Below are 230,686 nucleotides of genomic sequence, written 5' to 3' on the forward strand. Positions count from 1 at the left end.
GGAGGTGGCCGGGCAGCCGCAGTGGGCGGATGATCCGCGTTTTGCGACCAATAAGTTAAGGGTGGCAAATCGGGCGGTGCTGATCCCGCTGATCCGCCAGGCGACCGTGTTCAAGACCACTGCTGAATGGGTGACGCAGTTGGAGCAGGCAGGCGTGCCGTGTGGGCCGATCAATGATTTGGCCCAGGTGTTTGCGGACCCTCAGGTTCAGGCTCGAGGGTTGGCTATTGAGCTGCCTCATGCTTTGGCCGGGATCGTACCTCAAGTTGCGAGCCCGATACGCCTGTCCGAGACGCCAGTGGAGTACCGTAGCGCACCTCCTTTATTGGGTGAGCACACACTGGAGGTTTTGCAGCGGGTATTGGGTCTGGATGCCGGTGCAGTCGCTGCTTTCAAAGAGGCGGGGGTGCTCTGAAGTCCTCTTCTATATAGAGGGAGTGGTTTTGCTCTCCTCTATAGAAGGAAAACGGGCGGTTTTCCGGCTTTCTGCAAGCTATTGATAGAAAAGCCAAATTAGAGGTTGACGGCAGATTCTGGACGTCTATAATTCGCCCCACTTCCGGCGCAGTCGAAACGGAAAACTCCTTGGTAAACAACGAGTTACGCAGTTTTCGACAGCGGTTGCGCTTCAGTTCATCGAAGCCAGAAGGAGTTGGTAAGGCAGGGTATTGTCGCCTTATTGACGGTTCGATCTTCTCGGTCGAAAGCGGAGAAAAAGAGGTGTTGACAGCAGCGACTAACGCTGTAGAATTCGCCTCCCGCTAACGAGAGATCGGAAGCGCAAGTGGTTGAAGTTGCAAAGGAAACTTTGAAAACTTCTGAAAATAACCGCTTGACAGCAACAGAGGCTGCTGTAGAATGCGCGCCTCGGTTGAGACGAAAGCTCTTAACCAACCGCTCTTTAACAACTGAATCAAGCAATTCGTGTGGGTGCTTGTGGAGTCAGACTGATAGTCAACAAGATTATCAGCATCACAAGTTACTCCGCGAGAAATCAAAGATGTAACCAACGATTGCTGAGCCAAGTTTAGGGTTTCTTAAAAACCCAAAGATGTTTGAACTGAAGAGTTTGATCATGGCTCAGATTGAACGCTGGCGGCAGGCCTAACACATGCAAGTCGAGCGGCAGCACGGGTACTTGTACCTGGTGGCGAGCGGCGGACGGGTGAGTAATGCCTAGGAATCTGCCTGGTAGTGGGGGATAACGTTCGGAAACGAACGCTAATACCGCATACGTCCTACGGGAGAAAGCAGGGGACCTTCGGGCCTTGCGCTATCAGATGAGCCTAGGTCGGATTAGCTAGTTGGTGAGGTAATGGCTCACCAAGGCGACGATCCGTAACTGGTCTGAGAGGATGATCAGTCACACTGGAACTGAGACACGGTCCAGACTCCTACGGGAGGCAGCAGTGGGGAATATTGGACAATGGGCGAAAGCCTGATCCAGCCATGCCGCGTGTGTGAAGAAGGTCTTCGGATTGTAAAGCACTTTAAGTTGGGAGGAAGGGCAGTTACCTAATACGTAATTGTTTTGACGTTACCGACAGAATAAGCACCGGCTAACTCTGTGCCAGCAGCCGCGGTAATACAGAGGGTGCAAGCGTTAATCGGAATTACTGGGCGTAAAGCGCGCGTAGGTGGTTCGTTAAGTTGGATGTGAAATCCCCGGGCTCAACCTGGGAACTGCATTCAAAACTGTCGAGCTAGAGTATGGTAGAGGGTGGTGGAATTTCCTGTGTAGCGGTGAAATGCGTAGATATAGGAAGGAACACCAGTGGCGAAGGCGACCACCTGGACTGATACTGACACTGAGGTGCGAAAGCGTGGGGAGCAAACAGGATTAGATACCCTGGTAGTCCACGCCGTAAACGATGTCAACTAGCCGTTGGGAGCCTTGAGCTCTTAGTGGCGCAGCTAACGCATTAAGTTGACCGCCTGGGGAGTACGGCCGCAAGGTTAAAACTCAAATGAATTGACGGGGGCCCGCACAAGCGGTGGAGCATGTGGTTTAATTCGAAGCAACGCGAAGAACCTTACCAGGCCTTGACATCCAATGAACTTTCCAGAGATGGATTGGTGCCTTCGGGAACATTGAGACAGGTGCTGCATGGCTGTCGTCAGCTCGTGTCGTGAGATGTTGGGTTAAGTCCCGTAACGAGCGCAACCCTTGTCCTTAGTTACCAGCACGTAATGGTGGGCACTCTAAGGAGACTGCCGGTGACAAACCGGAGGAAGGTGGGGATGACGTCAAGTCATCATGGCCCTTACGGCCTGGGCTACACACGTGCTACAATGGTCGGTACAGAGGGTTGCCAAGCCGCGAGGTGGAGCTAATCCCATAAAACCGATCGTAGTCCGGATCGCAGTCTGCAACTCGACTGCGTGAAGTCGGAATCGCTAGTAATCGCGAATCAGAATGTCGCGGTGAATACGTTCCCGGGCCTTGTACACACCGCCCGTCACACCATGGGAGTGGGTTGCACCAGAAGTAGCTAGTCTAACCTTCGGGGGGACGGTTACCACGGTGTGATTCATGACTGGGGTGAAGTCGTAACAAGGTAGCCGTAGGGGAACCTGCGGCTGGATCACCTCCTTAATCGACGACATCAGCTGCTCCATAAGTTCCCACACGAATTGCTTGATTCATTGAAGAAGACGATAGGCTGACCATGTGAGGTGGCCTTGAATCGTTAAAGCTTAGAAATGAATATTCCGCTGTGAATATTGATTTCTAGTCTTTTGATTAGATCGTTCTTTAAAAATTTGGGTATGTGATAGAAAGATAGACTGAACGTTACTTTCACTGGTAACGGATCAGGCTAAGGTAAAATTTGTGAGTTGCTCTTAATTGAGCATGCGAATTTTCGGCGAATGTCGTCTTCACAGTATAACCAGATTGCTTGGGGTTATATGGTCAAGTGAAGAAGCGCATACGGTGGATGCCTTGGCAGTCAGAGGCGATGAAAGACGTGGTAGCCTGCGAAAAGCTTCGGGGAGTCGGCAAACAGACTTTGATCCGGAGATGTCTGAATGGGGGAACCCAGCCATCATAAGATGGTTATCTTGTACTGAATACATAGGTGCAAGAGGCGAACCAGGGGAACTGAAACATCTAAGTACCCTGAGGAAAAGAAATCAACCGAGATTCCCTTAGTAGTGGCGAGCGAACGGGGACTAGCCCTTAAGTTGATTTGAGATTAGCGGAACGCTCTGGAAAGTGCGGCCATAGTGGGTGATAGCCCTGTACGCGAAAATCTCTTGTCAATGAAATCGAGTAGGACGGAGCACGAGAAACTTTGTCTGAATATGGGGGGACCATCCTCCAAGGCTAAATACTACTGACTGACCGATAGTGAACTAGTACCGTGAGGGAAAGGCGAAAAGAACCCCGGAGAGGGGAGTGAAATAGATCCTGAAACCGTATGCGTACAAGCAGTGGGAGCCCACTTTGTTGGGTGACTGCGTACCTTTTGTATAATGGGTCAGCGACTTATTTTCAGTGGCGAGCTTAACCGAATAGGGGAGGCGTAGCGAAAGCGAGTCTTAATAGGGCGTCTAGTCGCTGGGAATAGACCCGAAACCGGGCGATCTATCCATGGGCAGGTTGAAGGTTAGGTAACACTGACTGGAGGACCGAACCGACTACCGTTGAAAAGTTAGCGGATGACCTGTGGATCGGAGTGAAAGGCTAATCAAGCTCGGAGATAGCTGGTTCTCCTCGAAAGCTATTTAGGTAGCGCCTCATGTATCACTGTAGGGGGTAGAGCACTGTTTCGGCTAGGGGGTCATCCCGACTTACCAAACCGATGCAAACTCCGAATACCTACAAGTGCCGAGCATGGGAGACACACGGCGGGTGCTAACGTCCGTCGTGAAAAGGGAAACAACCCAGACCGTCAGCTAAGGTCCCAAAGTTATGGTTAAGTGGGAAACGATGTGGGAAGGCTTAGACAGCTAGGAGGTTGGCTTAGAAGCAGCCACCCTTTAAAGAAAGCGTAATAGCTCACTAGTCGAGTCGGCCTGCGCGGAAGATGTAACGGGGCTCAAACCATACACCGAAGCTACGGGTATCACTTAGGTGATGCGGTAGAGGAGCGTTCTGTAAGCCTGTGAAGGTGAGTTGAGAAGCTTGCTGGAGGTATCAGAAGTGCGAATGCTGACATGAGTAACGACAATGGGTGTGAAAAACACCCACGCCGAAAGACCAAGGTTTCCTGCGCAACGTTAATCGACGCAGGGTTAGTCGGTCCCTAAGGCGAGGCTGAAAAGCGTAGTCGATGGAAAACAGGTTAATATTCCTGTACTTCTGGTTATTGCGATGGAGGGACGGAGAAGGCTAGGCCAGCTTGGCGTTGGTTGTCCAAGTTTAAGGTGGTAGGCTGGAATCTTAGGTAAATCCGGGATTCTAAGGCCGAGAGCTGATGACGAGTGTTCTTTTAGAACACGAAGTGGTTGATGCCATGCTTCCAAGAAAAGCTTCTAAGCTTCAGGTAACCAGGAACCGTACCCCAAACCGACACAGGTGGTTGGGTAGAGAATACCAAGGCGCTTGAGAGAACTCGGGTGAAGGAACTAGGCAAAATGGCACCGTAACTTCGGGAGAAGGTGCGCCGGTGAGGGTGAAGCACTTGCTGCGTAAGCCCACGCCGGTCGAAGATACCAGGCCGCTGCGACTGTTTATTAAAAACACAGCACTCTGCAAACACGAAAGTGGACGTATAGGGTGTGACGCCTGCCCGGTGCCGGAAGGTTAATTGATGGGGTTAGCTAACGCGAAGCTCTTGATCGAAGCCCCGGTAAACGGCGGCCGTAACTATAACGGTCCTAAGGTAGCGAAATTCCTTGTCGGGTAAGTTCCGACCTGCACGAATGGCGTAACGATGGCGGCGCTGTCTCCACCCGAGACTCAGTGAAATTGAAATCGCTGTGAAGATGCAGTGTATCCGCGGCTAGACGGAAAGACCCCGTGAACCTTTACTATAGCTTTGCACTGGACTTTGAATTTGCTTGTGTAGGATAGGTGGGAGGCTTTGAAGCGTGGACGCCAGTTCGCGTGGAGCCATCCTTGAAATACCACCCTGGCAACTTTGAGGTTCTAACTCAGGTCCGTTATCCGGATCGAGGACAGTGTATGGTGGGTAGTTTGACTGGGGCGGTCTCCTCCTAAAGAGTAACGGAGGAGTACGAAGGTGCGCTCAGACCGGTCGGAAATCGGTCGTAGAGTATAAAGGCAAAAGCGCGCTTGACTGCGAGACAGACACGTCGAGCAGGTACGAAAGTAGGTCTTAGTGATCCGGTGGTTCTGTATGGAAGGGCCATCGCTCAACGGATAAAAGGTACTCCGGGGATAACAGGCTGATACCGCCCAAGAGTTCATATCGACGGCGGTGTTTGGCACCTCGATGTCGGCTCATCACATCCTGGGGCTGAAGCCGGTCCCAAGGGTATGGCTGTTCGCCATTTAAAGTGGTACGCGAGCTGGGTTTAGAACGTCGTGAGACAGTTCGGTCCCTATCTGCCGTGGACGTTTGAGATTTGAGAGGGGCTGCTCCTAGTACGAGAGGACCGGAGTGGACGAACCTCTGGTGTTCCGGTTGTCACGCCAGTGGCATTGCCGGGTAGCTATGTTCGGAATAGATAACCGCTGAAAGCATCTAAGCGGGAAACTAGCCTCAAGATGAGATCTCACTGGGACCTTGAGTCCCCTGAAGGGCCGTCGAAGACTACGACGTTGATAGGTTGGGTGTGTAAGCGCTGTGAGGCGTTGAGCTAACCAATACTAATTGCCCGTGAGGCTTGACCATATAACACCCAAGCAATTTGCTGATCCGAAAGGACACCAGATTGCGGTGTGTGAAGACGCAATGAACCGAAAGTTCGCAAGCATTCACAAAAACCGCACAAACTATCGCATACCCAATTTGCTGAAGCGTCGAAAGACGGTTCGGTACCCGAATTTCTTGACGACCATAGAGCATTGGAACCACCTGATCCCATCCCGAACTCAGAAGTGAAACGATGCATCGCCGATGGTAGTGTGGGGTTTCCCCATGTGAGAGTAGGTCATCGTCAAGATTAAATTCCGAAACCCCTATCTGCGTATGCAGGTAGGGGTTTTGTTTTAGTAGAAGTCACCAATTTTGCTGGCACGTTACCGCTGTAACGGGCTGGTCACAGAATTTCTTGACGACCATAGAGCATTGGAACCACCTGATCCCATCCCGAACTCAGAAGTGAAACGATGCATCGCCGATGGTAGTGTGGGGTTTCCCCATGTGAGAGTAGGTCATCGTCAAGATTAAATTCCGAAACCCCTGTCTGCTTATGCAGACAGGGGTTTTGTCTTTCTGGGCTTATAGAAGTCTAAGTCTGAAGCGGGTCAAATCCAGGTCTGCGTGTCTCGCTACTCCTTCGAGCCAGTAGCATCAGATATAGACCCCCCCTCATCGTTACACCACAGCCAAAACACCCAACACCGCGATCATGACGTGCGGTAAGCCCAATAATCCGTCCCTTCTAGCACGCCGTTCGGCGGTTATCTGACGAGTTTTGTACAAATCCTTAAGTTTTCTCCCGCTCGTGCCGAAAGACTGGTGAGACATGCGTGCACCAAAGTAGAGCGGCTTCAGAATGCCGTCTGCGCTGTTACATGGAATGTTGCAACCCGGAACGCATCCCCACTTTTGGCATAAGAAGTCCCATGAAATGAATCTCAAGTTCAGCCATAAAATCCTGCTGGCCGCTTCAGGCGTCGTGGTGCTGGCGTTTGCGTTGTTCACTTTGTACAACGACTATCTGCAACGAAACACCATTCGGCAAAACATCGAGTCCTCCGTTGAGCAAGCAGGCGACCTGACTGCCAGCAGCGTGCAGAACTGGATGAGCGGCCGCGTGCTGGTCCTGGAAAACCTCGCGCAGAACGTCGCCCATCAGGGTGCCAATGCTGACTTGCCAGGGCTGGTCGATCAACCGGCCCTCACCTCGAACTTCCAGTTCACCTACGTCGGGCAGGCCAATGGTCTGTTCACCCAGCGCCCTGACGCGAAGATGCCGGACGGCTACGACCCGCGTCAGCGCCCCTGGTACAAACAAGCCGTGGTCGCCGACAAGACCATGCTGACCCCGCCTTATATGGCGGCGGTCGGCGGGCTGGTGGTGACCGTTGCCATACCGGTGAAAAAGAACAGCGAACTGCTGGGCGTGGTCGGCGGTGACCTGAGCCTGGAAACCCTGGTGAAAATCATCAACTCGGTGGACTTCGGTGGTATCGGTCACGCATTCCTGGTCAGTGCCGACGGTCAGGTGATCGTCAGTCCGGACAAAGACCAGGTGATGAAGAACCTGAAAGACATCTATCCGGGTTCCAGTGTTCGCATCGAGAAAGGCATCCAGGAAGTCGTACTGAACAAGCAGGACCGCATCCTCTCGTTCACACCGGTGAGCGGTTTGCCGAATGCCGAGTGGTACGTTGGTCTATCGATCGACAAGGCCAAGGCCTATGCACCACTGAGCCAGTTCCGCACCTCGGCGCTGATCGCGATGTTCATCGCTGTGACGGCCATTGCCGTGCTGCTGAGCTTGCTGATCAACGTGCTGATGCGTCCGCTGACCACGATGGGCCGTGCGATGCAGGACATCGCTCAGGGCGAGGGCGACCTGACCCGTCGTCTGGTCGTAGAAAGCAAAGACGAGTTCGGCGAGTTGGGTGGTTCCTTCAACCAGTTCGTGGAGCGGATTCACGCATCGATTTGCGAAGTGTCCTCGGCGACCCGCCAGGTTCATGATCTGTCGCAACGGGTGATGGCATCGTCCAACGCTTCTATCATCGGCTCCGACGAACAAAGCGCCCGCACCAACAGCGTGGCCGCGGCGATCAACCAATTGGGCGCCGCCACCCAGGAAATCGCCCGCAATGCCGCCGATGCTTCGCAACACGCCAGCGGCGCGAGCGAGCAGGCCGATGACGGCCGTCAGGTGGTGGAACAAACCATCCAGGCCATGACCGAGCTGTCGCAGAAAATCAGCCTGTCCTGCACGCAGATCGAAACCCTGAACGCGAGCACCGACAACATCGGCCACATTCTGGATGTGATCAAAGGCATCTCCCAGCAGACCAATTTGTTGGCGCTCAACGCGGCCATCGAAGCGGCCCGTGCCGGTGAGGCCGGTCGTGGTTTTGCGGTAGTGGCGGATGAGGTGCGCAACCTGGCTCATCGCACCCAGGAGTCGGCGGAAGAGATCCACAAGATGATCAGCTCGCTGCAGATCGGTTCTCGCGAGGCGGTGACTACGATGAACGCCAGTCAGGTGTCCAGCGAGCAGAGCGTCGAAGTAGCGAACCAGGCCGGCCTGCGACTGGTCAGCGTGACCCAACGCATCGGCGAAATCGACGGCATGAACCAATCGGTGGCCGCGGCGACCGAAGAGCAGACGGCCGTGGTCGAAACCCTCAACGTCGACGTCAACCAGATCAACCTGCTGAACCAGCAGAGCGTGGCCAACCTCAATGAAACATTGAAGGATTGTGATGCGCTGTCCCAGCAGGCCAATCGTTTGAAGCAACTGGTTGATAGCTTCAAGATCTGATTGAGGTCAGTAGGATCGCGTTATCGTTCTTCGCGTGAAAGCCTCGCTCCTACAAGAGCTAACCTGTAGAAGCGAGGCTTGCCTGCGATAGCGGTAGATCAGTCACCGCTGAACCGAAGTGCTACACAAACAGCTTCACCACATTCCCCATCGCATCATCGGCAAACCCCTGAACGAACTGCTTGAACCCTGGCAGGGCCTCGGCGCCGCCCTGGGCCGGCTCGGCAATGATCGTCCAGGTCGCCCGCGACTTGTCTGTACCCAGGGATTCCACACTCATCGCTGCCCACAAATTGGCCACGCCCAAGGTGTTGTAGATCGTGGTCCAGGTCATGTTCAGCGCCTGGTCGTTGCGGGAGTTGAGCTGCTCGACCACCAGGTTGCCGTCCTTAAAGAACTTCTTGCGCAGCGACGACACACCTTCGCCGGTCATCTCGATGTGCGACAGCGCCGGAATGAATCGGTCGAAGCCGGCAAAATTGCCGACCACTGCCCAGACTTGCGCCGCGTCGGCCGGTACTTCCACCGAAGACACAACGTGGCAGCCTTGAGGGTTTTTGATCAGGGTATCGGGTTGCAGAGTATTCATGGTTTTTGCTCCGTGCGGGGTTAGGGTGAATCAGATGAAGTTGATTTCTTTGAGGTAGTCGCAGCCGCGTCGCAGCAGCGCCGGGGATTTTTCCGGGTAGTGCGCGCCCATCTGCCGTACACCGGCCTGGGCGTTGTCGTGGCCAATCATCGAGATGTCGCCGATGTCTTCCTCGAAGCCGTTGAGGTAGAAACCCAGCACGCCAAACAGCGCGTTATCACTGTCGACCCGGCCCAATTGCTGCTGCCAGTCGGCGACGCTGACCATCGAGAACTCCCGACCGGCTTCGCGAAAGGAAGCCACGTAGGTGTCCCAGCTCAGGGGTTCGGGGTTGTGCAGGTTGAACACCGCTTTTTCGGCCTGGTAACGGCTGGCATGGAAGGCGATGAAACGGGCGAGAAAATCCACCGGCATCAAGTCGAAATTCAGTGCGAACTCCGGTACCTGACCGAGCTGGATCGAGCCCTTGAGCATCAGCATCAGGCGATTCTTGTGGGGCTGGCAGACGCCGGTGAGGCTGTTGAAACTGATGTTGCCGGGGCGATAAAGATTGACCTTAACCCCACGTTCCCGCGCCCTTTCGAGGATCCGCTCGCCGACCCATTTGGACAGGTTGTAGCCGTTCTTGATGTAGATCGGCGGTGTCTGCGCGGCGGGCAACTCCAGCACCCGGCCATCGTCGGAAATCGTGCTGGACGCCGAGAGCGTCGAGACGAAGTTGAAGATCTTCTTGCTGCGTCCTTCACACAGGCGCAGACACTCGAAAATCGGTTCGACGTTATCCCGCGCCAACGACTCGTAATCGAGGACGTGATTGACGTTGGCGGCGTTGTGCACCAGTGCGCCGAACTCTCGATCCAGCCGTTCGTAAACCGCTTCGCTGAGCCCCAGTTGCGGGCGAGTGATGTCTGCCGCGTAAACCTGCACCCGGCTCAGGTCCAGATGCTCCAGGCGGTTTTCCCGCAACGCATCCGCAAAGCGTTGCGCCGCCGATTGCCCACCGCCATCGCGCACCAGGCACGCCACTTCGCTGGCGCCCCAGGCCAGCAGCGCTTCGACGATATGCACACCGACAAAGCTGTTGGCCCCGGTGACGATCACCTTGTGCACATCGCCCATTCGGCTGATCGGCAGCGGCTCGATGTCCAGTTCACGGAAGGCATCGGCCAGGGCTTTTTCACTCAACACTTCCTCGGTCCCGGAGCCGCGCACCAACGTCGCCAGCTTCGCAATCGTCGGTAGTTCGATGAAGCGGTTGATCGAGATACTGCGGCCGAACTCCTCACGCAAACGCAGGAGCATGCGCGACAGCAGGATCGAGTGCCCACCGAGGTTGAAGAAGCTTTCGTCGGTGGAAATGTCGCTGGCGGGTAGCTCCAGCAGCTCAGCCCAGATTTCCAACAACAGCGCTTCATCGGCGCTGGCGGGCAAACACCGTGGGCTGTTTTCGGTCACGTTGACGGGCAATTCCAGCAGCGCTTTGCGGTCGACCTTGCCGTTGCTGGCGAACGGCATGCTCGCCAGTTCAGTCCAGGCGATCGGCTGCATGTAGTCCGGCAGAAACTGCATCGCATGGGCTTTCAAGGCTTCGCGAGCGGCACCGGGTTGCGCTTCCTGGGGTTGCGCGAGAAAGGCCAGAATCCGTCGATGACAATCGATGACCACTGCCACCTGACGGTATAGCTGGCTGTCGCGCAGGCAGCGTTCGATCTCTTCCGGCTCGACCCGAAAGCCGCGAATCTTCACCTGATTGTCTCGCCGTCCGCACAGCTCGATACCGTCGGCGGTCCACTTGGCCATGTCGCCGGAGCGGTAGGCGCGCAGGCTCTGGCCGTTCGGCAGGTGCAGGTTCAGATAGCGTTCGGCAGTCTGCTGCGGATTGTTCAGGTAACCCAGGCACACCCCCGGGCCGACGATGTACAACTCACCGACGGTTTGCTCGGTCACCGGTTGCAAATCCTCATCAAGGATCAGCACCTGACTGTTGGCAATCGGTGCACCGAGGGTCCGGTTGCTGTCGCCGGTACGCAGTTGCCGCGCGGTGATCAGCACCGTGGCTTCGGTCGGGCCATAGAGGTTGTAGAGATTGCCTTGGCGGGTCAGTTGCTGGACTACGTAGGGTTCGCAGACATCGCCGCCGGTCATCACATGATCGAGGACCTGCAACTGATCCAGCGGCAGGATGCTCAGCAAGGCTGGCGGCAAAAAGGCATGGCTGAGTTGTTGGTGGCGGATCAGCTCGACCAGTTGCAGCGGGTCGCGACGTTGGTCCTCGTTGGGCACGATCAGCTCTGCACCCTGCAGCAGGGTCGGGAAGATATCGATCAATGACGAGTCGAAACTCAACGATGAAAACTGCAACGCCCGGCTCTGTTCGGTCAGCTGCACGTAGTCGGCGTACCACGCGGTGAAGTGCGCGAGGTTGGCCTGGCTGAGCAGCACGCCTTTGGGGTGACCTGTGGTGCCCGAGGTGTAGAGCGCCATGCATGGCGCGTCGAGATCGGGGCGTTGGCGCATCAAGGGTTGATCGAGGTTCACATCGCCGCTGTCGATACGGCTGATGTCCAGCCCCGGCATCGTCTCGCTGAGTGGATGCTCTCCGTCATGCAGCAACAACACCGCTCCAGCGTTTTCCAGAATGTACTGCTGACGTTGCAGCGGGTGGCTCGGCTCCAGCGGCAGGTACACCGCACCGCTGCCGAGGATCGCCAGAATCCCCGCATACAACGCACTGCATTTTGGCAGGCAAACTCCGACCACCAGAGGCCCTTGATGCTGATCGAGCAACGGTTGCAATCGCTGTTGGATGGCGCGGCTGTGGGCGTGCAGTTCTCGATAGGTCAGCGACGTGCCGGCGATGTTCAGCGCCGCACGCTCGGCAGACTGAATAAAGCGCTGTTCAAGCCGCTCGATCATCGGGATCTGCCCAAGTTGCAGAAGTCGTGGTTCTGCCGTGTTGTTGAGACGGTGGACGAAGGCCAGGTGCTCTAAAAACAGCAGGTTTTCCACCTGTTCGAAGTGCGCGGAAATCGTCGGCTCGGCCTGCAGGAAATAGTCGGCATCCCGGGAGAAGCGGCTGACCAGCAGCGCCACATGATCGACCAGCTCGGCCACCGCTCGCAGGCGCAATGCCTGGCCGTTGCCGGACAACTCTTCGGCGACCGGCACGCGACTCAACGGCGTCGAGTTGTACGTGCACAGCAGGTCCAGCGGTGGCAGCCCGCTAGTTCCCGACACCCCGACACCCACTTGCAGCATCAGGTGCGGCGCATTGCCGAAGTCCCGAAATGGCAGGCTCGCATCGTCGATCAGCAAATCAAATAGGCCTGGCGGTGGTTCTTCCACATTCGCAAGTCGCGCCAGTGAATGACCGTGTTGTTCGAGCTCCAGCGCCAGTTCGGTCAGGGCCTGGCTTTGCCCGATGAGCAAAATATCGAGACGTCTCATGATGTTCTCCTCGTTAAACCAGGTAGTCGCTCAGGGCGCTTTGCACGCACGGTGAATCGAGCAGCGAACTGCTGCGGAAAAACCGCACGATGTTGGCGACCAGCGGGTGATGGCGATTGATCGGGAAGGCCAGCCCCGACATTTCGCTCTTGAGGGCCTGACGTGCTGCGTCGCTGATCTGCAAGGCGTCGATCAGGCGGAAGTCGAAGGACTTCTGGATGTCGTTGGTCAGGTAATGGCCGATGAACACCGGCAGGATGTGCGCGATGCACTGGCGATCGTCTTCGCTTGCGGTGTGCCAGTAGATGCGCACCAACCGCGACCAGAACCCGGAATGACGGCCCTCGTCCAGCAAGTGGTCGGCCATCAGGCCTTTGATCGATTGCTTGACCGTGTCGTCCTTGGCGAACGCCGCCACATCGCCGGTCACGGTGTTCTCGGCGATGGCCACGCAGATCAGTTCCACGGCACTGCGCAGGTGCTCCGGTGCGAGGGCCACGGCCGCCGGGATGGCACGGCTCAGTTCGATTTCATCCGGCAGTTCGATGGGGGTGATGCCGGTCATGGCGACGGTCTGCTGCATGAAGTCCATGGCCACCAGGGCGTGGTAATCCTCGTCCACCACCACGGTCATGGCGTCGTAGCGACAGGCGAACGGGAACGCCACGCTGAAGCGGTTTTTAGCGATGCTGCGGGCGGTCTTGTCGACGATCTCGGTTTCGAAAATCACCACGTCATTGATGAACTTGTAGAGCGTCTGTACCAGGGTGAAATCCCGTTGTTCCGGGCATTCGCGCAGGAAGGTTTCGCTCAGCACCAGCGGCTGGCGGCTCAGCGGATAGATCAGCTTGTCGTCGTTCTCCAGCACACGCCGGGGGCGGGTGCGAATGGTTGCGCGGCTTTCCCAGGCGTCGGCGAAGGATTGGTAGTCGGCGGCGTTCATGCGTTCACCTCGGCAACCGGTTCGCTCATGCTCAGGCGCAAGCCGTCCCACAGCGCGATGCGACTTTCCACGGCGGCGATGGCGCTGGCGTATACGTCTTCTTCGCGCTGCGGATCGCCATTGACCAGGCGTGCGAGGAGTTTTTCCGCCGCCGGGCCGTGGTCTTCGGAGTCGACTTCGATGTGCCGTTCCAGGTAGTAACGGAAGGTCGGCGCTTGTTCGATGCCAATGCCCCAGTCGTCGAGAATCCGCTGGAACATCTGCGGGATGACACTCTCGCGGCCGTGCAGAAACGCCGCCGCCACACTATGCCCCGGCGCATGCAACGCGGTGTGCAAGGTGTGGCGTACGAACTGTGCGGCCGCCGGGTCGACGTCCACGCTTTGCAAGGCCACGTCGTAGCTCACGCCTTCTTTTTGCAACGCCACGAAGCGTTCGACGGCGACCGTGCTTGCACCGACTTCGCGCATCGCATCCAGGTACAACTCGAAATGGCTGTAGTGACCTTGGGCGGGACGATCATCGGACTCTTCACCGAGCACGATCTCGTTGATCAGACGCGCGGCCTGCGGATCTCGTGGCGGTAGCCAGGGCAGCTGAACGCAGGTCAGTTCCTGTTGCAGGCGTTTGGTCAGCGACATGAAATCCCACACTGCGAACACATGGGTTTCCATGAAGCGTTGAAGCACCGATAACGAATGTATTTCAGAAAAGATCGGGTGCGCACTAAGTTCTGCTTTCTTCTGATTAAGACGATCTTTAGTCGGTTTCATGAGCGAGCCTATAAGTGATCTGGAATACCGTTGAGGGGGTGTTGATCAATAAGTAACGGTTGCTTGAAGTTTTCTATTGGCGAGCGGGTGCCTCAATTGAATTGATGCTTATTAGGGTTATGCAATCGCTGAGTAGTGCTTGGCCCCGGTGTTTGTGGGCGGCGGAGAAAAACTAATGCATGAATAAAGTGTCGGGCAAGTGTTTTTTTAATTAATTGAAAGTTTAACTTTTTCGAGTGCGACAAGTTCCAATAAGACTTTTATATAAAGTTTTATTTGGGCGTAGTTGCTCCTTTCGGCGTATATAAGCCAAAATTCAAATAAAGAGTGAATGCCTCACTCGAAGCAACTTTCTACTTGGGTCATTGATGTGATCTGAGGGGGTGGAAGTTGGCTGGGAGCGACGCCGGTTCTTCCTTTCCCGTGACAAGACTCCTTCCGTTGGTTCTTGTGGTGCGGGTGACTGCTCCGGGGTGCGGTGCGTCGCCCGTCATTATTCGTTGGCAGCTCAAGAGTGAGCGTAATTCACGGCGCTCGCTATCACCCCTGCATGATCTGATAGGTGCAATTATCGGGCTCGTGGGTGACAGGGCTTTGGGAGTGGGCATGAAGTCGCTGCACACCGGCGCGGTGTGGGCGAAAGGGGGATTTGTAAGCAGATTTGTTCGTCGAGCAGTCCAGGGGCGGATCAACCAGAAATCGCGGCGAGCCGTTCAATGGCTCGCTCGGGGTTGTCACTGCGGTTTACTTCGAGGTTTTCCTGCGCTGCGCCTCAGGGCTTGCGAGGTAGTGCGTAATGACTTCGACACCCCGGTTGAGGTGGTTTTCGAGCAACATCACCGAGTGCTCGATATCCCGGTCCTCGGCGGCCCGCAACAGCGCTCGGTGATCCTCCTGGGACAGTTTGCCCAGGCCCATGGCTTCCAGGTTGAATCGCAGGAAGCGTTCCTCTTCGTTCAACCCGTCTTCGACCAGCTTCAGCAGCCGCTGGTTGGGGGCTTTGTTGTAAAGCGCCATGTGGAACAGGCGATTGAGCCGGCCGATCTCGGTGTAGTCGTGTTCCGTTTCCAACTCGTCGATGTAGTGTGCAGCCTGTTTGAAATCGGCGTCTTCAAGCAGGGGGATCGACCGACGCAAGGCTTCGGACTCCAGCAGGATCCGCAACTCATACGTCTCTGCCGCATCGCCCTGAACCAACGGTGCGACCACCGCGCCTTTATGGGCGATCACGTTGAGCAGCGCTTGCGCTTCAAGCTGGCGCAAGGCTTCGCGCACCGGCATGCGGCTAACGCCGAACAGGTCGGCGAGGTCTTGCTGACGCAGGGCGGTGCCGCAAGGAATGCGACCGTCGAGAATGGCCGCGCGCAGGGTTTCTTCGATCACCGAGCGTGCCAGATGAGCGGGAATCGGCCCGTTGACCTTGATGCTGCTGAGAGGGTTGGGCTTCTGTGTCACGACAAACGCACCCTGATTGGCTGAAGTATTTGGATCCAAATGGACACTAGTGACTGCCTGACGGGTTGTCAAACGGTCAAAAGGCGCAGTCTTCGGCAGCTCCTGCAGACTTCGCCACAGGAGTTGCCGAAGGCTGCGATCTTTTTATTGCACCCGTAATGCAAAGTTTAGCGTGTTGGCGGTGATCTCACCGTGCCATTGTCTTTTAGCAGACTAACCTTCACCATCAAGCCAGATTTCCATCTGCCTGATCTGGATGCCTCGCATTGGCGGTACGTTTCGCGATCCCTCGGACTTTGCGCTGGCTAGGCTGCGCACTGCTGCTGGCCGGCGTCATGCTGGGCGGGCTGCATGCCGACTGGGATTTTTCGCTGATCAGCCGTCGTGCGCAGGCATTGTACGGGCCTTTGGGTGAAGGGCGGCAGCGCATTGATGCCTGGCAGCAGTTGCTGGCCACGCAAAAACAAGTCGGCGAGCTGGAGCAGCTCAACGTGGTCAACCAGTTCTTCAACAGGCAGATGCGCTACGAAGAAGACATCGACCTGTGGCACGAGGTCGATTATTGGGAAACTCCCATCGAAGCCTTGTGGAAGGGCGCCGGCGATTGCGAAGACTACGCTATCGCCAAGTATTTCAGTCTGCGTCATCTTGGTGTCTCCAGTGACAAGCTGCGCATTACCTACGTCAAGGCTTTGCGCCTGAACCGCGCGCACATGGTGCTGACCTACTACGCGAGCCCCGAGGCCATGCCTTTGGTGCTCGACAGCCTGATCGATGCAATCAAGCCCGCCAACCAGCGAACCGATTTGCTGCCGGTCTACTCTTTCAATGCCGAAGGGTTGTGGCTGCCGGGTGCCAAGGGCAACAAGAAGGTCGGAGACACCAAACGCCTGTCTCGCTGGCAGGACGTGTTGAAGAAAATGCAGGCCGAAGGTTTCCCGGTCGAGACGATTAACTAGGAGCACGCGCTCAGATGTCTTTGTTCAAACAGCTGTTGATCGCTATTTGTCTGTTCCTGGTGGTCGCCTTCACCGGCAGCTTCATGGTCAGTCTGGAAAGCTCTCGCACCCAGTACGTCAACCAGTTGCGTTCTCACGCCCAGGACGCCGCGACGGCATTGGCGCTGTCCCTGACGCCGAACATCGACGACCCGGCGATGGTCGAGTTGCTGGTCAGCTCGATCTTCGACAGCGGTTACTACGCGAGCATCCGCGTGGTCGATCTGGCCAATGACAAGACGATTGTCGAGCGCAGCGGCATCCCCGCGGTCACCAACGTGCCCGACTGGTTCGTCAAACTGATCGGCCTGGAACCGGCCGGTGGCGATGCGATTGTCAGCCGTGGCTGGGAGCAGGCCGCGCGGGTCGAGGTGGTCAGCCATCCGATGTTCGCGTTGGCCAAGCTGTGGCAGAGCGCGTTGGGCAGCCTCGGCTGGTTGCTGCTCTGCGGCGCGGTGAGTGCGGTGCTGGGCGCGTTGTTGCTGCGTCGGCAACTGAAGCCGCTGGACTACATGGTCAAGCAATCCCATGCCATTGCTCGCCGGGAATTCTTAAGCCTGCCAGAACTGCCGCGCACCCCGGAACTGCGCCGGGTGGTGCAGGCCATGAACCAGATGGTCGAGAAGCTCAAGGCGCTGTTCCAGGAGCAGGCCGAACGCAGTGAAAAGCTGCGGGCCGAGTCCTATCAGGACAACCTGACCGGCCTGGCCAACCGGCGCTATTTCGAAATGCAATTGAACGCGCGTTTGAACAACTCGGAGCAGGCCAGCTCCGGTTATTTGCTGCTGTTGCGGGTGAAGGATCTGGCCGGTTTGAACCAGCGGCTGGGCGGTCAGCGTACCGATGAATTGTTGAAAGCGGTCGGCGAGCAGTTGTCCCGCGAGTGTGCCAAGTACCCGGAAACCCAGAACCTCGTGACGCGTATTCGTGGCGGGGAATTCGCCGTGCTGGCACCGGGGCTGGTGCGTGAAGAAGCGCTGCAACTGGCGAGTAATCTCGAAAGTGCCTTGGGGAGCCTGCATGCGACGGGCGCCACGGACGTGGCTTCGGTGGCTTCAATCGGGTTGGCGCCGTTTGCCCATGGCGACTCGCCGCAAGCGGTGATCGGGTTGGCGGATCAGGCACTGGCCCAGGCAGAAAGCCAGGGTGAACCGAGCTGGGCATGCCTCGATCAGGGCGCGCCGGCGCGGGTTGGCGACGATCACCACGCCTGGCACACCCTGCTGGATCAGGCGTTGGACCAGCAGCGTTTCGAGCTGTATTTCCAGCCGGTGGTGGCCAGCCACGACACAGAGTTGGTGCTGCATTACAAAGTGCTGTCGCGCCTGCTCGACGAGCAGGACCAGACCATTCCCGCCGGGCGTTTCTTGCCATGGCTTGAGCGTTTCGGCTGGACCGCGCGACTGGACCGTTTGATGCTGGAGTTGGTGCTCGAGCAGATGGTCGACCATGAGGAGTCGCTGGCGCTGAACCTGTCTTCGGCGACACTGGCGGACCCGCAGGCGCTGAACGCAGTGTTCGATATCCTGCGTCAGCATTCGAATCTTGGCGAACGACTGACCCTGGAAATCGGCGAAGAGCAACTGCCCGAGCAGGCGGTACTGGAGCAGCTGACGCGGCGTTTGCGTGAGCTTGGGTTCTCGCTGAGTCTGCAGCGTTTTGGTGGGCGCTTCAGCATGATCGGCAACCTGGCGCGGCTGGGGCTGGCGTATCTGAAGATCGACGGCAGTTACATCCGCGCGATTGATCAGGAGAGCGACAAGCGTCTGTTCATCGAGGCGATTCAGCGAGCGGCGCACAGCATCGATTTGCCGTTGATTGCCGAGCGGGTCGAGACCGAAGGGGAGTTGTCGGTGATTCGCGAGATGGGGTTGTACGGGGTTCAGGGGCAGTTGTTTGGTGAGCCGAAGCCTTGGCAGTAGCCCGCTCATCATTCCCACGCAGAGCGTGGGAATGATCGGCGTCAGGGCTTAAATCAACCCCGTCTCATCATCATCGATCAACTGGCTCAACCCGCCCAACGCCTCACGTGCCTGGGTCCGGTCCATCAGCTTGGCTTGCGCAGCCGGCGGCAGGTCGGTGACGCGGATCACGCCTTTTTGGGTCAGCACCTGAATCAAGTCGTCGAGTACCCGAATCATCTCCAGGTCGCTCTGCTTGAGCTGCTTGAGGCTGGTCTCCACCACTTCGTGGGCAAACCAGGCCTGGATTTCATGGTGGTCGGCCGGCAGCGTTTCCGTGGCCTCGGCGTAGGCCGTGGCTTCCACGCGCACTAACTGACCTTGCGCATCGCGTTGCACGTAAAACATTAAGCATCCCTCGGAAATGGACCAGCGTCGTGCTGTCAGCAGCATAGGCCAACGCAGGCGAGTATGCGGTGCGACGACGAAATCGTCACCCGTGAGGTGTGGGCATACATGACGGCCGCCCGGTTGGGGCGGCCGTCAGCCTGCGTATCAGCTGTTGTTGTGATCGATCTTGATGGTCGGGTCACTACCGGCAATCAGCGAGTTGATGCTGGCGCTGGACCAATTGTTACCTTCCAGTTTGATCGTCACGTCCGGGGTGGTCGCTGCGGCATCGGCGCCGTTGAACTTGCCGGCGGAGCTGACTTGCAGGGACGACACGCCGTCCACGGTGGTGATCTTCAGGAAGTGGTCAATCGTGCTGCCGCTTTCACCCTGCAACAAATCACGCAGGTCGATGCGGTCGCCTTCGCTGGCCTTGAAGTCCTTGATCACGTCGCTGCCGGTGTCGCCAGCCTTCCAGATGAAGGTGTCGGCACCTGAGCCGCCAATCAGGATGTCGTTACCTTGGCCGCCGATCAGCGAGTCATTGCCGGTGCCGCCGAGCAGGATGTCATTGCCCTTGCCGCCGTCGAGGAGGTCGTTGCCGCCCTGGCCGAAGAGAATGTCGTTGCCCGCGCCACCCAGTAGCGTGTCGTTACCATCGTGAGCGCCAGACACGTCGAACGCGGTGTAGTGCTCGGTGATGTACTGGTGCACGTTGCTGGTGGTGACTTTGCTGACGTCGACGCCGGTTTGCTGGGCGACGAACGCCTGCATCGCCTGATAACCCTCGCCGGCAATGCCATTGAAGCTCACCAGATCGCCGAACAGGAGGTCGTTGCCGTCACCGCCGCTGACCGTGTCGGCACCCGGCATTGTCGCTTCGGTATGGCCGATGATCGAGTTGGCCAGGTCCTTGGGGTCGATGTTGGTTTGTGGCGTTTGATCCGAATCGTACGGCTTGAGGTCGGTGAGGGTGACGTCCTTGTTCAGGCCGATGGCCTCCACCGTCGACACGTTGCTCAGCAACGTGAAGCTGCTGCCGGAGTTGTCGATGGTAGTGGAATCGGTGCTGCTGCCGGTGCCATCGCGATAGGACAATTCGTACGTACCGTTACCCTCGGCATGCAGGGTGCCCAGTTCGGAACTGCTCCAGCGGCCAGAGTTTTTCAGAGTCTGCAGCGTGACGTTGCCGGCGCTGTCGATGCTCAGGTAGTGAGTGCTGTCCAGATAGTTGGAATAGGTCTGCCCCAACTTGTAGTTGGTGGTGGTGATGACATCATCGAGCTTCACGTTGCCGTACAAGGTCGGGTTGGTCTGCTCGCCGCTCTGGTAGTAGGTCGGCTTGCCATCGGTGATGAAGTACGTGAGGTTCTTCGCACCGGTGTTGGCAATGGCGTCAGCACTCTGGAACCAATTGGCCGTGGTTTTGAACACGTCCTCGTAGTTGGTGCCGCCGCCCGACGACATCGAATCCAGAACGGATTTGAGCAAGGTCAGCGCGTTCGGGTCGTTCAGGTTCACCGACACTGATTTGTTGACCTGGGTGTCGAAGTCCACCAGGAAGATATTCACGGTCCCGGAGTTGCCGCCCAGGCTTTGCTTGAGGGTGTTGAACACCGCCGTCAGCGAATCCTTGGCGGCATTGATCGACGTGCTGCTCATGCTGCCCGAGCTGTCGACCATGAACGCGATGTTGTAATTGGTGCCTGGCACCACGGTCAGCCCGCCGATGTCGGCGATCATGATGTCGTTGCCGTCGGTGCCGGTGATCGTGTCGTCGGCCGCCGTGGCGGTCACGGCGTTGTAGACCGCCGGGTATACCGTGACCGGAATCTGCGCGGTGCTCAGTGCCGAACCGCCGAGTGCTTCGGTGGATGTCGAGGTCACGGTCAGGGTGAACTGGCCGTTGTAGTACGGCGGCGGGGTGACGGTCAGGCTGCCGAGATTCCAGCCGGTAACGTTGGCTTCGCCGTTGGTGGTGGTGAAGGTGTGGCCCGCGCCATCGCTGAGCACGGAGCCCGCCGGCATGCCGCTGATCTTCACGCTCAGGCTTTCAGAGCCGTCGGTGTCGGTCAGTGCGGTCTTGATCGCGGACAGATGAACGCTGGTGCCTTCGGCGCCTTCGTTGAGTTTGTAGCCGTTGTAGTAGCCTTCGCCATTGGTGCCGTGCAGGTCGGAAACCGTCACGCCAGAGGCGGCCAGATCCGCCACGCCGGTGTACAGCGGCACGCCGGCGCTGCTCAGGTCGACCGCTGTACCGCCGTTGACCGACAGGTTGACGTCATAGCTGCCGGGGCCACTCTGGTTGTGGTGGTAGATGTCCAGGGTGTAGTAACCGCTGGTGGTCGGGGTGAACGAACCATTCAGCTTGCCGCCTGCACCCCAAGTCGTCGCGGCCACGTTCTGGCCACCGATGGTCACCAACAGGCTGTCATCGCCGGTACCGCTGAAGGTGTACGTCTTGCCGGCTTCCAGGTAGATCAGGCCGGAGGTTTTCGAGGCCGTGCCGGCGGTGACGCCGCCGTCGGACTGAACGTTGGTCACGGTGCCGGTGGAGTTCGGCGTGCCTGCGGCGTCGATGACCGATTTCAGCGTGCCGGACGGCGCGCCACTACCATCGGTGCCCAGGCCCGACAGGCCGGTCCAGACTTCCTTGATCAGTCCGGTGGACTTGACGCTGTTGTCCGCGACGCTCAGGGATGGCGCGTCAGCAACCGGTGTGATGTCGATTTTCACCGTGCCGGTGTTGCCCAACAGTTGACCGTCGGTGGGCTGGAACTTGATCTGCGCGTAGTCCGCCTGGTTATTGCCCACGCCGCTGCCGTTGTAGCCATCAACACCCGATTCGTTGGCATCCGGAGTGAAGCGCAACTTGCCGGCGTCGATGTCGGCCTTGCTGATGGTCTGGTTGGTCGTTACGTCTTTCCAGGTCGTACCGTCCAGGTACTGCAATTTGCCGTCGCCCGGCAGCTGAGTGATTTTCACCCCCAGGTTGGCGGTCGGGCTGTCGACATCGCTGACGCCGAAGGTCGACCAGCCGAGGATCAACGGTGTGTCTTCGGTGCCGGTGACGTTAACTGGCGCGGCGGTCGGTGCGTCATTCACGGCCACCACGTTGACCGTGGCGGTTGCGGTGTTGGAGTAATTGCTGCCATCGGTCACCGTCACGGTGATGATCCGCGGCACGGTGCTTGGATCCTCACTGCTGTTGGTGAAGCTGATGTTTTTGATCTGCTGCATGTAGTCGGCCAGCGTCGCGTTGCCCGACAGGGTCAGGGTGACCGTACCGTCCTGGCTGTTGGCGTTGATGCTGATGCCATTGACACTGTTGCCGAGGTTCAGCGCATCGCCCGGCTGACGGTTGGTCAGCACGATGGTGGCGCCGGTCAGCATCGTGCTGTCCGGGTCGGTGATGCTCAGGTCGGTGTCGCCGATCGAGACGCCCTGGCCGGTGGTGCCTTCGGTGAAGGTCACGTTGTAGTTGGCCCCGGTGGCGCCGCTGGAGTTGTTGGCGTCCAGGTCGAGAACCGGCGCGGCATCGTTGTCGATGATCGAGGTGCTGACGCTGCCGTTGGTGCTGCTGACCGCGAGGTTTTCGAAGTTGCCGCCGGTGGCCGAGTCGATCTTGACCACGAAGTTCTCGGTACCCTCGGTGAGCTTGTCGTCCAGCGTCGCGACGTTGAAGCTCGCGCTGCTGGCACCGGCCGGGATCTTCACGGTGTACACGCCGGTGAAGTCCGAACCGTCGGCGGCGGTACCGCTGTAGACGATTTTCAGGGTCACTTCGGTCTGCGCCGGGTGGGTCAGGCTGACGGTGTAACTGGCGGTCTGGCCTTCGGTCACCGAGGTACTGCCGCTGATGCTGACTTCGGTTTTGTCGATGGTATCGGTGACGGTGGTGACCGCCGGGGCAGTGCTCGGCACCAGGTTTTCGAAATTGCCACCGGTGGCGGTGGAGATGGTCGCCTGGACCGTGCCCGCATCTTTGTAAACGTCATCGGACGGAGCCGGGACGGTGACGGTGCCGGTGGTTTTACCCGCTTCGATGGTGATCACGGCGCCGTTCGACAAGGTCACGGTGACCGGTGTGCCGGCGGCGTTGGTCAGGGTCGCGGTGTAAGTGATCTGGCCACCTTCGGCTACCGAGTTGGATGCGCTCAGGCTGAGGTTGGTGGTGTCGACGGTGTCGGTCACGGTGGTGCTGACCGGCGTTTTGTCCGCCACCAGGTTCTCGTAGTTACCGCCGCTGACGTTGGTGATCGAGTTGGTTAGCGGAGCATGGCCGGTCAATGCGTCGTTCGGCGCGGCGGTGGTCACGGTACCGGTGGTTTTGCCGACATCGATGGTAATCGTCTGGCCGTTGGCCAGGGACACGGTGACCGGGCTACCGGTCACTGGCGCACCGACGGTTGCGGTGTAAGTGACGGTGCCGCCTTCGGCTGCCGAAGCGGTGGCATTCAGGGTCACGGTCGTGGTGTCGATCGTGTCAGTAACGGTGGTCACTGCCGGGGCAGTGCTCGGCACCAGGTTTTCGAAATTGCCACCGGTAGCAGTGGAGATGGTGGCCTGGACGGTGCCCGCATCTTTGTAAACGTCATCGGACGGAGCCGGGACGGTCACGGTGCCGGTGGTTTTACCGGCATCGATGGTGATCACGGCGCCGTTCGACAAGGTCACGGTGACCGGTGTGCCGGCGGCGTTGGTCAGGGTTGCGGTGTAAGTGATCTGACCGCCTTCGGCGACCGAGTTGGATGCGCTCAGGCTGAGATTGGTGGTGTCCGGGGTGTCGGTCACGGTGGTGCTGACCGGCGTTTTGTCCGCCACCAGGTTCTCGTAGTTGCCACCGCTGACGTTGGTGATCGAGTTGGTCAGCGGAGCGTGGCCGGTCAATGCGTCGTTCGGCGCGGCGGTGGTCACGGTACCGGTGGTTTTGCCGACATCGATGGTAATCGTCTGGCCGTTGGCCAGGGACACGGTGACCGGGCTACCGGTCACTGGCGCACCGACGGTTGCGGTGTAAGTGACGGTGCCGCCTTCGGCGACGTTCGCGGTCGCAGTCAGCGAAACGGTACTGGTGTCGATCGTGTCGGTGACGGTGGTGACCGCCGGGGCAGTGCTCGGCACCAGGTTCTCGAAATTGCCACCGGTGGCGGTGGAGATGGTCGCCTGGACCGTGCCCGCATCCTTGTAAACGTCATCGGATGGAGCCGGGACGGTCACGGTGCCGGTGGTTTTACCGGCGTCGATGGTGATCACGGCGCCGTTGCTCAGGGTCACGGTGACCGGTGTGCCGGCGGCGTTGGTCAGGGTCGCGGTGTAAGTGATCTGGCCACCTTCGGCTACCGAGTTGGATGCGCTCAGGCTGAGGTTGGTGGTGTCGACGGTGTCGGTCACGGTGGTGCTGACCGGCGTTTTGTCCGCCACCAGGTTCTCGTAGTTGCCACCGCTGACGTTGGTGATCGAGTTGGTCAGCGGAGCGTGGCCAGTCAATGCGTCGTTCGGCGCGGCGGTGGTCACGGTACCGGTGGTTTTGCCGACATCGATGGTGATCGTCTGGCCGTTGGCCAGGGACACGGTGACCGGGCTGCCGGTCACTGGCGCACCGACGGTCGCGGTGTAAGTGACGGTGCCGCCTTCGGCTGCCGAAGCGGTGGCATTCAGGGTCACGGTCGTGGTGTCGATGGTGTCGTTGACGGTGGTGACTGCCGGTGCAGTGCTCGGAACCAGGTTTTCAAAGTTGCCGCCGGTTGCGTCCTTGATGGTTGCTTCAACGGTGCCGGCGTCTTTATAGACGTCGTCCTTCGGCGCATCGACGGTTACGGAACCGGTGGTTTTGCCTGCTTCGATGGTGATGACGGCGCCGTTGCTCAGGGTCACGGTGACCGGAGTGCCGGCGGCATTGGTCAGGGTCGCCGTATAGGTGATCTGACCGCCTTCATCTACAGCGCCGGTCGCAGTGAGCGACAGGTTGGTGGTGTCCGGTGTGTCGGTCACCGAGGTGTCCGCCGACTTGCCGTCGACTTCCAGTTTCTCGTAGTTGCCGCCCTTGGCGTCGTCGATTTTCACGCTCAAAGAACCGCCGCCAGCGAGGGCATCGTTTGGCGCAACGAAGTTGACAGAACCGCTGCTGGCACCGACCGGAATGGTGATGGTCTGGCCGTTGGACAGGGTCACAACCACTGGCGAACCAGTCACTGGAGCAGTGACGGACGCGGTGTACACCACGGTGCCACCCTCGGCGACGTTCGCGGTCGCACTCAGCGAAACGGTGCTGGTGTCGATCGTGTCGGTGACGGTGGTCACTGCCGGGGCAGTGCTCGGCACCAGGTTTTCGAAACTGCCACCGGTGGCGGTGGAAATGGTGGCCTGGACCGTACCGGCATCTTTGTAAACGTCATCGGATGGAGCCGGGACGGTGACGGTGCCGGTGGTTTTACCGGCATCGATGGTGATCACGGCGCCGTTGCTCAGGGTCACGGTGACCGGAGTGCCGGCGGCATTGGTCAGGGTCGCGGTGTAGACGATGGAGCCGCCTTCGGCGACCGAGTCGGTTGCCGACAGGCTGAGGGTAGTGGTGTCCGGGGTATCAGTCACTGAGGTGTCGGCCGACTTGCCGTCGACTTCCAGTTTCTCGTAGTTACCGCCCTTGGCATCGTCGATCTTCACGCTCAGGGAGTTGCCGCCGGCCAGAGCATCGTTCGGCGCGGTGAAGTTGACGCTGGCGCTGCTCGAGCCTACCGGGATGGTAATGGTCTGCCCGTTGGACAGGGTCACAACCACTGGCGAACCAGTCACCGGGGCGGAGACGGACGCGGTGTACACCACGGTGCCGCCTTCGGCGACGTTCGCGGTCGCAGTCAGCGAAACGGTGCTGGTGTCGATGGTGTCGGTGACGGTGGTGACCGCCGGGGTGGTGCTTGGCACCAGGTTCTCGAAGTTGCCACCGGTGGCGTCTTTGATGGTCGTTTCAATGGTTCCGGCGTCTTTATAGACGTCATCCTTCGGCGCATCGACGGTTACGGAACCGGTGGTTTTGCCTGCTTCGATGGTGATGACGGCGCCATTGCTCAGCGTCACGGTCACGGGTGTGCCGGCGGCGTTGGTCAAGGTTGCGGTATAAACGATGGAACCACCTTCAGCCACCGAGTCGGTCGCGCTCAGGCTGAGGTTGGTGGTGTCCGGTGTGTCGGTCACCGAGGTGTCCGCCGACTTGCCGTCGACTTCCAGTTTCTCGTAGTTGCCGCCCTTGGCGTCGTCGATTTTCACGCTCAAAGAACCGCCGCCAGCGAGGGCATCGTTTGGCGCAACGAAGTTGACAGAACCACTGCTGGCACCGACCGGAATGGTGATGGTCTGGCCATTGGACAGGGTCACAACCACTGGCGAGCCGGTGACTGGCGCTGACACGGACGCGGTGTACACCACGGTGCCGCCTTCGGCGACGTTCGCGGTCGCAGTCAGCGAAACAGTGCTGGTGTCGATGGTATCGGTGACGGTGGTGAGCGCAGGCGTATTGCTGGTTACCAGGTTCTCGAAGTTGCCACCGGTGGCGTCCTTGATGGTTGCTTCAACGGTGCCGGCGTCTTTGTAGACGTCGTCCTTCGGCGCATCGACGGTCACGGAGCCGGTGGTTTTACCCGCTTCGATGGTGATGACGGCGCCGTTGCTCAGGGTCACGGTGACCGGAGTGCCGGCGGCATTGGTCAGGGTCGCGGTGTAAACGATGGAACCGCCTTCAGCCACCGAGTCGGTCGCGCTCAGGCTGAGGGTCGTGGTGTCGACGGTGTCGGTCACGGTGGTGCTGACCGGCGTTTTGTCCGCCACCAGGTTCTCGTAGTTGCCGCCGCTGACGTTGGTGATCGAGTTGGTCAGCGGAGCGTGGCCGGTCAACGCGTCGTTCGGCGCGGCGGTGGTCACGGTACCGGTGGTTTTGCCGACGTCGATGGTGATCGTCTGGCCGTTGGCCAGGGACACGGTGACCGGGCTACCAGTCACTGGCGCACCGACGGTCGCGGTGTAAGTGACGGTGCCGCCTTCGGCCACGTTCGCGGTCGCACTCAGCGAAACAGTGCTGGTGTCGATGGTGTCGTTGACGGTAGTGACTGCCGGGGCAGTGCTCGGCACCAGGTTCTCGAAGTTGCCACCAGTGGCGGTAGAGATGGTGGCCTGGACCGTACCGGCATCTTTGTAAACGTCATCGGATGGAGCCGGGACGGTTACGGAGCCGGTGGTTTTACCCGCTTCGATGGTGATCACGGCGCCATTGCTCAGGGTCACGGTCACTGGCGTGCCGGCGGCGTTGGTCAAGGTTGCGGTATAAACAATGGAACCACCTTCGGCCACCGAGTCGGTCGCGCTCAGGCTGAGAGTCGTGGTGTCCGGCGTGTCGGTCACCGAGGTATCCGCCGACTTGCCGTCGACTTCCAGCTTCTCGTAGTTGCCGCCCTTGGCATCGTCGATCTTCACGCTCAGGGAGTTGCCGCCGGCCAGCGCATCGTTCGGCGCGGTGAAGTTGACGCTGGCGCTGCTCGAGCCAACCGGGATGGTAATGGTCTGCCCGTTGGACAGGGTCACAACCACTGGCGAACCAGTCACCGGGGCGGAGACGGACGCGGTGTACACCACGGTGCCGCCTTCGGCGACGTTCGCGGTCGCAGTCAGCGAAACGGTGCTGGTGTCGATGGTGTCGGTGACGGTGGTGACTGCCGGGGCAGTGCTCGGAACCAGGTTTTCAAAGTTGCCGCCGGTTGCGTCCTTGATGGTTGCTTCAACGGTGCCGGCGTCTTTATAGACGTCGTCCTTTGGTGCATCGACGGTCACGCTGCCGCTAGTGGCACCGGCGGCGATGGTGATCACTGCGCCGTTCGACAGGGTCACGGTGACCGGCGTGCCGGCGGCATTGGTCAGGGTCGCGGTATAAACGATGGAACCGCCTTCGGCGACCGAGTCGGTTGCCGACAGGCTGAGGGTGGTGGTGTCCGGTGTGTCGGTCACCGAGGTATCCGCCGACTTGCCGTCGACTTCCAGCTTCTCGTAGTTGCCGCCCTTGGCGTCGTCTATCTTGACGCTCAAAGAACCGCCGCCAGCGAGGGCATCGTTGGGCGCAACGAAGTTGACAGAACCGCTGCTGGCACCGACCGGAATGGTGATGGTCTGGCCATTGGACAGGGTCACAACGACTGGCGAACCAGTCACCGGAGCAGTGACGGACGCGGTGTACACCACGGTGCCGCCTTCGGCGACGTTCGCCGTCGCACTCAGCGAAACGGTGCTGGTGTCGATGGTATCGGTGACGGTGGTGACTGCCGGGGTGGTGCTTGGCACCAGGTTCTCGAAGTTGCCACCGGTTGCGTCCTTGATGGTTGCTTCAACGGTGCCGGCGTCTTTATAGACGTCGTCCTTCGGCGCATCGACGGTCACGGAGCCGGTGGTTTTACCCGCTTCGATGGTGATCACGGCGCCGTTGCTCAGGGTCACGGTCACTGGCGTGCCGGCGGCGTTGGTCAAGGTTGCGGTGTAAACAATGGAACCACCTTCGGCCACCGAGTCGGTCGCGCTCAGGCTGAGAGTCGTGGTGTCCGGCGTGTCGGTCACCGAGGTATCCGCCGACTTGCCGTCGACTTCCAGCTTCTCGTAGTTGCCGCCCTTGGCGTCGTCGATCTTCACGCTCAAGGAGCCGCCACCCGCCAACGCATCGTTGGGTGCAACAAAATTGACAGAGCCGCTGCTGGCGCCGACCGGAATGGTAATGGTCTGGCCGTTGGACAGGGTCACAACGACTGGCGAGCCGGTGACTGGCGCTGACACGGACGCGGTGTACACCACGGTCCCACCTTCGGCGACGTTCGCGGTCGCAGTCAGCGAAACGGTGCTGGTGTCGATGGTATCGGTGACGGTGGTGGCTGCCGGGGCAGTGCTCGGCACCAGGTTTTCGAAATTGCCACCGGTGGCGGTGGAGATGGTGGCCTGGACCGTGCCGGTGTCTTTGTAAACGTCATCGGCAGGGGCGGCGACGCTCACGCTGCCAGTGGTCGCGCCTGCAGCGATGGTGATCACGGCCCCGTTGCTCAAGGTCACGGTGACTGGCGTGCCCGCCGGATTGGTCAGGGTCGCGGTGTACAGAATCTGACCACCTTCGGCCACTTCGGTGGACGCCGACAGGCTCAGGCCGGTGTCGTCTTTCGAATCGGTGATGGTGGTGAGTGCCGGCTCGGTGCTCGGGGTCAGTTGTTCGAAATTACCGCCGGTGGTGCCGGTGATCGTAGTGCTGACGGTGCTGCCGTTGTTGTAGACGTCATTGGCCGGGGTATCGACGGTCACGCTGCCGGTGGTCTTGCCCGCTTCGATGGTAATGACCGAGCCATTGCTCAAGGTCACGGTCATCGGCGTGCCAGCAGGGTTGGTCAGGGTGGCGGTGTAAGTGATCTGGCCGCCTTCGACAACGGTGCCGGTGGCGCTGAGGGTCAGGCCGGTACTGTCGATCGAGTCGGTAATGGTGGTGACGGCCGGCGTGGTGCTCGGTACGAGGTTCTCGAAGTTGCCACCGGTGGCACCGGTGATCGTGGTGCTGATGGTGCTGCCGTTGTTGTAGACGTCGTTGGCCGGGGTTTCGACGTTCACGCTGCCGGTGGTCTTGCCCGCTTCGATGGTAATGACCGAGCCATTGCTCAAGGTCACGGTCATCGGCGTGCCAGCCGGGTTGGTCAGGGTGGCGGTGTAGGTGATCTGGCCACCTTCCGTGACGCTGCCGGTGGCAGTCAGGGTCAGGCCGGTACTGTCGATCGAGTCGGTAATGGTGGTGACGGCCGGCGTGGTGCTCGGTACGAGGTTCTCGAAGTTGCCACCGGTAGCGCCGGTGATCGTGGTGCTGACGGTGCTGCCGTTGTTGTAGACGTCGTTGGCCGGGGTTTCGACGTTCACGGAGCCGGTGGTTTTTCCGGCTTCGATGGTGATGGTCGAGCCGTTGGACAGGGTCACGGTGACCGGTGTTTGCGCCGGGTTAGTCAGGGTGGCGGTGTAGGTGATCTGGCCACCTTCAGTGACGCTGCCGGTGGCAGTCAGGGTCAGGCCGGTACTGTCGATCGAGTCGGTAATGGTGGTGACGGCCGGCGTGGTGCTCGGTACGAGGTTCTCGAAATTGCCACCGGTCGCACCGGTGATTGTGGTGCTGACGGTGCTGCCGTTGTTGTAGACGTCGTTGGCCGGGGTTTCGACGTTCACGGAACCGGTGGTTTTTCCGGCTTCGATGGTGATGGTCGAACCGTTGGACAGGGTCACGGTGACCGGCGTCTGCGCTGGGTTGGTCAGGGTGGCGGTGTAGGTGATCTGACCGCCTTCGGTGACGCTTGAACCCGCTGTCAGCGTAACGGTAGTGGTGTCGACGGTGTCGGTGACCTGGGTCACGGCCGGAGCAGTCGGCGGGGTGACCACGATACCGCTGCCACCCGTGGTGCCAGTGACGGTCACGTCGATTTGGGTCGGATCGTTATAAACAGTGTCGTTCGGCGCCAGAGGAACGTTGACGGTACCGGTAGTCTGGCCGGCTGTGATCACGATCACCGCGCCGTTGGACAGGGTGATGGTCAGGTCGGTCAGCGGTGCCTGGGTCAGGGTCGCGGTGTAAACCAGTACACCACCGGCCTCGGTGATGGTCGGCGTGGCGCTCAGGCTCAGGGTCGATTCGCGCAGAGCATTGGAGCTGGTATTGGCGGTCTGGCCGCCAGTGGTGTTTTGTGTTGCCAAAGCCGCAGTGGCGAGGCCTGCGGTAGGGAAGCCAATGGTCGGGTCGACCCGGGCAGCGGTTGCCTCCAGAGCCACGAAGCTGTGGCCGCCACCGGCAGAGCCGCCCGCGCTCGCGGCGGTCGGGCCGGCAGCAGTGGCTTCAAGAGCGGTGGTCGGGTCGACACCGGCAGCGATGGCTTGCTGCAATTCGTCAACCGATGGCGCGGCTTGTGCAGTGGCTTGTGCAAGGTCGGTGCTGGAGTCCGGATTGCTGCCACTCCACTGAGTGTCGCGGCCCAGGTCCAGGGTCCGCCCGTCAGCCAGTTCAAGGGTAATGGCGCCGGCGGCACCGGTGTCCACTTGGTCGCCCACAAACAACCGGTCGCCTTCAACGAGTACGCGGCGGATGCCCTCTGGGGACACCGCGAAAACCTGACCAACAATGCTTTTGACGATGGCAACAACACTGCTCATTGAAGACTCTCCGGGTGTCACGTTCAGTTGACTTCCATGAACCGCTCGGGCGCGTTCGCCGATCGGGGCTGGACGTTCTTACAAAATTCGATACATAACTTTGACGCTCGAATCGTCAATAATTTGGCTATATTCTTTCGAAATTAACTTTATGCCAAACTATTGACCTTATGGGAGTCATCCTAAACAATCGTCCAAGTAATGTCACATTGATATTTAAGCGGCGACCTGTCCTACAGCGTGTGATCCAGTTCCGATTTTGAACTTTCCGACATACGGTCATTCCGGTTGCCATCATGCGATGCAGCGCCATGTTCTGCAGTGATTCAAGACAAGAAGTCCCGGGAATTCCATCTATGCGTTTGCACCTGTTCAAGGTTCTACCCTTCGCCTTTGCCGCCAGCGTTGTTCAGGCGCAAACCCTTCCGCAGGCCATGCAACAGGCACTGGATGTCCATCCGGAAATCCAGGCAGGGGTCAATAGTCGGCTGGCCGCGGATTATCAATTAAAGGCTGCAAAAGGTGGATACCTGCCACGGGTCGATCTGCTGGGCGGTTATGGTCGCGAAGGCACCGACAGTGTCTCCACCCGTGCCGCTGGCGGCAGCAACCACTGGGAAACGCTGAACCGGAGCGAGTCAAGTTTACGTCTGTCACAGATGGTTTTTGACGGTTTTGCGACGTCCAGCGAAGTGGGGCGTCAACAAGCCACCGTTAATTCCCGTGCTTATTCCTTGATGGGCACCTCGGAACGCACCGCGTTGACCGTCGCTCAGGTTTATCTCGATGTGCTGACCCGCCGCGAATTCGTGCGCCTGGCCGAAGACAACCTGAAAAACCACGAACGGATTTTTGACCAGATCAAATTGCGCACCCAGCGCGGCGTGGGCAGCGGCGCCGATCTCGATCAGGCCGAAGCACGCATGGCCCAGGCCCGCAACAACCTGATCACCGAGCAGACCAACCTGGCAGACGCCCAGACCAACTTCCTCAGTGCCGTCGGCCAAATGCCCGATCAACTGGAGCGGCCTGCCGATTTTATGGCGCTGTTGCCAGCCAACCTGAATGAAGCCCGGGCGCAGATGCTGGAAAACAGCCCGATCCTGCGTTCCGCCGAATCGGATATCGCTGCTGCCGAGAAACAGTACGAAGCCGCCAAGTCGAGCTTCTACCCGCGCTTCGATGCCGAACTGGGTCGCACCGCCGACAACGACCTCGATGGTCAGAACGGTCACAACAACGAATGGCAGGCCATGCTGCGCATGCGCTTCAATTTGTTTGCCGGTGGCAGCAACAAGGCCGATCTGGAATCCAAGTCCTACCTGTCGAACCAGGCGCTGGATATTCGCAACAACGCCCTGCGCGTGTTGAATGAAGAACTGGGCCTGGCCTGGAATGCCCTGAACAACGCCAACGCCCAGGTGCCGATCGCCCAGCAATATGTCGATCGCAGCGCCAGCGTGCGCGGCGCGTATCAGAAGCAATTCAGCCTCGGCGAACGGACGCTGCTTGACTTGCTCGACAGTGAAAACGAGCTGTTCACCGCTTCCCGTCGGCTGGTCGAGATCAAAAACATTCAGTTATTTACTCAGTACCGAATCAAGGCGACCATGGGCGAATTGCTCAAAAGTCAGGGCGTGGTCGCACCGTTGGCATCCGTTGTGCAGAATGACGTGAAGCCCAAGGTCCAGCTGCCTGGGATGAATTGAGTCCTGCCCCATTTCAACCGTTAGCCAAGAGTGTCGAGCGTGGAATCAGAAGTCAGTCGAGTTCAACTCATTCATGATCCACGCGCGCTGCATGACGATCCGTTATTGGACGGCCTGCTAGCCCTCTGCACTTTGCACCAGAAGCCGGCCAGCGCGGCGATGCTGACCACCGGCTTACCGTTGCCCAAACAGCGCCTGAGCGTCGAACTGCTGCCTCGTGCGGCCGCTCGCGCCGGGCTGCAAGGGCGGGTGCTGCAACGCAAGCTGGAGCAGATTCCGGCGATCGCCATGCCGGCGCTGTTGCTGCTCAAGGACGGACGCAGTGCGGTGCTGCTCGGCTGGCACGGTGAAGACCAGGCCCGCTTGCTGCTCAGTGAAAGCGATGGTGGCGAAGTCTGCGTCAGTCGTGAACTGCTCGCCGACGACTACAGCGGCAAAGTGTTCTTCGCCCAACCCCAGCACAAATTCGACGTTAACCACGGCACGCTGATCCCGCGCGCGCGTTCGTGGTTTCGCGACACCCTCAAGCGTTCGCGCTGGCTGTACGTCGACGCCATCGCTGCTAGTCTGCTGATCAATATCATCGCCATGGCCGCGCCGCTGTTCGTGATGAATGTCTACGACCGCGTGGTGCCGAACCAGGCCGAATCGACCCTTTGGGTGCTGGCCATCGGCATCACCGGCGCTTATGTGTTCGACCTGATTCTCAAGAGCCTGCGCAGTCTGTGCCTGGACCTGGCCGGCAAGAAAACCGACCTGATCATTTCAGCGACGCTGTTTGAGCGCATCGTCGGCATGGCCATGAAGTACCGCCCGGCGCGGGTCGGCAGCTTCGCCCAGAACATCCATGAATTTCAGAGCTTGCGCGACTTCCTTGCGTCGCTGACCCTCACCAGCCTGATCGACCTGCCGTTTACGCTGTTGATCTTCCTGGTCATCGCGATCCTCGGCGGGCATCTGGTGTGGATTCCGGTGCTGGCGTTCCCGATTGCGCTGCTGATCGGTTATGCCTTGCAGAAGCCGCTGGTGGCGACCATGGAGCGAACCATGGCCCTGGGCGCCGAGCGCCAGTCGAGCCTGATCGAAACCCTCGCCGGTCTTGATGCGGTCAAGGTCAACAACGCTGAAAGCGAACGCCAGTATCAGTGGGAGCAGACCATCGGCACCCTCAGCCGCCTTGAGCTGCGGGTGAAAATGCTGTCCGGTCTGGCGATGAACATCACCTTGCTGATTCAGCAATTGGCCGGGGTGATCATGATCGTCTTCGGCGTGTACCAGATCATTGCCGGCAACCTGAGCATGGGCGGTTTGATCGCCTGTTACATGCTCAGCGGTCGCGCCCTCAGCCCGCTGGCCTCGCTGTCCGGTCTGCTGACCCGCTACCAGCAAGCCCGCGTGACCATGACCTCGGTCGATCAGATGATGGAGTTGCCTCAGGAGCGCAATTTCGACGAGCGCCCGCTGAGCCGCAAGGTCCTGCAAGGCGCCATTGAATGCCGTCAGCTGACCTTCACCTATCCGAATCAACAGAACCCCGCGCTGAAGGGCATCAACCTGATCATCAAGCCGGGCGAGAAGATCGGCATCATCGGTCGCAGCGGCTCGGGCAAAAGCTCCCTGGCCAAACTGCTGGTGGGCCTCTATCAGCCGGACGACGGCGCGTTGCTGGTGGATGGTGTGGATATCCGCCAGATCGACGTTAGCGAACTGCGCCACAATATTGGCTACGTGCCCCAGGACATCCAATTGCTCGCCGGTACGTTGCGCGACAACCTGGTGTCGGGCGCGCGCTATGTCGAAGACGAATTGGTGCTGCAAGCCGCGGAACTGGCTGGTGTCCACGAGTTCGCCCGCCTGCACCCGCAAGGTTATGAGCTGCAAGTCGGTGAGCGTGGGCAGAACCTGTCCGGCGGTCAGCGCCAGAACGTGGCCCTGGCCCGAGCGTTGCTGCTCAACCCGCCGATCCTGTTGCTGGACGAACCCACCAGCGCCATGGACAACACTGGCGAAGAGCGCCTGAAACAACGCCTCGCTGCCGTGGTGGAAAACAAGACCGTGGTGCTGGTGACGCACCGGGCCTCGCTGTTGTCGCTGGTGGATCGCCTGCTGGTGATCGACCGCGGGCAGATTCTCGCCGATGGCCCGAAAGCCGCCGTGATGGAAGCGTTGAAAAAGGGGCAGATCAGTGTTGCTTAAGTCCGGGGTCAAAGAATCCATCCGCCGCTACTTCAAAGGCTCCGCGTCGCTGCAAGGCCAGCCCCTTCCCGAGGTCAACAAAGCGCTGATCGAGGACGCCCCGCGCGTGGTGCGGTTGACGATCTGGGCGATCATCGGCTTCTTCGTGTTCCTGATGCTGTGGGCCAATTTTGCGGTGATCGATGAAGTCACCAAGGGCGACGGCAAGGCGATTCCGTCGTCGAAGATCCAGAAAATCCAGAACCTTGAGGGTGGCATCGTTTCCGAGCTGTTCGTCAAGGAAGGGCAAATCGTCGAGGCTGGCGCGCCGCTGATACGTCTGGACGACACACGGTTTGCCTCCAATGTTGGCGAAACCGAGGCCGATCGGCTGTCGATGCTGTTGCGCGTGGAGCGCTTGAGCGCCGAGGTCGATGACCGTCCGTTGAATTTCCCCGCCGATGTGCTCAAAGCCGTGCCCGGCCAAGCTGCCAGCGAAGAATCGTTGTACGTCAGCCGTCGTCAGCAACTGCACGATGAGATCGGTGGCTTGCAGGAGCAGTTGATCCAGAAGCAACAGGAGCTGCGCGAGTTCACCTCCAAACAGGCCCAGTACCGCAGCGGTCTGGCCTTGCAGCGTCAGGAAATCGCCATGTCCGAGCCGTTGGTGGCTCAGGGCGCGGTATCCCCGGTTGAGGTATTGCGACTCAAGCGTGCCGAGGTCGAAACCCGCGGCCAATTGGACGCCACCACCCTGGCGATCCCTCGCGCCGAATCGGCGATAAAGGAAGTTCAGCGCAAGATCGACGAGACTCGCGGCAAATTCCGCAGTGAAGCCTTGACTCAACTCAACGAAGCGCGCACCGATCTGAACAAGGCCCAGGCTACCGGCAAAGCGCTGGAAGACCGGGTCAGCCGAACGCTGGTGACATCGCCGGTACGGGGCATCGTCAACAAGTTGCTGGTGAACACCATCGGTGGCGTGATCCAGCCGGGCAGCGACCTGGTGGAAATCGTGCCGCTGGACGACACCTTGCTGGTGGAAGCCAAGATTCGCCCGCAAGACATCGCCTTCCTGCATCCGGGGCAAGACGCCACGGTGAAGTTCACGGCTTACGACTACACCATTTATGGCGGGCTGAAAGCCAAGCTGGAGCAGATCGGTGCCGACACCATCACCGACGAAGACAAGAAGACCACGTACTACATCATCAAACTGCGCACCGAGCGCAGCCACCTCGGGACGGATGAAAAGCCGTTGCTGATCATTCCTGGAATGGTGGCGTCGGTGGATATCATTACTGGCAAGAAGACCATACTGAGTTATTTGCTCAAGCCGATTATCCGGGCTCGCGCCGAGGCGTTGCACGAGCGGTAGTTTTCGGGTGAGGCTGATGGCCTCTTCGCGGGCAAGCCTCGCTCCTACAGGACGCGGGGCTTCTGTAGGAGCGAGGCTTGCCCGCGAAAGCGCCCTCAAAGACACCACACTTCAAAAGCCATATCGTTATTCGCTAACGGTATTTAAATTTAAATTCTTATACCTATAAAGTCACTTCCCTGCGTACCTGCCGACCAATCGGCGCGCCGCACGACACGAACCAACACGGGACCTCCGTGAGTTTCTGATCGACGCGCGCCCTTGAGCGCGCCGTGCGTGGGAGTGATTTTTATGCCAGCTGTCTCTTTTTCCCCAAAGCCTGAGCCAACAAGCGCCGCCACCCTCGCGTCGCAAGCCTTCGAAATCCGCCCGTTCAGCGGTGCCGTCGGTGCCGAAATCATCGGCCTGGATTTGTCCCGCCCAATCAATGACCAGGACTTCTCCCGAATCCACCGTGCGCACCTGGATCATCATGTGGTGGTGTTCCGCGACCAGCGCATAACCCCCGAACAGCAGATCGCCTTCAGCCGCCGTTTCGGCGTGTTGCAGATCCACGTGCTCAAGCAATTCCTGCTGGCCGGGCATCCGGAAATCCTCATCGTTTCCAACATCATCGAAAACGGCCAATCCATCGGCCTCGGTGATGCCGGCAAGTTCTGGCACTCCGATCTCTCTTATAAAGAACTGCCGAGCCTGGGCTCGATGCTGCATGCCCAGGAGCTGCCCTCCGAAGGCGGCGACACGCTGTTCGCCGACATGCACAAAGCCTGGGACAGCTTGCCCGAGGCGCTGCGTAAAGCCGTCGAAGGTCGTTCGGCCGCGCATTCCTACACGGCGCGCTACAGCGAGAGCAAATTCGAGGGCAACTGGCGTCCGACCCTGACGCCGGAGCAACTGGCTCAGGTCGCTGAAGTTGTTCATCCGATCGTCCGCACCCACCCGGAAAACGGTCGCAAGGCGTTGTTCGTCAGCGAGGGCTTCACCACCCGCATCGTCGGTTTGCCGGAAGACGAGAGCAAACAATTGCTCGACGAGCTCTACGCCCACAGCGTGTTGCCGCAAAACATTTACCGCCATCAATGGCAGGCCCACGACCTGGTGTTCTGGGACAACCGCTCGCTGATTCACCTCGCCGCCGGATGCCCCAGCCATCTGCGCCGCAAGTTGTATCGCACCACCATCCAGGGCGACGCGCCTTTCTGATTTCGGAGAACCCTCATGTCCAAACGTCTTCCATTTGCACCGTTGGCCGCCGCTATCGGCCTGGGTTTCAGCCTGCTCGCCGGCAGCCTGTTGGCGCCGACCGTGGCCCACGCCGAGGGTGAAATTCGTATCGCCGAACAATTCGGCATCGTTTATCTGCTGCTCAACGTGGTGCGCGATCAGAACCTGATCGAGAAATACGGCAAGCAGGAAGGCATCGACATCAAGGTCGACTGGACCCAGCTCTCCGGCGGCTCGGCGGTCAACGATGCGTTGCTCTCCGGCTCCATCGACATTGCCGGCGCTGGCGTCGGGCCGCTGCTGACCATCTGGGACCGCACTCACGGCAAACAGAACGTCAAGGCCGTGGCTTCCCTGGGCAACTTCCCTTACTACCTGGTGAGTAATAATCCGAAGGTCAAAACCATCGCTGACTTCACCGAAAAGGACCGCATTGCGGTGCCGGCGGTCGGGGTGTCGGTGCAGTCGCGCTTCCTGCAATACGCAGCGGCCAAGCAATGGGGCGACAAAGAGTTCAATCGCCTCGACAAGTACACCATCGCCGTTCCGCACCCGGATGCCACTGCGGCACTGATCGCTGGCGGCACCGAGTTGACCGGGCACTTCTCCAACCCGCCCTTCCAGGATCAGGCGCTGGAAAACCCCAGCGTGCACGTGGTGCTGAACACCTATGACCTGCTCGGCCCGAACTCGCCGACCGTGTTGTTCGCCACCGAGAAATTCCGCAACGAGAACCCGAAAACCTATAAAGCCTTCATCGCGGCGCTGACCGAAGCGGCCGAGTTTGCGCAGAACGATAAAGGCGCGGCGGCCGACACATACATCCGTGTCACCAAGGCAAAAATCGACCGTGCGGCATTGCTGAAAATCATCGACAACCCGCAGTTCGAATTTACCGTCACGCCGAAAAACACTTACCCACTGGCCGAGTTCCTCTACCGCGTCGGCGCGATCAAAAACAAACCGGATTCGTGGAAGGATTACTTCTTCCAGGATGCCAAACCGCTGCAAGGGAGCTGATCGACATGAACGCCCCCTTGCAAGGCCACACGGCCAGCAATCCGATCGCGGCCGCGCAAGCGCTGCTGTCGGTCGACCAGGTCAGCCTGGAATACCGCACGCCTGCGCGTGTGGTTCGAGCGACCCATCAGGTCAGTTTCGAGATCGATCCGGCGGACCGCTTTGTGTTGCTCGGTCCGTCCGGCTGCGGAAAATCGACGTTGCTCAAGGCGGTCGCCGGGTTCATCCCGCCCTGTGAGGGCGAGATTCGCCTGCAAGGCCAGCGGGTCGATGCGCCGGGGCCGGACCGGATCGTGGTGTTCCAGGAGTTCGATCAGCTGCCGCCGTGGAAAACCGTCAAACAGAACGTGATGTTTCCGCTGCTCGCGTCCAAAACCCTCAAGCGTAAAGAGGCTGAAGAGCGGGCGCTGCACTATCTGGACAAGGTTGGTTTGGCGGCGTTTGCCGATGCCTATCCGCATACCCTGTCTGGCGGCATGAAAGCTCGGGTGGCGATTGCCCGGGCGTTGGCGATGCAACCAAAAATCCTGTTGATGGACGAACCCTTCGCCGCCCTCGACGCGCTGACCCGGCGCAAGATGCAGGAAGAGTTGCTGCTGCTCTGGGAAGAGGTGCGTTTCACGCTGCTGTTCGTCACTCACTCCATCGAAGAGGCGTTGGTGGTGGGTAATCGGATTCTGCTGCTGTCGCCTCATCCGGGGCGGGTACGAGCCGAAGTCCACAGCCATCAATACGATTTGCACAGCCTCGGCGGCGTGGCGTTCCAGGAATCGGCACGGCGGATTCATCGGCTGTTGTTCGATGAAGGCCAGTCACCGGAAACCGCGCGTGAGCTGGATTTCGCCGATATTCGCATCGCTTATTGAGCCATTGAGAGGAGTGCCCGATGAGCCCGCTATCATCCGCGCGTAAAGAGTACGAAACCATTTTGCAGCCGCTGACGAGCGTCCCGCTGGAGCGTGAGTTAGCCCTCGGTCAGCGTCTCTGGCAACAGGGCTGGTTGCGTAAAAGCCTGATCCTGATTGTGCTCGCGCTGCTCTGGGAAGCCGTTGCCCGTTACCAGAATAACGACCTGCTGCTGCCAGGTTTTCTGCAAACTGCCAGCGCGCTGTACGACGGCCTGCTCAGCGGTGAACTGTTGGGCAAGGTGTGGATTTCGCTGGTGGTGTTGTTGAAGGGCTACCTGATCGGGATTGTGCTGGCGTTTGCCCTGACCACATTGGCGGTGTCGACACAATTGGGTCGCGATCTGCTGAGCACGCTGACCTCGATGTTCAACCCGTTGCCGGCCATCGCCCTGTTACCGCTGGCGCTGCTGTGGTTCGGGCTGGGGCAGAACAGCCTGATTTTTGTACTGGTGCATTCGGTGCTCTGGGCGTTGGCGTTGAACACCTACGCCGGGTTTCTTGGCGTTTCGGAAACCCTGCGCATGGCCGGGCGCAATTACGGCCTCAAGGGCATGCGTTTCGTATTGTTCATCCTGATCCCGGCCGCGTTGCCGTCGATCCTCGCCGGGTTGAAAATCGGCTGGGCTTTCGCCTGGCGCACATTGATCGCCGCCGAATTGGTATTCGGCGCTACCAGCGGCAAGGGTGGGTTGGGGTGGTACATCTTCCAGAACCGTAATGAGCTGTACACCGACAAGGTGTTTGCCGGGTTGGCGGTGGTAATCCTGATCGGTTTGCTGGTGGAGAATCTGGTGTTTGATACGTTGGAGCGGGTGACGGTGAAGCGTTGGGGGATGCAGCGGTGATCCTTTGATCTGCTAGCATTGCGTCTGAATCAATCCAGATTAGCCATGAGTGCTCAGCATGCAACTCCCGGACATGAACCTGTTGGTCGCCCTCGACGCCTTGCTCGACGAGGGCAGTGTGGTGGGCGCTGCGCGACGGATGAACCTCAGCCCGGCGGCGATGAGCCGGACGCTGACGCGGATTCGCGAGGCCATCGGCGATCCGATTCTGGTACGCGCCGGCCGTGGCCTGGTGCCGACGCCCAAGGCGCTGGAGCTGCGCGAGCAAGTGCGGGACCTGGTGGAACAGGCCGCTTTGCTGTTCCGTTCTGCCGATGACGTGGACCTGGGCAGCTTGCGCCGGCGGTTCAGCATTCGCGCCAATGATTTCTTTGTGGGCGTCTATGGCGGCAAGCTGTTCGACACGATGGAACGCCAGGCTCCGCATTGCGAACTGCGCTTTGTCCCCGAGGGCGACGGGGACGATGAAGCCTTGCGCGAAGGACGCATCGATCTGAGCGTCAGCAACAATCGACCGCTGATGCCGGAAGTGAAGGTGCAAAACCTGTTCTCCACCCACTTTGTCGGGTTGGTGCGCGAAGATCATCCGCTGTTCGACGACGAGATCACCGCCGAGCGTTACGCCGGCTTTTCCCATATCAGCATGTCCCGTCGCGGGATCGCCCGTGGGCCGATCGACACGGCGCTCAACGCCTTGGGGCTGGAGCGGCGGGTGGCGGTGATTGCGCCGAGTTTTCATGCGGCGATGTTCGCCTTGCCGGATTCCGACCTGATTCTGCCGGTGCCCAAAGAAGCATTGCTGAGTGTGCGGCGCCTGGGCTTGAAGCTGCGCTCGTTTACCCTGCCGATTCCGCTACCTACCCTCATGCTGACCCAAGCCTGGCACCCGCGCTTCGACAAAGACCCGGCGCACCGCTGGATGCGCGAGACACTCAAGGCTTGTTGCGACGAGACCTGGCTGGCGGCACAGCCGGTTTGAAGATCAAGGGATCGCAGCTTTTAACCATTGCGTGTGGTGCACTTATAAGCTGCCAATAAGTCAATTTTCGTAAGCCCCCGCGCTTCCTAAAATGCTTCGGTATCCCCCTTCCGGAGCGTGCAGTACATGACTTCCCTCACGGTCACGGCGTCTCTCGCTGCGACTACTCCAGCGACCGCCGTCGCACCACCGGTCTTCGGCCCGCGAATCATCATCGGCCTGGTGGGCGTGTTGCTGGCGGTGCTGGTGTCGGGCTTGAACGAGATGGTGACCAAGGTCGCCCTCGCCGACATTCGCGGTGCGTTGGCCATCGGTTACGACGAAGGCACCTGGCTGGTCGCCAGTTACACCGCGACCTCGGTGGCCGCCATGGCGTTTGCTCCTTGGTGTTCGGTGACATTCTCGTTGCGGCGCTTCACCTTGTGCGCCATCAGCGTTTTCACCCTGTTGGGCGTGCTGTGCCCGTTTGCCCCGAATTATGAAAGCTTGCTGGTCATGCGCACCCTGCAAGGCCTGGCCGGTGGTGCGTTGCCGCCGATGCTGATGACCGTTGCGCTGCGGTTCCTGCCGGCCAATGTGAAGCTCTATGGTTTGGCCGGTTATGCCCTGACGGCAACCTTCGGCCCTGGTCTCGGCACGCCGCTGGCCGGGTTGTGGACCGAGTACGTCGGCTGGCAATGGACCTTCTGGCAAATCGTCGTGCCGTGCCTGATTGCCATGGCGGCGGTGGCTTACGGTCTACCCCAGGATCCGCTGCGCCTGGAACGCTGCAAGTCATTCAACTGGCGTGGCTTGCTACTGGGGTTTCCGGCGATTTGCATGTTGGTGATCGGCATCCTGCAAGGCAATCGGCTGGACTGGTTCGAGTCGAGCCTGATCTGCGCACTGCTCGGCGGCGGGCTGCTACTGCTGGTGCTGTTCCTGATTAACGAGTGGTCGCAACCGATTCCGTTCTTCAAGTTGCAGATGCTCGGCATCCGCAACCTGTCGTTCGCGTTGTTGACTCTGGCCGGCGTGCTGGTGGTGTTGCTCGCGGTGGTGATCATTCCCTCCAGTTACCTGGCTCAGGTCCAGGGCTATCGCCCGCTGCAGACGGCGCCAATCATGCTGTTGGCGGCGTTGCCACAGTTGATCGCGCTGCCGTTGGTGGCGGCGCTGTGCAACCTGCGTTGGGTCGATTGCCGCTGGGTGCTGGGGATCGGCCTGAGCATGCTGGCGCTGTCTTGCATCGGCGGCTCGCAGCTGACGTCGGCGTGGATTCGTGACGATTTCTACGTCCTGCAATGGCTGCAGATTTTCGGTCAACCCATGGCCGTGCTGCCGCTATTGATGCTCTCCACCGGCAGCATCACCCCGATGGAAGGACCGTTCGCCTCGGCCTGGTTCAACACGGTCAAAGGCCTGGCGGCAGTGATCGCCACCGGTGTGATCGATGCGCTGACCACCGCAAGGCTGCATTTCCACTCGAGCATGCTGGTGGACAACCTCGGTAACTCGCCTCTGGTTGATAGCGCCAGCGCGAACCTCGCTCACCGCCTGCATCAGCAGGCTGTGGTGCTGACTTCTTCCGATCTTTATCTGTGCATGGCCGGCGTCGCGGTGGCGCTGATCCTGCTGATTTTCTGGCTGCCGACGCGGATCTATCCACCGCGCGCGCCAACTTGAACGCTTCACTGAAACAGAAGGTTTTTATGACGATTCAATCCAGGCAAAAAATGGCTGTTGGCATTGCCGCGGCGATGGCGGTCGGCGTGTTGATTTACCTGCTGGCGCCGGGCGTGTTCGGCAAACGCACGCAGCAGAACACCAACGATGCCTTCGTCTCGGCGGACTTCACCCTGGTGGCACCGCGCGTGGCGGGATTCATCAAGGAAGTGCTGGTGGAGGACAACCAACAGGTCAAGGCCGGGCAACTGCTGGCGTTGATCGACGACCGCGACCTGCGCGCTGCCGCTGAGGCTGCCGACGCGCAAACTCTGGTGGCCAGGGCACAGCTGCAGAACGCCCGGGCGACCCTGGAGCGCCAGGCGTCGGTGATCGCGCAGGCCCAGGCTACGGTAGTCTCGGAGAAGGCGGAAATGGCTTTCGCCGAGCATGAACTGAACCGCTACAACCACCTCGCCGGGGTGGGCGCCGGCACGGTGCAGAATGCCCAGCAGGCGCGCACGCGCATCGATCAGGCCACCGCTCGGTTGGCCAATGCCACAGCGGTGCTGGCGGCGGAACGCAAACAAGTGGAGATCCTGACCGCCCAGCGCGATGCGGCAGAAGGTGGGCTGAAACGCGCACAAGCGGCGCTGGAAATGGCCAGTTATGAACTGTCCTATACGCGCATCGTTGCCCCCCAGGACGGCATGGTCGGCGAGCGCGCGGTGCGGGTCGGCGCCTATGTCACGCCGGGCAGCAAGATTCTGGCCGTGGTGCCGTTGGAGCGGGCGTATGTGGTTGCCAATTTTCAGGAAACCCAACTGATCGACGTACAGCCGGGGCAGAACGTGCAGGTGCATGTCGACAGCCTTGGTGGCGAAGCCCTGCAGGGACGCGTCGAGAGCATCGCACCGGCCACCGGCGTGACCTTCGCGTCAGTCAAACCGGACAACGCCACCGGCAACTTCACCAAGGTTGTGCAACGGATTCCGGTGAAAATCATCCTCGATCCAGGCCAGCCATTGGCTGAGCGATTGCGGGTGGGGATGTCGGTGGAGGCGAGTATTGATACTGCCAGCGCTACGGCCGATGAGCATGAGGTCGCACAACGATGAACTTCGCTAATCGCACATCCCTGTGGCGAGGGAGCTTGCTCCCGCTGGGCCGCGAAGCGGACCCAAAATTTGCGAGTGCTGCGCACTCGAACGGGAGCAAGCTCCCTCGCCACAAGGTCAGCATTCATTCAGTAGTTTTTGTGTTGAGTCTGTTTTCATTGAACGCCTGCACCGTCGGCCCGGACTTCCAGCGCCCTCAGGCACAGCAAGTCGCCCAATGGTCGAAACCGGCCAAAGCCGCCGCCAGTCAGGCCGTTCCCAACGAGATGGACGAACGCTGGTGGGAAGTGTTCCACGATCCGAAACTCTCGGCCCTGAACCAACGCGCCCTGACCGACAACCTCGACCTGAAACTCGCCAGCAGCCGTTTGCAACAAAGCCGCGCCGCGCGCCAGGTAATCACCGCCGAGCGCTATCCCAACACTGCCGCCACTAGTAGCTACGGGCGCAAACGCAACAGTGGTGAAGGCCTGAACGATCCGTCGGGCAATAACGGCGACTCGGCGTACAACCTGTGGGATGCTGGCTTTTCCGCCTCCTGGGAACTGGATTTCTGGGGGCGTGTGCGCCGCGAAACCGAAGCCGCCGATGCCACCCTGGAGGTGGCGGAAAACGATCGCCGTGGGGTGCTGCTGTCGGTGCTCGCCGAAACGGCTCAGGACTACATTCAACTGCGCGGTGTGCAAAGCACCCGGACCGTCACCGAGCAGAATCTCGACGTCGCCCGGCATAGTTTGAAACTCTCGCAACTGCGCCTGGCCGACGGTGTGGCGACGGATCTGGACGTCGCCGAAGCCGCCGCGCAAGTCGCGGCCATCGAATCACGTTTACCGGCGCTGGAGCAGCGTCAGTCGCAACTGATCAACGCGCTGAGCCTGTTGATGGGCGAACCGCCGCAAGCGTTGTCCGCCGAGTTATCCACAGACGCCCCGGTGCCGCAAACCCCGCGACAGGTCGCCATCGGCTTGCCGTCGCAATTGGCCGAGCGCCGCCCGGATATCCGCCAGGCTGAAGCCCGACTGCATGCCGCGACCGCCAGCATCGGCGTGGCCAAGGGTGACTTCTATCCGCGAATCACCCTGTCGGGCAACATCGGTTCGCAAGCCCTGCAACTGAGCGATTTCGGTTCCTGGGGCTCGCGCTCGTTCAGCATCGGTCCGCAATTGAGCTTGCCGCTGTTCGACGGCGGTCGGCTGCGGGGCGTGTTGCATCTGCGCGAAGCCCAACAACAGGAAGCCGCGCTGGCCTACCAGCAAACCGTGCTGCGGGCCTGGCATGAAATCGACAATCAACTCACCGCCTACAACGCCAGCCAATTGCGCCGTGACAGCCTCGCCGAAGCCGTGCGCCAGAACCAGATCGCCCTGCGCACCGCACAACAGCAGTACGTCGAAGGGGTGGTGGATTTCGTCAACGTCCTGACCGTGCAAGGCGAATTACTGGCGACCCAGCAGCAGTGGGTCGAAAGCTCGACCGGGGTGTCGTTGGCGATGGTGGGGTTGTACAAGGCGTTGGGTGGGGGATGGGAGTCGGTGTATCCGGTGGCGGAGATGGCGCAGCGTTGATAGGGAGGATTTGTATGGAAATTAATACCTATCCGCCAACGCGCGCTCCAACCAATGATGGCCATCCGCTTGACGAGCCTCCCCGCTGTCGTAGACTCCGCTCATCCGTCAGGGAGTTACGGTTATGCGGCGTTTTCGTGTTTGGGTTGCGGGATTGACCTTTGTAACGTGCGTAGTACAGGCGCAAGCGCCTGCGCCAGACGATCCGTTGCTGGAAAGCAACGCGGTCGGCGGTAACGCGTCAGCCAGCAGTGAGGCGCGCGGTGTGTTGCGAGCCCGGGATCAGGCGGTGCTCGCCAGTGAGTTGTCGGGGCGGATTGTCGAGTTGCCGTTCAGTGAGGGCGAGTCGTTCAAAAAGGGCGACACCCTGGCGCGGTTTGACTGTTCGGCTTATCAGGCTCAGCTCAACGCGGCACAGGCCGCCAATCGTGGCGCCGGTGAGGAGCTGGCCCATAATCGGCAACTGGCGGCGTTGAATTCGGTCGGGCGCTTTGAAGTGGCGCGGGCCGAGGCCAAGGTCAGCGAAACCCAGGCGCAATCTCAGGTTTATCAGGTTCAGGTCAAACGCTGCAGCGTGGTCGCGCCGTTCGATGGCCAGGTCGTCGAGCGCAAGGTCAAGCGCTACGAAAGCGTTGCCGCCGGTGCGCCGTTGCTGGATGTGGTCGATAACCGCACCCTGGAAATTCACCTGTTGGTGCCTTCACGCTGGATGGGCAAGCTCAAGCCCGGCCAGACGTTCAGTTTTGTCCCCGATGAAACCGGTCAGCCGCTGGATGCCACGGTCAAGCGCCTCGGCGCGCGGATCGACGAAGGCAGCCAGACCTTGCTGCTGGTGGCGACACTGCCCAACGCCAGCGGCCTGTTGGCCGGCATGAGCGGAACGGCGCGTTTCGCGGAGCTCAAGTGAACGCCCCGGTAACGGGCGGCGCCGAGCAGGTGTTCGCCAGGTTTCTCGACCTCGAACGCCAGACCCGCGCGGCTCGTAATTCTTCGCAACTGGCCTACAGCCTGGTCAATGACGGTCAGTCGCTGTTCAGTTTCCGCCATGCCGCATTGTTGATCGCCGGCAAGGTGCAGGCGGTGACCGGTGTCAGTGCGGTGGAGCCGAATGCGCCGTTCGTGGCGTTTGTCGAGCAAGCGGTCGCGCAGTTGTTCAAGCTCGAGGTGCTGAAACAGGCACGGGTGATCGCGCCCGATCTGCTCAGTGAATCGATTCAGGCCGATTGGCAAAGTCTGTCGGCCGCTCAGGTGTTCTGGTTGCCACTGATTGATCATCAGGGCGAGATCTTCGGCGGGCTGTGGCTGGCGCGGGATGTGCCGTGGAACCCTGCCGAGCAGGTGCTGTTGTCGCAACTGGGCGACACCTACAGCCATGCCTGGCTGGCGCTGCAACCGCGCAAACCCTGGCGACTGCGCTGGACGCGCAAGCGTCAGGTGGCACTGGTCGCCGTGTTGTTGCTCGGGTTACTGATTCCGGTGCGCCAATCGGTGTTGGCGCCGGCTGAGGTCGTCCCGTTGGGCGGTCGGGTGGTCGCGGCGCCGCTGGACGGGGTGATCGCCGAGTTCCTGGTCAAACCCAACCAGACGGTGAAGACCGGCGACCTGCTGCTGCGCTTCGAAAGCACCACGCTCAAGGCTCAGGCTGATGTGGCCGAGCGCGCTCTGGGCGTTGCCGAAGCGGAACTCAAGGCCAATTCCCAACGTTCCTTCGCCGATGCCGAATCCAGTTCGAAAATCGATCTGCTGGCCGCACGTGTCGAGCAGAAACGCGCCGAACGGGATTACGCCCGTGAACTGCTCAAACGCAGCGAAGTGCGTGCCGAGCGGGATGGCATCGCGGTGTTCGCCGATGCCGAACGCTGGACCGGCAAACCGGTACAGACCGGCGAGCGCTTGATGGAACTCGCCGACCCGAATCAGGCCGAGTTGCGCATCGAATTGGCCGTGGGCGATGCGATCGCCCTGGAGCCTGGGGCGCAGGTCGCACTGTTTCTCGACAGCGATCCACTGCAGCGGCACCAGGCCAGGCTCGAACGTTCGGCCTATGAAGCGCAGCCAACAGCTGGCGGGCAACTGGCTTATCGACTGGATGCGACATTCGACGGCGCACCGCCGCGCATTGGCTTGCGTGGCACGGCGAAAGTCTTCGGTGACCGTGCGCCGCTGGCGCTGTACCTGTTGCGTCGACCGCTGGCCGGGTTGCGTCAGAGCGTAGGCCTTTAGATGAGCCTGCCGAGCCTGCGGGCAGACCTGCAATTGTCGACGGCGGCGCCGGCCCTCGACGGGTCACCATGCTGGACCCTGGCCGACCCGGTGCGTGGACGTTATTTCAAACTCGGCGCGGCGGCGATGCGCTTGCTGCGTCATTGGTCCCTGGGTGATCCCGAGCAGGTGCTGCGTGCCGCCAACCGCGAGCCAGGGCTGCCGCTGGACGGCGCGGCGCTTGAGCAATTGCTGGAATTTTTGCGCGGCCACGACCTGATCAGCGCCCTCGACCCATCGCAGCGCGCCAGTTACAGCCTGAAGGCCGCGGCTCAGCGCCAGAGCCTGTGGAAAATCCTGCTGCATCAATACCTGTTTTTCCGGATTCCGCTGTGGCGTCCGGACGCCTTTCTCAATCGCGTCTGGCCGTGGCTGGAGCGTTTCGGCCCGCGCGCATTGCGCTACGGATTGCCCGCGACGCTGGGGCTCGGGGTGTTTCTGGTGTCGCGGGACTGGCAGCGATTCATCGCCACCTTTCCGCACCTGTTCAGCCTCGGTGGCGCGCTGGCGTTCGCGGTGGCGTTGTTTTTCGCCAAGCTGTGCCACGAATTCGGCCACGCCTTCATGGCCAAGCGCGCCGGTTGTCGGGTGCAGAGCATGGGCGTGGCGTTCATGGTGCTGCTGCCGATGTTCTACACGGACGTCAGCGACGCCTGGCGGGTCAACGATAGACGTGCGCGTTTGCTGATCGGCGCCGGCGGGGTGCTGGCGGAACTGGTGCTGGCCTGTATCGCGCTGCTCGCCTGGTCACTGCTGCCCGATGGCCCCGGGCGCACGGCGGCGTTCATGCTCGCCAGTGCGACCTGGATTACTACGCTGGTGATCAACCTCAACCCGTTCATGCGTTTCGACGGCTACTTCTTGCTCAGCGACTTCTGGGAAGTGGACAACCTTCAGGGACGTGCCTTTGCCTTGTGTCGCTGGCGATTGCGCGAGTTCCTGTTCGGCTACGCTGCCCCGGCGCCGGAGCCGTGGGCGCCGAGGATGCAGCGGCGGTTGTTGATCTGGGGATACGGCTCGTGGCTATGGCGCGCGGCGTTGTTTTTCGGGATTGCGCTGGCGGTTTATCACCTGTTCTTCAAGGTATTGGGGATCTTCCTGATGCTGGTGGAGCTGGTGTGGTTCATCTTCCTGCCGATCCTGAGCGAGTGGCGGCAATGGTGGAGTCGTCGCGAACAGGCGCATACACCTCGGGTACTGCTCAGCAGCCTGACATTGTTCGGGCTGTTGTTGCTGCTGGCGCTGCCGTGGCGCAGCGCGGTGGAGCTGCCGACGATGCTGGAGGCGGGACACACCAGCGCCTTGCACGCGCCGGTGGCAGCGCGGGTAAAAACGGTGAATGTGCATGACGGCCAGGTTGTCGCCCAGGGCGAGGTGCTGATCGAGCTGGAATCACCGGACCTGGACTCACGCCAGGCCATCGTCCGCCGTGAGATCCAGATTCAGCAGTTGCAGATGCGTCGTCAGGCCAGCCGCAGCGAAACCGCGGCCGACGCCGGAATCGTCGAGCAGCGCCTGGCGGAAGCGGTGGCTGAATACCGCGGCCTGGTCGCCCAGCGTGAGCGACTGCTATTGCGTGCGCCCCACGCCGGCAAGGTGCGCGACCTGTTGCCGCAGTTAACGGTCGGTCGCTGGCTTTCGACTAAAGATCCTTTGGTGCGGGTGGTCGAAGACGGCGCGCGGTTGCGCGGTTATCTGGCTGAAGCCGAGCTCTGGCGTGTTGCTTCGGGTGCTCGCGGGCGGTTCATCGCCGATGACCCGATGCACCCGGCGATTGCCGTGCAATTAAGCGAAATCGATACCAACGGCGCGGCCTATGTCGATCAAGAGGCGCTGACTTCCGATCATCACGGGCCGATTGCCGTACGCCGGGATGAGCATCAGCGCGCCGAACCGGTGCAGGCGCAGTATGGCGCGCGGTTGAGCGTCCTCGAAGAGACGCCGACGCCGGTGCAACCTTTGCGCGGCATTGTGGTGTTGCAGGGCAGCGGCGAATCGTTGTTGGGCGTTGCCTGGCGGCGCATGGCAGCCCTGGGGGTCAGGGAAAGCGGTTTCTAGGGAGAACAGCGATGGCGAACAGCGATTCAGTGGCAGCGGACGGCCTGGTGGTCAGGCCTTCGCGCGCCAGCGATGGACCTTTTCTGCACAGCCTTTACCAGGCGGCGCGGCCGGATCTGCAATGGATCGACGGCGAGCAGGAAGTGGTCCAACAGGTGGTTGCCCAGCAATTCACCGTGCAGGAACAAGGACTGGGGGAAAACTTTCCCGACGCCATGCATTACGTGATCGAGAAACTCGACACAGCCATCGGCGCGTTGACCACCGACTTCGGTCCCAATGAAATTCGCGTGCTGTACCTGGCGTTCATCCCCCAGGCCCGAGGCCGGGGTTACGGGCGGACGGTGCTGCAAGGCGTGCAGAAAGCCGCGCAACAAATCCGCTGCCCGGTGGCGACGGTGGTCTGGGCCAACAATCCCCATGCGCGCCAGCATTACCTGGCGCTGGGGTTTCAGGTTGAAGAGCGCAACCCGGCGGCGGAGCGGTTGGTGTGGTACCCGCAGGGTTAAGAGCAATACAAAAAACTGTGGTGAGGGGCTCACCACATAAGCCCGCTCCCACAAAGTCTCAGTTGAAGGCGATGTAGAAATAACCCACGTCGGGATCCCGCCCCATGGTCGGTACTCGCGAGACGAAAATATTTTCCACCTGGCCCAGTTCCGGCAACTCCAGCGCACACAAGCCATCGACAAAGTCGGTGGGTTGCAGGCTGTTGAGCTCGACGCTGAACGGCATGCGCTCGCTTTTGGGCATCTGTGAATGGGGCGTTTCTTTAAGGGTGTCGATATGGATCGGCAATTCACTGCCATCGGGCAGCCGCAGCGTCCCGGTCTTGCCCAGCAGTGCCTGAAAGTGTTGGCTTTGAACCTGTTGCAGCATGGCATCCCTCCATCAAGCAAAAGTGGCCGGGGGATGTGCATCCCCCGGTCAGACCCTCAGTTACGCGAAGGGAATAATCCGTTCAGGGCGATGCTGAAGTTGAGCACCAGGAACGGGTTCATCACCGTCATGGGCAAACCATTGCCGGCGGACGAGATTTCCCCCGTCACGGTGCTGGTGACACCCTTGAGCGGTACCGCCGCAGCACCTTGCTGATCGGAGTAGATGCTCGCCGAGCCTGGCCCGCCGCCCGAGGCACCGATGTAGGAGTTGGTTGCGGTCGGGTTGGTGACCGGGTTGCTCGCCGGGCTGGCCAGTTGCAGGGTGGTGGTGGCCGTGAGCCCGGACAGGGCGTGGGTGTGGTTGGGCAGGTTATTGATGGTTGCGGTGACGTTTTCGGTCCCGGAGACCTCACCGATGACACGCGGGGTCAGGCCCAGGCCGTTGCCTTGGGCAATCGGCATGCGGCCTTGCAGGTTGGGCAGCATGAAATTGGTGGTGCCATTGCCTCCATAGTAGGTTCCCAGCAGTGAGAACAGCGCCTGGTATTGCGAGATCCCCAGCGTCTGGCCATAGCACAGGGCCCAGCCGTTGGGGGCGAAGTTAAAGGCGAAAGGTTGGATAGTGCCCATGAATACTTCCATAGTTCCTCATCCCTCAGGTTAGTGTCTGATATGTCACATCGCAGGCCCGGTTATCCGGGCGGATCGCAGTGATCAGCCGACTCCGTTCATCTCCGTGGCTGGGTCACGCCACGCCAAAGCGTAGACGCTGATCGGAATGATTGCCGGACGTCGTCCGTCGTAAAGCCAGCATCGACGACGGGCTTGAGCCTGTCCTACAGTGCTTGAGAAAATTGCGTATTCACTGGTCGAAGTTCATTAGGTCGAGGCACATCAGGTTGAAACAAGGGGAGGCAATGGAGGCGCGCAGAGAAACACCGCTGGGTGACACTCAGGATCCGCACGCGACACCGGGCTCATGGGCGGCTGCCCGTCGCTTATTGCGGTGGGCGCGGGAGCACTGGCTGCTGCCGATCCTGGCATTGGCTGCGCTGGTGCGTTTTTACGACCTGACGGCGGCGGCGATCTGGGGGGACGAAGGGTCCAGCCTGTTGTTGAGCCAGTACTCTCTGGCCGGGATCTGGGAACATGCAGCCCATGATGTGCATCCGCCGCTGTATTTCATGCTGCTGCACGGCTGGATCGGGCTGTTCGGCGACGGCATTCTTTCGATTCGTTGCCTGAGCGCGCTGCCGGGGATTGCCACGGTCGGGCTCGGTGTCTGGCTGGTGGACCTGCTCGCGACCCGCCGCGCCGCGTTGCTGGCCGGGGTTCTGCTGGCGCTGTTGCCCACGGCGGTGCGGTATAGCCAGGAGGTGCGGATGTATTCGCTGTTGGGGATGTGGCTGATCGGCGCCACGATCGCCCTGGTGTACTGGATAAAACGGCCACAACGCACGCGCTATCTGGTGATCTACACCCTGCTGATGACAGCGGCGTTCTACACCCATTACTTCACCGCGCTGTGCGTGCTGTGTCACTGGTTGTATCTGGGCATGATACGTGTACAGCCAGGGTATCGACTGCGACACATTCAGCGCTCGGGCTGGTGGCTGGCCAATGTGGCCATCGTGCTGTTGTACTTGCCGTGGGTGCCCAGCCTGATCGATCTGATCCAGCACTTGGATCTGCTCAAGGCCAATGGTGATGTGGGGTGGGAGCCCCCCGTCATGCTCGACTCATTGCCGTCGATGATCTGGTCGCTCCTGATCCAGGACGATGGCGAGAACCTGCCCACGCTGATTTTTATCGCGCTGCCACTGGCATTGGTGGCCCTGGCGGGCGTGGCGCTGGCCCGCGACCGCAGTGTGTTCCGTGGCAGTGTGCTGGCGGTGATCTACACCGCGGTCCCGTTATTGCTGGTGTTTGCGGTGTCGTTCATCTCGCCGGTGTTCATCGAGCGTTACCTGACCGCTTACGCCTTGGGTCTGCCGATGGTTGTCGCACTGGCCGTCGATCGCTTGTACGCAGACTTCAAGGTCTTGGCACTGGCCGTGCTGCTGCTGTTTGTCGGTGTCGAGCTGGTGGGGGTGAAGAACAATGCCACGGTGGATACTGAGGATCAGATCAGCGTCATGGCCAAACACGTGAACCAGCACTTCATGCCCGGCGACCGAATCGTCACCAGTGACATGCTCTGGTACCTGAGTTACGTCTATTACAACCAGACCAACGCCAAACCGATGCTGTACACGCCACCATTGGCCGATGGCCGGTCGAGCCGGCCGAACGCCTACGGTTTCGGTACGCTGGTGACCAATGACATCTACCTGGATAGCCTCGATGCCTTGCCCAAAGGCACTGGTCGGGTATGGCTGGTCGGTACCCTCGAGGGGGCGGACGAGTTCGCTCCATTGCCCGCGGGCTGGCAACGCGTCGACGAAGCCCGGGGGGGAGGCGCCGTGGCACGCTTGTATGTGCTGAAGTAATTCGTGGTTTCAGGGCTTAAACGATTCAACTTTTAAACAGTTATATAAATTGCGTTTTCCAGTCGATTTAGCTCCAATTTGATATCAAAACACCACTAGCTGTAAGGCCATTCATGGTCTACGCTCCGTCGTACAAAGGACTGAATGACGGGTGAATGGATTGCAACAATTCCACTTTATCTCCGGCTTGCCGCGCTCGGGCTCGACCCTGCTTTCTGCCATTCTTTTGCAGAATCCGCGTTTCCATGCCGGCATGACCAGCCCCGTGGGCGCACTCTTTTCCGGCGTTCTGGAGCAATGCAGCGCCGGCAGCGAATTCGGCGCGGTGATCGACACCGACCTGCGTCGCCGCCTGTTGCGTGGCCTGTTCGATTCTTACTACGCCGACAAGGCCGACAAACCGGTGGTGTTCGACACCAACCGCTTGTGGAGTTCGCGCCTGCCGGCGATCAGCGATCTGTTCCCTCAAGCCAAGATCATTGCCTGTGTGCGCAATGTCGCCTGGGTCATGGACAGCATCGAGCGCCTGTACCGCGCCAATCCCTTCGAAAACACCAAGCTGTTCGGCGATGCGGTTGAGCGCAACACGGTCTACAGCCGCTGCGAAACCCTGGCCCAACGCAATCGGTTGGTGGGGTTTTCCTGGGCCGCCCTCAAGGAAGCCTATTACGGCGAACACGCCGACTCACTGCTGATCATCGATTACGACCTGCTGAGCCAGGCGCCAGAGCGGGTGATGCGGCTGGTTTACGACTTCATCGGTGAACCCTGGTTCGAACATGATTTCGATCATTTGGCCTACGACGCGCCGGAATTCGACCAGGCCCTTGGCCTCTCGGGACTGCACAAGGTGAAGGCCAAGGTTCAATTGCAGTCCAGGCGCACGATCCTGCCGCCGGATTTGTTCAAGCAATACGCCGAGTTGTCCTTTTGGCTCGATGGCTCAGCCAGCGCCGCCAATGTCATTCGTATGAAAGCCGACGCCGCGATCAGTTGATCGCGGCGTTTTCATTGGTCTGTCAAAAAGTTCGAGTCCGGGTGAGCAGCATGTGGTGGAGCAAAGGCAAGTCGCGGGTTACTCAAGGCGCACGAGCGCTGGCCACGCCAATGATCATGTCCCTGGAGCCGCGCATGCTGTTCGACGGCGCGGTGGCCGCCACAGTGGCCGATACTGCCCAGGCTGACACCCATACCACGGCCGACGCGGTCAAGGCACCGACTGCCGACAAGTCGGTCGCCAGCAAGGACACCCACGGCCAGGCCGATGCCACGCCAACCCCGACACCTGTCGCGGTGCCAGGGCAAAGCGTGGTGTTCGTCGATTCGCGGGTCAAGGACGCCAACAGCCTGCTTAAAGGCGTCGCGCCGGGCACTCAGGTGGTCCAGCTGGACGCGGGCAAGGACGGCTTGCAGCAGATTGCCGACTACCTCGACACCCATCAGGGCATCAGTTCGGTGCAGATCATTGCCCACGGCAACGCAGGCGATCTGTGGCTGGGTAATAGTTATCTGTCGGCCGATAACGTCGCGGCCCGCAGCGCCGTGCTGGCGGAAATCGGCAAGGACATGAACGTCGGCGGCGACATCATGATCTACGGCTGCTACACCGCCGAAGGCGAGCGCGGCTTGAGTTTCGTCGACTCGCTGGCGCAACTGACCGGCCGTGATATCGCCGCTTCCAGCAACCGCACCGGGGTCGGTGGCGACTGGAATCTGGAAATTGCCACCGGCAACATCGAAAGCGCCAACGTACTCTCGACCAAGGCCATGAGCGAGTATCAGTGGGGCCTGGCCACCTGGACCGCCACCAACAACGCCAACACGGGCGTCGGCTCGCTGCGTGCCGCCCTCGCCTCGGCGCAGAACGGCGATATCGTCACATTCAGCACCGGCATGACGGTGCAATTGACCTCCGAATTGCTGATCAACAAGAACGTCTACGTTGATGGCGACTTGAACAACGACGGTGTGGCAGATGTGACTCTTGATGGTCAGTACAAGACCCGAGTGGTTGAAGTGGCGTCTGGCAGTACCGTGACGCTCGATGGCCTGGTGATCACCCGTGGCCTGGTGGCGGGCAACGGTGGCAACGGTGGCTACGGCGCCACGGGCGCAATGGCAGGGGGGATTTTCAACGCCGGGAATCTGACCCTGAAAAACGTTACCGTGACCTCCAACGCCGCTTCCGGTGGTGGTGGCGGCGGCGGTGTCACGGGCGCTTTTTACGGCGGTGGCGGCGGCGGTGGTGGCGGATTGGGCGGCCAGGGCGGCGGGCACGGCGGTTCGGCAGGGCCGGGCACCGGCACATTGGGCGGCCAGGCGGGCAGCGGCGGTGTCGGTGGTTATGGCGGCGGTTATGACGCCACCCACATGGGCGGTCGCGGTGGTTCCACCACTGGCGGTGCTGGCGGGGTGGGCGTTTCCTATTACAGCAACGGCGGTAACGGTGCGACGGCCACCAATGGCACGATTTCCATTGGCGGTGGCGGCGGCGGGGCCGGTTGGGACAAGGTAGGTGGTGCTGGCGGCAACGCGGTAGGCGGGATCTACAACGCCAGCAGCGGCACCATAACCGTCATCGGCACGTCGACCATCAGCAACAACATCGGCGCCGGTGGCGGCGGTGGCGGTGGTGGTGGCCAAGGCAGCAATGCCAGTAATGGCGGCATTGGCGGCCGGGGCGTCGGTGCGATCTGGAACAAAGGCACGCTACTGATCACGGCTGCCAACTTCGCGGCCCTGGCCGGTAATGCCGCAGCCAGTGGTGCAGGCGGTACCGCGCAGGGCGGAGGTTCAACCGGCACCTCGCCGACCTCTTTCTCGACTATCTACAACGACGGTGGCGTACTCAACACCGCGTATTCGCCACCGCCGACCGCGACCATTGTGGTCGCCGACACCACACTGAGCATCGGCGAAACGTCCTTGGTGACGATCACCTTTTCCGAGGCCGTGACCGGTTTCACCAACGCGGACCTGACTATCCCCAACGGCACCCTGAGCGCCGTCAGCAGCAGCGATGGCGGCATCACCTGGACGGCAACGTTCACCCCGTCCGCCAGTATTTCCGATACGACCAACGTCATCACCCTGGACAACACCGGCGTGATAAACGGCCTGGGCACCGCCGGCGTCGGCACCACCAACTCCAATAACTACACGGTCGACACCGTACGCCCGACCGCGACCATCGTGGTGGCGGACAATGCGCTGAAAGTCGGCGAAACCTCGCTGGTGACCATCACCTTCAATGAAGCGGTCACCGGTCTCACCAACGCGGACCTGACGATTGCCAACGGTACGCTCACGGCGGTGAGCAGCAGCGATGGCGGCATCACCTGGACGGGAACCTTCACCCCAACCGCCAGCATCACCGATACGACCAACCTGATCACTCTGGACAACACCGGAGTCAGCGACCTGGCGGGCAATGCCGGGAGCGGCACCACCGACTCCAACAACTACGCCATCGATACGGTACGCCCGACCGCCACGATTGTGGTGGCCGATACAACGCTGACCGCGAGTGAAACCTCGCTGGTGACCATTACGTTCAGCGAAGCGGTGAGTGGTTTCACCAACGCCGACCTGACCATCGCCAACGGCACGCTGAGCGCGGTGAGCAGCAGCGATGGCGGCATCACCTGGACCGCGACCTTCACGCCGTCGGCCAGCGTCAATGACACCACCAACCTGATCACCCTGAACAATACCGGGGTCAGTGATCTGGCGGGCAACACCGGCAGCGGCACCACCAATTCGAACAACTACATGATCGACACCGTCCCGCCGACCGCGACCATCGTGGTCGCCGACAACGCACTGAAAATCGGCGAAACCTCACTGGTGACCATCACCTTCGATCAGGCGGTGAGCGGTTTCACCAACGCCGACCTGACCATCGCCAACGGTACACTCACGGCGGTGAGCAGCAGCGACGGCGGCATTACCTGGACGGCGACCTTCACCCCGACCGCCAGCATCACCGACGCGACCAACCTGATCACCCTGGACAACTCTGGCGTGCAGGCGGCCGCCAGCGGTAACGTGGGCATTGGCACGACCGACTCCAACAACTATGCCATCGACACCGTGCGCCCGACGGCCACTATCGTGGTCGCGGACACGGCACTGAAAATCGGCGAAACCTCGCTGGTGACCATTACCTTCAGCGAAGCGGTGAGCGGTTTCACCAATGCGGACCTGACCATCGCCAACGGTACGCTCACTGCGGTGAGCAGCAGCGACGGCGGCATCACCTGGACCGCGACCTTCACCCCGAGCGCCAGCATCAACGACACCACCAACCTGATCACCCTGGACAACACCGGGATCAGCGACCTGGCGGGCAACGCCGGCAGCGGCACCACCGATTCCAATAACTACGCCATCGACACCGTGCGCCCGACCGCCACGATTGTGCTGGCCGATACGACGCTGACCGCGGGCGAAACCTCGCTGGTGACCATTACCTTCAGCGAAGCGGTGAGCGGTTTCACCAACGCCGACCTGACCATCGCCAATGGCACGCTGAGCGCGGTGAGCAGCAGCGATGGCGGCATCACCTGGACTGCGACCTTCACGCCTTCGGCGGGCATCAACGACACCACCAACCTGATCACCCTGAACAACACCGGGGTCAGTGATCTGGCGGGCAACACCGGCAGCGGCACCACCAACTCCGGCAACTACACCATCGATACGGTGCTGCCGACGGCGACCATCGTGGTGGCCGACAACGCGCTGAAAATCGGTGAAACCTCACTGGTGACGATCACCTTCAGCGAAGCGGTGAGCGGTTTCACCAACGCTGATCTGACCATCGCCAACGGTACGCTCACGGCGGTGAGCAGCAGCGACGGCGGCATCACCTGGACGGCCACGTTCACACCGACCAGCGCCATCACCGACGCGACCAACCTGATCACCCTGGACAACACCGGCGTGCAGGCGGCCGCCTCCGGTAACGTGGGCAGCGGCACCACCGATTCCAACAACTATGCGATCGACACCGTGCGCCCGACGGCCACTATCGTGGTCGCGGACTCGGCACTGAAAATCGGCGAAACCTCGCTGGTGACCATCACCTTCAGCGAAGCGGTGAGCGGTTTCACCAACGCTGACCTGACCATCGCCAACGGCACACTCACTGCGGTGAGCAGCAGCGACGGCGGCATCACTTGGACCGCGACCTTCACCCCGAGCGCCAGCATCAACGACACCACCAACCTGATCACCCTGGACAACACCGGGATCAGCGATTTGGCGGGCAACGCCGGCAGCGGCACCACCGATTCCAATAACTACGCCATCGACACGGTACGCCCGACCGCCACGATTGTGCTGGCCGATACAACGCTGACCGCGGGCGAAACCTCGCTGGTGACCATTACCTTCAGCGAAGCGGTGAGCGGTTTCACCAACGCCGACCTGACCATCGCCAACGGTACGCTCACGGCGGTGAGCAGCAGTGACGGCGGCATCACCTGGACCGCAACCTTCACCCCGACCGTCGGTGTGAATGACTCGAGCAACGTCATCACCCTGAACAACACCGGGGTCAGTGATCTGGCGGGCAACACCGGCAGCGGCACCACCAACTCCGGCAACTACACCATCGATACGGTGCTGCCGACGGCGACCATCGTGGTGGCCGACAACGCACTGAAAATCGGTGAAACCTCACTGGTGACGATCACCTTCAGCGAAGCGGTGAGCGGTTTCACCAACGCCGACCTGACCATCGCCAACGGTACGCTCACCGCGGTGAGCAGCAGCGACGGCGGCATCACCTGGACGGCCACGTTCACACCGACCAGCGCCATCACCGACGCGACCAACCTGATCACCCTGGACAACACCGGCGTGCAGGCGGCCGCTTCCGGTAACGTGGGCAGCGGCACCACCGATTCGAACAACTACGCCATCGATACCGTGCGCCCGACGGCCACCATCGTGGTCGCGGACTCGGCGCTGGCGGTGGGTCAGACATCAGTGGTGACCATCACCTTCTCCGAGGCGGTGACCGGCTTCAGCCTCGCCGACCTGACGGTGAGCAACGGTACCCTGAGCAGTCTGAGCACCAGCGATAACATCACCTACACCGCCACCCTCACACCGGCAGCGAGCATCACCGATGCGACCAACCTGATTACCCTGGACAACACCGGGGTGACCGATGGGGCCGGCAATACTGGAAGCGGCACTACCGACTCCAACAATTACGCCGTCGACAGCCAACGCCCGACGGCCACCATCGTCCTGGCGGACGCCGCCCTGAGTGCCGGAGAAACATCGTTGGTGACGATCACCTTCTCCGAGGCGGTGACCGGTTTCACCAATGCCGACCTGACCATCGCCAACGGTACGCTCACGGCAGTGAGCAGCAGCGATGGCGGCATCACCTGGACCGCGACCTTCACCCCAACCGCCGGCGTGAATGACACGAGCAACGTCATCACCCTGAACAATACCGGTGTGACCGATGTGGCGGGCAACACCGGCAGTGGCACCACCAACTCAGGCAACTACACCATCGATACGGTGCTGCCAACGGCCACCATCGTGGTGGCCGACAACGCGCTGAAAATCGGTGAAACGTCGCTGGTGACCATTACCTTCAGTGAAGCGGTGACCGGTTTCACCAATGCCGACCTGACCATCGCCAACGGTACGCTCACGGCAGTGAGCAGCAGCGATGGCGGCATCACCTGGACGGCCACGTTCACCCCGACCGCCAGCATCACCGACGCGACCAACCTGATCACCCTGGACAACACCGGCGTGCAGGCGGCCGCCTCCGGTAACGTGGGCAGCGGCACCACCGATTCCAACAACTACGCGATCGACACCGTGCGCCCGACGGCTACCATCGTGGTCGCGGACACGGCGCTGCAAATCGGCGAAACCTCGCTCGTGACCATCACCTTCAGCGAAGCGGTGAGCGGTTTCACCAACGCCGACCTGACCATCGCCAACGGTACGCTGAGTGCGGTGAGCAGCAGCGATGGCGGCATCACCTGGACGGCGACCTTCACGCCTTCGGCGGGCATCAACGACACCACTAACCTGATCACCCTGGACAACACCGGGATCAGCGACCTGGCGGGCAACGCCGGCAGCGGCACCACTGATTCCAACAACTACGCCATCGACAGCCAGCGTCCGACGGCCACCATCGTGTTGAGTGATTCGACCTTGAAACCGGGGGAAACGGCCCTGGTGACCATCACCTTCAGCGAAGCGGTGACGGGTTTCGACAACAGTGACTTGAGCGTCGCCAACGGGACCTTGAGCGCGGTGAGCAGCAGCGACGGCGGCATCACCTGGACCGCGACCTTCACCCCGACTGCCGGGGTTACCGACGCCAGCAACATCATTACCCTGAACAACAGCGGCGTGTCGGACGTGGCCGGCAACACTGGAGCGGGCACCACCAACTCGGCCAACTATGTGGTGGAAACCCAGGTGCCGACCGCCACCATCGTCGTTGCCGACAGTGCCCTCAAGGCCGGTGAAACCTCGCTGGTGACCATTACCTTCAGCGAAGCGGTGAGCGGTTTCACCAATGCTGACCTGACGGTCGCCAACGGCACCCTCAGCAGTGTTTCTTCCAGCGATGGCGGCGTGACCTGGACGGCGACTTTCACGCCTGCCGCCAGCGTCACGGACACCACTAACCTGATCCGCCTGGACAACAGCGGTGTGACCAACGTGTCGGGCAACAGCGGCGTCGGTGTGACCGACTCCAACAACTACGCCATCGACACCGTGCGTCCAACCGCGACCATTGTGGTCGCGGACAATAAACTGGGTATCGGCGAGACCACCACGGTGACCTTTACCTTCAGCGAAGCGGTGTCCGGTTTCGACCTGTCCGACCTCAGCGTGGCCAATGGCGTGTTGTCCAACCTGGCCAGCAGCGACGGCGGAGTGACCTGGACCGCCACACTCACGCCGACCGCGAGCGTCAACGATGCGACCAACCTGATCCTGCTCGACACCGGCAATGTGCTCGACGCCGCGGGCAATGCCGGCGCCAGCATCGCCATCTCCAACAACTACGCACTTGATGCGACCCGTCCGACCGTCAGCATCGTGGTTGCCAATCCGGTGTTGGGAATTGGCCAGACGACACTGGTGACCTTCACATTCAGCGAAGCGGTCAGCAACTTCGACTTGTCGGACTTGAGCGTGACCAATGGTGAACTGACCAATCTGGCCAGCAGCGATGGCGGCAAGACCTGGACCGGGACCTTCACGCCCACCGCGAACATTACCGACCCGAGCAACTTCATTGCGCTGGACACCAGCAATGTGACGGACCTGGCGGGCAACCTGGGCGCCAGCGTCGCGGTATCCAATAACTACACAATCAACACCGTACCGACGCCACCCCCCTTGGTGTTGACACCGGTGGTCGTGGCCGATCCACCGAACGTGCCATTGCAACCGATCATCTTCACCCCACCCACTGGCGATCTCGGCTCGCCACTGACCTTTGCCCCGTTGTTTGAACAACGGGTGATGGGCAATGGCATTCGGCCTCTGGGCGACATTTTCATAAACCACGGGGCGCTGACGCCGAGTTTCATTGCCCAGGTATTCACCAGCAGCGACAACGGTGGCGATGGCTCAGGCCACGGCTTCCTCGGCTTTGGCGGGGGCGATGGCGGGGTCTTCGGCAGCAGCACGCTGTCGAGCCTGTTCAATCAGGCCACCAGTAGCGAGGGGGATTCGCTGAACACCTTTGGTAATCAGTCAATCAGGGCGGGGGATGTTTCCCAAGGGCTGCGCGGCGTGTTTGGCGCACCGAGTCTTGGCCAGCAATTACAACAGCTCAAAGACACCGAGCAACGGCAGGTCGACAGCCTGGCCGCGGCTTTGCAACAGGTCGGCATCAGTGAAATGCAGGCCTGAAAAATCATTAAAGCAGTGCGGCACCGGGGGCAATACAAGGATGAAAAGAAGTCATAAGTTGTTCGGCGCCAGCCTGCTGGCGCTGGCGATCAGCGGATGTGCAGTCACCAGTCAACCGATCGAACGCAGCGTCAGCCAACAGCGCGCCAAAAGCGATCTGCAAAACATGTACAAGGGTCAGGAGCCCCTCAGCGGCCCGCTGACCCTGCACCAGGCCATGGCCCGCGCGGTGAAATACAACCTCGAAGGCCGGCTCAAGATCATGGAAGAAGCCCTGGCCAAGCGCCAACTTGACCTCGCCAGTTTCGACATGCTGCCGCGCATGGCGCTGGATGCCGGTTACGTGGGGCGCAACAACGTCAACGCCTCCAGCAGCCAGAGCGTGCGCACCGGCACCCAGTCTCTGGAACCGTCGACCTCCCAGGACCGCGACCGTGACGTGGCGGACCTGACCATGGTCTGGAACGTGCTCGACTTCGGCGTCAGCTACATCAGCGCCAAGCAGCAGGGCGATCAGCGGCTGATCGTGCAGGAACGTCGGCGCAAGGTGATCAACACCATCGTCCAGGACGTGCGCTCGGCCTATTGGCGAGCCGTGGCCGCCGAACGTTTGCTCAAGCAAATCGACAGCCTGATGGCCCGGGTCGATACCGCCCGTGAGAATAGCCAGAGCATGAGCCAACAGCGTATCGGCGATCCGATCCAGTCGTTGGCTTATCAGCGCTCGCTGATCGAAGCCACCCGGCAACTGGAAGAGCAACGCCGCGCGCTGTCGCTGGCAAAAACCGAGTTGGCGACCCTGATCAACCTGCCACTGAATACCGAGCTGACGCTGGCGACCCAGGACGATTACGACATTCCGGAACTCAAGGTCGACCTCGCCAGCCTGGAGCAGGAAGCCCTGACCAGTCGGCCGGAGTTGCGCGAGCAGGATTACCAGACCCGCATCAGCGCGGCCGAAACCCGCAAAGCCATGCTGCGCCTGTTACCAGGGCTGGAGTTCTCCGCTGGCGGGCATTACGACAGCAACTCGTTTTTGGTGGAACAGAGCTGGGCGGATTACGGGGTGAAAGTCACCTGGAACCTGTTCAATGTGATTTCCGCACCCGCCGCGATCGATGTCGCCAAGGCCGGCGAAGAAGTCGCCGCGGCACGTCGTCAGGCGATGTCCATCGCAGTGTTGGCCCAGCTCTACGTGGCCAACGCCAACTACCGCGAAGCACTGCGGCAGTTCCAGACCAATCAGCAGTTGTCGAACATCGACGGGCAAATCATCGGCCAGCTGCGCAACCGCTATCAGGCGGCCGGGCTGGGCGAACTGGATCTGATCCAGGGCGAACTGAACACGTTGCAGGCCGATCTGCGTCGCGACCTGTCCTACGCTGACCTGCGCAACGCTTACGGGCAAATCTTCGCCAGCGCCGGTCTCGATCCGCTGCCGGACGAAGTGCAATCTACCGAAGTCCAGTCCATCGCCACCGCACTGGCCAATCGCGAAGCGGCGTGGGCGGCGGGCGATATCTCAGTACCGCCGGTGGCCCATGCCCCGGTCCGCTAACCTGTTGGCGCCGACGGCGAGCATCAGCCGCGCCCAACGGGAGGCCCGCAACGGCCATCGCGGCACGGCGATTCTGCTGACCGGTTTACCGGCGGCGGGCAAGTCGACATTGGCCCAGGCACTGCACGCCGAGCTGTTCGAACATGGCGTGCAGAGTGTGGTGCTCGATGGCGATGGACTGCGGGTCGGGCTCAATCGCGATCTGGGGTTCACCGACAGTGATCGCCTGGAAAACATCCGCCGCGCCAGCGAAGTGGCGGCGCTGTTGGTCGAGAATGGGCAGATTGTCATCCTCGCGATGATTGCGCCCTTGGTGGAGTTGCGCGAACTGTTTGCCCGACGGCTGGGCGAGGATTACCGCGAAGTCTGGTGCAGCGCCTCTTTGACGGTGTGTGAACAGCGTGATCCCAAAGGTCATTACGCCCGGGCTCGACGGGGTGAGTTGGCGGGCTTCACCGGTGTTTCCGCGCCTTACGAACCACCGCCGTGTGCGTCGCTGGTGCTCGATACGGGCGCGCAATCGGTCGAGGCCTGTCTTGACCGTTTGCTGACCTGGCTCGGCGAATGCGCGGTGCTGCCAAAACGATGAGCCGGCCGGCATTCTCCCGATTGCCGGTGACGGTGGATTTGCCGTTGCTGTTGCAGGCGCTGGCGGCGATCGGTGAGGACGACTGGCACGGTCATTTCAACAGCGCTTACTACACAGGTGACTGGAGCGGCGTGGCGCTGATTTCCGCGGCCGATGCCTTGACCGAGCTGGCGCCCGGAAGCGGTGAGCCTCGAGTGCGCGAACCCTGGCGACGGGATGGTCGATGGCAGCAAGGGCTGCGGGATCTGCCGCTGGAGATCGTCTGCGCGCGCCTGTTGCGACTTGGCCCGGGCGGGCGCATCCATGAGCATCGTGACTATGACCTGGGCGAGCCGGATGCGGACTTGCGTCTGCACATCCCGCTGCTCAGCCCCCCTCAAGTGGACTTCATGCTGGACGGCCAGCGCATGCCGATGACCGCTGGTGAATGCTGGTATCTCGACCTGGCGCGACCTCATCGCGTGGACAATCGCGATACCCGGGCACGGATTCATCTGGTGCTCGATTGCCGGCCCGGCGCCTGGCTGGAGCAGGCGATTATCGACGGGCTGGCAACCACGCCGTCGCCGCAAATCGGTGATCAAGCTTTAGAGCAATTCAAGGCACTGTTGGCCAGCGATCCGCAGCTGTGCAAGACCTTGCAAGGTTTGCCGGACAACGAAGCCTTTATCGACCGCACCCTGGCGTTGGCCGCCGAGCGTGGCCTCGTGTTCACCCGCGAAGAATTGCGCGCGGCGATGCGCGACGGTCGCCGCCAGTGGACTGAACAATGGAGCGCCTGAACTTCGAGGGCTGGTTGCCGATTCGCGTGTGGCAAGAGGCTGGGCAATGGCAAGTCGATTGGTGCTGGTTCGGTGACACGCGGCTGCATCAGCCGTTTTTTCGTGACGCCGTGGAGGATGCGCTGCGACTGCCGTTCAATCAGGCATTCCGCCGAAAAACGGCATTGTCGACCCTTGCGGACTGGCAGGCTTGCAGCCCCGGCCTGACGCCGAGCGCCTTTATTTTTCACGCCTCCCGCTGTGGCTCGACCCTGGTCAGCCAGATGCTGGCGCAACTCGACAACCACATCGTCATCAGCGAACCCCCGCCGCTGGATGCCTTGTTGCGCAGTGATCTACCCCCCGTCGAACGGCGTGCCGCGATCGAAGGATTGCTGTCGGCCTACGGGCAATGCCGGTGCGGCGTGGAGCAACGGCTGGTGATCAAACTCGACGCCTGGAACATCGGTGAACTGCCGTTACTGCGCGAGTGCTTCCCTGAAACACCGTGGCTGTTTCTTTATCGCGATCCGCTGGAGATTGCTGTCTCGCATCTGCGTCGCCCGGGCGTGCACATGGTGCCGGGGATGATCGGCGCCAGTGTGCTGGATGACGAATTTCCATTCAGCGGCCGTGAGGATTACATCGCTCGGCGGTTGGGGCAATTGCTGGCGTCGGGGTTGGCGCAATGCCAGGCATTTGGTGGCTGGGCGGTGAATTACAGCGAACTGCCGCAGGCGATGGCGGGGCGGTTGGCGGCGTTCTTTGCGTTGGACATCGAGCAGCGCCGGCAAGTGTTTGCAGCGGTGGGGCAACATGCCAAGCAGCCGTCGCAGGTGTTTGTCGGCGACGGCGATGACAAGCGTCGCGAAGCCTCGGCGTTGCTTCATGAACGGGTGGAACGCTGCGCGCGGGAACCGTATGAGGCGTTGGAACAATTGCGCAAAATATAATCTTATTGTGGCGAGGGAGCTTGCTCCCGCTCGGCTGCGTAGCAGTCGCAGATGTTGGGGCCGCTTCGCGACCCAGCGGGAGCAAGCTCCCTCGCCACAGGTTATCGGTGGATCAGGATTTTGACGACAAATCCGCCATCCCCTTGAGCAATTCGATCGGCAGCGGGAAGACGATGGTCGAACTCTTGTCACCGGCAATCGAACTCAGCGTCTGCATGTAGCGCAACTGCATGGCCCCCGGCTGACGCCCGAGCATTTCGGCAGCCTGCATGAGTTTTTCCGAGGCCTGCAATTCGCCTTCGGCGTGGATCACCTTGGCCCGACGTTCCCGTTCCGCTTCGGCCTGTTTGGCGATGGCGCGAATCATCGATTCGTTGAGGTCCACGTGCTTGATCTCGACCGTGGCCACCTTGATGCCCCAGGCATCGGTCTGGGCATCGAGCACTTGCTGGACGTCGACGTTCAGCCGTTCCCGTTCGGCCAGCAATTCATCGAGTTCATGTTTACCGAGCACCGCCCGCAACGTGGTCTGGGCCAGTTGGCTGGTGGCCATGAGAAAGTCCTCGACCTGAATGATCGCCCGTTGCGGATCGAGCACGCGGAAATACAGCACTGCATTGACCTTGACCGAGACGTTGTCGCGGGTGATCACGTCTTGTGGCGGTATGTCGAGCACCACGGTCCGCAGGTCGACACGAACCATTTGTTGAACCGCCGGAATCAGCAGGATCAGACCCGGGCCCTTGACCTGCCAGAAGCGTCCGAGCTGGAACACCACGCCGCGTTCGTATTCGCGCAGAATGCGGAAAGTCGACCCCGCCAGTGCAATCAGCAATAACAGCAGCGCGGCAAAACCCAATTGCAGACCCATGACTATTCTCCACCCGGTGCCGCGTCAGTCGCGGCCACTTGCAGCAGTAGACCCTTGCGTGCCACCACCCGGACCTGTTGTCCCGGTTTCAGTGGTGTGGCACTCATGACTTGCCATTGTTCGCCTTGCAGGTGCACCCAGCCGACATAATCGTTGCCAGCCTGCAACGACGTTATCGGCGTCACGCTGCCCAGCAATTCGGCGTCGCCACTGAAGTTGCGGCGCGGTCGGGTTTTCAAGGCGCGGATCAGCAGGAAAATCAGCAGCAGTGCGCTGATCAGCCCCAGGCCGATGATCAAGGGAACAGGCACTTCGGCATCGGTCAGAATCAGTGCGCCGATCACGAACATCACAATGCCGCCAAAACCGACCACGCCGAAATTGGGCAATGCCGCCTCGGCGATCATAAACGCGATGCCAAAGGTGATCAGCCAGATCCCGATCGGGTCGGGAACCAGCACAACAACGGTGTCCGCTGCGAAAACCGGTCCGCTCAGGGCCAACAGCAGCGCAATTACACAGCAACGAATGTTCACTTGACCCTCCGGGAGAGTCATCCGTCCGCGAGCCGTTCGTGGCTCTGTGTACAAGTCTAGTTGAGCCTGTGGCTGTATGAATTTTGACCAGTTGTTGACCGCCTCCGACGGGCGGATTTCCCGCCGGATTCCACCCGCGGGCCTAGACTTTTAATGGAGAGAAAAAATTCTAACCATCGTCCGCCATTCGTTGTTGCGGACACCGAGGTGCATCATGCGTATGGCAAAAACCGTGCAGACCAGCCTGGACAAGGCGCACTGCGAATATGACATCGTTTCCCATCCGCACTCGGCCAGCAGCCTTGAAACGGCGCGGCTCGCAGGCATTCCTGCTGAACGGGTGGCCAAATCGGTGATCCTCGACGATCGCCACGGGCATTACTTGATGGCCGTACTGCCCGCCAGCCGTCACCTGGACCTGAGCAAAGTCCGTGGCAGCAGCGAATGGCAAGTCACCCGGGAAAGCAACCTGCCGCACCTGTTCGACGATTGCGAACGCGGCGCTGTGCCTGCATTGGGCGAATCCTATGGCCTGGACATGGTCATCGACCCATTGCTGACCCGGCAGCAAGACATCTACCTCGAAGCCGGCAACCACAACAACCTGGTACACATGAGCGTGCCTGAATATCTGAAAATGGTGCCGCATGCCGAGGTCTGCGAGTTGAGTCTGTCGGCCTAGTGTCGACATAACTGCCGTCATCGCGGGCAAGCCTCGCTCCTACATTCGACCGCGCGTCCCTGTAGGAGCGAGGCTTGCCCGCGAATGGCCGCGCCACAGTCACCCATCCAATACGCGATCACAAAGGAGCCCCACATGGAATCCCCCACCCACAGCCTCCCGGCCCTGTTCAAACAACTCGGCCTGCCTGACGACCCCGAAAGCATTGATAAATTCATCGCTACCCACTCGCCGCTCAAACCCGAACTGCACCTGGCGGACGCATTCTTCTGGAGCGAGAGCCAGGCAGAGTTGCTGCGTGAGGAAATTCTGGATGACGCGGATTGGGCGGAGGTGGTGGATCAGCTGGATGTAATGCTGAGGAAGGGGCGGGGGGTGTAAAAAAATCTGGAGAAAAATGGCGAAATGTAAAAAAAACTGGTGAGTGGTAAAAAAAACTGGGCAGAAACTGAGTTTGTTAGCTTTTTCCGCGTCTGGCCGTTGCTCGCCAATTTGTTTCAAAACTTGACCAACTTTCCCCTCGAATGCCATATTGATAGTTAGCAAACTAACAGTGTGTGCATTCCCTCGTGCCAAAGAACCTCGCCGCTCTCCAGATGAACATCAGCAGCTCCATGGTGGTGGCCGCCAGGCATTGGCGGAAGATCTGCCAGACCACGCTGGTCAACTATGGAATCTCCGAAGCCTGCGCCGTCCCGCTGTTGATGATCGGGCGTTTGGGCGAGGGTGTGCGGCAGGTGACGGTCGCGCAGGCGGCGGGGATGGAGAGCCCGTCTCTGGTGCGGCTGCTGGATCAGTTGTGTCATGCCGGTTACGTCTGCCGTACCGAAGACGCTCATGACCGGCGCGCCAAATGCCTGAGCCTGACCGCGACCGGTCGCGAGTTGGTGCAGGCGGTCGAAGCTGAGTTGGTGCGATTGCGCCAGGACGTGCTCGAAGGCATCGACCAGAGTGATCTGGAAGCGGCACTGCGGGTACTCAAAGCCTTCGAAGCGGCCAATCATCTACCGGTGGTTCAGCCTTGAGCGTTTTTTTCACCGGCGTGCCCCCGGCGCGGGACTGGTTCTACGGTGTGCGCACGTTTGCGGCCTCGATGATTGCGCTGTACATCGCCATGCTCATGCAAATGCCACGTCCGTATTGGGCGATGGCCACGGTGTACATCGTTTCCAGCCCGTTCCTCGGCCCTACCAGCTCCAAGGCGTTGTACCGCGCGGCGGGTACCTTGCTCGGTGCCGCGGCGGCGGTGTTGTTTGTGCCGATGTTCGTTCAGAGCCCTTATGTGCTGGTGGTGGTCATCGCGCTGTGGACCGGGATTTTGCTGTTCCTGTCCTTGCACCTGCGTACCGCCAACAACTACGCCTTGATGCTCGCCGGTTACACCTTGCCGCTGATCGCCTTGCCGGTGGTGGCTAACCCTTTGGCGGTGTGGGACGTGGCCGAGGCGCGGACCGAAGAGATCTTTCTCGGCATCGCCTGCGCGGCGGTCGTCGGCGCCATGTTCTGGCCACGGCGGCTGGCGCCGGTGTTCAACGACTCGGTGAACAAATGGTTTGCCGATGCCTCAACCTACAGCCTGCGTTTCCTTAGCCGCAATGTGCAGCCGGAGGAAGTCAGCGCCTTGCGTTCATCGATGGTGGCGAACTTCAACAGCCTGGAATTGATGATCGGTCAGCTGCCGCACGAGGGCGCGCGAGCGCAAACGGTGCGCAACACCAAGGAGCTGCGCGGGCGGATGATCCATCTGTTGCCGGTGATCGACGCCCTCGACGATGCGCTTTATGCCCTCGAGCGGCGCACGCCGGAGCTTGTGGATAAGTTCGCGCCACTGCTGATCGCAACCAGCGAATGGCTTGACCACAAAGACGCTGATCTCGACCGCTGGCAGGCCCTGAAAAACCGGCTCGAAGCGCTGCAGCCAAGTGCCGAGGCGCTGGACGATCGCAAGCAGTTGCTGTTTTCCAACGCGCTGTATCGCCTCGGCGAGTGGATCGACCTGTGGCAAGACTGTCGCAGCCTGCAATACGCCATTCAGTGCGAGAGTCAGGACAACTGGCGCGCGGTGTATCGGCACTGGCGCCTGGGGCGACTGTCACCGTTTCTCGACCGTGGCTTGATGCTCTATTCGGCGGCTTCTACGGTCACCGCGATCATCGTCGCCTCGGTGCTGTGGATTCTGCTCGGCTGGACCGACGGCGGCAGCGCGGTGATCCTGGCGGCGGTGGCGTGCAGTTTCTTTGCGTCGATGGACGACCCGGCGCCGCAGATCTACCGGTTCTTTTTCTGGACCGCGATGTCGGTGCTGTTCGCCGGCCTTTATCTGTTTCTGATCCTGCCGAACCTGCATGACTTCCCGATGCTGGTGCTGGCGTTCGCCATACCGTTCATTTGCGTCGGCACCCTGACAGTGCAGCCGCGTTTTTATCTGGGGATGTTGCTGACCATCGTCAACACCTCGTCCTTCATCAGCATTCAGGGCGCCTACGACGCGGATTTTCTCAGTTTCACCAACTCCAACCTGGCCGGGCCCATGGGTTTGCTGTTCGCGTTCATCTGGACCCTGATAGCCCGGCCATTCGGTGCGGAACTGGCGGCCAAGCGCCTGACCCGTTTCAGCTGGCGCGACATCGTCGGCCTGACCGAGCCGGCCACGCTGGCCGAACACCGACACATGGGCGTGCAGATGCTTGATCGCCTGATGCAGCATTTGCCGCGACTGGCCATGACCGGCCAGGACACCGGCATCGCCCTGCGCGAAGTGCGCGTGGCCCTGAATCTGCTGGACCTGCTCGCCTATTCGCCGCGAGTGCCCGGTGCGCCGCAAACGCTGCTGCGCCAGGTGGTGGCTGAAGTCGGCGAGTACTTCAAGGCCTGCCTCAAGGCCGGTGAACGTCTGCCCGCGCCTGGCCCGTTGCTGATGACCCTCGATCGCACCCGCCGCGCCCTCGGCGGCCAAGGTGATCACGAAACCCGTCTGCATTTGCTGCACGCCTTGAGCGGCCTGCGTCTGGCGCTGTTGCCGGGCGTCGAGTTTGTCGGCACGGGCGAACTCGAGGAACCGCTTCCCCATGGCATCGATGGAGCGCCTTTATGATCGGTGATCTGGATATCAGCGGGGTGTTCCTGCCCACGCTGCTGGTGCTGATGGGCATTACCTACGTGTTGTTCCTGTTGGTGCACGGGGTGCTGACGCGCCTGCACTTTTACCGTCTGGTCTGGCACCGGGCATTGTTCAACGTGGCTCTCTACGCTGTGCTGCTCGGCGCTGTGGATTCACTCAGTCGATACCTGATGACATGAAAAAACCTTTATTGACCCTCGGCCGTGTGGTCCTGACGTTGTTGATCGTGACCTTCGCGATTGTCGTGGTCTGGCGCATGGTCATGTATTACATGTTCGCGCCCTGGACCCGGGACGGGCACATCCGTGCCGACATCGTGCAGATTGCCCCGGATGTATCGGGGCTGATCCAGCAAGTGGAGGTGCGCGACAACCAGTGGGTGAAACGCGGCCAGGTGCTGTTCAGCATCGATCAGGACCGCTTCAAGCTGGCCCTGCGCCAAGCCAAAGCGGCGGTCGCCGATCGTCAGGAAACCTTGGCCCAGGCCCAGCGCGAGGCCAAGCGTAACCGTGGCTTGGGCAATCTGGTCCCGGCCGAGCAACTGGAAGAAAGCCAGTCCCGGGTGGCGCGCGCCGAAGTGGCGTTGATGGAAGCGCAAGTAACGGTGGACAGCGCCCAGCTCAACCTTGACCGCTCGGTGATCCGCAGCCCGGTGGATGGCTACGTCAACGACCGGGCGCCACGCTCCCAGGAGTTCGTCAGCGCCGGGCGGCCAGTGTTGTCGGTGGTGGACAGTAACTCCTTCCATATCGACGGCTATTTCGAAGAAACCAAACTGGACGGCATTCATGTCGGCCAGAGCGTTGATATTCGGGTGATCGGCGACCGTGCGCGCCTGCGCGGGCATGTCGAAAGCATCGTCGCCGGCATCGAAGACCGTGACCGCAGCAGCGGCAGCAACCTGTTGCCCAACGTCAACCCGGCGTTCAGTTGGGTGCGGCTGGCCCAGCGGATTCCGGTGCGAATCGCTTTCGATGAGGTGCCGGAAGATTTCCGCATGATTGCCGGGCGTACGGCCACCGTGTCGATCATCGACGATCAAATCGGGGGGCCGGCGAAATGAGCAGGGCCTCGGGTTTGGCGGTTGCCGGATTGGGCTTGTTGCTGTCGGCCTGTCAGGTAGTGGGGCCGGATTATCACTTGCCGGACGAGGCCGCCGTGCACCGTGAAGACTTTCAGGGCGACCTGGCGGTGAACGGCAAACATGTCGTCTCGGCACCGGTGCCCGCCGATTGGTGGCGGTTGTATCAGGATCCGCGTCTGGACCAATTGGTGCAGCAGGCCATGGCCTCCAACACCGATTTGCGGGTGGCGGCGGCGAATCTTTCGCGGGCTCGCGCTCAGGTCGACGAAGCGCAGGCGGCGGGCGGTTGGAGCGGCGGCGTGAAGGTCGGCGCCCAGCGTTTGCAGGAGTCCGGCGAAGCGTTCTTGATACCGGAAAAAGTGCCCGTGGCCAACGTCGGCGATATCGGCATCACGACCTCGTATCAGTTCGACTTGTTCGGCACCTTGCAGCGCGGCATCGAAGCGGCCAAGGCCAATGCCGATGCGACCCAGGCGGCAGCGGACACCGCGCGCATCACCCTGGTGGCCGATGTGGTGCGGGCTTACACCCAGGTTTGTGCGGCCAACGAAGAGCGGGAGATCGCACAGCATTCCCTCGACCTGCAAGCCCAGAGCACCTCCCTGACCCAGCGCTTGCGCGATGCCGGACGCGGCGATGAAACCCAGGTCACCCGTTCGCAAACCCAATTCAAATCCTTGCGCGCCGAATTGCCGCGTTATGAAGCCGCACGTCAGGCCGGGTTGTTCCGCTTGTCGATGCTGCTGGCCAAACCGGTCGAGCAACTGCCGGCGGGCACCAGTGACTGCGCCGAGCTGCCGAAAGTTACCCAATTGTTGCCGGTGGGTGACGGCGCCACTCTGCTCAAACGCCGACCAGACGTGCGCCAGGCCGAGCGCAAGTTGGCGGCGGCCACCGCCGGCATCGGCATTGCCACCGGCGAGTTGTACCCGGACATCAGCATCGGCGCGACCGTGGGCACGGTCGGCACCCTGGAAAACCTTGGCAAACCGTCGACCAATCGCTGGGGCTTCGGTCCGTTGCTGACCTGGACCGTACCGTCCAACGGCTCCCGCGCGCGAATCCGTGAGGCCGAGTTCGCAACTCAAGGCGCGCTGGCGCATTTCGATGGCGTGGTGCTCAACGCCATCCGCGAGACTCAGACCGGCCTGGCGCAATATTCCGCGCAACTTCAGCGTCGCGATGCGTTGGCGGACGCCGAACAGTCGGCGCAATTGGCGGCAGACCAGACCCACCGCTTCTTCCAGGCCGGTCGCGCGTCGTTCCTGGCGGACTTGCAAGCCACCCGCACCTACACCGATGCACGGGCGCAACTGGCCTCGGCCAACACCCAGGTCGCCATGAGCCAGATCGATTTGTTCCTCGCCTTGGGCGGCGGCTGGGAAAGCGGACGAACGCAAGGCTCACAACCCGGCAAACCCTGAGGCCGTTGCTATGCTTTGATTTGATGGGGGCGCGCGGCGAACCCGTCGATCAAGGCTTGCGTTGGTCATGGGGATCTAATAATGAAAAACCCTTACGCTCCCGGCTTCTGGTGCGCCATTGCGGCATTGGTTTTGCTGTCGGCCACCTATTTCTATGGCGTCATGCTGGCCCACCAGATCGACAAGGCGCTGATCTTCCTCGACAGCGCGGCGGCACTGATCGCCGTGATGGCCATCGTGGTGGTCGCCTGGGCTTCGCTCCAGAACCAGCGCATCAAGAAACGACAACTCGAACAAGGCAAAACCCTAGTACTGATCTGGGACACCAAGGTGGCGTTGCGTCGGGTAGAAACGGTGTTCGACCGATATTTCTGGGGCAGTTACTGGCAACCGGGGCGCACGTTTCAGGAAGTCATGGGCGAACTGACCGGCACGCCGCTGGAAAAAAGCCTCGAAACCTTGAAGAAGCAATGCCAGGCGCTGGACAAGCAAGTGGCCGACGAGGGCTGGCACTGGCTCAACAATGCCCGAGAACTGTCCGATGTCGCCAACGCCATGGCCCGCGAACGCTATCAACTGGATTTCTGTGACCCACGCGCGGAGGTAACTGGCGGGGCGGTGATCAATCGGGATTTTGAAGTGCTGGTGTATACGTGGACCGCGCGGCTAAAAAGTTTTGATCATCAGCTTGATGAGATCGAGGTTCAGTATTCGTAAGGTTGTATTGGCAGGGCTGCTCGCGAAGGCGATTGAACGATCGCCGAAACTCTCCCCTGCCAGTTGTCCACAGGCAGCCGCATCCCATGGACACTCTTTCACCTTTAATCATTGGGCCGTCCCACGGCGCAAATGCTAATCTCCTCGCCACTTTCAGCGCAGTCGTGACCGCGACCCGTTATGGGTTCAGGGAAGACGACCAGACTTTCAACAATGGACATTGATCGGGTACTTCATGAATAAATCAGCAGGCGTGCTTCTAGGAATTGTCGTGGCCATCGGTGCAATCAGCGCGGGCGGCGCCTGGTACACCGGCAGCAAACTCGATGGGGTGCTGAACAGCTCGATCGCCGACGCCAACAAAGAACTGCAAGCCGCGCTGGCAGGCTCCAACGGCACGGCGTCGCTGGAGCTGGTGTCGCTGGAGCGTCATGTGTTCAGCAGCACCGCGCACTACCGCCTCAAGGGCGAGGGCGAGATGTTTGGTGAGGCGCCGGTGGAGATGCTGTTCGTCGACCGCATCGAACACGGCCCGCTGCCGTTCTCGCGCCTGGTATCGTTCAAGTGGTTGCCAGTCCTGGCCACCAGTCACTATGAGCTGGAAAAAACCCCGCTGACCGAAAAGTGGTTCGCCGCCGCCAAGGACAAATCCCCGGTCAAGGGTGTGGTCAACATCGGCTACGACAACTCCACCAAGGGCTCGCTCGAATTCCTGCCGCTGGAAGCGGCACTGGATGACAAGTCCAACCTGACGTTCTCCGGGTTGAAACTCGACGTGGCCGCCAGCGCCCAGGCGCAAAAGGTCAAGGCCGACGGTTACATGGACAGCCTGAAGCTGACCACTGTGGCTGAAGACCAGACGCCGGTGCAGGTCGAGCTCAACGGCTTGACCCTGGCCAGTAACCTGAACAAAAGCACCTACGGCTATTACGTCGGTGACAACACCCTCGAGCTGACAAACAGCAAAACCACCTTTGGCCCCAAGCAATCGGTACTCGGTTTCAAGAACTTTGAAATGAAGAACCAGACCGGGGAATCAGGCACCAACGCTTCGGGGCGTGCCGATTACAAGGTCGGTGAAGTGTCCTTGAACGGCAAGGTTATCGGCTCTGCGCAGATGGCCATGAGCCTGAAAAACCTCGACATCCCGTCGACGATGTCGCTGATGCAGATCTACCAGACCAAACTGCAACCGTACGAGCGGGCCGCCGCCGAAGCCACTGCCGCCGGTCTGCCGGCGCCGCCGCTGAACCTGACCCCGGCCGAAGAGGCACAGGTCAAGACCGGTCTGGAGAAACTGCTGGCCGCAGGTCCCCAGGTGGCCCTGGAAAACCTGTCGTTCAACACCAGCAACGGCGAAAGCCGCGCCAACCTGGTGCTGGACCTGACCAAACCGCAATCCATGGACCTGCCGCCGGACCAATTGGTCAAGCAGTTGATCGCGTTGCTGGAATTCAACGTACTGGTGTCCAAGCCAATGCTCATTGATTTGCTCACCGTACAGTCGCAAATCGACGGCCAGACCGATGCCAAGCTCATCGCCGATCAGGCGAGCGCAACCGCCGACATGTTCAGCAGCATGGCAGTCGGTACGCAACTGGCAAAACTGGACGGTAATAACGTCGTCACCAAGTTGCATTACGCCAACAATCAGGTGGACTTCAACGGCCAGAAAATGACCCTCGAAGAGTTTGTCGGTTTTGTGATGAGTAAGCTCGGCGGCACTGGCGACGTCACCATCCAGTAAAACCGCAGGCTTCAGCGCAACGCCCGGCCTCTGCAGCACGCAGACGCCGGGCGTTTTGCTGTCTGGGGTTCCTGTGGCGAGGGGGCTTGCCCCCGTTGGGCCGCGAAGCAGCCCCAAAAACTCTGATGCACCAAAGATTTTGTGAGTGCTACGCATTGAAACGGTGCGGTGCGGCGTTCCGACAAGCCCCCTCGCTACAGGTTTCGCACTCTCACGAATCTGAAGAAATATTGTGTCTTGAATTATTGACTACGCTTGCATGCAAGACTGTTTCGATAAAGCTTGGCCGGGTCTTTCGATCCGGCTTTCCGTCACAAGTGGGCAAGGGGCATTGCGACCCGGCTGGCCATGTAAGGATGCTGACGAATGCCGCGTATTGCTGGTCCCTTTATTCACCGTGGGCTGCGCCCCTTGTTTCGCGTTGCGCTGTGCGGCCAATTGTTGTGGCCGGTGCTGGCGCTCGCCGATACCCCTTACGATCAAATGGTTCGCGATGCGCGGGCCGGCAACTACACGCCTGCGCTGACGGTGTTGCGTCAGGTGCCGGTAAGCCAGGCCTCCACTGGCCAGATCAGCGATCACTTGCAGATCGCCAGTTGGGCCGGTCTGGATGCCGAAGTGGTACAGGTCTATGAAACCCAGGGACGTGATCGAGCGTTGCCAGTCCAGGCCCTGACTGCCACCGCGCGGGCTTATCGCAACCTCAAGCGTTGGGACTCGGCGACCCAGGTGTACAACAAGGCCCTGGCCCTTGAACCGCAAAATGCCGACCTGCAGCTGGGCCTGGCGATGACCCAGGCCGACGCCGGTAAACCTGACGAGGCGGTTGCCCGCGCCAGGGCTCTGGTGGCGGCGAAACCGGATGATCCTGGCCGCCGTCTGGCTTTGGCCTACGCCTTGACTCGCGCCGGTGCCACTTACGATGCGTTGTTTGAATACGACCAGGCCTTCACCCGCGCCGGCAGCAAACCCGAAGTCGCTCGGGAATACGTGATTGCCCTGCAACGCGCTCGTTTGCCGGAGCCGGCCTTGCGCCTGGTGCGTCAGCGGCCGGGGTTGATTGATCCGGTCACGCAACGCCGTCTCGAAGGCGACCTGGCCGCCGAACGCGTGCGCCTGGCCGAACTCGCCACCCGCAGCGAAAAAGAACGTTATGTGATCGCCGATCGGGCCCTGGCCGATTACGACCAGTTACTGGCGACCTGGACGCCGGACCCTGCGGCCCACGATGACGTCATCCGCTGGCGAATCGACCGCATGGGCGCCCTCAAGGCCCGTGCACGCACCGCCGATGTGATCACCGAATACCAGAAACTGCTCGCCGAAGGCGTGAAGATTCCGACCTATGCCCTGCGTTGGGTGGCGTCGTCCTATCTGGATCAGCGTCAGCCGGAAATCGCCACCGATTTGTATCGCCAGGTGCTGGTGGCGCCGGATGCCGATGTCGGCGATCGCCTGGAAGACAGCACCGCGCTCTATTACTCCCTGCTCGAAAGCGACAAGGCCGATGATGCGCGCAAGGTCGCCGAGGACCTGGCCAAGACCCAAAAGCCACGGGTCGAGCTCAAGGGCTTGCCGGTGGGCAACCCCAACGATGAATGGATGGACGCGCAGCAACTCGCCGCCCAGGCCGGCACCTACGGCGCCGACCTGCCATCGGGCGAGCAGCGTTTACAGGCGTTGGTGGATCAGGCGCCGGGCAACATCGGCCTGCGCCTGGCCCAGGCCGATCTGTACCTGGCCCGGGACTGGCCACGACGCGCCGAGAATCAGCTCAAGGAAACCGAGAGCATGGCCCCGCGGGATATCGGGCTGGAAGTCGCTCAGGGCCACACTGCCATGGACCTGCAGGAATGGCGGCAGATGGATGCGCTGACCGACGATGTGGTCGCGCGTTTTCCGGACAACCGTCAGGTGCAGCGTTTGCAGCGTCAGCGTGCGGTCCATGATATGGCCGAGCTGCGAGTGCAGGCCTACGGCGGCAAGAGTTATGGCGGCGGCAACGGCGATGTCGGGGCGGTCAACGGCAGCCGCGATTTCGGCATCGAAACCACGCTGTACAGCCCGCCCATCGATGAGGACTGGCGCCTGTTCGCCGGTGCCGGCTACGCCACTGGCGATTTCCAGGAAGGCACTGGTCACCATCGCTTCCAGCGTGTCGGGCTCGAACGCCGGACCCGTGACATGTCCCTGGAAGCGGAAGTTTCCAACCATTCCTACGGCTTTGGCGATAAACAGGGCGCGCGCCTGGCGATTGCCCGAGACATCGACGATCACTGGCAGTACGGCGGCAGCCTCGAATACCTGTCGGCACAAACGCCGTTGCGAGCGTTGAACAGCGACATCACGGCCAACGGCGGCAGCGGTTTTATCCGCTGGCGCGCCAATGAAAGCCGTGAGTGGAGACTGGCGGTCAGCCCCTCGCACTTCAGCGACGGCAACAACCGTGTCGAAGCGATGCTCACCGGTCGCGAGGGCGTTTATCGCGCGCCGGGGCTGCAAGTCGACCTCGGCCTGGAAGTCGGCAGCAGCCATAACTCCAAGTCCGACGACGTGCCGTACTTCAACCCCAAATCCGACTTAAGCGTGCTGCCGACGGTGAACGTCAATCACGTGCTCTACCACCGCTACGAAACCTCCTGGAGCCAGCAGTTCCAGGCCGGTGCGGGCACTTACAGCCAGCGCGATCACGGCACCGGCGGTATCGCCCTGCTGGGCTACGGCCAGCGCTACAGCTGGAACGACGTATTCGAGGTGGGCGGCCTGCTGAGCGTGATCAACCGGCCATTTGACGGTGACCGGGAAACCGATCTGCGCCTGCTCGTCGACCTTACTTACCGCTTCTAGAAGAGTTTGAAGATGCCTTTTATTTCGCGTTTCATCCTCCTGCTGGGAGTGCTGTTGATCAGCGCCTGTGCCCAGCAAGCTCCGACCTTCGTACCGCCGTCCGAACGTACAGTGTCGGCCAATGAAAAGCCGTGGCCGAAAAACCATGTATTGGGGATCGCTTACCACGATGTCGAAGACCGCGACCCCGATCAGGCGGTGGTGGCCGTGCGCACCGAGCGCATGATCGAGCAACTGGCATGGTTGCGGGAGAACAACTACCAACCGGTCACCGTTGACCAGATCATCGCCGCTCGCAATGGCGGCCCTGAATTGCCGCCACGGGCGATCCTGCTGAGTTTCGACGACGGCTATTCGAGTTTCTACACCCGCGTGTTGCCGGTGCTGCGTGCCTATAACTGGCACGCCTTGCTGGCGCCGGTCGGGGTGTGGATCGACACGCCGCCGAACCAGCCAGTCGACTTCGCCGGCACACCGCGCAAGCGTTCGGATTTCCTGACCTGGGAGCAGATCCGCGAGATTTCCCGGTCCGGCCTGGTGGAAATCGCCGCCCACACCGACGCCAGCCACAAAGGCGTGTTGGCCAACCCGCAAGGCAACCTGCAGCCGGCGGCCGCGACCCGGCGCTATGACGCCGCCACCGGTCGCTATGAAACCGAAGCCCAATTCCAGGCCCGGATGCGCGCCGACGTAGCGGCCATCTCGGAGAAGATCCGCAAGGTCACTGGTTACAAACCGCGAGTCTGGGTCTGGCCGTACGGCGTGGCGGATGGCACCTCGCTGCAAGTGATCAACGACCAGGGTTATAAGATGGCTCTGACACTGGACGACGGCCTCGATGCCCTCGACAACCTGATGAGCAGCCCGCGCTTTCTGGTGGCCTCGGACCCGGATGGCGAACACTTCGCCAACAGCGTCGTCGCGGTGCAGGCCGAATCGCCGATGCGCGTGGTGCATGTGGACCTGGACAACGTCTACGACCCGGACCCGGCCCAACAGGAAATCAACCTCGGCAAACTGATCCAGCGCATGGCCGACATGGGCGCCAACACGGTGTTCCTGCAAGCCTTCGCCGACCCTGCGGGCGATGGCCTGGTGCATTCGCTGTACTTCCCCAACCGCCACCTGCCGATGCGTGCCGATATCTTTGACCGTGTGGCCTGGCAGCTGCGCACCCGGGCTCACGTCAAAGTTTTCGCGTGGATGCCGGTGCTGAGTTTTGCCCTGGATTCGAAGCTGCCGCGAGTCACTCGCTGGGACCCGAAAACCGGCACTACGTCGATCGATCCGGACCAGTACAAGCGCTTGTCACCGTTCGATCCGAACGTGCGGCGCATCATCGGTGAAATCTACGAAGACGTGGCACGCCTGACCTCGGTCGACGGCATCCTCTATCACGATGACGCGGTGCTGTCGGACTTCGAAGACGCCGGCCCCGAAGCCCTGAAAATCTATGCCGCCAACGGTCTGCCCGGTTCGATTGCCGCCCTGCGCGAGGATCCGGCCACCCTGCAACGCTGGACGCGGTTCAAGAGCCGCTACCTGATCGATTTCACCCATGAGCTGACCGCCAAGGTTCGCGCCATTCGCGGCCCGCAAGTGAAAACGGCACGCAATATTTTCGCCGAGCCGATGCTCAACCCCGAGAGCGAAGCCTGGTTTGCGCAGAATCTCGACGACTTCCTGGGCGCCTACGACTGGACGGCACCGATGGCCATGCCACTGATGGAAAAACAGAGCCATCAGCAATCCGGCCCCTGGCTTGAAGCACTGGTGGCGACGGTCAAATCGCGCCCCGGCGCCCTCGACCGCACGGTGTTCGAATTGCAGGCCCGCGACTGGACGAAAAATAAACACGCCGACATCGACGGCGGGCAGTTGGCTGACTGGATGGGCCGCCTCAAGCGTCAGGGCGCCACCAGTTTCGGCTACTACCCAGACAACTTCCTCGAGAACCAGCCGGACCTGAAAGCCGTGCGGCCGGCGCTCTCCAACAAGTGGAATCCATAACATGCTGGACAGACTTCTGGCCCTATTGGTTCTGGCGATCGTCCTGGGGGTTCCCCTCGGGCTGATCTTTCTGGTCACCGGGCAATTCCTGATGGACTTCGTGTTCTTCTACCCACTGTTCATGTCGGGGCTGTGGATCGCCGGCGGCCTGTATTTCTGGCTGCACTGGGAGCGGCACTGGCCGTGGCAGGACGACACCTTGCCGCCACCATTGGCCGGCGAACCACTGATCTCGATCCTGATCCCTTGCTACAACGAAGGCGACAACGCCGCCGATACCATCCACGCGGCGCTGGCCCAGCATTACCCGAACATCGAAGTGATCGCGATCAACGACGGCTCCAAGGACAACACCGCCGCGGTGCTCGACGCACTGGCGGCGCAGGATCCGCGTTTGCGGGTGCTGCACCTGGCGGAGAACCAGGGCAAGGCGGTTGCCCTGCGCATGGGCGCCATCGCGGCGCGCAGCGAGTACCTGGTGTGCATCGACGGTGACGCGCTGCTGGCGCCGAACACCGCGGCCTATCTGGTGGCGCCGATGCTCGACAACGCGCGACTGGGCGCCGTGACCGGCAACCCGCGAATCCGCACCCGTTCGACCCTGATCGGCCGGGTACAGGTCGGCGAGTTCTCCTCGATCATCGGCCTGATCAAGCGTACCCAGCGGGTGTTCGGGCGGATCTTTACCGTCTCTGGGGTGATCGTCGCCTTCCGTCGTACGGCCCTGAACCGGGTCGGCTACTGGAGCCCGGACATGATCACCGAAGACATCGACATCAGTTGGAAGCTGCAACTGGATCACTGGAGCATTTTCTACGAGCCCCGCGCGTTGTGCTGGATCCTCATGCCGGAAACCCTCGGCGGCCTGTGGAAGCAGCGCCTGCGCTGGGCCCAGGGCGGCGCCGAGGTGTTGTTCAAGAACATCCGGGGCATCTGGCAATACCGCCATCGTTACCTGTGGCCGCTGCTGTTCGAATACTGCCTGTCCACCGGTTGGGCCTTCACCTTCCTGTTGTCGGTGATTTTCTGGGGTGTCGGCAACTTCGTCGAAATGCCGCCCGCCATTGCCGTCCATCACCTGATGCCGCCGGCCTTTACCGGGCTGCTGTTGGCGGTGGTTTGCCTGGTGCAATTCGCGGTCAGCATCATGATCGATCGCCGTTACGAAAAAGGGCTCGGCAGGACCATGTTCTGGGTGGTCTGGTACCCGCTGGTGTTCTGGTTCATCAGCCTGCTCACCACCCTGGTCAGCTTCCCCAAAGTGCTGTTTGGCCAACATCAGAAGCGCGCGCGCTGGGTCAGTCCGGACCGGGGCATCAAGCCGCTGGATGACGATGAAGAGGAGGTCATCAAATGAGAATCATCAGAACCCGGCAGCGGCCATTTTTGGTCGTTCTCGATGTTTTCTTCACCGTGCTGGCCTGGATCGGGCTGCTGTATTTGCTGGCGCGGGGTCTGTGGCCGTTGATCGATACCCATGACGGGCCGCGCATCGATGGGTCGTTTTTCGACGCCCTCGGCACATTGCAGATCTACCTGTGGGTGGCGCTGTTCAACGCGGTGATCCTGATTGGCTGGGCGCGTTATCAACAGCGCAAAAGCAAGAGCTTCGCCCAGCGCCGTTTGCCGGCGCCGGTGGTGGACGATCAGGGGCTGAGCAAAAGCTTCAAGCTCACCGGCGACCGGCTGGAGAAACTGCGCGCACCGGGCTCGATGACCATTCACAACGATCAGGAAGGCGATGTCAGTCACGTCGTTACGCACTTTACCCCGGTCGACCCGTCTCAACTGCCGCCGCCTTTGGCGCCATTGGAACATCCACTCGTGATCCGCCTGCCGGCCGAAGATGATGACAACCGCGAGCCGATAAGCCATCTCTAGGTATATGTTCATCTGTGGCGAGGGAGCTTGCTCCCGCTGGAGGCCGAAGGTCTCCCGATGCCATTAACCGCGCTGTCGTTGATAGAGCGCGGTCACCGATTTTGCGTCTGCTTGCCAGACGAACGGGAGCAAGCTCCCTCGCCACTAAGTCGCCGTCAGCTCAGGTCCCGAACCAGGCGCCACGCCTCGTCCATCGACAGCGGTTGTTTCATCCGTTCGGCGAGCATCGCCATGGCCCGTTCCTGATCGCAGGCAACGGCCGCCGCTACCACGCCGTTTTTGGCGAACAGGCCAATAAACGGTGGATGCTCTGGGTCGCCTTTGAATTCAACCTCGTCCCAGGCCTCGGCGTGTCCGAGGTAGTCGTAGTTTTTGCCGAAGTGCCAGGTCCAGAAATACGGCACGTCGAGGTAGCGTTCGTCGCCGCCGAGCATATTCGCCGCTGCAATCCGCGCCTGTTGCTGGGCCAGGCGCCAGTGTTCGATCCGTTGGGGCTGGCCATTGAGCGGGAAGGTCGCGATATCGCCGACGGCCCAGAGCCCGTCGGTCACGCGCATGCCGCCGTCGACCTTCAATGACTGATCTTTTTCCTTCGGCAGATCGGTAAACGGGGTGGTCGCCGGGGTGACGCCAATGCCGACCAGCACCAGATCCGCCGGCAAGCGCTGGCCGTTGTCCAGCAGCACCGCTTCGACTTTGCCTGTGCCTTCGATCTTCGCCGCTTCGCCATCGGTATGAAACACCACACCATTGGCCTCGTGCAGGGCACGAATCGCCTTGCCGACGGCCTCGCCGAATTGCGCCTCGAAAGGGATGGCATGGCGGGTCAGGACGGTGACATCCAAGCCGTACTGACGCAGGGATGAAGCGGATTCCAGACCAATGAAGCTGCCGCCGACAATCACTGCCCTTTGACCCGGTTTTGCGGTGGCCAGAATCTGCTGCGCCTGCGCCTTCGAGCGCAACACGAACACCTGCGGCAGATCGGCGCCTGGCAGCGACAGGGATTTTGGTATGCCACCGGTGGCAATCACCGCGGCGTCATAGCTCAACGATTGACCATCGGCCAGGCGCAGGGTCCGGTTCGGTGCATCCAGGCCCATCACATCGCTGTTTATCCGTTCGATGCGCTGTTCACGATAAAAGTCCTCATCGCGCAGCGGCGGAACTTCGTCCGGTGGCATTTCCCCGGCAATCACGAATTTGCTCAATGCCGTACGGTCGTATCCGGCTTCGGGCTCACGGTCGATCAGTAGCACCCGACCGCCGAAGCCTTTCTCCCGCAGCGCCGCCGCGCAGGCCGTCCCCGCTGCACCGGCGCCGATGATCGCAAAGGTCCGCTTATCATCCTCCGGCGGTGTGCTGGGGCCGGGCATCGGCTGGTCGTAGACCCAGACCTCATCGTCGCGCAACTCCAGCGGATAGCGCCGCAGACTGTCCAGGGAAGGTGGCTCGCACAGCGCGCCGTCTTCGAGCCGATAAGCCGCCTTGTGCCACGGGCAGATCAGCCGGCCCTCACACAGCGCACCTTTGGCCAAGGGAGCCCCGGCGTGGGGGCATCTGCCCTGATAGGCGCGCAATTGATCGCCGACCCGCAGCAAGACGATTTTCATCTTGTCGATCCGGACTTCAAGGCCACGGTCGAGGGGCACATCGGCGAAACGGGCGACGCGGTGCAGTGCCATGATCGATCTCCAGGCAGGTATTTCACTTAAGAGTTTGGCGCTTATTCCGAGGTTCAGCCAATTCCCACTGCCACCGCACGAACGGTCCGGCTATAGTTTGCGTGCCGACGACGGCCCCACCCCGCACAAGGTGCTCCGGTATGACCCGATTGACCTCTTTGAACCCTTGGCTGGCGGCCGTTGCAGTCGCCCTTTGCGTGCAGTTACCGGCGCAGGCCCAGGAGCGTTTCACCCTCAGCATCCCCGGCGTTTCGGACAATCGGCTGTTCACGTCGGCGGAGGCCAGCGATGCCAGCGGTTGCGGTGGCAAGAATCAGTCTCCGGCCCTGAGCTGGAGCGCCGGCCCCCAGGGCACCCTCAGCTACGCCATCGTCATGCATGACCCGGACGGCCAGAAAGGCCTGGGCGTCGATCACTGGATTCGTTACGGCATCAAGGCCACGACGCGGCAGATCCCGGCCGGTGTCGGCACTAAATCCACCCTCGAAGGCGTGGGTGGCACCAACATCAAAGGCACCACCACCTACATCGGCCCGTGCCCGCCCATCGGTGACAGCACCCATCACTACATCATCCAGATCTACGCCCTGGACCTGGCGCCAGAAGCCTTGCCCGCAGGCCTGACCCGCGCGCAGCTGCTGGAGCAGATCAAAGGCCATGTGCTGAAAAACAGCAGCGTGGTGCGGCGTTATCACCGCTGAAGATTTTTCACTTCGGCTTAACCCGAACCCGGCGGGTTGCCCGTCTCAGAGGATGAATGAGTCAATTTCCTCCTGAGGTCAGCCCCCATGTCCCTTCCTCTGCATGTCCTCCGCCCGGCCGCCCAGGGTTTCGCCGCCGGGTTGCTGCTGGCCGTTGCCGGTTGCGGCGGTTCATCGACACCACCCTCTGAGACGGGCAACCCGGCAGCGGTTGCGCCCCCAGCTCAAAATGCGCCGAAAACCGAAGCATTGGTGCGCGAAGCGGCCATGGCGGACACCGCGATGGCCAAGCGCAGCGCACGACCTGGCCCGTTGGTCGCTTTCGCGCCAGTACCGGCCGGTGAAACTTATCCACAGGGCTACCGGGATGAACAGCGCGAGCAATATCAGGCGCTGGCCGATAACCCGATTCACAGCGTGGCCGAAGCGCCGGTCTCGACCTTCAGCGCCGATGTCGATACCGGCGCGTACGCCAATGTCCGGCGCTTGCTCAATCAGGGGCGTTTACCGCCGGAAGGAGCGGTGCGGCTGGAAGAAATGGTCAATTACTTCCCCTACGATTACGCCTTGCCCACTGATGGCTCGCCGTTCGGTGTGACCACCGAGCTGGCGCCGTCACCCTGGAACCCGCATACCCGGTTACTGCGCATCGGCATCAAGGCGTCTGATCACGCGGTGGCGGAACTGGCCCCAGCGAACCTGGTATTTCTGGTGGACGTGTCCGGCTCCATGGACCGTCGCGAAGGCCTGCCTCTGGTCAAAAGCACCCTGAAATTGCTGGTCGATCAATTGCGCGAGCAGGACCGGGTTTCGCTGGTGGTCTACGCCGGAGAATCCCGTGTGGTGCTGGAGCCGACTTCCGGACGGGAAAAAGCGAAAATTCGTACCGCCATCGATCAATTGACGGCGGGCGGCTCGACCGCCGGCGCATCGGGTATCGAACTGGCTTACCAAATGGCGCAACAGGCGTTTATCCCCAAAGGCATCAACCGCATCCTGCTGGCCACCGACGGTGACTTCAACGTCGGCATCAGCGACTTCGACAGCCTCAAGCAAATGGCTGTGGATAAACGCAAGACCGGCGTGTCCCTGACCACCCTGGGTTTTGGTGTGGATAACTACAATGAACACCTGATGGAACAACTGGCCGACGCCGGCGACGGTAACTACGCCTACATCGACAACCTGCGCGAAGCGCGCAAGGTGCTGGTGGATCAACTCGGCTCAACCCTGGCGGTGGTGGCGAAAAACGTGAAGCTGCAGGTGGAGTTCAACCCGGCTCAGGTCAGCGAATATCGGCTGTTGGGTTATGAGAACCGCGCCTTGAAGCGTGAGGATTTCAGCAACGACAAAGTCGACGCCGGAGAAATCGGCGCAGGGCACACGGTGACGGCGCTGTACGAAATTGTGCCCAAGGGCGAGAAGGGCTGGCTGGAGCCGTTGCGCTACGGCAATTCCGGGGCAGAAGTTTCCGCAAAAACCGGAGAATTGGCGATGCTGCGGGTGCGTTATCAGTTACCGGAAGGTGGGAACAGTCGCTTGATCGAGCGGCCAATCCTGAAGGGGGAGGCCGGTAAACTCTCGGCCGCCAGCGATGACCTGCGCTTTGCCGCCTCCGTCGCTGCCTTTTCCCAGCAGCTCAAGGACGGGCGCTACACCGGTGATTTCAGCCTGAAAGACACCGAAGCCCTGGCCCGTGGCGCACGGGGTGATGACCCGTTTGGCCTGCGCGGTGAGTTCGTGCAATTGGTGGAGTTGGCGCAGAGCCTGCGAGCCTCCACCGCCTCGAATCAACCGCCCAACGACAACCGGATAGAGTGAAAGCTGACATGTCCGATCCTGCAATCAGCTCAACCGCCAGCAGCGATGAATCGCTGCTGGCGCGCTACCGCTCTGGCGACGGGCCGGCGTTCGAAGTTTTGTACGCCCGCCACCGCCAGGGCCTGTATCGATTCCTTCTCGGCCTCAGCGGCAAACCCGAACTGGCCGAAGAGGTGTACCAGGAAACCTGGCTGAGCCTGATCCGCAGCGCCAGTCAGCCACAAGGCCGGGCGAACTTTCGTACCTGGCTCTACCAGATTGCCCGCAACCGACTGATCGATCACTGGCGCAAACATGGTGTCCACAACCCCTCGCACGACAGCTATGACGAACAGGCCCACGCCCTGATCGACGACGCAGCCGACCCTGAACAACTGCTGAGCCTGAGCCGCGACGGTCAACGCCTCGAAACCGCCCTGCAAACCCTGCCCGCCGACCAGCGCGAAGTGTTCCTGCTGCGCGCCCACGGCGACCTCGACCTGCCGCAGATCGCCACCCTCACCGAAACACCGCTGGAAACCGTTAAAAGCCGCTTGCGCTACGCCCAGCAAAAACTGCGTCGGCTGCTGGCCGAGGAGGTACTGACATGACTGACGCCAAACAAACACCGTCATCGCCCGACGATGAAATGCTCAAGCATTTTCGCGATCACAGCAGCGGCGAACCACCGGCGCACCTCGACGCCTTCATCCTCGCCACCGCGCACCGCGAAGCCCCCGCGCCGAAGCCGAACCTGTGGCAACGCTGGCTCCACGCCTGCCAACAACCCCGCTGGCAAGTGGCATTCGCCAGCCTCGTCGGCGTCGCGCTGATGCTGGCGCTGGTGCAACGCACGCCCGAGCAATTGCCGAATTACGACTTCGCGCCTGCGCCGAAAGCCTCCGCACCCGCCGCCAAACAGGAAGCCGCTGCCCGCTCCCAAGCCGCACCGGCCGAGGCTTTGTCCGCGCCCGCACCGGCTGCGCCAATGGCGGAGTTTTCTGCACCGATGCAACGAGAGTCGATCAACAGCGAAATGGCCGACGAAGCCAAACTCAGCAAACGCGCCGCCGCGCCGGCCAAGTCACTGGATGATCAATTACGTGAAGTGATGCGCCTGCAAGACGCCGGTCAGACCCAAGCCGCCGAAGCGCTGATGACGACATTACACAAGCGCTTTCCCAAGGAAAACCTGGCGGCCAAACTCAAGGAAATGCAGAAAAAATGAGCTGAGCAGCGGTCGCCGATTTGGCATCGACACCCGAAAGCGCGCACTATCAGCCCATAGCCGATGCGTTGGAGGATGCCGTGGCCCAAAAAATCGACCGCATCGCCCAAATGCTCAACTGCCCGGTGAAGGGTGAGGAACTGAGGCGAGCAGTGACTGAGAGTCGTAAGGAGTTTCTTCTGGCGAAGCAGGCAGAAGAGGATCTTGAGGAAGACGTTCTTGATGATGAGTTGATCGAGGACGAAGACGACGATGATGAGTACGACGAGTTTGATTGGACGACAGAATGAAAAAACCGCTTTGGCGGTTTTTTTGTGCCCACAAAAAAGCCCCAGACCCTAAGACCTGAGGCTTTCTCGTTTCTACATATGGTGCACCAGGCGGGATTCGAACCCACGACCCCTGCCTTCGGAGGGCAGTACTCTATCCAGCTGAGCTACTGGTGCAATGCGGGCGCCATGATACTCATATGCGCTGCGGGCGTCCATGCTGCTGAATCGTCTGCGTTTTTCCAAAGCGTAACCTGCGTTTGCTACGTTGATCAGAAAAAATAAGCAAATGCGGCGTTTTCGTTCTTTTTTTCGAACAGCCTATTGTCCTTTACCCCCTTTGATCCTAGGATTCGTTTGAGATTTCAAACGCTCTTGTCTGGGTGCTGAACCGCACGAGTTCGATCAGTGCGCTATTTATGTGCTTCAGCCCGGTGAATGATTTCCCTGACGGCAGCCTATAAGGCGCCTTTCTACAATCATAATTCGCTCCGCGCTGGCCGCGGTGCTGTTAAGGAAAGCCGACATGCAGCTTAAAGACACCCAGTTGTTCCGCCAGCAAGCCTTTATCGATGGCGCTTGGGTCGATGCGGACAACGGTCAGACAATCAAGGTCAACAACCCGGCAACGGGCGAAATTCTGGGTACTGTGCCGAAAATGGGCGCTGCCGAAACCCGCCGTGCGATTGAAGCTGCTGATAAAGCGCTGCCGGCCTGGCGTTCACTGACCGCCAAGGAGCGCGCGAACAAGCTACGTCGCTGGTTCGAGCTGATCATCGAGAACCAGGACGACCTGGCTCGCCTGATGACTCTGGAGCAGGGCAAGCCATTGGCTGAAGCCAAGGGCGAGATCGTTTACGCCGCTTCCTTTATCGAGTGGTTCGCCGAAGAAGCCAAGCGCGTCTACGGTGACGTGATTCCGGGCCACCAGCCAGACAAGCGCCTGATCGTGATCAAGCAGCCGATCGGCGTGACCGCTGCGATTACTCCGTGGAACTTCCCGGCTGCAATGATCACCCGTAAAGCAGGCCCGGCCCTGGCCGCCGGTTGCACCATGGTGCTCAAGCCTGCATCGCAAACTCCGTTCTCTGCATTCGCCCTGGCTGAACTGGCCCAGCGTGCCGGTATTCCGAACGGCGTGTTCAGTGTGGTGACCGGCAGCGCCGGCGACATCGGCAGCGAGCTGACCGGCAACCCGATCGTGCGCAAACTGTCGTTCACCGGCTCGACCGAAATCGGTCGTCAGCTGATGACCGAGTGCGCCAAGGACATCAAGAAAGTCTCGCTGGAACTGGGCGGCAACGCGCCGTTCATCGTGTTCGACGACGCGGATCTGGATAAGGCTGTCGAAGGCGCGATCATTTCCAAGTACCGCAACAACGGCCAGACCTGCGTCTGCGCCAACCGCCTGTACATTCAGGATTCGGTCTACGACGCGTTCGCCGAGAAGCTGAAAGTCGCCGTGGCCAAACTCAAGATCGGCAACGGTCTGGAAGACGGCACCACCACTGGCCCGCTGATCGACGAAAAAGCCGTGGCCAAGGTTCAAGAGCACATTGCTGACGCAGTCGGCAAAGGCGCTACCGTGCTGGCGGGTGGCAAGAGCATGCAAGGCAACTTCTTCGAGCCGACCATTCTGACCAACGTGCCGAACAACGCGGCCGTGGCCAAGGAAGAAACTTTCGGTCCATTGGCGCCGCTGTTCCGTTTCAAAGACGAAGCCGACGTGATTGCGATGTCCAACGACACCGAGTTCGGTCTGGCCTCGTACTTCTATGCGCGTGACTTGGGTCGTGTGTTCCGTGTGGCTGAAGCCCTGGAATACGGCATGGTCGGCGTCAACACCGGGTTGATCTCCAACGAGGTCGCGCCGTTCGGTGGCATCAAGGCGTCGGGCCTGGGCCGTGAAGGCTCCAAGTACGGCATCGAAGATTACCTGGAAATCAAATACCTCTGCCTGGGCATCTAAGCCCGAAGGGATAGGCCCGGCAAGGCATTGCTTCAAACGCAAAGGGCACGAGAGCGCTGTCCCTTTGCGCGCTTCAAACGGAATTTTCTCTGTGGCCGGGAACGCTGTGGCAGTCGATCATCGCATGCTGCCGTAGTTGCTTCCCCGCCGCTTAATCCTTGAACCACGCCGACCGATGAGCGGCGAATGAGGAATGTATGAGCAAGACTAACGCTGAGTTGATGGCCCGCCGCACTGCTGCTGTACCCCGTGGTGTTGGCCAGATTCACCCGATCTTCGCCGACCACGCGAAGAACGCCACCGTAACCGACGTTGAAGGTCGTGAGTTCATTGACTTCGCCGGCGGTATCGCCGTGCTGAACACCGGTCACTTGCACCCGAAAGTCATCGCCGCCGTGACTGCGCAGTTGAACAAGCTGACCCACACCTGCTTCCAGGTGCTGGCCTACGAGCCGTACGTGGAAGTGTGCGAAAAAATCAACGCCAAGGTGCCGGGTGATTTCGCCAAGAAAACCCTGCTGGTGACCACCGGCTCCGAAGCTGTGGAAAACTCCATCAAGATCGCCCGCGCCGCCACTGGCCGTGCCGGTGTGATCGCGTTCACCGGCGCTTACCACGGTCGCACCATGATGACCCTGGGCCTGACCGGTAAAGTCGTGCCTTACTCGGCCGGCATGGGCCTGATGCCAGGCGGCATCTTCCGCGCGCTGTACCCGAACGAACTGCACGGTGTGAGCATCGACGATTCGATCGCCAGCATCGAGCGCATCTTCAAGAACGACGCCGAGCCGCGTGACATCGCCGCGATCATCATCGAGCCGGTGCAGGGCGAAGGCGGTTTCTACGTCGCGCCTAAAGAGTTCATGAAGCGTCTGCGCGCCCTGTGCGACCAGCACGGCATTCTGTTGATCGCTGACGAAGTGCAAACGGGCGCTGGCCGTACCGGCACCTTCTTCGCCATGGAACAGATGGGCGTCGCCGCCGACCTGACCACCTTCGCCAAATCCATCGCTGGCGGCTTCCCGCTGGCCGGTGTGTGCGGCAAGGCCGAATACATGGACGCCATCGCTCCAGGCGGCCTGGGCGGCACTTACGCCGGTAGCCCGATCGCTTGCGCCGCAGCCCTGGCCGTGATGGAAGTGTTCGAAGAAGAGCACCTGCTGGACCGTTGCAAAGCGGTTGGCGAGCGTCTGGTGACTGGTCTGAAAGCCATTCAGGCCAAATACCCGGTGATCGGCGACGTGCGTGCCCTGGGTGCGATGATCGCTGTCGAGCTGTTCGAAAACGGCGACAGCCACAAGCCGAACCCGGCTGCTGTAGCCGCCGTTGTGGCCAAGGCTCGCGACAAGGGCCTGATCCTGCTGTCGTGCGGCACCTACGGCAACGTTCTGCGCGTGCTGGTACCGCTGACCGCGCCGGACGAGCAACTGGACAAAGGCCTGGCGATCATCGAAGAGTGCTTCGCCGAGCTCTGATCCGTTTGTGAACTGATCGACAAAAAACCCGCTTCGGCGGGTTTTTTTATGCCCCTTGAAACACATCAGGAGCAATTGGGCTGTATCGAATGGCCAGCATTGACTAAGGTGCAAGCATTGCCGTTGGAGTGTGCAGATGACTGCTGTGGTGTTACCCGCTGTACCGCGAGTGCTGATTGCCGAGGCGGACCCCTGGTCCCGCGACCTGCTCAAGCAGGTGTTGTTGAATGTGCGCTGCGACGCGCGGCTGGACCTGTGTGCCGATGGCCAGGAAACCCTGCAGCTGTTGGCAGAGAACCCTTATGACCTGGTGATCGTCGACTGGGAGTTGCCCGGCGTCGATGGCCTGAATGTGTTGCGCAGTGTTCGTCAGCGCAAACGTAATCCGCCGTTGCCGTTCATTCTGATGAGCAGCCGCAACGACAGCGCCAGCGTGCGTGAAGCCTTGCCCCTGGCGCCCACGGCGTACCTGACCAAACCCCTGAACATGGAAAACCTGACCCAGCGCCTGCAGGATTTACTGCTGAGCGCGGGTGAAGAGGTGTCCTGCGAAGTGCCGTCTCTGGCGCCGGGCATGACCTTGTCGGTGTATCTGGAGCGGCGGCGCGAACTGGCCGACGGCGCGCCGCTGATGACCGATGTGCAGGTGGCGATCAAACGTAGCCTCAATCCCGATGGCCTCGATCTGGTGCGGCTTGAAGACGAGATCCGCACGGATCCGCAAGTCACCGCCGTGCTGATCGCCGCCGCCAACAGCGCGGCCCAGCATCATGGCGCCGCCGTGCAAACCCTGTCCCAGGCGTTGCATCGCTTGGGGACCGGGCAAAGCATGAACCTGATTCTGGGCCTCGCCCTCAAACGCAGTGCCCGGCTCAGTGATCCGCAACTGGCGGACTATGCCGAGCGCTATTGGGAATTGTCCCTGCACACCGCGGAATACGCGCGAACGCTGGCGCGCTTGCTGGATCTGGATCAGGAGCGCTGTTATTGCGCGGGCATGCTGCACCGCCTCGGCGACCTGGCGTTGCTGCGCTGTTTGCAGGAGTGGAAGCAGGCCGGTGGTGAGCTGGATGAATGGGAGGAAGTCGGCGATGCCCTGGCCGAATTCGGCGCGGCCTACGGTTCGGCGCTGCGTACCCGCTGGCGCCTGCCGCTGGAGCTGCGTGAGCTGATTGCGGCGGTTTATCAGCTCGGTGGCGGGGTTTACTCCCGCGAAGCGCTGGTGATGAACATGGCCGCGCAACTGGCGCGCCTGACCGAGCATGAGGGGATCGAGGCATTGGCCAAGAGCCGCACGGCGCGGTTGCTCAAGATCGGATTGCCGGAGCTGATGCGCTTGCGCAAAAAATAGGCTTTGTAGATCGTTCCCACGCAGAGCGTGGGAACGATCTACATGGGCTCAGCCAGAGATTATCCGGTTCTTGCCCTGGCGCTTGGCCTGGTACATCGCCGCATCGGCGCGGGCGAACAGGCTGTCGAGGTTTTCATCCTCGGGCGTGAGGCTGGTCAGGCCCTGGCTGACGGTGATGCCGAACGTCTGGTCGTCATGGCTGAAACTCAACCGTTGAATCTCCCGTTGCAGGCGCTCGGCCACTTGCATGGCCATGTCCGGTGCACATCCGGGGAACACCGCGGCGAATTCCTCACCGCCGATCCGCCCGAACAGATCACCACGCCGCAGGGCCGCGCGACCGCTCTCAGCGATGCGTTGCAGCACCTTGTCGCCTTCCGGATGGCCGTAGGTGTCGTTGATCACTTTAAAGTCATCGATGTCCAGTAGCAGGAAGGCCAGCGGCTTGCCTTGCTGGCGTGCCTGCTCGAATTCGTGATTGGCACATTCGAAGAAGTGTCGGCGGTTGCTGCTTTGGGTCAGCACGTCGGTGGTGGCCAGGCGGTGGAGCTCGGTTTCCATCTGCTTCTTTTCGGTGATGTCTTCGGCAATGCCGACGATGATCACTGGCTGGCCCGGTTCGGCCTGGCGGTTGATGAAGCACTTGTCGCTGAGCCAGCGCACCTGGCCGTCGGCGGCGATGATGCGGTACTCGCGGTCTTCAACGGCGCCGTTGACCAGCACTTGCGCCAGGCTGCGCTCGGCGTAGTCCAGATCGTCGGGATAAACACTGTCGCGCCAGTGGTTGTAGTCGGACAGCAACAGGCCAGCGGGGCGGCCGAAGATCCGGTCATAGGCCGGGCTGACGTAGAGGACCTGACGGGTTTCCCAGTTGAATGCCCAAAGCACGGCGTTGACGCTGACCAGCAGCGAGCTGAACAGCTGTTCGCGTTCGCTCAGGCGCGCCACTTCGCCCTGCGCATGCATTAGCGCCATCAGCGTTTGCGCGGCCTCGGGCCACTGCGGAAGGGATGTGTCTTGTAGGTTTTTATTGACCATCGGCACAAGTCTCAAAGGGCGTGCCGCTATTTCGACAGCGGCCAACACAAAGCCCGCCGGGGTGGCGAAGTGTCTTTGAGATAGGAGATTTGGGGCGAAGTTCCCGCTTTTCGTGGCGAGGGAGCTTGCTCCCGCCGGGCGGTATTGGCGACGCGTTTTTTCAGTTAAAACGCGTCGTCAGGTATTGCGGCTGCTGCGCAGCCGAGCGGGAGCAAGCTCCCTCGCCACAGGTGCGCCCCTGATTCAGGGTCAGGCAGTGGCGGGGCGCAGGGAGTAGGTTTTCAACTGGTCGGCGAAATCACGCAGGGATTGAATCCCGCTGGCCTCGGCCTCGTGTACCCAATCCTTGATGGCGGCCAGCATGTCGTGACCATTTGAGCTGGTCTTGACCCAGATCTGCTGCAGGGCCAGGCGTTTCTCGTAAATTACCTTCAGCGCCTGGCTGTGCTCGAGCATGGTCTGGATGCGCAGGTGGTGCTTGTCGTCCAGCAGGCTGGTTTCCCGCGAGAGCAGGCGTTTGGCCCGGTGGAACTGGTGGCGGACCGAGTGATCGACCTTTTCCAGCTCTTGCTTGACCAGCGGCGCGATCACCAGCTTGCGGTACTGGGCCATGATCTGGAAGCGGTTGTTGAGGATCGCCATGGCGGTGTCCATGTCCAGGTTGCCTTTGCCTTCGACACGGTGGGCGATCGGCGCAACTCGCTGGACCTTGGCCAGGCGCAGGAAGCTGAAGACCTGGATCCAGGCCCAGCCGAGGTCGAATTCCCACTTCTTCACCGACAGTTTGGCCGAGTTAGGGTAGGTGTGATGGTTGTTATGCAGTTCTTCGCCGCCGATCAGGATGCCCCAGGGCACCAGATTGGTCGCCGCATCGCGGCATTCGAAGTTGCGGTAGCCGATGGCATGGCCCAGGCCATTGACCACGCCGGCGGCCCAGACCGGGATCCACATCATCTGGATGGCCCAGATGGTGATGCCGATGGTGCCGAACAGCAGCAGGTCGATGACGCCCATGATCGCCACGCCCAGCAGTGGGAAACGGCTGTAGAGGTTGCGTTCGATCCAGTCTTCGGGGCAGTTCTTGCCGTAGATGCGCAGGGTCTCGGGGTTTTCCGCTTCGGCGCGGTACAGCTCGGCACCTTTGCGCAGAACGGTGGACAAGCCCTTGATGACCGGGCTGTGCGGGTCATCGACGGTTTCGCATTTGGCGTGATGCTTGCGGTGGATAGCGGTCCACTCGCGGGTGTTCTGCGCCGTGGTCAACCACAGCCAGAAGCGGAAGAAATGTTTCAGGCCGGCATTGAGCTCAAGCGAGCGATGGGCTGAATAGCGATGCAGATAGACCGTGACGCCGACGATCGTGACGTGGGTCATCAGCAGGGTGACTGCCACCAGTGACCAGGGCGATAAGCCAAGAAAACCTTCGTACCACATAGCCTATAGGACCCTCGATAAAGAAAAAAACAGCCGTCGCATTATCACTTAGCCCACAGATAAAACCAGTCGCCCTTTCAGATAAGAGTGGCCGGATGTTTCTTTAATCTATAATTCCAGTCTTTTTTGTAGGGACATGGACGCTCGAATGTCAGCCACATATCGCGATGCCTTGCGTGCAGCGCTACTTTATCTGGTGCTTTCCGTAGTCTGGCTTCAGTTCAGTGGTTATTTATTGAACAGTTTCTTCGATAACTCCACCGACCTGCTGCGCTGGCAACTGATCAACGGTTATGCCTGGGTGGCCTTCAGTGCCGGGCTGATTTTCATCGCGCGGGCACGTTTGTTTCGCTGCCTGGGCGTCGGCGCCAAATTGCGTGAACGTAATGCCGACCGGGAGCGTTTGCGACAGGCGGCCGCGGTGTTCGATTGCACCCGCGAAGGGGTGCTGGTCACCAATAACAAAGGGCTGATCGTCCATGTGAACCGGGCGTTCATGGAAATCACCGGCTACCAGTGTGAGGAAGTGCTGGGTCAACGACCGAGCATGTTCAAGTCGGGCCATCACCCGCCGGGTTTCTACCAGTCGATGTTCGCGACACTCGACAGCCTCGGCGAGTGGAGCGGGGAAATCTGGAATCGTCGCAAAAGCGGCGAGATTTACCCACAATGGCAGACGATCCGCCTCGTTCATGACGATCAGGGGCGGCTCAGCCAGTACGTTGCGGTGTTTTCCGACATCAGTGCGATCAAGAACTCCGAGCATGAACTGACGCGCCTGGCCCACCACGATCCGCTGACCGATCTGCCCAATCGTCTGCTGTTTACCGACCGTGCCGGGCAGGCTGTGGCCTCGGCGCAGGCCCATAAGCGCGGTTGTGCGTTGCTGATGATCGACCTTGATCACTTCAAATTGATCAACGACAGCCTCGGTCACAGTGTTGGTGATCAATTGCTCAAGGGCGTGGCTGAGCGTCTGAACACCTTGTTCGGCCCGGGCATCACCCTGGCGCGGCTCAGTGGCGACGAATTTGCCCTGTTGGCTGAAAATTGCCCGCAACCGGGGCATGCCGCGGCGCTGGCCCAGCGGGTCATCGATGGTCTCAAGGAGCGGTTTCAGATTGACCGGCATTCGTTGTTCATCAACGCCAGTGTCGGCATCAGCCTGTTCCCCAGCGATGCGTTGAGCGCCGAGCAACTGTTGCGCAATGCCGACTCGGCACTGTTCAAGGCCAAGAGCGCCGGTCGCGACAGCTATGCCCTCTACACCGAAGAGCTGACCGCGCATGCCCAGCAACGTGTCGAGATTGCGTTCGAGTTGCGCCGAGCACTGGAGCAGCAAGAGTTGCGGGTTTATTACCAACCCGTGCACGACCTCAAGACCAGCCGTCTGATCGGCGTCGAAGCCCTGGTGCGCTGGGAGCATCCGCAACGCGGGCTGGTGTCACCGGCTGAGTTCATCCCCATTGCCGAACGTACCGGGTTGATTGCCGAGATCGATGCCTGGGTCATGCGCCAGGCCTGTCAGCAAATGTGCCAGTGGCACGCCGCAGGCGTGGTGTTGTCGTTTGTTGCGGTGAACGTTTCTTCGCGCCTGTTCGCTCGCCGTGAGTTGTACCAGCAGGTGGCTCAGGTGCTGCACGACACCGGGCTGGATCCGGCGTATCTGGAGCTGGAAGTCACCGAAAGCGCGGTGATGGAGGATCCGGAAGTGGCGCTGGAGCAGATGCATCGCTTGCGTGAGTTAGGCGTGCGGCTGGCCATTGATGACTTCGGCACGGGTTATTCGTCGTTGCTGCGACTCAAGCGTTTACCGGTGCAAAAACTCAAGATCGATCAGGGATTCGTCGCAGGCTTGCCGGGTGATGAGGACGACGCGGCAATCGCTCGGGTGATCGTTGCGTTGGCGCAAAGCATGGGAATGCAGGTGCATGCCGAGGGGATCGAGCAGGTCGAGCAGGCGGCTTTCCTGCTCGAGCACGATTGCGATCTGGGGCAGGGGTACTGGTTTGGGCGGCCAGTGCCGGCGGCTTCCTTGGATTGGGTTCGGGCGCCGCTGATTGGATGAGTGCCTGAGCTGCTTCTTGTGGCGAGGGGGCTTGCCCCCGTTGGGGCGCGTAGCGGCCCCAAATCTTTGCGTCTGCTACGCAGCCGAACGGGGCGGTGCGGCGTTCCGACAAGCCCCCTCGCCACAGGGTTTTGTGTGGCCCTGAAAATAGTAGATCCCCCGCAATCCCTTGTCCCATCAAATAATGCATTCTGGTTATATAAACATTCTTAAATAGTCTTTTTAAGAATATCTGCGGCTATCTACTATTGCTCTCACGCCGTACGCAGTGCCCACCACTGCCAGGCATATCTCATTAAAGGAGCAGCACCATGAGCGCATCCCTACGCAGTGTTGACGGGCAGGACGAAGCCACCATTTTGCGCGAGATCCAGAGCGCGTTGCGCGATCTGCGCTTTGGCGCGGTGGAAATCACCGTGCACAACGCCCAGGTGGTACAGATCGAACGCAAAGAGAAATTCCGTTTGCAGCATCCGGGCAACAAGTCGAGCTGAAGCAAAGATCAAAAGATCGCAGCCTTCGGCGGCTCCTACGGGAGCGTCGAAGGCTTCGATCCTTGAGTCAGGCAATCCTTTCCAGACCATAAGAAAAAGCCACCACACCAAGAATTCCAGGAGCTTTCACCATGTCGTCGATTCGCCATTTTGCGTTGGCCGCCCTGGCCAGTGCCCTTTTTGCTGGTTCCGCGGTTGCCAAGGATTACGAACTGCTCAACGTGTCGTATGACCCGACCCGCGAGCTGTATCAGGACTACAACGCCGAGTTCATCAACTTCTGGAAGAAAGACCACGCTGGCGACAACGTGAAGATCCAGCAGTCCCACGGTGGCTCAGGCAAGCAGGGCCGGGCGGTGATCGACGGTCTGCGGGCCGACGTGGTGACCCTGGCCCTGGCCGGCGACATCGACGAAATCGCCAAGCTCGGCAAGAGCCTGCCGGCTGACTGGCAGAAGCGTCTGCCGGAAGCGAGCACGCCTTACACCTCGACCATCGTGTTCCTGGTGCGCAAGGGCAACCCGAAAGGCATCAAGGACTGGGGTGACCTGACCAAGAACGGTGTGGAAGTCATCACCCCGAACCCGAAAACCTCCGGCGGTGCACGCTGGAACTTCCTCGCGGCCTGGGCCTATGGCCTGAAAGCCAATGGCGGTAACGAAACCAAGGCCAAAGAGTACGTACAGACCCTGTTCAAGCACGTGCCTGTGCTGGATACCGGTGCTCGCGGTTCGACCATCACTTTCGTCAACAACGGTCAGGGCGACGTGTTGCTGGCCTGGGAAAACGAAGCTTTCCTGGCCTTGAAAGAAGACGGCGGCGCCGACAAGTTCGACATCGTCGTGCCTTCGCTGTCGATCCTTGCCGAGCCACCGGTGGCCGTGGTCGACAAGAACGCCGAGAAAAAGGGCAACACCGAAATCGCCGAAGCGTACCTCAAGCACCTGTACAGCCCGGCCGGCCAGGAAATTGCGGCGAAAAACTTCTATCGTCCACGTGACAAGGACGTAGCTGCCAAGTACGCCAAACAGTTCCCGACCCTGGAACTGGTGACCATCGACAAGGACTTCGGCGGCTGGAAAACCGCCCAGCCGAAATTCTTCAATGACGGTGGCGTGTTCGACCAGATTTACCAGGCGCAGTAGCCTGAAATAGATCTGCCAACGGGCCCCGATCTTGCCGTCGGGGCTTAGTGCGTTTTCAACCAAGGACTTTTATGTCGCGTCGTATCTCCCCCGTCATACCCGGCTTCGGGCTGACGCTGGGCTACACCTTGGTGTACCTCAGCCTGATTGTGCTCATTCCACTGGCGGCGATGTTCGTGCATGCCGCTCAACTGACCTGGGACCAGTTCTGGGCAATCATCTCGGCACCTCGGGTGCTGGCCGCGTTGAAGCTGAGCTTCGGCACCGCGTTGTACGCCGCGATCATCAACGGCGTGATCGGCACGCTGCTGGCGTGGGTGCTGGTGCGCTACACCTTCCCGGGGCGCAAAGTCATCGATGCGATGATCGATCTGCCCTTCGCATTGCCCACTGCCGTGGCCGGTATCGCGTTGACCGCGCTGTACACCCCCACCGGCCTGGTGGGTCAGTTCGCGGCGGACCTGGGTTTCAAGATCGCGTATACCCCCCTCGGCATCACCCTGGCGCTGACTTTTGTAACACTTCCATTCGTAGTACGTACGGTACAGCCTGTACTGGCCGATATCCCCCGTGAAGTGGAGGAGGCGGCGGCGTGCCTGGGGGCAAATCCGTTGCAGGTTTTCCGCCATATTCTGATGCCGGCGCTGCTCCCGGCCTGGCTGACCGGTTTCGCCTTGGCCTTTGCCCGTGGGGTCGGCGAGTACGGTTCGGTGATTTTCATCGCTGGCAACATGCCAATGAAAACCGAAATTCTGCCGCTGCTGATCATGGTCAAACTCGACCAGTACGATTACACCGGCGCCACCTCCATTGGTGTACTGATGCTGGTGGTTTCCTTTGTCCTGTTGCTGCTGATCAACTTGTTGCAGCGGCGCATCGAAACCCCATAAGGAGGCGCGAAAAATGTCCCAATCGTCTATTGCAGCGGCCTCCTCGAACGCCGCCCGCCGTGGCAGTGCAGCTTCGCGGCGAATCCTCATCGGCCTCGGCTGGCTGATCTTTGCGCTGTTTCTGTTGTTGCCGTTGTTCATCGTGGTGTCCCAGGGCCTGAAGCTGGGCCTGGGTGCGTTCTTCACCGCGATCTTCGAACCGGACGCTTTGTCGGCCCTGAAACTCACGGTGATTGCGGTGTTGATTTCGGTGCCGCTGAACCTGGTGTTCGGGGTCAGCGCCGCATGGTGCGTGAGCAAATATTCGTTCCGCGGCAAGAGCATGCTGGTGACCCTGATCGACTTGCCGTTCTCGGTGTCGCCGGTGATCGCAGGTCTGGTCTACGTGCTGATGTTCGGCGCCCAGGGCTTGTTCGGCCCATGGTTGCAGGATCACGACATCCAGATCGTCTTCGCCTTGCCGGGCATCGTGCTGGCGACGATTTTCGTCACCGTGCCGTTCGTGGCCCGTGAGCTGATCCCGCTGATGCAGGAACAAGGTACCCAGGAGGAAGAGGCCGCGCGTTTGCTTGGCGCCAATGGCTGGCAGATGTTCTGGCACGTCACCGTGCCGAACATCAAATGGGGCCTGATCTATGGCGTGGTGCTGTGTACCGCGCGGGCCATGGGTGAGTTCGGGGCGGTGTCGGTGGTGTCCGGGCACATTCGCGGGGTGACCAACACCTTGCCGCTGCACGTCGAGATTCTCTACAACGAATACAACCACGTGGCCGCGTTCGCCGTGGCGAGCCTGTTGCTGATCCTGGCGCTCTTCATCCTGCTGCTCAAGCAGTGGAGCGAAAACCGTATTAACCGCCTGCGCGCCAGCGCCGCGGAGGAATAAGTCATGTCGATCGAAGTGCGTAACGTCAGCAAGAACTTCCACGCGTTCAAGGCGCTGGACAACATCAGCCTGGACATTCAAAGCGGCGAACTTGTGGCGCTGCTGGGGCCGTCCGGCTGCGGCAAGACCACATTGCTGCGAATCATCGCCGGCCTGGAAACCCCGGATCAGGGCAACATCGTGTTCCACGGCGAAGACGTTTCCGGCCACGACGTGCGTGATCGCAACGTCGGTTTCGTGTTCCAGCACTACGCCTTGTTCCGTCACATGACGGTGTTCGACAACGTTGCGTTCGGCCTGCGTATGAAGCCGAAAAACCAGCGTCCGAACGAAAGCCAGATTGCGGTGAAAGTCCACGAACTGCTGAACATGGTGCAACTGGACTGGTTGGCCGATCGCTACCCGGAACAACTCTCCGGCGGCCAGCGTCAGCGCATCGCGTTGGCCCGCGCCCTGGCGGTGGAGCCGAAAGTGCTGCTGCTCGACGAGCCTTTTGGTGCACTCGATGCCAAGGTCCGTAAAGAATTGCGTCGCTGGCTCGCGCGGCTGCACGAGGACATCAACCTGACCTCGGTATTCGTGACCCACGACCAGGAAGAAGCGATGGAAGTTGCCGACCGGATCGTGGTGATGAACAAGGGGGTGATCGAGCAAATCGGTTCACCGGGCGACGTCTACGAAAATCCGGCCAGCGATTTCGTCTATCACTTCCTCGGCGATTCGAACCGTCTGCATTTGGGCGAAGACCGGCACGTACTGTTCCGTCCACACGAAGTGTCGCTGTCGCGGCATGAACTGGAAGACCACCACGCCGCTGAAGTGCGGGATATTCGTCCGTTGGGCGCCACCACGCGGGTGACGCTGAAGGTCGAAGGCCAGAGCGAGTTGATTGAAGCTGAAGTGGTGAAGGATCACGACAGCCTGGTTGGATTGACGAAGGGTGAGACGTTGTTCTTCAAACCCAAGGTCTGGCAGAAAGTCGCCAACATTTAAGATCAAAAGATCGCAGGCTGCGCCAGCTCCTACAGTGGATTTGGGTCGAACACACATCTGTGGCCAACCCAAATCCACTGTAGGAGCTGGCGCAGGCTGCGATCTTTTAAAGCGGCCTAAGCCGCCGCATTTTTCGGATTGATTCGCACACCACCCACTCGCGCCTCGATCTGCTCTTTGAGCTCATGCCGCATCCCGAGCAAAAACGCCAACTCAGCCGCCACAAACAACGGCCCGACAATCAACCCCGTCACATCATCGACAAACGCCGGTTTACGCCCCTCGTAATGATGGCCGACAAACTGAATCGCCCAGCCCACCACAAACATCCCGATGCCGGCGCCAAGCCAGGCAAATGTGCTTTGCTGCGCAAGCACATGCCCCAGCCAGACCGATAGGCCCAGCAATACCGTCATCAGCACCCCCAGCCGCAGTTCCAGGCGCAGGTAAAACCACGCCGACACCAGTGACACCAGCACTGCCGGTGACAGCCAGCCCCCGGCCCATTGCGGACGCGACAGCAACACCGCGACCGCCACGACGATCAGGGGAATGCCCACGAAGTGGCTGGCGATATTGCGCGGATCACGGTGGTAGGCGGCGTATTGACTGAGATGGTCAACGAGGCTTTTCATTGTTATTCCTCCTGTAGGGTGATTGATGATGCCCCGGGTTCATCTCTCGCTCTGTCAGCCAGGCGACAATCTCCAGGAGTTTTCATGGACATGCAGGTTTGGCGTTCGCGCCTGATGACGGGGCAATGGTTCAGTCACTTGCCTGTTTCCTTACAGGATAGTCTGCTGGCAATCGCCAGGATTCGGCGCCTATCGCCGGGGCAACTGCTGTTCAAACGCGGTGATCCCCCGTGCGGGTTGTATGCGGTGCTTGAAGGTTCGGTGCGCATTGGCGCGGTGAATGAGCAGGGCAAGGAAGCGCTGCTAAGCCTGGTGGAACCGCCGCACTGGTTCGGCGAAATCTGCCTGTTCGATGGCCAGCCGCGAACCCATGATGCCTACGCCGTGGGCCAGTGCATTCTGTTGCACATCCCGCAAACGGCGCTGCTGGCATTGCTCGACGAACACCCGGTGTACTGGCGGCAACTGGCATTGCTGATGAGCCACAAACTGCGCCTGACCTTCATCAACCTCGAACAGCTGAGCCTGATGCCAGCCCCGGCGCGCCTGGCCCATCGCTTGCTGATGATCGCCGAGGGCTATGGTGAAATCGACCTGCCGCGCCGCGTTCTGCAACTGCCGCAAGAGCAATTGGCGTCGATGCTGTCGCTGTCGCGCCAGACCACCAACCAGATCCTCAAGGACTTGCAGGGGCAGGGAATACTCGGTCTGAGTTATGGTGAGATTGAAATTCTGGACTTGGAGAAATTACGGGCTACCTATCAGATATGACAGTAGATGGCCGAGGCTCACGAGGTGTAAAAGAAGATTGTCGAAGAAGACATCCAAAGGAGTTGGATCCATGAACGATAAGAACCAATACGAAGGTGTCGATACGCCGACACCGAAGGCCGTCGCTGCACCTGTGGTGAACTTACCGGTACCTGATAGCGACAACGAAAACCCTGTGGAATTCTCGGGCACTGGTGAAGAGGGCTGGTTAGTCCTGGTTTACTCCATACCCACCGATGGCCAAGCTATCGCCTCTGCTATTGTTAAAAACGGTAAGTGGTCGACATCGGTGAGCCTTGATGTACGCCGCTATTCTGCGTTTGCACTGCAAAAAGATAACCGTCAGACATCTGAGTGGACGGATATATTCGATTTCACCGTTACTCGTTGATTAGTGCATTGTCAAACCTATCATTCTGCCGCGCGCGGTGTGCGCGGCTTCAGTCTGATTGTCGAAAGCCTTGGCTTTATCACCAAAACCACACTCGACAACCCCTCAGCCGGAAAACCAAGTTTGTCATGGGCAACTCACTCGAAGGGGCTTAGCCTGTAAAGCTGAACAATCGAGGTGTGCCATGCGTGTGCTGTTAGTGGAAGACGAACCCGAGACCGCCAAGCTCCTGGCCAAAGGTCTGAGCGAAGCGAGTTATGCGGTGGATGTAGCGCTCAATGGCATGGACGGCCGACGCTTTATCGAGTCCGGCGAGTACCAACTGATCATCCTCGACGTCATGTTACCCGGCCTCAACGGCTGGCAGTTGCTGCAGCAGATCCGCAAGCTCGGCGATACGCCGGTGCTATTGCTCACCACCACGGACGGCATCGAGGACCGGCTGCGCGGGTTGGAGCTGCATGAGGATGATTACCTGCTCAAGCCGTTTACCGTCAGCGAGCTGGTGAAGCGGGTGCGCAAGCTGTTGCGGCGGGATCGGGGGCGGTAGCGGTTTCAGTGGTGCTTGAGAAATTGCGATGGGGGCCGGAAATCTCAACACGCCTTGGGAATCTATTACCGCAACCCATCCCGAAACTGCCCCGGCGTCATTCCCGTCCAGCGCTTGAACGCGCGGCTGAAGCTGCTGGTGTCGGCGAATCCCAATAGATAACTGACCTCGCTCAACGAGCATTGCGGGTCGCGCAGGTGCAGCAGCGCCAGGTTTTCCCGACTTTCGTTGAGCAGCGCATCGAACCGACAACCTTCGTCCGCCAGGTGTCGTTGCAGGCTGCGCAAGCTCAAGTGCAGTGCTTCGGCGATGCGATCGGCCGACGGTTCGCCCTCAGGCAGTTGCTCTTCAATGGCGTCGCGAACCTTGCGCTCCCAGGTCAGGGGCTTGAGTTGCGCCAGGGTGCGTTTGAGCACGGTCTCGTTGTGTTCGGCCAGTTCCGGGTTGGCGTCGTCCAGGTGGCTGTCGAAATCCACCAGGGCGAATTCCAGTCGGTCTTCCTCGGCGGCGAAATACACCGGCGAACGGAACACTTTGTGCCATTGATGCGGGTCGGCAGGTTCCGGACGGCGCAGATAAACCGCCAGCGGCGCGTAGTCGCGGCCCAGCCGGTTACGGCAGGTGCGCACGTAAATCGCCGCGAATGCGTCGATGGCTTCGAAGGCTGGTGCGGGGTTGCCTTGGGGATTTTCAGGCGGAAGCGGTAGCGATCCTCGGCGCGGGTCAACTCCAGGTCCAGCGCATCGCTGACCACCTGGTGATAACGCACGATGCGCTCGAACACTTCCCGCAAGCTGCCGCTGGCCACCAACGCATACCCGAGCGCATGGAACGTGGTCGGGCTGACAAACCGCGACACCCGCAAGCCAATCGCCGGGTCGCCACTGACCTGCACCGCGATTTCCCACAGGCGTGTGGTGCCGGACAACGGGTAACGGGCGTTCGGGTCGTCCATCAACTGCGGATCGAGCCCCGCCTGTCGGCACAGGGCGGTGCTGTCGAGGCCCAGCGCATCGAGCTGCTTGCGCAGGGCGCGGGTCCAGCTGGCGAGGGAGGTCGGTTCAGTCATGTCGATTGGCGCGTCCGGTCAACAGGTTGGCGTTCACGGCTACCGCTGTGTGAAGCATCACAGGGCAGGATGCGAACATCAATAACCAGAGGATGGAAGCATGGACGGTACTTCTGCAAGTCCCCAGCGACTGAATGCAGCACAACGATCAGCGCATATTCGCCAGGTGGTATTGGCCAAGGGCGTCGAGTTGCGTCGGCGCTACCCGATTCTCAACCATCAGGACGCCTTGGGTGCGGGCATCCTGGCCTTCGCCCTGGCCGGGATGATCGGTTCGGCAGTGCTCTATATCAACGGATACATGACCTGGTGGGCATGCCTGTTGGTCAACGCGTTTTTCGCTTCGTTGACCCATGAACTTGAGCATGACCTGATCCACAGCATGTATTTTCGCAAACAGCGGGTGCCGCATAACCTGATGATGGGCCTGGTGTGGCTGGCGCGGCCGAGCACCATCAATCCGTGGATCCGCCGCCATTTGCACCTCAACCACCACAAGGTGTCCGGCACTGAAGCCGACATGGAAGAGCGGGCGATCACCAACGGTGAGCCCTGGGGTTTTGCGCGGCTGTTGATGGTTGGCGACAACGTGATGTCGGCGCTTATCCGCATGCTGCGGGCCAAGACCTGGGCGCACAAGTTCAGCATCCTCAAGCGCTCCCTGAAAGTTTACGCACCGCTGGCGCTGATGCATTGGGGGGCGTGGTATGTGTTCCTCGGTTTTCACGCCGTCAACGGCATCGCGCATCTATCGGGGGCGCCCATCGAATGGTCGGCGACGACATTGGCGGTGATGCAAGTGATCGACATCGCTGTCGTGGTGATCATCGGTCCGAACGTGTTGCGCACGTTCTGCCTGCACTTTGTAAGCTCGAACATGCACTACTACGGTGACGTCGAGCCGGGGAATGTGATTCAGCAGACTCAGGTCTTGAACCCTTGGTGGCTGTGGCCGTTGCAGGCGTTCTGCTTCAACTTCGGCAGCAGCCACGGGATCCATCATTTTGTGGTGAAGGAACCGTTTTACATCCGCCAGATGACGGTGCCGGTGGCGCATGAGGTGATGCGTGAGATGGGTGTGCGGTTCAATGATTTCGGGACGTTTGCACGGGCGAACCGATTTGCGCACAAGGCGACCACAGAACCCCGTCAGGTGCATGCCGCCCAGGTTTGAGCAAGGCACCCGGAAACTCAAAGGCGAAAAACGCTCGTCATCAATTTGACCCAAAGGGACGCTAAGTTGTGACGCAAGCAGCGAGGGGTCGGCGATTGCCGAAGATGATTCGTATATGTGATTTAGGTCTAATAAAGTAATTAAATATTCCTTTATTGGATAACCGATTTCGCCAATCATCGGCTTCAGGATTGTTGATCAGCGCAAACAGATTTTGTGTTTCCGGGGCCGTCTCCTTGGCAGGGTGCGGCCCCTTTTTTATTACCTATGGAAAACACAAATCCCTGTGGGAGCGGGCAAGCCCGCTCCCACAGGGGATTTATTTAATATTCGATATGGGTCTTAATAAATAGCTTCTTATTCCTTAACGAATATAACTCTCCTCCCTATACTCGATCAGGAACAGACACACAGCAGGAGAGCTCCCCCATGCGCAACGAATCAATTCGCTACCTGATTGTGCCGGGCTGGCAAGGATCGCCAGAAGATCATTGGCAAACCCACTGGCAGAACAGTCTGCCAAACAGCGCGCGGGTGGAGCAGGCCGATTGGCTGACGCCTCGTCGTGAAGACTGGGTCGCAGCGTTGGCCGAGGCGATTGCCGCCGACAGCACGCCTGTGATCCTGATCGCCCATAGCCTGGGTTGCATCACCGTTGCCCATTGGGCAGCCACCGCGCCGCTGCAATTTTTGCGTCAAGTGCGCGGCGCCTTGCTGGTCGCGCCGGCGGACGTCGAGCGCCCGGCCTGCGCGCCGGCCCTGCGCAACTTTGCGCCGATCCCGACCCATTTATTGCCGTTCCCGAGCCAGGTCGTCAGCTCTGACAACGACGCCGCCGTGAGCGCGCCACGTGCGCTTGAACTGGCGCGTCAATGGGGCGCCGAGGCGGGGATTTTATCGGGGGCCGGGCACATCAACGTGAAGTCCGGTCACCGGCGCTGGGAGCAGGGTTTTGCCTACCTTTATCGGCTGCAGAACCGCATGGAGCAGCACGCCCTGCGCCGCGCTTGAACCTTATTCTTTTTCTTTAAAAATCGCCCCCGTCTCCCGGCGGTTTTGGGCGGGAGTCTGCCATGAGTTTGCATGAAACCTTCGGTCAGCCATTGCTGACCTTTCCCGATGCGGAGAAAAGCCCGCTGAGCATCCGCGCCAAGGCGCTGGTGTTTGTCGATCCGCGTTCCCGGCAATTGCGCCAGGAGCTGGAACAACTGGCGCCACGTTCGATCTCGGTGTTGATTCGCGGTGAAACCGGCAGCGGTAAAGAACTGCTGGCGCGGCACATCCACCGCGCCAGTGATCGTGGCGGGTTGTTCGTATCCGTCAATTGCGGTGCGATCAGCCCGACTTACGCCGATGCTGAACTGTTCGGCTATGCCGCCGGCAGCTACAGCGGTTCGGCCAGCAGTCGTGCCGGCTGGTTCGGCTCGGCCAATGGCGGCACCTTGTACCTGGACGAGATCGGCGACCTGCCGCTGCCGATCCAGATCAAGTTGCTCGCAGCCCTGGAAAACCACGAAGTCACCCGCGTCGGTGCGCACCAGCCGAGCCCGGTGGACGTGCGTCTGGTGGCGGCCACCAGCATCGATCTGGCCCAGGCAGTGGCGGCCGGAAAATTCCATGAGCGGCTTTATCACTACCTCAGCGAGGGCCAACTCGAACTGCCGGCCTTGCGTGAGCGGGTGGGCGATATTTTGTCGCTGGCCGAATACTTCCTCGGCATCTACAGCCAGCGCCTCGACCTGCCGGTGCCACTGATCAGCGAAGCCGCGCAGCATCTGCTGGAGCAACACAGTTGGCCGGGCAACACCCGGGAGCTGGAGAACGTCATTCACTTTGCGCTGCTGGTGAGTACTGGCGATGAGATTTTGCCGGAGCATTTGAATCTGCCCGAGGCGCCTGCATCGTTGCTACAGATCGAGCAGCAACTGAAAAAAATCCTCGGCAGCGGCTCCGCCGCCGAAAAAGAGGCCTTGAAAGACCTGCTCAAAGCGACGGGGCTTCTGTAGGAGCGAAGCTTGCTCGCGAATCAGACAACTCGGTCTGTCTGGAGGACGGCTTAGTGGGCAAGTCGCGCTCCTGCAGGGTCGTGCATGGATTTATGGAAGGGGGGCTGTATGAACAAAATGGAATATGAAAGTGAATAAAAGATATTGTTCGGGAATAAAAAATCCCGGTATCGTCCGCGTCACGCCAGCGATAGCACTTCACTGGCACCTAAACATTTAGCCGTCGTCGATGACGACCGTGATTTTCGATAAGGACACTGCATGAAAAAGGTTCTGTTGTTCACCGCATTGGCGGCTGCCCTGACCGCGGGTCTGGCCCAGGCTGGCGAGAAACTGGTGGTTGCGGCGACGCCGATTCCACATGCCGAGATTCTTGAACTGATCAAGCCTACCCTCGCCAAAGAAGGCGTGGACCTGGAAATCAAAGTCTTCACCGACTACGTTCAGCCGAACGTGCAGGTCGATCAGAAGCGTCTGGACGCCAACTACTTCCAGACCCTGCCGTACCTGAAAAGCTTCAACGAAGGCAAAGGCACGAACCTGGTGACTGTGATCGGCGTGCACGTCGAACCGTTCGGCGGCTACTCGAAGAAAGTCAAAACCCTGGCTGAGCTGAAGGACGGCGCAACCATCGCCATCCCGAACGAAGGCAGCAACAGCGGCCGTGCCCTGATCCTGCTGCAGAAGGCTGGCCTGATCGAGTTGAAAGACCCGAAAAACGCTTTGGCCACCCCGAAAGACATCGCCAAGAACCCGCACAATTTCAAGTTCAAGGAACTGGAATCGGCCATGCTGCCGCGTGTTCTGGACCAGGTCGATCTGGACATGATCAACACCAACTACGCGCTGGACGCGGGCCTCAACCCGGCTAAAGACGCGCTGGTGATCGAAGGTGCCGATTCGCCTTACGTGAACTTCCTGGTGGCACGTCCGGACAACAAGGACAGCGTTGCCATCCAGAAACTGGCCAAGGCCCTGACCAGCCCGGAAGTGAAGGCGTTCATCGACAAGAAATACAGCGGCGCGGTACTGCCGGCGTTCTGATTCACCGCCGTCTCGAACCCCTTCAAGGTTTCAAACGTCGACGGCTACTACAGCGTCGGCGTTTTTTATTGCGCCAAGATCAAAAGATTTCAGGCCACCCGCGTCTTCAACGCCTTGCGCAGCGCCACCAGCAATTTCACGATGTCCTGCGGATCCAGCCGCTGTGGCACGTTTACGTCAGCCATGTTCTCTTCCTTGTGATGGTTCGGCCGGGGGAGTCTGGCCAAAAGCTGCACGTCCTTGGAGGGGCATTTTGAAAAAAAGATCCCTCCTACAGCGCAAAGGAAAATAACCGTCCCCCGCTGCCGTCGCAAATCCGCAGAATAGTTTTTTGCGTGATATCAATATGCTTTAACGGTATTTAAATTCCTCTTTTTATACCTTTAAAGTTGGCGCCTGCCGGGTGGTTATCCACTGCCCATGGACTGCGCCATCGTCGCTTACCGAGCGGCGTACAGTATGTTCAATGACCTTCGATTACGCATTTATCCTCAGCACCGTGCCGGCGTTTCTCAAAGCCGTTGGCGTGACGCTGCAGGTCGGCTTCATCGCCATCGGCACTTCATTGCTGGTGGCGCTGGTCAACGCGACGATTCTGGTGTTTCGCACGCCTTACCTGCAGCGCCTGGTCGGGCTGTATGTGGAGTTGGCGCGTAACACGCCATTGCTGATCCAGTTGTTCTTCGTCTACTTCGCCTTGCCGGCCCTGGGCATCAAAGTCTCGGGCTTCGCCGCAGCGATCATCACCATGACCTTTCTCGGCGGAGCCTACCTCACCGAAGTCTTGCGTGCCGGCGTGGATGCGGTGCCCCAGGCGCAACTTGAGTCCGGTCGTTCAATAGGCTTGTCCCACGGGCAATTGCTGCGCTACGTGATCTTGCCGCAGGCCGGCATCCTCAGCCTGCCGTCGCTGTTCGCCAATTTCATATTCCTGCTCAAGGAAACCACTGTGGTCTCGGCGGTGGCGGTGCCGGAGATTCTCTACACCACCAAGAGCTACATCGCGCTCTATTACAAAACCTACGAAATGCTCGCCGTGCTGACGTTGATCTGCGTGCTGTTGTTTTTGCCGTTGTCGCTGCTGCTCAGCCGTCTGGAAAGGAGGCTCCAGCATGGCCAGTTCGGGTCTTGAGTTGCTCATGGTGTCGTTGCCGCAATTGGGCAAGGGCGCTGCACAAACCTTGTCGATTTCATTCCTGAGCATCGCCTTCAGCACCGTCGGCGGGGTGCTCTACGGCGTGTTGCGCACGCTGAATTCGACATGGCTCAACGCAATGCTGCGGGTTTATCTGGAATTGTTCCGGGCGATCCCGGTGCTGGTCTGGTTGTATTTGTTGTTCTTCGGCCTGCCGATTTTTTTCGGCCTGAGCATTCCGAGCTTCTGGTGCGCGGTGCTGGTGCTGTCGCTGTGGGGCGCCAGCGAAGTCGGGGAAGTGGTGCGCGGCGCCTTGCATTCGTTACCGCGCGGCCAGCGAGAAGCGGGATTGTCGATTGGCTTGAACGGCCCGCAACTCTATGGCTACGTGCTGCTGCCCCAGGCGCTGAAACGCATGACGCCGCCGACCATCAACATCTACACGCGGATCATCAAGACCAGCTCTCTGGCGGTGCTGATCGGCGTGGTGGACGTGATCAAGGTCGGCCAGCAGATCATCGAGCGCACCTACGAATCGGTACTGATCTACGGCGCGCTGTTTCTGTTTTTCTTTTTCATCTGCTACCCGCTGTCAGCCGCTTCCCGCGTGCTGGAGCGGCGCTGGACGCAAGCATGAGCGCATTGATCGAGTTCAAGGGTTTCAACAAGTTTTTCGGCGAGCAGCAGGTGCTCAACGGCATCGACCTGAAGGTGAGAACGGGCGAAGTGATCGTCATCCTCGGCCCCAGCGGCTGTGGCAAAAGCACCTTGCTGCGCTGCCTCAACGGCCTGGAAGTCGCTCACAGCGGCAGCTTGAATTTTGCCGGGCGTGAGTTGCTGGACAAGGGCACCGACTGGCGCGAAGTGCGTCAGCAGATCGGCATGGTATTCCAGAGTTATCACCTGTTTCCGCACATGAGCGTGCTCGATAACGTGCTGCTTGGCCCGGTGAAAGTGCAGAAGCGCGACCGCCGCGAAGCCCGTGCCCAGGCCGAAGCCTTGCTGGCGCGCGTAGGCCTGTTGGACAAGCGCGACGCGTTCCCGCGTCAGCTCTCCGGTGGTCAGCAGCAACGCATCGCCATCGTCCGTTCGCTGTGCATGAACCCCCAAGTCATGCTCTTTGACGAAGTCACCGCCGCCCTCGACCCGGAGATGGTCAAGGAGGTACTCGAAGTGATTCAGGGGCTGGCCCGCGAGGGCATGACCCTGCTGATTGTCACCCACGAAATGGCCTTCGCCCGCGCCGTGGCCGACCGCATCGTGTTCATGGACGCCGGGCGCATCCTTGAGCAACAACCCCCCGAGATTTTCTTTACGAACCCGCAAACCGCACGAGCGCAGCAGTTCCTGGAGAAGTTCTCCTTCGTCGCCGCACTACCCAAAACGACTCAAACAAAGGAATTGGAACTGCCATGAAAACTGCCAAGTCTTCTCTACTGCTACTCCCGCTATTCGGCCTGGCGCTGCTGGCCGGTTGCAACAAAACCGAAGAACCGGCCAAGCCGAAAGTCGCCAGCGTCAGCAGCGCACCGGCCGGTTACCTGGAAAAGATCAAAGCCCGGGACAAGCTGATTGTCGGCGTGTTCACCGACAAACCGCCGTTCGGTTTTGTCGATGAAGCCGGGCGCTACGTGGGGTTCGATACCGACATTGGCCGCCAATTCGCCAAGGATCTGTTGGGCGATGAAAACAAAGTCGAGTTCGTGGCGGTGGAGCCGGCGAGCCGGATTCCATTCCTGCAAAGCGACAAGGTCGACCTGATCCTGGCCAACATGACCGTCACCCCGGAGCGCAAGGAAGCGGTGGACTTCACCAACCCGAACCTCAAGGTGGCGGTGCAGGCGCTGGTACCGCAGGCCAGTTCAGTGAAGAACCTTGATGACCTGGCGACCCGCACGACTATCGTGACCACGGGCACCACAGCCGATGTCTGGCTGACCAAAAATCACCCGGACTGGAAACTGCTGAAGTTCGAGAAAAACTCCGAGTCCCTGCAAGCCCTGGCCAATGGTCGCGGCGACGCTTATGCGCAGGACAATCTGGTGCTGTTCAGCTGGGCCAAACAAAACCCGGGCTACCGTGTACTGGAACAGAAGTTGGGCGCCGAAGCACCGATCGCCCCGGCGGTAAAGAAGGGCAACATCGAACTGCGTGATTGGGTGAATGCGGAGTTGGCGAAGCTGGGTGAGGATAAATTTTTGCTCAAGCTGTACGACCAGTACGTGCGTAAAGAGCTGAGCGATGACACCAGGCCTGAGAGCGTGATTGTCGAGGGTGGGAAGTGGCAGGGGTGATTTGCTTCAGCTGATCGTTCCCACCTGTGGTGAGGGAGCTTGTTCCCTCGCCACAGAGCGAGGGAACGATCAGTGTGTCTCAGTCGGGCCAATACCACACCGGCTCATCCAGCATCCGCTGCCCGACCATCCCGGTCTGGCCGAAATCTTTCTCCAGCACAATGCAATTGCATTCCGGGTCTTGCTGCAATGCCGAGATCAAGCGCCGCGCATGGGACACCACCCACACCTGGCACTGTTCGGACGCTCGAATAATCAACCGCGCCAACGCCGGCAACAAGTCCGGATGCAGACTGGTTTCCGGCTCATTCAGTACCATCAGCGTCGGCGGCCGGGGTGTCAGCAATGCCGCGACCAGCAACAGATAGCGCAACGTCCCGTCCGACAATTCGGCGGCGGACAGTGGCCGCAACAACCCTTCCTGATAAAACTCGATTGCAAATCGGCCACCTTGCAGCAATGCGATGTTCAGCGTCGCGCCGGGGAACGCATCGCTGATCGCCGCCTGCAAGGCTTCGGGATCGCCGATTTCGCGGATGGTCTGTAATGCCGCCGCGAGGTCGCGACCGTCGTGGTGCAACACCGGCGTGCGAGTGCCCAGTTGTGGTTGTCGCGCCGGAGCTTCGGCATCGCTGCGAAAGTGATCGTAGAAGCGCCAACGGCGGATGAATTCACGCAGCTGCAAGACTTCCGGCGAGGTACGCAAGCTACCAACCTGATCGAACAGACTGTCGAAATTCGGTGTGCGCTGGGCCAGCACCTCCCAGTCGCGTCCGGCCCGTGTGCGAATCATCGGGCCGTCACGATCCACCAGCAAGCTGGCCGGGCGATAGAACGGCCCGGACCAGATGCATTCCCTTTTGATTTCCGGGTCCAGAGAAAACGCGGAAAGACTCGGTTCCGCAAGGCCCAGCGCGATCGAGTAGCTGAAGTCTTCGCCGGCAAACCCCAGGCGCAGGCGCTTGACGCCGTGTCGCATGGTTGCCTGGACCGGGATTTCACCAGTGCGCATGCGCTGGGTGATGGTTTCCGGCCCGGCCCAGAAGGTCGAATCCAGCCCACCCTCGCGTGCCAAGCCATTGACCACTCCACCCTGAGCAGTTTCCGCCAGCAGACGCAAGGCGCGGTAGAGATTGGATTTACCGCTGCCGTTGGGGCCGGTGATCAGGTTCAGCCGTTCGAGCGGAATCACCAATTTATTGATCGAGCGGTAGTTGGCCACCGCGAGGGTTTTGAGCATGGGGAGCTTCCTGCTGCAGGGTCCGCCAGTTTGTCTTATCGTCGGCGACTGTGATCGTCTGTGACGAGGGAGCTTGCTCTTGCTGGGCTACGAAGCGGCTCAAAAAAGTTAAACGAGGTGTGTCAGGCAAAACGAGATAGCAGGTTTGCGTCTGTTGCGCAGCCGAGCGGGAGCAAGCTCCCTCGCCACAGGATAGTCCCCAGGCCATAAGGTACGTAGCAAACCCGTGCACCTGTTGAACCCTGTTCTAAGCTCACAGTCGTATCGTCACTGGCACGTACGTACAACGCAAAGGAGTCTGCATGGCGGGTCCTGGATTGAAATTAATGGTTGGCCTGAGCCTCTTCGCCTTGCTGACCGCCTGTGGTGAAAAAAAGCCCGTCGAGAAGGACCGTCCGCGAGTCTTCGTGCAAGAGGTCAAGCCAACCGATTACGCCGCCGCGGTGACACTCACCGGTGATGTTCAGGCCCGAGTCCAGACCGAGTTGTCGTTCCGCGTGGGCGGCAAGATCATCCAGCGCATGGTCGATGTCGGTGACCGGGTGTCGGCCAAACAAGTGCTGGCCAGGCTTGACCCCAAAGACCTGCAAACCAATGTCGATTCGGCCCAGGCCCAGGTGGTTGCCGAGCAGGCGCGGGTCAAACAGACTGCCGCCGCCTTCGTTCGCCAGCAAAAACTCCTGCCCAAGGGCTACACCAGCCAGAGCGAATACGACTCCGCCCAAGCGGCCTTGCGCAGCAGCCAGAGCGCATTGAGCGCGGCTCAAGCGCAATTGGCCAACGCCCGCGATCAACTGAGCTACACCGCGTTGATTGCCGATGCGCCAGGCGTGATTACCGCGCGCCAGGCCGAAGTCGGCCAGGTGGTGCAGGCCACGGTGCCGATTTTCAGCCTGGCCCGGGATGGCGAGCGTGACGCGGTGTTCAACGTTTACGAATCGCTGCTGACCGAGCCGCCGTCGGACCGATCGATTGTGGTCAGCCTGCTCGACAATCCGAAGGTCAAGACCACGGGCACCGTTCGGGAGGTCACGCCAGCGGTGTCCGCGCAGACCGGCACGGTGCAAGTCAAAGTCAGCCTCGACGGTCTCCCTGAAGGCATGCAGCTCGGCTCGGTGGTGAGCGCCACGGCCAAGCCAGTGGGTAAAACCGCAGTGGAACTGCCCTGGGCGGCCCTGACCAAAAACCTCAGCGACCCGGCCGTGTGGCTGGTGGACGCCGAGGGCAAGGCGCAGTTGCACACGGTCACCGTTGGCCGTTACCTGACCGGCAAAGTCATTGTCAGCGCCGGCCTCACCGGTGGCGAAAAAGTCGTCACCGCGGGCGGCCAGTTGCTGCACCCGGGCGTACGGGTGGAGGTCGTCGAAAATACCGATCAGACCCCAACCACAGGAGCCCAACCATGAAGCACCTGTTGCTGTTGTCCGCCGCTGTACTGCTGGTCGCCTGTTCCAAGGAAGAAGCGCCGCCAGAACCGGTGCGGCCGGTGTTGTCTGTGGAAGTGAAAGCGCTCCATCAAGAGGATCTCGGCCGGTTCGCCGGCAGCATTCAGGCCCGTTACGAAAGCAATGTCGGTTTCCGGGTGCCGGGGCGTATCGCCAGCCGCAATGTCGATGTCGGCGCCGAAGTCCAGAAAGGCGCCTTGCTCGCCACCCTCGACCCCACCGATCAGCAGAACCAGTTGCGCTCGGCCCAGGGTGACCTGGCGCGTGTTCAGGCGCAGCTCATCAACGCCCAGGCCAACGCCCGGCGTCAGCAGGAACTGTTCAATCGCGGGGTCGGTGCCCAGGCACAACTGGACATCGCCCAGACCGAACTGAAAACCACCCAGGCGTCCCTCGATCAAGCCAGGGCCGCCGTCAACCAGGCGCAGGACCAACTCAACTACGTCGAGCTGCGCACCGATCACAAAGCCATTGTCACCGCGTGGAATGCCGAAGCCGGGCAAGTGGTGACCGCCGGCCAGCAAGTGGTGACCCTGGCGCAGCCGGACATCAAGGAAGCAGTGATCGACTTGCCCGACACCCTGGTCGATGATTTGCCGGCCGACGTGGTGTTCCAGGTCGCCTCGCAGCTGGACCCGAGCATCACCAGCACCGCCATCGTGCGTGAAATCGAACCCCAGGCCCAAAGCGCGACCCGTACCCGTCGTGCCCGCCTGAGCCTGACTGATACGCCACCGGGTTTTCACCTCGGCACGGCGATCAGCGTGACCCTCAGCTCCGCCATCAAGCCGCGCCTCGAACTGCCGGCGAGCGCATTGCAGGAGGTCGATGGGAAAACACGGATCTGGGTCGTCGATCCACAGACGCAAACCGTTGCCCCAAGGGAGGTCAGCCTGGTCAGCCGGACCGACGACACAGTGGTCGTGGCCAACGGTGTGAAATCCGGCGAGCGGGTGGTCAGTGCCGGTGTGAACAGCCTAAAACCGGGGCAGAAAGTGAGAATTGATGAGGGCAGCCCGCAATGAAAGGGAGTTTCAACTTATCCGAGTGGGCCCTCAAGCATCAGTCGTTTGTCTGGTATTTGATGTTCGTCGCGCTGTTGATGGGCGTGTTTTCCTACCTGAACCTGGGCCGTGAAGAAGACCCGTCGTTCACCATCAAAACCATGGTGATCCAGACCCGTTGGCCCGGCGCGACCCAGGAAGAAACCCTCAAGCAGGTCACTGACCGGATCGAGAAAAAACTCGAAGAACTCGACTCGCTCGATTACGTGAAAAGCTACACCCGCCCCGGCGAATCGACGGTCTTCGTTAACCTGCTCGACACCACCAGCGCCAAGGACATTCCGCAAATCTGGTATCAGGTGCGCAAGAAGATCAACGACATCCGCGGCGACTTCCCGCAAGGCCTGCAAGGGCCGGGCTTCAACGATGAGTTCGGTGACGTGTTCGGTTCGGTGTATGCCTTTACCTCTGACGGCCTGTCAATGCGCCAGCTACGCGATTACGTGGAACAGGTGCGTGCCGAAATCCGTGAAGTGCCAGGGTTGGGCAAGGTCGAAATGATCGGCGAGCAGGATGAAGTGCTGTACCTGAACTTCTCCACCCGCAAACTCGCCGCCCTCGGCATCGATCAGCGCCAGGTGGTGCAGAGCCTGCAATCACAGAATGCCGTGACCCCGGCGGGAGTGATCGAGGCCGGCCCCGAGCGGATTTCGGTGCGGACCTCGGGGCAGTTTGCCTCTGAGAAAGACCTGGCCAACGTCAACCTGAAGCTCAACGACCGCTTCTACCGCCTGGCCGACATCGCCGACATCAGCCGTGGCTATGTCGATCCTGCCACCCCGGAGTTTCGTTTCAACGGCCAGCCGGCCATCGGCCTGGCAATCGCCATGAAGAAGGGCGGCAACATTCAGGCATTTGGCAAGGCGCTGCATCTGCGCATGAACGAGCTGACGGCCGACCTGCCGGTGGGCGTTGGCGTGCATAACGTTTCCGATCAGGCCGAAGTGGTGGAAGAAGCTGTCGGCGGTTTCACCAGTGCGTTGTTCGAAGCCGTGGTGATCGTGCTGATCGTCAGCTTCGTCAGCCTTGGCGTGCGCGCCGGGCTGGTGGTGGCGTGTTCGATTCCGTTGGTGCTGGCGATGGTCTTCCTCTTCATGGAATACAGTGGCATCACCATGCAGCGGATTTCCCTCGGAGCGCTGATCATCGCCCTCGGCCTGCTGGTGGACGACGCGATGATCACGGTGGAGATGATGGTCACGCGCCTGGAAATGGGCGAAACCAAAGAACAGGCGGCGACCTTCGCCTACACCTCGACGGCGTTCCCGATGCTCACCGGCACGCTGGTTACCGTCGCCGGTTTCGTGCCGATCGGTTTGAACGCGAGCTCCGCCGGTGAGTACACCTTCACGCTGTTCGCGGTGATCGCGGTGGCCATGCTGGTGTCATGGATCGTCGCCGTGCTGTTCGCCCCGGTACTCGGTGTGCATATTCTGAGCAGCAATGTGAAACCTCACGACGCAGAGCCAGGGCGCATCGGTCGGGCGTTCAATGGCGGCCTGCTGTGGGCCATGCGCAATCGCTGGTGGGCCATCGGTATCACCGTGGCGCTGTTCGTGCTCTCGGTGTTTTCCATGCAGTTCGTGCAGAACCAGTTCTTCCCGTCCTCGGACCGCCCGGAAATCCTCGTCGACCTGAACCTGCCGCAAAACGCCTCGATCGCCGAAACCCGCAAAGCCGTGGACAAGCTCGAAGCGACGCTCAAGGGCGACCCGGACATCGTGCGCTGGAGCACCTACATCGGCGAGGGTGCGATCCGTTTCTACCTGCCTCTCGACCAGCAGTTGCAGAACCCGTACTACGCGCAACTGGTGATCGTCAGCAAAGGCCTTGAGTCACGCACGGCGCTGACTGCTCGTTTGCAAAAGCGCTTGCGTGAAGACTTCGTCGGCATCGGCAGTTACGTCCAGGCCCTGGAAATGGGCCCGCCGGTGGGGCGTCCGATTCAATACAGGGTCAGCGGTAAAGACATCGATCAAGTGCGCAAACACGCGATCGCCCTGGCCACTGAACTGGATAAAAACCCGCACATCGGCGAGATCATTTACGACTGGAACGAGCCGGGAAAAGTGCTACGCATCGACATCGCGCAAGACAAGGCGCGGCAACTGGGGCTGTCGTCGGAAGACGTGGCGAACCTGATGAACAGCATCGTCGTCGGCTCGCCGGTGACGCAGGTCGATGACGACATCTACCTGATCGACGTGGTCGGCCGCGCTGAAGATGCCGAGCGCGGCAGCCCGGAAACCTTGCAGAACTTGCAGATCGTCACCCCCGGCGGCACTTCGATACCGCTGCTGGCGTTCGCCACGGTGCGCTACGAACTGGAGCAACCGCTGGTATGGCGTCGTGACCGCAAACCGACCATCACCATCAAGGCTGCGGTGCGCGACGAGATTCAGCCGACCGACCTGGTGAAGCAGTTGCAACCGGACATCGACAAGTTCGCCGCCGGTTTGCCGGTGGGCTACAAAGTCGCCACTGGCGGCACGGTGGAGGAAAGCGGCAAGGCCCAGGGGCCGATTGCCAAGGTGGTGCCGTTGATGCTGTTTTTGATGGCGACCTTCCTGATGATCCAGTTGCACAGCGTGCAGAAGCTGTTCCTGGTGGCCAGCGTCGCGCCGCTCGGCTTGATCGGCGTGGTGCTGGCGCTGATCCCGACGGGCACGCCCATGGGCTTCGTGGCGATCCTCGGGATTCTGGCGCTGATCGGCATCATCATCCGCAACTCGGTGATTCTGGTGACCCAAATCGATTCTTTCGAGAAGAGCGGTTATACGCCGTGGGACGCGGTGGTGCAGGCCACGGAACATCGGCGTCGGCCGATTTTGTTGACGGCAGCGGCGGCGAGCATGGGGATGATCCCGATTGCCCGGGAAGTGTTCTGGGGGCCGATGGCCTACGCGATGATTGGCGGGATCATCATCGCCACCTTGCTGACGCTGCTGTTTTTGCCGGCGCTGTATGTGGCCTGGTACAAGGTACGCGAGCCGAAGAAACAAGCGCCGTAACGATCAGTCGGCTCGACGCCAAACGCTGGCCAACCAAGGCTGCTGCTCCCGCGGCAGCCCTGCCGGCCGGTAGTAATGCTCAAGCTCCACAAACCCCGCCTCGGTCAGCATTTGTTGCCACGCCGCCAGGTCGTAATACGCCCCATAACGCGGTCCGTTCCAGCCTTCCTGATTCTCGCCACGGGGATTGGAACTGAACAACACACCGCCCGGCTTCAATGCCGCGCGCAGTTGCTTCAACACCCTGGGCAACTCCTGACTCGGGACATGAAACAGCACCGCATTGGCAAAAATCCCGTCAAACCGCTCGGCTGGCAGATCGAGCTTCAGGAAGTCCTGCTGCCAGACCTCACACCCGCTGTCGTCCCGAGCCATCTGCGCAAGCTTTTCCGAACCGTCGAGCCCGATGGCGATGTGGCCCAGGCGGGTGAAGGTTTTCAGGTCGCGGCCGGGGCCACAGCCAAAGTCGAGAATGCTGAAGGGCGCCTCACCCTGGATGTGCCGCAACAGGGCATCGATGTTCTGGCTGACATCGTGATCGCGAGTGCCTTCACGGAAGTCCTCGGCCACCGCATTGTAATGGCCCAGGGTGGTAGAGGTGATCTGCTCCAGGTCGGCGGGAGTCTGTTTCATGGTCGGCTGCACAGAAAAAGAAAGAAGCACTGACTATAAGCGCTTTCGCACTTTTGATCTTGATTCAGCGCTTGTTCAACCCCCGCGCCAACCGATCCCCACCCAACTGAATCACCGCCACCAACACCACCAGCAACACAATCACCGTCAACATGATCTGGCTGTCAAAGCGCTGATACCCATATCGATAAGCAATGTCGCCCAACCCACCAGCGCCAATCGCCCCGGCCATGGCCGACGAGTTGATCATGGTCACCAGCGTAATGGTGAAGCCGCCGACAATCCCCGGCAGCGCCTCGGGCAGCAGCACATGCCAGACGATATGCCAGCGTCGGCAACCCATTGCCTGCGCCGCTTCGATCAACCCGTGGTCGACTTCCCGCAGGCTGACTTCGGCGATGCGTGCGAAGAACGGCGTAGCGGCAATAGTCAGCGGCACCACCGCTGCCCAAACGCCATAAGTGGTGCCGACGATCAACCGGGTGAACGGAATCAGCGCCACCATCAAAATCAGAAACGGAATCGAGCGGAACAGGTTCACGAACGCGCCCAGTGCGCGGTTCAGCGCCGGTGCTTCGTAGATCCCGCCCTTGGTGCTGGTGACCAGAATCACCGCCAGCGGAATGCCCACCAACAGCGCGATCAGTGACGACACGCCGACCATCAGGAAGGTATCGATGAAACCTTGCAGCAATCGATCAAACCACATAACCCAGCACCTCCACCTGTTGCGCCCAATGCCCGGCGCGTTGACGTAATTCCTCGGCACCGAGGGACGAACCGGTCACCGCCAGCAGCAATTGACCCAGCGCATGGCCCTGAATCCGTTCCACGCCCCCTTGCAGCAAACGCACGCGGCCACCGAGGGCGCTGAAAAGCGCCGCCAGGTCTGGCTCGTCGCGGGTATTGCCGGTGAATTGCAAGCGCAGGACCACGGCAGCGCCCGAAGACTGCGGCTGTGCCCGCAAGCGGCTTTGCAGTTCATCCGGCAGGCCGTGTTGCAGCGGCGCGAGCAAGGTCTTGCTCACTTCATGCTGCGGGTTGCCGAAGACCTCCCAGACCGGCCCTTGCTCGACGATTCGCCCGTGCTCCAACACCACGACCCGATCGCAGATATCGCGGATCACCGCCATCTCGTGGGTGATCAGCACGATGGTCAGGCCCAGTCGCTGGTTGATCTCGCGCAGCAGGCCGAGGATCGATTGGGTGGTCTCCGGATCGAGGGCCGAAGTGGCCTCGTCGCACAGCAGAATCTCCGGGTCATGCACCAACGCACGGGCGATGCCGACACGTTGTTTCTGCCCGCCGGAAAGCTGCGCCGGATAAGCCTTGTGCTTGCCTTGCAGGCCGACCAGTTCGAGCAATTCACGGACCTTCTGCTCGCGTTTTTCCTTGGGAACACCGGCGACTTTCAGCGGCAACTCGACGTTCTGCCAAACCGTCTTGGCCGACATCAGATTGAAGTGCTGGAAGATCATGCCGATGCGTCGGCGCAGCGCCACCAGACGGTCTTCATCGAACTCGCCGATGTCCACCTGATCGATCAGCACTCGCCCGCTGCTCGGTTGTTCGAGGCGGTTGATGGTACGGATCAGAGACGACTTGCCGGCACCGCTGCGCCCGATGATGCCGAACACTTCGCCGCGTTGGATTGCCAGGTCGATACCGTGCAGGGCCGCCACCGGACCTTGCTGGCCATTGTAGGTTTTACCCAGGCCGATGAAGCGCACGTGGGCGCGGTTCAGCTCGGGGTGGAGCTCGGTGCGTTCAGCACTGTGTGGCTCTGGAGTCTCCAGTCGCCGTTGGATGGCGGCCGTCATGCTCAGCTTTCCCAGCCAGCTTGATAGAGCTTGCCATGGGTCTTATCCAGCGCTGCGCGAACCGCTGGCGAGTGCTGATAGATGTCGACGAATTTGATCAGCCGTGGGTCGGTTTTGCTTTTCGGCTGGATCACGAACTGGATTACGTATTCCTTGTGATCGAGACCGTCGAACAGCAGCGCGGAGCTGGCATCGAAGGTTTTCGACAGGCGAATGTAGGCCGGATAACCCTGGACCAGATCGGCGTCGTCATAGGCGCGTACCAGTTGCACGGCTTCAACCTGAAGGATTTTGATTTTCTTCGGGTTGGCGATGATGTCTTCTTCGGTGGCCTTGTAGCCGACGCCCGGTTTGAGGGTGATCAAGCCTGCCTTGGCTAGCAGTTGCAGGCCGCGACCGCTGTTGATCGGGTCGTTGGCGATGGCCACGCTGGCGCCTTCTGGCAACTGGGCGAAGCTTTTGTATTTCTTCGAATAGAGGCCGACGTTGTTGATGATGCCCGGGGCGAACGGCACCAGATCAAAGCCGGCCGCGGCCTTGGCGTTTTCCAGGAACGGGATGTGCTGGAAATAGTTCACATCGATGTCGCCCGAGGCGAGGCTGACGTTGGGAGCGATCCAGTCGCTGAATTCCACCAGTTCGACTTTCAGGCCTTGTTTGCTGGCTTCCTCTACGGCGGCTTCCAGCGGAATGGCGAAGGCGGCGGTGGTGCCGACTTTCAGCGGCGCGTCGGCGGCGAAGGTGATGGAGCTGAAGAGGCCGAGGGCCAGGGCCAGTGCTTTGACTGGGTGGGATAAGAGTTTTTTGGTCATGATGATTTTCCAGTCAATTGTTTAATGTGCATGCTTTTGTGGCGAGGGAGCTTGCTCCCGCTGGGCTGCGAAGCGGCCCCAAAGCCATTCAATGAGGTCAGTCAGTTGAAACTCGCCAGCAGGTTTTGCGACTGCTGCGCAGTCGAGCGGGAGCAAGCTCCCTCGCCACAGTTTTTAGTGTCGGTAGTGGGAGCCCGTGTGTTGCTCAGGCAAATGCGCGTCACGCTGAAACAGTTTTTCCCGCAGGCTGCCGTCGTCGTAAGCGGTCTTGTATGACCCTCGGCGCTGCAACTCCGGAATCACCAGCTCAATGAAATCCACATAGCTTTCCGGGGTGACGATCCGTGTCAGGTTGAAGCCGTCGAGGCCGGTTTCGGCGATCCATGATTCCAGCTCATCGGCCACTTGCTCAGGTGAGCCGACCACGGTGATGTAGCGGCCACCGAGGGCGTGTTGTTCCAGCAGTTTGCGGCGGGTCCAGTCGTTGTTTTGCAGGTTCTTGGTGGCAGACTGGATGGCGTTGCTCTTCACGTACTGGATCGGTTCGTCGAGTTCGTACTCGGAAAAATCGATCCCGGTGGACGCCGAAAAGTGCGCGACGCCGGCCTCGGCGCTGGCGTAGCTCAGGTATTCGGCATGCTTGGCCCAGGCCAGCGCTTCGGTGGCGCCGACGATCACGTTCAAGCCCATGAACACCTTGATGTCCCAAGGATTGCGCCCGGCCTCGACGGCGCTGGCGCGAACCTTGTCCACTTGAGCCCGGGTCGCCGGTTTGTTCTGGCCGCTGATGAACACGCACTCGGCATGCCGACCGGCGAACAGCAAACCGCGATCGGAGCTGCCGGCCTGGAACAGCACCGGCGTGCGTTGCGGCGACGGCTCGCAGAGGTGATAACCCTCGACCTGATAGAACTCGCCCTTGTGCTCGACCTTGTGCACTTTGTCTGGCTGGGCGTAGATCCGTTGCTCGCGGTCGTTGAGCACCGCGCCGTTTTCCCAGCTGCCTTCCCAGAGTTTGTAGAGCACTTGCAGGTATTCGTCGGCCTGGTCGTAGCGTCGGTCGTGTTCCACCTGCTCGCTGAGGCCCATGGCCTTGGCGGCGCTGTCCAGATAGCCGGTGACGATGTTCCAGCCGACCCGTCCACGACTCAGATGATCGAGGGTCGACAGGCGTCGGGCGAACAGATACGGCGGCTCGTAGGTCAGGTTGGCGGTCAGGCCGAAGCCGAGGTTCTTGGTGACCGCGGCCATGGCCGAGACCAGGAGCAGCGGATCGTTGACCGGCAACTGGATCGACTCTTTGAGCGGCACGTCGATCGAGTTCTGGTAGACGTCGTACACACCGACGATGTCGGCGATGAACAGACCGTCGAACAGTCCGCGCTCCAGCAGTTGCGCTAGCTCAGTCCAGTACTCGATGGTTTTGTATTGGGTGGAGTTGTCCCGTGGATGGGTCCACAGACCATGGTTGATGTGCCCGATGCAGTTCATGTTGAACGCGTTGAGCAGGATCTTCTTTTTGCTCATCAAATGGTCCCCCGCAACGGCGGGTTTTCATCGTTGAGGTAGTAATTGCCCACCGCGTGATACTTCCAGCGCACCGGGTCGTGCAGGGTGTGCACCCGGGCGTTGCGCCAGTGGCGATCGAGGCCGTGCTCAATCAGAGTCGCCTGGCTACCAGCCAGTTCGAACAACGTGCTGCCGGCGGCGAGGGAGATCTCGGTGCTGATGGCCCGGGCTTCGGCAACCGCAATCGACGCGGCGGCGACGGTCTCGGCATTGGTGTCGGCCTGGGCCTGGTCAAGGAATTCGCCGGAGCGCTCCAGCAAGGCTTCGGTGGCGTGCAGGCGAATGCTCAAGTGGCCGAAGCTCTTGATGGTCAGTGGGTCTTCGGTGGCTGTTTCATGCGTGGCGTCGATCCACGGCCGGGTTTTGGTCCGCACGAAATGCAATGCATCTTCATAGGCTGCGCGGGCAATGCCGGTGTCGATCGCGGCGTGGAGAATCTGCGCCAATGGGCCGACAGTGGTCGGGCGTTCGAATGCGCTTTGAAATGGAATCACGTCCTCGGCGGCAACGTAGACATCCTCGAACACCACCGAACCGCTGCCGGTGGTGCGCTGGCCGAAGCCGCTCCAGTCGTCGATGACCGTCAGGCCTTTGCTGTTGTGCGGGACGAAGGCCAGCTGCTGCACGCCGTTTTCATCCACTACTGAGGTGGGGATGCGCTGGGCGTAAATGGCGCCGGTGGCGTAGAACTTGCGGCCGTTGATGCGATAGCCGTCACCGTCGCGGGTCAGGCGGGTGACGCGGTCATGGGCGGTTTTGGTGCCCAGTTCCGCCAGTGCATTGCCGAAACGCTGGCCGGCCAGCACTTCGGCGTACAGGCGTTTTTTCTGCTCATGGCTGCCGTTCACACGGAGCACTTCGAGGGCGTAGAAATGGTTCTGCGGGATCTGCCCCAGGGAGCCGTCAGCCTGGGCGATCAACGCGATCACTTTGGCCAGGGTGGCGTTGGAAACCCCGGCGCCGCCGTATTCCTTTGGCACGCTGATGCCCCAAAGACCCGAACGGGAAAACACTTCCAGTTCCGGGTGCGGCAAACGACGTTCGCGGTCGCGCAGGGCGCTGTCGCGTTTGAAGTCGTCGGCCAGGTCACCGGCGACGATCAGGGCTTGCTCATCGCTGGTAATGACCGCGACGTTTCGAGAAAGAGACATGTGTTTCTCCAGCGATCTGGTCGTTAAATCCAGGAGTGGCGAGCCGGCAACGTGCCGTTCAAGTGATAAGCGCCAACCGCGTGATACTTCCAGCGCACCGGGTCGTGCAGCGTGTGCACCCGGGCATTGCGCCAGTGGCGGTCGAGGTTGAACTCGGCGAGGGTGGCGCGGCTGCCGGCCAGCTCGAAGAGTTTTTCGCTGGCCAGCAGCGAGATCTCGGTGGTCAGCACTTTGGCCTCGGCAACGGCAATCGAGGCGCGTGCCGCAGACTCGGCGGTGAGCGGCGCGGCGTTGACCTGATCGAGCACTTGCCCGGCCTTGCGCAGCAGCGCTTCGGCGGCGTGCAGTTCAATTTTCAGCTTGCCGATATCGGCGATCACGTAGAGGTCGTCGCTGGCCCGTTCGACCTTGGCGTCGATCCAGGGCCGGGCACGGGTTTTCACGAATTCGATGGCGTCATCGATAGCGCCCCGGGCGATGCCGGCGTCGATGGCTGCTTGAATCAGCTGCGATACGGCGCCCTGAGTGTTCGGGCTGTCGTTGATCCTCCAGTTATCCACCACCAACTCGGCGTCGACCCGCACGTTGTTGAGCAAAATGGTGCCGCTGGCGGTGGTGCGCTGGCCGAATCCCGACCAGTCGTCAACGATGCGCAAACCCGGCGTGCCACGACGAACGAAGGCCAACACTTGCTTGCCGTCGTCGTTCAGCGCCTTGACGGCCACCCAATGGGCGAACAAGGCGCCGGTGGAGTAGAACTTCTGCCCGTTGATGACGAAGCTATCGCCGTCGGCGGTGATTCGCGCCTTGAGCTCCAGGGTATTTTTGGTACCGCGCTCCGGCCCCGCGTTACCGATCCGCCAGCCTTCGAGTACGCTTTTGAACAGCTGTTTTTTCTGCGACTCGGTGGCACTGCCCAGTATCAGGTTGAGAATCCCGAACTGGTTCTGCGGGATCTGCCCCAGGGCCGGGTCGGCTGCGGAAATGATCGCGAAGACTTCGGCAACGGTGACGAATGAAACCTGTGGGCCGCCGTACTCACGCGGGATGGCAATGCTGCCCAGGCCGCTGCGGGTGAACTGTTCGATTTCCGACCAGGGCAACTTGCGCTGCTGGTCACGTTTGGCGGCGTGCAGGCGGGCGACTTGCGCCAGCTCTTGGGCAGCCTTGATGGCTTGTGCGTCGTTGCGCAAGACCTGCGCGGGCAACAACAATGGGGCGATGTCCAGATCACTCTGGATGATTGCATCTGCCAGACTGGACATCAGTGCCGCTCCTTGGCTGCACGCAATGCCCTGGCGATTTGCACTGGGGTGATTGTGTTCCGGACCATACCTACCTCACATCTCATGAAAACGCCGCAGGTGTTGCGGCGAACGAAAAACACGAATGTCCGGTGGTCCGGTGTATATACCCTAAACGCGTATAAATAATTAATGAACTAACTTTTAGGAATATGCATAGAAGGGTGGCATCGCCAGGACGGTCGAGCCCTGTGGCGAGGGAGCTTGCTCCCGCGCGGCTGCGAAGCAGTCGCAAAATCGGCCATCACGATTCAATTACACAAACACGTGAGCCAGTTTTGGGGGCGCTTCGCACCCCAGCGGGAGCAAGCTCCCTCGCCACAAAAAGCCCTCATATCGTGCACTACAGGCGCTTCACTTCTTTCGAGGCTCAGCAGCTTTGAGCACTTCTTTGGGCGGCTCTTTCAGGTAAGGATTGGCACAGCCGATTTTCAGTGTGCGTGCCGGTGCCCAGCGCGAGTTGTTACCCACCCGGTCGAGGATGCAGTAGGTCACTTCCAGTCGAAGGTCTTCGCCGGCTTCGAGAATGATTGCCGGTGGCACCCAGACGTGAATCGGCTGACCCACATCGTCGGCCTTGAGTTTGGGCAGGTCCATGCGCACATCGCCCCAGCGCAGGGTGATTTCGTCGTCGGCGGCCATGTTCAGGTAGGGTTCGATGGTCAATGGCACACCGCGCTTGACCTGGTTCGGATTGACCCCCTGACGGCGAATGGTCTCGGGAATGAACACCGGCGCCAGGCTCTGGTTTTCCTCATCGCAAAGGGGCGAGGGCAGGCCGCCGGGGCAATCGAGTTTGATCTGGACGCGCGCCGCCGGTGATATCGCTGGCCCTTGCCCGATCTGCATGACCTTGTAATGGACGCGAGCAGAACCGTTGGCAATGAAGCTTTCCGGCACCCGCAGGCTCACCGCTTTGCCGCCATGGTCTGTCCCCACCAGGCTGGAGGCCACGTAGCAGTTGTTCCAGAACAGCTCGATCAGGTCGCCTTCGTCCATGCCTGGATAAGGCGGCACGTCGATCATTAGATGAGCGGCCGAGGTGATGCTGATGCCGGCCTTGTGAGTTTGCGCCAGGGTCGGGGCTGCAAGGTCGGGTTTGTTCGAAGTGCTTGTCATGGGGTTCTCTCCTTGAAGCCTTACCGCGAAGTCCGTTTCTGAAAGATCGAAAGGCGTGAATTACCAGGCAACAAAACGATTCACTTTTTGTGTATTTGAAGAGTGATCGAGTTTGATGGAAGTCGCTTGTTGGAGACTAGATAAGAGTGGGTTCGAATAGGTGTCAATAGTGTTTATTGGTTAAAGGTTGGTTCTTGGGTTATTCAGAAATCTCCTACGTAGTGCAGTTAATAAACCCTAATGCTCTGTCGAATTTAGTCCAATTTTTGATGGGCTGCATGCCTTGGAGGTGGCAACCCATGGACTGTGGGTGGCGAGGGTTTTTATGGATTCTAAGCGAGATGAATCTGTTGCAGGACATATATATGTACCGCATGGAAGGGTGGAAAGTTATCTATGATTGGAGTTGATCAAGGCGGTCGTTGAAAGCGAATAGAAGATTTTATCAGTCGAGGAAAGTGCCACTTCCATCCATGGAAGTTGACAGTTTTTAGTAGAAATTGAACTAGGCGTTGTTAAGGAACTTGCTGAGAAACTGCTTCGTCCGTTCTTCTTTCGGGTTGGCAAAGAGTGCCTTGGCTTCGCCCTGTTCGACGATCACACCCTTGTCGAAAAACACCACACGGTTGGCCACGTCCCGAGCAAAACCCATTTCGTGGGTGACGATCACCATGGTGCGTTTCTCCTCGGCCAGGCCGCGGATGGTCGCCAACACTTCGCCCACCAATTCCGGGTCCAGCGCCGAGGTCGGTTCATCGAACAGGATCACTTCCGGTTCCATCGCCAGCGCCCGGGCAATCGCCACACGCTGTTGCTGACCGCCGGAGAGGCGTCGCGGGTAAGCGTCTTCCTTGCCCGCCAGGCCGACCTTGGCCAACAGCTTTTTACCCAAGGCAACGGCGTCGGCTCGTGGAATCTTTTTCACCACGATCGGGCCTTCGATAACGTTTTCCAAGGCTGTGCGATGGGGAAACAGATTGAAGTTCTGGAACACAAACCCCACGTGCTGGCGAAGGCGTCGTACCAGGCTCTGCTGCTGGTTCAGGGGGCGGCTGCCATCGATCTCGATGTCACCGACCTTGATCCGGCCGCTGGTGGGTTCTTCCAGAAAATTCAGGCAACGCAGGAACGTGGTCTTGCCCGAGCCGCTGGGGCCGATGATTGCCACCACCTCGCCTTCCTTCACCTGCAGATCGATGCCGTTGAGCACCACCTGACCCTTGAACTGCTTTGTCAGTTTTTCCACGACAATCATTGGGTCAGGACTCCTGGTCGTGCCGATTGACCCGCTCTTCCAACTTGTTCTGCAGGTGCGAAAGCACCGTGGCCAGAACCCAGTAGATCAGCGCGGCGGCAAGATACATGGTGAAAATTTCGAAGGTACGGGCGGTGATCAGCTGCGCCTGGCGGAACAGCTCCGGCACCTGAATGGTGGCCGCCAGCGCGGTGTCCTTGACCAGCGAGATGAAGCTGTTGCCCAACGGTGGCAGGGCCGTGCGCATCGCTTGCGGCAGAATGGCCCGGCGCAGGGTTTGCGCGCGGGTCATGCCGATACTGGCCGCAGCTTCCCATTGGCCGCGCTCGATGGAGCTGATCGCGGCACGCAGGATTTCGCAGGCGTAGGCCGCCATGTTCAGCGAGAAGCCGATCAGGGCTGCCGGCAGCGGATCAAGTTCGATACCCAATTGCGGCAAGCCGTAATAGATCACGAACAGTTGCACCAGCAACGGCGTGCCGCGAAAGAACGACACGTAGATGCGGGAAATCCAGCTCACCAGTTTGAAGCGCGACAGGCGCATCAACGCCAGGCCGAAGCCCATCAGCAGGCCGAAGAACATTCCGCCCAGGCTCAGGATGACCGTGTAATACGCGCCCTTGAGCAGGAAGGGCGCGGAGTCCAGCGCGAGTTGGAAAGCTTCTCCCATTATTGAGTGACGTCAGCGCTGAAGTATTTTTCCGAAAGCTTTTTCAGCGTACCGTCGGCACGCAGCTTGTCGATGGCTTTGTTCACCGCGGCCAGCAGTTCAGGCTCGCCTTTGCGCAGGGCAATACCGGCTTCCTGGCGGGAGAACGCTTCGCCGGCAGCGGCAGTGTCCTTGGCCTTCCTGGCGTATTCCAGCGCGGCCAGGCGGTCGATCAGAATGGCGTCGATGCGGCCGACGCGCAGATCCTGGAACTTGCTCGGGTCATCTTCGTAGGTGCGGACGTCAGCCTTAGGCACATTCTCTTTCACCCACTGCTCGTAGTTGGTGCCCAGGCCTACGCCGACTTTCTTGCCGGCCAGATCGGCGGCGGTCTTGATGGTGTCTTTGTTTTTGGTCAGGGTCAGCGCCTGAATCCCGGAAACGGTGTACGGCTCGGAGAAGTCGTACTTCTTCTTGCGCTCTTCGGTGATGGTCACCTGGTTGATCACCGCGTCCAGACGCTTGGATTCCAGGGCCGCGAGGATGCCTTCCCATTTGGTCGGCTGCAGTTTGACCTTCACGCCCAGCTCTTTGGCCAAGGCTTCGGAGAACTCGACTTCGAAGCCGCTCAGTTTGCCGGCCTCGTCGACGAAGCTGAACGGTGGATAAGTGCCTTCCAGGCCGACGTTGATCACGCCCGCGTCCTTGATCTTTTGCAGTTGCTCTCCGGCAACCGCTTGCCCGAGCAGGCCGGCGCTCAGCGCCAGGCCCAACGAGCCCACCAGCAGATTTCTACGTAGTGCGGAAAAATTCATGACAAGCCCCTGTGTTTTCTTATGGAAGACGCTTAAGGAAAGTTGGCAAATTCGGGATTTGAACGACTGCGATATCCTGCCCTAAAGCAGCTTATGCGTCTCGCTGCAAATTCGCCTGCGGCGCGACTATATGATGGGATTTTTAGATTGGAAAATAATAAATATTAAGTTTGTTATTCTTTAAATGAATATTTGAGGGGTGCATTCCTGTGGCGAGGGGGCTTGCCCCCGTTCGGCTGCGAAGCAGTCGTAATGTCTGCTGACTCGATATGACTGCCGGACACAAGGGGCCGCTGCGCGACCCAACGGGGGCAAGCCCCCTCGCCACAGGACTATCGGCTATAAAAAGTCTTTGTAGGCAAACAACGCCGGCGCTCCACCGGTGTGCAGGAAGATGATCGGGCCCGCATCGAAGCGCTGGCGCCCGATGCCGTCGAGCAAACCAGCCATGGCCTTGCCGGTATACACCGGGTCCAGCAACAATCCTTCCTGGCTCGCCAACAGCTTCACCGCCGCCAGCGTCCCGGCATTCGGCTCGCCATAACGCGGGCCGAAATATTCGTCCCACAGTTCGACTTTGAAACTCGCCGGCAGGCCCACGCCTAACAGCTCGGCAGTGCGTTCGGCGAGGCCCTGGACTTTCGGTCGTTGAGCTTCATCGCTACGGGAAACGGTCACGCCGATGACTGGCAAATCCGGCAGTACTTCGCTCAATGCCAGCGCCAGGCCGCTATGGGTGCCGGCACTGCCGGAAGCCAGGACTACGGCGGCGAATTGCAGCCCGGTGTCCTTGATCTGCTCGGCCAGTTCCAGACCCGCACGGACATAACCCAAAGCGCCCACCGCATTGGAGCCACCAATCGGCACCAGATAGGGTTTCTTGCCGTTGCTGCGCAGACGTGCGGCCAGCGCTTGCAATTGCTCGTCAGCGTTGTCGAGGTTTTCCACCAGTTCGACCTTGGCATCGAACAGGTCCAGCAACAGCCGATTGCCATTGCCGAGGTAGTTGCTATCGTCAGTGCCGAGCGGGTTCTCCAGCAGCGCCACGCAGCCCAGGCCAAGCTTGGCCGCAATGGCGGCGGTTTGGCGTACGTGGTTGGACTGGATCGCGCCAGCGGTGATCAGCGTATCGGCGCCCTGGGCCAGGGCATCGGCGGCGAGGTATTCGAGTTTGCGCAGCTTGTTGCCGCCCAGTGCCAATGGCGTCAGGTCATCGCGTTTGACGTACACATCGCGGCCCAGCCAGGTCGACAGGCGTTCGAGTTTTTCCAGGGGGGTAGGGTGACCGAGCAGGTCGAGGCGGTTAAAACGGGCAAGCTGTTGTTTGATCATGGGTCCGTACTGGCGGAGGAAGATGTCAGGACTATAGGCACGGGTATTTAGTGGGGCAACTGCCAATCGCTTATAGCCAAAAGTATTGTTAACAGCACTATTGGTTCTTAATTCGGCTGCAAGTCGTTGCCGTAAAGTAATCGCCGTCAGCGCGGCCAGACAGTCCGGCCGCCCGTGAGGAGTTTTTACCGTGAGCGAGCGTTCCAGCCATTGGCAATTGCAGACCATCGTCAGCCAACTGCGTACGGCGCGCGACCAGTGGCGCGCACAAAACGGCCGCGCCAGCACCGAGCAGGGCGGTCGCGAGTTGCCGTCCCGAGCGGCCATGGCGGACATTCTCGAAGCCTTGTGCGGTGCGTTGTTTCCGATGCGTCTGGGGCCGGTGGATTTGCGCGAGGAGAGTGAGGACTTCTACGTCGGCCACACGCTCGACGTGGCGTTGAATGCATTGCTGGCTCAGGCGCGGCTCGAATTGCGTTACGTCGCTCGCCACAGTGCCGGGGTCGATTCTGAAGTCGAAGCCAAGGCCATCCGGATCATTCAGGACTTCGCCCTCGCTCTGCCGGAATTGCGCAGCCTGTTGGACACCGACGTGCTGGCGGCCTATCACGGCGATCCGGCGGCTCGCAGTGTCGATGAAGTGTTGCTGTGCTACCCGGGAATCCTGGCGGTGATTCACCATCGCCTGGCCCACCATTTGTACCGCGCCGGGTTGCCGTTGCTGGCGCGGATCAGCGCGGAAATCGCCCACTCGGCCACCGGTATCGACATCCATCCTGGCGCGCAGATCGGTCGCAGTTTCTTCATCGACCACGGTACGGGTGTGGTGATCGGCGAAACCGCGATCATTGGTGAGCGGGTGCGGATTTATCAGGCCGTGACGTTGGGCGCCAAGCGCTTCCCGGCGGACGAAGACGGCCAGTTGCAGAAGGGCCATCCGCGGCATCCGATTGTCGAGGACGACGTGGTGATCTATGCCGGCGCGACGATTCTGGGACGGATCACCATCGGCAAGGGCTCGACGATTGGTGGCAACGTCTGGCTGACCCGCAGCGTGCCAGCGGGGTGCAACCTGACCCAGGCGAATCTGCAGCATGATGACGGGACGCAGAAGTAAGGCTCCCTGATATTTGCTGACTGACATGCAGTCTTCGCGGGCAAGCCTCGCTCCTACAGAATCAGTGTCGATCGGGGACTTGGCGACCGACACAAAATCTGTAGGAGCGAGGCTTGCCCGCGAATGGTTTCAAGCCAAACCGAGATAATGGCATCCAGCTAATTTTCCACAGAACAAATCCCGTAAACCCCGCGTCATACCCTTCCTTGCACTCGCGCAGAAAAGCTACCGCCGAGCCCTGCGATTAGTCCTTAGCACCCTATTCATGTTTAACTTGAACGTTCATTCAAGTTAAACCGGTGGTTCGCCGCCCGCTCACAACAGGAGGCTTGCCTTTGCTGAGTCCGATTTTTACAGCCACGTTTTTCCCCCTCGAGGTGCACCTTTCGTGAGTGCATCGTCCATCCCCGCAAGCGGCCAGGTCCGCATGAATCCGCCGGTGTTTTATTTCGCGGCGACCTTCATTTTGTTGTTCGCCGTCGTGGTCATGGCGATCCCCGAACAGGCCGGTGCCTGGCTGTTGCAAGCGCAAAACTGGGCGGCCAATACGGTCGGCTGGTACTACATGCTCGCGATGACGCTGTATCTGGTCTTCGTGGTGGTCACCGCCTTGTCCGGCTACGGCAAGATCAAGCTCGGTGCCGACCACGACGAGCCCGAATTCAGTTACTTGTCCTGGGCCGGCATGCTGTTCGCCGCCGGGATCAGCATCACGCTGTTTTTCTTTTGCGTGTCCGAACCACTTACGCATTTGGTGCAACCACCGCAAGGCGAGGCCGGTACGGCGGAGGCGGCGCGTCAGGCGATGCAGATTCTGTTTCTGCACTGGGGCCTGCACGGCTGGGGCGTGTTCGCCTTCGTCGGCATGGCGCTGGCCTATTTCGCCTATCGGCATAACCTGCCGCTGGCCCTGCGTTCGGCGCTGTACCCGCTGATCGGCAAGCGCATCAACGGGCCCATCGGTTACGCGGTGGACGGCTTCGGCATCATCGCCACTGTGTTCGGCCTCGGTGCCGACATGGGCTTTGGCGTATTGCACCTCAACTCCGGCCTGGACTACCTGTTCGGCATCGCCCACACCCAGTGGATTCAGGTCGGCCTGATCACGCTGATGATGGGCGCGGCGATCATCGTCGCGGTGTCTGGCGTCGATAAAGGCGTGCGGGTGATGTCCGACATCAACATGCTGCTGGCCTGTGCGCTGCTGCTGTTCGTGTTGTTCGCCGGTCCTACCCAGCACTTGCTCAATACCCTGATCCAGAACCTTGGCGATTACCTCGGCGCTTTGCCGATGAAGAGTTTCGACCTCTACGCCTATGACAAACCCAGCGACTGGCTGGGCGGCTGGACGGTGTTCTACTGGGCCTGGTGGATTGCATGGTCGCCGTTCGTGGGCCTGTTCATCGCGCGGATTTCCCGTGGCAGGACCATCCGCGAATTCGTCTTCGGCGTGCTGTTGATCCCGCTCGGTTTCACCCTGGCGTGGATGTCGATCTTCGGCAACAGCGCCATCGATCAAGTTCTCAATCACGGCATGAGCGCGCTCGGCATGTCGGCCATCGACAACCCGTCGATGACGCTTTACCTGTTGCTGGAGACCTACCCGTGGAGCAAAACCGTGATCGCGGTCACGGTGTTCATCAGCTTTGTGTTCTTCGTCACCTCCGCCGACTCCGGCACCGTGGTGTTGTCGACCTTGTCCGCCAAGGGTGGCAATCCCGATGAGGACGGGCCGAAATGGCTGCGAGTGTTCTGGGGCGCGATGACGGCACTGGTGACCAGCGCACTGCTGTTCTCCGGCAGCATTGATGCCTTGAAGTCGGCGGTGGTGCTGACCTCGTTACCGTTCTCGATGATTTTGCTGCTGATGATGTGGGGCCTGCACAAGGCGTTTTATCTGGAGTCGCAGAAGCAGATCGCGCAATTGCATTCCCTGGCGCCGGTGTCCGGTTCGCGACGCGGTGGATGGCGTCAGCGCTTGAGTCAGGCGGTGCATTTTCCGTCTCGGGATGAGGTCTATCGCTTCCTTGATACGACGGTGCGCCCGGCGATCGAGGAAGTGACCGCCGTGTTTGTCGAGAAGGGGTTGCACGTGGTCACTCAGCCCGACCCGGCCAACGACAACGTTAGCCTGGAAATCGGTCACGGCGAACTGCATCCGTTCATCTATCAGGTGCAAATGCGCGGCTACTTCACACCGTCCTTCGCCCGTGGCGGCATGGGTTCCAAGCAACTCAACAACCGTCGCTACCACCGTGCCGAAGTGCATTTGCGCGAGGGCAGTCAGGACTACGATCTGGTGGGTTACACCAAGGATCAGGTGATCAACGACATCCTCGACCAGTACGAACGGCACATGCAGTTTTTGCATTTGGTGCGTTGATCGACCGGTGGCGCTCAGGTCTCGCTGCTCAACACCATGAACAGCACCAGTGCCGCCACCGGTACGCCGAACACCGCGCTGCCCACCACCAGTTCCGCGCTCAACGGTTGGCCAGCGTTGACCATTCCGACTGCGCCGTTGATCAAGGTCAACGCCAGCCACAGCACGACAAAGCTGTAGGCCAGGGTCTGACGAGAGAAACCGATTTTCTCGCCGATGAACAGCATCAGTGCCAGCAGGATCAGGCCGAAGAAGATGATGATCGTGGTGTGCATGATGCGTTCCGTCCTTCAGATGTGTGCTGCCTTACGGATTCAGCCCAATACATCGAGCATAGTTAAACCAACCCGCCGTTAACGCGCAGGATTTGCCCGTTGACCCAGGCCGAATCCGGGCCGACCAGGAAGGACACGACGCGGGAGATGTCTTCTGGCTGAGCCAGGCGTTCCAGCGGTGGCATCTTGGCGAAGGTCTGGATCTGTTCTTCGCTCTTGCCGTGCAGGAACAGGTCGGTGGCGACCGGGCCCGGGGCCACGGCGTTGACGGTGATGTTGCGACCGCGCATTTCCTTGGCGAACACTTGGGTCAGGGATTCCACTGCCGCCTTGCTGGCGATGTACACCGCATAGCCCGGCAGGTTCATGCCGACGGTGCTGCTGGAGAAGTTGATGATCCGGCCACCACTGTTCAGGCGCGTTGCCGCTTCACGCAGAGTGTTGAAAGTGCCGCGAGCGTGGATGTTGAAGTTCTGGTCGAACAGTTCGTCGCTGTGTTGCGCCAGCGGCAGCACTTTGAGGATGCCGGCGTTATTGACCAGCACGTCGACCTTGCCCAGTTGGGTTTCGGCTTCGTCGAACAGCCGGCGTACATCGTCGGCGTTGGCCACATCAGCCTTGATCGCTATGGCCCGGTGACCGGCCTGACGCAGTTTTACCACCAGTGCCGACGCCACGGTGGCGCTGTTAGCGTAGTTGATGGCGACGGCGAAACCCTGGGCGGCCAGTTGCTGGGCGATCACGGCACCAATGCCGCGGGAGGCGCCGGTCACGATGGCAACTTTCGAAGTTTGAGTAGTCATGGCGTTGATTCCTTGGAGTGGCTGGGGTGTGGAGCCAGATTCACATGTTTACTCAGGGTGATAGATGCACGAGAGTTGCCTTTACTGTTCAATAATCGCCAACAATCGATCGTCAGGAGCGCCGTATGGATCAAGTCAAGGCGATGAAGGTTTTCGTGCGGATCTACGAGCGCAGCAGCTTCACGCTGGCGGCCGATGACCTGAACCTGCCGCGTGCCACCCTGACCCATACGCTGAATCAGTTCGAAGCCTGGCTCGGCACCCGTTTACTGGAGCGCAGCACGCGCAAGGTCCGTCCTACGCTGGATGGCGAGGCGTACTACTTGCGTTGCGTGCAGTTGTTGGCAGAACTGGAAGAAGCCGAACTGGCATTTCGCGGCGTTGCGCCGAAAGGCCGATTACGGGTGGATCTGCATGGCACGTTGGCCAAACACTTTGTAATCCCGGCGTTGCCGCAATTCATGGCGCGCTACCCGGACATCGAACTGTCCATCAGCGAAGCCGACCGCTTCGTCGACCTGATCGCCGAAGGCGTTGATTGCGTGTTGCGCGCCGGCACCTTGGGCGATTCGGCGCTGATCGGTAAACGTGTCGCCAACCTGCGCCAGATCACCTGCGCCAGCCCGGCATACTTGCGTAAGTACGGCGAACCGAAAAACCTCGAAGACCTGAAAAACCACCGCGCGGTGAACTACGTTTCGCGCACCACGGCCAAGCTGTTTCCATTCGAGTTCATGGTGGATGGCGAGCTGAAAGAAGTGGCCATCGATGGCGCGTTGTCGGTGTTCGGCGCGGAGATTTATGCGGCCTCGGCAATTGCCGGATTGGGGCTGATTCAGTGCCCGCATTACCGAATGGAAACGCAGATTGGCCAAGGGTTGGTGCAGGAAATCCTCACCGACACACCGCCGCCGTCGATGCCGGTTTCGGTGTTGTATCCGCATAACCGACACATGTCGCCACGGGTTCGGGTGTTTGTGGATTGGTTGGGGGAGGTGTTTGCGGGTGCCCGGTAACCGATGGTCTGCGAGCAATCTGGCCTGCTTGTGTTCGGCTAATATTTATCAGAGTGTGTATCGTGTGTATTGAAGGTGTGATCATCGCGTAATGTGCTCAGCAGATGCTGCCCACAAGGACGAAGGTGATGCGAAGTCGGGAAATGATCAGGATGATCGAGGAGGATGGTTGGTATCTGGTGGCCGTGAAAGGTAGCCATCATCAGTACAAGCACCCGTGTAAGTCAGGCAGGGTGACGATAAAACACCCTGATTCGGATCTTCCAAAAGGCACGATCAACAGCATATTGAAACAGGCGGGTCTGAAATGAGGCCCGACATCGGAAACGAAAGCCTCGAAGGGGCCACATCACAGGAAGGACTCATCGAAATGAAATTCCCGGTCGTTCTGCACAAGGATGCCGACTCAGAATACGGAGTGATTATCCCGGACGTGCCGGGATGCTTCTCCGCAGGCGCTACAGTGGCGCAGGCATTTGAAAACGTGAAAGAAGCGTTGGCTTTGCACTACGAAGGTCTGGTCGCCGATGGTGATCCACTTCCGCAGGTGCGTGAAATTGACGCTCATCTTGATAACCCTGATTACGCTGGCGGTGTGTGGGGTGTGGTCGAATTCGATATCACACCCTATTTCGGCAAGTCGGTGCGCTTCAATGCCACGCTTCCTGAGCAGTTGCTTGAGCGTATCGATCAGACGGTCAGACGAGATCAGCGATATAGCTCAAGGTCTGGCTTTTTGGCGGCTGCCGCGCTACGTGAGTTGTCGGCGTAAGTGTTGGGCGTGGATATCGACTCTATGGGGGAACTCAGTTTTTCATAATCTATGAAACGTTTCAGCAATTAGTCGAATCCGGGGTTTCCTGGCGTTTGTCTGGGCGTATGCTGGGCAGCTTGCAAAGCAGTCGATACCCCATTCAAGACCCACAAGAGAGGATTCGATGACCTACACCGCTGCCGAAAACCGCTACGATTCCATCCCTTACCGCCGCGTAGGTCGCAGCGGACTGGTGCTGCCGGCACTGTCGCTGGGCCTGTGGCACAACTTCGGCGACAGCACGCCGATCGACACCCAGCGCTCGCTGCTGCGCACGGCGTTCGATCTGGGCATCAACCACTTCGACCTGGCCAACAACTATGGCCCGCCGTACGGCAGCGCCGAGATCAACTTCGGTCGTTTGCTGCGCGAAGACTTCAAGCAGTACCGCGATGAGCTGATCATCTCCAGCAAGGCCGGTTGGGACATGTGGCCCGGCCCTTACGGCCAGGGCGGCGGGTCGCGTAAATATGTGCTGGCCAGCCTCGACCAGAGCCTGCAACGCCTGGGCCTCGATTACGTGGACATCTTCTATTCCCACCGTTTTGACCCGGACACCCCGCTGGAAGAAACTGCCAGCGCACTGGCCACCGCCGTGCAACAGGGCAAGGCCTTGTACATTGGCATCTCGTCTTACTCCGGGGTGAAAACCCGGGAAATGGCCGCGTTGCTCAAGGAGTGGAAAGTCCCGCTGCTGATCCACCAGCCGGCCTACAACCTGCTCAATCGCTGGGTGGAAAAGGACCTGCTGGATGTCACTGACGAACTCGGTACCGGCGTGATCGCCTTCACGCCGTTGGCGCAGGGCCTGTTGACCGACAAATACCTCAACGGCATTCCGAAGGATGCGCGGGTCAATCGCCCGGGCGGTGATTCATTGCAGTCCTCTCACCTGTCCGAAGCCAACATCGCCCAAGTGCGGGCGCTCAATGAGATCGCCAAGCGTCGTGGTCAGAGCCTGGCGCAACTGGCGTTGGCCTGGACCCTGCGCGATCCACGGGTGACCTCGGCGCTGATCGGCGCGAGCCGGCCGGAGCAGATCATCGAGAACGTCGGGGCGCTGAAGAACCTGAGTTTTAGCGTGGAAGAACTGGCGGAGATTGATCGATTTGCCCAGGAGGGCGGGATCAATCTGTGGGAGAAGCCTTCGATGGCTGAGTAACTGAGTACTGTTCGTTCCCATGCAGAGCGTGGGAACGATCGGGAACTGGCGGCTCAACGAAAAAACGGCACATCCCCCAACACCGTCGCCCGCTGCATCACCCGCCGTGCCGGGCGGTAATCATCCACCGCGTAATGCTGGGTCACGCGGTTATCCCAAAACGCGATGTCGTTTTTTTGCCAGCGCCAGCGAATGGTGAAGTCCGGCCGTGTGGTGTGGGCGAACAAGAACTTCAGAACTGCTTCGCTCTCGGTTTCCGACAACTCATTGATCTTCGATGTGAAGCCCTCATTGACGAATAACGACCGGCGCCCGCTCACCGGGTGTGTACGAATCACCGGGTGTGACAGTGGCGGGTTCTTGCGCCGGGCTTCTTCCCACTGGGCCAGCGCCTCCGGCGTGTTGCCATAGCGCTCCAGTGGAAACGAGCGGGTGAAATCGTGAGTGGCGGTCAGCCCCTCGAGCAAGGTTTTCATCGGCGCGGACAACGCTTCATACGCCGCAATGCCGCTGGCCCACAGGGTGTCGCCGCCAAACTCCGGCAGCAACTTGGCGCTGAGCACCGCGCCCATCGCCGGGGTCGGCAGGAACGTCACATCGGTGTGCCAGATCGCGTTGTCCCGCACGTCGGTGACGGCGGTGTCGAGGATCAGCACTTCCGGTTGTTCCGGCACGTTCGGGTAGATCGGATGAATATGCAGGTCGCCGAAATAAGCGGCGAATCGCGCCTGTTGCTGTGGTTCGATCGGCTGGTTACGGAAGAACAGCACCTGATACTTGAGCAGCGCCTGCTCGATGGCGGCGCGTTGTTCCGCGTTCAGCGGCTGACTGATGTCGACGCCGCTGATTTGCGCGCCGAGGGCGCAGCTTAAAGGGACGATAGTCAGGTGGCTCATGGTGGTTCTCTTCAATCCGGGGTGTCGACACATGAATATTCAGTGAGCCTGGCCATGCCACGGCACCAGTTTGCGCTGCAGGGCGCGCAGGCCCATCTCCATGGCGAAGGCGATCAGCGCGATCACCAGAATCCCCAGCACCACCACATCAGTGACCAGGAACTGCGCCGCCGACTGCACCATGAAGCCCAAACCGCTGGTGGCAGCGATCAACTCGGCAGCCACCAGCGTCGACCAACCCACGCCCAAGCCAATGCGCACACCGGTCAAAATGTCCGGCAAGGCACTGGGCAGAATCACATGGCGAATCAACTGCGCCCGAGTCGCACCCAACGACTGCGCGGCGCGCAATTTCGCCGGGTCGACGGTGCGCACGCCGGTGGCGGTGGCGATGGCTATCGGGGCGAAGATCGCCAGGTAGATCAGCAACACTTTCGACAGCTCACCGATGCCGCACCAGATCACGATCAGCGGCAAATAGGCCAGGGGCGGAATCGGGCGGTAAAACTCGATCAGCGGATCGAGAATGCCGCGAGCAATGCGGTTGTGGCCGATGGCAATGCCGATCGGCACCGCGGTCAGCACCGCGAAGCCCAGGCCCAAACCGATGCGGCTGAGGCTCGCGCCCAGGTGCTGCCACAAGGTCGAATCCATGTAACCGCTGGTCACCAGCAACCAGCCTTTTTGCAGCACGGCGGAGGGGGGCGGCAGGAACAGTGGTTCGATCAAACCGGTGGCGGTGACGGCCCACCAGATCGCCAACAGCGCGATCAGTGTCAGCACGCTGATCCAGCGGGTGCTGATACGGCGGCGTAGCGCGATCACCGCCGAGCCCTTCACCTTTGAACCGGGTTTTACCGTTGCGGCGGGAATTCCATAGCTGCTCATGCGTGCTCCTGCCGCTGGACGGCACTGCGTTGGGAGAACACTTTGGCGAGCACGTGTTCGCGGGTTTCGATAAAACGCGGGTCGGACTTGATCGAGCGCGCCGATTCACCTGCGGCGTAACGTTGGCCAAAATCCAGGCTCAGGCGCTCGACGATTTGCCCGGGATTCGGCGCCAGCAGAATCAGGTCGGTGGCGAGGAACACCGCTTCTTCAATATCGTGGGTAATCAGGAACACCGGTTTGGCGGTGCGTTGCCAGACTTGCAGCAGCAGCTCCTGCATCTGTTCGCGGGTGAAGGCATCCAGGGCGCCGAAGGGTTCGTCCATCAGCAACACCCGAGGGTCGGCGGCGAGGGCGCGGGCCAGGCCGACACGTTGTTTCTGCCCGCCCGAGAGTTGCCAGATGCGGCGGTTTTCGAAACCGGAAAGGTCTACCAGCGCGAGCATTTCCCGGGCGCGCTGTTCACGTTTTTCCCGCGCGGCGCCGGCCAGTTCCAGGCCGAAGCCGACGTTGGCCAGCACGTCCTGCCAAGGCAGCAGGGCGTCGTCCTGAAACACCACGCCGCGCTCGGCGCTCGGGCCTTTGACCGGCACGCCGTCAAGGGTGATGCGCCCGGCGCTGGGCTCGACGAAACCGGCAATCAGGTTCAACAGCGAAGTCTTGCCACTGCCGGAAGGGCCGAGGGCGACCAGCAACTGCCGGGGCCCAAGGCTCAGGGAAATATCCGCCAGCACAGGTTCCGCTGCACCGGGGTACTGTGCGCTGATGCGCTCCAGCTGTAGCAAAGCCATCGCGGTTAACTCCCGATCAGTTGGTGATGTACTTGGCGCTGACGTACGTCGCGTAGTCCGGCAGCACAGCCTCGACCTTGCCCTGTTCCTTGAGGAACGCCGCGGTGTCGGTAATGGCCTTGGTGGTCGGCGCGCCGAGGGTGATCACCTGATCAGCCGCCAGCGGATACACGTTGCCTTGCAGCAGCAGCGGAATATCGCTGGCCTTGGCACCGGAGAGTTTCACCAGTTTGTCGACGTTGCTTTGGTTGGCCAGCCAGGCTTGCGGATCCTTGCGGTAGTCGGCGTAGGCATCGAGGGTCACTTTGGCGAATGCGGTGACGATCTCCGGATGCTTCTCGGCGAAGTCCTTGCGCACGATCCAGGCATCGAAGGTCGGCGCGCCGAACTTGGCCAGTTCGCCGGAAGTGATCAGCACTTTGCCGTTTTCCTTGGCCACACCGAGCGCCGGGTCCCACACGTAGGTGGCGTCGATGTCACCGCGTTTCCATGCCGCGATGATCGCTGGCGGCGCGAGGTTGAGCACGGTGACTTTCGACGGGTCGATGTTCCAGTGTTTCAGCGCTGCAAGCAGGCTGTAGTGGCCGGTGGACACGAACGGTACGGCGACTTTCTTGCCGATCAGGTCTTGCGGGGTCTTGATCCCGGACCCGTCGCGCGCGACCAAGGCTTCGGCGGCGCCGATCTGGGTGGCGATGAGGAAGGTTTCTACCGGGACTTTGCGGGTGATTGCCGCCGTCAGGGGGCTGGAGCCGAGATAGCCGATCTGCACATCACCGGAAGCGATGGCGGCGATGATGTCGGCGCCGCTATCGAATTTGCGCCAGTCGATACTGGCTTTGGTGGCTTTTTCGTAGGCGCCGTCGGCTTGGGCGACTTTGGCCGGGTCAACGGTGGTCTGGTAGGCGACGGTCACGTCTGCCGCCTGAGCCAGGAAGCTCGCCGCAGCCAACGACGCGGCCACCAGGAGGCGAAGGGGGGAAATCAGTTTCATGGGGAAGCTCCTTTTCAGACGACCGGGAGTCGGCGTGAAAAAGAGACTAAATGATATAAGAAGCTTAAAATAAATAACTTTTTAGAATTAGCATATGAGCGGAAAATTCTAAGGGAGACTGTTGTGGCGAGGGGGCTTGTCGGAACGCCGCCACTGCCCCGTTCGGCTGCGCACAGTCGTGATGCAGGCGACTCGATTTATCCGAAATATTGCGCGTGCCGTTTTTGGGACTGCTGTGCAGTCCAACGGGGGCAAGCCCCCTCGCCACAGGGGGACCTGCTCTGGCAGTTTAGTTGCTGATCGCCAGAATGCTCGCCTGATACGACCCGACAAACACATCGAAATCGCCGACTTCGTTCTGTTCAAGTTCAGCCTGTTGAGCCAACGACGAACGCGCCAACTCTTCAAACCTGGCCTGTTCTTCGCCTGAAAGCGGCTCGCTGCGGAAAAACTCCGCATGCGCCTGGCTTTGGCGCAAGGAGAACTGGGCGAAGCTTTCCTTGTGCTCGGCCATCGCTGCCAGCACCTGGGCCGATGGCGTCAGGGACGAGTCCTGGACCTTGGCCATTTGGGCGTCCAGCGCCTTGCTGTGGGCATCGCCGCCATGGCTCTGATCCAGCAGCGCCGCCAATGGTGCAATCTTCTCCAGCAATTCGCCGGCCCATTCCTTCATGTCCACCGCTTGCCCGTCGCGTTGCAGCTGCAGGCCCGGACGACGACCTTCCTTGACCACGCTGAGGAAGTTCGACGTTGCGTTACCGCAGCTGGTACTGGTCAGCAGCGGGCTGTCGTTCAGCGCGCAGTACAGCAGGAATGCGTCGAGGAACCGTGATTCGGTGAGGTCGATGCCCATCGGCAGGAACGGGTTGATGTCCAGGCAGCGGACTTCGACGTACTGGATGCCACGGGCCACCAGCGCCTGAATCGGCCGTTCGCCGGTGTAGGTCACGCGCTTGGGGCGGATGTTGGAGTAGTACTCGTTTTCGATCTGCAGGATGTTGGTGTTGAGCTGAACCCATTCACCGTCCTTGTGCGTACCCACCTCGACGTACGCTGGATACGGCGTAGCCACCGCTTTGCGCAGGCTGTCGGTGTAGCTGGTCAGGTCGTTGTAGCACGGCGTCAGGCCGGCCTGGGCGTTGCTCTGGTAACCCAGATCGCTCATGCGCAGGCTGGTGGCGTACGGCAGGTACAAGGTGTCCGGATCCAGTTGTTCCAGTTGATGCGAGCGACCGCGCAGGAAACCGGCGTCCAGCGCCGGCGAGGCGCCGAACAGGTACATCAGCAGCCAGCTGTAGCGACGGAAGTTGCGGATCAGCGCGATGTAGGCTGACGACTGATAATCGCGGTCGGTGCCGACAAAGCCTTCGGCCTCTTTGAGCAGCGGCCAGAGCTTTTCCGGCAGGGAAAAGTTGTAGTGGATCCCGGCGATGCACTGCATGGTCTTGCCGTAACGCAGGGCCAGGCCCTTGCGATAGACGTACTTGAGCTGACCGATGTTGGAGGTGCCGTAATAGGCGATCGGGATGTCTTCCTCGGCCGGCAACGGGCACGGCATCGACGGACTCCACAGGTACTCGTCGCCGAGTTTGCTGTAGGCAAACCGGTGAATCTTGTCCAGGCTCGCCAGCGTATCCGCCGGGTCTGGCAGGGCCGGCGTGATGAACTCCAGCAGCGACTCGGAGTAGTCAGTGGTGATTTGTTCGTTGGTCAACGCGGAACCCAATGCTTCGGGGTGCGGCGTTTGCGCCAGGCGCCCTTCGCCTGTCACGCGCAGGCATTCACGTTCGATGCCGTGAAGGCACTGTTCGAGCAGAGAGAGGTTAGCGCGCTCGCCGAGCAGAGCCAGGCGGCGGTTGAGAAGTTCGCTCAAGTTGGATTCCTTCACGCGTCAGTCGCCCCAATATGGGGGTGGGCAAGACGGTCTACAAGGGTGAAGTTGAAACTGGCGTTTTCGCCTGGTTCTTGAGCCATACAGGCCCGTATTGAAAGGCCAACTTCAATCCTTGAATCTGGCAGACACGAGCGAAGGAAACTCCGACGCTGTAGTCACAGCGCCGAAATTAACTCAAATTGATGATTGGGGGCTACAGGACAGCGAACGTGCCTTGTGCTTTTGCGACCAGTTTGTCGCCTTGCATCACATCGGCCTCGACGACAAGCGTGCGACGGCCCGGGTGGATCACCCTGGCCGTGCACATCACTTCACCGTCGGCGACGGCGCGGATGTAGTTGATCTTGCACTCGATGGTCGCGCTTTGCTGGTCAAAGCCGTGGGTGCTGGAGCAGGCCAGCCCCATGGCAATGTCCACCAGACTGAACAAAGCCCCGCCGTGCAGCTTGCCGCCGCGATTGCGCAACTGTGGCTCCAGCGCCAGGGCGACTTGCGCCACCCCGGTGTCCAGGCTGTGCAAGCGACACCCCAGCAGCTTGAAAAATGCGCTTTCGGTCAAGCCGGCCGGGATCTCCATCAACGTTTCTTCAACTGCTTGGCGTTGGCAAACAGCGACGCCATGGCGTTGTTGGTCGGAGCCGCTGCCGGGGTTTCCTTGCGCGGCGCGGTGTTCTGGGACTGGCGCGGAGCCGACCCCGGACGTGCACCACGGGCACCGTCGATCTTCTCGCCCGGGGTGTCGCTCATGCGCATCGACAGGCCGACGCGTTTGCGCGGGATATCGACTTCCATGACCTTCACCTTGACCACATCACCGGCCTTCACCGCTTCGCGTGGATCCTTGATGAACTTCTCCGACAGCGCGGAAATGTGCACCAGACCGTCCTGATGCACGCCGATGTCGACGAAGGCACCGAAGTTGGTCACGTTGGTGACCACGCCTTCGAGGATCATGCCCAGTTGCAGGTCCTTGAGGTCTTCGACGCCGTCCTGGAACTCGGCGGTCTTGAACTCGGGACGCGGGTCACGGCCAGGTTTTTCCAGCTCTTGCAGAATGTCGGTGACCGTCGGCAGGCCGAACGTTTCGTCGGTGTACTTCTTCGGGTCCAGGCGCTTGAGGAACGCGGCGTCGCCGATCAGCGAGCGAATGTCGCGGTCGGTTTCAGCGGCAATACGCTGCACCAGCGGATAGGCTTCCGGGTGAACCGCCGACGAATCCAGCGGGTTGTCGCCATTCATTACGCGCAGGAAGCCGGCGGCCTGTTCGAAGGTTTTTTCACCCAGGCGGGCGACTTTCTTCAATGCCGCACGGGTTTTGAACGCGCCGTGTTCGTCGCGGTGGGCAACAATGTTCTGCGCCAGGGTCGCGTTGAGGCCGGAGATGCGCGCCAGCAGCGCCACGGAGGCGGTATTCACGTCCACGCCCACGGCGTTCACGCAATCTTCGACCACTGCGTCCAGGCCGCGCGCCAGTTTCAGCTGCGACACGTCGTGCTGGTATTGGCCAACGCCGATGGATTTCGGATCGATTTTCACCAGCTCGGCCAGCGGGTCCTGCAAGCGACGAGCGATGGACACCGCGCCACGGATCGACACGTCCAGGTCCGGGAATTCCTTGGAAGCCAGTTCCGAAGCCGAGTACACCGATGCGCCGGCCTCGGAGACCATGACTTTGGTCATCTTCATGGCTGGGTATTTTTTGATCAGTTCAGCCGCCAGTTTGTCGGTTTCGCGGCTGGCGGTGCCGTTGCCGATGGCGATCAGGTCCACCGAATGCTTGGCGCACAGGGCGGCGAGCACGGCGAGGGTCTGGTCCCACTTGTTGTGCGGCACGTGCGGGTAAACCGTGGCGTGGTCCAGCAGCTTGCCGGTGGCGTCGACCACGGCCACCTTGCAGCCGGTGCGCAGGCCCGGATCGAGGCCCAGGGTGGCACGCGGGCCGGCCGGCGCGGCCAGCAGCAGGTCGTGCAGGTTGTGGGCGAACACGTTGATCGCTTCGGTTTCCGCGCCATCGCGCAGCTCGCCCAGCAGGTCGGTTTCCAGGTGGGTGTAGAGCTTGACCTTCCAGGTCCAGCGCACCACTTCGCCCAGCCATTTGTCGGCGGCGCGGTTCTGGTTCTGGATGCCGAATTGCTGGCCGATCATGCCTTCGCACGGGTGCATGGTGCCCGGCAGTTCGTCACCGACTTTCAGCGCGGAGCTGAGAATGCCTTCGTTGCGGCCACGGAAAATCGCCAGTGCGCGGTGGGACGGCATGCTTTTCAGCGGTTCGTCGTGTTCGAAGTAGTCGCGGAACTTGGCGCCTTCCTCTTCCTTGCCGGCGATCACGCGGGCACTGAGGGTGGCTTCCTGCTTGAGGTAATTGCGCAGCTTGTCCAGCAGACCGGCGTCTTCGGCGAAGCGCTCCATGAGGATGTACTTGGCGCCTTCGAGGGCGGCCTTCACATCGGCCACGCCTTTTTCGGCGTCGATGAAGCGCGCCGCTTCGGTTTCCGGGTTCAGGGTTGGATCGTTGAACAGGCCGTCGGCCAGTTCGCCGAGGCCGGCTTCCAGGGCAATCTGGCCCTTGGTGCGGCGCTTCTGCTTGTACGGCAGGTACAAGTCTTCGAGGCGGGTCTTGGTGTCGGCGAGCTTGATGTCGCGCTCAAGTGCAGGGGTCAGCTTGCCTTGCTCCTCGATGCTGGCGAGGATGCTGATACGCCGTTCGTCGAGTTCTCGCAGGTAGCGCAGACGCTCTTCCAGATGACGCAGTTGCGTGTCATCGAGGCTGCCGGTCACTTCTTTCCGGTAGCGGGCGATGAAGGGCACCGTGGAGCCTTCATCGAGTAGCGCGACGGCCGCTTCGACCTGTTGTGGGCGGACGCCGAGTTCCTCGGCGATGCGGCTGTTGATGCTGTCCATAAAACCACCTGACAAATTGTGAAAGCAGGCTCGCAGGCGCGGAAATAGGGCCTTCGCGAGTCTGGTTGAGCGGCCTGGCGAGCGCCGCTACCTGGATCAACAGGCATTGCCGTTGACCCGTGAAATCGAACAATTACTGCCAGCGCCATGAAAATAAAAAGTGGTTACCGGCAATAACGATCAGACGTTGCCTGACACAAAAGGCCGCGCATTATAACCAGCGTTCTGTCATTCGGGGGCATTGCAGGCTGTAGGCGAAAAGACTGGTTTTCTGGCGGTGAAGGAAAAATCTGCTAACAATGCACTCGGTGCGTATAACGGCAGCTACGCCATAATGCGCGCCGAGATCAAAGGAGCATCCAATGAGCAGCACTGCACAAACTGCTGAAGGCGAAAAAATTCTTATCGTTGACGACGATCCAGGGCTGAGCAGCCTGCTGGAACGCTTTTTCGTCAGCAAGGGCTACCGTGCCCGCGCCGTCCCGAACACCGAGCAAATGGACCGCCTGCTGGCGCGTGAAGTGTTCAACCTGGTCGTCCTCGACCTGATGCTGCCCGGCGAAGACGGCCTGACCGCCTGCCGCCGCCTGCGCACGGCGAACAATCAGATTCCAATCATCATGCTCACCGCCAAGGGCGACGAGCTGAGCCGCATCAAGGGCCTGGAACTGGGCGCCGACGATTACCTGGCCAAGCCGTTCAACCCGGACGAGCTGATGGCCCGGGTCAAAGCGGTGCTGCGGCGCCAGGCAGCACCGGTGCCGGGTGCGCCGGGCAGCGAAGACGAAAGCGTGACCTTCGGTGACTACGAGCTGTCCCTGGCCACCCGCGAACTCAAGCGTGGCGATAAAGTGCACATGCTCACCACCGGTGAGTTCGCGGTGCTCAAGGCCCTGGTCATGAACGCCCGTCAACCGCTGACCCGCGACAAGCTGATGAACCTGGCCCGTGGCCGCGAGTGGGATGCCCTGGAGCGTTCCATCGACGTGCAGATATCCCGTCTGCGCCGGATGATCGAGCCCGATCCGTCCAAACCGCGCTACATCCAGACCGTCTGGGGCGTGGGCTACGTGTTCGTTCCGGATGGCGCCGCCACGAAGTGATCGGTGATTTGTAGGAGCGGGTCCTGCGGGCAACGGGTCGGATGACCTTTCCCGCAGACTCGCGATCCGCAATATGCGAGCATCGCTCGCTCCTGCAAGTGTGTAGCGGTTACCCATGAAAACCCCTGTTTGGTTCCCCCAGAGCTTCTTCTCCCGCACCCTGTGGCTGGTGCTGATCGTCGTCCTGTTCTCCAAGGCGCTGACCCTGGTTTATCTGTTGATGAACGAAGACGTGCTGGTGGATCGCCAATACAGCCACGGCGTCGCCCTGACGCTGCGCGCCTATTGGGCCGCCGATGAAGAGAACCGCGCGAAGATTGCCGATGCCGCGACCCTGATCCGGGTGGTAGGGGCCGGTGTGCCCGAAGGCGAGCAGCACTGGCCGTACAGCGAGATCTACCAGCGACAGATGCAGGCCGAACTGGGTGCCGACACCGAAGTACGATTACGCATGCACTCGCCACCGGCGCTGTGGGTCCGGGCGCCCAGCCTGGGCGATGGCTGGCTGAAAGTGCCGCTGTATCCGCATCCGTTGCGCGGCCAGAAAATCTGGAACGTGCTCGGCTGGTTCCTCGCCATCGGCTTGTTGTCGACCGCTTCGGCGTGGATTTTCGTCAGCCAGCTCAATCAACCGTTGAAACGTCTGGTCTATGCCGCGCGGCAACTCGGTCAGGGCCGCAGCGTGCGTCTGCCGATCAGCGACACGCCGAGTGAAATGACCGAGGTCTATCGCGCCTTCAATCAGATGGCCGAAGACGTCGAACAGGCGGGGCGTGAGCGCGAGCTGATGCTGGCCGGGGTGTCTCACGACCTGCGCACGCCGCTGACCCGTTTGCGGCTGTCCCTGGAACTGATGGGCGATCACAGCGACCTGACGGACGACATGATCCGCGACATCGAAGACATGGACGCGATTCTTGACCAGTTCCTGGCCTTCATTCGCGACGGTCGTGACGAGTTGGTGGAAGAAGTGGACCTGAGCGATCTGGTTCGCGAAGTCGCCGCACCGTACAACCAGAACGAAGAAAAAGTGCACTTGCGCCTGGAGCCGATCCAGCCGTTCCCGTTGCGTCGGGTGTCGATGAAGCGGCTGCTGAACAACCTGATCGGCAATGCGCTGCATCACGCTGGCAGTGGAGTGGAAGTGGCGGCTTATGTGTCCGGGGATACCAGCGCGCCGTATGTGGTGCTGAGTGTCATGGACCGTGGCGCGGGGATTGATCCGTCGGAGCTGGAAGCGATTTTCAACCCGTTCACCCGTGGCGATCGGGCCCGGGGCGGAAAGGGGACGGGGTTGGGGCTGGCGATCGTGAAACGGATCGCCTCGATGCATGGCGGGAATGTCGAGCTGCGCAACCGCTCCGGTGGTGGGCTGGAAGCGCGGGTTCGGTTGCCGCTTGGGTTGATGTTGCCGCGGGATGCGGTTTAAGCGTCGTACACAACCTCTGTGGCGAGGGGGCTTGCTCCCGCTCGGTTGCGCAGCGACCGTGAAATCAGGCAACCGTATTTCAATGAAAAAACACGGTTGCCGGTTTCGGGAGTCCTTCGACCTGGACCACCAGCCCGGTTCAGCGGGAGCAAGCTCCCTCGCCGCAGGGCCTGAGTAAGCTTCACCCTTTACCTTTGGTCCGCGTCATATTTGGCCCGCCATTCTTCTCCAGATGCTCGATGATGATCCCCGCCACGTTCTTCCCGGTGGTGGTTTCAATCCCTTCCAGACCCGGCGACGAGTTCACTTCCATCACCAACGGGCCGTGATTGGAACGCAGGATATCCACACCCGCCACTGCCAAACCCATGACCTTCGCTGCACGCAACGCGGTCATGCGTTCTTCCGGGGTGATCTTGATCAGGCTCGCGCTACCACCGCGATGCAGGTTGGAGCGAAACTCCCCCGGCTTGGCCTGGCGCTTCATCGCCGCGATCACCTTGTCACCGACCACGAAACAGCGAATGTCCGCGCCGCCGGCTTCCTTGATGTACTCCTGAACCATGATGTTCTGCTTCAGGCCCATGAAGGCCTCGATCACCGACTCCGCCGCCGTGGCCGTTTCGCACAGCACCACGCCGATGCCCTGGGTGCCTTCCAGCACTTTGATCACCAGCGGTGCGCCGTTGACCATCTCGATCAAGTCGGGAATGTCATCCGGGGAGTGCGCAAAACCGGTGACCGGCAAACCGATCCCCCGGCGCGACAGCAATTGCAGGGAACGCAGTTTGTCTCGGGAACGGGCGATGGCCACCGATTCGTTGAGCGGAAACACCCCCATCATTTCGAACTGGCGCAGCACCGCGCAGCCATAAAACGTGACCGATGCGCCGATCCGCGGGATCACCGCATCGAAACCCTCCAGCGGTTTGCCACGGTAGTGGATTTGCGGCTTGTGGCTGGCAATGTTCATGTAGGCGCGCAGGGTGTCGATCACCACCATTTCATGGCCACGCTCTACACCGGCTTCGACCAGACGACGGGTGGAATACAGACGCGGATTCCGCGACAGCACAGCGATCTTCATGCAACACCTGTGGAGAGGGTAGATACCGGGAACACCGGCTTGTCTTGTACATATTTGATGCCCGGATTGACCACCAACTGGCCGTCGATCAGGGCTTTGGAACCGAGTAACAGGCGATAACGCATGGACTTGCGGCAGGCGAGGGTGAACTCGACCCGCCAGACCCGATCACCGAGGGCCAGGGTGGTACTGACCACATAGCGCATCTGCGCGTGGCCGTTGGAGCTTTTAATGGTTTTCATCGTTACCAGCGGTGCTTCGCAGCGCCGGTGCCGCAATTGCACCACCGTGCCCAGGTGCGCGGTGAAGCGCACCCACTGTTCGCCATCGCGCTCGAACGGCTCGATGTCGGTGGCATGCAGGCTGGAGGTACTGGCGCCGGTGTCGATTTTTGCCCGAAGGCCCGCGACTCCCAAATCCGGGAGCGCCACCCACTCGCGCAGACCGACAACGGTCAAATGGTCAAATGTCTTCAAAAGTGCTCAACCGGCAAAAACCGCTCAGGCCGTGTGCGGCCGAATTCGCGGTATTCACGCAGAATAATGGGTAAAAGGCGACAGATATCTACGGCCCGGATTTTCATCCCTCAAACAGGGGGGGAATGCCTGCATTCTAATCCACGGCGTTGTGATTCATGGCACGACAGAAACGGTAGTACAGTTCATCGATATTTCAGAATGAGGACATCCAATGGCACAAAAAAGCGAAGAGGACGACAAGGTCCGTCTCGATAAATGGTTGTGGGCTGCGCGTTTTTATAAAACACGTGCCTTGGCCAAGGCCGCGATTGAAAGCGGCAAGGTGCATTGCCGGGGCGAGCGCTGCAAGCCAGGCAAGGAGCCGAGGATCGGCGACGAGTTTCAGATTCGCACCGGCTTCGAGGAACGCACGGTGGTGGTCCAGGCGTTGTCGATCGTGCGTCGTGGCGCGCCGGAAGCCCAGGCTCTGTATGCCGAAACCGAAGCCAGCATTGCCAAGCGCGAAGCGGCGGCGGCCATGCGCAAGGCCGGGGCGTTGGGCGTGAGCACCGACGGCAAACCGAGCAAGAAACAGCGCCGGGATTTGTTCAAGTTTCGCGGCAGCAGCAACGACGAGTAGTGACGGCCGTCGGGCGCAGACTTGTAATCGCCTGCCTGTGCAGCCATATGGGGGATATTCGCCAACGGCGCATTTCGCAGGTGAAAGCACCGCTCGTCGAAAACCGAGGTTTGACCTTGCTTGGAACAACCCCGAATTGTTCATAAAATGCCGCTATGGCTAAGCTCACCCCCAAAAGTGCTGCTACGGCGTGTTTCATTTTTTGTAACCTTTTTTGTCACCACTTCAGATACCCAGACCTATGACCGATCTACCGGATACCGACTACACCCAACGCTTCATCTTCGATGACAGCGACACCCGCGGCGAACTGGTGGCATTGGAGCGTAGCTATGCCGAAGTCCTCGCCAAACACACCTATCCGGAGCCGGTCGCGCAACTGCTGGGCGAGCTGATGGCGGCTGCAGCGTTGCTGGTAGGCACCTTGAAGTTCGATGGCTTGCTGATTCTTCAGGCCCGCTCCGAAGGCCCGGTGCCGATGCTGATGATCGAGTGCTCCAGCGAGCGCGAAATTCGCGGCCTGGCCCGCTACGACGCCGAGCAGATCGCGCCCGATGCGACGCTCGCCGACCTGATGCCCAATGGCGTGTTGGCGCTGACTGTCGACCCGACTCAAGGCCAGCGCTATCAGGGTATCGTCGATCTCGACGGTGAAACCCTGTCCGATTGCTTCACCAACTATTTCGTCATGTCGCAGCAGGTTGGCACCCGCTTCAAGCTGTACGCCGACGGCCGTCGTGCCCGTGGCCTGCTGTTGCAGCAATTGCCTGCCGACCGTCTGAAAGATGAAGAAGATCGCGCCGCCAGTTGGCAGCACATCACCGCCCTGGCCAGCACCCTGACCGCCGACGAATTGCTGAGCCTGGACAACGAAACCGTGCTCCATCGCCTGTACCACGAAGAACAAGTGCGTCTGTTCGATGTGCAGAAACTGCGCTTCCATTGCAGTTGCTCCCGGGAACGCTCGGGCAATGCGCTGGTCAGTCTGGGACTGGAAGATGCGCAGCAGCTGGTCGTCGAGCATGGCGGCAGCATCGAGGTCGATTGCCAGTTTTGCAACGAGCGCTACCTGTTCGACGCGGCCGATATCACTCAATTATTCGCCGGAGCAGGGGTTGATACGCCGTCAGATACCCGTCACTAAAACGCTTCAGCGCAGGTAAATTCACTGCTTTGCGCCGGAATAACGCCGTTCTGACGGGAGGGCCCTACACTTTTTGGGCTTTTCTGGCATAATCCGGCCCACTTTTTTCGCGGTAGTAGTGCACGACTTTCTACTACAAAACGTTTGGAGCACTCGGCCACTGGCCGACGGGGAACCTCATGACGCAAGCCAATAACGCCGTGTACACCGATCTGAGTGTTGATGATCTGGTTAAACAAGCCCTGAATCGCGGTGAAGGCGAGCTTGCCGATACCGGCGCGCTGGTTGTTCGCACCGGTCACCGTACCGGCCGTTCGCCAGTCGATCGTTTCATCGTTGAAGAGCCGACTACTCAGGACGCCATTGCCTGGGGCCCGATCAACCGCAAGTTCCCGGCCGACAAGTTCGATGCCCTGTGGGCTCGCGTCGAGGCGTTCAACAACGCGCAAGAGCATTTCGTTTCCCACGTGCACGTAGGTTCGGCTGAAGAGCACTACCTGGCCGTGAAAATGACTACCCAGACTGCCTGGCAGAACCTGTTCGGTCGTTGCCTGTTCATCAACCCGGCCCAGTACAACCCGGCCGGTCGTGAAGAGTGGCAAGTTCTGAACGTTGCCAACTTCGAGTGCGTGCCAGAGCGTGACGGCACCAACTCCGACGGCTGCGTGATCATCAACTTCGCGCAGAAAAAAGTGCTGCTCGCCGGCATGCGCTACGCCGGTGAAATGAAGAAAGCCATGTTCTCGGTGCAGAACTTCCTGCTGCCGGCCGCCGACGTACTGCCGATGCACTGCGCCGCCAACATCGGCGAAGCGGGCGACGTGACCCTGTTCTTCGGTCTGTCCGGCACCGGCAAGACCACCTTGTCCGCCGACGAAAGCCGTTACCTGATCGGTGACGACGAACACGGCTGGGGCGAAGGCGTGGTGTTCAACATCGAAGGCGGTTGCTATGCCAAGTGCATCGACCTGTCCGAGAAGAACGAGCCGGTCATCTGGAAAGCCATCAAACACGGCGCAGTCCTGGAAAACGTTGTTATCGACGACGCCAAGCACGCCGACTACACCGATGTCAGCCTGACCCAGAACAGCCGCGCCGCCTACCCGCTGGAGCACGTAGCCAAGCGTTCCGAGAAGAACCTCGGTGGCGAGCCAAACGCGGTGATCTTCCTGACCTGCGACCTGACCGGCGTGCTGCCGCCAGTGTCGATCCTCAATGAAGAACAAGCGGCCTACCACTTCCTGTCCGGCTACACCGCTCTGGTAGGCTCGACCGAAATGGGTTCCGGCAGCGGCATCAAGTCGACCTTCTCCACCTGCTTCGGCGCACCGTTCTTCCCGCGTCCGGCTGGCGAATACGCAGAACTGCTGATCAAGCGCATCCGCGGCTTCGGCTCCAAGGTTTACCTGGTCAACACCGGCTGGACCGGCGGCGGCTACGGCGTCGGCAAACGCTTCAACATCCCGACCACCCGCGGCGTGATCGCAGCGATCCAGAGCGGCGCGTTGATCGGTGCCGAGACTGAGCACCTGGACACCATCAACCTTGACGTGCCATTGGCTGTGCCGGGCGTTGAGACTGGCCTGCTGAACCCACGTAACACCTGGGCTGACAAGGCTGCTTACGATGAAGCTGCTAAAGCACTGGCCGGGTTGTTTGTCGAGAACTTCAAGAAGTTCGACGTGAGCGACGCGATCAAGGCTGCTGGGCCGAAGTTGTAAGAATTGGTTTGATGTAATGAGAAAGCCGCCCTTTGGGGCGGCTTTTTTGTGAGCGCTGATTCAGTTCCCTTGAGGCAAAACTGGCAATATTCCCGCAGTAAACACGCTAAACAGCCAGAGTAATTCCACTTCTGTTGATCAGATCCCCTCGACCCCTTCCACTTCCTGCGTATCCCACCGTTGTTTCTTGACTGCTTTGTAGAGCATCCCAATAGTCAGCGGCACTTTGTCGCCACGACCCTTCGCTCGGCGCTTGAGAAACACATCAAACCCTTCCGGTTGAAAATACCGATATGCGTCGTAGTCGACGAAATCGATGGCGAACTGTTCCTCCAGCGCTTCCATCAGCTGCCGCGCATCAGCGCCATCGCAACCCAGGTCAAAGTTGATCGAGGTGGTGAGACTGATGGTTTTGCGTTCGGGCAGGCCGAGTTCTTCGTGCAGCAACTGCATGAGCAGGTGCATGGCGTGGTCGTCGGGGAAGTTGGGGGCGAGGTTCATTACGGGGCATCCGGTTGGGCTTTGGAGGATCTTATTGGGCGTCGGATTCGTGGGGAAGGGCGCAAGCCCGATGGCAGCGGTTAAAACGTAAAGGATGTCTCCGGTTACTACCCAGGCAAGCCAGCTCCCACAGGGGCGCGGCTTGCCTGTTAGCGCGTGGTCAGGCTGGCGCTTTCCAGCCCAACATGCGTTGTTGGGCGACTTTCAGTAGGTCGCAGCCATCCTGGGTCAGCAAGAAGAGCGCGTGAGTGATGTGGGGGATGTCTTCGACATCAGCGTGTTTGAAGCAAACGCAGTGCAGGGTTTTGAGGAGATCACTGGAGGCTCGGATGCGCTGGAGGGCGGCTTCGAGGATGTCTTGCGGGTTGGCCTCTGTGTCGATGATCAGGGGCGGGGTGTCGGTGAGGTTGGTTTGGAGTGGAAGGTAACGATCGTTGGTGAGCGGATTCCATGTCTTCATTGGTTTTAGCCTCAAATGCATCAGGAAGAACCGCCGCCACCGTGACCAAGCGATGGGAGGCGGACTGTGTTCGGGTTGGTCAACCGATGAGGCTCACATCCCGGCACGCCCGAGGGCGTCCCAAACACAGCCACCATATAGCGTGCAGGCACTTGAAGTGCCGGCAGCATACAACGGACGCGTAGATATGAGCCATTCGGGTGACCAAGCCCGAGTCGCTGATTCGGCAGCGACAGTTCGACTATAGGTGTGAGCCACCGGGCAGCGATAGGCGACAAGGTGTCTTCGGTTGTAGGACCGGGACGAAGCGTTGATAGGGCGTTGCCTACGGACTTATCTCTTTTGCAGTTTGTCTCGTTTGATTGCCATCAGGCGTTTGGCTTCTCCATCTGGAATGCTGGGGCGAGGGTCGTCGAGGCTGGCTTGTACTTGTGCTCTGAACCATGCGTCGCAGGCCGCTTTGTCTGTGTTTTTCATCAGACACACCGCGTTATCGTTCTTCGCGGGCAAGCCTCGCTCCTACAGGGGATCGTGGTCAGGGTCTCAAACCGCTGTGGTTTTCGGCAGGCGTTGCCGGGCGATTTCGAGTAGTTCGTTGCCATCCTGGGTCAGCAGGTACAACGCGTTGACGATATTGGGAATGTCTTTCGCGTCGGCCTGTTTGAAGCACAGGCAATAGAGTGTTTCGAGCAGGTCGCCAGCGGCGCGGATGCGTTGTCGGGCGGCATCGAGGATTTCGTGGGGATCGGCCTCGGTGTCGATGACCAACACGGGGGTATTGCTGTAGCTGGTTTTGAGCGGGCGATAGCGGTCTGTTAACGAGTGGCGCGTGTTCATCGAAGTCAGTCCTGTGGGAAGTCGGGCAGTCTCGCCGGCGGGCCGACACAGTGTTTTCAGCCGCGTCGAAAACTATAGAGGGCCACAGCGAGGCGTCGCAAGGTGGTGCAAGTGGACAGGTTTTGTAGGGGGTTTACCGGTGTTATCGCCCTTTGCCTACGCAGCCCTCGACTATTTTTAAGCTTTTCCCTTGGTGGTCGATATTCCTACGGGATTGTCAGGCTTAACGCATCCAGCCTCTGGAGGGTGCGCGCCAGAATGTGTAGGACGTTTCGAAGCGTCTGAGTCGACTCTTAAAGGGAATTAGGTATGCAGTGGCTACGTGTGGCCTCGATTTTATTATTGTGGGCCGCTGTTTCTCGGATAGCGGGTGCTGCTGACGTCGGTCATTCGCTCGTCCTGGCCAACATGGAGCGAACCGGTTGGCCGGGTGCGCTGACCACCCAAGCGGACATCGATACCGCATCTCGCGCCGAGGTGTTGATGGTGGGCAAGGCGCTGCTGGCCAGCGAAGCGTTGGATGAACAGGGGCTGAAACAGCGACTGGGCGTGCGGGCTGTGAAGCTCAAGTCGGTCAGGCAAGTGCGTGACGGGTTGTGGGATCGGTTGCTGATCACCTATCGCAGTGCCAGTCAGAACTGCGAGGACCAACTCTTCTGTCCTCGTGTGCGCAGGGTCGCCGATTTGCGTCAGCTGGCGGCGGCGTTTACGGGGGAAATAAGCCCGGCTTATGCGGCGTGGGCGAGCAAGAGCCGGGTATTTCATGAACAGGCGCTGGATGAGCAGTTGCGGGTGGCGGTATTGGTGCCGTAGCTACCCGAGGTCGTCGATCGATGACTTAGTCTGTGAGGCGCTGTCCAGAGTTGTGGACGCAGCGTAGAGGGGGTCGTCAGGGAGCTTCATGCACCCGTTCAGCAGCAGGGATGCAAAGAAAAGGGCGACTGGAAAAAACAGAGTGTCAGGCATGATTGTTCCTTTGTGAGGATCCGCGTGCAGGCGTCCTGCCTTGATGAAAACTTCGCGGATAATGGTTTTTCTCGGGGCGCACCTTACCGGCTGACAGGGGGCTGATGTCAGGGGGCAAAGTGCCTCGTTTGTTTCAATCTGTGGCGAAGGAATCGATGGGCCGACGCTGTATCATCCCGTATCGTTTTTGCCCCCGACCTTTTCTCGACTCGCGGCGTTCGCCGGCTAGGCTTTGGGCTTCGCAGCGGTCAACGGAGTGACAGCTTATGCACAACACCCTGGAACAGGTTTTCGGTTATCCACAGTTTCGGCCCGGCCAGGAGGCGGCGGTCAGCGCGGTTTTGGCCGGGCGCTCGGCGGCGGCGATTTTCCCTACCGGATCGGGCAAATCCCTGTGCTATCAGTTACCGGCCATCCTGCTGCCGCACCTGACGCTGGTGGTCTCGCCTCTGCTGGCGTTGATGCAGGATCAGTTGGCGTTCTTGCAGCGCCACGGCATTGCGGCAGGCAGTATCGATTCGGCCCAGAGTCGCGATGACGCCAGCGATGTGGTGGCCCGGGCAAAGTCCGGCGAATTGAAGATTCTGATGATTTCCGTGGAGCGCCTGAAGAACGAGCGTTTCCGCCATTTTCTGCAGCAGGTGCCGATCTCGCTGTTGGTGGTGGACGAGGCCCACTGCATCTCCGAGTGGGGTCACAACTTCCGCCCCGACTACCTCAAGCTGCCGGACTATCAGCGCCAGTTCAACATCCCCCAAGCGCTGTTGCTGACGGCCACCGCGACACCCAAGGTGATCGCCGACATGGAGGCCAGGTTCGCCATTGCGCCTGAGGATGTGGTGACCACCGGTTTCTACCGGCCCAACCTCAATCTATTGGTGGAACCGGTGCGTGGCCAGGACAAGCGCCGCCGCCTGGTCGAATGGATGAGCCAGCGTCCCGGCCAGCCCAGCATTGTCTACGTCACTCTGCAGAAGACCGCTGAGCACATCGCCGAACACCTGGGGCGCAACGGTATACAGGCAGAGGCCTATCACGCCGGTTTACCCCACGAGCAACGGGAAGCGATTCAGCGCCGGTTCATGGGGGGGCAGTCCAATTGCATCGTCGCCACCATTGCCTTCGGCATGGGCATCGACAAAAGCGATATCCGCAACGTGGTGCATTTCGACCTGCCCAAATCCATCGAAAACTACAGCCAGGAAATCGGCCGCGCCGGGCGTGACGGGCAGCCGTCCGATTGCCTGGTGCTGGCCAACCGCGACAGCCTCAATGTGCTGGAGAATTTCGTCTACGGCGACACACCGGAGCGGGACGGCATTCGTTGTGTGCTCGACGAGTTGCAAGCCGCAGCGCCCGAGGGGCAGTGGGAGTTTCTGCTGGGGCCTTTGGCCGATCAGAGCAACATCCGCCAGTTGCCGCTCAAGACCTTGCTGGTACAGCTGGAGTTGCGTGGGCTGATCGCTCCACGCTATGCCTATTACGCCGAATACCGCTTCAAGTATTTGCAGGAGCCGGAAGCGTTGCTGGCCCGTTTCGAGGGTGAGCGCAGGGACTTCGTCTCGGCGATCATCCAGACTTCCAGTCGCGCACGGACCTGGGCCACGGTGAATTTCGACGCACTGTATCAGCAGCATTCCGCCGAGCGCAGTCGAGTGGTCAAGGCGCTGGATTACTTCCAGGAAAAGGGCTGGGTGGAGCTTGAAAGCAAGCAGATGACGGAGGTCTATAGCCTGCTGCAAGCCGACTTCGATTCCCAGGCCTTGAGCGCCGAATTGCACACCTACTTCACCCAGCACGAACGCACCGAGATTTCGCGGATTCACGCCATGCTGGATCTGTTCGCCACCGACCACTGCCTGGGATATCGCCTGGCCGAGTACTTCGGCGATGAAAACGCGCCACGGCGATGCGGGCATTGTTCGGTGTGTCACGGCCACGTAGCGCGGTTACCTGAACCACCGGTATTGCCGGCGCTTGTGGATAAAAATTTCGAGGCGCTGTGCGGTGATTTTATCCACAGGCACCAGCAGCACACGGGAAGTGCTCCATCGGCGGAGCGCGTGACGCGGTTTTTGTGCGGGATCAGCGTGCCGTTGTTTACCAAGCTCAAGGCGCGGTCGATTCCTGGGTTTGCGGTGCTGGAAGATTATCCGTATGCCGAGGTCCGGACGTGGGCTGAGGCGAACCTCTAACCCGCGGGATCGGGACGCATCCATCCGCTGAATGTCGCCCATCACAGGAATAAACTTCAAAAACACCCATCGGCTGACTATGGTGAGGACTGTCTTTGGATCGCCAATAAGAGAACAACAACCATGAGCCAGACATCGTTCGATATTCAGCGCGCCGCCGTGATTGGTGCGGGCACCATGGGCCGTGGCATTGTCATGTGCCTGGCCAGCGCCGGGGTGCCGGTGCAGTGGGTCGATAACAATCCGCAGATGCTTGAGCAGGCGCTGACCAGCGTGGCTGACACTTACGCCCACAACGTGCGTCAGGGGCGGATCAATCAGACCGAGGCGGATGCGCGCATTGCACGGGTAACGGCGGCTGCCGATTACGCGGCGATCCGCGATGTTGATCTGGTTATCGAAGCGGTCTACGAAAACCTCGAGCTGAAGCAGAAAATCTTCCGCGAACTCGACGGTCTGCTCAAACCTGAAGCGATTCTGGCCAGCAATACCTCGGCGCTGGATATCGACGCCATAGCCGCTGCCACTCGCCGCCCGCAGCAGGTCCTGGGCCTGCACTTCTTCAGTCCGGCGCACATCATGAAGTTGCTGGAGATCGTACGCGGCGCCCAGACCGCTCCGGCGGTGCTTGATGCAGCCCTGGCACTGGGCCAGCGCATGGGCAAGGTCAGCGTGGTCTCGGGCAACTGTCTCGGTTTCATCGGCAACCGCATGCTGCATCCGTACGTGCTCGAAGCGCGCAAGATGCTGCTGGAGGGGGCGTTGCCTTATCAGGTGGATGCGGCGCTGCAAGGTTTTGGTTTCGCCATGGGGCCGTTCCGCATGTATGACGTGGTCGGCATTGACCTGGAGTGGCGCGCGCGGGAGCTGGCTGGCAAGGGCCAGGATGCGCCGGAGGTTCAGGTGGACAATCGTTTGTGCGAGCTCGGGCGTTTCGGTCAGAAGAGCGGCGACGGGTATTACCATTACGAGCCGGGCAGTCGTCAGGCTGAGCATGATGTGGAAGTCGATGCGCTGGTGCTGGAAATCAGCGAAGGGTTGGGGTTCCAGCGGCGTGAGATAGGGCCAGAGGAGATTCTTGAGCGCAGCTTGCTGGCACTGGTCAATGAAGGGGCGAAGATCCTTCAGGAAGGCATTGCGGCGTCGGCGCACGACATCGATCTGGTGTACCTCAACGGTTATGGTTTCCCGGCGGACAAGGGCGGGCCGATGGCCTGGGCGGATCAGCAAGGGCTGGACGATATTCATCTGCGGTTGTTGCAGCTTGAGACCAAACAGGGGGATCACTGGGCCCCGGCACGGTTGATTGGGGAGTTGGCGGCGCAGGGCAGAGGGTTTACCGACATGTGATTTAGGTAGTGCCTGTGACAGCGCCTTCGCAGTTTCACCTTAAACTGGCCATCCAACTCCAGGAACCGACGCTGATGTCCAACCCGATGCCCCATCGCACCGACTACCCCCATTTCCAGCCCATCACCACCCGCTGGCATGACAATGACGCCTACGGTCATGTCAATAACGTCACCTACTACAGTTTTTTCGATACGGCGGTGAACACCTACCTGATCGAAGTCGGCGGCCTGGATATCCATGACGGTGAGGTGGTGGGTTTTGTGGTGAGTTCGGCCTGCGATTACTTCGCGTCTATCGCCTTCCCGGATCGGATCGAGATTGGCCTGCGGGTCGGCAAGTTGGGCAGCAGTTCGGTGCAGTACGAGCTGGCGGTGTTCAAGGCTGGAGAAGATGAGGCCTGCGCGGCAGGGCGCTTCGTGCATGTATTCGTCGATCGGCTGTCGAATCAGCCGGTGGCGATTCCTGCCGGGTTGCGCGGGGCGTTGGAGCGACTGGCGATCTGAGGGCAAAAAAAATCGCAGCCCGAGGGCTGCGATTTTTGGATCTAACGGTCGACGAGGCGATTCAAGCCTCAGTCGTCATCGTGATAGCGATGGTGATGCTTGCGATGCCCATACGCATGGCCGCGACCCGGGTGACCACGGTAGTAGCGACGATCATCATCGTCATAACCACGACGATAGGAACGACGATCATCGTCGTCATTGCTGCTGTTGCCCATATGGTTACCCAGCGCGCCACCGAGGCCGCCGCCTGCTGCGGAGCCGATCAGGCTACCGGTGGTGCCGCCCATGCTGCGGCCGACCACGTTACCGCCAGCTGCGCCCAACGCACCGCCAATGGCGGCTTCGCCACGGCTGCGTCTGTCTGCGCCAACTGCGCTACCACCCGCGCCGCCCAGGGCCGCGCCAATGGTTGAACCTGTACTGCCGCCTAGTGATTGACCGACGACCGAGCCAAGAACCCCGCCCAATGCGCCGCCCACACCTGCTTCGGTGGTGCCGCCAGCAGACGCGAAGCCACTGACCAGGCCAAGGGACAACAAGAGAATCGAGGAGAACTTCATAGAGGAACCTCAAGGGGATGACGGCGCGATCCTGAGGCTGTGTCATGGTTGTGACAATAGAAATCCGACGAATAACACGACTTGAGCACATTTCTATAAGTTGCTGTTTTTTGGGCGGAACTTAAGTGTTTTTCGCCGGTCTTTAGCTACTTCTCAAAGGCCGTTTTCATATGAAAACGGCCTTTTTTGTGGGCGATTGGAAAGTACGGATCGGAAAAATTTGTTGAGTGGGCTACCGCCATCGCTGCGTCAAGCTGACTTGGCCATGATCAACCCGGTTTCACTCGCCGCCTCCAGCCGGATCGCCACAAACTTCGACGTCGGCGTATGGCTGCCATCGCCAGTGCTTTCCAACGGCACCAGCGGGTTCACTTCCGGATAGTACGCAGCCGCTTGCCCGGCAGGAATATCAAACGCCAGCAGGGTAAAACCCTTGACCCGCCGCTCACGGCCATCATCCCAGATCGATACGATGTCAGCCTTTTGCCCCGGTTTGAAGCCCAGGCGAATGATGTCGGCTTCATTGACGAACAACACATCCCGCTGACCTTTCACCCCGCGATAACGATCATCAAGACCATAAATGGTGGTGTTGTACTGATCGTGGGAGCGCATCGACTGCATGATCAGGTCCGGCAGTACGCCGGTGGCGCGGGTGCGTTCGTGCACCAGGTGTTTGGGCAGGATGTTCGGACGGAAATTGGCCCGACCCGATGGGGTATTCCAGCGACGTGCGCCGGCACTGCTGCCCAGGTAGAAACCGCCAGGGTTCTGGACTTTCTCGTTGAAGTCCCGAAAGCCCGGGATGGTGTCGGCGATCAGGTCGCGGATGCGGCTGTAATCAGCCACCAGCCAGTTCCAGTCCACCGGTTTGCTGCCCAGGGTCGCGGCGGCGATACCAGCGATGATTGCAGGCTCCGAGCGCATCAGGTTCGACAACGGTTGCAACTGACCGTTGGAGGCGTGGACCATGCTGAAGGAGTCTTCCACGGTCACCGCTTGGGCGCCTTCGGTCTGGATATCGATATCGGTGCGGCCCAGGCACGGCAGGATCAGCGCGTCTTTACCGTGGATCAAATGGCTGCGGTTGAGCTTGGTGCTGATCTGCACGGTCAGGTCGCAGTTGCTCAGGGCCTGGAAGGTCCGTGGGCTGTCCGGGGTGGCTTGGGCGAAGTTGCCGCCCAGGCCGATGAAAACTTTCGAACGGCCTTCGGCCATGGCGTGAATCGCCTCGACCACGTTGTGGCCGTTTTCGCGCGGGACCTTGAACTGGAAGCGCCGCTCCAGAGAGTCGAGGAACGCCGCAGGCGGGCGTTCGTTGATGCCCATTGTCCGGTCGCCCTGCACGTTACTGTGGCCGCGCACCGGACACAGACCGGCCCCCGGCCGGCCGATGTTGCCGCGCAGCAGCATCAGGTTGGCGATTTCCTGGATGGTCGCCACCGAATGGCGATGCTGGGTGATGCCCATCGCCCAGCACATGATCACGTTCTTGCCTTTGGCGTACATGCGCGCCGCTTGCTCGATTTCCACCAGGGGCAGGCCGGATTGCTCGACGATCTGCTCCCACGGGGTGTCGTCGACGATGCCGAGGTATTCCAGAACATTGACGCTGTGTTCATTGAGGAAGTCGTGGTCGAACACCGCAGGCTCACCCGCCTTCTGCGCATCGCGCTCCCATTGCAGCAGGAACTTGGCCATGCCGCGCATGATCGCCATGTCGCCGCCCAATGCCGGACGGAAGTACGCGGTGTTGGTCGGTTTGTCGCCATTGGTGAGCATTTCGATCGGGTGTTGCGGGTGCTGGAAGCGTTCCAGGCCGCGCTCTTTCAGTGGGTTGATGCACACCACCTGCGCACCGCGTTTCACCGCTTCGCGCAGTGGCTCGAGCATCCGCGGGTGGTTGGTGCCAGGGTTTTGGCCCCAGACAAAAATTGCATCTGCATGTTCGAAATCGTCGAAGGTCACGGTGCCTTTGCCGACTCCGACGCTTTGGGCCAATGCCACACCGCTGGCTTCGTGGCACATGTTCGAGCAGTCGGGGAAATTGTTGGTGCCATAGGCGCGCACGAACAATTGATAGAGGAACGCCGCTTCGTTGCTGGCACGGCCCGAGGTGTAAAACTCGGCCTGATTCGGGCTCGACAGCCCTTGCAGGTGTTTGCCGATCAGGGCGAAGGCGGCTTCCCAACTGATCGGTTTGTAACGATCGGTTTCGGCGTCATAGCTCAGCGGCTCGGTCAGACGGCCCTGGTACTCGAGCCAATAATCACTTTGTTCCAGCAACGAGCTAACGCTGTGCTTGGCGAAAAACGCGCCATCGACACGCCGTTTGGTCGCTTCCCAGTTCACTGCTTTGGCGCCGTTCTCGCAGAACGCCACCATGCCGGCTTCCTTAGAATCGCCCCAGGCGCAACCGGGGCAGTCGAACCCGCCGTTCTTGTTGGTCTTGAGCATCATGCGCAGATTTTTCAACGCGTTGTCGCTGGTCAACCAGGCACGGGCAACGCTGGCCAGCGCGCCCCAGCCACCGGCCGGTCCTTTATAAGGCTTGTAACGTGGAACGGGTTTCTGGTCGGCTTGTTGGTGTTGGCTCACGCTTGTTTCTCCGTCGCGGGGCTGTAGACCCGCGGCGCACTTTTTTGCGGCAGGTGGATGAGATTGAGGTTGTGTCGACGGGCCCATTGCACGGCCAGGCCCGTGGGCGACGACAGGCTGACCAGGGTCTGGATGCCGGCGCGTAAAACTTTCTGGATCAATTCGAGGCTGCAACGGCTGGTGACAATCGCCAGACCATCGGTGGTCGGAATCTTCTGGCGGATCAACCCACCGATCAGCTTATCGAGGGCGTTGTGTCGGCCGATGTCTTCACGGCCCAGCAGCAATTCGCCTTTGCCATTCATGAACACCGCCGCATGCACCGCGCCGCAATGCTGGCCCAGAGGCTGGAATTCGCCGATGCGATGGCGCAGACCGTCCAGCCATTCGGCCGGGGGCAGCGGGGCGCCGGGCAACACCTTGAGATCAGGCAGCGCTTGCTCCACCGCTTCCACGCCACAGAGCCCGCAACCGCTGGTGCCGGCCAGTTGCCGGCGCTGCTGCTTGAGGTTCCAGAAGGCGCGGTTGGCGATGGTCACTTGCGCGTATTGCGCCGAACCCGAGCCGCTGAGTTGCAGGTCATAGATGTCTGAAGCGTCGTCGATGATGCCGCTGCCGAGGCTGAAGCCGACGATGAAGTCTTCAAGGTCCGTCGGCGTCACCAACATGACGGCCTGGCTGATGCCGTTGTAGGCGATCGCCAACGCGACTTCCTCAGCCAGCGCGGTGCTGGATGATTCGGAGTATTCGAGGTTGCAGTAACTGTATGTCTGGCTTGCGGCGGGCGCGGGCGTTTCGAGAGCGGGCGCCGCGCAGCCGGGGCGCTTGGCGTTCATTAGGCATCACCGACGGTTTGGTCAGCTTTAAGCCTAGGCGCGTCAACATGTCGCGTCTAATCGCTATTACTGATCTACCGATAGATGGCGTCGATCAAGAGTCTGTCAGTGATTTCTGATAGATCGCAAAACAGGCTTCTGCCAAGGCCGAACGCGGAGCGCTGCGACGCATGATCAGCCCCAGCCGGGCGAGGGTCTGGGCGCTTTCGATGGGTTGCAGGCGCAAGTGATCGGTGAGGTTTTCGAGGCCGCTGTTCAGCGGCATCACCGCGCAGCACAGGCCACCGTGTACCGCTTGTAACAATTGGTGGACTGCATCGGTTTGCAGCAACGGTTGTGGGGTCAGGCCACGGCTGTGGAAGTTATGGTCGATGGACTGGCGAAAGTGCATGCCGCTGGTGAGCATGCCCATGGGCAGTTCGATCAGCGACTCCCAGCTCAGCGGCGCCTCGCCGAAACTGAAGAAGCGTTGATCGTAGAGCAGGCCCATGCGGGTTTCGCTGAACGCCAGGGAGTCGAAGCGCTCGCCGTCCAGATGCTCCAGGTACGATACGCCGAGGTCGAGACGGTTATTCGCCAGTTGTTCAAGGATCTGTTCGGAACTCAGGGCCGAGAGTTCGAACCGCAGGTTCGGGTGTGCGGCGTGCAGGCGTTGCATCAGCGGCACCGGGTCGAAACTCGACAGCGGCACCACCCCCAGACGCAACGTACCCACGAGGTTGCCGCGACAGGCCGCCGCTTCGGCCTGCAAACCGTCGTAGGCCGCCAGCACCGTACGCGCCCATGCCAGCACGCGCTCACCCGGCGCCGTGAAACCTTCGAAGCGTTGGCCGCGATTGACCAGCGGCAGCTCGAGTTCTTCCTCAAGGCTGCGCAGGCGCATGGACAAGGTCGGCTGAGTGATGTGACAGCGCGCGGCGGCCTGGCCGAAGTGTCGGGTTTCGTCGAGAGCGATGAGGAATTTCAGCTGCTTGATGTCCATCTTCGCTCCAGGGCGCCGGCAAGGTTTGCGATTCTACCGCCTGCGCGGGGTTGGGTCATTGGTCGGCTGGGAGTCGGTCTTCAAACGACTGGTCTAGTCTTGGGCGTCTGGAACCCAAATCCCAAGGAGCGTGCACCATGAGTATTTTTAGCTTTGTGAAAGAAGCAGGTGAAAAACTTATTGATCTGCTGACACCCGGCAATGCCAACGCCAGCGAGCAGCTGAAGGCACACATCAGCAAGGTCGGCTTGGGTAACCCGAATGTTCAGGCGACCATCGATGGCGACAAAGTCACCGTCACCGGTGAAGTGGCAAGCCAGGAAGAGAAGGAGAAAATTCTGTTGGCCGTGGGCAATATTGCCGGTGTCGGTAGTGTCGATGACCAGATCACCGTAACGGGGCCGGTTGCCAAGGCAGCGCAGTTCGTCACCGTTAAAAAGGGCGACACCCTCAGCGCGATTTCCAAGGCGGCATACGGCGACGCGAACAAGTACAACAAAATCTTTGAAGCCAACAAACCAATGCTTTCGCACCCGGACAAGATCTATCCGGGGCAGGTGTTGCGGATTCCTGAATAACACAGAACCTGTGGCGAGGGAGCTTGCTCCCGCTCGGCTGCGCAGCAGTCGCAATCTGGCCAATGCACCTTTCTGAAGGAACTCAGCCAGATTGGGAGCGCTTCGCACTCCAGCGGGAGCAAGCTCCCTCGCCACAACGACCGCGTCAGACTCTAAAGCCCTGCGATGAGCTCCCGATAATCCCCCACCGCCGCAAACTCTGCGGTGTCCTTCGGCCCTTTGCGGCTGTCCGGCTCGCTCACGGCCAGCAGGTGCGCCACCCCGAAATTGCGTGCGCTGCGCAGGATCGGCAGGGTGTCGTCGATGAACAGGCAGCGTGCCGGGTCGAAGCCGATATCGGCCTGCAAGGCATCCCAGAACTGCGGGTCTTCTTTGGCGAAACCGTAATCGTGAGAGCTGATCAAACGCTCGAAATACGGCGCCAGTTCAATTCTTTCCAGTTTCAATGACAACGAGTCGCGGTGGGCGTTGGTGATCAGTACCACGCGCTTGCCGGCCTGTTTGATCGCGGCCAGAAAAGTGTCCGCATCCGGACGCAAGGCGATCAGGTGCGCGGTTTCCAGTTTCAGTTCGCGCACCGACAACTTCAGTTCGGCGCTCCAGAAGTCCAGGCAATACCACTGCAACTGACCGGCATGGCGCTCGAACAGTGGCTGCAATTCCAGCTCCGCCATGGCCAGGCTCACCCCGTGCAACTCGGCATAACGCTTTGGCAGGTGTTCCAGCCAGAAATGGTTGTCGTAGTGCAGGTCCAGCAGCGTGCCGTCCATATCCAGCAGAACGGTATCGATGTCGCGCCAGGGCAGCAGGGACATAAAAAACTTCTCCAGCGGTAAAAAAGATATCCGAGGTAAACAATCAGGATAGGCCGGGTATAGTAACGCGTTCACGCCAAGGAGCTTCTCATGCGCCAGAAACCCACCATACTCGCCCGCGAGATCGTCGCCACCAGCCGATTATTCTGTGTCGAAGAGCTGAAACTGCGCTTTTCCAATGGCGTGGAACGCACTTACGAGCGATTGGTCGGTAAAGGCGCTGGTTATGGTGCGGTGATGATCGTGGCGATGCTCGACGCGGACCACGCCGTGTTGGTGGAGGAATACTGCGGTGGCACCGATGCCTACGAATTGTCCCTGCCCAAAGGCTTGATCGAGCCGGGCGAAGACGTGCTGGCGGCGGCCGAGCGGGAGCTCAAGGAAGAGGCCGGGTATGGCGCGCGGCAACTGGAGCACCTGACCGAGTTGTCGTTGTCACCTGGCTACATGAGCCAGAAAATCCAGGTGGTGCTGGCCACCGATTTGTACGAAGAACGCCTGGAGGGTGACGAGCCCGAGCCGATGGGGATGGACAAGATCAACCTGCGGGAATTGTCGGCGTTGGCGCAGAACCCGCGATTCACCGAGGGCCGTGCCTTGGCGGCGCTGTATCTGGCCCGTGATCTGTTGACTCAGCGTGGGGTGTTCCTGCCATGAAGTTGAATTTTCCCCATCCGTTGATGGCACCGGTGGTAGAACTGGCATTGAAGGCTGGCGAGGCGATCCTGCCGTTCTGGCGCGTCAACGTTGCCGTGACGGCAAAGTCCGATGATTCCCCGGTCACAGCTGCCGACATGGCCGCTCACCATGTGATCCTGGCCGGGTTGACGGCGCTGGACCCGACTATTCCGGTGCTGTCCGAAGAGGATGCCAACATCCCCCAGAGCGTGCGTGCCGGCTGGCAGCGTTGGTGGTTGGTCGACCCGCTGGACGGCACTAAGGAGTTCATCTCCGGCAGCGAAGAGTTCACCGTGAACATTGCGCTGATCGAGCAGGGGCGTGTGGTGTTTGGCGTGGTGTCGATGCCGACCAGCGGGCGTTTTTATGTTGGCGGTGACAGGTTGGGAGCCTGGCGTGGCGATAAAGGCGCTGAGCCAATGCCGATCCAGGTTCGCGAGGTGCCGGCGGCGGGTGAAGCCTTCACGGTGGTCGCCAGTCGTCGGCATTCAAGCCCTGAGCAGGAGCGCTTACTGGCGGGGTTGAGTGACAGTCTGGGCGAGCTGCAACTGGCGAATATCGGCAGCTCACTGAAGTTTTGCCTGCTGGCGGAAGGGGCGGCGGATTGTTATCCGCGATTGGCGCCGACTTCGCAGTGGGACACGGCCGCGGCTCAAGGTGTGCTGGAAGGCGCCGGCGGTGAGGTGCTGGATTTGAGCGGCGCGCCGTTCTGTTATCCGGCGCGGGAATCGTTGCTGAATGAGTTCTTCCTGGCGCTGCCGGCTAAAGCGGCTTGGCGGGAGAAACTATTGGCGCTCGCTCGGGCGTAAAGATCAAGAGATCGCAGCCTCGTTTCACTCGACAGCTCCTACAGGGGCGCGCTTCTCTGTAGGAGCTGTCGAGTGCAACGAGGCTGCGATCTTTTAAGATCGTTTGCTTTACCGGTGAAGGACGTATTGCCCGGTAAACCTCACCGCATCCTCATCACTCCCGGCATTCACGATCCGCGAATGCAGCGTCAACCGCGCCCGCCCATAGCGTCGATACATCGCCAGGAACTTCCTCCACACTGCCGGGTTCGGTGCCTGACAGATCGCCGTCGCGTCCATGGTGACCGGCAGCGGGTAGTTGATCTGCCCTTCCTGAATCACGATGTGCCCGTCTTCGATACCTTCTTCACGTAAACGCAAATGCAGCCAGCCCCAGCCGGCCAGCACCGCGCCGCAATACAGGCTGCCACCGAACATGGTGCTCTTGTGATTGACGTTGGGCTCCAGCGGCAGATGCAGGCGCAGTTGTTGGTCATGCCAGTCGAGCACTTTGAGGCCCATGTCCCGCGTGAGGGGGATGTCGCGATAGAGGATCGATTCCAGGTGACGACTGTCGCGGTTCATTCGCGGGCCTTTTGTTTGATGGGGATGATTTTACGGTAGCTCAATCGAGGTCGTCGGTATGGCTGCTGGTGCCGCCATCGGCGAAGTTCAGGCCATGCTTGCGCAGCTTGTCGTGCAGGGTTTTGCGCGGAATGCCGAGCGCTTCGGCGAGGCTGCGCACGGAGCTGTGCGAGCGCGCCAGTTCGGCGGCAATCAGGCTCTTCTCGAAGTTCTCGACTTGCTCGCTCAAGCCGCCGCTGACCACTTCAACCGTGGTGCCGACACCGCCATCCGGTGCGCTGTTGTCCAGTGCCAGCTCCAGGCCCAGGGCAAAGCGCTCGGCGGCGTTCTGCAGTTCCCGCACGTTACCTGGCCAGCTGTGACGCAGCAGCAGCGCCCGTTGCCCCGGTTGCAGTTCGTGGGGCGGCAAGCCGTGGCGGGTGCTGGCTTCGTCGGCGAAATGCTGGAACAGCACCAGCGCATCTTCGCCCCGTTCGCGCAGCGGCGGAATGCGCAACGGCGCAACGTTCAGGCGGTAATACAGGTCGGCACGGAAGCGCCCCTGATCGGCGGATTGCCGCAGGTCTTCCTTGGTCGCGGCGATGATGCGGATGTCCAGCGGGATCAACTGATTGCCGCCCAGGCGCTCGACGACCCGCTCTTGCAACAAGCGCAGCAATTTCACCTGCACGTCCAGGCTCATGCTTTCGATTTCATCGAGGAACAACGTGCCGCCGTTGGCGAATTCGAACTTGCCGATGCGGCGCTTTTGCGCGCCGGTAAACGCGCCGGGTTCGTGACCGAACAACTCGCTTTCCACCACCGACTCGGCCAGGGCCCCGGCGTTGATTGCCACGAACGGGCCGTTACGCCGACTCGACAAGTCGTGCAGCGCGCGGGCCACCACTTCTTTGCCTGCACCGGTTTCACCGAGAATCAGCACGTCAGCCTTGGTCGCCGCCAGTGCCCCGATCTGCTCGCGCAGGCGCAGCATCGGCGCCGATTGCCCTACCAGTCGGGCGCTCAGTTCGTTGCGATCGCTCAGGGCCAGCCGCAGGCTGCGGTTGTCCAGTACCAGACGGCGCAGGGCCAGGGCGCGACGTACGCTGTCGAGCAGGGCGTCACTGGCGAAAGGTTTTTCCAGAAAGTCATAAGCCCCGGCGCGCATGGCCTGCACCGCCAGGGGGACATCGCCGTGGCCGGTGATCAGCAGCACGGGCAGCTCCGGATCCTGGGCGTGGAGTTCGGTCAGCAGTTCGAGGCCGTCCATGCCCGGCATGCGGATGTCACTGACCACCACGCCTGGCCAGTCGCGTTCCAGTTGCCCGGCCAGGCCCTTGGCTTCAGCAAGCGGCAGGATCTTCAGGCCGGCCAGGTCCAGGGTCTGGCTCAGGGCCTGGCGCAGGTGGGGATCATCGTCGATCAACACGACCTGGATGCGGTTGTCGATGGTCATGCACTTCGGTCCTCGGACGGTTGCAGGCTCACACCCGGCGCGCCTGCGCGCAGCTTTAGGGTAATCAGGGCGCCGCCTTCCTTATGGTTGGAGAACGACAGTTCACCACCGAAGGCGCGCATCAGGGTGTCGCAGATCGCCAGCCCCAGCCCAAGTCCCTGAGTGCGGGTCTTGGTGGTGTAGAAGGGCTCGCCGGCACGACCCAGCGCTTCCAGGCAGAACCCGGGGCCGTTATCGCGAATGTACAGAGTGACGCCGTCGGCGGTGGATTGGGCACTCAACCAGAGTTTACGCGGCGGGCCTTTTTCCGTCAGGGCATCGAGCGCATTGGCCAGCAGATTGCCGAGTACCTGGCGCAGACGGGTTTCTCCAGCCTCGACCCACAGGGTGGCGGCCGGCAGGTCGCGGATCAGCTCGACTTCCATGCTGCGCCGACGCTTGGCCAGTAACGCCAGTGCGTCGTCCAGCGCCGGTTGCAGGGCCACGCTTTCCGGGGCATGGCGATCACGTCGGGCGAAGGCGCGCAGGTGGGCGATGATCGACGCCATGCGCCCGGTCAGCTCGCTGATCAGCTTGAGGTTGCCGCGAGCATCCTCGGTGCGCTGATGATCGAGCAGCACTTCAGCGTTTTCCGCGTAGCTGCGGATGGCCGCCAGCGGTTGGTTGAGTTCATGGCTGATACTCGCCGACATTGTTCCCAGCGCCGAGAGCTTGCCGGCCTGTACCAGATCATCCTGAGCGCGTACCAGTTCTTGCTGGGCGTGTTCGCGCTCCAGCACTTCCTGTTTCAGTCGACGGTTGAGGCCCTCAAGGTCGCTGGTCCGTTCGGCGACCCGGCCTTCGAGTTCCTGGCGGGTCTTGGCTTCGAAGGCGATCCGCTCCAGGTAATGGCGTCGGCGTTGCATCATCAGGCCAAGCAGCAGCATCAATACCAGCAGCGTTGCGCCGCCGATGGCCACGACTGTGCGCACGGGGCGGTCGATCAGGGTGCGTGGAGCAAGGATACTGACACTCCAGCCGGTTTCTTCGATCTGCCGGGTTTGGGTCAGCCAGGCATTGGGGTCGAGACTCAACGGCTTTGGATCGCGGGTCGGATAGGGTTGAATCGCGGCGACGGCCTTGTTCTCCTCATCACTCAATGGACGGGTCGAGCGGAAACGCCATTCTGGCCGCGATGTGAGGATGACCACACCGTTGTGGTCGGTGACCAGCAGTTGTTCCGGGGTTTTGCCCCAGAGGCTTTCGGTGTGATCGAGGTCAACCTTGACCACCAACACGCCGATGATTTTTTCACGATCGTGTACCGCCGCAGCGAAGAAGTAACCGCGCTTGGCCGAGGTGGTGCCCAGGCCAAAGAAGCGCCCCAGGCGCCCGGCCATGGCTTCGCTGAAATATGGACGGAAAGAGAAATTGCGGCCGACGAAGCTGTCGTGTTTGTCCCAGTTGGAGGCCGCCAGTGTCTTGCCGGTGGTGTCCATCAGGTACATGACTTCGGCGCCGGTCTGGGCACTGATGTGTTTCAACAGACGATTGGCATTGCCTTGAATCACGCCCTCATCGGGGGCGCCCAACGTCGCACGCAGGGCGGGCAGGTCGCCGAGAATCTGCGGCAGCACTTCATAGCGGTGCAGGGTACCCAACAGGTTGGCGACGTAGAGGTCGAGGGTCTGACGGTTCTGCCCGGCCAGCTCGCTGCGGTAATAACGCTCGGCCAGATGCTCCAGCGGCCACAGCAAGGGTGCCAGGCACAACGCAAGCAGTGCCAGGCTGCGCCAGCGGGGTCTGCGGGGGAGGGTCGGTGTCATGAGCATCAAGCGCCTGTGGGGACAGACGCATTATGCCTAGGGTCTGTTGACGTTTGGTAGCAACGCGGTTCGCTACCAAACCTCAACAGACCCTAGGCTTGCGGGCGCAGTCTGCGCACCCTGGATCAAGTGCATGCTGGCGCTGAAAATTCAGACGGCAATTCAGGAGAAGACTTCAGCGTCCTTGAAGAACGCGGCGGCCTGATCCTTGGCGGACAGCTGCGGTGCCTCGTCCAGCTGCCAGTCGATGCCCAAGTCCGGGTCGTCCCAGCGAATGCTGCGTTCAGCCGACGGGGTGTAGTAGTCGGTGGTTTTGTAGAGGAATTCAGCGAAATCGCTCAGCACCACGAAACCATGGGCAAAACCTTCTGGTACCCAGAGCTGGCGATGGTTGTCGGCGGACAGGCGCACCGCGACCCATTTGCCGAAATGCGGCGAGCTGCGGCGAATGTCCACGGCCACGTCCAGCACTTCACCGGCGGTGACGCGGACCAGTTTGCCCTGAGTGTTTTCCAGCTGGTAGTGCAAGCCGCGCAGTACGCCTTTTTGCGAGCGGGAATGGTTGTCCTGCACGAATCGGGTGTTCAGGCCGGTTGCTTCTTCGAAAGCCTTGGCGTTGAAGCTTTCATAGAAGAAGCCGCGCTCATCACCAAATACCTTGGGCTCGATGATCAGAACACCGGGCAGGTCGGTGATGACTACGTTCATGGTGTTTCTCCAGCAATAGGCGTTCATGGGCGACATTCTTACGCAAAGTGCCGGCAGCCGCGAGTGGGACGGTGAAGAGAGTTGCTCACGCATTGATTCGGGCCAATCAGGGAAGGGGGGTTGCGTATCGCACTCGGCAGTGGCGATATAAGCGCCTAATAAAATTTCAGGGGTCGTTGTATGCCGCTCGCCACGTTGATTCACCGCGCCAGTCTGCCCAGCCCGCAAGTGTCCGCGGCGCAAGCGCTTGAGTTGCTGGAAGAACATTACGGGCTGAGCGGACGGTTGCAGGCTCTTGGAAGCCAGCAGGATCTCAACTACCGCGTCGACAGCGAGCAGGGGCGTTTCGTCCTGAAAATCTGCCGTGGCGATTACTCGGTGCTGGAACTGCAAGCCCAGCACGCAGGGCTCAAGCACTTGGCCGAACATCCCGGCGTGCAGGTGCCACGAGTGATCCCGGCCAAAAATGGTACAGACCTGCTCTCCCTGGAGGTCGGCGGTCAAGCGGTGCATGTACGTCTGCTCGATTACATCGACGGCCAGTCCCTGACGCACCTCGACCATCTGAACCAGGCCGTGGTCGCCGGTTTCGGGCGGCTCTGCGGCGAGATGGACGTGGCGCTGGCCGGTTTCGACCATCCTGGCCTTGAGCGCACCCTCCAATGGGACGCCCGTCACGCCAACGCGTTGATCGCGCATTTGCTGCCGGTGATCAAGGATGATCAGCAACGCAAGCTGATTGCTGAAGCAGCCGAGCAGGCCGAGCGCCATTTGCAGCCCTTGGTGGACAAGTTGCCGGTGCAGGCGATTCACATGGACATCACCGACGACAACGTGGTCTGGCAGCGAGATGCGCAGCGCCAATGGCAGTTGCAGGGGGTCATCGATTTCGGCGACCTGGTCCGAACCTGGCGGATCACCGATCTGTCGGTGACCTGTGCCGCGCTGCTGCACCATGCCGATGGCGATCCGTTCTACATCTTGCCGGCGGTTCGGGCCTATCACGCGATCAATCCGCTGCAACATGAAGAACTGCTGGCGCTCTGGCCGCTGATCGTTGCGCGTTCGGCGGTGTTGGTGCTGAGTGGCGAACAGTAGGTCACCATTGATCCGGGCAATGAGTACAGTCGCGACAACCTGACCCATGAGTGGGAAATTTTCCGCGTGGCCACATCGGTGCCGCTGGCGTTGATGGAGGCGGCGATTCTTGCTGCGGTTGGTCAAGGCCTGCCGAGCATCGGCAGCGAAAGCTTTGCGCCCTTGTTGCCGAGTCTGGTGGGGCGTGAGTTTGCGTTGATCGATCTGGGCGTGCTCAGCCCGCATTTCGAAGCGGGTAACTGGGAGCAAGAGGGGATCGACCAGCGTCTGTTGACCGAAGCTGCAGCGGCTCATGGTCTGGCGGCCAGTCGTTATGGGCAATATCGTCTGTCTCGCACCCAACCGGACAGCGCCACTGAACCGGCCACTTGCCCTCTGCATGTCGAGTTGCGAGTGCCCCATGGCACGGCGGTCGAATCGCCGTTTGCCGGAACGGTTCACCAGCCGGCAGTGGGTGTGCTGCAACTGGATGGTCCACAACTGAGTTTACGGCTGTGGGGTGTGACACCGTCGTTGCACGCGGGCGCAGCATTGGTCAAAGGTCAGGTGCTGGGTTCGGTCAGCGGGCCGTTGATCGTGCAATTGTGTCGAGGCGCTCAGCTCGACGCGCCGTTGTTTTGCACACCTTCGCGCGCCGCCGCCTGGCAAGCGTTGTGCCCGTCACCGGCGGCGTTGCTGGGGCTGGCCTGCGATGCAGAAGAAGAACTCGACCCGCAAACCTTGCTGGCCCGCCGCGACGCCAGTTTCGCCCGATCCCAGAAGCATTATTACGTCGACCCGCCGCGCATCGAGCGGGGCTGGCGCAATCACCTGATCGACATGCAGGGCCGCTCCTACCTCGACATGCTCAACAATGTCGCGGTATTGGGTCATGGTCATCCGCGCATGGCCGCCGTCGCCGGCCGTCAATGGTCGTTGCTCAATACCAACTCGCGTTTTCACTACGCAGCGATTGCCGAGTTTTCCGAGCGCTTGTTGAAGTTGGCACCGGACAACATGGACCGGGTATTCCTGGTCAACAGCGGCACCGAGGCCAATGACCTGGCGATTCGCCTGGCCTGGGCCTACAGCGGCGGCCGCGACATGCTCAGTGTGCTGGAGGCGTATCACGGCTGGTCGGTGGCGGCGGATGCGGTCTCGACCTCGATTGCCGACAACCCCAAGGCCTTGAGCAGCCGTCCTGATTGGGTGCACCCGGTGACCGCGCCGAACACCTATCGCGGCGAATTCCGTGGCCCGGACAGCGCGCCGGACTACGTGCGCAGCGTCGAACACAACCTGGCGAAAATCGTCGGGCAGAAACGCCAACTCGCCGGTTTCATCTGCGAGCCGGTGTATGGCAATGCCGGCGGCATCTCGCTACCACCGGGCTATTTGAGGCAGGTCTATGCGCTGGTCCGTGCTCAGGGCGGGGTGTGCATCGCCGATGAGGTGCAGGTCGGTTACGGCCGCATGGGTAAATTTTTCTGGGGTTTCGAAGAGCAGGGCGTGGTGCCCGACATCATCACCATGGCCAAAGGCATGGGTAACGGCCAGCCGTTGGGTGCCGTCATTACCCGTCGGGAGATTGCCGAAGCGCTGGAGGCCGAGGGTTATTTCTTCTCGTCCGCTGGCGGCAGCCCGGTCAGTTGCCGGATCGGCATGGCGGTGCTGGATGTGATGGAAGAAGAAAAACTCTGGGAAAACGCCCAGGTCGTGGGCGGGTACTTCAAGGAACGTCTTGAAGCCCTGATCGACCGGCATCCGTTGGTGGGAGCGGTGCACGGTTCCGGCTTTTATCTGGGCGTGGAGTTGGTCCGCAATCGCGAAACCCTTGAACCGGCGACCGAAGAAACCACGGCGTTGTGCGATCGCCTTCGTGAGTTGGGGATTTTCATGCAGCCGACGGGTGATTACCTGAACATCCTCAAGATCAAACCGCCGATGGTCACGTCGCGGCAGAGTGTGGACTTCTTTGTGGACATGCTGTCGAAGGTGCTGGGCGAAGGTTTGTAGGCAGCTCGTAGAGGTTGCAAATGTCGATTGTTATCGGGAATTTTTGAGGTTATTTAGAGGTGGTGGATATTTATTGCTTTTAAAGCCGATTTTTATCGGCTATAAAGTCGCCACTGCCCACGGTGTGGACGAACCACGCCCGGTGATTCCCGTTCTGTCATCGGTCGATGCCACACTGACCCTCAAGCACTTGCCCAGGAGATGATTCATGAGTCGTATCGTTACCGTCGCCGCCACCCAGATGGCTTGTTCCTGGGACCTTGAAGCCAACATCGAGACCGCTGAGAAGCTGGTCCGTGAGGCAGCGGCCAAAGGTGCGCAAATCATCCTGATCCAGGAACTGTTCGAGGCTCCGTACTTCTGCCAGAAGCCGAACCCGGACTACCTGCAACTGGCCACGACGGTAGAAGACAACGTTGCCATCAAGCACTTCCAGAAAGTCGCCAAGGAACTGCAAGTGGTGCTGCCGATCAGCTTCTACGAATTGGCCGGTCGCGCGCGTTTCAACAGCATCGCGATCATCGATGCCGACGGCAGCAACCTCGGGATTTATCGTAAAAGCCACATCCCGGATGGCCCTGGCTACCACGAAAAGTACTACTTCAACCCGGGCGATACCGGTTTCAAAGTGTGGAACACCCGTTACGCGAAAATCGGCGTGGGCATCTGCTGGGATCAGTGGTTCCCTGAGTGCGCCCGCAGCATGGCGCTGCAAGGCGCGGAAATTCTGTTCTACCCGACAGCCATTGGCAGTGAGCCGCACGACAAGACCATTTCGTCCCGCGATCACTGGCAGCGCGTGCAACAGGGCCATGCCGGTGCCAACCTGATGCCGCTGATCGCCAGCAACCGCATCGGCAATGAAGAGCAGGACGGCTACGATATTACCTTCTACGGCTCGTCGTTCATCGCCAACCAGTTTGGCGAGAAGGTCCAAGAGCTGAACAAAACCGAAGAAGGCATTCTGGTTCACAGCTTCGACCTCGATGAGCTGGAGCACATTCGCAGCGCCTGGGGTTCGTTCCGCGACCGTCGTCCGAACCTGTACGGCGCGATTAAAACCCTCGACGGTTCCCTGGAGTCCTGAAGCCATGACCACGTTGAACAGCACCCCTCGCGCCGACGGCTTTTACATGCCTGCCGAGTGGGCACCCCAAACCCAGACCTGGATGGTCTGGCCCGAGCGCCCGGACAACTGGCGCCTGGGTGGCAAACCGGCGCAAGCCGCGCACGTTGCAGTGGCCAAGGCCATCGCGCGTTTCGAACCGGTGACCGTGGCGGTCTCCGCTGGCCAGTACGAAAATGCCCGCGCCCGTCTCGACGTGCCGAATATTCGTGTGGTGGAGATGTCCAGCGATGACGCCTGGGTCCGGGATACCGGCCCGACGTTCGTCATCAATGACAGCGGCGAAGTCCGTGGCGTGGATTGGGACTTTAATGCCTGGGGCGGTTTCGACGGCGGTTTGTATTCGCCGTGGAACCGTGACTCGCAGGTGGCGGGCAAGATCCTCGAAATCGAGCGCAGCCCGCGCTACCGCACCGAGGGTTTTGTGCTCGAAGGCGGCTCGATTCATGTCGATGGCGAAGGCACCCTGATCACCACCGAAGAGTGCCTGCTCAACCGCAATCGCAATCCGCACATGAGCCGTGAGCAAATCGAAGCGGTGCTCAGCGCAAACCTGGCTGTGGATAAGATCATCTGGCTGCCGGACGGCTTGTTCAACGACGAAACCGACGGCCATGTGGATAACTTCTGCTGCTATGTGCGTCCGGGTGAAGTGCTGCTGGCCTGGACCGACGACCCGCAGGACCCGAACTACCCGCGCTGCCAGGCGGCCATGAACGTGCTGCAAAACAGCACCGATGCCAAGGGGCGCTCGTTCACGGTGCACAAAATGCCGATTCCGGGGCCGCTGTATGCGACCGAAGAAGAGTGCGCCGGTGTGGACCCGGTGGACGGCACTCAGGAGCGCAATCCGACCGTGCGCCTGGCCGGCTCTTATGTGAACTTCCTGATCGTCAACGGTGGCATCATCGCGCCAAGCTTCGATGACCCACTGGACGGGCCGGCCAAAGAGATTTTGCAGAGCGTGTTTCCGCAACACGAAGTGGTCATGGTGCCTGGTCGCGAACTGTTACTTGGGGGCGGTAACATCCATTGCCTTACCCAACAACAGCCCGCTCCACACAAGGAGTGAGTGAGGACGTAACAGCTTGAGTTGATTGAAAAATCGATTGAGCAACGATTTTGGCCTCCTTATCTCGCAGAAAGCCCGCAGCCCATCAGGACTTCGGGCTTTTTTGTATCTACTTATCGACACTTCGAAAACATTGGCATAGCTCTTGTATCTTCGATGGCGCAACACGGGGAGGGAGAGAACTTCGATGTTCTGTCATAAACCTTGGATAAGTTAGCCGCTCACAAACCAGGAGAGAGCGCTGAGATGAACGCCGAAATGAACGTAGTGGGCGAGCGGGCACTGCATCCCCTGGCAGTTAACAGCGAATCGCTTCAAGTCCTGGCACAGTGGTTGAAGTCCAATGGAACGCGTCAGATCAGAGAACCTGATCCGCGCCGGATGATGATCGAGCGCTATCCCGCTGGTTTATTCAGCGAGGCGGAACTGGAAGCATTGTGGGATGTGATGGAAGGATAAGAAGAAAAACAACGGATGGATAAAAGCGCTGCCGGGAAGGCGGCGCTTTTTTATGCCCGTCGCAAAAGTGGGTGCCTGCAAGATCGGTGGGTGCCCGTTAAGGGGCATTCGACCGATTCTTGAAACAGACTGAAATCGATTCCGGCGTTTTTCCAAAACGATCTGAGTATTAGTCTGCCGGCATTGAGTTTTCCTACTTTATTGCCGGAGTCTTCCCATGACCCTTCACTACATTTACGACCCATTGTGCGGTTGGTGCTACGGCGCCAAACCCTTGGTGCAAGCTGCCCAAACCGTGTTGCCGGTGATCGGCCACGGCGGCGGCATGATGAGCGGTGCCAATCGCCAAACCGTTTCGCCACAACTACGCAATTACGTCATGCCCCACGACCGGCGCATCGCCGAGTACACCGGCCAGCCGTTTGGCGAAGCATATTTTGAGGGATTGCTGCGTGATGAGACGGCGGTGTTCGACTCCACGCCGCCGATTGCCGCCGTGCTGGCAGCCGAGCAGATCGCCGGGCGCGGACTGGAGTTGCTGGGGCGTTTGCAGACGGCTCATTACGTGGAAGGTCGACGCATCGCTGACGAGGCTGTTTTGCTTGAACTTGCCGCACAGACAGGTCTTGAGCCCGAGGCTTTCCAGCAGGCATTTAGTGCAGCTGATATCGGTCGCCATATCAAGGACAGCCGCGCACTCTTGGCCCGTGTCGGCGGTCAGGGCTTCCCGACCTTCGCGCTGGAACAGGATGGCCAGTTCACCCTGGTCGATATCGGCCCTTGGCTCGGCAAGCCGCAGGCCTTCGCCCAATGGTTGAGCCAGTCGCTTTCGGCAACAGAGTCTTCATCCGCGTTTCAAACCTGTGGCCTCGACGGCTGCGCCCATTGAACTCACCTGGAGTCACCATGGATAACCTGAGCCTGATCAAAAGCACCTACGAAGGCGTCAACTCCCAGGAGAATGCGCGCAACACCGCCGCGGCGCTGGCCGATGACGCTCGCTGGACCGAAGCCGCAGGTTTTCCGTATGCCGGGACCTACGTCGGTTTCGACGCGATCGTCGAAAATGTCTTCAAGCGCCTGGCCACTGAGTGGGAAGATTTTCGGTTCAAGGTCGAGAACTACGTCGCTCAGGGCGACAAGGTATTTGCCTACGGCAATTACAGCGGCGTCTATAAAGCTACCGGTCGTGCGATGAATGCCCGAGTCGCGCACTTGTGGACTCTGGCCGACGGAAAAGTCACCCATTTCGAACAATTCGTCGACAGCCATATCGTGCAATTGGCTATTGCTGACAAGTGATTTCTTAGACGATTTTCGCCTATTTACAGAAGATTCACGAAATTGACACATCATTTAGGGCGCAGATAGGATGCTCCCCAACGCCTGTGGCTAACCGCCACGACTGACAAAACAATAAAAGGCCCGCCGCGAATTTTCGTGGGCGGGCCTTTTTGTTTTTGCGGTGAAAAAAGAGCGCGATAGCGCCGTTTCAGCTGTTCGGCACAGAGCGTATCAACCCGTAATAAGGAAAATAACATGTTGAACAAGCGAATCAGCCTGATCGCACTGGGGATGTTGAGCGCCACACAGGCCATGGCTAACGACCAGGCCGAATCCAAGGGTTTTGTTGAAGACAGCAGCCTCAAAGTGCTGCTGCGCAACGCCTACATCAATCGTGACTATAAAGACGGCAACCCGGACAAAGCCGAATGGGGCCAAGCGGCCATCGGTACTTACTCGTCCGGTTTCACCCAAGGCACCGTCGGTGTGGGTGTGGATGCCTTCGGTCTGTACGCACTGCGTCTGGACGGCGGCAAAGGCCGCAGCGGCGCCGGTGGTATCGATTTCTTCAAGCAGGGCGACAGCGGCAACGCGGCGGATGACCTGTCCAAGTTCGGTGGCGCGGTCAAATTCCGTATCTCCAGCACCGTCCTGACCTACGGTGACCAGATGCCGGCCCTGCCGGTGCTGAACTACGACAACTCCCGCCTGCTGCCGGAAAGCTATACCGGCACCTTGATCACCTCCAAAGAGATCAAAGGCCTGGAGCTGAACGCCGGTCGCTTCACCGCCGAATCGCGCAAAAGCGCTGAAGGCCGTGACAGCGGTGGCTTGAAGTCGATCAATGTATTGGGCGGTAGCTACCAGTTCACTGAACAGTTCAAGGCAGCGCTGTACGCTTCCGACGTCGAAGACGTACTGAAGAAGCAATACGTGAACGCCAATTACGTGTTCCCGATTGCCAAGGATCAGTCCCTGACCCTGGACTTCAACGGCTATCGTACCAAGCTGGACAACTCCTACGTCCGGGAAAACGGTGTCACCGGCGACGACAACAAAATCTGGAGCCTGGCAGCGACCTTTGCCACCGGCCCGCACTCGTTCACCCTCGCCCACCAGCGCAGCACCGGCGACAGCAACCTGGGTTATGCCTACGGTGGCTATCAGCGCGGCCAGAACCGCGTCGGCGACGGCGGCAACACCATTTACCTGGCGAACTCCTACTGGTCCGACTTCAACGCCGAAGACGAACGCAGCTGGCAGCTGGGTTACGGTCTGGACTTCGGTGCCTTCGGCGTTCCGGGCCTGAGCTACAACGTGGCCTACGTGCGCGGCGACAACATCACCACTTCCACCAGCGAAGGCGGCACCGAGCGCGAGATCTTCAACCAGTTCAAGTACGTCGTGCAGAGTGGCCCGGCCAAAGACCTGAGCGTGAAGGTACGCAGCTCGATCCTGCGTGTGTCGCAGAAATCCAGCGAGTACAACGTCAGCGGCAACGAACTGCGCGTATTCGTGGATTACCCGATCAACATCTTCTGATGATCGGCTGAGTTGTTCAGACTCGATAAAACCCTGACTGGTTCGGGGTTTTTTTTGCCTCATAACCATATGAAAACACCGAAAAAGGCTGTTTTCGATCGTAAAAAGTCGAATTGGAGCAACTTTATCCTGCGTTTCAAGCAACGCTTGATATGCCTGAAATTCTTTCTCATGGGCCGTCAATCCGGCACCTACTAGATTAGGCCGCTTAATGCAGCGGAGACCTAGTAATGATCGTGTTGAACAGAGAAGTTGGTGAATCGCTACGGCGCGACAAGTATGTCAACGTCCAGGGAGCCGACTTCAATCTCTTCGGTCATTTTTCCGACTTCGTCAGACTGACCAAAAGTTGGGAAAACATGGAGCCGGACAGTTATTACGGCCAAGCCGATGCGGGCATGCGTTTTCGTCGCTACAGCGATTTTGAATACAACCCGGTCACCCGTGACTTGAAGCAATTGGAACATCGCGCCTACGTGCAATCGAAGGCCAACAACAGCTACGTCGGTGGACTGGAGCGGCACTTCCAGGACTTCTCTAATGAGGTCATTAATTCGCCGGTGATGCGCAGCCTGATCGATACGGATTTCGAGGTGTACAAACACGTATTGCCGCCGGAACTGCACGACGCAATCTGGCAATGCCAGATTCATCAGATCCGCATCGAGATCAAGCCGGGCAAGCAACTGGAAATCACCCCGGAAGGTATTCATTGCGACGGTTATCCGTTCAGCGGTGTGCATTTCTGGGGTCGCAACAATGTGGACGGGGCGGAGAGCCGTTTGTATTCGGCCCAAGAGGAACAGCTGGCGGCAACGACCTATCTGGAAATCCTCGACACCACCTACTTCCTCGATCGCGAGATGCGTCACTACGTGACACCGGCGCGCAACACCCATGCTCACGAAATGGCCTATCGGCAGATTCTGGCCATTTCCTTCTCGCGGCCCGGGACCGCTTTCGACATTGTTCGCTGAACAGTTCGACCCCATGATGAACATCACCGAGTGCTCTGCACCGGTGATGCTGCGACGCGCGACGGCCAAGGATGCCCAACGCCTGGAGCGCTTCTTTCGGCAATTCGAAGAAGTGTCGTTCTGTGAATGGCAGGACGCCAAATGCCTGCGCGGTGTGCTGGAGCAGAAAACCACCACCGCGTTCCTCGCACTCGATGTCGGTGGCGAAGTGGTCGGCGCGGTGTTGGGCGGCATGCTTGGTAGCCGTGGCACCATCAATCACCTGGCGGTGAGCACGTTGTATCGCAGCCAGGGCGTCGGTCAACGTCTGGTGGAAGCGGCCTCGGCGGACATGAAACGGGTGGGTGTGCTGCGGATGTTCCTGTTCGTCGACGATGCTAACCTTGCCGGCAAACGCTTTTGGAGTGCCCAGGGCTTTTGTGAGCCGCGCGGCGAAACTACCTTTGAGAGGGACCTATGAATGAGACGTCCAGCAGCCAGCCGCTGATGGTCGAGCCCCAGCCCTCGCGCACGTTTGCTGAAGCCAGCCCGGTGGTTGCGGGCTACTTCACGGTGTCGTTTGTGTTCGGTCTGATGGCCGTCAATGCCGGGATGCCCGTGTGGCTGCCGGTCGCGATGTGCCTGTTCGTCTACGCCGGTGCCTCACAGTTCGCCGCCCTGGCGTTGATCTCCAGCGGTGCGTCGCTGACCACCATTATCCTCACCACGTTTCTGATCAATGCGCGGCACATGCTGATGTCGGTCTATATGGCCAAGGCCCTGCAAGCGCTGGGGCTCAGTCGTCTGGAACGCTGGTGTTATGCCGGTGGGCTGACCGATGAATCGTTCGCCTTCCACAGCGTCAAACTGGGCAAGGGCTCGCCGGTCAATGTGCGTTACCTGATCGGCTTCAATCTGTATTGCCACACCTCGTGGGTACTCGGCGGTTTGCTGGGGGCGATCTGCGCGCAGTACGCGGCGCACCTGATCAAATATCAGCTCGACTATGCACTGACCGCGATGATGCTCTACGTGCTGGTATCGCTCTGCAACACCCGCAACAAACTGATCGCCGCACTGGCCGCGGTCGCTTGCATGGGTGCACTGAGCCTGATTGGCAACTCACCCTTCAATGTATTCATCGCCACATTCGTGGGCTGCGGAGTGGGTGTATGCCTGACCAAACGTTCCTGATCCTGGTCGTCGCGCTGATGATGGCCGTGACATTCCTGCCACGCGCGTTGCCGCTGCAGGTGAGCACCGATCATTGGCCACCTCTGGTCGCCCGGGCGCTGGAATACCTGCCGGTGGCGATCGTGGCTGCCATCAGCCTCACACCCCTGTTGATCAAGGATCAGCATGTGCAGCTCGATCGCCCGGAATTTTATGCAGCCATTCCGACGTTGTTATGTGCGTATTTCAGCAAAAACCTCTTTCTCTCCGTTGCGGTGGGAACGGTTGCGTACATTGCGCTCGGCTCGTTCATGTAACGGCAGATCGACCACTTCATTCAAGGCCTGACCCGACAACTCGGGATTATTGATCGCCAGCCGCACTTCGAGGGAGTCCTCGAACCCCGGGAAAATGGTCAGGCCGTTACGCAGGGCCGCCTCACGGGAAACCATGCCCAGTCCGTCCATTTGCGTGATCAACGATAGGGTCAGGGTTTCACTGCAGGAATAGATCATCCGCTTGCCTGACTCGTAGTTGCCAAGGCCTGCGTCGAGAAAGCGCAAGAAGCTGTGGGAATACGGACAGTCATCGGCCGGCCGAACCTGAAATTTATTGCCAAGCAGCACCAGCGGGTCGTTTTCCTGACCGCAATGAGCACCGACCACCTGCACTTGCACATCGGGCAGGGCAATGCTGGGCAACCCCGGCTGTTGCGGCCCGATCAGCACGGCCAGGTCGAAGTCCTCATTCTTCAACTTGCTGAGGTTTTCCATCGACTCGGCGTAGCTGAATTCCAGCTGATAATCAGCAAACACCTCGATGAGGCGTCCGATCATTCGCCGGTTGAAGTCGGCCGAGAGCGTGGTGTTAAGCGCAACCTTGAGCGTGCGCTGCCCGGGCACCTTGAGCGCGGCGACTTTCTCTTCCAGCTGCCGCGTGGCGACCAACACTTTGTCCATGTAGGGCGTGAGCTCCGTGCCCTGTGTGGTCAGGGTCAGCCCCTTGTTGGAGCGACGAAACAACCGAAAACCGAACTGCTCTTCGACCTTGTTCAACTGCGCGGCCAATGCCTGCACGGTCAAAAAGGAATGCTCTGCCGCCGCCGACAACGAGCCGGTCTGCACGATGCGCATGAGGTTGCGTAAGGTTCTGCTATCCATTTGGGTAATGCCCTCTAAAGTGGGCTGGCTATTGTTGTGTACCTTGCCGCCCGGTGGGCGTGGGTCGCGTGCTGGCTATGATCCTGCACCAGAGCATGCTTGTCCCGAGTTTAGTAGCGAAATGATTCTGCGTCCGATGGCTGGAGGCTTGCACAGGATCGAGATTTTTGTTGGAGGGGAGATGATCGGGGTCAAGAAAGTGGCCCGGATGGGGGAGGTGTGGGCGTTTTTTGGCTGCTTGTTTTATCAACGAAACCTTTTCCCAAGGCAAAAAAAAAGCAGCCTGATCAGGCTGCTTTCATGAAAAAGGTGCTTGATATTGTGCTCCCTCAAGCAGGGGAGAAGAGGTCTCACCAGGCGTCGATTTCCAAGTCATCAACGAGGTCCCTCCGCCGACTATTGCCACTTGGAGGCAGTCGGTTTCGCGCTCTCGATTTAATTCTCTGCCCCTATAGTGGGGGTGTCAACGTGTGTGTCTGACCGTATGTCGGCGTCTTTTCAGGCTGCGGAAAAGCGGGTGTGAATGCTCTTTTCGAAGGGGGAACAGATTAATACGCTTGTGAATTAAAAATTCATTTTTGTTCGCATCTGTACTAGTCTGAAATCAAGACATCATACCCAAGGAGGCTATTACCATGCCTGCCTCATCCACTGTCCTCAGCCCACAGCAACAACTCGACTCCCCCGAAGCCGGTCGAGTCGCGCTGAAGTTTTTCTTCAACCTCATGGAACGCTGGGGCTGTACCGCCGAGCAACAACGCACACTCCTGGGCAAAGTCGGTAATACGACTTTCTACAAATACAAACACCTGCCACCCAACGTGCGCCTGCCCCACGACACCCTGGAGCGCATCTCGTATTTGATGGGCATTCACAAAGCGCTGAGCATCATCTTCAGCAACAGTCGCGAACGTGCCTACACATGGGTCAGCAGCCCCAACACCGCCGCACCGTTCAATGGCCAATCGGCATTGAGCTACATGCTGGCCGGTCGCGTGGTCGACATCGCTGATGTGCGCCGCTACCTCGACGGGGTACGCGGTTGATGGTGCCGGAACGCGCCGACCCGCAGTGGCCGCGGGCCTATCGGATCGTCAACAGTTGCTTCCCGCCGATCTCGTTGTTCGAAGACGTTCTCGACCCTGAAGATCTGCCCACTGCCTACGCGTTGGAAGCCTTGACCAACGATCGGCTGATGGACGAAGCCGGCGTGCTCACCCGCGTGCGCCCCGAAGACCGCATCTCCGGCCCCGGCTCCACACCGGTGATGGCCGCGTTCACCCACATCGGCAAAACCAGCCGCTTCACCGACGGCACCTTCGGCGTTTACTACGCCGCCAGCAGCCAGGCAGCGGCCATCGCCGAGACGAGTTATCACCAGGAACGCTTCCTCGCCGCGACCAACGAACCGGATCTTGAGTTGACCATGCGTACCTACGTCAACCGGGTGGTCAAACCTCTGCACGACATCCGCGCCGACTACCCACACCTGCACGACCCGGATCCCAACGCCTACGGTCCGGCCCAGGCCTTTGCCCGGCAACTGCGCGAAACGTTGTCCTGGGGACTGCTCTACAACAGTGTTCGATTGCCTGGGCATGAATGTGTTGCCGCGTTTCGGCCGCCGGCCGTGTCCATTCCGAAGCAGGGGAAGCACATTCGGTATGTGTGGAGTGCGAGCAGCAGGAAGATCTCGTTCGTGTTTGAAGTCAGCGAGATGTGAAGCCCGGCGAAACGCAAAAAGCCCCGATTGATTCGGGGCTTTTTCATGCGCGATGTTCAGGCTTACGTGACGATGTTACTGGCTGTGATTGTTACCCGGTGCGTCGAGCACCTTCACCACGTCATCGATGATTGCCTTGCTCATATCCTGCAAATAATGCGATGCCCAGGCATGTCGGTCGGTATCGCGAAGCATGGCGGCGTCTGATGCGAGCAGTTTGGATACGTGGAGCAAGTCGGAAGCGTGGGAGAGGGCTTCGATGACCGGGACACCGGCGTTGATGCGGAACAGCGGTTCGTTGGCGTGGAGGGAGAAGTGTGTGAGGCCGATTGTTTTCAGGTCTTGGGGGTAGGTCATTGGGCACCTCCGGTGGTTGGGCGGTGGCGAGTTATGACTGGTGGAGCAGAAGCGCAAATTGTGTACAGATTGATGGCGTGCATGGGTAAGACTCCCGTATCAAAGTGAGAGCTACCACGTTCGTTATCAGGCGAATGGGTGGCAGCTATGCGCGGGCTGATAAACCGGAGATACAGGAACCCGGCAGACCCGAAGGTCTCCCACGCACAGCCGCCATTGCACGGAAATGCGGGCACAAAAAAGCGCCTGCAATCGTGATTTGGGGGCGCTTGTGCGCCTGTATCTTACTCGGGTTATCAGGCCCGGTCGCTGAATTGGCAGCGACGGTTTGAAGGTAGCTTGAGGTGGGAGGATGCGCAATCGTGGCTAGGTGGTGGCGTGGGTAAGGTTTTGGAAATTTTTAGACCCAGGTAATTATTTTTTGCGATCGGACACAAAGGTTGGAGCTGCAGTCAGTGCTTGTCGATGATTAGACGGTTTCGGCGTGTCGCCCAAGTGTCAGGTCCAATCAAGCAAACTTGCACTGCCCGATCATACGGCGTCGCGTTCGCCAAGCTAATTGGAGTGAGTTTGCGGACATTGCAGGACTTGGGAACGCAAGGGCGCCGACAACGGACGGGAGCGGCGCAGACGCTGCTGCGTGTGCGTGCCAGCATCCTGAGGTGTTGTGCGATTTGCATGCGATTTGAGCTAGTGAGTTTTGGAGGAACCTCTGATGATCCTCGTGAAAGAAAATCAATGGGTTAGCTTCTTTTCCGTTGATCGAATCACTAATAGATTCAAAGCGCACCATGAGTCAAGCTTCTGGCATACCTAATGCTTGCAACGATAAGGCTTATAGGATTGGTCGTGTTTTTCCGACAGCATGCTAATGTACATCACACCAGACCAAATTTTCGCTGCTGTCTCGCGTGGGGCGCAAATGACTAAGTCAGTGAATCAGCCTATTCCTAGCTATAAAAAGCCTCCAATAAATGAAGTTGTCTGTGGCTGTCAGTTTGAACAGCTGAAAGATCTTAAAATTACTCATTTTGGGGATCTGTGGAGTCGACTAAAAAAAGATTTTCCTAAGGTCGAACATGCGCTTCCCATCACAAATGCCGAAGGCTTTCCACCGGAGGACCCGGAAACGAGTTTGCCGCTGCCCAGAGCTTGGTTCATAAACAATACTGACAGCCGATTAATTCAATTTCAATCGGATAGATTTTATTATAATTGGCGTAAGAAAGAGCGAGAGCTAACATATCCGCGGTATGCTGAGGTTTTTAGCTGTTTTGATCGGTATTTTAAAACGTTAAACAGTTTTGTTGCGGAAAATGGCTTGGGCATACTGAAACCGACTGTTTGGGAGTTGACATATACCAACCATATACCTTTTGATGATGCTTCTAACTCAACAATAGAGCTATTCAAAGATATTCGCTGGGTGCGTGATGTTAATCGATTTCTCTCGGAACCAACCAATCCAGTATGGGCGGCGACATTTGATATGCCTAATGACTCTGGAGTTTTGATAGCGAAGTTTGGGAGTGGAAGAATTCAAGGAGAGGAAACAAAGGTTCGGATTCTTGAACTCGCAGCGCGCGGCCCTGTGAGTGAGACAGGTATGAAAGAATGGTTCGACTTAGCCCGCGAATGGATCGTAAGGGGATTTACTGATCTTACAACTGAGGATGCACATGTTCTTTGGGAGCGCGAGATATGAGGGACGGACTAACAGCGTTTTCCATCTGTGATTCAGATGAGTACTCGTCATTGGCATCAAGAGAAACTTCTCAACCATGCATTTATAAAAAGCATTTGGAGCGAAGTGAAAAGGTGAATTTTGGTGATGGGAAGACTACATCCCCAGCGTCTGATATTTCTCCTTTTTATGGAATGTTCGATGATGATCAGTCAGTTACTGCATTCTATGAGATTGATCGTCGTAGGGCCGATAGCACTGATGTTGAGGAACATATAAATAATCTGAGAGCGTTTGCGCATATAAGAAATGCGGATAGGATCGCTGACCGCACCGCCGATTTGTTGGAGTTGTATAAGGAGGACTATGATGGAAAATCGTTATTATCATCCTCACTTGCGACATTTGTTGAGTTTTTGAATCTTAATTCAAACTCTAGGTTTCCCACAATTACAGCTACCCCGATAGGGGAGCTCTATGTTCAGTGGAAGTATGATGATTACCAAAGGTTGAGCATTCAGTTTTTGGGCGGAAGTGAAATTAAATGGGTTGTTTTTAAGAGGAATTCGATGCACGAGCAACGTGTCGATAGTTTGTCTGGTCAAACTATGGTTGATTCTTTTTTTGAAATCGCAAACACATTGGGAATTCAAGGGTGGATTTCGGAATGAAGGGGGATTTTCTCCCTGATTGCGATAATGTAACGCGCCTATGCGGTGGATCTCATGTGGATCCCGATACGGGAAAGCCTAGTCCAGGCGCTTTTATGCTTCGTGCGGACGAGTCTTATCTCTCCGTAAACTGGCTAGAGTATTTCGAACAGTATAGCCATGAAGACAGATTGTCAGAAATTCGACGTGTATTAGCTGGGAAAATGAAAGTAGGGAAAGCGGCTCGTTTAGCATTACTTAACGTGGGTGGTGCAACACAGATTGTTGGAGATAATCCACTTATCAGTTTTACTCACGAGCCACTTGATGGCTCAGAAGCTATCGTCGACCTTTCTCATTGTGGAATTAACAATATCCAAAGCTTCGAGCAAATAGTGGCGGAAAAATTGAGCCAAGCTGTTTATGAACTAACTTTGGCTCGAGAACATGGCTGAGCCCAGGATACTTTGTACTGAGTGGGGACAGACGATTGTTCCTCATAACACCAAGTCCTACGACCCACAGCATGCGACCGAAGGCTGTGGCTGGTGATGATCAGCTCGGGTCCTCGTCATCCACCCCAGCCAAATTCCTAACTGGCGTCAATCAACGCTCGTTCTTCCAGCCAAATCTCCTGAACAAACTGATCCGTAATCGCATAGATCCCATGCCCACGCCGCATGATGATGTTCTCGGCAACCAGCGCAATCACCACCGGTTGAATCTCTTCAACACGTACCTCGCGCCCGACAGTCTTCGAATACTCAGCCGCCGCATCGGTGGAGAAAATCCCCCGTGCATCGCCCTCTGTGGATGCGATTTTGTTGAAAATAGCTTGAGCCAGACTTCCCAACTGCTCAACCTTTTCAAGCTCAATACTGGCCGCAGCAGAGCGTAAAGTACTGGCAATTACCGGCAGAAATAGATCGGGATCACCTTCTTGCTGCATCAACTGTCGCAGCGCCTTGAGCATTTCCTCTGGCCGATTCCCCAAGGTGTTGAACGCTTCAATGGCGACCTCGAGAGACGGTAACTTTTCCTTCTTCACCGTCATTGCAAGGCGGTTGAGCAGGTACTCAACGTAATCCCCTTTCAACACCGGATACGCCGCCGACGTTGCGCCGGAAAACGCCTGGTTTCGCTTTGCAGTCAATTCGCTGACTTGCGCCCGGTGCGATCCCGTTCCGATGAACAGAAAGTAGCCCGGTGTATTCGGGCGCGGATTGATTGCATCACGTGCAGCCTTGAGTGCCAGGAGCAGTTGATTGCCATCGTCGGAGGAAATGGCATGTTGCACTTCGTCGATGATCAGCACCAAATCTGTTTTCGCTTGGTCGACCACCTCAGTCAGCGCCTGTGCCAACGTTGGCCCACCTGTATTGCCAATGCTGTCGAGCTTGAAACCAAACTTGAATCCGCCTGCGCCAATATCTGCGCCGCTAACCCGTTTGAGCATTTCGAGCAGGCTGGAGCCGGGCGTTTGGAGTTCTTCCAGGCGTTGACGGATCGCGTCATGCACGAGCGTCGCAGGATTGGCCAGTGTGTCGCTCCATAAGTCGACGTAAATGACCAGAGCACCCGCTTTCTCCAGGGCAGGGATGAGGTCATTTCTCAGGAATGTCGTTTTACCGGTCCTGCGCAGGCCGGACAGAAACAGACCTGAGCGCAGACCTTCATCGAGAACACCCGGATTGAGAAGCTGATTTGCCATCTGTTCAGCCAGTTCAGGGCGCTGAAAAATGCTGCTCATGCAATTACCTCTTTTTATGGATACGCCATAATTATTGGCCATACATAATTTAGCATAAAGGTTGGGCTCTGATCTGAGGGGGCTCAGATCCACATTATTTTGAGCGTTCAGGGCGGATGGCAAGGCTCACTGACATGTCGTCGGCAGCGACATGTAATCAAGACGTGTCGCTAAAACCGAAAAATAGCGACACGTTACAACTGAACTCATTACACCGCGTAACTAATGATGTTCCTACCCCCACCTTTATCCCCCCAAACCAACCTCTTACATTGAGCTCCACCCACCTACCCATCATCCCGAAGGGCAGGTCACTGGAGACTCATCATGCCTTTTGTCAGCGTACGCATTACCCGCGATGGTGTTACCTCGGAGCAGAAAGCTCAGGTGATCGCCGAAATCACTGAAACCCTGGAACGCGTCCTCAACAAACGCCCGGACCTGACCCACATCGTGATCGAGGAAGTCGACACCGATAACTGGGGCTATGCCGGTATCACCACCACCCAGTACCGCAAGCAACTGGCTGAGGCGGAGGGGCAGTCATGACCGCCTCCGTCAGCATCGATTTCATTTCCGATGTGGTGTGCCCGTGGTGCGCCTTGGGTGCGACGGCGCTGGAGCAAGCGATCGAGAACGTGGCGGGTGAAGTCACGGTCGAGCTGACCTTCAAGCCTTTCGAGTTGAACCCGGACATGCCGGCCGAAGGCGAGAACGCGGTTGCGCACTTGATGCGCAAGTACGGGCGCAGTGCCGAGGACGTCGCCGCCGGTAAAGCGATGCAGATCGCTCGGGGTGAGGCCATCGGGTTCAAGTTCGATCTGGAGAAGCGCACCCACTTCCATAACACCTTCGATGCTCACCGATTGCTGTTGTGGGCGTTGCAGGAGGGGCGGCAGCTCGCACTCAAGAAAGCTTTGCTACGTGCTTATTTCACCGACGGCCAGAACCCGAACGATCGCGAAACGCTGGTTCGACTAGCGACGCAAGTGGGATTGGATGCGGCGAGTGCGCGCGAAGTGTTGGTATCCGGAGCGTTTGCCCAGGAAGTGCGTGAGCTTGAAGTGTTTTACCGCGAGCGCGGGATTAATTCGGTACCGGCCATGGTGCTGAACGGTCGTCACCTGGTGTCCGGTTCGCAATCGGTCGAGTACTACGAACAGATGTTGAGACAAATGGCACAGGCGCCCGTTGAAGTCTGATTAATCACTTTTTCAAACCATTATTTATGAGTAGAGGTTCACCATGAGCAATTCGAAAAAAGTCATCGTTATTACTGGCGCCTCCCAAGGTCTCGGCGCAGGCATGGTCAAGGCTTTCCGTGATCTCGATTACAAGGTTGTCGCCACCTCGCGTTCGATCAAACCGTCCACCGACCCGGACATCCTTACCGTGGCGGGCGACATCGGCGACCCGGCGGTCGCTCGGCAAGTCATTCGTGAAGCGATCGCACGTTTTGGCCGCATCGACACCCTGGTCAACAACGCCGGGATCTTCGTTGCCAAGCCGTTCACTGCTTACACCCCGGAAGACTATGCCGCGGTGCTGTCGGTGAACCTGAATGGTTTCTTCTACATCACGCAACTCGCGATAGCAGAGATGGAAAAGCTGGGCAAAGGCCACGTCGTCAACATCACCACCAGCCTGGTGGACCACGCCATTGACGGTGTGCCATCGGTACTGGCTTCGTTGACCAAAGGTGGCTTGAACGCGGCGACCAAATCACTGGCCATCGAGTACGCCAAGCGCGGGATTCGAGTGAATGCGGTTAGCCCCGGCATCATCAAAACGCCGATGCACGGAGAGGAAACCCATGAAGCGCTGGGGAGTTTGCATCCGGTTGGGCACATGGGCGAGATCAGCGATATTGCTCAGGCTGTTGTGTATCTGGACAGCGCCAACTTTGTCACCGGGGAAATTCTGCATGTTGATGGCGGGCAGAGTGCGGGTCACTAAGACCTGTTTTCTAAACATCAGAAACAACAAAGCCCTCGCGTTTTTGCGAGGGCTTTGTTTTGTATGGTGCACGCTTTACCAGCACGTGCATCATCCGAAGATCGTCTCTTAGCCAACCCGCCAAGTCTGATAACTCCAGGTACTGAGCGGTACGTCATTGCGCCCGAAAAGTCTAAATCCATCCTGTTGTTTCTACGATGGTTAAGAGTTCATTTGCTGAAGTCGTGCTGCAGCCGGCTCTGGCATGGCCGCCAGGGAACTAAACTAGTTATATCTCTATAGAAGATGTCTCTACAGAGGTAAGGAGGTGTCAAATGGCCATTCGTGATACCTATCAGGAAATTGAACAGACCCTGGGTCTGGTTCCGGAGTGGATCAAGCAGATGCCGGAAGGCGGCGCGATCGGATTCTGGGGCGTAGCCCGGGATTTCTGGCTGGCAGATACCAAGATTCCTAATAAGTACAAGGAGTTGATAGGTCTGGCGGTATCCGGGGCGACCCGTTGCAAGTATTGCGCCCTGTTCCATACCGAAGCCGCGCGCTTGTTTGGCGCGAGCGACGAGGAAATTTCCGAAGCCAGCTTTATGGGCTCGCTGACCATGATGGGCAGCACCTTTATTAACGCCCAGCAGATCGACTACGAGCAGTTCCGGCAGGAAACGCTGAGTATCGTCCGGTATGTCAAAGATCACTCGCAACCCAAAGCCGCATAAGCCGTTGCGAGAACCTGCCCTTCGCCAGCTGACGAAGGATAAGTTGATTGCAATCACCAGCGGTGGTCCCAGGACCACCGCTCGGTGGCAAGCGGCTGTGCTGCGAGCCATCAGCGAACTCATGCAATCCAGCGATACCGCCCGCGAAGAAAACCAGGACCTGCGCATCCCCTTTGCCAAAGCACTCCACGACCTCTATGCGGGACAGAAGTCCGACGCCGAGTTAACGGAAATGGTGTTGCTGATGCTGGAAGTGGAAACCGCCCCTTTTATTGGCAAAGAGCCCCAGCCAGGAGCGGCATCCGGGAACGATGGCCTCTGAGAAGTGGAAAAGGGGCAACGTTATTTTCCCAAATGGAAATCGTCGTATCCCTGGTTTGAGCAAAAAAGTCCCGCACGATTTGAGCTTGCTGACAACGTCAACCTATAGTGCTGTGCTGGAGTTGCAAAGGATGCTCCAGGCTGATGATTTTCTTCCCAGGATGGATATTTACCCAATGCTCAAGTTCAATGCTCATCTCGGCTTCCAATTCAATGAATTGCCTTTTCTGCAACGCATCGAAGCAGCCGCTGCAGCTGGTTTTCGGGCGGTGGAGTTCCCATCACCCTATGAGTTCGACGCGAGTCTCCTGGCCGACCATCTGGCTCAATACAGTCTGCCGTTGATTCAGTTCGCCGCACCGGCTGGTGTTACCAAAGGCATCGCTGCCTTGCAGGGTAAGGAGGAAGAGTTTCGCAACGGTTTGCTCCGGGCCGCCAGCTATGCAAAGGCGCTGGCATGTTCGGATGTCCATATTATGTCTGGTGTTACGACGCAGGATGACGCAGGGCGTGTCTTCGGGAGCAACCTGGAGTATGCCGTCAAGTACTTCGAGGATCAGGGTTTGCGGCCGCTTATCGAAGTAATCTGTGCGCAGGAGATGCCGGGCTATTACATGGCTGACTTCAGCAAGGCGCAACAAGTGCTGGAAACCTTCCCGAGTGTCGGGCTGATCCTCGATCTTTACCATGCCCAGCTTCTGACTGGAGACGCAGCAGATGTTCTGGCTCGGTTTTACGACAGAACAGTTCATGTGCAAATTGCCGACTGCCCGGGTCGTCACGAGCCGGGAACGGGGAGCATCGACTTTGCAGCCTTGTTCGCAGCGCTGGAGCAGCGTGGCTACACAGGATGGATCGGGTGTGAATACCGGCCTTCCGGTTCTACCGTGGCGAGTCTTGACTGGATTAGGCAGTTAAGTGCTTAGCGCTGAAGTGAAATTGTGATGGGGCGGTGTGCAGGTAGATTTGGCGCAGGGGAGGGTTAAGACGGTATCTACAAGGGCAGTTTTTATAGATGCCAAAAACAACAAAGCCCTCGCATTTCTGCGAGGGCTTCGTTTTGTATGGTGCGGCACCAGGAGTCGAATGAATTGGTAACTACTTGAATTTATTAGATATTGTACTGGTAGCTACTAAATTTTATCTCTTTGAATACCCTTTTTGGCTGCTTCTATTGTGTAGTTGTTATGGGCTTAATTATATCTAGGTCTGCGTGGTGATGTCGCATGCGAGTAAGAATATACGTTTGGTAGTATAAATAAGATGAGGCAGGCTCTACGTCAGTTTCTACTGTCCTTGGTGTTCGGAGATCTATGGCTTAAATTTAATTGCTATATTTATCATTGCTTTAGCTTGATTCAGAATCAAGCCGTGGGCCAGTTTGCAATTTATTGCAGTACTGGCCGGCTAGAAGTTAACTGTGTGACCGGGTTTTCCACTCTGCTGGAATCAAAGCGTTAGCCTCTCGGAATTCAGGCAGTACATGTACGTTTTTCAAGTCTTTAAACACGTCGACTGGCACATGCTCGAGTATGATCATCTGGAATTCCGTTTTGTGCTTCGACTTCATGCGGTTTATGAAATTGTCTAACATCACGAAAGCTTTACTAACCCGAGCTGCATCAGAGCTTTTTAGATGAATATCATCTTTGACCTTTTCTTCACCGTAGTACGGGCGACTAGGTTGGTCTATGAAAAGAAAGCTTGGTACAAAGCGAGAACTATTGGCTGCCGAAGCTTCATGCAAAGCAAGGAACAGAATCAAATGCATGAACATATGGTTGGAACTGCTGCCGACGTTTTCGATAAGTGAAGACTGAGGCTTTCTAAGCTGTAAGACATTGTGTTTAAAGCTGAATGCCGGGTGCCAAGTAATGTAGTTGTCCATGACGAAATCGGCTTCTACCAGCAAGGCTTGTGCAATATCATCTATTTGACGATTAACGTTTTGTCGGACCTCGACTACGTCATGTACATTGATCTCGTCAGCTAACTCCTGCAAATCGGCGATTTTACCGCTATAGCTTTCTCTGTCATCGCTTGAGACTTCATGATATGACTCTAGCTTTGCCTCTATTCTTCCTATAAATCTAGCGTGATCAATCGCTGTTTCAAATGATTTGATCTGCTGTGGTAGAGAGTCGATGACTTCTTGGTGTTCTTTTTTCTCAGTTTCTAAGCTTCTCAGCATGGTTGCCACTTGTGTGTCCACGGGTTGCTTAGTGGCGGTGGCTAACTTTAGCGCTCGTAAATCAGCATTTAAACCGTTCATCAGATCATCAAAGATTTCCGTTTTGATTAACTGATCTGCTTGGTTTAACAACGTTTCAAGCGGTTTTAAGCTGTCGAGCGTGACTTTAAGTGTCGCTTTGTACTGTTTATGCTCATCAGTGAACTCACGCAGCTTTCGCATTTTTCGATTGAGTTCAAACATTTTTGCTTTGGCGTCGGCATAGCGTTTCGCGTCTTGGCCAGATGCCTCTGGCGAAGGACAACTATCTACAATGCCTTTCAGAAAGTTTATATCGACAACTTTTGGGACTTTGTCGATTAAACCATACTCGGCGGCAGTAGCCGCGATTTTTCTCGCTTCACCCTCGAACAAACTCTTTCCATTTGAGAGTTTGTCCTTCTTTTTTTCTAAATTTTCAATCTGTCGCAGTATGTCTTTTTTTCGTTCCCGAGCTCCGATGTTGTCAAGAGTATCGATACCTAGGCTGAGGTCAAGAACTTGAGGAAGGGCTACGCGATATCGGTCTTTTTGCTGGTTGTCAAAATACACTTCGCTGTTTGTAATAGTGTTTTCCGATATGGTGTTCATTAGCATGAAATACCGGAATGACATCTGGGTACCCTGCTTGAGACCACGGCCTCCCCAAAGCACAACGCTGCTATCTAATCCAAATTCTGCTTGAAGAATGGCTTTGATATCATCACTTTTTGCATTTGCCTCAGGAACTACAGGAAGTGCACCGATGCCGGAGAAATAGAGTTGATCAGATACGGTTTGAGCAGTTGGACTTTTTCTGGCAATCACCAGCGTCTTATCGTTAATGTAGAACTTAAGACCATACCATGCGACGTTATCATTAATTACATCGTGAGGAAGTTTGTGTTCGCTAGACAGAAGGCAGTAGTCAATAATATGCAGAAGAGAAGTTTTACCGCGACTGCTGCCGCCTGTCAGAACGTTGATCTTGCCGCGTTCAAAATCAACGTCGCGTATTTCTCCATATTTAGACCATAGGCGAATTTTATCAATTCCAAATTTCACAATTGCACCCGTAAATTTATATATAGTTCTTCTTCGGAAGATTTGAGAAGGTGAGAAATTTCTTTAGAGGCGTTTGAGATAAGTTCTGAGCGCTTTCCAAGAGCTGGGCTTGCCTCAAATATTTTAGTTTGTGAGATATTGCCGTCGTAAGATATTAGGCCCAATTCATGTAAGATCTGCAGGCCGTTAATCGTATGGGTTAAACTGGCATGGTAACGTTGATTAAAATTGTGTACGAAGTCGGGCCTTACAGCAGACAGTGAGGAGATTTCCCGTGAGCGAGTATTACCGTTTGCTAAATATTTTATGGTTGGGGTGTGCATTACAAAAGGCATTATGAGTAATGCTTTAGAAAGACTAAGGCAATGGGAATGGTTAAGAGTCATGCCGATGGCCACCGCTGCGATGCCGGAGTTGTTGTACCCGCTCCAAGTCAGGATGCTTTTTTCGCTCATGTTCAAAGTTTTTCCCAGTCCCGATGCCAACCAATTCGGCCAATGTCTGACAATTCATACAGTTCGCCATTGGAGTGTTCGGTGCTGAGTTCGTCTCCGCCGAGCTTGTATTTTTCCTGACGCATCATATTAATAATTGTCTGCCCCTTAATTTTGATTTCATCAGGACCACAGCCTCGATATGCCATGCGGTGATTATTTTTCCATCTTAAATGAACGTCCCCATGCATGGCCTGTATTTCATCATGTACAACCTCTCCATTCTGTTCCCACTGGTCTAGGCTGCGCGCGAGCCTTAGTTTGTGGGTTGAATATTCCGTTATAATCTCAGATTCGTGATCATATATGTCATCAATCGCGATTAGTTGTTGAATGAACGGCTGACTGAGAAGGTCTCCGGGGAGCGCAGGCTCAAATCTAAGGCTGGAAAGTTTATTGTCTCGTGCGTCCTGGAATATTTTCCAATACTTGGCGGTGAAGTCGTCGAAAAGTACGGAGAATGCTTTGCCATTTGATATGGCTATATAATTGCTGTCTCGGATGTTTGAGTTGAGTCGGTCGTAAACTTCATCAACTTTTCCGGGTGGAATAAATTTTTCAGAAATTGTGGTTTTAATTTTCTGAATTATCTCTGTCTCGGCAAGCTCAAAATGTATTTTCTTGAAGAATTCTTTTTTGACGGATGCAGAAAGGTCACTGACGGTGCTTATATAGCTCTTAATTGAATCGTCTGATGTTGACGACTTGAGCTCTTCGATCCTATGTCGGATTTTTTCAAAATTTTCTGGCGTATGGTCTTCGAGGTATGAGACTAATAGACTTCCAATCTTGTTTGAACTGCTTGTGCTTTTGTTGGTGACAAGATGAAATTCAGTTCTAGAAATGAAGTTTAGCTGGGCGACTTCGGTTGCCCGTCCATCATTCGGATCAGAGATCACTTTTGCCCAGTTATGAAAGGTTTTCCAAAGATCGGCATCTAGTTCGGTGAGGGCGACAGGCCTTCCGTCAGCTTGCTTTTGAATCGTATGCTTTAGTTGGAATAGCAGTTGTAGGTCATCATCAACATCTGTATGGACATCGTCTTTAATCTCTAGTCCGACAGACTGTCCTTTTTTTAGGTTTAATACTTTGTAGAGGAAATAATAATACTGATAGTCGAACCCGGCGCTAGCACCCGGAGCGGCTGTTTTCTCCATAAATGTTTTTGATGTTGCCATTTATATATCTCAGCATGATCAATCGTCGTTCGGTCATAACTGACAATTACTGAGAATGTCATCCATGACTTGTTGATTGGTACATGAGGCCATGATTGCTTGAACCGCGCAACCATTTTGATATCACTTTATGTCAAACAGTGTCGCCAAAATGCTGTATATAAAACCAGTTATATTTGAGAGTTAAGAATCTGTGTATGCATCAAACTCGCCAGCATCAAGCTACCTCACCATCTCCGTAACTCGTTCAAACACGCTTAATAAACGCGACCATCCCACGTCATCCCGCCAAGAATGCTGAGTGTTATCAGGGATCAAGGCCCCTGCGACCTGTGAGGGTTGTCCACTAACGCGGGACTGGCGGCTCTTTACGACCGGGAGCTTGGGCATCTCATGATCTGGCCTCCTGAGCACTTCCGAGGAAGTGGGCGGGTGGAGGCTGCATTGGCTGACGAGACCAATGCCGCGAGATCCTGAGTCGGGTGAAGGCAGTGAAGCGATGACCGGGGCATGCCTGACTGTCAGTCAGGTGCAGTCCATCCGTGGGCTGCGGCACCATCATCTGCATCGCTGTTGCTGGTGACTTCGGTGTTTGTCACGCCGATTGTCACGAGAGGGAATGCCGCAAAGCCTTGTACGAGTTGGGCTGCAGCAGTGGTAGGAGCGTCCGTCTCTTTCCGGGAGAAAGAGACGGGCGCAGGTTGGCGCACGGGAATGGCCAAGCGGATAGGTTGCTGCAGGGCAGCTATGAAAGGGGATGAGTTGCCGCAGTGGGCACATTGGTAAAAGTAGGCATCCATCACATCGCTGTGACCGTGTGAGCCGCCGGATGCTAATCGCACTTTGGGAGAACCACCACGGGGTGGCGTAGCCTTAAAGGTTCTGGCTACCTGGGTTGCTGTCAACGACAGCGCTTTGCCCGATCTTTTCTACGCCTGTGGATAATTCGGGTCAAGGCTCGAATTTTCGGGAGTTCTGCGGCTGTGGATGAAATTATCCACCGGTGGAAATCAGTGGTTTTCCACAGATAGTTGCGTGGGTTTTAGATTTTTTTAAGTGAGGTCCATCCAAGCAGGGCGGCTTTGCAGCCCTGTTTGAATAGATCCGCGTGGCCCCGAGATGTTGAGGGTGTACGCCTACTCTGTTGCTCCGCGTTTTGCCTTCAGCCCATTACCTTGAAAAACACCGACGCCAGCTCACTCAATTTCAGATGTTTGATTGCAAGATGCCATCCTTGCGCTTCAATTGACCTTAGTGTCATCCCGGCACACGGACTCCCTGACGGGAAAGGAAATCTGCATGTCTTCCCTGCAAGCTGAGATGCTAATTGAGCAAAAGGTCGCCAATGCTCAAAAATCGACAGGCGTGGCTTATCTGCTGTGGTTTTTCCTGGGAGGCTTCGGTGGTCACCGGTTCTATCTCGGTAAGACCGGAACTGCGGTCGCACAATTGATTATCACAATCGTCGGGTTTTTTACTCTGATTCCTCTTATCGTCACAGGCATCTGGCTGCTAGTGGACCTCTTTTTGATTCCTGGCATTATTCGTGAGCATTCTGAAAAAGTTCGACACGATGCCCGCCTTGCAGTGGCTCTCATGCAGGAAAAATAAAGTTTGTTACCCGATTCGAGTCAATCTTGGAGGTCGCTGAGTAAACACGACTGATGAGGTTCTGCGCCGCCGGATCAACCCCGAATAGGATTCAGACCCTGTCAGCTCTTACTGGTAACGAATCGATTTGAGTACCAGCAATCTCGACTTCAGCCAGTCTGGCCATCAGTGGGCAGATCGACGTGCGAGCCTCGTTGCTTGGCAGCTCAAATTGATGCCCTACATTGAGGACTGGCTTGTCGAAGGGCCTCATGTAGTTTTCTCGAGGCAAAGAAAACCCGCACGATTTGAGCTTGCTGACTGGGTCAACCTAGGCTTGGCGGGTGTATTAGGGCTGCATTTTAAGTCGCTGGAGCAGGTCGTCAACGTCACGCTGAAGTGAAATTGTAACGGGTAGGAGAGTAGCCAGATTTTGGTGCAGGTGAGGGGTAAGACGGTATCTATGTAGGCTGTTGGTAGTAACTGGATTTCTGGATGCCAGAAACAACAAAGGCCCGCATTTCTGCGGGCCTTCGTTTTGTATGGTGCCGGCACCAGGAATCGAACCCGGGACCTACTGATTACAAGTCAGTTGCTCTACCATCTGAGCTATACCGGCGTGTCAGGGCGACGATTATAGCGATTGGGTTGGTTCTGTAAACCCCTGAATTCAGACTATTTTTGCGCAGGCTTTCGGTCAGGCGCGATGCAGTACTTTCTTGAGTTTCTGCAGGGTGCGCCAGGCTCGGCTGTTTTGCATCGCCCGCAGTTGCGCTTCGGCGTGTTCAGCGCGTTGCAGGGCGGCGGGGAGGTGGTTTTTGGTGTTGGTGACGGGGTGGCTGAATTGATGGCCTCTGCAGAACGTCACGGTCGAAGATTTTTCTTGTTCTTGGCCGCACTGTCGGCGCCTTCGTATGCGTGTATAGCAAGGGGGATTACAAGGCGCAATTTTCCGCCCGTGATGTCCGGAATTCGGCGGTTATGTCGTTTTGATTTAATGCTTATGCACAACGGGCTGGCGGAATCTGCTTGATCATTGCGCTTTTGTGGACTCGTTCTCATTTGTCCGCAAATACCTGTTTTACGGGTTTTTTATTTTTGTGAACAAAAAATGACCAGTAGTGTTTTAGGCGTAAAACAGCGTGGATATTGGATCCACGATAATTCCATCAACAGAGTTATCCACAGGTTGCGGCTGTTTAAGGGCGCTCTGCCAGGAGCAGGAAATTGCGCGGTGTGAGTGGGGATTCGCAGAAGGTGCCGAGACGAACGACATAACCCTGCTCAATGAGGAAAAGTGCCCGATCGAGTACCAGCCACAGCTCCAGAGGCCGTCGGAAAAGGCCTCGCAGCAGCTCCAGGTTGCGCACTTCGGCCAGTCGCTGCCAACCGGCGGCTTCCAGTTCGGTCCAATCTGGCGTGCCGACTGTGGATAAGTCTTTGAGTGCGGCCAGATCGCGGCAGTAATCGGCGAAGGGTTTGTCCAGCCAGGCGCTGGGCAGGGAAGGGGTGGGCAGGTATTCGTCGACACCGCGAAGTTGCCGTTGCAGCAGGTCGAACCCCAGGCGCCGGGCCATGGAGGTGTCGCGCTGGCGTCGGACGCGAGCGCCGGCGGTGACGGTTTCGCTCATCGGCAGCGCAAGATCATCGAGGGAAAGGTGTAGGTTGGAGCGCTCGGCCGCACAGGAAAGTGGCCGATAGGTGTTCAGACTGATCCGGTTGTAGCAGCACGGTGCGATGGCCAGTTGTTTGCAACCGGCGGCACTGGCGAGCTGGATCAGTCGCACATGCAGATCCCCGCAGGCGTGCAGCGCTACGGGTGTGTGATCGGCATTCAATAAAGAGGCTGCGCCAGGCGCGAGTACATCCTGTTCGACATGCAGCGCATGCATTTGATGGCGCTGGCTGAGTGCCTGGCCGCTGGCGACCAGCGTCGGGTCGTATTCCAGGCAGGTCAATTGTTGACCGATTTGTAGCAGGCGTCGCCCCAAATGGCCCTTGCCCGAACACCAGTCCAGCCAATGCGTCGGTGCACGGGCAAACTGCAAGCAACCGGCGAACGCTTCAATCTGCTGCCACTTGCGCCCTGGCACATCCACATTCAACCGATGGCCCGCCGCTTCGAGTGCACGAGCCGGCAATTCACCTACCGCACTCAGCTCAAGAGACATCGCTGCCAATGAAGCAAACGGCTCCGGCGCATCGAGCCAGCCAGGCTGGTTATGACTGTTTTCCGCATCTTCCAGCGACCGCCCGCGTAGCCACAACGCCAGTTCCGGGTAGGACGCTTCCCAGGGTAGTTGCAGATGGGTAAACGGTCGGGGCTTCCACAGCGCCTGATGCTCGATCAGAAAAGCATCCAGCGCAGCGAAGCGGGCGAGCAGGGTCTCGCCCGTCAGCACGCTGGCATCAACGCCCTTGGCAGGCATCGACGCGCAACCAGCGCTCCAGCAGCTTGAAGCCGCGCACCAGCACGTAAGCCATCAGCAGATAGAACATGCCTGCGGCGAAGAAGATCTCCACCGGCAGGTAGGTGCGAGCAATGATGGTGCGGGCCATGCCGGTCAGCTCCAGCAGGGTCACGGTACTGGCCAGGGCACTGGCCTTGAGCATCAGGATCACTTCGTTGCTGTACGCCGGCAGGCCGATACGCGCAGCACGTGGCAGCATGATGTAGAACAACGCCTTGGCCCGGGACATGCCCAGCGCCCGCGCCGCTTCGATCTCGCCCGGTGGAATCGCCTGGATCGCGCCACGCAGGATCTCGGCGATGTAGGCCGCGGTGTGCAAGGTCATGGTCGCGGTGGCGCACCAGAACGGATCGCGCAGGTACGGCCACATCGAGCTGTTACGCACCGCATCGAACTGCGCCAGGCCGTAGTAGACCAGGAACAGCTGAACCAGCAACGGCGTGCCACGGAAAAAGAAGATGTAGCCGTAGGGGAATGCCCGCACATACCAGAGTCGCGATGAACGAGCGATGCCCAGCGGAATTGCCAGCAGCAACCCGGCAATCACGGCGATGGCCACCAGTTCCAGGGTCAGCGTCGCGCCCTGCGCCAGTTTTGGCAGCCACTTGATGATGACTTCCCAATTCATTGGGTGCTCCTCGCAAAGCCGCGAGCGGCGCGTCGTTCCATTAAGTGCATGCCGGTCATGGCCAGAATGGTCAGGCCCAGGTACATGAAGGCAGCCACCATATAGAAGGTGAACGGTTGCTTGGACACGGTCACGCCGATTTGCGCGTGACGCATGATTTCTTCAAGGCCGATGACCGATACCAGCGCAGTGTCTTTCATCAGAATCATGAACAGATTGCCCAGGCCCGGCAGGGCGATGCGCCACATCTGCGGCATGATCAACTTGGTGAAGATGCGGAATTTCGACAGGCCCAGGGCCACACCGGCTTCACGGTGACCTTTGGGAATCGCCAGAATCGCCCCGCGAAACACTTCCGTGGCATAGGCGCCGAAACACAGCCCCAGTGCAATCACGCCGGCGGCAAAGGCGTTGAGTTCGAGCTCGGGGTTGCCGAAGAACTCACCCAGCGCACGCATCAGGTTGACTGTGCCGAAGTAGATCAACAGCACCCAGAGCAATTCCGGGATGCCGCGAACCAGCGTTGAATAAGTGCCGCCAAGCCATTGCAACGGCTTGTACGGGGAAGTCTTGGCCAAGGCGCCGAGCAGACCGAGCACTAGCCCCAGGCACAAGGCCGAGAGTGCCAGTTTCACAGTCATCAGTGCGCCAGCGGCGAGCGCCGGGCCGAATCCGTAGAGGTCGATAATCATGGATTTCTTTTCAAATCGCGGCAGGCAATGCCAAGGACTGGCGCCGTCAGCGAACGGCGCCGGTCAGGCAGGTCAGAATCAATAGATGCTGAACGGGAAGTACTTGTCGTTGATCTTCTTGTAGGTGCCGTCAGCGACGATTTCTTTCAGCGCAGCGTTCAGCTTCTCGCGGATCGGGTCGTTCTTGCGAACGGCGATACCGATCTTGTCGCTTTCTTCAACCGGGTCACCCTTGAATTCGTAAGGACGGCCGGCGTCGCTTTTCAGCCACTCATAGTTGACGTACTTGTCGGCCAGGATGCCGTCCAGGCGACCGGAAGTCAGGTCAAGGTAAGCGTTTTCCTGGGTGTCGTAGAGTTTGACTTCGACGCCTTCCATGTTGTCTTCCAGCCAGGTGCCGGCCAGGGTCGCGCGTTGGGCCCCGATCACCTTGCCTTGCAGCGAAGCCTTGTCGGTCTTGAAGTCGACGTCTTTTTTGGCAATGAACTGCAGTTTGTTGGAGTAGTACGGTGCGGTGAAGTCCACCGCTTGCTTGCGCTCATCGGTGATCGACATCGAGGAGATCAGGAAGTCGAATTTCTTGGCGTTCAGGGCCGGGATGATGCCGTCCCAATCGGAGGTGACCACGGTGCACTCGACTTTCATCTTGGCGCACAAGGCGTCGCCGATGTCTTTGTCGAAGCCGACGACATTGCCACTGGCATCTTTATTGTTGAACGGCGGGTAGGCCGCTTCGATGCCCATCTTCAAGGTCTCGGCGGCGGCACCGGCGCTGAAGGCCAGGGTGACGGCCGCAGCCAGGAAGATCTTTTTGTAGTTCTGCATGCGGGTAGCTCCGTTAGCGGTTGCTGGACATGAATTGTTTGCAGCGCGCCGAAAGCGGGTTTTCGAACACCTGCTGCGGCGATCCTTGTTCTTCTACCAAGCCTTGGTGGAGGAACACCACTTCGCTGGAAACCTGACGGGCGAAGCCCATTTCATGGGTCACGAGCAGCATGGTGCGGCCTTCTTCGGCCAATGCGCGGATGACATTAAGTACTTCCTGGACCATTTCCGGGTCAAGGGCGGAGGTGGGTTCGTCGAACAGAATCACCTTGGGCTGCATCGCCAGGGTACGGGCGATGGCCGCGCGTTGCTGCTGGCCGCCGGAGAGTTGTGCGGGGTAGGCGTGGCGCTTGTCAGCGATGCCGACCTTGGCCAGCAGGGCTTCGGCGACTTCGATGGCCTCGGCCTTGCTCTGACCGAGTACGCGGCGCGGGGCCTCGATGATGTTGTCGAGCACGGTCATGTGCGGCCAGAGATTAAAGTTTTGAAATACAAAACCGATCTCGCTGCGCAGGCGATTGATCTGTTTGCCGTCGGCAGCGACCAGTTCGCCGTTCTTGGCGGACTTGAGCTTGAGTTCTTCGCCGGCCACCAGGATCTGGCCCTGGTGCGGGTTTTCCAGCAAGTTGATGCAACGCAGGAACGTGGACTTGCCGGAACCGGAGGAGCCCAGGATCGAGATCACGTCGCCGTCGCGGGCGGTCAGCGAGATGCCTTTGAGCACCTCAAGCTGTCCGTAGCGTTTGTGCAAGTTGCGGATTTCAAGCGCGGGCGTGGCCTCAGCCATGTGCGTTCCTCATAGTGTGTTGCGCTCCTGCTGTTGGTCGCCTTCCTGGCGAGGCGGCCAAGCTAGCATAGCGTTCGAATGGCAGCCAACAGCGCTCGGGACGGTAAACGGATGGCGTGTGGCAGGTTGTCGCATCGGTACAGCAGACTGTCGCGCTGCTATCAACCGAACAGCCGTTTGAACCCGATGTGGTCCGGCTGTCCCGTAAAAAAAGGCGCGATGTTGCCAGCTTTGGCGGGGTGTTGGAAGCGCTAACCGGCCAAACGTTCCTGATCTGCACTTTTATTGTGCGCGCCTGCCTTTTTGGGTGTGTTTCCGGTGCATGGATTCGTTCCTGAAGTGGGTGGCAAGGTAACGCTCTGGCCAAATGCCATTAATCTCAATGACTTGCGATAAGCGCTCCATCGGCGCACAGGCCGCGTATACCGGGGGCGTGAAACATTTTGGCGCAATTATTGCGTGCAGAATAAGGAACACTCTGTTGGATTCTTTTTACGAGAAGGGATTTTCAGGCAGGGTGGACTGAATCGATTTCCAGGCAAAGGTAGTTTCAATGAGCAGTACGCAAAGCTCCAATGGCCTCGAACAGGGGCTTAAACCGCGTCATGTGACCATGCTGTCGATCGCCGGGGTTATCGGTGCCGGCCTGTTCGTCGGCTCCGGCCACGCCATCGCCGCTGCAGGCCCGGCCGTGCTGTTGGCCTACGCTGCCGCCGGTGCGCTGGTGGTTCTGGTCATGCGCATGCTCGGCGAGATGGCCGTTGCATCGCCAGATACAGGCTCCTTCTCGACGTATGCCGATCGTGCGATCGGTCACTGGGCCGGTTTCACCATCGGCTGGCTCTACTGGTGGTTCTGGGTTTTGGTCATCCCGCTGGAAGCTAACGCTGCGGCGACCATTCTGCATGCCTGGTTCCCGAACGTGGCGATCTGGGCCTTCACCTTGGTCATCACGTTACTGCTGACGGTGACCAACCTGTTCAGCGTGAAGAACTATGGCGAGTTCGAGTTCTGGTTCGCCCTGGTCAAAGTCGTGGCGATCATCGGCTTTATCGGTCTGGGCATTCTGGCGATCTTCGGCCTCCTGCCCACCAGCCAGGTCAGCGGCGTGTCGCACTTGTTTGACACTCAAGGCTTCCTGCCAAACGGCATGGGCGCGGTGCTCGGCGCCATTCTGACCACCATGTTTTCCTTCATGGGCACCGAGATCGTGACCATCGCGGCCGCGGAATCGAAGAACCCTGGCCAGCAGATCTCCAAGGCCACCAACTCGGTCATCTGGCGGATTGGCTTGTTCTACCTCGTCTCCATTTTCATCGTTGTGGCCTTGGTGCCGTGGAACGACCCGATTCTGGCCAGCGTCGGTTCCTACCAGACCGTGCTGGAGCGCATGGGGATCCCGAATGCCAAGCTGATCGTTGATATCGTGGTTCTGGTCGCGGTCACCAGCTGCCTGAACTCCGCGCTCTACACCGCTTCGCGGATGATGTTCTCGCTGGGCAAACGCGGCGACGCGCCGGCCGTTTCCCAGCGCACCAATAGCAGCGGCACACCTTACTGGGCCGTGATGCTGTCGACCGCTGCGGCATTCCTTGCAGTCTTCGCCAACTACGTGGCCCCGGCTGCCGTGTTCGAATTCCTGCTGGCCAGCTCTGGCGCCATCGCGTTGCTGGTGTACCTGGTGATTGCATTTTCGCAACTGCGTATGCGCAAACAGCGCATGGCTCGTGGTGAAAAAATCGCCTTCAGCATGTGGCTGTTCCCGGGTCTGACCTACGCGGTGATCGTATTCATCATCGCCGCCCTGACCATCATGCTGTTCCAGGAAGCGCATCGCGTGGAGATCCTCGCGACTGGCTTGCTGAGCGTGTTGGTGGTGGCTGCCGGTTTGTTTGTGGCGCGTCGTCGCAAGCTGCAGAAACTGGGCGCTGTGGTGCTGAGCTGATCCGTACTGCGTAACGCAAAACGGCCGCTGTCAGTGATGACACGCGGCCGTTTTTAGTTCTGAAGAGGAGACGTGTCTACTCGCCCTTTTCTTCCTGCGCATCCAGCGACTGACGATAATTGTCCAGCGCATCGCCAAAGTCAGTGATGAATTGCGGATCGGTCAGCCAGGCCTGGGCGGTATCGCGGTCCATGCCATCGGCCCACATGCGGTAGTCGATCAGCATGTCGGCGGCCAGGTGCGTGGCGGCCATGGCTTCGTTGTCGGCGTTTTCCATGTCCAGCAGTTCTGGATGGTCGCTGATGATGCCGGCGAGGTTCGACAGCAGGGTCAGCAGCATGTCGTTGCGGCTGGAGGCTTCGGCGTCACGCATTTTGCTGAACATCGCCAGGGTGTATTCCGGGATCGGCTCGCCGATCTCACCCAGGTCATCGTTCAGATCGGCAGGCTTTCTGCCGACCATGCGGATCTGTTTGGCTTTGGCCTTTGCGCGTTTGGCGCGTTTCTGTTGCTTATTCAGGGATGCCATGGGAACTCAGTGGGTTTTCTGTTGGGTTTGGGCCGCGATGGCGTCGGACGCCGCCACGTAATCAGCCTGGAAGGCTGGGGATTCGATCCACGCCAGGGCGCCTGCTTCGTCGGTCTCGGTGGACCATTGGCGGTATTCGATCAGCGCCGCGAGGATGAAGTCCATCGCGCCTTCTTCGCCTTCCTGTTCGTACACCAACTCCAGCAACGGGTCTTCAAGGAAGGCTGTGCACATGGCCTGCTGACTGGACTTTTCGGCGTCGATCATTTTTTTGAACAGTTCGGTCAGGTCCACCGATTCGAAGTCGATGCGATCGTCGTTCGGGTCCAGCTCGACCGGCGCGGCGGCCCGCTGGGTGCGGTTCTGCTTGGCCTTGGCTTTGGCGCGGGAGGCGCGTTTGTTCTGCTTGTTGGCGGAGGCCATGGGCGTCGTTCCGTATTTCGTTGAGAGGGTGCATCAATCAGTTGCGTGGCACTCGCCGCCCGGGTGTATCGGGGGCCAGCTCGCCGGTCTGCAGCCAGGACAATGCAATGGGCCATAGTGTGGCTTGGTATGCGCTGCGAAAAAAGGCGAAATGTCCGACTTCTTCTTCGCCGATGTCCTCAGGTGTGATTCTCAGGTGGGTATTTGTACTGCCGGTGAAGTAGCCAAGCAGGCGTTCTATGGCTGGAATCGTGCCGTAGGGATCGTCGCTGAGGCTGATGGCCAGGGTTTGTGCGCTGACGTTGGCGAAGGGCAGTCGACCGGTTCTGGCGTGGATGAGGCGACCGCTGGGGCGTTTCTCATATCGGTTGCTGGGCGTGCTCCAGTCGCGAACCACGCCGGCGGGGGTGTCTTCGAGCCAACCCAGGCGTTTGCCGGGGAAGTAGCCGCAAAGCATCGTCATCAACGGCATCACCACGTGCCACTTGGCGAACATCCGCCAGCGATGAGCGGGGGCGTAGTCGCGCCAGTAAGCGAACTGCGCGCCCACTGTCACCAGGCGTCGGATCAAATGCCCGGAGGCCCCCAGCCCCGCAGCACAGCCGCCGAAGCTGTGGCCGACGACATTGATGGGTTGTCCTGCAAACTCGCGTTGCGCTCTTTGCAGCATCGCCTCGAAATCCAGCGCGCCCCAGTCGGACCATGAGGCCTCGAGCCCTTTCAGTGATGCGGGACGCGACTCGCCGATGCCACGGTAGTCATAAGTGATCACGTCAAAGCCGTTGGCGAACAGGTAATCGGCGAAGCGCGAATAGTGTCGGCAACGGACAGAGGTGGCAGCGTTGACGATAACCACCGGGCGAGTTGGGTCTTGATGGGGGTGTCGCCAGGTGAAGCCGCCAAGGAGGAAGCCATCGGCGGCGGGCTCCCTGAAGGATTCGCCAGGTGTGCGGGTGGGCAACGGCAACTCGAGTTGCGTCGGGGCCAGTGAGGGCATGTCCTGTAAGTTCATCGGCTTTGAACCTTTGCGACGAGTTACTCACCATAGTCGTCATGCCGTTTATGAACAATCTGCCCGCGCTTATCGGGGGTGCTTGCTCAAGATCGCTTTCCTGAACCCGGCCTGCATTGGGCAGGCCGAGAAACTCGAGCAGCACCGGATCCCGGATGAAATCCCGAGGGCTGGCGTTCATTTGCTGGATGTTGATGGCGGCTTCCTGTTTGACGGGAGACTGGTCGCGACTCGCCAGCAGGCGCTCGTAGTAGAGGGTGTTGATCTGACGCTCGAGGGCGCGACTTGACCAGTTCTGGAGCGCTGATTCGTTCATGTACCAGTGGCGAGCGTTGTCGTTGTCGACTCGCAGCAGCCTGCGGTAGTGGGTCCAGCTCAATTCGTGACGCAGCGCGTCACGAATCGGGAATGCTTGATAGAACTGGCGCATGTAACGGAGATTAGAGGCGTCGAAGCCTTTCCCAAACTCCGCTGTCAGTGTATGCGCCAGTGTCGACAGCAGCTGCTTGCCATAAGTCGCCCGCCGAGCCCCTTCCTGCTCGAACTCCACGATATGCCGGCCGATCTGCCAGCAGGTTTGCACCTGAACGGTATCGACCGCGCGCAGCACCTTTTGGCGCGCTTCACGGATCAGCTCGCCCAGACTGCCGAGCAGTGAAGCCATTTTTGGTTCTTGAGTGTTATCGGGTTCGAGGTGGCTCATGACATCTTCCGCAGCTGGAAAAAGACGCAAGAGGATGGCAGGAGAGCGATAGTCGAGGATGCCGGGCGCTGCTGATAAGTCGGAAGGAATTACCGGATTCGTCTTGCAGGACACCACCGACTACAGCTCGTACTTGAGGAGCAAATCGTGTAGTCCGATTCGCAGTGAACCCAATTCCGAATCGATCTAAAACTTGAGTATTCGGCGATAAATCTAAAAGGAGTAACGAGTGGGTTCTACGTAACCCGGGAGTCGCCATCATGAAGTACGTCCATTCATTCATGCTGCCCATCGCCGCTGTCGGCGTACTGCTGTTGCCAATCGCGCTTAACGCCGCCAGCCTTGAGCCAATTGACAGCTCGGCCGTGCAAGTCCAGCAGCAACAACAAAACGGGATTACCTACCTGTCCGGGGGGGTTGGAGAGGACGAGGCTAAAGCCATTCAGCAAACCAAGGGCTACAACCTGCACATGACATTCTCCACCGGGCCTCAGGACGAATACGTTCCCGATGTGGATCTGGTTATTCAGAAAGCCGCAGGGCAGACCGTGCTGACACTGAGTGAGGCTGGACCGTTGGTTTACGTTCAGCTGCCTGCCGGCAAGTACACCGTTATCGCCACGCATAAAGGTGAGGTGCGGCGTGATACAGCGGATGTAGGCAGTGGTGCCGCTCGCAATCTGGTTTTCCACTGGGGCGGTCAAAACTAGTCAGGAGAGGTGGCTTGCGTGATGTCCGATTAAATCGCAGGCATAAAAAAACCCTGAATCTTGCGATTCAGGGTTTTCGGTATTTGGTGCCCAGAGACGGAATCGAACCGCCGACACGGGGATTTTCAATCCCCTGCTCTACCGACTGAGCTATCTGGGCAACGGGGCGCATTAAACGGGTTTTTCAGGGGGTCGTCAAGCAAGTTTTCAAAAAATATTTAATTATTACCGTCGCTTACGTGCCGACCCCGAATTTTGATCAATTATTGAGCAGGTGGAACGTAGCCTTCAGCCTTGGCGTATTCCTCGCCGGAAAAGTATTTGTCCATCTCACCCTGAAGGTATTTGCGGTCTTCGGCGTTCATCATGTTCAGGCGTTTTTCGTTGATCAGCAGGGTCTGGTGTTTCTGCCAGTCGGCCCAGGCCTTGGCCGAGACGTGATCAAAAATGTCCTGACCTTTTGCACCCGGGAATGGAGCGCGCTCCAGGGCGGGCAGTTCTTCTTTGTACTTGCGGCACATGATGGTGCGGGTCATGACGACTCTCCTGCGTTCAATACGGCGGCCGCGCGCTCGAGCAAGGTTTTGACCGGGGCGGCAAGGCCCAGGCGCGGCGGGGTGGCGAGGTTATACCAGAGCCAGTCGGCCTCGGCCACGTGATGGCCGGCCTCCTGGACCTGCACCAGCCAGGGTTCGATGGATAATTGAAAGTGACTGAAGGTGTGCACCAGGCTCGGCAGTGCCTGCTGGCTGCCCAGTTCCAGCGAGTGCTGCGAAGCCAGATGTTGCAGGTCGTCGAGGTCGTCGAGTTCCGGCAGGCTCCAGAGACCGCCCCACAGGCCTGTGGAAGGGCGTCGGTAAAGCAGAATCGCGCCGTCGCCGTTGGCGAGCATCGGCATCAGCGTGCGCTTCTGTGGCACCGCTTTGCGTGGCTTGGGGATCGGGTAGCGGGTTTCCAGGCCGAGCATGTGTGCTTCGCAGCCCTTTTTCAGTGGGCAGAGCAGGCAGCTCGGCTTGCTGCGGGTGCAGAGCGTGGCGCCCAGATCCATCATCGCCTGGGTGTAGGCGTTGACCCGATCATGCGGCGTGAAGCGCTCAGCGTTCGCCCACAGCTGTTTGGCGACCTTCGGCTCGCCCGGATAACCCTCTTGCGCAGTAAAGCGCGCCAGCACCCGTTTGACGTTGCCGTCGAGGATCGGCGCGCGGATACCCATGCTCAGGCTGGCAATCGCCCCGGCGGTGGACAGGCCGATACCCGGCAGCTCGGTGAGTTTTTCCACATCACGGGGAAACTCGCCGCCATATTCGGCGACCACAATCTTCGCGGTCTTTTGCAGGTTGCGCGCGCGAGTGTAGTAACCGAGGCCGGTCCACAGGTGCAGTACCTCGTCTTCCGGTGCTGCGGCCAAGGCTTCGACGGTTGGCAGCGAGGCCATGAACCGGTCGAAGTAGTTCAGCACCGTGCTGACCTGGGTCTGCTGCAACATGATTTCCGAGACCCACACCCGATAAGGGGTGATGCCCTGTTGCCAAGGCAAATCGTGGCGGCCATGGCGGTCGTACCAATCCAGCACGGCCGTTGAAAACTGCTCGGCTCTCATCGCTTGAACAGCCCCTTGAGCGCGTTTTTCAGTTCCGGGCTGACTTTATCGCCAAGCTTCTCGTCGATTTTTTCGCTGATGCGCTCGCCGGCCAGTTTGCTGGCGACCTGGCTCATGCGTTCGCTGTCGAGGCGGCAAGCCTTGGCGCCCAACTCCAGCGGGCCACGGCAGCGCAGCGGCCATTCGATGCCGACGAATTTCTCGCCGACCTGACAAGCCGGGTCCGGCATGTCGCTCTTGTCGCCTTCGACGATGATGCCCAGGCGGTAATCCATGCCCAGCACCCGCAGGTCGATGTCGCCGTTACCGTTCACGGTCATGCCTGGGACGCGCACTTTCAGGTCCGGGTTATTGGCCACGCCGTTGCGCAAAGTCAGGTTGCCCTTGAGCTCCTCGAAGGGCGTGTCCTTGCCCCGTGGTTCGCCACTGAGGGTTTTGCGATTCAGGGTGGCGATGCCTTTGCACAGTTGTTGCTCAAGGTTGGCATTGAGCAGCATGCCGTTGTTGATGACGAAGCTGGCGTTGCCGTTGAGACTGTCGATCAGCGCGCTCTCGCTATTGCCACTGCCGGTCAGGGTGCTGTTGAGCGTGACCTGGCCTTTGACCGGTGGATTTTTCCCCTGGCCCTCGAGGATTTTCTCCACCGGCACGTTGTTGATGCGCGTCTGCATGTTCAGTGTCGGCACTTGCTGGCGCACATCCAGGGTGCCCTTGGCTTCGAAGTTACCGTCGTACAGATCGCCGCGCAGGTTCTCCAGGGTCAGCAGGCCGCCCTGGCCGTTGGCCTTGAGCACCGCGTTCTGGATCGGCAGTTTGTCGAGGGTCAGTTGGCCGAAGGTCAGGTCGGCGTCCACGTCGAGTTTGCTCAGGCGCTCCACCGGGAACAAGCGGTCGCTGCTCCACGGGCCTTTGGTCGGTGATGGCGGCAGCGGTGTGCTGCCAGGGCCGGCCAGGGCATCGGCCTCGGTGCTGGCCACTTCGGCCTTGCGTACCTGAGTTGCGCTGTTGGCTTCGGCGGATTTCGGCGGCAGGTAACGGTCGACGTTGAAGGTGTCAGCCTTGAGGGTTGCCCGCAGCGATTGCTTGGCGAAGTCTTCGATGGCGATGCGGCCGCTGAAGTTGCTGTCATCAAGTTTCAGGTTGATGTTATCGAGCGACAGGCTGGTCGGCGTGCCGGCAACCTGGCTGACCAGTTCAACTTTGCTCAGGCTACCTTCGGCCATCGCCGGGAGTTTCTGGCCGATGCTGTCGACGAATTTCGCCAGGTCGAATTGGGCAATCGACAGGCCGCCGCTGATTTGCGGGGTCTTGTCGAGGTCGTTGGCTTTCAGTTCACCCAAGGCACGCAACTGGTTGGCGGAGATCTTGATGCCAGTCCATTCGGCGACGTTGGCGGCTTTGTCCAGCAGCAACTGACCTTGAGCGGCGAAGGTCATGGTCTTGCCTTGCAGCGGATCGCCAGCGACTTCGCCGGAGAGTTTCATGTCTTCGAACTTGTAGCGTTGCAGCGCTCGCTCGAAGCGCAGCTCGCCAGCCAGCTCGGTCCGCACCCGCAGAACTGGTTGGTTGGTGCCCAGGAACGCCGTGAGTTTGACCGGGATGTTGGTCGAGTCATGGACGGGGCCAGTACTCAGCTGGATGCTTTCGGCGCTGAACTGCTTGCCGGTTTTTTCGTCGCTGTACTCAACGCGGGCGTTGTTGACGGTCAGGCTGTCGATGTCCAGGCGGACCGGCTGAGCCGGTTTTTCGGCCTGGGCGGTGGTCGTTGGTGCGGGTTCGCCGGTGGTGGCGGGCGTTGTGGTCGAGGTCGTCGCAGCCGCAGGTGCCGGCACCTTGCCGATGTCTTCCCAGTTGCCATGGCCGTCCTTGTCACGGTTCAGGCGCAGGTTCAGGCCTTCGACGCGCACATCGCTCATCTGCACTTCGCGGCGCAGCAGCGGAATCACGCGGACCGACAGACCGAGCATCTGCAAGTCAGCAAACGGCTCGGTGGGCTTGGCCAGGGTCGCCACACTGGCTTCGTGCAATTCCAGGCCCAGCCAGGGGAACAGGCTCCAGCCGATATCGCCATTGAGCGTCAGCTCGATGTGGGCCTTGTCGCGGGCTATCTGGCGAATCTCGTCTTTGTAGTCGTTGGGATCGAAGAAGTGGGTCAGGGCAAAGCCCAGCGCCACAATGATCAGCAACAGCCCGAGAAGTACCAGACCCAGGATTTTGCCGAACGCTTTCATGGGCGAGTCCTTGTATTAGTCGAATTCGAAATTTAGCCGGGGAGTATAGCGCCCCGAAGTGGCCGCCCGGTCAGCGATCATGTCGGGAGCACATCCAGCGGCACTTTCAGCTTAGCCGCCAGCGCCTGGGCTTCTAGGTGCCCGGCGGGCGCCAGCAGGTGCAATGTCGCGCCCGATTGCACCGCCATTTTCTGCGCTTCGCTTACCAGGCGCTCGGCAACACCACGGCGGCGGGTGATTTTTCGTACGCATAAATGGGACAAATGCCAGGTGTCATGGTGCCGTTGCAGACGTGCTGCGCCCAGCAACCGATCGTTGAAGCGTCCGGCGACCAGCGAGCCGTCCCGCAAGCAGCTTTCGATTAGCTCAGCATCCCCTGTAAACGGCGCAAACAGCCAGCTCGGGGCATCGCGGTAGATCTTCTGCAGATCTTGCTGATCCTGATAAGTGACCTGGTTCAGCAGCTCGACAATGATCGGCATGGAAATTCCTGTGAAGTTAAACGGAGCCATTCCCCGTGAAAACAATGTTCATCCAGTGGTACGAGATCGGATGACATACAAAACGTGATATCAGTTTGGTTTTTCTGTCACGTGCAAATGGTAACCTCTGCCCGTTCGTCCGTCCTTCTGCGACGTGATGTCGCACCAAAATGAAGCTTCACCTAAAAACAGTCATGTCTGCGTGCATAAAGGCTGGGGGTGAGGAGCGGCTGGCGAACCCTACTAATAATTGGGGGAAACACCATGACTACGAGCATCACGGCGGACGGCTTTGCCGACCGGCCCGCGTTCCTGTCCAAGGAACGCATCATCGCCAAGCCCGGTTTTAACCGTTGGCTTGTACCACCGGCCGCTCTGGCTATCCACCTCTGCATCGGCATGGCCTACGGCTTTTCGGTGTTCTGGCTGCCACTGTCCAAGGCCCTGGGCGTCACCAAAGCCGTGGCTTGCGCGCCGGACATGAGCTTCATCGCTCAGGTCTTTTCGTCGCAATGCGACTGGCCGATCTCGATGCTCGGCTGGATCTACACCCTGTTCTTCATCTTCCTGGGTTGCTCGGCAGCGATCTGGGGCGGTTGGCTCGAACACGCAGGTCCTCGCAAGGCGGGCGTTGTATCGGCACTGTGCTGGTGTGGCGGTCTGCTGATTTCGGCGCTGGGGGTCTATACCCACCAGATCTGGCTGATGTGGATCGGTTCCGGGGTTATTGGCGGTATCGGCCTGGGGCTGGGCTACATCTCGCCGGTCTCGACCCTGATCAAGTGGTTCCCGGACAAACGCGGCATGGCGACCGGCATGGCAATCATGGGGTTCGGTGGCGGCGCGATGGTCGGCGCTCCACTGGCTGCGGCCCTGATGGGCCACTTTGCTTCGCCAACCAGCGTCGGTGTATGGCAGAGCTTCCTGGTGATGGCCGCGATCTACTTCGTGTTCATGATCGGTGGCGCACTGTCCTACCGCGTTCCGCCAACCGGCTGGAAGCCTGAAGGCTGGACGGCTCCGGCGAAAAAAGCTTCGAACGCGATGATCACTCACCGGCACGTCCACGTGAATGTGGCGTGGAAAACCCCGCAATTCCGTCTGGTATGGCTGGTGCTGTGCCTGAACGTGTCGGCGGGTATCGGCATCCTCGGCATGGCTTCGCCGCTGTTGCAGGAAGTGTTCGCCGGTAAATTGCTTGGCAACGACCTGACGTTCGGTCAACTGGACGCTTCGCAACTGGCCTCGATCGCCGCCATTGCTGCCGGTTTCACCGGTCTGCTGAGCCTGTTCAACATCGGTGGCCGGTTTTTCTGGGCTTCGTTCTCGGACTACCTGGGTCGCAAAAACACCTATTTTGTGTTCTTCGCCCTGGGTTTCGCCCTGTACGCGCTGATCCCGAACCTCGGTCACTTGGGCAGCGTTGCGCTGTTCGTGGCGGCGTTCTGCATCATCCTGTCGATGTACGGCGGTGGTTTTGCGACTGTTCCTGCCTATCTCGCGGACTTGTTCGGTACGCAAATGGTCGGCGCGATCCACGGTCGTCTGCTGACAGCCTGGGCGGCGGCGGGTGTGTTGGGGCCGGTGTTGGTGAACTACCTGCGTGAATATCAGCTGAGCATCGGTGTTGAACGTGCCGCAGCGTACGACATCACCTTGTACATCCTTGCGGGCCTGCTGGTGCTGGGTTTCATCTGCAACCTGCTGGTGCGCCCGGTGGCGGACAAGTACTTCATGACCGACGCCGAACTGGCCGCCGAACAGGCGCTGGGCCATGACAAGGGTGCTGACGCCAGCACCGTGCTGGAGTGGAAAGCGGATGCGGGCACCAAACCATTGGCGGTGGCTGCGTGGCTGGTGGTAGGGATTCCGTTGGCGTGGGGTGTTTGGGTGACCCTGCAGAAAACGGCTGTCCTCTTCCACTAAGTAGACGCATCACCCCTGTAGCTGATCGCTCACACGCTCTGCGTGTGAGCGATCAGTGGTCCTGAGATGCTTGTACGGACATGTCTATCCCCGACAGCACGGGGTTCACTCCGTCAGTGATATCACCTCCCGTGTTTCTGTTTAGCGCCCGCGACCCTATAATGGCTGCCTTTTTCGCCCCAATGATTTTTTGCGGAGCTGGTGATGGCCGAACGTATGGCGTCTGTCGAGCGCGACACTCTGGAAACCCAGATCAAAGCCTCGATCAACCTGGATGGCACCGGAAAGGCCCGATTTGATATCGGTGTGCCTTTTCTTGAGCACATGCTGGACCAGATCGCCCGTCACGGGCTGATCGACCTGGATATTGTCAGCAAGGGCGACCTGCATATCGACGACCACCACACGGTGGAAGACGTCGGTATCACCCTGGGTCAGGCCTTCACCAAAGCCATCGGCGACAAGAAAGGCATCCGTCGCTACGGCCACGCCTACGTACCGCTCGATGAAGCGTTGTCGCGTGTGGTGATCGACTTCTCCGGCCGTCCTGGCCTGCAGATGCATGTTCCGTATACCCGCGCTACCGTCGGCGGCTTCGACGTTGACCTGTTCCAGGAGTTTTTCCAGGGCTTTGTCAACCACGCCAACGTCACCCTGCACATCGACAATCTGCGTGGGCACAACACCCACCACCAGATCGAGACCGTGTTCAAGGCTTTCGGCCGTGCGCTGCGCATGGCCGTGGAGCTGGATGACCGCATGGCCGGGCAAATGCCTTCGACCAAAGGCGTTCTGTAATGCAGACGGTCGCGGTTATCGATTACGGCATGGGCAACCTGCACTCGGTGGCCAAGGCCCTCGAGCATGTCGGCGCCGGCAAGGTCTTGATCACCAGCGATGCCGACGTGATTCGCGAAGCCGACCGGGTGGTATTCCCCGGCGTCGGCGCGATTCGCGATTGCATGGCGGAGATCCGTCGCCTGGGCTTCGATTCGCTGGTGCGTGAAGTCAGCCAGGACCGTCCGTTCCTTGGCATTTGCGTGGGCATGCAAGCCTTGCTCGACAGCAGCGAAGAGAACGATGGCGTCGACTGCATCGGTCTGTTTCCAGGCCAGGTGAAGTTCTTCGGCAAGGATCTGCACGAAGACGGCGAACATTTGAAAGTGCCGCACATGGGCTGGAACGAAGTGAAGCAGACGGTGATTCACCCGCTGTGGCACAACATTCCGGACCTGGCGCGCTTCTACTTCGTGCACAGCTACTACATCGCTGCCGGCAATGCGCGGCAGGTGGTCGGTAGCGGTCATTACGGGGTCGATTTCGCCGCCGCGCTGGCCGATGGCTCGCGTTTCGCCGTGCAGTTCCACCCGGAGAAGAGCCACACCCATGGCCTGCAATTGCTGCAGAACTTCGCCGCGTGGGATGGCCGCTGGTAAATGGCTGCCAAGAAGAAGCCGCCGATCCTGACCCTCACTCCCGAGCAGGAGAGCGAGGCCAATCACAAGATCAAGCGCTTCATGGAGGACCGCTTCGAACTGGACCTGGGTTCGTTCGAAGCGGCTGAAATCCTTGAGCTGTTTACCCGCGAAATTGCTCCGCACTATTACAACAGGGCGATTTTCGATGTGCAGACGCACCTCAAAGAGAGGTTCGAAAGCATCGAAAGCGACCTGTGGGCGCTCGAGAAAAACTGATTTCCGAGCGAAGCTGAACACTCGAATTTGAAGGTTTGCCAGATGCTGATTATTCCCGCTATCGATCTCAAAGACGGTGCCTGTGTTCGTCTGCGCCAGGGCCGCATGGAAGATTCCACAGTGTTCTCCGATGACCCGGTGAGCATGGCTGCCAAGTGGGTGGAGGGCGGTTGCCGTCGTCTGCATCTGGTCGACCTGAACGGTGCGTTCGAAGGCCAGCCGGTCAACGGCGAAGTGGTCACCGCCATCGCCAAGCGCTACCCGAACCTGCCGATTCAGATCGGCGGCGGTATCCGTTCCCTGGAAACCATCGAACACTACGTGAAAGCGGGTGTGAGCTACGTGATCATCGGCACCAAGGCCGTGAAAGATCCGGCTTTCGTCGCCGAAGCCTGCCGCGCGTTCCCGGGCAAGGTGATTGTCGGCCTCGATGCCAAAGACGGTTTTGTCGCCACCGACGGCTGGGCTGAAATCAGCACCGTGCAGGTCATCGACCTGGCCAGGCAATTCGAAGCCGACGGCGTGTCCGCGATCGTTTATACCGACATCGCCAAAGACGGCATGATGCAGGGCTGCAACGTCTCTTACACCGCAGCTCTGGCTGCGGCGACGAAGATCCCGGTCATTGCATCCGGCGGTATCCACAATCTGGGTGACATCAAGTCGCTGCTCGACGCCAAGGCACCAGGCATCATCGGCGCCATCACCGGCCGGGCGATCTACGAAGGCACCCTCGATGTCGCTGAAGCGCAAGCTTTCTGCGATTCGTACAAAGGCTGAGGACTCACCATGGCGCTGGCCAAACGCATCATCCCTTGCCTGGACGTGGATAACGGCCGGGTGGTCAAGGGCGTCAAGTTCGAGAACATTCGCGACGCCGGCGACCCGGTGGAAATCGCCCGTCGCTACGACGAGCAGGGTGCTGACGAGATTACCTTTCTCGACATCACTGCCAGCGTCGACGGCCGCGACACCACGCTGCACACCGTCGAGCGCATGGCCAGCCAGGTGTTCATCCCGCTGACCGTGGGCGGCGGCGTGCGTACCGTGCAGGACATTCGCAATCTGCTGAACGCCGGTGCGGACAAGGTCTCGATCAACACCGCTGCAGTGTTCAACCCGGAATTCGTCGGCGAAGCGGCGCAGCATTTCGGCTCGCAGTGCATTGTCGTCGCGATCGACGCCAAGAAAGTTTCCGGCCCGGGCGAACCCCCGCGCTGGGAAATCTTCACCCACGGTGGTCGCAAGCCAACCGGCCTCGACGCCGTTGAGTGGGCGAAGAAAATGGAAGGCCTCGGTGCCGGCGAAATCCTGCTGACCAGCATGGACCAGGACGGCATGAAAAACGGTTTCGACCTGGGCGTCACCCGAGCTATCAGCGATGCGCTGGGGATTCCGGTGATCGCCTCAGGTGGCGTCGGCAACCTGCAGCATTTGGCCGACGGTATTCTCGAAGGCCACGCCAGTGCGGTATTGGCGGCGAGTATTTTCCACTTCGGCGAATACACCGTTCAGGAAGCCAAGGCCTACATGGCCCATCGCGGAATCGTGATGCGATGAAGGCCCGCGGCCCGGAGAAAACGCTCCGGGCCGATGTTATGGGGCAACTTGAGCGTTGGATGACGCAGCCTTATGAGTTCCAGTTACCGGGCTCAGTAAGTCGATCCTCGGTTCGGACGCCTGTCCCGATTTGTCGTAGGCAATGACGCAAAGCTTTCCCGGAAGTTTCTCGCTCGGAATAAAGAAGTCCATTGTCATGTCTTCAATGTATTTTTCGGGTTGATGACAGTCCGTTGTTTCTACAGGACCAAACTTGATGGAGTAGGTCCGATACGGCTCTTCTGCTTTCGCCAGTGTTACAAACACGTTGCTTTCAAAGGACAAGTTGGCCTGCGCGGTTGGTGTGTTATCCAATATCTCTACGGGTAAAGACAACGCGTTTTTCAAGAGGCCTCTTGAGGCGTGCTGTTCAGCTGATTCCAGACCTAAAATGCATAGAAAATAGAATCCAGGTTTCGTACCTATCTCAGAATTGATTTGTGCATCTGTTGAGCTTATTGGATCGCTGTAATTTTCGGTTTCCTCGCATTTCATTGCGGAGGAAACGGTTTTATGACGGTAGAAGGGAGTACTGATCGAAAATCGATAGTTCCAGGTCGGGATGATTATGGAACCATTATTGAGCTGTTTAACTCTCTTGTATCTGTCCAGCTCGGCTGCGCCATCGTCAACGGTAAAAGCCGGGTAGAGTTGGCAGGACGATGGCGGATTTGGAGCGATACGGCCTTGTGAGAAACACCCGTTGAGAAGCGCCGTGGGGTTGCCATACACATTTTCGTGTACCGCCACATAGTCATTTCCAACGCGCGTGCAGGGCGCATGATCGCGGCATGGGACAACATCAACCTCGAAATTTCCTGTTCCCACTACCCCTACGATCTCGTTTGAATAGCGATCCAGCACGGGGCTTCCGGAGCTGCCGCCTCGAATGTCCTTGCAGCGAGTCATAAAGGTGTTCCGCCACACCCATGGACCTTCAACAAGGTCCTGGGTGGGCTGCAAAGTACAAGCCGCCATGCGCAATGTGATTTGGTCGAAACCTGTTGGCGCCCCCACGATCAAGACATCGGTGCCATTCGTTGGTGTCTCACTCGCCAGTTTCAACGGTTGTATGCCATCCGCAATGAGCTTTTGAAGGCTGACATCCAATTCAACTATGGCCATATCAACGCCTTGCATGCTCCGCCATATCGTTGTCTTCAGCGGATAGGCCTTGAACTTGGAGGTGTCGGTGAAATAATTGAATGTGATGGTGCCGCTGACCGGGCTGTCGGTCACGATGTTGCCATTGGTCAATTCAATGCAGTGTCCCGCAGTAAGTACGTAAGCGGGCGTTTCCGGCAACTCTATTTCATCGCGTGTATCCAGAAGGGCCGCGGTACAGCTCCCGTCATTGATCTCCAGGCGCCCGATACCTTGCCAGTGGTCGCGGGAGCCGTCGGTATTTTCAAGGATTTTGGAAGGGGTCAGGTTCTGCAGGCCTTCGCCATAATCGCTGTTGTTCGCAAAACTGAGTGTACACAGTGAGCACAATGCACTGGCAAGAAGTATGGGGATCGAATTCATTGAAGGGTGCCTCTGATTAATTGAAGAAACGGCCTGTGGCCGGGTATTTGCAATTAATCAGGTGAGGCTGGATGGAGGGTGGTAACTATCTACCACAGTGACTGTGATACCCATTATTTTAATGATGCAGATAAGGCCGTTATCAAAAGGCCAGTAGACAGCATGGCGGGCTCAAGGCACTCTTGGGCACGCCATGGATTTCGGTCGCCCGACATGCTTAAACGTCTTCTTCTTGTCCTCGCCAGCGCTTCTCTGTTGCTCATCAACGGGGCTCGCGCCGAAGAAGGTCCCGACACCGGCCTGGTATTGCTGACGGAAAACTTCCCCCCGTACAACATGGCGAAGAACGGCAAGAACTTCGCCCAGGACGAGAACATCAATGGCATCGCCGTGGACATCGTCCGCGAGATGTTCAAGCGCGCTGACATCCCCTACAGCCTGACGCTGCGTTTCCCTTGGGAGCGAATCTACAAACTCGCTCTGGAAAAGCCCGGTTATGGCGTGTTCGTAATGGCGCGGCTGCCGGACCGCGAGAATCTCTTCAAGTGGGTCGGCCCTATAGGCCCGGACGACTGGATCATGCTGGCCAAGGCTGATAGCAAGATCACCCTGGAATCGCTGGATGAGGCGCGTAAGTACACAATTGGTGCCTACAAAGGCGATGCGATTGCCGAGACTTTGGCCAAGCAAGGGCTGAAGCCGATTGTGGTGCTGCGCGACCAGGACAATGCGAAGAAGCTGGCTAACGGTCAGATCGATCTGTGGGCTACGGGTGATCCGGCGGGACGTTACCTGGCGCGGCTGGACGGGGTAACCGGGCTCAAGACCGTACTGCGCTTCAACAGCGCCGAGCTGTACCTGGCGCTGAACAAGGACGTGCCGGATGAGACTGTCGCCAAGCTGCAAGCCGCGCTGGATCAGTTGCGCAAGGAAGGTGTGGTGGACGACATCATGGCGCGGTATCTCTAAATCCCAACACCGAACCTCGTAGCTTACGCAAAACACTGTGGGAGGTGCGGCAAGTCAGCGGTAGACGCCATCCTTGCCATGAGCAGCCGTCGCACGATTGCCGCGCACGCTGATCATCAATTTGATGTCGATCCAGTCAATTCCCTGTGCCTTGAGCTTGGGCAACTCACGCTCCAGCACCGCCAGAGTCTGCGGATACGGATGCCCGATCATCACCGCCGAACCCTGCTTGCGCGCCAGGCTGATCGCCGTCTGTAGCTGCGTGAAGATCGCCGTTTCGGTGGGCTCGTCATCCAGAAACACGTCCCGCGAAACACTTGCCAAGCCAATCTTCTGCGCCTCGGCGGCGGCCACGGTTTGCGCACTGGTGCGGCTGTCGACGAAGAATTTGTGCCGACGCTGCAAGTCCGCCATCAGCCAGGCCATGGCCGGTTGCTGAGCGGTCATGCGGCTACCCATGTGGTTATTGATGCCGGCGGTATAGGGCACCATGTTGAATGCGGCGTTCAGGCGCTTTTCAAGTTCTTCGATGGGCAACTCGGGATGCCAGGCGAATGGTCCGGTGGCCGGGTCCATGGGCATATGCAGAATGACAGTCTTGCCGGCGCGATGGGCTTCGCGGGCGAATTCGGTGGCGTGGGGTGTATCGGGCATGATTGCCGTGGTGACCGGGCCGGGCAGGGCCAGCACGCGGCGATCCCGGGGCAGGTTCTGCCCCAGGTCATCGATGATCAGGCTCAGATAAGCCTTGTGAGGTGTGGTCGCTGTCGTGGCAGGTGCTGCGTGAGCAACTCCCGCCAGACTGCACAGCAGACCGAGTAGTAACCGCAGGCGCATCTCAGTGGCCGCGGGTGATGCTCAGCCCTTTGAGCAGGCTCAGGGCCTGGGCCAACTGGTAATCGTCATCCTGCGGCATGGCCTTGGCTTTGCCGCCCGAACCGCTCGGTTTGTCGGCGCCGCCGTTGCCATTGCCCAAGTGACCTTGCAGATCGGCTTCCTTGAAGTAATCGCCGTCCTGCTCGTTGGTGATCTTGGCCTTGCGCACTTCGATGTCCGGGACGATGCCCTGAGCCTGAATCGAGCGGCCGTTCGGCGTGTAATACAGCGCCGTGGTGATTTTCAGTGCGCGATCGTTGTTCAGCGGCAACACGGTCTGGACCGAGCCTTTGCCGAAACTGGTGGTGCCCATGACCACCGCACGTTTCTGATCCTGCAGGGCGCCGGCGACAATTTCCGAGGCCGAGGCGCTGCCGCCGTTGATCAGCACGACCATTGGCACGGCTTCGCTTTCGTCCTTGCCGGTGGCGGAGAAGCGCAGTTCAGAGTTGGCGATGCGGCCCTTGGTGTAGACGATCAGGCCCTTGGTGATGAAGTGGTCGACCACTTCCACCGCCGATTGCAGCACGCCGCCCGGGTTGTTACGCAGGTCGAGGACGATGCCGCTGAGCTTCTTGCCGTTGTCCTTGCGCAGCTTGGCCAAGGCCTTGGAGACCTCTTCGCCGGTCTTGACCTGGAACTGGGTGATGCGGATGTAGCCGTAGCCGGATTCCAGCAGCTGGCTCTTGACGCTTTTCACCTGGATGGTGGCGCGGACCAGGGTCACGTCGAACGGAGTGCCGCCGTCGCGGACCAGGGTCAGGGTGATCTTCTGGCCGATCTTGCCGCGCATCTTGTCCACGGCTTCGGTCATGCTTTGGCCGCGAGTCGGCTGGCCGTTGATCTTGACGATGAAGTCGCCGGCCTGGATGCCAGCCTTGGAGGCCGGGGTGTCATCGATAGGCGAAACCACTTTGATGAAACCGTCTTCCGCGCCGACTTCGATGCCCAGGCCGCCGAATTCGCCGCTGGTGCTTTCCTGCAATTCAGCGAAGTCTTCCGGGCCCAGGTAGGCGGAGTGCGGGTCGAGGTTGCTGAGCATGCCTTTGATGGCGTTTTCCAGCAGGGTCTTGTCGTCTACCGGTTCTACATAGGCTGCCTTGATCCGATCCATGACTTCGGCAAAGGTGCGCAACTCGTCCAGCGGCAATGGCGCCTTGGTGGTCGCAGCAGTGCCGGCAGGCGCGACCGCCGGGGCCGGTTGAGCGGCAAACGCCAGAGGCGCGCCGATCACCAGGGCGATCGTCAGGGCCAGCGAGGTAAGGCGGGACAAATGCAGCATGTCGAACGAACTCCTAATGTAGGTGACTCAACGCCTATCCTTGCGCGCGGCACCATTGCGCCGGGTCACTCGGGTGACCCTGCTGACGAATAGCGAAATACAGTGCTGGTGTGTCCTGCCCGCCACTGTTACCGACAGTGGAGATGGATTCACCGGCTTTTACCACGTCACCCGCAGACTTGAGCAGCGTCTGGTTGTGACCGTAAAGACTCAAAAAACCATTGCCGTGGTCGAGAATCACCAGCAGCCCGGCCCCACGCAGCCAGTCGGCAAACACCACGCGACCGCCGTGCACGGCATGCACCTGGCTGCCGGCGGAGGCGCTGATCATCACGCCGTCCCATTTGGTTCGGGCATCGTCGCCACGGGTTTCACCGAAGCGCGCCAGCAGTCGACCATCAACCGGCCATGGAAGTTTGCCGCGGGTGGAAGCAAAGGGGCCGCCAAAGGTCTCGCCTGAACTTGAAACCAGGGCGCCGGGCGTCGATTTGACGGGTTTGCGTGGGGCATCGGTGGCGTCTGCTGCTGCCTGAGCCTCACGTAACCGCTTTTTTTCGGCTTCCTGCTGGGCGATCAGCGCTTTTTGCCGCGCTTCTTCTGCCTCACGGGCCTGGCGGGCCAGGGTTTCTTCAATGGTTTTAAGGACTTTAGACAGGTCTGCCTGATCCTGCTCGCGGGCGGCCAGTTTCTGGTCTCGAGCTTTCACGTCGTCGTTGAGCTTGGCCAGGACTTGCTGGCGCTCCTTGCGGACCTTGTCGAGTTCGTCGCGCTGGCTGTCGAGGCTGCTTTTCTGCACCAGCAATTGCGCTTGCTGCATCGAGATGTCTTTTTCGACATTGGCCAGTTGGCGCAGGGTTTCGTTGAAATTCTTCAGCTGCTCCAGGCGGGCCTGGCTCAGGTAGTCGTAATAGGTGAGGGTGCGGGCGAATTTTTCCGGGTTCTGCTGGTTGAGCAGCAGTTTCAGGTACTCCTGGCGCCCATTCTGATAGGCCGCGCGGGCCTGGATGGCGATCAGTCGTTGCTGGTCAATGCGCGCGCTCTGGAGTTTTTTTTTCTCGGCATCGAGTCGCTGGAGCTCGGATTCGCTTTTCTTCAGCTCTTTTTGCAGCGCATCGACCTGCTTCTCGAGCTTGCCCATCTCGGTTTCGGTGCCTTTGAGGTCTTTCTGCACCCCGGATTTTTCTTCCTGCAGCTTGCCCAGCAGCTTTTTCAGTTCGGCAATGTCCTGACGCGTGGCGTCCAACTGTTGTTGGGTTTGCGTGCGCTCGTCGGCAAAGGCCGGTTGGAGCAGGCATGTCAGAGCGAGGGCTATCAGGACGCGAAGCATAGAGGCGGGCGACACCAGGGAAAGGGACGGCCTAGTATGCCCGCCCCACGCTGCAAAAAAAACGCCCAATTGGGACTGTGTGATAACTGGAGTGAAAAACACTGAAAACCAATGTGGGAGCGGGCTTGCCCGCGATGACGTCCTGACATTCAACATAGCGGTTGGCTGTCAGATCGCTATCGCGGGCAAGCCCGCTCCCACAGGGTTTGGCGGTATTTTTGAAGAAGCGGATTACACCAGAATCGAAGTCCCGGTCATTTCCACAGGCTTCTCAAGCCCCAGCAACTTCAGCATGGTCGGCGCCACGTCGGCCAGCACGCCGCCTTCGCGAACCTTCAAGTCACGCTTGCCGACATAGATGAACGGCACCGGCTCGGTGGTGTGGGCGGTGTGGGCCTGGCCGGTGGAGGCGTCGGACATTTGCTCGACATTGCCATGGTCGGCGGTAATCAGGGCTTCGCCGCCGACTTTTTCCAGTGCCGTGACGATACGGCCGACGCAGGTGTCCAGGCATTCCACAGCTTTCACCGCCGCCTCGAATACACCGCTGTGGCCGACCATGTCGCCGTTGGCATAGTTGACCACGATCACGTCGTAACGCTGGTTTTCAATGGCATCGACGATGCGGTCGGTGACTTCCGGGGCACTCATCTCGGGCTGCAAGTCATAGGTGGCGACTTTCGGCGACGGGATCAGGATGCGTTCTTCGCCCGGGAACGGTTCTTCGCGGCCGCCGGAGAAGAAGAAGGTCACGTGGGCATACTTCTCGGTTTCGGCGATGCGCAGCTGTGTCTTGCCGTTTTTCGCCAGGTAATCGCCCAGTACGTTTTCCAGGCTACCTGCAGCGAAAGCCGACGGCGCGGGGATGCTGGCGGCGTATTGGGTCAGCATGACGAAACCGGCCAGTTTTGGCTGGCGAGCACGTTCGAATTCCTTGAAATCGTCTTCGACGAACACGCGGGTCAGTTCGCGGGCACGGTCGGCGCGGAAGTTCATGAAGACCACGGCGTCGCCATCTTCGACCTTCACCGGCTCACCGATGCTGGTGGCTTTGACGAATTCGTCGCTCTCGCCACGTTCGTACGCGGCTTGCAGGCCTTCCTGGGCGGTGGCGGCATTGAATTCGCTGGCGCCATCGACGATCAGGTTGTAGGCCTGGGACACGCGATCCCAACGGTTGTCACGGTCCATGGCGTAATAACGGCCAATGATGCTGGCGATCCGGCCTTTGCCGAGGGCTTCGAAGGT

The 230,686-nt window shown here is 59.5% G+C and carries 193 protein-coding genes, 3 tRNA genes, 4 rRNA genes and 5 pseudogenes (2 of these 205 cut by a window edge); 123 read left to right on the top strand and 82 right to left on the bottom strand.

What is annotated here, in order from left to right:
- From LOY28_RS00555 to LOY28_RS00580, 6 genes are all read left to right on the top strand, one after another.
- Positions 1-415, top strand: the final stretch of a protein-coding gene (locus tag LOY28_RS00555; RefSeq protein ID WP_258612917.1) for a CaiB/BaiF CoA-transferase family protein. Its footprint begins 806 nt before the window's first position; only the last 415 of its 1,221 coding nucleotides appear in the window; its start codon lies off the left edge, out of view; the stop codon is at positions 413-415.
- A gap of 642 nt (positions 416-1,057) precedes the next feature.
- Positions 1,058-2,596: ribosomal RNA gene (locus LOY28_RS00560) — 16S ribosomal RNA — on the top strand.
- A 316-nt stretch (positions 2,597-2,912) separates the two neighbouring features.
- Positions 2,913-5,804, top strand: a 23S ribosomal RNA gene (locus LOY28_RS00565).
- A gap of 155 nt (positions 5,805-5,959) precedes the next feature.
- Positions 5,960-6,075 (top strand): 5S ribosomal RNA (gene rrf, locus LOY28_RS00570).
- Positions 6,076-6,182: 107 nt separating this feature from the next.
- Positions 6,183-6,298: ribosomal RNA gene (gene rrf, locus LOY28_RS00575) — 5S ribosomal RNA — on the top strand.
- Together the 16S, 23S and 5S rRNA genes form the textbook arrangement of a ribosomal RNA operon.
- Positions 6,299-6,705: 407 nt before the next feature.
- Positions 6,706-8,586 carry a methyl-accepting chemotaxis protein gene (locus LOY28_RS00580; protein WP_064615719.1) on the top strand — a complete coding sequence of 627 codons (1,881 nt, stop codon included), beginning with the start codon at positions 6,706-6,708 and terminating at the stop codon, positions 8,584-8,586.
- Between the two features lie 121 nt (positions 8,587-8,707).
- Here the strand turns inward: LOY28_RS00580 and LOY28_RS00585 are convergent, their stop codons facing one another.
- The 5 genes from LOY28_RS00585 to LOY28_RS00605 all read right to left on the bottom strand — a co-directional run bounded on the left by LOY28_RS00585 (position 8,708) and on the right by LOY28_RS00605 (position 15,793).
- Positions 8,708-9,175: an SRPBCC family protein gene (locus tag LOY28_RS00585; RefSeq protein ID WP_064615721.1), complete on the bottom strand. Its 468-nt coding sequence runs from the start codon at positions 9,173-9,175 to the stop codon at positions 8,708-8,710.
- A 30-nt stretch (positions 9,176-9,205) separates the two neighbouring features.
- Positions 9,206-12,622, bottom strand: a complete 3,417-nt coding sequence (locus LOY28_RS00590; RefSeq protein WP_258612918.1) for a non-ribosomal peptide synthetase — start codon at positions 12,620-12,622, stop codon at positions 9,206-9,208.
- A gap of 13 nt (positions 12,623-12,635) precedes the next feature.
- Positions 12,636-13,565, bottom strand: coding sequence for a diiron oxygenase (locus LOY28_RS00595; RefSeq protein WP_258612919.1), 930 nt, complete (start codon positions 13,563-13,565; stop codon positions 12,636-12,638).
- The gene (locus tag LOY28_RS00600) at positions 13,562-14,338 is read right to left on the bottom strand and encodes a DUF3050 domain-containing protein (RefSeq protein ID WP_019582916.1); all 777 of its coding nucleotides are present in this window, start codon (positions 14,336-14,338) and stop codon (positions 13,562-13,564) included. Before LOY28_RS00600 ends, LOY28_RS00595 begins: the two co-directional genes overlap by 4 nt.
- 744 nt (positions 14,339-15,082) lie before the next feature.
- Positions 15,083-15,793, bottom strand: a complete 711-nt coding sequence (locus tag LOY28_RS00605) for a GntR family transcriptional regulator (protein ID WP_018930303.1) — start codon at positions 15,791-15,793, stop codon at positions 15,083-15,085.
- Between the two features lie 266 nt (positions 15,794-16,059).
- On the opposite strand from LOY28_RS00605, the gene lapG reads away from it, so the two are divergent.
- Both lapG and lapD read left to right on the top strand, forming a co-directional pair.
- Positions 16,060-16,752 (top strand): cysteine protease LapG, encoded by a 693-nt coding sequence (gene lapG / locus LOY28_RS00610; RefSeq protein ID WP_018930302.1) that lies wholly within the window; start codon positions 16,060-16,062, stop codon positions 16,750-16,752.
- 14 nt (positions 16,753-16,766) lie between these two features.
- A complete protein-coding gene (lapD, locus tag LOY28_RS00615) occupies positions 16,767-18,713 on the top strand; it encodes a cyclic di-GMP receptor LapD (protein WP_018930301.1) in 1,947 nt (648 codons plus the stop codon).
- Between the two features lie 48 nt (positions 18,714-18,761).
- Here the strand turns inward: lapD and LOY28_RS00620 are convergent, their stop codons facing one another.
- Together LOY28_RS00620 and LOY28_RS00625 are read right to left on the bottom strand one after the other, a co-directional pair.
- Complete coding sequence (locus tag LOY28_RS00620) at positions 18,762-19,100, bottom strand: hypothetical protein (protein WP_018930300.1); 339 nt, start codon at positions 19,098-19,100, stop codon at positions 18,762-18,764.
- 147 nt (positions 19,101-19,247) lie between these two features.
- Positions 19,248-31,277: a retention module-containing protein gene (locus tag LOY28_RS00625; RefSeq protein WP_258612920.1), complete on the bottom strand. Its 12,030-nt coding sequence runs from the start codon at positions 31,275-31,277 to the stop codon at positions 19,248-19,250.
- A 356-nt stretch (positions 31,278-31,633) separates the two neighbouring features.
- Between LOY28_RS00625 and LOY28_RS00630 the strand changes: the two genes are divergently transcribed.
- The 15 genes from LOY28_RS00630 (at position 31,634) to LOY28_RS00700 (ending at position 50,671) form a co-directional block, all read left to right on the top strand.
- Positions 31,634-32,986, top strand: coding sequence for a TolC family outer membrane protein (locus tag LOY28_RS00630; protein ID WP_018929411.1), 1,353 nt, complete (start codon positions 31,634-31,636; stop codon positions 32,984-32,986).
- Positions 32,987-33,025: 39 nt separating this feature from the next.
- Positions 33,026-35,182 carry a type I secretion system permease/ATPase gene (locus LOY28_RS00635; protein ID WP_018929410.1) on the top strand — a complete coding sequence of 719 codons (2,157 nt, stop codon included), beginning with the start codon at positions 33,026-33,028 and terminating at the stop codon, positions 35,180-35,182.
- The gene (locus tag LOY28_RS00640) at positions 35,172-36,539 is read left to right on the top strand and encodes an HlyD family type I secretion periplasmic adaptor subunit (protein ID WP_018929409.1); all 1,368 of its coding nucleotides are present in this window, start codon (positions 35,172-35,174) and stop codon (positions 36,537-36,539) included. Before LOY28_RS00635 ends, LOY28_RS00640 begins: the two co-directional genes overlap by 11 nt.
- 291 nt (positions 36,540-36,830) lie before the next feature.
- Positions 36,831-37,742 carry a TauD/TfdA family dioxygenase gene (locus LOY28_RS00645; RefSeq protein ID WP_018929408.1) on the top strand — a complete coding sequence of 304 codons (912 nt, stop codon included), beginning with the start codon at positions 36,831-36,833 and terminating at the stop codon, positions 37,740-37,742.
- Between the two features lie 15 nt (positions 37,743-37,757).
- Positions 37,758-38,783: an ABC transporter substrate-binding protein gene (locus tag LOY28_RS00650; RefSeq protein WP_018929407.1), complete on the top strand. Its 1,026-nt coding sequence runs from the start codon at positions 37,758-37,760 to the stop codon at positions 38,781-38,783.
- Between the two features lie 5 nt (positions 38,784-38,788).
- Positions 38,789-39,649 carry an ABC transporter ATP-binding protein gene (locus LOY28_RS00655; protein WP_018929406.1) on the top strand — a complete coding sequence of 287 codons (861 nt, stop codon included), beginning with the start codon at positions 38,789-38,791 and terminating at the stop codon, positions 39,647-39,649.
- 20 nt (positions 39,650-39,669) lie between these two features.
- The gene (locus tag LOY28_RS00660) at positions 39,670-40,536 is read left to right on the top strand and encodes an ABC transporter permease (protein ID WP_086944199.1); all 867 of its coding nucleotides are present in this window, start codon (positions 39,670-39,672) and stop codon (positions 40,534-40,536) included.
- 58 nt (positions 40,537-40,594) lie between these two features.
- Positions 40,595-41,515, top strand: a complete 921-nt coding sequence (locus LOY28_RS00665) for a LysR family transcriptional regulator (protein WP_019651583.1) — start codon at positions 40,595-40,597, stop codon at positions 41,513-41,515.
- Positions 41,516-41,641: 126 nt separating this feature from the next.
- Complete coding sequence (locus LOY28_RS00670) at positions 41,642-43,180, top strand: MFS transporter (protein ID WP_258612921.1); 1,539 nt, start codon at positions 41,642-41,644, stop codon at positions 43,178-43,180.
- 26 nt (positions 43,181-43,206) lie between these two features.
- A complete protein-coding gene (locus LOY28_RS00675; protein WP_258612922.1) occupies positions 43,207-44,277 on the top strand; it encodes an HlyD family secretion protein in 1,071 nt (356 codons plus the stop codon).
- Positions 44,274-45,842 carry an efflux transporter outer membrane subunit gene (locus LOY28_RS00680; protein WP_258612923.1) on the top strand — a complete coding sequence of 523 codons (1,569 nt, stop codon included), beginning with the start codon at positions 44,274-44,276 and terminating at the stop codon, positions 45,840-45,842. The genes LOY28_RS00675 and LOY28_RS00680 overlap by 4 nt, the downstream gene beginning before the upstream one ends.
- Positions 45,843-45,966: 124 nt before the next feature.
- Complete coding sequence (locus tag LOY28_RS00685) at positions 45,967-46,749, top strand: efflux RND transporter periplasmic adaptor subunit (protein ID WP_138866594.1); 783 nt, start codon at positions 45,967-45,969, stop codon at positions 46,747-46,749.
- Positions 46,746-48,065 carry an efflux RND transporter periplasmic adaptor subunit gene (locus tag LOY28_RS00690; RefSeq protein WP_018929402.1) on the top strand — a complete coding sequence of 440 codons (1,320 nt, stop codon included), beginning with the start codon at positions 46,746-46,748 and terminating at the stop codon, positions 48,063-48,065. Before LOY28_RS00685 ends, LOY28_RS00690 begins: the two co-directional genes overlap by 4 nt.
- A complete protein-coding gene (locus tag LOY28_RS00695) occupies positions 48,066-50,162 on the top strand; it encodes a biotin/lipoyl-binding protein (RefSeq protein ID WP_086944196.1) in 2,097 nt (698 codons plus the stop codon).
- 11 nt (positions 50,163-50,173) lie between these two features.
- Entirely contained in the window at positions 50,174-50,671 is a 498-nt protein-coding gene (locus LOY28_RS00700; RefSeq protein ID WP_018929400.1) for a GNAT family N-acetyltransferase, read from the top strand.
- A gap of 58 nt (positions 50,672-50,729) precedes the next feature.
- Here LOY28_RS00700 and LOY28_RS00705 read toward each other — a convergent pair whose 3' ends face one another.
- Both LOY28_RS00705 and LOY28_RS00710 read right to left on the bottom strand, forming a co-directional pair.
- Positions 50,730-51,041, bottom strand: a complete 312-nt coding sequence (locus LOY28_RS00705) for a DUF6916 family protein (RefSeq protein ID WP_007940987.1) — start codon at positions 51,039-51,041, stop codon at positions 50,730-50,732.
- A 56-nt stretch (positions 51,042-51,097) separates the two neighbouring features.
- Positions 51,098-51,685 carry a phage tail protein gene (locus tag LOY28_RS00710; protein ID WP_018929399.1) on the bottom strand — a complete coding sequence of 196 codons (588 nt, stop codon included), beginning with the start codon at positions 51,683-51,685 and terminating at the stop codon, positions 51,098-51,100.
- A gap of 275 nt (positions 51,686-51,960) precedes the next feature.
- Between LOY28_RS00710 and LOY28_RS00715 the strand changes: the two genes are divergently transcribed.
- The 7 genes from LOY28_RS00715 (at position 51,961) to LOY28_RS00745 (ending at position 66,312) form a co-directional block, all read left to right on the top strand.
- Positions 51,961-53,532, top strand: a complete 1,572-nt coding sequence (locus tag LOY28_RS00715; protein WP_258612924.1) for a glycosyltransferase family 39 protein — start codon at positions 51,961-51,963, stop codon at positions 53,530-53,532.
- Positions 53,533-53,683: 151 nt separating this feature from the next.
- A complete protein-coding gene (locus LOY28_RS00720) occupies positions 53,684-54,529 on the top strand; it encodes a sulfotransferase (RefSeq protein WP_018929397.1) in 846 nt (281 codons plus the stop codon).
- A gap of 50 nt (positions 54,530-54,579) precedes the next feature.
- A complete protein-coding gene (locus LOY28_RS00725) occupies positions 54,580-62,451 on the top strand; it encodes an Ig-like domain-containing protein (protein WP_258612925.1) in 7,872 nt (2,623 codons plus the stop codon).
- A gap of 40 nt (positions 62,452-62,491) precedes the next feature.
- Complete coding sequence (locus tag LOY28_RS00730; RefSeq protein ID WP_258612926.1) at positions 62,492-64,009, top strand: TolC family protein; 1,518 nt, start codon at positions 62,492-62,494, stop codon at positions 64,007-64,009.
- Positions 63,993-64,598, top strand: coding sequence for an adenylyl-sulfate kinase (cysC, locus tag LOY28_RS00735; protein WP_018929393.1), 606 nt, complete (start codon positions 63,993-63,995; stop codon positions 64,596-64,598). Before LOY28_RS00730 ends, cysC begins: the two co-directional genes overlap by 17 nt.
- On the top strand, positions 64,595-65,380 hold the full coding sequence (locus LOY28_RS00740) for an aspartyl/asparaginyl beta-hydroxylase domain-containing protein (protein ID WP_258612927.1): 786 nt from the start codon (positions 64,595-64,597) through the stop codon (positions 65,378-65,380). The genes cysC and LOY28_RS00740 overlap by 4 nt, the downstream gene beginning before the upstream one ends.
- Complete coding sequence (locus LOY28_RS00745) at positions 65,368-66,312, top strand: sulfotransferase family protein (protein WP_258612928.1); 945 nt, start codon at positions 65,368-65,370, stop codon at positions 66,310-66,312. Before LOY28_RS00740 ends, LOY28_RS00745 begins: the two co-directional genes overlap by 13 nt.
- Before the next feature lie 112 nt (positions 66,313-66,424).
- Here the strand turns inward: LOY28_RS00745 and LOY28_RS00750 are convergent, their stop codons facing one another.
- Positions 66,425-67,183, bottom strand: coding sequence for a slipin family protein (locus LOY28_RS00750; RefSeq protein ID WP_018929390.1), 759 nt, complete (start codon positions 67,181-67,183; stop codon positions 66,425-66,427).
- 2 nt (positions 67,184-67,185) lie between these two features.
- Positions 67,186-67,719, bottom strand: a complete 534-nt coding sequence (locus LOY28_RS00755) for an NfeD family protein (protein WP_258612929.1) — start codon at positions 67,717-67,719, stop codon at positions 67,186-67,188.
- Positions 67,720-67,933: 214 nt separating this feature from the next.
- Here LOY28_RS00755 and LOY28_RS00760 point away from each other — a divergent pair, with 214 nt between their 5' ends.
- From LOY28_RS00760 to pgaD, 13 genes are all read left to right on the top strand, one after another.
- Positions 67,934-68,401 (top strand): aminoacyl-tRNA deacylase, encoded by a 468-nt coding sequence (locus tag LOY28_RS00760; RefSeq protein WP_018929388.1) that lies wholly within the window; start codon positions 67,934-67,936, stop codon positions 68,399-68,401.
- A gap of 135 nt (positions 68,402-68,536) precedes the next feature.
- Positions 68,537-68,782 (top strand): DUF2789 domain-containing protein, encoded by a 246-nt coding sequence (locus LOY28_RS00765; RefSeq protein ID WP_018929387.1) that lies wholly within the window; start codon positions 68,537-68,539, stop codon positions 68,780-68,782.
- Between the two features lie 215 nt (positions 68,783-68,997).
- Positions 68,998-69,426 carry a MarR family winged helix-turn-helix transcriptional regulator gene (locus LOY28_RS00770; RefSeq protein WP_258612930.1) on the top strand — a complete coding sequence of 143 codons (429 nt, stop codon included), beginning with the start codon at positions 68,998-69,000 and terminating at the stop codon, positions 69,424-69,426.
- Positions 69,423-71,495 (top strand): FUSC family protein, encoded by a 2,073-nt coding sequence (locus tag LOY28_RS00775; RefSeq protein ID WP_258612931.1) that lies wholly within the window; start codon positions 69,423-69,425, stop codon positions 71,493-71,495. The genes LOY28_RS00770 and LOY28_RS00775 overlap by 4 nt, the downstream gene beginning before the upstream one ends.
- Positions 71,492-71,701, top strand: coding sequence for a DUF1656 domain-containing protein (locus LOY28_RS00780; RefSeq protein ID WP_018929385.1), 210 nt, complete (start codon positions 71,492-71,494; stop codon positions 71,699-71,701). Before LOY28_RS00775 ends, LOY28_RS00780 begins: the two co-directional genes overlap by 4 nt.
- Positions 71,698-72,585 carry an HlyD family secretion protein gene (locus tag LOY28_RS00785; RefSeq protein WP_064615762.1) on the top strand — a complete coding sequence of 296 codons (888 nt, stop codon included), beginning with the start codon at positions 71,698-71,700 and terminating at the stop codon, positions 72,583-72,585. Before LOY28_RS00780 ends, LOY28_RS00785 begins: the two co-directional genes overlap by 4 nt.
- A complete protein-coding gene (locus tag LOY28_RS00790; RefSeq protein ID WP_064615764.1) occupies positions 72,582-74,030 on the top strand; it encodes an efflux transporter outer membrane subunit in 1,449 nt (482 codons plus the stop codon). Before LOY28_RS00785 ends, LOY28_RS00790 begins: the two co-directional genes overlap by 4 nt.
- 81 nt (positions 74,031-74,111) lie before the next feature.
- Entirely contained in the window at positions 74,112-74,747 is a 636-nt protein-coding gene (locus LOY28_RS00795) for a hypothetical protein (RefSeq protein WP_019651562.1), read from the top strand.
- Positions 74,748-74,982: 235 nt separating this feature from the next.
- Complete coding sequence (locus LOY28_RS00800; RefSeq protein ID WP_086944190.1) at positions 74,983-76,494, top strand: YdgA family protein; 1,512 nt, start codon at positions 74,983-74,985, stop codon at positions 76,492-76,494.
- 366 nt (positions 76,495-76,860) lie between these two features.
- On the top strand, positions 76,861-79,341 hold the full coding sequence (gene pgaA, locus LOY28_RS00805) for a poly-beta-1,6 N-acetyl-D-glucosamine export porin PgaA (protein ID WP_258612932.1): 2,481 nt from the start codon (positions 76,861-76,863) through the stop codon (positions 79,339-79,341).
- A gap of 12 nt (positions 79,342-79,353) precedes the next feature.
- A complete protein-coding gene (gene pgaB, locus LOY28_RS00810; protein WP_064615770.1) occupies positions 79,354-81,351 on the top strand; it encodes a poly-beta-1,6-N-acetyl-D-glucosamine N-deacetylase PgaB in 1,998 nt (665 codons plus the stop codon).
- Position 81,352: 1 nt separating this feature from the next.
- Positions 81,353-82,708, top strand: coding sequence for a poly-beta-1,6-N-acetyl-D-glucosamine synthase (gene pgaC / locus LOY28_RS00815; protein WP_018929378.1), 1,356 nt, complete (start codon positions 81,353-81,355; stop codon positions 82,706-82,708).
- Positions 82,705-83,232, top strand: a complete 528-nt coding sequence (gene pgaD, locus LOY28_RS00820) for a poly-beta-1,6-N-acetyl-D-glucosamine biosynthesis protein PgaD (protein ID WP_258612933.1) — start codon at positions 82,705-82,707, stop codon at positions 83,230-83,232. Before pgaC ends, pgaD begins: the two co-directional genes overlap by 4 nt.
- Positions 83,233-83,387: 155 nt before the next feature.
- On the opposite strand, the gene LOY28_RS00825 is transcribed toward pgaD, so the two are convergent.
- Entirely contained in the window at positions 83,388-84,917 is a 1,530-nt protein-coding gene (locus LOY28_RS00825; RefSeq protein WP_258612934.1) for an apoptosis inducing factor family protein, read from the bottom strand.
- Between the two features lie 140 nt (positions 84,918-85,057).
- Between LOY28_RS00825 and LOY28_RS00830 the strand changes: the two genes are divergently transcribed.
- The 5 genes from LOY28_RS00830 (at position 85,058) to LOY28_RS00850 (ending at position 88,936) form a co-directional block, all read left to right on the top strand.
- A complete protein-coding gene (locus tag LOY28_RS00830; protein ID WP_018929375.1) occupies positions 85,058-85,618 on the top strand; it encodes a YbhB/YbcL family Raf kinase inhibitor-like protein in 561 nt (186 codons plus the stop codon).
- 87 nt (positions 85,619-85,705) lie between these two features.
- Positions 85,706-87,439, top strand: a complete 1,734-nt coding sequence (locus LOY28_RS00835) for a VWA domain-containing protein (RefSeq protein WP_258612935.1) — start codon at positions 85,706-85,708, stop codon at positions 87,437-87,439.
- A gap of 8 nt (positions 87,440-87,447) precedes the next feature.
- A complete protein-coding gene (locus tag LOY28_RS00840; RefSeq protein ID WP_258612936.1) occupies positions 87,448-88,029 on the top strand; it encodes an RNA polymerase sigma factor in 582 nt (193 codons plus the stop codon).
- Complete coding sequence (locus LOY28_RS00845; RefSeq protein ID WP_258612937.1) at positions 88,026-88,646, top strand: hypothetical protein; 621 nt, start codon at positions 88,026-88,028, stop codon at positions 88,644-88,646. The genes LOY28_RS00840 and LOY28_RS00845 overlap by 4 nt, the downstream gene beginning before the upstream one ends.
- 20 nt (positions 88,647-88,666) lie before the next feature.
- Positions 88,667-88,936 carry a hypothetical protein gene (locus LOY28_RS00850; protein ID WP_018929371.1) on the top strand — a complete coding sequence of 90 codons (270 nt, stop codon included), beginning with the start codon at positions 88,667-88,669 and terminating at the stop codon, positions 88,934-88,936.
- A gap of 79 nt (positions 88,937-89,015) precedes the next feature.
- Here the strand turns inward: LOY28_RS00850 and LOY28_RS00855 are convergent.
- Positions 89,016-89,092 (bottom strand) — tRNA-Arg (locus tag LOY28_RS00855).
- A 349-nt stretch (positions 89,093-89,441) separates the two neighbouring features.
- On the opposite strand from LOY28_RS00855, the gene gabD reads away from it, so the two are divergent.
- From gabD to LOY28_RS00870, 3 genes are all read left to right on the top strand, one after another.
- Positions 89,442-90,884, top strand: coding sequence for an NADP-dependent succinate-semialdehyde dehydrogenase (gabD, locus tag LOY28_RS00860; RefSeq protein WP_018929370.1), 1,443 nt, complete (start codon positions 89,442-89,444; stop codon positions 90,882-90,884).
- Positions 90,885-91,081: 197 nt separating this feature from the next.
- Complete coding sequence (gene gabT / locus LOY28_RS00865) at positions 91,082-92,359, top strand: 4-aminobutyrate--2-oxoglutarate transaminase (RefSeq protein ID WP_018929369.1); 1,278 nt, start codon at positions 91,082-91,084, stop codon at positions 92,357-92,359.
- A 136-nt stretch (positions 92,360-92,495) separates the two neighbouring features.
- Positions 92,496-93,710: a response regulator gene (locus LOY28_RS00870; RefSeq protein ID WP_258612938.1), complete on the top strand. Its 1,215-nt coding sequence runs from the start codon at positions 92,496-92,498 to the stop codon at positions 93,708-93,710.
- Between the two features lie 48 nt (positions 93,711-93,758).
- Here LOY28_RS00870 and LOY28_RS00875 read toward each other — a convergent pair whose 3' ends face one another.
- Positions 93,759-94,748 (bottom strand): sensor domain-containing diguanylate cyclase, encoded by a 990-nt coding sequence (locus LOY28_RS00875; RefSeq protein WP_018929367.1) that lies wholly within the window; start codon positions 94,746-94,748, stop codon positions 93,759-93,761.
- A 249-nt stretch (positions 94,749-94,997) separates the two neighbouring features.
- Positions 94,998-96,182: a delta-9 fatty acid desaturase DesA gene (desA, locus tag LOY28_RS00880; protein WP_018929366.1), complete on the bottom strand. Its 1,185-nt coding sequence runs from the start codon at positions 96,180-96,182 to the stop codon at positions 94,998-95,000.
- 148 nt (positions 96,183-96,330) lie between these two features.
- On the opposite strand from desA, the gene dibA reads away from it, so the two are divergent.
- From dibA to LOY28_RS00910, 6 genes are all read left to right on the top strand, one after another.
- Positions 96,331-98,250: a phosphodiesterase DibA gene (gene dibA, locus LOY28_RS00885; RefSeq protein WP_258612939.1), complete on the top strand. Its 1,920-nt coding sequence runs from the start codon at positions 96,331-96,333 to the stop codon at positions 98,248-98,250.
- Positions 98,251-98,561: 311 nt separating this feature from the next.
- The gene (oscA, locus tag LOY28_RS00890; protein WP_018929364.1) at positions 98,562-98,744 is read left to right on the top strand and encodes a sulfur starvation response protein OscA; all 183 of its coding nucleotides are present in this window, start codon (positions 98,562-98,564) and stop codon (positions 98,742-98,744) included.
- A 131-nt stretch (positions 98,745-98,875) separates the two neighbouring features.
- A complete protein-coding gene (locus tag LOY28_RS00895; protein WP_096481478.1) occupies positions 98,876-99,889 on the top strand; it encodes a sulfate ABC transporter substrate-binding protein in 1,014 nt (337 codons plus the stop codon).
- A 71-nt stretch (positions 99,890-99,960) separates the two neighbouring features.
- A complete protein-coding gene (gene cysT, locus LOY28_RS00900) occupies positions 99,961-100,779 on the top strand; it encodes a sulfate ABC transporter permease subunit CysT (RefSeq protein WP_018929362.1) in 819 nt (272 codons plus the stop codon).
- Between the two features lie 13 nt (positions 100,780-100,792).
- Positions 100,793-101,662 carry a sulfate ABC transporter permease subunit CysW gene (gene cysW / locus LOY28_RS00905; RefSeq protein ID WP_007941037.1) on the top strand — a complete coding sequence of 290 codons (870 nt, stop codon included), beginning with the start codon at positions 100,793-100,795 and terminating at the stop codon, positions 101,660-101,662.
- Positions 101,663-101,665: 3 nt separating this feature from the next.
- On the top strand, positions 101,666-102,655 hold the full coding sequence (locus LOY28_RS00910; RefSeq protein ID WP_018929361.1) for a sulfate/molybdate ABC transporter ATP-binding protein: 990 nt from the start codon (positions 101,666-101,668) through the stop codon (positions 102,653-102,655).
- 116 nt (positions 102,656-102,771) lie between these two features.
- Here the strand turns inward: LOY28_RS00910 and LOY28_RS00915 are convergent, their stop codons facing one another.
- Complete coding sequence (locus LOY28_RS00915; protein ID WP_258612940.1) at positions 102,772-103,290, bottom strand: DUF962 domain-containing protein; 519 nt, start codon at positions 103,288-103,290, stop codon at positions 102,772-102,774.
- A gap of 84 nt (positions 103,291-103,374) precedes the next feature.
- On the opposite strand from LOY28_RS00915, the gene LOY28_RS00920 reads away from it, so the two are divergent.
- The 3 genes from LOY28_RS00920 to LOY28_RS00930 all read left to right on the top strand — a co-directional run bounded on the left by LOY28_RS00920 (position 103,375) and on the right by LOY28_RS00930 (position 105,002).
- On the top strand, positions 103,375-104,061 hold the full coding sequence (locus LOY28_RS00920) for a Crp/Fnr family transcriptional regulator (RefSeq protein WP_018929359.1): 687 nt from the start codon (positions 103,375-103,377) through the stop codon (positions 104,059-104,061).
- 70 nt (positions 104,062-104,131) lie between these two features.
- Complete coding sequence (locus LOY28_RS00925; RefSeq protein WP_258612941.1) at positions 104,132-104,452, top strand: hypothetical protein; 321 nt, start codon at positions 104,132-104,134, stop codon at positions 104,450-104,452.
- Between the two features lie 184 nt (positions 104,453-104,636).
- Positions 104,637-105,002, top strand: coding sequence for a response regulator (locus tag LOY28_RS00930; RefSeq protein WP_018929357.1), 366 nt, complete (start codon positions 104,637-104,639; stop codon positions 105,000-105,002).
- 65 nt (positions 105,003-105,067) lie between these two features.
- Here the strand turns inward: LOY28_RS00930 and LOY28_RS29950 are convergent, their stop codons facing one another.
- Both LOY28_RS29950 and LOY28_RS29955 read right to left on the bottom strand, forming a co-directional pair.
- Positions 105,068-105,535 (bottom strand): helix-turn-helix domain-containing protein, encoded by a 468-nt coding sequence (locus LOY28_RS29950; RefSeq protein WP_408981043.1) that lies wholly within the window; start codon positions 105,533-105,535, stop codon positions 105,068-105,070.
- Positions 105,527-106,071 (bottom strand): annotated as a pseudogene (locus LOY28_RS29955) (AraC family transcriptional regulator); the annotation flags it as partial. The pseudogene LOY28_RS29955 and the gene LOY28_RS29950, both read right to left, overlap by 9 nt.
- Before the next feature lie 100 nt (positions 106,072-106,171).
- Between LOY28_RS29955 and LOY28_RS00940 the strand changes: the two are divergent.
- From LOY28_RS00940 to LOY28_RS00975, 8 genes are all read left to right on the top strand, one after another.
- Positions 106,172-107,245, top strand: coding sequence for a fatty acid desaturase (locus tag LOY28_RS00940; protein WP_258612942.1), 1,074 nt, complete (start codon positions 106,172-106,174; stop codon positions 107,243-107,245).
- A gap of 429 nt (positions 107,246-107,674) precedes the next feature.
- Positions 107,675-108,256 carry an alpha/beta hydrolase gene (locus LOY28_RS00945; protein ID WP_064615794.1) on the top strand — a complete coding sequence of 194 codons (582 nt, stop codon included), beginning with the start codon at positions 107,675-107,677 and terminating at the stop codon, positions 108,254-108,256.
- Between the two features lie 62 nt (positions 108,257-108,318).
- Positions 108,319-109,251 (top strand): sigma 54-interacting transcriptional regulator, encoded by a 933-nt coding sequence (locus LOY28_RS00950; protein ID WP_018929353.1) that lies wholly within the window; start codon positions 108,319-108,321, stop codon positions 109,249-109,251.
- A gap of 261 nt (positions 109,252-109,512) precedes the next feature.
- A complete protein-coding gene (locus LOY28_RS00955; RefSeq protein WP_007941045.1) occupies positions 109,513-110,295 on the top strand; it encodes a MetQ/NlpA family ABC transporter substrate-binding protein in 783 nt (260 codons plus the stop codon).
- Positions 110,296-110,761: 466 nt separating this feature from the next.
- Positions 110,762-111,427, top strand: coding sequence for an amino acid ABC transporter permease (locus LOY28_RS00960; protein ID WP_064615797.1), 666 nt, complete (start codon positions 110,762-110,764; stop codon positions 111,425-111,427).
- Complete coding sequence (locus LOY28_RS00965) at positions 111,408-112,067, top strand: amino acid ABC transporter permease (protein ID WP_258612943.1); 660 nt, start codon at positions 111,408-111,410, stop codon at positions 112,065-112,067. Before LOY28_RS00960 ends, LOY28_RS00965 begins: the two co-directional genes overlap by 20 nt.
- Positions 112,064-112,846, top strand: coding sequence for an amino acid ABC transporter ATP-binding protein (locus LOY28_RS00970; RefSeq protein ID WP_258612944.1), 783 nt, complete (start codon positions 112,064-112,066; stop codon positions 112,844-112,846). The genes LOY28_RS00965 and LOY28_RS00970 overlap by 4 nt, the downstream gene beginning before the upstream one ends.
- Complete coding sequence (locus LOY28_RS00975) at positions 112,843-113,724, top strand: transporter substrate-binding domain-containing protein (RefSeq protein ID WP_086944175.1); 882 nt, start codon at positions 112,843-112,845, stop codon at positions 113,722-113,724. Before LOY28_RS00970 ends, LOY28_RS00975 begins: the two co-directional genes overlap by 4 nt.
- A gap of 79 nt (positions 113,725-113,803) precedes the next feature.
- Here the strand turns inward: LOY28_RS00975 and LOY28_RS00980 are convergent, their stop codons facing one another.
- Complete coding sequence (locus tag LOY28_RS00980; RefSeq protein ID WP_258612945.1) at positions 113,804-114,964, bottom strand: AAA family ATPase; 1,161 nt, start codon at positions 114,962-114,964, stop codon at positions 113,804-113,806.
- A gap of 302 nt (positions 114,965-115,266) precedes the next feature.
- Here LOY28_RS00980 and LOY28_RS00985 point away from each other — a divergent pair, with 302 nt between their 5' ends.
- The 3 genes from LOY28_RS00985 to LOY28_RS00995 are packed head-to-tail and all read left to right on the top strand — an operon-like array spanning position 115,267 to position 120,484.
- Positions 115,267-116,370: an efflux RND transporter periplasmic adaptor subunit gene (locus LOY28_RS00985; RefSeq protein WP_064615805.1), complete on the top strand. Its 1,104-nt coding sequence runs from the start codon at positions 115,267-115,269 to the stop codon at positions 116,368-116,370.
- Entirely contained in the window at positions 116,367-117,434 is a 1,068-nt protein-coding gene (locus tag LOY28_RS00990; protein WP_018929345.1) for an efflux RND transporter periplasmic adaptor subunit, read from the top strand. The genes LOY28_RS00985 and LOY28_RS00990 overlap by 4 nt, the downstream gene beginning before the upstream one ends.
- A complete protein-coding gene (locus tag LOY28_RS00995) occupies positions 117,431-120,484 on the top strand; it encodes an efflux RND transporter permease subunit (protein ID WP_018929344.1) in 3,054 nt (1,017 codons plus the stop codon). The genes LOY28_RS00990 and LOY28_RS00995 overlap by 4 nt, the downstream gene beginning before the upstream one ends.
- Before the next feature lie 3 nt (positions 120,485-120,487).
- Here the strand turns inward: LOY28_RS00995 and LOY28_RS01000 are convergent, their stop codons facing one another.
- The 12 genes from LOY28_RS01000 to LOY28_RS01055 all read right to left on the bottom strand — a co-directional run bounded on the left by LOY28_RS01000 (position 120,488) and on the right by LOY28_RS01055 (position 132,943).
- A complete protein-coding gene (locus tag LOY28_RS01000) occupies positions 120,488-121,117 on the bottom strand; it encodes a bifunctional 2-polyprenyl-6-hydroxyphenol methylase/3-demethylubiquinol 3-O-methyltransferase UbiG (RefSeq protein ID WP_018929343.1) in 630 nt (209 codons plus the stop codon).
- A 64-nt stretch (positions 121,118-121,181) separates the two neighbouring features.
- A complete protein-coding gene (locus tag LOY28_RS01005) occupies positions 121,182-121,826 on the bottom strand; it encodes a methionine ABC transporter permease (protein WP_018929342.1) in 645 nt (214 codons plus the stop codon).
- Positions 121,816-122,937, bottom strand: coding sequence for a methionine ABC transporter ATP-binding protein (locus LOY28_RS01010; protein WP_111453980.1), 1,122 nt, complete (start codon positions 122,935-122,937; stop codon positions 121,816-121,818). The genes LOY28_RS01005 and LOY28_RS01010 overlap by 11 nt, the downstream gene beginning before the upstream one ends.
- 2 nt (positions 122,938-122,939) lie before the next feature.
- On the bottom strand, positions 122,940-123,749 hold the full coding sequence (locus tag LOY28_RS01015; RefSeq protein ID WP_258612946.1) for a MetQ/NlpA family ABC transporter substrate-binding protein: 810 nt from the start codon (positions 123,747-123,749) through the stop codon (positions 122,940-122,942).
- Between the two features lie 174 nt (positions 123,750-123,923).
- The gene (locus tag LOY28_RS01020) at positions 123,924-125,276 is read right to left on the bottom strand and encodes an LLM class flavin-dependent oxidoreductase (protein ID WP_258612947.1); all 1,353 of its coding nucleotides are present in this window, start codon (positions 125,274-125,276) and stop codon (positions 123,924-123,926) included.
- Positions 125,276-126,469, bottom strand: a complete 1,194-nt coding sequence (locus LOY28_RS01025) for an SfnB family sulfur acquisition oxidoreductase (RefSeq protein ID WP_258612948.1) — start codon at positions 126,467-126,469, stop codon at positions 125,276-125,278. Before LOY28_RS01025 ends, LOY28_RS01020 begins: the two co-directional genes overlap by 1 nt.
- A 23-nt stretch (positions 126,470-126,492) precedes the next feature.
- Positions 126,493-127,734, bottom strand: a complete 1,242-nt coding sequence (locus LOY28_RS01030; RefSeq protein ID WP_258612949.1) for an SfnB family sulfur acquisition oxidoreductase — start codon at positions 127,732-127,734, stop codon at positions 126,493-126,495.
- Positions 127,735-128,127: 393 nt separating this feature from the next.
- On the bottom strand, positions 128,128-128,892 hold the full coding sequence (locus LOY28_RS01035; protein WP_258612950.1) for a hypothetical protein: 765 nt from the start codon (positions 128,890-128,892) through the stop codon (positions 128,128-128,130).
- 505 nt (positions 128,893-129,397) lie between these two features.
- The gene (gene tcyN / locus LOY28_RS01040; RefSeq protein WP_007939567.1) at positions 129,398-130,147 is read right to left on the bottom strand and encodes an L-cystine ABC transporter ATP-binding protein TcyN; all 750 of its coding nucleotides are present in this window, start codon (positions 130,145-130,147) and stop codon (positions 129,398-129,400) included.
- A gap of 4 nt (positions 130,148-130,151) precedes the next feature.
- Positions 130,152-130,817, bottom strand: coding sequence for a cystine ABC transporter permease (gene tcyL / locus LOY28_RS01045; RefSeq protein WP_007939566.1), 666 nt, complete (start codon positions 130,815-130,817; stop codon positions 130,152-130,154).
- Positions 130,817-131,611 carry a cystine ABC transporter substrate-binding protein gene (gene tcyJ / locus LOY28_RS01050; protein ID WP_019581730.1) on the bottom strand — a complete coding sequence of 265 codons (795 nt, stop codon included), beginning with the start codon at positions 131,609-131,611 and terminating at the stop codon, positions 130,817-130,819. The genes tcyL and tcyJ overlap by 1 nt, the downstream gene beginning before the upstream one ends.
- Before the next feature lie 339 nt (positions 131,612-131,950).
- Complete coding sequence (locus LOY28_RS01055; protein WP_018929333.1) at positions 131,951-132,943, bottom strand: D-cysteine desulfhydrase; 993 nt, start codon at positions 132,941-132,943, stop codon at positions 131,951-131,953.
- 190 nt (positions 132,944-133,133) lie between these two features.
- Between LOY28_RS01055 and epsC the strand changes: the two genes are divergently transcribed.
- Both epsC and betT read left to right on the top strand, forming a co-directional pair.
- A complete protein-coding gene (gene epsC, locus LOY28_RS01060) occupies positions 133,134-134,060 on the top strand; it encodes a serine O-acetyltransferase EpsC (RefSeq protein WP_018929332.1) in 927 nt (308 codons plus the stop codon).
- Between the two features lie 427 nt (positions 134,061-134,487).
- A complete protein-coding gene (betT, locus tag LOY28_RS01065; RefSeq protein ID WP_204124005.1) occupies positions 134,488-136,443 on the top strand; it encodes a choline transporter BetT in 1,956 nt (651 codons plus the stop codon).
- Positions 136,444-136,457: 14 nt separating this feature from the next.
- Here betT and LOY28_RS01070 read toward each other — a convergent pair whose 3' ends face one another.
- Positions 136,458-136,718: a hypothetical protein gene (locus LOY28_RS01070; RefSeq protein ID WP_018929330.1), complete on the bottom strand. Its 261-nt coding sequence runs from the start codon at positions 136,716-136,718 to the stop codon at positions 136,458-136,460.
- A 62-nt stretch (positions 136,719-136,780) separates the two neighbouring features.
- Positions 136,781-137,521 carry an SDR family oxidoreductase gene (locus tag LOY28_RS01075; protein WP_019651514.1) on the bottom strand — a complete coding sequence of 247 codons (741 nt, stop codon included), beginning with the start codon at positions 137,519-137,521 and terminating at the stop codon, positions 136,781-136,783.
- Between the two features lie 125 nt (positions 137,522-137,646).
- Here LOY28_RS01075 and LOY28_RS01080 point away from each other — a divergent pair, with 125 nt between their 5' ends.
- From LOY28_RS01080 to mgrA, 4 genes are all read left to right on the top strand, one after another.
- On the top strand, positions 137,647-138,537 hold the full coding sequence (locus LOY28_RS01080; RefSeq protein WP_018929328.1) for a LysR family transcriptional regulator: 891 nt from the start codon (positions 137,647-137,649) through the stop codon (positions 138,535-138,537).
- A gap of 128 nt (positions 138,538-138,665) precedes the next feature.
- Positions 138,666-138,848: a type II toxin-antitoxin system HicA family toxin gene (locus LOY28_RS01085; RefSeq protein WP_018929327.1), complete on the top strand. Its 183-nt coding sequence runs from the start codon at positions 138,666-138,668 to the stop codon at positions 138,846-138,848.
- Positions 138,845-139,309 carry a type II toxin-antitoxin system HicB family antitoxin gene (locus tag LOY28_RS01090; protein ID WP_008005174.1) on the top strand — a complete coding sequence of 155 codons (465 nt, stop codon included), beginning with the start codon at positions 138,845-138,847 and terminating at the stop codon, positions 139,307-139,309. Before LOY28_RS01085 ends, LOY28_RS01090 begins: the two co-directional genes overlap by 4 nt.
- 166 nt (positions 139,310-139,475) lie before the next feature.
- On the top strand, positions 139,476-140,513 hold the full coding sequence (gene mgrA, locus LOY28_RS01095; RefSeq protein ID WP_018929326.1) for an L-glyceraldehyde 3-phosphate reductase: 1,038 nt from the start codon (positions 139,476-139,478) through the stop codon (positions 140,511-140,513).
- Between the two features lie 53 nt (positions 140,514-140,566).
- Here mgrA and tauD read toward each other — a convergent pair whose 3' ends face one another.
- The 7 genes from tauD to LOY28_RS01130 form a co-directional block, all read right to left on the bottom strand.
- The gene (gene tauD, locus LOY28_RS01100) at positions 140,567-141,409 is read right to left on the bottom strand and encodes a taurine dioxygenase (RefSeq protein ID WP_258612951.1); all 843 of its coding nucleotides are present in this window, start codon (positions 141,407-141,409) and stop codon (positions 140,567-140,569) included.
- A gap of 39 nt (positions 141,410-141,448) precedes the next feature.
- Positions 141,449-142,297 carry a taurine ABC transporter permease TauC gene (gene tauC / locus LOY28_RS01105; RefSeq protein WP_018929324.1) on the bottom strand — a complete coding sequence of 283 codons (849 nt, stop codon included), beginning with the start codon at positions 142,295-142,297 and terminating at the stop codon, positions 141,449-141,451.
- Entirely contained in the window at positions 142,294-143,088 is a 795-nt protein-coding gene (tauB, locus tag LOY28_RS01110) for a taurine ABC transporter ATP-binding subunit (RefSeq protein WP_018929323.1), read from the bottom strand. Before tauB ends, tauC begins: the two co-directional genes overlap by 4 nt.
- Positions 143,089-143,104: 16 nt before the next feature.
- Positions 143,105-144,082, bottom strand: a complete 978-nt coding sequence (gene tauA / locus LOY28_RS01115; RefSeq protein WP_258612952.1) for a taurine ABC transporter substrate-binding protein — start codon at positions 144,080-144,082, stop codon at positions 143,105-143,107.
- A gap of 289 nt (positions 144,083-144,371) precedes the next feature.
- Entirely contained in the window at positions 144,372-145,955 is a 1,584-nt protein-coding gene (gshA, locus tag LOY28_RS01120; RefSeq protein ID WP_064615825.1) for a glutamate--cysteine ligase, read from the bottom strand.
- Between the two features lie 214 nt (positions 145,956-146,169).
- The gene (locus LOY28_RS01125; protein WP_018929320.1) at positions 146,170-146,553 is read right to left on the bottom strand and encodes a PaaI family thioesterase; all 384 of its coding nucleotides are present in this window, start codon (positions 146,551-146,553) and stop codon (positions 146,170-146,172) included.
- Positions 146,553-148,877 carry a Tex family protein gene (locus LOY28_RS01130; RefSeq protein ID WP_018929319.1) on the bottom strand — a complete coding sequence of 775 codons (2,325 nt, stop codon included), beginning with the start codon at positions 148,875-148,877 and terminating at the stop codon, positions 146,553-146,555. Before LOY28_RS01130 ends, LOY28_RS01125 begins: the two co-directional genes overlap by 1 nt.
- 362 nt (positions 148,878-149,239) lie before the next feature.
- On the opposite strand from LOY28_RS01130, the gene ompR reads away from it, so the two are divergent.
- Both ompR and LOY28_RS01140 read left to right on the top strand, forming a co-directional pair.
- Positions 149,240-149,980 carry a two-component system response regulator OmpR gene (gene ompR, locus LOY28_RS01135; RefSeq protein ID WP_007939544.1) on the top strand — a complete coding sequence of 247 codons (741 nt, stop codon included), beginning with the start codon at positions 149,240-149,242 and terminating at the stop codon, positions 149,978-149,980.
- A 115-nt stretch (positions 149,981-150,095) separates the two neighbouring features.
- Entirely contained in the window at positions 150,096-151,409 is a 1,314-nt protein-coding gene (locus LOY28_RS01140; protein WP_007939543.1) for an ATP-binding protein, read from the top strand.
- A gap of 181 nt (positions 151,410-151,590) precedes the next feature.
- On the opposite strand, the gene rimK is transcribed toward LOY28_RS01140, so the two are convergent.
- Both rimK and LOY28_RS01150 read right to left on the bottom strand, forming a co-directional pair.
- Positions 151,591-152,496 (bottom strand): 30S ribosomal protein S6--L-glutamate ligase, encoded by a 906-nt coding sequence (gene rimK / locus LOY28_RS01145; RefSeq protein WP_018929318.1) that lies wholly within the window; start codon positions 152,494-152,496, stop codon positions 151,591-151,593.
- The gene (locus LOY28_RS01150) at positions 152,493-152,954 is read right to left on the bottom strand and encodes an ATP-dependent zinc protease (protein ID WP_172901254.1); all 462 of its coding nucleotides are present in this window, start codon (positions 152,952-152,954) and stop codon (positions 152,493-152,495) included. Before LOY28_RS01150 ends, rimK begins: the two co-directional genes overlap by 4 nt.
- A 232-nt stretch (positions 152,955-153,186) precedes the next feature.
- On the opposite strand from LOY28_RS01150, the gene LOY28_RS01155 reads away from it, so the two are divergent.
- The 3 genes from LOY28_RS01155 to LOY28_RS01165 all read left to right on the top strand — a co-directional run bounded on the left by LOY28_RS01155 (position 153,187) and on the right by LOY28_RS01165 (position 156,459).
- On the top strand, positions 153,187-153,594 hold the full coding sequence (locus LOY28_RS01155) for an RNA-binding S4 domain-containing protein (protein ID WP_018929316.1): 408 nt from the start codon (positions 153,187-153,189) through the stop codon (positions 153,592-153,594).
- Between the two features lie 241 nt (positions 153,595-153,835).
- Positions 153,836-154,738 carry an Hsp33 family molecular chaperone HslO gene (gene hslO / locus LOY28_RS01160; RefSeq protein ID WP_018929315.1) on the top strand — a complete coding sequence of 301 codons (903 nt, stop codon included), beginning with the start codon at positions 153,836-153,838 and terminating at the stop codon, positions 154,736-154,738.
- A gap of 179 nt (positions 154,739-154,917) precedes the next feature.
- Positions 154,918-156,459: a phosphoenolpyruvate carboxykinase gene (locus LOY28_RS01165; protein WP_018929314.1), complete on the top strand. Its 1,542-nt coding sequence runs from the start codon at positions 154,918-154,920 to the stop codon at positions 156,457-156,459.
- Between the two features lie 138 nt (positions 156,460-156,597).
- On the opposite strand, the gene LOY28_RS01170 is transcribed toward LOY28_RS01165, so the two are convergent.
- From LOY28_RS01170 to LOY28_RS01185, 4 genes are all read right to left on the bottom strand, one after another.
- A complete protein-coding gene (locus tag LOY28_RS01170; protein ID WP_258612953.1) occupies positions 156,598-156,960 on the bottom strand; it encodes a DUF1493 family protein in 363 nt (120 codons plus the stop codon).
- A gap of 160 nt (positions 156,961-157,120) precedes the next feature.
- Positions 157,121-157,420: a hypothetical protein gene (locus tag LOY28_RS01175; RefSeq protein ID WP_258612954.1), complete on the bottom strand. Its 300-nt coding sequence runs from the start codon at positions 157,418-157,420 to the stop codon at positions 157,121-157,123.
- A gap of 333 nt (positions 157,421-157,753) precedes the next feature.
- On the bottom strand, positions 157,754-157,897 hold the full coding sequence (locus LOY28_RS01180; protein WP_258612955.1) for a hypothetical protein: 144 nt from the start codon (positions 157,895-157,897) through the stop codon (positions 157,754-157,756).
- 66 nt (positions 157,898-157,963) lie between these two features.
- A complete protein-coding gene (locus tag LOY28_RS01185; protein WP_018929310.1) occupies positions 157,964-158,257 on the bottom strand; it encodes a hypothetical protein in 294 nt (97 codons plus the stop codon).
- 309 nt (positions 158,258-158,566) lie between these two features.
- Between LOY28_RS01185 and LOY28_RS01190 the strand changes: the two genes are divergently transcribed.
- The 4 genes from LOY28_RS01190 to LOY28_RS01205 all read left to right on the top strand — a co-directional run bounded on the left by LOY28_RS01190 (position 158,567) and on the right by LOY28_RS01205 (position 163,274).
- Positions 158,567-159,070, top strand: coding sequence for a hypothetical protein (locus LOY28_RS01190; protein ID WP_018929309.1), 504 nt, complete (start codon positions 158,567-158,569; stop codon positions 159,068-159,070).
- A gap of 419 nt (positions 159,071-159,489) precedes the next feature.
- Positions 159,490-161,418 carry an ATP-dependent DNA helicase RecQ gene (locus LOY28_RS01195; protein WP_258612956.1) on the top strand — a complete coding sequence of 643 codons (1,929 nt, stop codon included), beginning with the start codon at positions 159,490-159,492 and terminating at the stop codon, positions 161,416-161,418.
- A 123-nt stretch (positions 161,419-161,541) separates the two neighbouring features.
- Positions 161,542-162,768 (top strand): 3-hydroxyacyl-CoA dehydrogenase, encoded by a 1,227-nt coding sequence (locus LOY28_RS01200; RefSeq protein ID WP_258612957.1) that lies wholly within the window; start codon positions 161,542-161,544, stop codon positions 162,766-162,768.
- Positions 162,769-162,842: 74 nt separating this feature from the next.
- On the top strand, positions 162,843-163,274 hold the full coding sequence (locus tag LOY28_RS01205) for a thioesterase family protein (protein WP_018929305.1): 432 nt from the start codon (positions 162,843-162,845) through the stop codon (positions 163,272-163,274).
- A gap of 68 nt (positions 163,275-163,342) precedes the next feature.
- Here the strand turns inward: LOY28_RS01205 and LOY28_RS01210 are convergent, their stop codons facing one another.
- From LOY28_RS01210 to LOY28_RS01225, 4 genes are all read right to left on the bottom strand, one after another.
- A complete protein-coding gene (locus LOY28_RS01210) occupies positions 163,343-163,837 on the bottom strand; it encodes a glycine zipper domain-containing protein (RefSeq protein WP_018929304.1) in 495 nt (164 codons plus the stop codon).
- Between the two features lie 249 nt (positions 163,838-164,086).
- Complete coding sequence (locus tag LOY28_RS01215) at positions 164,087-166,435, bottom strand: FdhF/YdeP family oxidoreductase (protein WP_018929303.1); 2,349 nt, start codon at positions 166,433-166,435, stop codon at positions 164,087-164,089.
- The gene (fdhD, locus tag LOY28_RS01220) at positions 166,432-167,271 is read right to left on the bottom strand and encodes a formate dehydrogenase accessory sulfurtransferase FdhD (protein WP_018929302.1); all 840 of its coding nucleotides are present in this window, start codon (positions 167,269-167,271) and stop codon (positions 166,432-166,434) included. Before fdhD ends, LOY28_RS01215 begins: the two co-directional genes overlap by 4 nt.
- Before the next feature lie 94 nt (positions 167,272-167,365).
- Positions 167,366-168,253 (bottom strand): LysR family transcriptional regulator, encoded by an 888-nt coding sequence (locus LOY28_RS01225; protein ID WP_018929301.1) that lies wholly within the window; start codon positions 168,251-168,253, stop codon positions 167,366-167,368.
- A gap of 137 nt (positions 168,254-168,390) precedes the next feature.
- On the opposite strand from LOY28_RS01225, the gene lysM reads away from it, so the two are divergent.
- Entirely contained in the window at positions 168,391-168,831 is a 441-nt protein-coding gene (gene lysM / locus LOY28_RS01230) for a peptidoglycan-binding protein LysM (RefSeq protein WP_018929300.1), read from the top strand.
- A gap of 152 nt (positions 168,832-168,983) precedes the next feature.
- On the opposite strand, the gene yrfG is transcribed toward lysM, so the two are convergent.
- Entirely contained in the window at positions 168,984-169,646 is a 663-nt protein-coding gene (yrfG, locus tag LOY28_RS01235) for a GMP/IMP nucleotidase (RefSeq protein WP_007939517.1), read from the bottom strand.
- A 90-nt stretch (positions 169,647-169,736) separates the two neighbouring features.
- Between yrfG and nudE the strand changes: the two genes are divergently transcribed.
- A complete protein-coding gene (nudE, locus tag LOY28_RS01240; RefSeq protein WP_018929298.1) occupies positions 169,737-170,303 on the top strand; it encodes an ADP compounds hydrolase NudE in 567 nt (188 codons plus the stop codon).
- The gene (gene cysQ / locus LOY28_RS01245; RefSeq protein WP_064615857.1) at positions 170,300-171,133 is read left to right on the top strand and encodes a 3'(2'),5'-bisphosphate nucleotidase CysQ; all 834 of its coding nucleotides are present in this window, start codon (positions 170,300-170,302) and stop codon (positions 171,131-171,133) included. The genes nudE and cysQ overlap by 4 nt, the downstream gene beginning before the upstream one ends.
- A gap of 108 nt (positions 171,134-171,241) precedes the next feature.
- Here cysQ and LOY28_RS01250 read toward each other — a convergent pair whose 3' ends face one another.
- The 4 genes from LOY28_RS01250 to rfbC all read right to left on the bottom strand — a co-directional run bounded on the left by LOY28_RS01250 (position 171,242) and on the right by rfbC (position 175,645).
- Complete coding sequence (locus LOY28_RS01250; protein WP_018929296.1) at positions 171,242-171,697, bottom strand: thioesterase domain-containing protein; 456 nt, start codon at positions 171,695-171,697, stop codon at positions 171,242-171,244.
- Positions 171,698-171,737: 40 nt separating this feature from the next.
- Positions 171,738-173,132, bottom strand: a complete 1,395-nt coding sequence (locus LOY28_RS01255; RefSeq protein ID WP_258612958.1) for a sigma-54 dependent transcriptional regulator — start codon at positions 173,130-173,132, stop codon at positions 171,738-171,740.
- Entirely contained in the window at positions 173,129-174,937 is a 1,809-nt protein-coding gene (locus tag LOY28_RS01260) for an ATP-binding protein (RefSeq protein WP_018929294.1), read from the bottom strand. The genes LOY28_RS01255 and LOY28_RS01260 overlap by 4 nt, the downstream gene beginning before the upstream one ends.
- A 162-nt stretch (positions 174,938-175,099) precedes the next feature.
- Entirely contained in the window at positions 175,100-175,645 is a 546-nt protein-coding gene (rfbC, locus tag LOY28_RS01265; RefSeq protein ID WP_018929293.1) for a dTDP-4-dehydrorhamnose 3,5-epimerase, read from the bottom strand.
- 180 nt (positions 175,646-175,825) lie between these two features.
- On the opposite strand from rfbC, the pseudogene LOY28_RS01270 reads away from it, so the two are divergent.
- From LOY28_RS01270 to LOY28_RS01320, 11 genes and pseudogenes are all read left to right on the top strand, one after another.
- Positions 175,826-178,738 (top strand): annotated as a pseudogene (locus tag LOY28_RS01270) (aminotransferase).
- A gap of 208 nt (positions 178,739-178,946) precedes the next feature.
- The gene (aguB, locus tag LOY28_RS01275; protein WP_019581765.1) at positions 178,947-179,825 is read left to right on the top strand and encodes an N-carbamoylputrescine amidase; all 879 of its coding nucleotides are present in this window, start codon (positions 178,947-178,949) and stop codon (positions 179,823-179,825) included.
- Positions 179,826-179,829: 4 nt separating this feature from the next.
- A complete protein-coding gene (gene aguA / locus LOY28_RS01280) occupies positions 179,830-180,936 on the top strand; it encodes an agmatine deiminase (RefSeq protein WP_064615866.1) in 1,107 nt (368 codons plus the stop codon).
- Between the two features lie 246 nt (positions 180,937-181,182).
- Positions 181,183-181,395, top strand: coding sequence for a hypothetical protein (locus tag LOY28_RS01285; RefSeq protein WP_018929289.1), 213 nt, complete (start codon positions 181,183-181,185; stop codon positions 181,393-181,395).
- 217 nt (positions 181,396-181,612) lie between these two features.
- Complete coding sequence (locus tag LOY28_RS01290; RefSeq protein ID WP_258612959.1) at positions 181,613-182,284, top strand: DsbA family protein; 672 nt, start codon at positions 181,613-181,615, stop codon at positions 182,282-182,284.
- A 17-nt stretch (positions 182,285-182,301) separates the two neighbouring features.
- Complete coding sequence (locus tag LOY28_RS01295; RefSeq protein ID WP_258612960.1) at positions 182,302-182,697, top strand: nuclear transport factor 2 family protein; 396 nt, start codon at positions 182,302-182,304, stop codon at positions 182,695-182,697.
- 237 nt (positions 182,698-182,934) lie between these two features.
- Positions 182,935-184,221 (top strand): OprD family porin, encoded by a 1,287-nt coding sequence (locus tag LOY28_RS01300; protein WP_018929286.1) that lies wholly within the window; start codon positions 182,935-182,937, stop codon positions 184,219-184,221.
- Between the two features lie 230 nt (positions 184,222-184,451).
- Entirely contained in the window at positions 184,452-185,198 is a 747-nt protein-coding gene (locus LOY28_RS01305; RefSeq protein WP_018929285.1) for a 2OG-Fe dioxygenase family protein, read from the top strand.
- 46 nt (positions 185,199-185,244) lie between these two features.
- Positions 185,245-185,658: a GNAT family N-acetyltransferase gene (locus LOY28_RS01310; protein WP_173861173.1), complete on the top strand. Its 414-nt coding sequence runs from the start codon at positions 185,245-185,247 to the stop codon at positions 185,656-185,658.
- Positions 185,655-186,371 carry an AzlC family ABC transporter permease gene (locus LOY28_RS01315; RefSeq protein ID WP_018929283.1) on the top strand — a complete coding sequence of 239 codons (717 nt, stop codon included), beginning with the start codon at positions 185,655-185,657 and terminating at the stop codon, positions 186,369-186,371. The genes LOY28_RS01310 and LOY28_RS01315 overlap by 4 nt, the downstream gene beginning before the upstream one ends.
- Positions 186,350-186,667, top strand: a complete 318-nt coding sequence (locus tag LOY28_RS01320; protein WP_026300722.1) for an AzlD domain-containing protein — start codon at positions 186,350-186,352, stop codon at positions 186,665-186,667. The genes LOY28_RS01315 and LOY28_RS01320 overlap by 22 nt, the downstream gene beginning before the upstream one ends.
- Here the strand turns inward: LOY28_RS01320 and LOY28_RS01325 are convergent.
- Positions 186,584-187,510: a LysR family transcriptional regulator gene (locus tag LOY28_RS01325; RefSeq protein ID WP_258612961.1), complete on the bottom strand. Its 927-nt coding sequence runs from the start codon at positions 187,508-187,510 to the stop codon at positions 186,584-186,586. The two genes, LOY28_RS01320 and LOY28_RS01325, sit on opposite strands and share 84 nt — an antisense overlap.
- A 635-nt stretch (positions 187,511-188,145) precedes the next feature.
- On the opposite strand from LOY28_RS01325, the gene LOY28_RS01330 reads away from it, so the two are divergent.
- The gene (locus tag LOY28_RS01330) at positions 188,146-188,556 is read left to right on the top strand and encodes an MbcA/ParS/Xre antitoxin family protein (protein WP_007939490.1); all 411 of its coding nucleotides are present in this window, start codon (positions 188,146-188,148) and stop codon (positions 188,554-188,556) included.
- Positions 188,556-189,233 (top strand): RES family NAD+ phosphorylase, encoded by a 678-nt coding sequence (locus LOY28_RS01335; protein ID WP_258612962.1) that lies wholly within the window; start codon positions 188,556-188,558, stop codon positions 189,231-189,233. Before LOY28_RS01330 ends, LOY28_RS01335 begins: the two co-directional genes overlap by 1 nt.
- Positions 189,234-189,308: 75 nt before the next feature.
- Here LOY28_RS01335 and LOY28_RS01340 read toward each other — a convergent pair whose 3' ends face one another.
- Entirely contained in the window at positions 189,309-189,590 is a 282-nt protein-coding gene (locus LOY28_RS01340) for a DUF3077 domain-containing protein (protein ID WP_258612963.1), read from the bottom strand.
- A 537-nt stretch (positions 189,591-190,127) separates the two neighbouring features.
- Here LOY28_RS01340 and LOY28_RS29960 point away from each other — a divergent pair.
- The 4 genes and pseudogenes from LOY28_RS29960 to LOY28_RS01355 all read left to right on the top strand — a co-directional run.
- A pseudogene (locus LOY28_RS29960) lies at positions 190,128-190,279 on the top strand (helix-turn-helix domain-containing protein); the annotation flags it as partial.
- Positions 190,280-190,512: 233 nt separating this feature from the next.
- Entirely contained in the window at positions 190,513-191,295 is a 783-nt protein-coding gene (locus LOY28_RS01345) for a TIGR04255 family protein (protein WP_157214317.1), read from the top strand.
- Complete coding sequence (locus LOY28_RS01350; protein WP_258612964.1) at positions 191,292-191,945, top strand: hypothetical protein; 654 nt, start codon at positions 191,292-191,294, stop codon at positions 191,943-191,945. The genes LOY28_RS01345 and LOY28_RS01350 overlap by 4 nt, the downstream gene beginning before the upstream one ends.
- A 56-nt stretch (positions 191,946-192,001) precedes the next feature.
- Positions 192,002-192,379, top strand: a complete 378-nt coding sequence (locus tag LOY28_RS01355) for a hypothetical protein (RefSeq protein ID WP_258612965.1) — start codon at positions 192,002-192,004, stop codon at positions 192,377-192,379.
- A 137-nt stretch (positions 192,380-192,516) separates the two neighbouring features.
- Here the strand turns inward: LOY28_RS01355 and LOY28_RS01360 are convergent, their stop codons facing one another.
- A complete protein-coding gene (locus LOY28_RS01360; protein WP_007939484.1) occupies positions 192,517-193,674 on the bottom strand; it encodes an AAA family ATPase in 1,158 nt (385 codons plus the stop codon).
- A gap of 327 nt (positions 193,675-194,001) precedes the next feature.
- Here LOY28_RS01360 and LOY28_RS01365 point away from each other — a divergent pair, with 327 nt between their 5' ends.
- From LOY28_RS01365 to LOY28_RS01390, 6 genes are all read left to right on the top strand, one after another.
- Positions 194,002-194,223, top strand: coding sequence for a 4-oxalocrotonate tautomerase family protein (locus LOY28_RS01365; protein WP_007939483.1), 222 nt, complete (start codon positions 194,002-194,004; stop codon positions 194,221-194,223).
- Positions 194,220-194,876, top strand: coding sequence for a DsbA family oxidoreductase (locus LOY28_RS01370; RefSeq protein ID WP_258612966.1), 657 nt, complete (start codon positions 194,220-194,222; stop codon positions 194,874-194,876). Before LOY28_RS01365 ends, LOY28_RS01370 begins: the two co-directional genes overlap by 4 nt.
- 43 nt (positions 194,877-194,919) lie before the next feature.
- Positions 194,920-195,630 (top strand): SDR family NAD(P)-dependent oxidoreductase, encoded by a 711-nt coding sequence (locus LOY28_RS01375; RefSeq protein WP_111453950.1) that lies wholly within the window; start codon positions 194,920-194,922, stop codon positions 195,628-195,630.
- A gap of 314 nt (positions 195,631-195,944) precedes the next feature.
- The gene (locus tag LOY28_RS01380; protein ID WP_007939479.1) at positions 195,945-196,343 is read left to right on the top strand and encodes a carboxymuconolactone decarboxylase family protein; all 399 of its coding nucleotides are present in this window, start codon (positions 195,945-195,947) and stop codon (positions 196,341-196,343) included.
- The gene (locus LOY28_RS01385) at positions 196,309-196,665 is read left to right on the top strand and encodes a hypothetical protein (RefSeq protein ID WP_225602989.1); all 357 of its coding nucleotides are present in this window, start codon (positions 196,309-196,311) and stop codon (positions 196,663-196,665) included. Before LOY28_RS01380 ends, LOY28_RS01385 begins: the two co-directional genes overlap by 35 nt.
- Positions 196,666-196,840: 175 nt before the next feature.
- A complete protein-coding gene (locus LOY28_RS01390; RefSeq protein ID WP_138866639.1) occupies positions 196,841-197,590 on the top strand; it encodes a hydroxypyruvate isomerase family protein in 750 nt (249 codons plus the stop codon).
- Between the two features lie 488 nt (positions 197,591-198,078).
- On the opposite strand, the gene LOY28_RS01395 is transcribed toward LOY28_RS01390, so the two are convergent.
- Genes LOY28_RS01395 through LOY28_RS01405 form a run of 3 tightly spaced genes read right to left on the bottom strand, consistent with a single transcriptional unit; the run spans position 198,079 to position 201,610 of the window.
- Positions 198,079-199,938 carry a DUF3732 domain-containing protein gene (locus LOY28_RS01395; RefSeq protein ID WP_111286697.1) on the bottom strand — a complete coding sequence of 620 codons (1,860 nt, stop codon included), beginning with the start codon at positions 199,936-199,938 and terminating at the stop codon, positions 198,079-198,081.
- On the bottom strand, positions 199,935-200,393 hold the full coding sequence (locus tag LOY28_RS01400) for a three component ABC system middle component (protein ID WP_258612967.1): 459 nt from the start codon (positions 200,391-200,393) through the stop codon (positions 199,935-199,937). The genes LOY28_RS01395 and LOY28_RS01400 overlap by 4 nt, the downstream gene beginning before the upstream one ends.
- A gap of 2 nt (positions 200,394-200,395) precedes the next feature.
- Positions 200,396-201,610: a dsDNA nuclease domain-containing protein gene (locus LOY28_RS01405; protein ID WP_258612968.1), complete on the bottom strand. Its 1,215-nt coding sequence runs from the start codon at positions 201,608-201,610 to the stop codon at positions 200,396-200,398.
- A 1,299-nt stretch (positions 201,611-202,909) separates the two neighbouring features.
- Between LOY28_RS01405 and LOY28_RS01410 the strand changes: the two genes are divergently transcribed.
- Positions 202,910-203,221 (top strand): TM2 domain-containing protein, encoded by a 312-nt coding sequence (locus LOY28_RS01410; protein ID WP_192379626.1) that lies wholly within the window; start codon positions 202,910-202,912, stop codon positions 203,219-203,221.
- A gap of 127 nt (positions 203,222-203,348) precedes the next feature.
- Entirely contained in the window at positions 203,349-203,603 is a 255-nt protein-coding gene (locus LOY28_RS01415) for a hypothetical protein (RefSeq protein ID WP_258612969.1), read from the top strand.
- A 140-nt stretch (positions 203,604-203,743) separates the two neighbouring features.
- Here the strand turns inward: LOY28_RS01415 and LOY28_RS01420 are convergent.
- The 7 genes and pseudogenes from LOY28_RS01420 to LOY28_RS01450 all read right to left on the bottom strand — a co-directional run bounded on the left by LOY28_RS01420 (position 203,744) and on the right by LOY28_RS01450 (position 208,603).
- Positions 203,744-203,819: transfer RNA gene (locus tag LOY28_RS01420), tRNA-Thr, on the bottom strand.
- Between the two features lie 78 nt (positions 203,820-203,897).
- Positions 203,898-204,062: pseudogene (locus LOY28_RS01425) on the bottom strand (FkbM family methyltransferase); the annotation flags it as partial.
- 337 nt (positions 204,063-204,399) lie between these two features.
- Entirely contained in the window at positions 204,400-205,629 is a 1,230-nt protein-coding gene (locus LOY28_RS01430; RefSeq protein ID WP_258612970.1) for an SAM-dependent methyltransferase, read from the bottom strand.
- Complete coding sequence (locus LOY28_RS01435; RefSeq protein WP_007897471.1) at positions 205,610-206,299, bottom strand: ABC transporter permease; 690 nt, start codon at positions 206,297-206,299, stop codon at positions 205,610-205,612. Before LOY28_RS01435 ends, LOY28_RS01430 begins: the two co-directional genes overlap by 20 nt.
- Positions 206,296-206,991 carry an ABC transporter permease gene (locus tag LOY28_RS01440; protein ID WP_018929228.1) on the bottom strand — a complete coding sequence of 232 codons (696 nt, stop codon included), beginning with the start codon at positions 206,989-206,991 and terminating at the stop codon, positions 206,296-206,298. The genes LOY28_RS01435 and LOY28_RS01440 overlap by 4 nt, the downstream gene beginning before the upstream one ends.
- A 78-nt stretch (positions 206,992-207,069) precedes the next feature.
- Positions 207,070-207,816: an ABC transporter substrate-binding protein gene (locus LOY28_RS01445; RefSeq protein WP_018929227.1), complete on the bottom strand. Its 747-nt coding sequence runs from the start codon at positions 207,814-207,816 to the stop codon at positions 207,070-207,072.
- 13 nt (positions 207,817-207,829) lie between these two features.
- A complete protein-coding gene (locus LOY28_RS01450) occupies positions 207,830-208,603 on the bottom strand; it encodes an ABC transporter ATP-binding protein (protein WP_018929226.1) in 774 nt (257 codons plus the stop codon).
- A 553-nt stretch (positions 208,604-209,156) separates the two neighbouring features.
- Here LOY28_RS01450 and gabP point away from each other — a divergent pair.
- On the top strand, positions 209,157-210,548 hold the full coding sequence (gabP, locus tag LOY28_RS01455) for a GABA permease (protein ID WP_018929225.1): 1,392 nt from the start codon (positions 209,157-209,159) through the stop codon (positions 210,546-210,548).
- 76 nt (positions 210,549-210,624) lie between these two features.
- On the opposite strand, the gene LOY28_RS01460 is transcribed toward gabP, so the two are convergent.
- The 4 genes and pseudogenes from LOY28_RS01460 to LOY28_RS01475 all read right to left on the bottom strand — a co-directional run.
- Positions 210,625-211,077: a hypothetical protein gene (locus LOY28_RS01460; RefSeq protein ID WP_018929224.1), complete on the bottom strand. Its 453-nt coding sequence runs from the start codon at positions 211,075-211,077 to the stop codon at positions 210,625-210,627.
- A 6-nt stretch (positions 211,078-211,083) separates the two neighbouring features.
- Positions 211,084-211,500 (bottom strand): hypothetical protein, encoded by a 417-nt coding sequence (locus LOY28_RS01465; protein WP_019581792.1) that lies wholly within the window; start codon positions 211,498-211,500, stop codon positions 211,084-211,086.
- Between the two features lie 37 nt (positions 211,501-211,537).
- Positions 211,538-212,512 (bottom strand): alpha/beta fold hydrolase, encoded by a 975-nt coding sequence (locus LOY28_RS01470; protein WP_258612971.1) that lies wholly within the window; start codon positions 212,510-212,512, stop codon positions 211,538-211,540.
- Between the two features lie 79 nt (positions 212,513-212,591).
- A pseudogene (locus tag LOY28_RS01475) lies at positions 212,592-213,215 on the bottom strand (DUF1016 N-terminal domain-containing protein); the annotation flags it as partial.
- 260 nt (positions 213,216-213,475) lie between these two features.
- Between LOY28_RS01475 and LOY28_RS01480 the strand changes: the two are divergent.
- Complete coding sequence (locus LOY28_RS01480; RefSeq protein WP_018929220.1) at positions 213,476-213,925, top strand: hypothetical protein; 450 nt, start codon at positions 213,476-213,478, stop codon at positions 213,923-213,925.
- 84 nt (positions 213,926-214,009) lie between these two features.
- Here the strand turns inward: LOY28_RS01480 and LOY28_RS01485 are convergent.
- From LOY28_RS01485 to LOY28_RS01505, 5 genes are all read right to left on the bottom strand, one after another.
- Positions 214,010-214,085: transfer RNA gene (locus tag LOY28_RS01485), tRNA-Phe, on the bottom strand.
- 103 nt (positions 214,086-214,188) lie between these two features.
- Positions 214,189-214,461, bottom strand: a complete 273-nt coding sequence (locus LOY28_RS01490; protein ID WP_018929219.1) for an oxidative damage protection protein — start codon at positions 214,459-214,461, stop codon at positions 214,189-214,191.
- Positions 214,458-215,525 carry an A/G-specific adenine glycosylase gene (mutY, locus tag LOY28_RS01495; protein ID WP_111453941.1) on the bottom strand — a complete coding sequence of 356 codons (1,068 nt, stop codon included), beginning with the start codon at positions 215,523-215,525 and terminating at the stop codon, positions 214,458-214,460. Before mutY ends, LOY28_RS01490 begins: the two co-directional genes overlap by 4 nt.
- Positions 215,522-217,756, bottom strand: coding sequence for an AsmA family protein (locus tag LOY28_RS01500; RefSeq protein ID WP_258612972.1), 2,235 nt, complete (start codon positions 217,754-217,756; stop codon positions 215,522-215,524). The genes mutY and LOY28_RS01500 overlap by 4 nt, the downstream gene beginning before the upstream one ends.
- 77 nt (positions 217,757-217,833) lie before the next feature.
- The gene (locus LOY28_RS01505) at positions 217,834-218,238 is read right to left on the bottom strand and encodes an acetyl-CoA sensor PanZ family protein (RefSeq protein ID WP_018929216.1); all 405 of its coding nucleotides are present in this window, start codon (positions 218,236-218,238) and stop codon (positions 217,834-217,836) included.
- Between the two features lie 264 nt (positions 218,239-218,502).
- Here LOY28_RS01505 and LOY28_RS01510 point away from each other — a divergent pair, with 264 nt between their 5' ends.
- The 6 genes from LOY28_RS01510 to hisF all read left to right on the top strand — a co-directional run bounded on the left by LOY28_RS01510 (position 218,503) and on the right by hisF (position 223,418).
- Positions 218,503-220,164 carry an OFA family MFS transporter gene (locus LOY28_RS01510; protein WP_018929215.1) on the top strand — a complete coding sequence of 554 codons (1,662 nt, stop codon included), beginning with the start codon at positions 218,503-218,505 and terminating at the stop codon, positions 220,162-220,164.
- A 204-nt stretch (positions 220,165-220,368) separates the two neighbouring features.
- The gene (gene hisB / locus LOY28_RS01515) at positions 220,369-220,962 is read left to right on the top strand and encodes an imidazoleglycerol-phosphate dehydratase HisB (protein ID WP_007939452.1); all 594 of its coding nucleotides are present in this window, start codon (positions 220,369-220,371) and stop codon (positions 220,960-220,962) included.
- Positions 220,962-221,600 (top strand): imidazole glycerol phosphate synthase subunit HisH, encoded by a 639-nt coding sequence (gene hisH, locus LOY28_RS01520; RefSeq protein WP_018929214.1) that lies wholly within the window; start codon positions 220,962-220,964, stop codon positions 221,598-221,600. Before hisB ends, hisH begins: the two co-directional genes overlap by 1 nt.
- Complete coding sequence (locus LOY28_RS01525; RefSeq protein ID WP_018929213.1) at positions 221,601-221,858, top strand: DUF2164 domain-containing protein; 258 nt, start codon at positions 221,601-221,603, stop codon at positions 221,856-221,858. It abuts the gene before it with no gap.
- Between the two features lie 42 nt (positions 221,859-221,900).
- A complete protein-coding gene (hisA, locus tag LOY28_RS01530) occupies positions 221,901-222,638 on the top strand; it encodes a 1-(5-phosphoribosyl)-5-[(5-phosphoribosylamino)methylideneamino]imidazole-4-carboxamide isomerase (RefSeq protein ID WP_007939449.1) in 738 nt (245 codons plus the stop codon).
- Positions 222,639-222,647: 9 nt separating this feature from the next.
- Positions 222,648-223,418, top strand: coding sequence for an imidazole glycerol phosphate synthase subunit HisF (gene hisF, locus LOY28_RS01535; RefSeq protein ID WP_018929212.1), 771 nt, complete (start codon positions 222,648-222,650; stop codon positions 223,416-223,418).
- 36 nt (positions 223,419-223,454) lie between these two features.
- Here the strand turns inward: hisF and LOY28_RS01540 are convergent, their stop codons facing one another.
- Positions 223,455-224,984: a serine protease gene (locus LOY28_RS01540; RefSeq protein WP_258612973.1), complete on the bottom strand. Its 1,530-nt coding sequence runs from the start codon at positions 224,982-224,984 to the stop codon at positions 223,455-223,457.
- 213 nt (positions 224,985-225,197) lie between these two features.
- Here LOY28_RS01540 and LOY28_RS01545 point away from each other — a divergent pair, with 213 nt between their 5' ends.
- Positions 225,198-225,953 (top strand): ABC transporter substrate-binding protein, encoded by a 756-nt coding sequence (locus LOY28_RS01545; RefSeq protein ID WP_018929210.1) that lies wholly within the window; start codon positions 225,198-225,200, stop codon positions 225,951-225,953.
- 54 nt (positions 225,954-226,007) lie between these two features.
- Here LOY28_RS01545 and LOY28_RS01550 read toward each other — a convergent pair whose 3' ends face one another.
- From LOY28_RS01550 to gpmI, 4 genes are all read right to left on the bottom strand, one after another.
- Positions 226,008-226,790 carry a divergent polysaccharide deacetylase family protein gene (locus LOY28_RS01550; RefSeq protein WP_018929209.1) on the bottom strand — a complete coding sequence of 261 codons (783 nt, stop codon included), beginning with the start codon at positions 226,788-226,790 and terminating at the stop codon, positions 226,008-226,010.
- Position 226,791: 1 nt separating this feature from the next.
- Positions 226,792-228,111 (bottom strand): S41 family peptidase, encoded by a 1,320-nt coding sequence (locus LOY28_RS01555; RefSeq protein WP_086944138.1) that lies wholly within the window; start codon positions 228,109-228,111, stop codon positions 226,792-226,794.
- 34 nt (positions 228,112-228,145) lie between these two features.
- Positions 228,146-229,438 (bottom strand): murein hydrolase activator EnvC, encoded by a 1,293-nt coding sequence (locus tag LOY28_RS01560; protein ID WP_018929207.1) that lies wholly within the window; start codon positions 229,436-229,438, stop codon positions 228,146-228,148.
- A gap of 231 nt (positions 229,439-229,669) precedes the next feature.
- Positions 229,670-230,686, bottom strand: the 3' portion of a protein-coding gene (gpmI, locus tag LOY28_RS01565) for a 2,3-bisphosphoglycerate-independent phosphoglycerate mutase (protein WP_258612974.1). The gene runs 513 nt beyond the window's last position; the window shows 1,017 of its 1,530 coding nt (coding positions 514-1,530); its start codon lies beyond the right edge, outside the window; its stop codon occupies positions 229,670-229,672.

Origin of the sequence: Pseudomonas sp. B21-017 (assembly GCF_024749245.1) — a bacterium.
Lineage (GTDB): Bacteria > Pseudomonadota > Gammaproteobacteria > Pseudomonadales > Pseudomonadaceae > Aquipseudomonas.

What these genes read in the sequence shown, in the direction of transcription:
- LOY28_RS00580 (WP_064615719.1), top strand. Translation starts at nt 6,706, where the DNA reads ATGAATCTCAAGTTCAGCCATAAAATCCTGCTGGCCGCTTCAGGCGTC.
- LOY28_RS00585 (WP_064615721.1), bottom strand. Translation starts at nt 9,175, where the DNA reads ATGAATACTCTGCAACCCGATACCCTGATCAAAAACCCTCAAGGCTGC.
- LOY28_RS00590 (WP_258612918.1), bottom strand. Translation starts at nt 12,622, where the DNA reads ATGAGACGTCTCGATATTTTGCTCATCGGGCAAAGCCAGGCCCTGACC.
- LOY28_RS00595 (WP_258612919.1), bottom strand. Translation starts at nt 13,565, where the DNA reads ATGAACGCCGCCGACTACCAATCCTTCGCCGACGCCTGGGAAAGCCGC.
- LOY28_RS00600 (WP_019582916.1), bottom strand. Translation starts at nt 14,338, where the DNA reads ATGAAACCGACTAAAGATCGTCTTAATCAGAAGAAAGCAGAACTTAGT.
- lapD (WP_018930301.1), top strand. Translation starts at nt 16,767, where the DNA reads ATGTCTTTGTTCAAACAGCTGTTGATCGCTATTTGTCTGTTCCTGGTG.
- LOY28_RS00620 (WP_018930300.1), bottom strand. Translation starts at nt 19,100, where the DNA reads ATGTTTTACGTGCAACGCGATGCGCAAGGTCAGTTAGTGCGCGTGGAA.
- LOY28_RS00625 (WP_258612920.1), bottom strand. Translation starts at nt 31,277, where the DNA reads ATGAGCAGTGTTGTTGCCATCGTCAAAAGCATTGTTGGTCAGGTTTTC.
- LOY28_RS00630 (WP_018929411.1), top strand. Translation starts at nt 31,634, where the DNA reads ATGCGTTTGCACCTGTTCAAGGTTCTACCCTTCGCCTTTGCCGCCAGC.
- LOY28_RS00645 (WP_018929408.1), top strand. Translation starts at nt 36,831, where the DNA reads ATGCCAGCTGTCTCTTTTTCCCCAAAGCCTGAGCCAACAAGCGCCGCC.
- LOY28_RS00650 (WP_018929407.1), top strand. Translation starts at nt 37,758, where the DNA reads ATGTCCAAACGTCTTCCATTTGCACCGTTGGCCGCCGCTATCGGCCTG.
- LOY28_RS00655 (WP_018929406.1), top strand. Translation starts at nt 38,789, where the DNA reads ATGAACGCCCCCTTGCAAGGCCACACGGCCAGCAATCCGATCGCGGCC.
- LOY28_RS00660 (WP_086944199.1), top strand. Translation starts at nt 39,670, where the DNA reads ATGAGCCCGCTATCATCCGCGCGTAAAGAGTACGAAACCATTTTGCAG.
- LOY28_RS00665 (WP_019651583.1), top strand. Translation starts at nt 40,595, where the DNA reads ATGCAACTCCCGGACATGAACCTGTTGGTCGCCCTCGACGCCTTGCTC.
- LOY28_RS00670 (WP_258612921.1), top strand. Translation starts at nt 41,642, where the DNA reads ATGACTTCCCTCACGGTCACGGCGTCTCTCGCTGCGACTACTCCAGCG.
- LOY28_RS00675 (WP_258612922.1), top strand. Translation starts at nt 43,207, where the DNA reads ATGACGATTCAATCCAGGCAAAAAATGGCTGTTGGCATTGCCGCGGCG.
- LOY28_RS00680 (WP_258612923.1), top strand. Translation starts at nt 44,274, where the DNA reads ATGAACTTCGCTAATCGCACATCCCTGTGGCGAGGGAGCTTGCTCCCG.
- LOY28_RS00685 (WP_138866594.1), top strand. Translation starts at nt 45,967, where the DNA reads ATGCGGCGTTTTCGTGTTTGGGTTGCGGGATTGACCTTTGTAACGTGC.
- LOY28_RS00695 (WP_086944196.1), top strand. Translation starts at nt 48,066, where the DNA reads ATGAGCCTGCCGAGCCTGCGGGCAGACCTGCAATTGTCGACGGCGGCG.
- LOY28_RS00700 (WP_018929400.1), top strand. Translation starts at nt 50,174, where the DNA reads ATGGCGAACAGCGATTCAGTGGCAGCGGACGGCCTGGTGGTCAGGCCT.
- LOY28_RS00705 (WP_007940987.1), bottom strand. Translation starts at nt 51,041, where the DNA reads ATGCTGCAACAGGTTCAAAGCCAACACTTTCAGGCACTGCTGGGCAAG.
- LOY28_RS00710 (WP_018929399.1), bottom strand. Translation starts at nt 51,685, where the DNA reads ATGGAAGTATTCATGGGCACTATCCAACCTTTCGCCTTTAACTTCGCC.
- LOY28_RS00715 (WP_258612924.1), top strand. Translation starts at nt 51,961, where the DNA reads ATGGAGGCGCGCAGAGAAACACCGCTGGGTGACACTCAGGATCCGCAC.
- LOY28_RS00725 (WP_258612925.1), top strand. Translation starts at nt 54,580, where the DNA reads ATGTGGTGGAGCAAAGGCAAGTCGCGGGTTACTCAAGGCGCACGAGCG.
- LOY28_RS00730 (WP_258612926.1), top strand. Translation starts at nt 62,492, where the DNA reads ATGAAAAGAAGTCATAAGTTGTTCGGCGCCAGCCTGCTGGCGCTGGCG.
- cysC (WP_018929393.1), top strand. Translation starts at nt 63,993, where the DNA reads ATGCCCCGGTCCGCTAACCTGTTGGCGCCGACGGCGAGCATCAGCCGC.
- LOY28_RS00740 (WP_258612927.1), top strand. Translation starts at nt 64,595, where the DNA reads ATGAGCCGGCCGGCATTCTCCCGATTGCCGGTGACGGTGGATTTGCCG.
- LOY28_RS00745 (WP_258612928.1), top strand. Translation starts at nt 65,368, where the DNA reads ATGGAGCGCCTGAACTTCGAGGGCTGGTTGCCGATTCGCGTGTGGCAA.
- LOY28_RS00750 (WP_018929390.1), bottom strand. Translation starts at nt 67,183, where the DNA reads ATGGGTCTGCAATTGGGTTTTGCCGCGCTGCTGTTATTGCTGATTGCA.
- LOY28_RS00760 (WP_018929388.1), top strand. Translation starts at nt 67,934, where the DNA reads ATGCGTATGGCAAAAACCGTGCAGACCAGCCTGGACAAGGCGCACTGC.
- LOY28_RS00765 (WP_018929387.1), top strand. Translation starts at nt 68,537, where the DNA reads ATGGAATCCCCCACCCACAGCCTCCCGGCCCTGTTCAAACAACTCGGC.
- LOY28_RS00770 (WP_258612930.1), top strand. Translation starts at nt 68,998, where the DNA reads ATGAACATCAGCAGCTCCATGGTGGTGGCCGCCAGGCATTGGCGGAAG.
- LOY28_RS00780 (WP_018929385.1), top strand. Translation starts at nt 71,492, where the DNA reads ATGATCGGTGATCTGGATATCAGCGGGGTGTTCCTGCCCACGCTGCTG.
- LOY28_RS00785 (WP_064615762.1), top strand. Translation starts at nt 71,698, where the DNA reads ATGAAAAAACCTTTATTGACCCTCGGCCGTGTGGTCCTGACGTTGTTG.
- LOY28_RS00790 (WP_064615764.1), top strand. Translation starts at nt 72,582, where the DNA reads ATGAGCAGGGCCTCGGGTTTGGCGGTTGCCGGATTGGGCTTGTTGCTG.
- LOY28_RS00795 (WP_019651562.1), top strand. Translation starts at nt 74,112, where the DNA reads ATGAAAAACCCTTACGCTCCCGGCTTCTGGTGCGCCATTGCGGCATTG.
- LOY28_RS00800 (WP_086944190.1), top strand. Translation starts at nt 74,983, where the DNA reads ATGAATAAATCAGCAGGCGTGCTTCTAGGAATTGTCGTGGCCATCGGT.
- pgaA (WP_258612932.1), top strand. Translation starts at nt 76,861, where the DNA reads ATGCCGCGTATTGCTGGTCCCTTTATTCACCGTGGGCTGCGCCCCTTG.
- pgaB (WP_064615770.1), top strand. Translation starts at nt 79,354, where the DNA reads ATGCCTTTTATTTCGCGTTTCATCCTCCTGCTGGGAGTGCTGTTGATC.
- pgaC (WP_018929378.1), top strand. Translation starts at nt 81,353, where the DNA reads ATGCTGGACAGACTTCTGGCCCTATTGGTTCTGGCGATCGTCCTGGGG.
- pgaD (WP_258612933.1), top strand. Translation starts at nt 82,705, where the DNA reads ATGAGAATCATCAGAACCCGGCAGCGGCCATTTTTGGTCGTTCTCGAT.
- LOY28_RS00825 (WP_258612934.1), bottom strand. Translation starts at nt 84,917, where the DNA reads ATGGCACTGCACCGCGTCGCCCGTTTCGCCGATGTGCCCCTCGACCGT.
- LOY28_RS00830 (WP_018929375.1), top strand. Translation starts at nt 85,058, where the DNA reads ATGACCCGATTGACCTCTTTGAACCCTTGGCTGGCGGCCGTTGCAGTC.
- LOY28_RS00835 (WP_258612935.1), top strand. Translation starts at nt 85,706, where the DNA reads ATGTCCCTTCCTCTGCATGTCCTCCGCCCGGCCGCCCAGGGTTTCGCC.
- LOY28_RS00840 (WP_258612936.1), top strand. Translation starts at nt 87,448, where the DNA reads ATGTCCGATCCTGCAATCAGCTCAACCGCCAGCAGCGATGAATCGCTG.
- LOY28_RS00845 (WP_258612937.1), top strand. Translation starts at nt 88,026, where the DNA reads ATGACTGACGCCAAACAAACACCGTCATCGCCCGACGATGAAATGCTC.
- gabD (WP_018929370.1), top strand. Translation starts at nt 89,442, where the DNA reads ATGCAGCTTAAAGACACCCAGTTGTTCCGCCAGCAAGCCTTTATCGAT.
- gabT (WP_018929369.1), top strand. Translation starts at nt 91,082, where the DNA reads ATGAGCAAGACTAACGCTGAGTTGATGGCCCGCCGCACTGCTGCTGTA.
- LOY28_RS00870 (WP_258612938.1), top strand. Translation starts at nt 92,496, where the DNA reads ATGACTGCTGTGGTGTTACCCGCTGTACCGCGAGTGCTGATTGCCGAG.
- LOY28_RS00875 (WP_018929367.1), bottom strand. Translation starts at nt 94,748, where the DNA reads ATGGTCAATAAAAACCTACAAGACACATCCCTTCCGCAGTGGCCCGAG.
- desA (WP_018929366.1), bottom strand. Translation starts at nt 96,182, where the DNA reads ATGTGGTACGAAGGTTTTCTTGGCTTATCGCCCTGGTCACTGGTGGCA.
- dibA (WP_258612939.1), top strand. Translation starts at nt 96,331, where the DNA reads ATGTCAGCCACATATCGCGATGCCTTGCGTGCAGCGCTACTTTATCTG.
- oscA (WP_018929364.1), top strand. Translation starts at nt 98,562, where the DNA reads ATGAGCGCATCCCTACGCAGTGTTGACGGGCAGGACGAAGCCACCATT.
- LOY28_RS00895 (WP_096481478.1), top strand. Translation starts at nt 98,876, where the DNA reads ATGTCGTCGATTCGCCATTTTGCGTTGGCCGCCCTGGCCAGTGCCCTT.
- cysT (WP_018929362.1), top strand. Translation starts at nt 99,961, where the DNA reads ATGTCGCGTCGTATCTCCCCCGTCATACCCGGCTTCGGGCTGACGCTG.
- cysW (WP_007941037.1), top strand. Translation starts at nt 100,793, where the DNA reads ATGTCCCAATCGTCTATTGCAGCGGCCTCCTCGAACGCCGCCCGCCGT.
- LOY28_RS00910 (WP_018929361.1), top strand. Translation starts at nt 101,666, where the DNA reads ATGTCGATCGAAGTGCGTAACGTCAGCAAGAACTTCCACGCGTTCAAG.
- LOY28_RS00915 (WP_258612940.1), bottom strand. Translation starts at nt 103,290, where the DNA reads ATGAAAAGCCTCGTTGACCATCTCAGTCAATACGCCGCCTACCACCGT.
- LOY28_RS00920 (WP_018929359.1), top strand. Translation starts at nt 103,375, where the DNA reads ATGGACATGCAGGTTTGGCGTTCGCGCCTGATGACGGGGCAATGGTTC.
- LOY28_RS00925 (WP_258612941.1), top strand. Translation starts at nt 104,132, where the DNA reads ATGAACGATAAGAACCAATACGAAGGTGTCGATACGCCGACACCGAAG.
- LOY28_RS00930 (WP_018929357.1), top strand. Translation starts at nt 104,637, where the DNA reads ATGCGTGTGCTGTTAGTGGAAGACGAACCCGAGACCGCCAAGCTCCTG.
- LOY28_RS00940 (WP_258612942.1), top strand. Translation starts at nt 106,172, where the DNA reads ATGGACGGTACTTCTGCAAGTCCCCAGCGACTGAATGCAGCACAACGA.
- LOY28_RS00945 (WP_064615794.1), top strand. Translation starts at nt 107,675, where the DNA reads ATGCGCAACGAATCAATTCGCTACCTGATTGTGCCGGGCTGGCAAGGA.
- LOY28_RS00950 (WP_018929353.1), top strand. Translation starts at nt 108,319, where the DNA reads ATGAGTTTGCATGAAACCTTCGGTCAGCCATTGCTGACCTTTCCCGAT.
- LOY28_RS00955 (WP_007941045.1), top strand. Translation starts at nt 109,513, where the DNA reads ATGAAAAAGGTTCTGTTGTTCACCGCATTGGCGGCTGCCCTGACCGCG.
- LOY28_RS00960 (WP_064615797.1), top strand. Translation starts at nt 110,762, where the DNA reads ATGACCTTCGATTACGCATTTATCCTCAGCACCGTGCCGGCGTTTCTC.
- LOY28_RS00965 (WP_258612943.1), top strand. Translation starts at nt 111,408, where the DNA reads ATGGCCAGTTCGGGTCTTGAGTTGCTCATGGTGTCGTTGCCGCAATTG.
- LOY28_RS00970 (WP_258612944.1), top strand. Translation starts at nt 112,064, where the DNA reads ATGAGCGCATTGATCGAGTTCAAGGGTTTCAACAAGTTTTTCGGCGAG.
- LOY28_RS00975 (WP_086944175.1), top strand. Translation starts at nt 112,843, where the DNA reads ATGAAAACTGCCAAGTCTTCTCTACTGCTACTCCCGCTATTCGGCCTG.
- LOY28_RS00980 (WP_258612945.1), bottom strand. Translation starts at nt 114,964, where the DNA reads ATGCTCAAAACCCTCGCGGTGGCCAACTACCGCTCGATCAATAAATTG.
- LOY28_RS00985 (WP_064615805.1), top strand. Translation starts at nt 115,267, where the DNA reads ATGGCGGGTCCTGGATTGAAATTAATGGTTGGCCTGAGCCTCTTCGCC.
- LOY28_RS00990 (WP_018929345.1), top strand. Translation starts at nt 116,367, where the DNA reads ATGAAGCACCTGTTGCTGTTGTCCGCCGCTGTACTGCTGGTCGCCTGT.
- LOY28_RS00995 (WP_018929344.1), top strand. Translation starts at nt 117,431, where the DNA reads ATGAAAGGGAGTTTCAACTTATCCGAGTGGGCCCTCAAGCATCAGTCG.
- LOY28_RS01000 (WP_018929343.1), bottom strand. Translation starts at nt 121,117, where the DNA reads ATGAAACAGACTCCCGCCGACCTGGAGCAGATCACCTCTACCACCCTG.
- LOY28_RS01005 (WP_018929342.1), bottom strand. Translation starts at nt 121,826, where the DNA reads ATGTGGTTTGATCGATTGCTGCAAGGTTTCATCGATACCTTCCTGATG.
- LOY28_RS01010 (WP_111453980.1), bottom strand. Translation starts at nt 122,937, where the DNA reads ATGACGGCCGCCATCCAACGGCGACTGGAGACTCCAGAGCCACACAGT.
- LOY28_RS01015 (WP_258612946.1), bottom strand. Translation starts at nt 123,749, where the DNA reads ATGACCAAAAAACTCTTATCCCACCCAGTCAAAGCACTGGCCCTGGCC.
- LOY28_RS01020 (WP_258612947.1), bottom strand. Translation starts at nt 125,276, where the DNA reads ATGAGCAAAAAGAAGATCCTGCTCAACGCGTTCAACATGAACTGCATC.
- LOY28_RS01025 (WP_258612948.1), bottom strand. Translation starts at nt 126,469, where the DNA reads ATGTCTCTTTCTCGAAACGTCGCGGTCATTACCAGCGATGAGCAAGCC.
- LOY28_RS01030 (WP_258612949.1), bottom strand. Translation starts at nt 127,734, where the DNA reads ATGTCCAGTCTGGCAGATGCAATCATCCAGAGTGATCTGGACATCGCC.
- LOY28_RS01035 (WP_258612950.1), bottom strand. Translation starts at nt 128,892, where the DNA reads ATGACAAGCACTTCGAACAAACCCGACCTTGCAGCCCCGACCCTGGCG.
- tcyN (WP_007939567.1), bottom strand. Translation starts at nt 130,147, where the DNA reads ATGATTGTCGTGGAAAAACTGACAAAGCAGTTCAAGGGTCAGGTGGTG.
- tcyL (WP_007939566.1), bottom strand. Translation starts at nt 130,817, where the DNA reads ATGGGAGAAGCTTTCCAACTCGCGCTGGACTCCGCGCCCTTCCTGCTC.
- tcyJ (WP_019581730.1), bottom strand. Translation starts at nt 131,611, where the DNA reads ATGAATTTTTCCGCACTACGTAGAAATCTGCTGGTGGGCTCGTTGGGC.
- LOY28_RS01055 (WP_018929333.1), bottom strand. Translation starts at nt 132,943, where the DNA reads ATGATCAAACAACAGCTTGCCCGTTTTAACCGCCTCGACCTGCTCGGT.
- betT (WP_204124005.1), top strand. Translation starts at nt 134,488, where the DNA reads ATGAATCCGCCGGTGTTTTATTTCGCGGCGACCTTCATTTTGTTGTTC.
- LOY28_RS01070 (WP_018929330.1), bottom strand. Translation starts at nt 136,718, where the DNA reads ATGCACACCACGATCATCATCTTCTTCGGCCTGATCCTGCTGGCACTG.
- LOY28_RS01075 (WP_019651514.1), bottom strand. Translation starts at nt 137,521, where the DNA reads ATGACTACTCAAACTTCGAAAGTTGCCATCGTGACCGGCGCCTCCCGC.
- LOY28_RS01080 (WP_018929328.1), top strand. Translation starts at nt 137,647, where the DNA reads ATGGATCAAGTCAAGGCGATGAAGGTTTTCGTGCGGATCTACGAGCGC.
- LOY28_RS01085 (WP_018929327.1), top strand. Translation starts at nt 138,666, where the DNA reads ATGCGAAGTCGGGAAATGATCAGGATGATCGAGGAGGATGGTTGGTAT.
- LOY28_RS01090 (WP_008005174.1), top strand. Translation starts at nt 138,845, where the DNA reads ATGAGGCCCGACATCGGAAACGAAAGCCTCGAAGGGGCCACATCACAG.
- mgrA (WP_018929326.1), top strand. Translation starts at nt 139,476, where the DNA reads ATGACCTACACCGCTGCCGAAAACCGCTACGATTCCATCCCTTACCGC.
- tauD (WP_258612951.1), bottom strand. Translation starts at nt 141,409, where the DNA reads ATGAGCCACCTGACTATCGTCCCTTTAAGCTGCGCCCTCGGCGCGCAA.
- tauC (WP_018929324.1), bottom strand. Translation starts at nt 142,297, where the DNA reads ATGAGCAGCTATGGAATTCCCGCCGCAACGGTAAAACCCGGTTCAAAG.
- tauB (WP_018929323.1), bottom strand. Translation starts at nt 143,088, where the DNA reads ATGGCTTTGCTACAGCTGGAGCGCATCAGCGCACAGTACCCCGGTGCA.
- tauA (WP_258612952.1), bottom strand. Translation starts at nt 144,082, where the DNA reads ATGAAACTGATTTCCCCCCTTCGCCTCCTGGTGGCCGCGTCGTTGGCT.
- LOY28_RS01125 (WP_018929320.1), bottom strand. Translation starts at nt 146,553, where the DNA reads ATGGAGATCCCGGCCGGCTTGACCGAAAGCGCATTTTTCAAGCTGCTG.
- LOY28_RS01130 (WP_018929319.1), bottom strand. Translation starts at nt 148,877, where the DNA reads ATGGACAGCATCAACAGCCGCATCGCCGAGGAACTCGGCGTCCGCCCA.
- ompR (WP_007939544.1), top strand. Translation starts at nt 149,240, where the DNA reads ATGAGCAGCACTGCACAAACTGCTGAAGGCGAAAAAATTCTTATCGTT.
- LOY28_RS01140 (WP_007939543.1), top strand. Translation starts at nt 150,096, where the DNA reads ATGAAAACCCCTGTTTGGTTCCCCCAGAGCTTCTTCTCCCGCACCCTG.
- rimK (WP_018929318.1), bottom strand. Translation starts at nt 152,496, where the DNA reads ATGAAGATCGCTGTGCTGTCGCGGAATCCGCGTCTGTATTCCACCCGT.
- LOY28_RS01155 (WP_018929316.1), top strand. Translation starts at nt 153,187, where the DNA reads ATGGCACAAAAAAGCGAAGAGGACGACAAGGTCCGTCTCGATAAATGG.
- hslO (WP_018929315.1), top strand. Translation starts at nt 153,836, where the DNA reads ATGACCGATCTACCGGATACCGACTACACCCAACGCTTCATCTTCGAT.
- LOY28_RS01165 (WP_018929314.1), top strand. Translation starts at nt 154,918, where the DNA reads ATGACGCAAGCCAATAACGCCGTGTACACCGATCTGAGTGTTGATGAT.
- LOY28_RS01170 (WP_258612953.1), bottom strand. Translation starts at nt 156,960, where the DNA reads ATGAACCTCGCCCCCAACTTCCCCGACGACCACGCCATGCACCTGCTC.
- LOY28_RS01175 (WP_258612954.1), bottom strand. Translation starts at nt 157,420, where the DNA reads ATGAAGACATGGAATCCGCTCACCAACGATCGTTACCTTCCACTCCAA.
- LOY28_RS01180 (WP_258612955.1), bottom strand. Translation starts at nt 157,897, where the DNA reads ATGAAAAACACAGACAAAGCGGCCTGCGACGCATGGTTCAGAGCACAA.
- LOY28_RS01185 (WP_018929310.1), bottom strand. Translation starts at nt 158,257, where the DNA reads ATGAACACGCGCCACTCGTTAACAGACCGCTATCGCCCGCTCAAAACC.
- LOY28_RS01190 (WP_018929309.1), top strand. Translation starts at nt 158,567, where the DNA reads ATGCAGTGGCTACGTGTGGCCTCGATTTTATTATTGTGGGCCGCTGTT.
- LOY28_RS01195 (WP_258612956.1), top strand. Translation starts at nt 159,490, where the DNA reads ATGCACAACACCCTGGAACAGGTTTTCGGTTATCCACAGTTTCGGCCC.
- LOY28_RS01200 (WP_258612957.1), top strand. Translation starts at nt 161,542, where the DNA reads ATGAGCCAGACATCGTTCGATATTCAGCGCGCCGCCGTGATTGGTGCG.
- LOY28_RS01205 (WP_018929305.1), top strand. Translation starts at nt 162,843, where the DNA reads ATGTCCAACCCGATGCCCCATCGCACCGACTACCCCCATTTCCAGCCC.
- LOY28_RS01210 (WP_018929304.1), bottom strand. Translation starts at nt 163,837, where the DNA reads ATGAAGTTCTCCTCGATTCTCTTGTTGTCCCTTGGCCTGGTCAGTGGC.
- fdhD (WP_018929302.1), bottom strand. Translation starts at nt 167,271, where the DNA reads ATGAACGCCAAGCGCCCCGGCTGCGCGGCGCCCGCTCTCGAAACGCCC.
- LOY28_RS01225 (WP_018929301.1), bottom strand. Translation starts at nt 168,253, where the DNA reads ATGGACATCAAGCAGCTGAAATTCCTCATCGCTCTCGACGAAACCCGA.
- lysM (WP_018929300.1), top strand. Translation starts at nt 168,391, where the DNA reads ATGAGTATTTTTAGCTTTGTGAAAGAAGCAGGTGAAAAACTTATTGAT.
- yrfG (WP_007939517.1), bottom strand. Translation starts at nt 169,646, where the DNA reads ATGTCCCTGCTGCCCTGGCGCGACATCGATACCGTTCTGCTGGATATG.
- nudE (WP_018929298.1), top strand. Translation starts at nt 169,737, where the DNA reads ATGCGCCAGAAACCCACCATACTCGCCCGCGAGATCGTCGCCACCAGC.
- cysQ (WP_064615857.1), top strand. Translation starts at nt 170,300, where the DNA reads ATGAAGTTGAATTTTCCCCATCCGTTGATGGCACCGGTGGTAGAACTG.
- LOY28_RS01250 (WP_018929296.1), bottom strand. Translation starts at nt 171,697, where the DNA reads ATGAACCGCGACAGTCGTCACCTGGAATCGATCCTCTATCGCGACATC.
- LOY28_RS01255 (WP_258612958.1), bottom strand. Translation starts at nt 173,132, where the DNA reads ATGACCATCGACAACCGCATCCAGGTCGTGTTGATCGACGATGATCCC.
- LOY28_RS01260 (WP_018929294.1), bottom strand. Translation starts at nt 174,937, where the DNA reads ATGACACCGACCCTCCCCCGCAGACCCCGCTGGCGCAGCCTGGCACTG.
- rfbC (WP_018929293.1), bottom strand. Translation starts at nt 175,645, where the DNA reads ATGAACGTAGTCATCACCGACCTGCCCGGTGTTCTGATCATCGAGCCC.
- aguB (WP_019581765.1), top strand. Translation starts at nt 178,947, where the DNA reads ATGAGTCGTATCGTTACCGTCGCCGCCACCCAGATGGCTTGTTCCTGG.
- aguA (WP_064615866.1), top strand. Translation starts at nt 179,830, where the DNA reads ATGACCACGTTGAACAGCACCCCTCGCGCCGACGGCTTTTACATGCCT.
- LOY28_RS01285 (WP_018929289.1), top strand. Translation starts at nt 181,183, where the DNA reads ATGAACGCCGAAATGAACGTAGTGGGCGAGCGGGCACTGCATCCCCTG.
- LOY28_RS01290 (WP_258612959.1), top strand. Translation starts at nt 181,613, where the DNA reads ATGACCCTTCACTACATTTACGACCCATTGTGCGGTTGGTGCTACGGC.
- LOY28_RS01295 (WP_258612960.1), top strand. Translation starts at nt 182,302, where the DNA reads ATGGATAACCTGAGCCTGATCAAAAGCACCTACGAAGGCGTCAACTCC.
- LOY28_RS01300 (WP_018929286.1), top strand. Translation starts at nt 182,935, where the DNA reads ATGTTGAACAAGCGAATCAGCCTGATCGCACTGGGGATGTTGAGCGCC.
- LOY28_RS01305 (WP_018929285.1), top strand. Translation starts at nt 184,452, where the DNA reads ATGATCGTGTTGAACAGAGAAGTTGGTGAATCGCTACGGCGCGACAAG.
- LOY28_RS01310 (WP_173861173.1), top strand. Translation starts at nt 185,245, where the DNA reads ATGCTGCGACGCGCGACGGCCAAGGATGCCCAACGCCTGGAGCGCTTC.
- LOY28_RS01315 (WP_018929283.1), top strand. Translation starts at nt 185,655, where the DNA reads ATGAATGAGACGTCCAGCAGCCAGCCGCTGATGGTCGAGCCCCAGCCC.
- LOY28_RS01320 (WP_026300722.1), top strand. Translation starts at nt 186,350, where the DNA reads ATGCCTGACCAAACGTTCCTGATCCTGGTCGTCGCGCTGATGATGGCC.
- LOY28_RS01325 (WP_258612961.1), bottom strand. Translation starts at nt 187,510, where the DNA reads ATGGATAGCAGAACCTTACGCAACCTCATGCGCATCGTGCAGACCGGC.
- LOY28_RS01330 (WP_007939490.1), top strand. Translation starts at nt 188,146, where the DNA reads ATGCCTGCCTCATCCACTGTCCTCAGCCCACAGCAACAACTCGACTCC.
- LOY28_RS01335 (WP_258612962.1), top strand. Translation starts at nt 188,556, where the DNA reads ATGGTGCCGGAACGCGCCGACCCGCAGTGGCCGCGGGCCTATCGGATC.
- LOY28_RS01340 (WP_258612963.1), bottom strand. Translation starts at nt 189,590, where the DNA reads ATGACCTACCCCCAAGACCTGAAAACAATCGGCCTCACACACTTCTCC.
- LOY28_RS01345 (WP_157214317.1), top strand. Translation starts at nt 190,513, where the DNA reads ATGACTAAGTCAGTGAATCAGCCTATTCCTAGCTATAAAAAGCCTCCA.
- LOY28_RS01350 (WP_258612964.1), top strand. Translation starts at nt 191,292, where the DNA reads ATGAGGGACGGACTAACAGCGTTTTCCATCTGTGATTCAGATGAGTAC.
- LOY28_RS01360 (WP_007939484.1), bottom strand. Translation starts at nt 193,674, where the DNA reads ATGAGCAGCATTTTTCAGCGCCCTGAACTGGCTGAACAGATGGCAAAT.
- LOY28_RS01365 (WP_007939483.1), top strand. Translation starts at nt 194,002, where the DNA reads ATGCCTTTTGTCAGCGTACGCATTACCCGCGATGGTGTTACCTCGGAG.
- LOY28_RS01370 (WP_258612966.1), top strand. Translation starts at nt 194,220, where the DNA reads ATGACCGCCTCCGTCAGCATCGATTTCATTTCCGATGTGGTGTGCCCG.
- LOY28_RS01375 (WP_111453950.1), top strand. Translation starts at nt 194,920, where the DNA reads ATGAGCAATTCGAAAAAAGTCATCGTTATTACTGGCGCCTCCCAAGGT.
- LOY28_RS01380 (WP_007939479.1), top strand. Translation starts at nt 195,945, where the DNA reads ATGGCCATTCGTGATACCTATCAGGAAATTGAACAGACCCTGGGTCTG.
- LOY28_RS01385 (WP_225602989.1), top strand. Translation starts at nt 196,309, where the DNA reads ATGTCAAAGATCACTCGCAACCCAAAGCCGCATAAGCCGTTGCGAGAA.
- LOY28_RS01390 (WP_138866639.1), top strand. Translation starts at nt 196,841, where the DNA reads ATGCTCAAGTTCAATGCTCATCTCGGCTTCCAATTCAATGAATTGCCT.
- LOY28_RS01400 (WP_258612967.1), bottom strand. Translation starts at nt 200,393, where the DNA reads ATGAGCGAAAAAAGCATCCTGACTTGGAGCGGGTACAACAACTCCGGC.
- LOY28_RS01405 (WP_258612968.1), bottom strand. Translation starts at nt 201,610, where the DNA reads ATGGCAACATCAAAAACATTTATGGAGAAAACAGCCGCTCCGGGTGCT.
- LOY28_RS01410 (WP_192379626.1), top strand. Translation starts at nt 202,910, where the DNA reads ATGTCTTCCCTGCAAGCTGAGATGCTAATTGAGCAAAAGGTCGCCAAT.
- LOY28_RS01430 (WP_258612970.1), bottom strand. Translation starts at nt 205,629, where the DNA reads ATGCCTGCCAAGGGCGTTGATGCCAGCGTGCTGACGGGCGAGACCCTG.
- LOY28_RS01435 (WP_007897471.1), bottom strand. Translation starts at nt 206,299, where the DNA reads ATGAATTGGGAAGTCATCATCAAGTGGCTGCCAAAACTGGCGCAGGGC.
- LOY28_RS01440 (WP_018929228.1), bottom strand. Translation starts at nt 206,991, where the DNA reads ATGATTATCGACCTCTACGGATTCGGCCCGGCGCTCGCCGCTGGCGCA.
- LOY28_RS01445 (WP_018929227.1), bottom strand. Translation starts at nt 207,816, where the DNA reads ATGCAGAACTACAAAAAGATCTTCCTGGCTGCGGCCGTCACCCTGGCC.
- LOY28_RS01450 (WP_018929226.1), bottom strand. Translation starts at nt 208,603, where the DNA reads ATGGCTGAGGCCACGCCCGCGCTTGAAATCCGCAACTTGCACAAACGC.
- gabP (WP_018929225.1), top strand. Translation starts at nt 209,157, where the DNA reads ATGAGCAGTACGCAAAGCTCCAATGGCCTCGAACAGGGGCTTAAACCG.
- LOY28_RS01460 (WP_018929224.1), bottom strand. Translation starts at nt 211,077, where the DNA reads ATGGCATCCCTGAATAAGCAACAGAAACGCGCCAAACGCGCAAAGGCC.
- LOY28_RS01465 (WP_019581792.1), bottom strand. Translation starts at nt 211,500, where the DNA reads ATGGCCTCCGCCAACAAGCAGAACAAACGCGCCTCCCGCGCCAAAGCC.
- LOY28_RS01470 (WP_258612971.1), bottom strand. Translation starts at nt 212,512, where the DNA reads ATGAACTTACAGGACATGCCCTCACTGGCCCCGACGCAACTCGAGTTG.
- LOY28_RS01480 (WP_018929220.1), top strand. Translation starts at nt 213,476, where the DNA reads ATGAAGTACGTCCATTCATTCATGCTGCCCATCGCCGCTGTCGGCGTA.
- LOY28_RS01490 (WP_018929219.1), bottom strand. Translation starts at nt 214,461, where the DNA reads ATGACCCGCACCATCATGTGCCGCAAGTACAAAGAAGAACTGCCCGCC.
- mutY (WP_111453941.1), bottom strand. Translation starts at nt 215,525, where the DNA reads ATGAGAGCCGAGCAGTTTTCAACGGCCGTGCTGGATTGGTACGACCGC.
- LOY28_RS01500 (WP_258612972.1), bottom strand. Translation starts at nt 217,756, where the DNA reads ATGAAAGCGTTCGGCAAAATCCTGGGTCTGGTACTTCTCGGGCTGTTG.
- LOY28_RS01505 (WP_018929216.1), bottom strand. Translation starts at nt 218,238, where the DNA reads ATGCCGATCATTGTCGAGCTGCTGAACCAGGTCACTTATCAGGATCAG.
- LOY28_RS01510 (WP_018929215.1), top strand. Translation starts at nt 218,503, where the DNA reads ATGACTACGAGCATCACGGCGGACGGCTTTGCCGACCGGCCCGCGTTC.
- hisB (WP_007939452.1), top strand. Translation starts at nt 220,369, where the DNA reads ATGGCCGAACGTATGGCGTCTGTCGAGCGCGACACTCTGGAAACCCAG.
- hisH (WP_018929214.1), top strand. Translation starts at nt 220,962, where the DNA reads ATGCAGACGGTCGCGGTTATCGATTACGGCATGGGCAACCTGCACTCG.
- LOY28_RS01525 (WP_018929213.1), top strand. Translation starts at nt 221,601, where the DNA reads ATGGCTGCCAAGAAGAAGCCGCCGATCCTGACCCTCACTCCCGAGCAG.
- hisA (WP_007939449.1), top strand. Translation starts at nt 221,901, where the DNA reads ATGCTGATTATTCCCGCTATCGATCTCAAAGACGGTGCCTGTGTTCGT.
- hisF (WP_018929212.1), top strand. Translation starts at nt 222,648, where the DNA reads ATGGCGCTGGCCAAACGCATCATCCCTTGCCTGGACGTGGATAACGGC.
- LOY28_RS01540 (WP_258612973.1), bottom strand. Translation starts at nt 224,984, where the DNA reads ATGAATTCGATCCCCATACTTCTTGCCAGTGCATTGTGCTCACTGTGT.
- LOY28_RS01545 (WP_018929210.1), top strand. Translation starts at nt 225,198, where the DNA reads ATGCTTAAACGTCTTCTTCTTGTCCTCGCCAGCGCTTCTCTGTTGCTC.
- LOY28_RS01550 (WP_018929209.1), bottom strand. Translation starts at nt 226,790, where the DNA reads ATGCGCCTGCGGTTACTACTCGGTCTGCTGTGCAGTCTGGCGGGAGTT.
- LOY28_RS01555 (WP_086944138.1), bottom strand. Translation starts at nt 228,111, where the DNA reads ATGCTGCATTTGTCCCGCCTTACCTCGCTGGCCCTGACGATCGCCCTG.
- LOY28_RS01560 (WP_018929207.1), bottom strand. Translation starts at nt 229,438, where the DNA reads ATGCTTCGCGTCCTGATAGCCCTCGCTCTGACATGCCTGCTCCAACCG.